Source organism: Streptomyces sp. NPDC002463, assembly GCF_042889835.1.
Taxonomy (GTDB): domain Bacteria; phylum Actinomycetota; class Actinomycetes; order Streptomycetales; family Streptomycetaceae; genus Streptomyces; species Streptomyces nymphaeiformis.
Genome location: NZ_JBIARL010000003.1, coordinates 283,771 through 510,689 on the forward strand (window position 1 = coordinate 283,771; position 226,919 = coordinate 510,689).

Genomic DNA, 226,919 nt, shown 5'->3' on the forward strand with positions numbered 1-226,919 from the left:
GTCTGAGGAGCGAGGCGGAGACACCCACGTCACCCATCCGTCCGGAGTGATCGTTTCTTCCTACTCCGGACGGATGACCTGGTGTGTTCGCGCCCAACTCCCCGCGGAGGAACGCCCCGACGAGGAGGTGCGGCATCGTGTGGGAACGGATGCGCCCGCCGCGGGTCCGCGGCATCCGGGACGGGACGTCGCTCGCCGCGGCGGGGATCACGCCGGGCGTGTGGCAGCCGGCTGCCGACATGCCGTACGCGGGGTTCTGGGCCCAGCCGTCCGACGCGGCGGCCGTCCTCCGCGACGACGAGGTCCTGATCGCGGGCGGCGAGGACGGGCGCCGGCTGCCGACCGACGGCAGCATGGTGCTCACCGTGTCGACCGGCGTCTGGACGTCCACGCCACCGCTGCGGCAGGCCCGCCGGCTGCACACCCTGACACGCCTGGAGAACGGCCAGATCCTCGCCGTCGGCGGTATCGGAGCAGGCCCCGGAGTACCTCCCGTCGGCCTGGCCACGGCCGAGTTGTACGACCCCGCCGGCGGCGGCTGGGTCCCCGTCGGAGGGCTCTCCGAGGGCCGCTTCTCCCATTCGGCGACCGCCCTGAAGGACGGCCGTCTGCTCGTCGCCGGCGGCTGCACGGCCCGCGACGACCACTCTCTGCGCACCCTGCGCACCGCCGAGCTGTACGACCCCGGCACCCGGCGGTGGACGCCGGTGCGCGCCCCGATGACCGACGCCCGGTTCGGGCATCCGGCGGTGCGGTTCGACGACGGCCGGGTGCTGCTCGTCGGCGGGGCGCTCGCGGTGGGGCGGGGCGGTTACGCGGCGCTCGGCCACTGCGAGCTGTTCCAGCCCGGCGACGCCACCTGGACGCCGACCGGCACCTTCGCCACGGCCCGCAAGGGCCATCAGGCCACCCTGCTCCTCGGCGGCGGCGTGCTCGTCACGGGCGGGTCCTGGTCGCGGGCGGACAGCGGCCGCGCTCCGCCCACGACATGGTCACCCTCGCCACCGCCGAGATCTTCGACCCGGTGCACGAGACCTGGACGCCGACGGGCGCCATGACCATGGCCCGCTGGGGCCATGTGGCGGTGCCGCTGCCCGGCGGCCGCGTCCTCTCCGCGGGCGGGATGGTCGGCACCGCACGGTACGGCGCCAGCCCGTCCCTCGGCCTGTGCGAGGTGTACGAACCGGGGAGCGGCACCTGGCAGCCGACCGGGTCGCTGCGCGCGGCCCGCGCCCTGCACACGGCCGTGCCGCTCCCCGACGGTTCCGTGCTCGCCGTCGGCGGGGACCCCGGCCGCGCCTCGGACGACGCCCGCTTCCACCCCTACAGCCTGGCGAGCACCGAGATCTACGACGTGACGACCGGCGTCTGGCGCCCGGGGCCGCCGCTGCCGTGGGGGCGCTCCTACCACCGGGCTGCGGCGACCGAGGACGGCGTGCTGGTCTTCGGCGGCACCGAGAGCGCCTGCCTGCACACCGGGTTCGCGAGCACGCTGCGCCTGCGGGACGGCGCCGGGCACTGGGAGGCCGCGGGACCCCAGCTCACCGGCCGGTGGTCGTTCGGGGCGACCGTGCTCGGGGACGGTCGGGTGCTCGCGGTCGGCGGGGTCTCCCGCATGGACGCCGCCGCACCCCGGACCGGCGAGGGCGTCCCGGCCCGCTCGGCGGAGGTGTTCGCGCCATGAGCCGAGGGCAGTGGGCCCCGGCCGGCGAACTGCCGTGGGAGCGGAACCTGTTCGGAGCGACGAGCGCGGCCGTACGGCTCGAGGACGGGCGGGTCATGATCGCCGGCGGCGGCGACGACCGGCTCGGTCCGCAGGACGGGACCCCGCTCTTCGACCCGCGCGCCGGGGTGTGGACAGCGGCGGCGCCGCTGCGCGAGGCGCGGCGGATGCACTCGACCACGCTGCTCGCCGACGGACGCGTCCTGGTGGCCGGCGGCTCCGGACGGACCTCGGGCTATCCCGTACAGCCGCTGGACGGCGCCGAGGTGTACGACCCGGCCGAGCGGCGCTGGTCGGACGGCGGGCGGATGGGGCAGGCGCGCTGCGGGCATTCCGCGACCCTCCTGCCGGACGGCCGGGTGCTCGTGGCCGGCGGCACCACGGCCCGCTCCGCCGACAGCGAGCGCTCCCTCGCCGTACCGGGGCACGCCTTTGTCGGTCTTCCGGGTGATGGCGGGCAGCCCCAGGCTCCAGCCGAGGCCGAAGGGCCCGTTGCCCGCGCCCGAGTCGTAGGCGAGTACCGGGTCCGGTCCGAACCCCGAGCGCCCGGGGGTGGCCGCGACCGGCACGGTCAGGGCACCGGCGCCGGTGACCGGATCGGCCGCGAACTTCTCGCCGATGCCCTTGATCGCCCCGCCGCCCTTCGGCAGGGACACCGTGGGCGGAGCCTGCGGTGGGGGGACGGACGTGGGTGCGGGTACGGGCGTGGGCGCGGCCGGGGTGACGGCCCCGCCGCCGGTCGCGCCCGTCATGGATTCGCTGCTGACGGCCACCACAACCCCCACGTGATCATCGACTGGGGTGCTCGGAAAGCTAGTACACCGATGCTTTCTGCCGCATCCCCGACATATACGCCATTCGAAGCACTCCGCTCGCCTCGGGCGCCGAAGTGCGCCGCACGCGCCCCGCCCGCGTCAGCCGGTGGACCGCGTGCCGATGTGGGCGAGCAGCGCCGCGGCGCCGTCCTCCGCGGCGAGCCCGTGGGCGAGTCCGGCCGCGCGGCGGCGGTGGGACGGGTCGGACACACAGGCGGTGATCGCGTCGCCGAGGTCCTCGGCGGTCAGGTCCGCGAAGGGCACGGGCCGGGGGGCCACTCCGAGGGCGTGCAGCCGCGACGCCCAGAAGGGCTGGTCGTACATGACGGGGACGGGCACGGCGGGTGCGCCGGCCCGCAGTCCGGCCGCGGTGGTGCCCGCCCCGGCGTGGTGGACGACGGCGGCGGTGCGGGGGAAGAGCCAGTCGTGCGGAACGTCCCCGACGGCCAGGACGTCGTCGGAGTCGGGGCCGACGAGCCCGGCCCACCCCGCCTGCACCACCGCGCGCACGCCCGCGCGCCGCACCGCCCCGCCCACCAGTTCGCCGAGCCGCTCCCCCTGCCCCGCCGCCATGCTGCCGAAGCCGATGAACACCGGCGGCGGACCGGCCTGGAGGAAGTCGACGAGCTCGGCGGGGGGTTGCCAGCCGTCCGGCCGCGCGGGCCACCAGTACCCCGTGACGTGGACCCCGGACGGCCAGTCCTCGGGGCGCGGCACCACCAGCGGACTGTAGCCGTGGAAGGCGGGCCGGATGTCCCCTGCCGCCGAGGGCGTGCCGGCGGGCAGCCCGAGGCGGTCGCGCAGCCGGGCCACGGCGCCGGCGAAGACTCCCTCGGCGCGCTTCAGCACGTCCCGGCCCGCGGCGAGGTTGCCCTCGGGGTCGAGGCCTTCGGCGTTCCGCGCGTGGGGCAGCGGGAACTCCCGGGTGGCGAACGACGGTACGAGGTAGGTGCCGACGACCGGGACGCCGTAGGCCGCACCGGCCGTCCGGGCCAGCGGCGCCGGGCCGTGCGCGGTGAGCAGCAGATCGGCGCCGCCCGCGACGGCGTCCGCCACCCCGTCGGCGAGCCCGTCCGCGTACGCCCTGGTCAGGGCCTGGGCCTCCGCGCGCGAGGCCGCCCGGGACCAGTCGCGGATCAGCGCTTCCGGGTCCCCGGGCACGGTGCGGTGCTCGAGACCGCACCCGGCGATCAGCGCGGCGAAGGAGGGGTGGGCGGCCACGGCGACCTGGTGGCCGGCGTCGAGCAGGCGCCGGCCCAGGCCGGTGAAGGGGGCGACGTCTCCCCGGGATCCGGCGGTGATGATCAGAATGCGCATGGCGCCATCCTCCTCCGGGCCGGCGTCGCCGACGCTCGGATTTCAGCTCTGGTCGAGTGTCAGAACCGCCTTGCCGTGGAGGTCTCCCGCGAGCAGGGCGGCGACCGCGTCGGCGGCGTCGGCCCAGCCGCCCCGCCAGGTGATGCCCGGGTCCAGGGTGCCGTCGGCGACGCGGTGGGCGAGCCAGCCGAGGTCGCGGTCGAGGCCGGAGCAGGAGAGGAGGAAGAAGGTCACGACGGACCGGTCGTGGCGGCCCTGGTCACCGAACAGCGCCCCGAACGGGAAGTCCTCGCCCGTGCCGGCGGAGTGGCCGAGGGCGACCAGCGTGCCGCCCTCGCCGAGGGTCTCGTACGCGTCCACGAGGAGCGGTCCGCCGACCAGGTCGATCACTCCGTCCACGGGCCGGGAGACCTCCTTCGGCACGCGGACCACCTCGTGCGCTCCGAGACCCCGCAGGAGCGCGCCGTTCGCGGCCGGGGAGCTCGTCGACGCCACGACGCGGGCGCCTGCGGCCCGGGCGAGCTGGACGGCGTACCGTCCGACGCCGCCGGTCGCCCCGGTGATGAGGACGTCGCGTCCGAGGAGCGGGCCGAGGCGGTGCAGGGCGCGCAGGGCGCTGGTGCCGGCGACGGGGACGGTCGCGAGGGCGGCCGGGTCGGCCCCGGCGGGGGCGACGCCGATCAGGGCGGTGTCGACCGCGCGGAGTTCGGCCCAGGCGCCGTCGGGCATCAGGGTCACCACGGGGGTGCCGGCGGCGGGTCCTGAACCGTCCGCGGCGGCCCGCTCGACGACGCCGGCGGCGTCCCAGCCGAGGACCGAGCCCGCCGGGGCGGCAGCGAGGCCGAAGGCCATCTCGCCGGGGTTGAGCGAGGTCGCGGTCACGCGGACGAGCGCCTGGTGGGGGGCGGGTTCGGGGTCGGGGGCGGTGCCGAGGCGGAGACCGCCGGGGGCGGAGGGGTCGACGAGAAGGGCGCGCATGGAGGACCTCCGAGAATCTGCCACTGAGTGGCATAAGCCTATAGGTGGCGTTCGCCGCTCGGATACAGTGATGGAGATGACGGCCGAGACCTCCCCCACACCCCCCACGCTCCCGCTGCGCGAGCGCAAGAAGCTGCGCACCCGGCAGACGCTGATCGGCACCGCGCTCGATCTGTTCGGCGCCCACGGCTTCGACGGCGTGACGCTGGACGGGCTCTGCGAGGCCGCCGAGGTGTCGAAGCGGACGTTCTTCCGCTACTTCGACAGCAAGGAGGACGTCGCCATGGCCCCCACGCAGGACCTGTGGGCGGCCTTCCTCGACGTCCTGGAGACGTGCCCGTCCGACGGCCGGCGGCTCCTCGCGCTGTTCGAGGACGCCCTCGCCGTGGCCGTCGACCGGATGCCGGCCGACGGCTGGGCCGAACGCGTCCTGGCCTCCCGCCGCCTCGCGGCCCTCACGCCCTCGATGGACGCACACGGCCTCGCCTTCTGCGACCGCACGACGCGCTCCGCACTCGCGGTGGTCGAACGCCGCTTCACCCTCCCCGGCCCCGACGGCCGGCTGCACGCCCGCCTTGCGTTGGACCTGCTCGTCGTCCTGTTCCACCGAACACTGGACGCCTGGGTGGCCCAACCGAGCGGCCACACCCCCGACGACCTCGTCCGCCGCCTCCACGCGACGGCGGCGCAACTCCCGTCGGCACTGACCGCGACGACGGGTCCGCAGGCCTGAAACCGCACCTGACGTGCGGCGCACCCGTGGTGCGGGTCAAGGACCGCCCGGCGGACCGGGTCGTGTGCGTACCGTCCAGGCGATCGCGCCCGGCCGACGCCGCCCCTCGAACGCCTCCCTCGAAGCGGCCCTGAAGACCACGCCCCGGTCCAGGCGTCCTGCGTGATCGTTTCTGGAGGGATGTTCCGCACGGTGACGGTGTGGCAGACCTCCGGAACCGACGTGCAGCTCACCGTCGACCTGCCCCACGGCGCCGGTCCGGCACGGTTGAACCCCGGCGTGAACGCGGACAGCCCGCGCTTCCTCCAGCCCTCCAAGGAACTCGGCCGCTCCGTCGGCATGAACCGGACGGGCGTCGCTGGAGGCAACCACCTCGGCCGCCGACCTGGTCCGGTCCGCAGGCCTTCAGCGCAGATGCACGGCGACACCGCACAGGCCCAGCCCCCGGCGGACAGCCGTGCGCCAGGCCCGCAGGGGGCCGTCGAGGACGGACTGCTCGTTCTCGGTGCAGTCCAGATCCGGTCGGGCGCGGTCGGCTCGCATCGCGGGGAGGAGGCGCGGGGAGAGGTCGGTGATGACCTGATCGGTGTGACCGCCGATCGCCCACGCGCTCATGAATCCCACGTCCGGGACGCTACCTCCCGGCACCGACAAGGCCGTCGAGCCGCTTGGCCATGACGACCACGCCCGGGCCCGTGTGTTCGTCCGCGGGGAGGCGGAGTTCGGCGACCGGGTGGAGGCCGGACTGTTCGATCAGGTGGACGAGTTGTTCCGGGCGCCACTGGTGGGTCGTCCAGCGGATGGAGTCGGTTCCGTACGCCTCGGTGCGCAGGATGTCCTCGTCGCCGACGTGGGTGGCGGCGATGAGGTGACCGCCCGGCTTCAGGGAACGCGCGAACATGCCGAGGACCTGCGGGAGCACCTCGCGGGGGAGGTTGAACAGCGACCACCAGCCGAGTACGCCGCCGAGGGACTCCTCGGCGAGGTCGAGTTCCGTGGCGGAGGCGACGTCGAAGCGGCACTTCGGGTACAGGCGGCGGGCGTTCTCGATCATGCGCGGGGAGAGGTCGACCCCGGACACGTCGAGTCCGCGCTCGGCGAGGTACGCGGTGACCGTTCCGGGTCCGCAGCCGACGTCGAGGACGGGGCCGAGCTGCCCCACGGTGTCGGCGAAGGCGTCGATCGACGCCTTGAGCCACGGGTGGCGGCGGATGTCCCCGATTCCCGTCGTCGTCACCATGTGGGCGTAGTTGTCCGCCACGCGGTCGTAGGACGCGCGGACCGTGTCGAGGTCCGCCGGGCGGTCGATGCTGTGGGCGCTCATCGGCCCATGCTAGGACGCCCCTGACCGCCGGGCCGCCCACCGTGTGGACCTTGTGGGGATCGGTGAAAGGTCTTGCACCGAAGCGGACGACGGAGGGGCGTCCCCGGGCCGTCCTGGCAGCCGGGCCCCGCTCGCCCGCGCGGTGTTCATCGCCCGATTCACCGTCAACCGGGGCGCACACTTGCCGCGTTGCCGACGTTTCGGGCACGGTTGCGCTCCTCTCCGGCGTTCTGGAACCCTCCGTTCGACTTATCTGACACACCGACAACGGAGGCAATCTCCCATGCCCTCACGGCGCATACGCCGCGCCTGGCTCACGGCGGCCGTCGCGGCCTCGCTCGCCGTCACCGGTCTCGTCGCTCCGGCCCAGGCCCAGGACGTCCCGACGGGCTCCTCGGACCCCACGGTCCAGGAGCCGCTCACGACCGTGGCCGCTCCCTCGGCCCTCACGGCCGCCGGCTGGACCTCGCCCGGCGGCACGGCCGATGCCGGTGACTTCACGATGTCGCCCGGCGCGCTGAACTCCGAGACCACCACGCGGGTCGCCCGCCTGGACTCCGTACTCCCCAAGTCCGGCGTGCAGAACCTCCTCGCGGGGGCGAACCGCACCGTGACGCCCTGGTGCTCCCGCGACCCGTTCGGCACCGCTCCCGACCCCGACATCAAGTACTGCCTGCAGAGCGACGACTCCACCTCGCCCGAGTGGATCCCGCAGGGATTCACCGGTGTCTCCGACGCCCAGGACGACGAGTTGTGGGGCACGGCCGGGAACATCCAGCTGTTCGCCTCGTACGACGGCTCGGACCCGGGCCGGGAGACCGACCCGGACCCGGCGACCGGCGACTGCACCGAGGCCGAGCTGGCGGCCGACGACGCCTGCAACCAGAAGGGCGTCCGGATCACCTTCGTGCAGAGCCGGACCAACCCGGCGACCGGCAGCCCCGAGATCAAGTACCGGCACGTCCTGCTGGGCTGGACGTACATCAACTCGGCGGACCACGTCTCCTTCGACGGGCTGCACGCCTCCGAGTACCCGATCCAGAAGGGCGTCCACGCCGGCGGCATCGTCTGGTACGGCAACTACCTGTACGTCGCCGACACCCGTAACGGCCTGCGCGTCTTCGACATGCGCTACATCATGGACCTGGACCCGGACGGCGACCCGAGCACGCACGACGCGATGGGCGCCGACACCGACGGGGTGAAGACCACCGCCGACGTGCAGGACAAGACGAAGGTCGGCCGGCACGACAACGTCTGGTACAGCTTCGGCTACCGGTACGTGATGCCGCAGGTCGCCGCGTGGAAGTTCAAGGCGGCGCAGGGCAACCCGGCGGGTTCGTACGCCTGCGTCCCCACCGGCGCCCCGAAGGCCTCGTACATCTCGCTGGACCGCAGCACCACCCCGGACCGTCTGATCATGGGTGAGTACTGCCGTCCGGCGCCCGGCTACCCGTCCACCGGCCGCGTCTCCTCGTTCGAGATCGCCGCCCTGGAGGGCCGCACCGCCGACGTCACCTCCGAGGGCTGGGCCAACTACCTGCCGTTGACCAACGGCGGCGCGCAGGGCGCGACCGTCCACGACGGCACCATGTACGTCAACGAGTCGAAGGGCACGGACGAGCCGGGCCAGCTCTGGCGCTACACCTGGGACGTCGACAAGAAGCTGACCGCGAACAACCGTCTGCCGATCAAGACCGCCCGGGGCGCCGAGGACCTCTACGTGGATCGCGGTACGGGCCGGCTGTGGTCCCTCTCCGAGCACCGCCCGGGGTCGGCGACCGACTGCACCGCGAACCGGGACGCGGCCGATCCGGTGGGCACGGACTACTGCCAGCGGGTGCTCTACGGACACAAGCTGAGCTGGCTCGACGGACAGCCGTAACCACGGGGACCCACCCCTGTCGTACCCGGACGGAGCGCCGTTCCGTCCGGGTACGGATACGGCCAAGTGGACGGTCGCGCTCCGAGCGCGCGGGGTGCTCCCTCCGAAATCGCCGTGGGGCCTGCCCTGGAGGGCGATCCGCAGAGGCCTACGCCCGTCGCTGTCGCAGAAGGATCGTCCCGCTGTCACAGTGCCGTCACACCGTCATCGTCGCCCCGTCGCACCCGCGGCCCGCACGATGGCCTGAAACCGTACGACTGAACGCCCCTTCCCCGAAACGCCGTTGATCACGCCTGTGTCGCCTCACATACTGCGCTGACCGACGGCGGGTGCTCTGACACCGCCGGCCGGATCCGACCACCCGACCTCGTCCCGAGCTCCTGGGGGAGACTTGCGCGCACACGTGCACAGAGCACGCGCCTTCACCGTCGCGGCGGCCACATCGGTGGCCCTCGTCGCAGGCATGACCGGCCCCGCGACGGCGATCGCCGTCCACGCGACGACCGCATCCGACACCGCCCACCGCGTCGACGGCACCGAGCGGATCCCGCTCGTCACCGGCGACCGCGTGGTGGTGAACGCCAAGGGCCGCATGGTGGGCTTCGAAGCCGCCAAGGGCCGTGAGCACATACCCGTACAGATAGAGCGCACCGGGGACCACACCCTCGTCGTGCCCGCCGACGCCCGGCGCCTGATCGCCACGGGCCGCCTCGACCAGCGGCTCTTCGACCTCGACGTGCTCACCGACCCCCGGCTGCGCAGGAGCCAGCGCGCCGGGCTCAAGCTGATCGTGCGGTACGAAGGGGCTGCCGGCGCCGCTCGCGCCGAGGTCCGCGCGGCCGGCGACACCCAGGTGCGGCGCACGTTCCCGACGATCAACGCCGATGCCGTCCGCACCTCCCCGGACGACGTCGCCCGGATCTGGGAGGCGCTGACCGACCGGCAGAACACCGGCGCCCGCATCGCCGCCTCCGGTATCTCCACGGTGTGGCTGGACGGGGTGCGCGGAGCGCGCCTGGACCGCAGCGTCCGGCAGATCGGCGCCGACAAGGCGTGGGAGTCCGGCTTCGACGGCACGGGCGTGAAGATCGCCGTCCTCGACACCGGCGTCGACAAGACCCACGCCGACCTGAAGACGCAGGTCGTCGCCGAGAAGAACTTCTCCGCCTCCGCCGACGCCGTGGACCGCGTCGGGCACGGCACGCACGTCGCGTCCATCGCCGCCGGCACCGGCGCCGCGTCCGGCGGCCGGTTCAAGGGGGTCGCGCCCGGCGCGAAGGTGATCAGCGGGAAGGTCCTCGACGACGAGGGGTACGGGGACGACTCCGCCGTCATCGCGGGCATGGAGTGGGCCGCAGCCGAAGGCGCGGACGTCGTCAACCTCAGCCTCGGCGGCCCCGACAGTCCCGGCACCGACCCGCTGGAGGCGACGGTCGACCGGCTCTCCGCCGAGAAGGGGATCCTGTTCGCGATCGCGGCGGGCAACGAGGGTGAGTCCGGTCCGTCGTCCGTCGGTTCGCCGGGCACCGCGGACGCCGCGCTGACCGTCGGCGCCGTCGACAAGGACGACCGGCTCGCGCCCTTCTCCAGCACCGGTCCGCGTGCCGGTGACGGCGCCGTCAAGCCGGACCTGACCGCGCCCGGCGTCGGCATCACCGCGGCCGCCGCCGCGGGCAGCATCATCGACACGCGCCCCGGCACGCCGCACCCCGCGCCGGGCTACCTCCAGATCGACGGCACCTCCATGGCCACCCCGCACGTCGCGGGCGCCGCCGCGATCCTCAAGCAGCGGCACCCCGACTGGAAGTCCGCCGAACTCAAGGGCGCGCTGACCGGCTCCGCCGAGGGCGGCGCCTACACCGCCTTCCAGCAGGGCACGGGGCGTGTCCAGGTCGACCGGGCGCTCGCCCAGAGCGTCGTCGCCGAGCCGGTGTCGCTGAACTTCGGTACGGCGCTCTGGCCGCACGCCGACGACAAGCCCGTGACGAAGAGGATCGCCTACCGCAACCTCGGGACCACGGACGTCACCCTCGACCTGTCGGTGTCCGCGCTCGACCCGTCGGGCAAGCCGGCTCCGGCCGGTTTCTTCGCGCTCGGCGCCTCGAAGGTGACCGTGCCCGCCGGCGGCACGGCCGAGGTCGACCTCGTCGCGGACACCCGGATCGGCGACGCCGACGGCTCCTACTCGGGTTACGTCACCGCCACCGGGGCGGGCCAGTCCGTCCGTACGGCCGCGGTGGCCGTACGGGAGGCGGAGTCGTACGACCTGACGGTCCGGACCCTCGGCCGCGACGGCGCCGACGCCCGGTACTTCGCCAACACCCTCACCGGTGTCGGCGGGCCCGCCACGGGCTTCCAGGCCCGCGTCGACAACGAGCCGGGTGCCCACACGATCCGGGTGCCCAAGGGCACGTACACGTTCAGCACGGCCGTCTACCAGGACCCGTCGGACTACGCCGCGGGCACCGACTGGGTCGCCCAGCCGAAGCTGGACGTCTCCGCCGACACCACGGTCGTCGCCGACGCCCGCACCACCAAGCCGGTCGACCTCACCGTGCCCGGCATCGACAAGGCCGACTACGCGGGGACGTACTACGAGGTCGGCTCCCCCCTCGGGCGCGTCGGCAACGGCTGGGTCCTGCGGGGCTTCACCGGCTTCCGCACCGCGCACCTGGGTCCGGCCGTCACCGACGGCTCCCTCCTGCAGACCTGGGACGCGCACTTCCTGAAGGGCGACACCAGCCAGTACTCGGTGGCCTTCGGCGGCAAGGTCGGCACGGTCGCGACGGGTTACACCCGGCACGTGAAGGCGGGCGAGTTCGCCACGCTCAAGGTCGGTCTCGGCGCCTCCGCCCCCGGGAAGACCGCGCTCGCCTCGCCGTACGCCCATCTGCCGGGTGCGCCGGAGGGCAACGGCTTCTCCGCGCGGCAGGCCGCGCCGGGCACGCGCACCTTCTACGTCTCCACCGCCGACGGCGCCCAGTGGCTGACCCGGTTCAACCAGCTGGGCGAGCCGGACCAGTGGGGCTACCCGGCCTTCGAGGGCGGGTACGAGATGGCCCGGCCGAAGCGCTACGAGGCCGGCCGGACGTACCGGGAGAACTTCAACACGGGTGTCTTCGGCCCGCTCCTGGGCGAGGGCACGGGTGTCTTCCGTACGGCTCCCGACCCGGCCACGGGCGAGCAGCAGCTCGTCGGCTCCGTGCCGCTGTTCGCGGACGGCAAGGGGCACCCGGGGTCCGTCCCGTACACCTCGGCCAGGACGACGCTGTACCGCGACGGCGTCAAGGTCGCCGAGAACGACGATCCGCTGACCGGCTCGCAGCCCTTCACCGTCGACGGCGGCGACGCCCGGTACCGGCTGACGACGTCCGTGGAGCGCGAGGCGAAGGTCGCCGCGGCCTCCACCCGGATCGAGGCCGGCTTCACCTTCCGCTCGAAGCAGGTCGCGGCCACCACGGCGCTGCCGGTGTCCACGGTCCGCTTCGCGGCCCCCGTCGACCTCTCCTCACGCCTCCCGGAGGGCACGACGGTCCTGGTCCCCGTGACCGTGCAGGGCGCGGCGGCCGGTGCGAACCTCGGGTCGCTCGCCGTGTCGGTGAGCTACGACGACGGGAAGACCTGGCAGTCCGTGAAGGTCGTCGGCGGTCTGATCTCCGTGAAGAGCCCGGCGAAGGACGCCGCGGTCTCGCTCTCCGCCGAGGTCAGGGACAAGCAGGGCAACACGTCGACGCTGACCGTCCACAACGCGTGGTTCGGCAAGTGACGACCGGCCGGTAACCGGTCGCGCCACTCGGCGGAGGGTCAGCAGGCCGGCCCTCCGCCGAGCACGCGTACGGCTTCCACGATCAGGTCCCAGAACGCGTCCGCGTCGACCTCCATGCCCACTTCCGTGTCGGCGGGCCGGTCGGTCACCCCGTGCAGGTCCACCACTGTCGCGCCCCGGGTGTGCGTGCCGTTCAGCTCCACCGTCACCGCGGCCCGCACCAGGCTGACGAGCGACGGGTTGATGAGGTGGGCGACGGTGAGCGGATCGTGCAGCGGGGGCGCGTCGAAGCCGTACACCTCGCGGTACGTGGACGCGAAGTAGGTCAGCAGGTCGACGCAGAGCCCGGCCAGCGGGGTGCCGAGCGCGGCGATCCGGGCGACGACCTCGGCGGTGGCCCGCACCTGGTGGGTCGCGTTGAGGCCGAACATCGTGACCGGCACACCGCTGCGGAAGACGATGTCGGCCGCTTCCGGATCGCACAGGATGTTGAACTCGGCCGCGGGCGTGGTGTTGCCGCGCTCCGTCGAGCCGCCCATGAGCACGATCCGCTCGATCCGCCCGGCGAGCTCGGGGTGGGCGAGGAGGAGGACCGCGATGTTGGTGAGCGGCCCGGTGGGCACGAGCGTCACCGGCGCCGGGTGCGCGAGGAGCGTGTCCCGGACGAGGGCGAGGGCGTTGCGCGGGTCCAGCGGCACGTCGGGCTCGCCGACGCCGAAGCCGGGGCCGTCCAGGCCGGAGTCGCCGTGGATGTTCTCGGCGATCCGGGGCGGGCCGTGCAGCGGGCGGTCGCGGCCCGCGGCGATCGGGACGCCCCGGATCCCGGCCACCGAGCAGACCCGGCGGGCGTTGAGCGTGGTCTTCTCCAGCGTCTGGTTGCCCGCGACGGTGGTGATCGCGAGCAGGTCGATCGCGGGGTGCGCGGCGGCCAGGAGGATGTTGAAGGCGTCGTCGTGACCGGGATCGCAGTCGAGAATCACGGGAACCGGCATGCCCTCACCGTGCCACATGCGGCGCGGTACGCGAAGACGCCACCGCCTTCCAGGCACGGTCGGCGGGCGCCGGATGCCACCTCGTCCACGGCGCACGGACCGACGGCGAAACCGGTCGTCGCGAGGCGAAGGGGCATCCGGACGGGGCTCAGCGCAACGGCCCGCCGCGATCGCTCTCCGCGCCCGTGCTCTCCCTGCGGGCGATCGCCAGGCCGACGGCTCCGACCAGGAGCAGGACGGCGACCGTGCCGAGGGTGAACGCCTCGAACGCCGCCCGGGACATGCCCCAGATGTCGTCGAAGGCGTACTCGATGCCGAAGAGCGCTTCCAGGGTTCCGGGGAAGAGCGCGCACCAGGAGCCGACGAGGATCCAGCCGTAGACGAGGGCCGCGCAGGTCATGAAACCGCGGTCGCCGAAGGGGACCCGGTAGGGACGTACGACCTCGGGCCGGCGCAGCCGGAGGAGGACGAGCGCGGGGACGATGACGAGGTACGACAGCAGCAGGGTGGTGACCGCCACGGTGAGGACCACGGCGAACACGGCACCCGCGTCGCCTTCCGCGACCCGCATGGCCACGATCATGAAGACGGTGGCCACCGCTCCGGAGAGCAGGTTGGTGCGGACGGGCGTGCCGAGACGCGGATGGAAGGCGCCGAGCCTGCGGGTGAAGGAGCCGCCGTCGGCGGCGGCCATCGCCTGCATGCGGTCGCTGACGATCATCCACGCGCTGCCCTGGGTGAGGAGGGCGAAGACGAACATGACGGCGGTGAGCGTCAGGAGCGGGCCGGCCGCGCCGCCGTAGATGCCGAACACGAGGCGGGCGCCTTCCATGAAGCCGCCGATGCCGGTGACCTGGTGGGCGGGGACGACGGCGAGCAGCGCCAGGACCGGCAGCAGGTAGCAGCAGGCTGCGACGGACGCGGAACGTCCGAGGGCGGCGGGCACGTCGCGCTGCGGGTCGTGCATCTCCTCGCCGGCCGCGTTGGGGGCCTCGAAGCCGACGTACGCGAAGAGGAGGATCGGCACGAGGGCGAGGAAGCCGGCCGTGGTCGGGGTGAAGTGGGCGTCGGTGAGTCCGTGGAAGCCGTGTTCGAGCCCGTAGAGCAGCGCGGTCGCGGTGAACACCGCGAGGGTGAGGACCTTCACCGCGGCACCGAGGGTGGTGATCCATTTGCCGCGGCGCAGGGAGACGACGGCGGTGAGGATCGCGGTCCACACGAACAGCAGCTTGAACGTGTAGTCGGCGAAGGTGCCCGAGCCCAGGTGGAAGACGAAGCCGTCCCAGGTCTCGGCGGCGAGGAAGACCAGGGAACCGCCCAGCCAGATCGGGTTGGTCACCCAGTACAGCAGGGTGGTGAGCGCGGCCGCCGAGCGGCCGAGGGTGAGCTTGACCCAGACGTACGGGCCGCCCTCCTGCGGGAACGCCGCGCCGGTCTCGGCGAACAGCAGGGCGTACGGGACGAGGAAGAAGAGCGCGAGGGCCGCCGTCCAGGTGGCGGCCTCGCCGCCGCCGGTGGCGATCTGCCCCACGGTGTCGAAGGAGATGACGGCGGCGATGCCCAGGGCGGTGATGTCGAGGCGCTTCAGGCTGCGCCGCAGGCCGGACGTGGTGTGGGGGGCACGCGAGTCGGTGGCGGGGAGAGGGGAGGACACGGGCAGTTCCTAGCGGGGAGAGGGGTACTGCGAGCAGGCGCGCGCGAGCGCGGTGACGGAGTGGCGTCCGTGTCGGGGAGGCCCGGCGGGGCACCGGGCCTCCCGGGCGTCGTCAGGCGGGGCGGATCTCACCGGTGGGATCGGTGCGCTCCAGGACACCGCGCAGTGCGGTGGCCACTTCCTTGGCCTCGGTCTCCGTCATGACGAGCGGCGGGGACAGGACCAGGCTGTGGGCGGAGTCGCGGACGATCACGCCGGCCTCGCGGCGGATGACGTCGTGCGGCATCCGGGCCGGGTCGAGGGGCAGGGGTGCGCGGGTGGTGCGGTCCTGGACCAGTTCGACGGCCAGCATCATGCCGACGGAGCGGATCTCGCCGACGATCGGCAGATCGCCCAGCTGTGCCTTCAGTTCGTCGTGGAGGAAGGAGCCCAGGCTCGTGGCGCGGGCGAGCAGCCCTTCCCGCTCGATGATGTCGAGGTTGGCGGTGGCGACGGCCGTGGCGACGGGGTGGCCGTTGTACGTGTAGCCCATGGGGAAGCCGTGGTCGCGCAGGAGCACCTCGGCGAGCCGGTCGCTCACGAGGAGCGCGCCGAGCGGGACGTAGCCGGAGGTGATGCCCTTGGCGGTGACGATGATGTCCGGGGTGACGTCGAAGTACTGGGCGGCGAACCACTCCCCGACCCGGCCGTACGCGGTGACGACCTCGTCGAAGACGAGCAGGATGCCGTGCCGGTCGAGGACCTCGCGCACCCGGGGCCAGTAGTCGGCCGGCGGGACGAGCATGCCGCCGACGCCCATGATGGGCTCGCCGATCATCGCGGCGATGTTCTTCGGCCCGATCTCGGCGATGCGCTCCTCGAGTTCGCGGATGAGGAAGTCGGTGACCTGCTCGGGGCCGAGCGGCTCGTCGCCGTACAGCTCGCTGCGGTACGGCCACGGGGGCGTGAGGTGGGAGACGTGCGGCATCATCGGGGCGAAGCCCTCGTGGTAGACGGGGAAGCCGGTGGCCGAGCCGCCTCCGTAGCCGATGCCGTGGTAGGCCTTGCTGCGCGCGAGGATCCAGGTCCGGCTGCCCTCGCCGCGCCGGTGGTGGTAGTAGCGGGCCATCTTGATGGCGGCCTCGTTGCCCTCGGAGCCGCCCGAGGTGAAGTAGACGTGGTTGAGCGGCTCGGGGGCGATGTCGGCGAGGCGGGCGGCGAGCTTGATGGCCGGCTCGTTGGAGAACTCCCAGAAGCTGGTGAAGTACTCCAGCTTCTTCATCTGCTCGTGGGCGATGTCGGCCACCTCCTCGCGGCCGTGTCCGATCTGGGCGAGCCAGAGGCCGCCGGTGGCGTCGAGGTAGTCGCGGCCCTCGGTGTCGGTGAGCCGGCAGCCGGAACCGGAGGCCATGATCACGCGCTCGGTGGCGGTGCCCGGCAGGTAGGGGTGGATGATGTGCGCCCGGTCGAGGCGGATCAGGTCTGCGGTGTCGCTGGTCATGGTGGTGAGTCCCTTGCTGGGGTGAGGGTGGGGGGTCGGTTCGGGTGCCGCGCCGGCGGGGTCAGCCGTACGCGATCCAGGTCGTCTTCAGGCCGGTGTACTTGTCGAAGGAGTGCAGGGAGAGGTCACGGCCGTGGCCGGACTGCTTGAACCCGCCGAAGGGGGTGTACGGGCTGAGCGCGTCGACCGTGTTCACGGACACGGTCCCGGCGCGCAGGGCGTCGGCCACGCGGTGGGCGCGGCCGAGGTCCCGGGTCCACAGGGAGGCGGCGAGACCGTAGGCGGAGTCGTTGGCGAGGTGGACCGCCTCGGCCTCGTCCCGGAAGGGGAGCACCGTGAGGACGGGACCGAAGAGTTCCTCCCGGACGAGCGGGGCGTCGGGGCCGAGGCCGGTGACGACCGTGGGGTCGAGGTAGGCGCCGTCCCGGTCGGGTCGCGTGTCGCCGCAGACGACGGTTCCGCCGGATGACCGCACGGCTGAGAGGACGCGTTCGACCTGGGCCTCGTCGACGAGCGGTCCGAGTCGGGTCGCGGGGTCGAGGGGGTCGCCCGGCAGCCAGGTGCGGGCGTGCTCCGCGACGCGGGCCGTGAACTCCTCGGCGACGGAGGCCTCGACGAGGAGGCGGGTGTTCGCGGAGCACACCTGACCGGCGTTGTAGACGAAGCCCCAGGCCGCGCGCTCCGCCGCCGCGTCCAGGTCGGCGTCGGCGAAGACCACGTTGGGGCTCTTGCCGCCGGCCTCGGGCCAGACCTGCTTCATGTTGGACTCGGCGGAGTAGGCGAGGAAGCGCTTGGCCACGGCGGTGGACCCGGTGAAGACGAGGGTGTCGACGTCCGGGTGGAGTCCGAGCGCCCGCCCGGTGGTCTCCCCCGGCCCGGGGACGACGTTCAGCACGCCGTCGGGCAGGCCGGCCTCCGCGGCGAGCTCCGCGAGGAGCAGGGCGGAGAGCGGGGACTGCTCGGCGGGCTTCAGTACGACGCTGTTGCCCGCGGCCAGGGCGGGTGCCAGCTTCCAGCTCGCGAGGTCGAGGGGGAAGTTCCAGGGCACCACCGCGCCCACGACCCCGAGCGGGGCGCGGCGGACGAGGGCGAGGTTGCCGGGCGGGGTCGGGGCGGCCTCGTCGTAGAGCTTGTCGACGGCCTCGGCGTACCAGGTGAAGACGCCGGCCGCGCCGGGGACGTCGGTGCCGTGGGACTCGGCGATGGGCTTGCCCATGTCGAGGGTGTCGCAGAGGGCGAGCTCCTCGCCGTGCTCCTCGATGAGGCGGGCGAGGGCGAGCAGGACCCGCCTGCGCTCCGCGGGCGCGGTGCGCGACCAGCGGCCGTCCTCGAAGGAGGTGCGGGCCGCGGCGACGGCCCGGTCGACGTCCGCGGCGGAGCCGGCCGCGACCTGGGCGGTGGTCTTGCCGGTCGCGGGGTTCACGGTCGGGAGCCAGTGGTCCTCGACGGGGTCGGTCCACGCTCCGTCGATGAACAGGCGGGTGCGTGGGGTGAGGTCGGCGGCGCGCTGCCGCCAGTGGGCGTACGTCTGCATGGTGTGGCCTTCGATCGCGTCGTGGGACGTCTGCGAGCCGGTGCCCGTTCGGGGGACGGGGGAGGTGCGGCCCGGGCTGTGTGCGGGGGCGGCGGAGAGGGAGAGGAGCTCGGCGGGGATCGTCCGCACCGACTTCTTTGAGTTGGGATTCAAACAATTGGTGAAGCAGCCGTCAATGCTCTGGGCGAGAACTTCTTGCACAACCTGATCCAGGCATCAGAGAATGGGTGCCATGAGGAAAGCAGGCAGACCACGCGACCAGACGGCACGCCGAGAGGCCCTGGTCACCGCAGCGGGGCGGGCCATCGCGGAGCGCGGCCTCGAAGCCCTGCGCATCAAGGACATCGCGGAGGCCGCGGGCGTCTCCCAGGGCTCGGTGCTGTACTACTACCCCGAGCTCGACGACCTCGTCCTGGAGGTGCACCGGGGCGCCGTGGAGAGCTACCTGGCCACCCGGCAGCAGGCCTACGACGAGGCTCCCGTCGACGATCCGGCCGCGCGGCTGCGGGCCCTGCTGAACAGCGGTCTGCCGAGCATGGCGGACGACCCGCTCCACGGGCTGCTCTACGAACTGCACCGGCGTGCGGGCCGCAGCCCCGGGCACGCCGAGCTGATGGCCTCGCTCTTCGCCCGGGAGGTCGCGCTCTACACCACCGCCCTCGCGGTGGGCGCCGCGACCGGCGGGTTCACGCTCGCCGCGGCGGCGCCGGACCTGGCGCACGGACTGGTGGCCCTGGAGGACGGCTACGGACTGCACATCGTCAGCCGCAACGCCGCCCTGCGCCCCGACCGGGCCCGTGAGCTGATCCTGGCCCACGCCCGGGCGGTGACGGGCCGCGCCGATCTGTGAGGCCTCAGGCCCCCGCGGGCCTGCCGGCGATCTCTCTCAGCAGGTCCATGACCGCCCGGGCGCGGGCGGTCTGGGTCATGCTGCGCACCGAGGCGATCTTGACGTCGAGCGGCGGTCCGCCGTCCCGGAGCCGGAGCTCGGCGACCTCTCCGCCGCCGTACGTCTGACTGGTCGCCGGCCGCTGGTTGAGCACCGAGTAGCCGAGCCCGCGGGCCACCAGGGAGCGCACGGTCTCGTAGCTGCCGGTGCGGTAGCGCACGTCGGGCGCGGTGCCGGTGGCGGCCACCAAGGAGCGGAAGTAGTCGCGGCTGTGGGGCAGGTCGAGGAGGACCAGCGGCTCCGCGGACAGCTCGGCGAGCTCGACGCCGTCCCGTCCCGCCAGCGGGTGGTCGGCCGCGACGATGACGTACGCCGGGGCGCGGGCGACCGTCTCGCCGTCCAGGTCCGGCTCGGCCGCGAGACCGAGGTCGTACGTGAGCGCGAAGTCGACCCGTCCCGCCGTGAGGGCCTGGACGAGCTGGTCCGCCTCCGCCTCCACGACGTCCAGCTCGATGCCCGGATGGCGTCGGGTGCACTCGCTGAACAGGGCCGGCAGGTAGTGGGGCGCCAGCGTCACGAAGCAGCCGACGGCCACCGGCCCGGAGAGGGACTCGCCTCCTCCCCTGGCCTCCTCCGCGACCTCCCGGGCGCGGGCGAGGAGTTCTTCCGCCTGCTGCCGGAGCCGCTCCCCCGCGGGTGTGAGGGTCAGGCCCCGGCCCCGCCGGCGGATGAAGAGCTGGACCCGGAGGTCCTGCTCCAGGTTGTGGACGGCCGTGGACACGGCGGACTGCGCGATGTGCAGCTCCGCCGCCGCCTCCGTCATCGAGCCGCGTTCGGCGGCGACGAGGAAGTAGCGGAGCTGGACGAGTGTGAAACCCACTGGTGACGTCATGCGTGGCCCTCGTGCCTGGTGGTCCGGTCGCCTCCGACCCTATGCGGCACCGGCCGGGATGCCGTCAGAGGGCGGGCAGACCGGTGAGGGCCGCGGGGCTGAGGAGCGCGTCGAGTTCCGTCTCGGTCAGCAGCGCCCTCTCGCGTACGAGGTCGAGCGCGGGCCTGCCGGTGTGGTGGGCCTCGACCGCGAGCGCGCAGGCGGTCTCGTAGCCGAGCGCGGGACCGAGCGCGGTGACGAGCCCGGTGGAGGCGGCGACGGTCTCGGCGAGCCGTTCGCGGTTGGCGGTGATGCCCCGCACGCAGTGTTCGGCGAGGACGCCGATGCCCGCGGTGAGGTGGTCGAGGCCGGCGCTCAGACTGCGGTGGATGACCGGCCCGAAGGCGTTGAGCTGGAGCTGGCCGCCCTCGGCGGCGAGGGTGACGGTCACGTCGTTGCCGATGACCTCGAAGGCGATCTGGTTGACCGCCTCCGGGATCACGGGATTGACCTTGCCGGGCATGATGGACGAACCGGCCTGACGTGCGGGCAGGTTGATCTCTCCGAGTCCGGCCTGCGGTCCCGAGGAGAGCAGACGCAGGTCGTTGCAGATCTTGGACAGCTTCACGGCGACGCGCTTGAGCACCCCGGACAGGTGCACGAAGACGCCGACGTCCTGGGTGGCCTCCACGAGGTCGGGCGAGGACACGAGCGTCGGGATCCCGGTCAGCCGTCTGAGCTCCGCCACCGCTCGCTCCCGGTAGCCCGGGCGGGCGTTGAGGCCGGTGCCGATCGCCGTACCGCCGAGGCCGAGCTCGTGCAGCAGCGGTCTGACCTCGGCGAGCCGCTGCTCGTCCTCGGCGAGGGTGGCGGCGTACGCCCCGAACTCCTGGCCCAGCGTCATGGGCACGGCGTCCTGGAGCTGGGTGCGTCCCATCTTCAGGACGTCGGCGAACTCGGCGGCCTTGTCCTCGAAGGCGCCGCGCAACCCGGCCAGGGCCGCGAGCAGTTCGACGACGTGCGCGTCCAGGGCCAGCTTCAGGGCGGTCGGACAGACGTCGTTGGTGCTCTGGCCGAGGTTGACGTGGTCGAGCGGGTGCAGCACCGCGTACTCCCCGCGGGAGCGGCCGAGGAGTTCCAGGGCGCGGTTGGCGATCACCTCGTTGGCGTTCATGTTCGTCGACGTGCCCGCGCCGCCTTGGATCAGGTCGACCACGAACTGGTCGTGGAGCGCCCCGTCACGGATCTCTGCGCAGGCGTCCGCGATCGCCGAGGCGAGCGTGGTGTCCAGGGCACCGACCTCGGCGTTGGCCCGGGCCGCGGCGCTCTTGACCGCCGCCAGGGCGCCGATCATGTGCGGGCGGGAGGCGAGGGTCTCCCCGGTGAGGGGGAAGTTGGCCAGCGCCCGCGCGGTGTGCGCCCCGTAGTAGGCGTCCGCCGGGACGTCGACGTCGCCGAGCATGTCGTGCTCCGTCCGGTGCCCGTGGTCCGGCGGCACGGGGCGGCGGGGGTCGGATGTCGGGGTCATCGGGGTCCTTCGATCGGTCGGGGAGGGCAGGCTCGGTCCACGCCGGTCCAGGCCAGGGCGATCGCCCCGTCCAGCAGGGCCCGCTCCGCCGTGCCGCCCACGCAGTACGCGGCGAACTCGTGCTGGTGGTTGGTGGCGGGCAGGGAGCCGATGCCGATGTACGGGTGGATGGCCGGCACGACCTGGGAGACGTTGCCCATGTCGGTGGAGGCCCGGTTCATCCGTGCGGCCTGGCCGGACGGTGCGAACTCCCGGCCCAGGGCGAGGGCGTTCGTCCGGTAGTGGCCGAGGGCGGTCTCGTCGGCGCGGAACTCCGCGTACGGCTTGCTCTCCGGCTCGATGCGGAGTTCGCAGCCCGTCGCGAGGGCGCCGGCCTCGAAGGCCCGCAGGACGCGTGGTTCCAGTGCGGCGAGTTCGGCGAGCGTCTCGGCCCGTACGTACCACCGTCCGGTCGTCCGTTCCGGGATGGCGTTCGGGGCGTCCCCGGCATGGGTCACCACGCCGTGCACCCGGGCCGAGGCGGGCAGTTGCTGGCGGAGCAGGCCGATCGCGACCTGGGCCACGGTGAAGGCGTCGGCCGCGTTGACCCCGGCTTCCGGATAGGCCGCGGCGTGCGCGGACTTCCCGGTGTAGGTGATCTTGGAGTGGCTGACCGCGAAGGGGCGGGCCTCGGCGACGTCGACCGGCGCCGGATGCACCATCATCGCGAGGTCGACCCCGGCGAAGGCGCCCCGGTCCAGCAGCTCGATCTTCCCGCCGCCGCCCTCCTCGGCCGGGGTGCCGTAGACCTCGACGGTGAGACCCGCGTCGTCGGCGACGGCCGCGAGGCCGAGCGCGGCCCCGACGGAACTCGCCGCGATGAGGTTGTGCCCGCAAGCGTGCCCGAGGCCGGGCAGCGCGTCGTACTCGGCGCACAGGGCGATCCGTACGGGCCCGCTGCCGAACCGGGCGTGGAACGCCGTCTCCAACCCCAGGTAGGACGAGGTGATGTCGAATCCGGCCCGGTCCAGGAGCTCCGGCACTGCGGCTGCGGCCCGGTGCTCCTCCCAGGCGGTCTCCGGGTCGGCATGCAGGCGCTCGGAGAGGCCGACGAGCTCTTCGGCACGGCGACGGACCGCCTGCCGGGCCGCTTGCTTCGTGTCCGCTGTCACAGGTCCCCCGGGACGCCGTACGAGGGGGCGGAGGCGGGGTCGAGTCCGCGCCGCACGTAGTCGTCGCGCTGCGGCAGCCAGACGTCGAGGAGTTCGCCGAGCCGGTCGACGGGGTCGTCGGCCCAGTCCACCCGCAGATCGGTCACCCGCCAGTCGACGTCCGCGACGACCGCGAGGCCCGCGGAGTGCACCGGCCCCTCCTCACCACCGGCCGCGACGGCGGCCCGGAGGGCGGCGAGGAGACGCTCTTCGAGTTCTCCGGTGGCGGCGGCGTAGGCGTCGAGGAGCACGCCGGGGATGTGCGTGCCGGACAGCATGTTGCCGGCGGCCACCGCGCCGTCCGCGGTGGCCGAGGCGTACGTGCCGAGCGTCCGCGCGCCGCTGTGGGCGAAGCCGGGACCGGAGCGGCCGAGCACGGTCAGCTGCCGGTACGCGATCGTCGTGGCGTTGACAGCGGCACCGGTGACCTCGGCCAGGGCGCGTTCCGGGTCCGCGTGCTCCGCGAGGCCCGCGAGGAGGCTCGTGCCGAGCGTGGGGTCGGTGATGTTCTGCGAGGCCGCCGCGCCGACGCCGGGGCGCAGGTGGGCGACCCGGGCGAAGACCGCCGGACTCGACGAGCTCGCCACGACGCCGAACCGCGCACCGTCGCGTACGAGGAGGGAGAAGGTCATGCCGATCCCTCCTGCGGGATCACGGCGATCGCGTCGATCTCGCACAGCCACTCCGGCCGGGCGAGCGCGGAGACGACCAGACCGGTGGAGATGGGGTGCACGCCCTTGGTCCAGCGGCCGACGGTGCGGTACACCGCCTCGCGGTAGCGCGGATCGATCAGGTAGATCGTCAGCTTGACCAGGTGCTCCATCCGGCTGCCCGCCTCTTCGAGCAGCATCTTGATGTTGGCCATGGCCCGCTCGGCCTGGGCCTCGGCGTCGCCGGTGCCCACGGACTCGCTGGTGTCGAGGTCCTGGCCGATCTGGCCCCGGACGTACACGGTGTTTCCGGCGACGACGGCCTGGCAGAGGTCGTTGTCGAGGTTCTGCTCGGGATAGGTCACGCGGGTGTTGAACGGACGGATACGGGTGTGCCCGCCGGCGACGATCGGGGCCTTGGGGTTCGTGGAGGTCATGATCCGCTCCTCAGTTCTTCCGGTCGGTGGGGTCGTACGCGAGATAGCCGCGCTGCCGTGCGATGTGGTCGGCGACGTACCGGGCGTCGTGCCAGACGCCCCAGATGAAGCTCGACCCGCGGCGGGACAGCCAGGGCAGGCCCAGGAAGTACACGCCGGGCTCGACGGAGACACCGCGCCGCTGGTCCGGCCGGCCGTCCGCGTCGAACGCGTCGACGTCGAGCCAGCCGTAGTCGCTCGCGAAGCCCGTCGCCCACACGACGGAGGTGACACCGGCCTCGGCGAGGTCCAGCTCCAGACGGGGGCTCGTCACGCACTCCGGGTCCGGCCCGAGGACGTGGGCCTCCGGCTCCTCGGGGAGGTCGAGGCCGTTGCGCTCGACGTACGCGTCGGCGGCCCGGAGGAACTCCAGGTACTGGGCGTCGCCGAAGGCGATGTTCGCGGCGAGGTCCGGCGCGAAGCGCAGCACGCCGTCGTCGTAGGACCTGGTCAGGCCGACGAGTTCGATGCCGGAGGCGGCCAGGTCCCGGAAGTCCACGGTGTGACCGCCGCGTGCGCCGCTGACCGCGATGGTGACGTGCTCGGCTCCCTGGGGAGGGGTCTGCGCGTCCCAGATCCCGAGCACACCGAGCCACCAGCAGAAGTCACGTCCGCGGTACGCGCGGGGCGGACGGTCGTGCGGGCCGACGGAGAGGAACACCCGGCGCCCGGAGCGGCGCAGTTCGTCGGCGATCTGGACCCCGGAGGATCCGGCCCCGACGACGAGGACCGCGCCCTCGGGCAGCTGCTCCGGGTTGCGGTAGCCGCTGGAGTGGATCTGCGCGGGGACGGCGCCGTCCGGCACGACGGGCGGGATCACGGGCCGCTGGAACGCCCCGGTCGCGGCCACGACGAAGCGCGCGTCGATCGTGCCCTCCGGCGTCTCGACGCGGAATCCGGGCCGGCGGGCGAGCCTGCGCACCGAGGTCACCTCGACACCGCTGCGGACGGGGGCGCCGATCTTCTCGGCGTACGCGACGAAGTAGTCGGCGACCTGCTCCTTCGACGCGAAGGCGTCGGGGGCGACGTCGGCGAGTTCCAGGCCGGGGAAACGGTCGTGCCACGCGGGCCCGTTCGCGACCAGGGAGTCCCAGCGTTCGGAGCGCCACCGCTCGGCGATCCGGTGCCGCTCCAGGACGAGGTGCGGGATGCCGTGGGCGCCCAGGTGCTCGCTCATCGCGACGCCCGCCTGGCCCGCCCCGACGACGACTACTTCGGTCTCTTCATGCGGCATGTGTGCCTCCGCTCTCGTGGACTGTGCAACCGCACGGCCCATCCTTGGAGCGGCCCGTGGAACTGTCCAACAGATGTTTTCGTTGACAGTCATCTGATGAGGAGATGCACGCAGCTCGGGCGGCTCTTGACCTCGGTGATCGCCGGGCATTAATTTGCAGCCTCGACCCATGACGACCGAGAGGAGGCGACCGGCGGATGAACACCAGCTCCGATCTGAGTCGCCTCGCCCACACCACGGTCTGGGTTCCGGGTCGCATCGCCCACGGCTGCTGACGAAGCCGTTCCGCCGTGCCCGTCCGCGGGCACGCCCCCGGTTTCCCCGGTTCCCCTTCACCGCTTCCCGGCACGCCCCTGTCGCGTGCCGTTCCGCGCCCGCTTCTGTGACGCGGCGCGTCTGAACACAGAAAGCTGCCCGACATTGGCGAACATGATGAACCGACCCATCGCGCACGGAATCGAGGGCCCGTCATGGTAGCGGCGCGCATCACCGTCAACGGCGAACAAGCACCCCTCGCACCGGCCCCGGCCCACACCACCGTCCTCGACTTCCTGCGCGAGCGGGGACTCACCGGCACCAAGGAGGGCTGCGCCGAGGGCGAGTGCGGCGCCTGTTCGGTCCTGGTGGCCCGCCCCGGGGTGGACAAGCCCACCGACTGGGTGGCGGTCAACGCCTGTCTGGTCCCGGTCGCGGCGCTCGACGGCCAGGAGGTCGTCACCTCCGAAGGCCTCGCCACGGCCGGCGCGCCCGGCACGCCGCCCACCCTGCACCCCGTACAGGAGGGGATGGCGGTCCGCGGCGGATCCCAATGCGGTTACTGCACACCGGGGTTCGTGTGCAGCATGGCCGCCGAGTACTACCGCCCCGACCGCTGCGCCCACGCGGCCACCGAGGAGGGATCCGACGCCGAGCACGGTCCGAACGGCTTCGATCTGCACGCGCTCAGCGGGAACCTGTGCCGCTGCACCGGCTACCGCCCGATCCGCGACGCCGCGTTCGCCGTCGGCACCCCCACCGAGGACGACCCCCTCGCGCAGCGCCGCGAGCAGGCCCCGCCCGCGCCGGTCGCCACCTCGTACGTCCAGGACGACAGCGCGTTCCTGCGGAGGAGCAGCCTGGCCGAGACGCTGCGGCTGCTGCGCGAGCGGCCCGACGCCGTGGTGGTGGCCGGGTCCACCGACTGGGGCGTGGAGGTGAACATCCGCTCCCGGCGGGCCGGTTGCGTGGTCGCCGTCGACCGGCTCCCCGAACTGCGGGAGCTGCGCGTCGAGTCCGCCGCCATCGAGATCGGCGCGGCGCTGACCCTCACCGAGATCGAGCGCCGTCTCGACGGTCGGGTACCGCTGCTCGCCGAACTGTTCCCGCAGTTCGCCTCGCGGCTCATCCGCAACGGCGCGACCCTCGGCGGCAATCTCGGCACCGGCTCCCCCATCGGCGACAGCCCACCGGCGCTGCTCGCGCTCGACGCGTCGGTGGTGCTCGCCGAAGCCGACGGGGAGCGCGAGGTCCCCCTCCGCGACTACTTCACCGGCTACCGGCAGAGCGTGCGCCGCCCCGGCGAGCTGATCCGCGCGGTGCGCGTCCCGCTGCCGCTCGCGCCCGTCGCGGCCTTCCACAAGATCGCCAAGCGGCGCTTCGACGACATCTCCAGCGTGGCGGTCGCGTTCGCCCTGGACGTCGAGGACGGGATCGTCCGCACGGCGCGGATCGGCCTCGGCGGCGTCGCCGCCACCCCGGTCCGCGCGCTCGCCACCGAGGCGGCCCTGGAGGGCAGGCCGTGGACGGCGGAGACCGTCGAGGCCGTCGTGCCGGTACTGCGCAACGAGGGCACGCCGATGGACGACCACCGGGCCAGCGCCGCGTACCGCTCCGCGATGCTCGGGCAGAGCCTGCTGAAGCTGTACACGCGAACCACCGAGGCGGTGTCGTCATGAGCCAGTTGTCCCAGCGCCCCGAGAAGTCCGTCGTGGGCCTCTCCCTGCCGCACGAGAGCGCCGTCCAGCACGTCACCGGCACCGCGCTGTACACCGACGACCTGGTCCACCGCACCAAGGACGTGCTGCACGCCTACCCGGTCCAGGTCATGAAGGCCCATGGCCTGATCACCGCGCTGCGCACCGGACCGGCGCTCGCCGTGCCCGGCGTGGTCCGCGTGCTGACCGGCGCCGACGTGCCCGGCGTCAACGACGCCGGGATGAAGCACGACGAGCCGCTCTTCCCCGACGAGGTCATGTTCCACGGGCACGCGGTCGCCTGGGTGCTCGGCGAGACGCTGGAGGCCGCCCGGCTCGGCGCCGCGGCCGTCGAGGTGGAACTCGACGAACGGCCCTCTCTGATCACCCTGCCGGAGGCGATCGCGGCCGGCAGCTTCCACGGCGCCCGCCCCGTGATGGTGACGGGCGACGTCGACGCCGGGTTCGCCGAATCCGCGCACGTGTTCACCGGGGAGCTGCACTTCTCCGACCAGGAGCACTTCTATCTGGAGACGCACGCGGCGCTCGCCTACGTCGACGAGGCCGAGCAGGTCTTCGTCCAGAGCAGCACCCAGCATCCCTCCGAGACGCAGGAGATCGTCGCGCACGTGCTCGGGCTGCACAGTCACGAGGTGACCGTGCAGTGTCTGCGGATGGGCGGCGGCTTCGGCGGCAAGGAGATGCAGCCGCACGGCTTCGCGGCCGTCGCCGCGCTCGGCGCCAGGCTGACCGGCCGGCCCGTCCGGGTCCGGCTCAACCGGACCCAGGACCTGACCATGTCCGGCAAGCGGCACGGCTTCCACGCCCGGTGGAGGATCGGCTTCGACGCCGACGGCCGCATCCAGGCCCTCGACGCCACCCTGACGGCGGACGGCGGCTGGAGCCTCGACCTGTCCGAGCCGGTGGTGGCCCGCGCGCTGTGCCACATCGACAACACGTACTGGATCCCGAACGCACGGATCACCGGCCGCATCGCCAGGACCAACAAGGTCTCCAACACCGCCTTCCGCGGCTTCGGCGGCCCCCAGGGCATGCTGGTGATCGAGGACATCATGGGCCGGTGCGCGCCGCTGCTCGGCCTGGACCCGGCGGAGCTGCGGGAGCGCAACTTCTACGGGCGGGGCCAGTCCACGCCGTACGGGCAGCCGGTCGTCCAGCCGGAGCGGATCACCGCCGTCTGGGAGCAGGTCATGGAGAACGGCGGCATCGCCGACCGCCGCCGTGAGATCGCCGCCTTCAACGCCGCGCACCCGCACACCAAGCGGGCCCTCGCGCTCACCGCCCTCAAGTTCGGCATCTCCTTCAACCTCACCGCCTTCAACCAGGGCGGCGCGCTGGTGCTGATCTACAAGGACGGCTCCGTCCTGATCAACCACGGCGGCACCGAGATGGGCCAGGGCCTGCACACCAAGATGCTCCAGGTGGCGGCGACCACGCTGGGCATCCCGCTGCACAAGGTGCGCCTCGCCCCGACGCGCACGGACAAGGTGCCCAACACCTCCGCCACCGCGGCCAGCGCGGGCACGGACCTCAACGGCGCGGCGGTGAAGAACGCCTGCGAGCAGCTGCGCGAGCGGCTGCTCCAGGTGGCGGCGACGCGGCTCGGCACGAACGCCTCGGACGTCCGCGTCGTCGAGGGCGTCGCGCGCGGCCTGGGCTCCGACGAGGAGCTGGCCTGGGACGAGCTGGTGCGCACGGCGTACCTCCAGCGGGTGCAGCTGTCGGCGGCCGGTTTCTACCGCACCGAGGGGCTGCACTGGGACGCGAAGGCGTTCCACGGCTCGCCGTTCAAGTACTTCGCCCACGGCGCCGCCGCGGCCGAGGTCGAGGTGGACGGCTTCACCGGCGCGTACCGCATCCGGCGGGTGGACATCGTGCACGACGTCGGCGACAGCCTGTCCCCGATGATCGACATCGGTCAGGTCGAGGGCGGCTTCGTGCAGGGCGCGGGGTGGCTGACCCTGGAGGACCTGCGCTGGGACGCCGGTGACGGACCGCACCGGGGCAGGCTGCTCACACAGGCGGCGAGCACGTACAAGCTGCCCAGCTTCTCGGAGATGCCCGAGGAGTTCCACGTCACCCTCCTGGAGAACGCCGCCGAAGAGGGCGCCGTCTACGGGTCCAAGGCGGTGGGTGAGCCTCCGCTGATGCTGGCCTTCTCCGTACGGGAGGCGCTGCGGCAGGCCGCCGCCGCGTTCGGGCCCGGCGGGATCAGCGTCGAGCTGGCCTCGCCCGCGACGCCGGAGGCGGTGTACTGGGCGATCGAGTCGGCTCGCGACAGGGTCGGGACCGGTGCGGAAGCGTCGGTCGGTGCCTGACATGACGTGGTTCGCCGCGGTCGCGCGGCTGCGGGCACGCCGGGAGTCCGGCGTGCTCGTGACCGTCGCGACCGTGCGCGGCCACGCCCCGCGCGACGCCGGCGCGAAGCTCGTGGTCGGGCACACCGAGACCTGGGGCTCGATCGGCGGCGGCAACGTGGAGGCCGTCTCGATCGACCGGGCCCGGGAGATGATCGCCGCGTCCGCTCGGGAGCCGGAGCTGATCGACTTCGCGCTGAACGACAAGGTGACCAACCGGCACGGTGTGCAGTGCTGCGGCGGCACGGTGTCGGTGCTGCTCGAACCGCTGCCGGTGGTACGGGCGGTGGCGGTCTTCGGCGTCGGGCACGTCGGGCTCGAACTGGCGCGGATCCTCGCCCGCCAGGACCTCGACCTCCATCTGGTCGACTCCCGCGCCGACACCCTCGCCGAGGGGCGCCTCGGCGTGCTCGCGGACGCGGTGGCCCGGGTGCGGGTGCACCACACGCCGCTGCTGCCCGAGGAGGTCCTGGAGGAGCTGCCGCCCGGCACGCACGTCCTGATCATGACCCATGACCACGCCGAGGACGCCGCACTGTGCGACGCCGCCCTGCGGGCGCCGCACCTCGGCTCGATCGGTCTGATCGGGTCGGCGGCCAAATGGGCGCGGTTCCGCAAGCGGCTCGCGACCGAGGGCGGTCACGACGAGGCCGCGATCGACCGGATCAAGACGCCGATCGGTCTGGCCGACATCACCGGCAAGGAGCCCGCGACGATCGCCGTGAGCGTCGCCGCGGACCTGCTGCGCGCCTTCGAGGCCGAGGACGCCTGACGGTGTCCCGCACGCGCGCGTGCGGGACACCCTCGCATCGGTGGCGGTCACGGGCCGCGCCGGTGAACAGCGGCTCGTCGCCGACGTCCTGGGAGTCCTGTCGCTCGGCTCACCGCCTCAGCTTGAGCCGGATCGCCTCCGCGTCGTCGTGCCGGAGCCCGTCGAGCAGCTCCCAGGCCTTCTGCCACGCCTCCCGCGCCTGCTCCGGCCGGCCGGCCGCCGACTCGGCGTCTCCCAGGTGGTCGAGCGAGAGGGCCTCGTTGTACGCCGCACCGACCTCGCGCAGACCCTCCGCCGAGATCCGGAAGCACTCCGCCGCCCGCTCCAGGTCGCCCGTCTCCTGGTGCACGACGCCCAGGCTGTCCCAGGTGAGGGCAAGGCTGCGCAGGTCCCCGATCTCCTCGAAGACCCGGCGGGCCGCGTCGCACATGGCCAGCGCCTCGGCGTGGTTGCCGAGGAGGGCCTGGAAGTAGCCCACGTTGTTGAGGGCCTTGGCCTCTCCGCCCCGGGTTCCGAGCTCCCGGAAGAGCCCGAGTGCCCGCTCGTTGTGGTGCAGCGCCCTCTCGGGCCGCTCCTGCTGCTCGTACCGGCTCGCGAGGTCGAGGTGGACGTCGGCCTGGCCGAGCAGGTCCCCCTCGGCGGTGAACAGGTCGAGTGCCCGCCGCAGATGCGTCTCGACCTCGGCCTCCCGGCCGCTCCAGCGCAGGGTCACGGCCAGGCTCCGGTGCGCCCGGGCCCGGGCCGTCGGGTCGTCGAGCCGCTCCGCCGCCGCCAGGGCGGCCCGCTGGACGGTCTCCCCGTCCGCCCAGTGGCCGGCCCAGTTGAGGTACGTCTTCAGTGCGTGGGCCAGCTGCGAGCACTGCAGGTCGAGACCGGCCGCACCGGACCGGACGACGGTCTCCACGAGGGCCGTGTGTTCGCCGGTGAACCATTCCCGCGCCTCGCCGATGTCCGCGAGGTACTCGGGGCGCACGCCCCGACCCGCCTTCGGAGGCAGTTCGACGGGGGCCAGCTGGGGGTCCATGAGCAGCGCGCCGCGCTGCGCGGTGTGGAGGTAGTGCTCGGTCATCCGTCTCAGGGCGCTTCCGCGGCTCGTGGCGGAGTCGGTTCTTTCGCCGAGCTCCCCCGCGTAGGCGCGCAGGAGGTCGTGGAAGGAGTACCTGCCGTCCTCGCCCTCGGTGACGAGGTTGGCCTCGGCCAGCTCGGTCAGCAGGGTGTGCGCCCGGGCCGGCGGGAGCGCCGCGAGGCTGCCGGCCACGGAGACGGTGATCCCGGGCCCGGGGTGGACGGCGAGCAGCCGGAAGAGGCGTGCGGCGTCGGCGCTCAGCGTCTCGTACGACCAGGAGAACACGGCGCGGACGTCGCTCCAGGCGTCGCTGCCGGTGAAGGCGTCGAGACCGCGGGCGCGACGCAGCCGCTCGACGAGCCGGGTCAGGCTGAGGGCGGGGGTGACGGCCGCGCGGGCGCCGACGACGGCGAGGGCGAGCGGGAGTCGGGCGGCCAGTTCGACGGCCTCGTCGACGGCACGGGGGTCCGCCGTGACGCGGGCGCGGCCGACGCGCGCGGTGAGGAGCTCGCGCGCCTCCTCCGGCGAGAACACGTCCAGGGCGACGGGCTGGGCGTCCTCGACGGCGACGAGGCCGAGGAGCTGGTCCCTGCTGGTGACGACGGTGAGGCTGGTCGCGGATCCGGTCAGCAGCGGGCGTACGTGGGCGGCGTCGCGGGCGTTGTCGAGGAGGATCAGGTAGCGGCGTCCGTCCGTCAGCGTGCGGTAGAGGGCGGTGCGGGCCTCCTGGGAGGCGGGGACGCGCGCACGTGGTACGCCGAGGCCTTCGAGGAGGCTGCGCAGGGCGCTGTCGGTGGTGACGGCGGATCCGTCGGGTGCGAAGCCGCGGAGGTTCAGGTGGAGTTGACCGTCGGGGAAGTCCGTGCGGACGCGGTGCGCCCAGTGGACCGCGAGGGTCGTCTTGCCGACCCCGCCGGGGCCTGAGATGACGATGGGTCCCGTGCCGGCGTGGCTGCGCGCGTCCTCCAGGAGGGCGTCGAGCCGTGCCAGGGCCGCCCGGCGGCCCGAGAAGTAGCGCGAGAACGGGGGCAGTTGGGCCGGGACGTGGACTCCGGAAGCCTTCTCGGGCACGGGCGCGACCGCGGGCACGGTCGCGGCCGCCGGGAGCCTCCTCGCGGACTCGCCGTGGCCCTGGAGGATGTCGGCGAGCGCCTCCTGCACGGCGCGGCCGGGCGAGACGCCGAGCTCGTCCGCGAGGATCTTGCGGAGCCGGTGGAAGACGGCGAGGGCCTCCGCCTGCCGGTCGGTGCGGTGCAGGGCCACCATGAGGTGGCGGTGGAATCCCTCGCGCAGGGGGTGCTGTTCGGTGAGCGCGTACAGCTCCGCCGCCAGGCCGTCGTACCGGCCGAGCCGCAGGTCGGCCTCGCAGCGCCACTCCAGGGCGACCAGCCGTGCCTCGTCGAGGGCCTGGAGGACCGGCCCGTACAGCAGGCCGTGGTCGAGTCCGGGCAGGTCCGCGAGCGGGTTCCCGCGCCAGAGGCCGAGTGCGCTCGCGCACGAGCGTCGTACGGTCTCCCAGTCCTCGCGGAGCCGGGCGGTACGGGCGTTGCCGAGGAGTTCCTCGTGCCGGTCGCTGTCGAGGGCGCCGCGGTCCACGTCCAGGAGGTATCCGGGCGGCACCGAGCGGAGCCGGCCCGCACCTTCGGCTCCGAGCGTCCTGCGCAGGCGGGTCACGTGGTTGTGGAGGGAGCTGGAGGCCGTCGCGGGCAGGTCCGTGCCCCACAGGGCGGCCTTGAGCTCGTCGGAGGAGACCACCTGACCGCGTTTCAGGAGCAGGATGCCGAGCAGGAGCCGGACCTTCGTGCTGCCTATGACGAGAGGGCCGTCGGCGTCCTGCGCCGTGAGTGGGCCGAGCAGACCGAAACGCATCTGTGTGACTCCAGGGCTCGGTGGATTCAGATGGCCGCGTACGTCGGCGAACGGGCCGGTCACAGGTTGTACGCCACACCTCACGCCCCAGGCGAACCAGACACGCGTTCGTGTCTCGAATTTGCTTTCAGACAAAGGTAGTTGGCCCGTCGATCCAGCAGCCGGACAACGCCCGAAGAAGACCGGAGGGTCTTGATCCGATACGCGGCCCGACGCGGGTCCTCCACCCGAGGGCGAACAAACGTTTCCGTTGTTCCGTGCCGTGACGTGCCGGGCGATGATGCCGTCAAGGACCTCGTCGGCCCGCTCCTGACGATGACCGTCCTGCTGCTCCCCTTCGTCCTGGTCACCGCCAACGGCTCGTACGGCAAGGCCGAGGTCGCCTCGCGGGGTTGAGGCCCGGGCGCTCGACCAGCTCGTGGAGACGGCCGAGTACGCGCCGCAGGTGCAGCGGGCGCGGATCCAGGCGGACGCCGTCCGCTACGCCCGAGCCGTACGCGAGCAGGAATGGCCGGCCATGTCCGACGGCCACGGATCGCCGGCGCCCAGCGTGTGGTCGACGGACTTCCGCCTGCCCCGGAAGAACAACCTCGGCCGGTTGACCACCCTGACGGTGATCACCGCGCTCCTGACGACGATGCTGATCATCATCCGGGACGTCGGCCGGCCCTTCGGCGGCATCATCAACGTGGAGCCTACGGCGATCACCGAGGTGGAGCGGCGGGCCACCCGCGGCTTCCTCGCCCACAACCCGGCCACCGGCCTGCCCTGCGACGACCGGGGTACCCGGCTCGCCCGACCACCGCCGACCGAGTGCGGGGACCACTGGCGCCGCGCACCGGTGGTGTGTTCTCCTGAACCCATGAGCCTTCTCGTGACGCGCCGACACGTGGACTACGTGCGCGTCACGACCATGGCGTGTTCCCGCTGACACCGAGGCCTCGACCCGGCGTCCGGCTCCCGACGCGCATGCCCAGGCGGCTCCTGGGCGCCTCCTGACGGCCTCGTCCTGCCCCGCGCTCCGTCTCCCCCGCCCTCGGCGGGCTACGCGGCCGCGCGCATCACACCATCCCACCGCAGCAGGAGGAGACGCATGAGCGTCCGCGACACATCCGTTCCCGATCAGGAGGTCTTCGCCGAGGAGTGGGAGGCCTGGCATCGCGACAAGGACGCCCGGCTCGCCTCGGAGCACGGCTTCCTCGCGATCACCGGACTGCACTGGCTGTCCGCCGAGCCGCAGACGTTCCCCGGCGTGCCGGGGGCCTGGTCGACGGGTCCCGAAGGGGTCGTCGTGGAGCTCGACGAGGGCGAGGAACTCGTCGTCGACGGCGTGGCCGTACGGGGACGGCACCTCTTCGGCGTCATCCCGGAGCGCGGCGGCGTCGACGCCGTCCGGGGCGACACCGTCATCGAGGTCGCCAAGCGCGGCGGCAACGACATCGTCCGGCCCCGGCACCCCGGCCACCCGCTGCGGACCGCCTTCGCCGGGACCCCCTCGTACGCGCCCGACCCGCGCTGGGTGGTCACGGGCCGGTACGAGGCCTTCGCCGAGCCGCGGCCGACCACGGTCGGCGCCTCCGTCGAAGGCCTCAAGCACGTGTACGACGCTCCGGGCCGGGTCGTCTTCGCCCTGGACGGGCAGGAGTTGAGCCTGACCGCGTTCAACGGGCACACGCCCGGCAGCCTCACGCTGCTGTTCACCGACGCGACCTCGGGCGTCACCACGTACGCGGCCAACCGGAACCTCGGCGTGGCGGCCCCCGGGCCCGACGGCACGGTCGTGCTCGACTTCAACCGGGCGACCAATCTGCCCTGCGCCTACACCGACTTCGCGACCTGCCCGCTCCCGCCGGCCGAGAACCGGCTGCCCGTCGCGGTCGAGGCCGGGGAGCGGATCCCGCACGAGCGCCTCGCCCAGCGGTAACCCGCCGCTGTTCGTTGCGGCGGTGTGACGGCGTCGTGGCCACTCCGTGGCGATCCCGTCCGCCGCACCACGGCGCCCTCCGGCGTCACCCGGCATCCAGGGAAACGGTCCTGCCGCCGCTGCCGCGGGGCCGTTTCCCGTCATCCCCGAGGACAGGTTCCCATGGGCATTTCCCACACCCTCAGCGTCGACGAAGCACTGCCACGGCTGCCCGGACTGCAGGTGGTCGACGTCCGTACCCCCGGAGAGTTCGCCTCCGGCCGCCTGCCCGGCGCCGTCAACGTGCCCCTGGACCGCATCGACGGCAGTCTGGCGGACCTGCGGCACGCCGCCGAGACCGGACCGCTGCTCCTGGTGTGCGCCTCCGGCGCCCGCTCCGGCAAGGGCGCCGAGGTCCTCGCCTCCCACGGGATCGCCGCGGCGAGTCTGACCGGCGGCACCCGGGCCTGGGCCGACGCGGGGCACGGGCTCGAGTACCCGCCCGGCCCGGTGCGGGCCGTCTGGGGGATGGAGCGTCAGGTGCGCTTCACCGCCGGGGCCCTTGTGCTCCTCGGCCTGGTGCTCGGGCTGCTCGTGCATCCGGCGTTCCAGCTGCTGTCGGCGGCGATCGCCGGAGGCCTCGTGTTCTCGGCGCTCACCGACACCTGCGGCATGGCGGTGGTCCTCGGCCGGCTCCCGTTCAACCGGCGTGGCCCGGCGCCTCTGGGGTGACGGTCTCGCGGTCGCTCCGCCCGAGGAGCGCGCTGAGGAGAACGGCCGTGAGCGTTCCGGCGACGACGCCGCTGCCCAGGATCGTACGGGCCAGGGCGGGGAACCCCGCGTACAGGTCGGGGCTGAGCAAGGGCAGCAGCCCCGCGGTGAGCGCGAGCGCGGCCGTCAGCGAGCCCGCTCCCGTTCCGGACAGATCGGCCCGGCGCAGCATCTCGACGCCCATCACGGCGATCACCGCGTAGACGACCAGGGCCGAGCCGCCCACGACGGCCTCGGGGATGCCGGCCAGGGCCCGGGAGACGGGCGTGGCCAGGCCGAGGACGACCAGGAGCGCTCCGGCTCCGGCGGTCACGAAGCGGCTGCGGACCCCGGTCAGCCGCCCGATGCCGATGTTCTCGGCGCTGGTGACCATGAGCGAGGTGCCGAACAGGCCGCCGGCCAGGGAGACCAGGGCATCGGCGCGGGCGACACGGGGGACGTCCCGCTCGGGGGCCGGAGTCCGGCCGACGGTCTCGCTGTTGAGCACGGTCTGTCCGGTGATCTCGGCGAGCGTGGTGAGGCTGAAGAGGAGCAGCGGCAGCGCGGCCACCAGGTCGAACCGCGGTGCGCCGAAGGGAAGGAACACGGGCAGCGCGAAGCCGCCGCCGGCCGCGGGACCGAAGGACCCCAGGCCCGTCCCCACCGCGATGAGGGTTCCCGCCGCCATTCCGATGAGGACGGACGTCTGTCGCCAGACGCCGCGCAGGAACACGTACGCGGCGACGGTCGCCGCCACGGTGAGCGCGGCGAGGAGCACCGCGCGCGGCTCCCCCGTGCCGTCGGGTCCGGTGACCAGCCGGGCGGCGACGCGGATCATCGCGACCCCGATGAGCAGCACGGTCACGCCCATGACCAGCGGCGGGAAGAACCGTACGACCCGGGCGTACAGGGGAAGCACGGCGAGCAGCAGGGCGGCCGCGAGGAGGACGGCGCCGGTGGCGGTCGGCGCGCCGTGCTCCTGGGCGATCTGGAGGAACAGCGCGGTCGCGGCGCCGCCGGGGAGCATGACGAACGGCAGTCGGCCGCCGATCCGCCACACGCCGAGGGACTGGAGCAGGGCGCCGGCGCCGCACAGCAGCAGGACGGTGCTGAGCAGGGAGGCCGTCGCGCCGGGTGACGTCTTCAGGCTGCCGGCGACGAGGAAGACGGTGGAGACGGGGGCGGCGATCATCGCGAGGACGTGCTGGGCCGCCAGCGGCACCAGGCGCCGCAAGGGGACGCGCGCGTCGACGGCTTCGGGGGTCGGGGTGGATGCGGTCGTCATGCCGTCGTCTCCAGCCACGGGATCTGGGCGGGGGTGTAGCGGTAGGCGCGGAAGACGGCGTTGGGCTGGGACGGGAAGAGGCTGCGGACCTCGCTCTCGCCGTAGCCGGCGAAGTACGGGACGACGTACTCCCAGCACAGGTAGCCGTCCTTCGTCACTTCGAAGAGGCGGCCGGACGGGGAGTCGGTGACGAGCGTGTTGCCGTTCGGGAGGCGCTGGGCGGAGCCCATGAAGGGCGCGAAGAAGAACTCGCGGGCCGGATCGTGGTACTCCCACACGATGTCGCCGCCGGTCCGGTCGATCTCGATGACCCGGGAGTACGGGACGTCGTGGCCGGGCCGGAAGACGCCGTTGTCGAAGACGAGGAGCCGGCCGTCGTCGAGTTCGGTGGGCGCGTGCTGCTGGCTGACCGTGCCGGGGCGGCTCCGCCAGAGGATCTCGCCGGTGTCGCGGCTGATGACGACGACGGCCGAGACGCTCCGCAGGCTGGCGAGGACGTTGCCGTCGCGCAGGGGTGTGACGCTGTTGATCAGCGGCCAGTGCTCGCGGGCGTAGGCCTCGTGCAGCGGGTAGGCGTCGCGGTCGAGGTGGTCCGCGGCGCGCCAGGACCAGAGGAGTTCGCCGTCCGGGCCGACCTCCTTGATCGTGTCGGCCCAGACCAGGCCGCCGGCGGCCTCGGAGCCGGGCACTCCGCCCCGTACCGCCGCGGCCTCGGTCCCGGCGAGGGGTTCGAGGGCGGTGTAGAGGATGCGGCCGTCGTCGAGGTGGTGGGCGTCGTGGTGCTGGAGTGGGTCCCGGTGCTCCCGCAGCACGGTTCCGTCGGGTGCGGCGTGAAGCATGACGCCGCCCCGGTACTTGTGCCACATCGGGAAGAGGGCGTCCTCGCCCGGGAGCACGCCGTTGTAGGCGAGGGTCCCGTCGGCGAGGAGCCGGGCGTGGCGGCCGGGGCGGTACGGAAGGTCCCACCGGTGGACGGCACGGCCCTGGAGGTCGATCAGATACACCTCCCCGGTGCCGGTGAGCGGTGCGTAGAGGGTGTAGCCCTCGGACGCGGCCGTGGCGTCGAGGGCGATGAGGCCGGTGGGACGGCGGCGGCGTGAGTTCTGGTCGATCGCGGGCACGTCGGGTTCCTTCACACTTTTCACGTCGGGCTTCTTCAAACTTTCTTTGATGAGAACAACCGACTTTGACGTTAGGGACGTTGTGTGACGGGCGTGTGTCGGCAGTACGAAACCGTCTCCGGGTTTCCGCACCGCGCCGCGTAGGGTGCCGTCAGGCGCCACCGGGCGCCGGAGGGGAAGGACGGGACGACCATGGAGGCCGCGAACACACCGAGGGTGGGCGCCGCCGTACGCCGCCGGCGACGGGCACTCGACCTGACGCTCGCCGAGGTGGCGCGGAGCAGCGGGCTCTCCTCCCCGTTCCTCAGCCAGATCGAGAACGACCGGGCGCGCCCCAGCATGCGCTCGCTCCAGCGGATCGCGGACGCCCTCGGGACGACGGCGGTGCAGCTGCTCGCGGCCTCGGACGAGACCCGCACCGTCGACGTGGTGCGCGCGGACGACGACAGCGGCCTCGACCGGGAGGCCCGCGTCCGCCCCGTGGTGCGCGGCCGGCATCAGCTGCACGCCCTCGAGTTCGTCGGCGCGCACGAGGCGGACCGCGAGTTCCGGCACCGGAACGACGAGCTGCTGTACGTGGCGGACGGCTCGGTGGAGGTGGAGGCCGACGGCCGCGTCCACCGGCTCGGCCGCGGTGACACGCTGCTCCTGTCCGGCGGCGTCCGCCACCGCTGGCGCACGACCGAACCGGGCTCGCGGGTCCTGGCCGTCGCGATCGGCGACCACGTGGAAGTACTGGAGAGCCGATGACCTGGAAGGCACCGTCGGTGGAGCGCAGCCGAAAGCTGGGCGACCTCGGCACCGTGACCGAGCGTCGGATGCTGGAGGGCTGGCTCGCCTGGCACCGGGAGACGCTGCTCGCCAAGTGCGCCGGGCTCGACCCGGCGCAGCTGGCGCGCGCGACGGTGGAGCCGTCGGACCTCACCCTGCTCGGCCTGGTCCGGCACATGGCGGAGGTGGAGCGGTCGTGGTTCCGGCGCGGGTTCGCGGCGGAGACCGTCGGCGAGGTCTTCACCGGCCCGTCGGACGGGAACGAGGGGCTCGACGGGGTCGAACCCGCGGACGCGGAGCGGGACTTCGGGCTGTACCGGGCCGAGGTCGAGGCCTGCGACGCGGCGGCCGCCGGGCACGGCCTCGACGAGACCTTCCTGTCCTCGCGCGGGGTCACCCTCAGCCTGCGCTGGGTCTACATGGTGATGATCCAGGAGTACGCCCGGCACAACGGCCACGCCGACTTCCTGCGGGAGCGGACGGACGGGGTGACGGGGGACGGGTGACGTCCGGTACGGCTGCCGCGTCGCCGTACCGGACGGACAGGCCCGCCTCAGGCCTCGCGGGCGCCCTCGTACATGGCCTCGACGAGCTCGGCGTACTCGCGCTCCACGACCGGCCGCTTCACCTTGAGGCTCGGGGTGAGCTCCCCGTGCTCGACGTCGAGGTCGCGGGGCAGCAGCGAGAACTTCTTGATCGTCTGCCACCGCTGCAGGTCGCCGTTGACGCGCTGGACGAACCCGTCGATCAGCGCGTGCACGTCCGGCGAGGAGACGACCTCGGCGTAGCCGCGGCCCCCGAGGCCGTTCGACGCCGCCCAGGGCATGACGACGCTCTCGTCGAGCGAGATCAGGGCGGTGCAGTAGTTGCGGCCGTTGCCGATGACCAGGATGTTGCTGACGAACGGGCAGACGGCCTTGAACCGGCCCTCGATCTCCGTGGGCGCCACGTACTTGCCGCCCGAGGTCTTGAAGAGGTCCTTCTTGCGGTCGGTGATCCGGACGAAGCCCTCCTTGTCGATCTCGCCGATGTCCCCGGTACGGAACCAGCCGTCGCTCTCCAGGACTTCGGCGGTCTTCTCCGGAAGGTTGTGGTAGCCGCGCATGATGCCGGGCCCCCTCAGGAGGATCTCCCCGTCCTCGGCGATGCGGACCTCGGTGCCCGGCAGGGGCCGGCCGACCGTGCCCACCCGGTAGTCGTCGACCGGGTTGACGGTGCAGGCCGCGCTGGTCTCCGTCAGGCCGTAGCCCTCCAGGACGGGCACGCCCGCCCCGGCGAAGAAGTAGCCGATGTCGGGGGCGAGCGCGGCGCTGCCCGAGGCGCTGCCCCGGAGCTCACCGCCGAACGCCGCCCGGATCTTGCCGTAGACCAGCTTGTCGGCGAGGGCGTGCTGGACGCCGAGCCACAGCGGCACCTTGCGGCTCCCCGTCGCCACCAGGCTCTCCTGCCCGGTCCTGGCGTGGTCGCGGGCCACCTGCGCCGCCCACCGGAAGATCCTGTACTTCGCTCCGCCCTCGGCCCGCGCCTTCGCGGCGATGCCGTTGTAGACCTTCTCGAAGACCCTCGGCGCGGAGGCCATCACGGTGGGCCGGACGACGGGCAGGTTGGTGACGATGCGGTCGACGCGCCCGTCGACCGCCAGCACGTGTCCGGTCTGGATCTGACCGGATATCAGGGCCTTGCCGAAGACGTGGGACAGCGGCAACCACAGGAACTGCACGTCGTCGGGTTGCAGCAGCCCGCTGACCTCCTGTGCGGCACCCTGGTAGGACCAGCAGTCGTGCACCAGACGCACGCCCTTGGGGCGGCCGGTCGTCCCGGACGTGTAGATCAGGGTGGCGAGTTGCTCGCGCTCGATGGACGCGACGGTCGTCTCGATCGCTTCCGGATGTTCCCGGAGGTATGCCCGGCCGCGTTCTTCGAGCGCGGCGAGGCTCAGCACCTCGAGCCCCTTCGCCTGGGGGAGATCGGCCTCCGGGTCGAAGACGACCGCGTGGTCCAGCTCGGGCAGGCGGTCCGCGTGTTCGACGACCTTGGCCAGTTGGGCGGCGTCCTCGACGAAGATCGCCCGGCTGCCGGAGTCGGCGAGGATGTACGCCGTCTCCTCGGCGTTGGTGCTCGGGTAGACGGCGGTCGCGGCGGCGCCCGCGCACATCACGCCCAGATCCGCGAAGATCCACTCCACCCGGGTCGAGGAGGAGATCGCCACCCGTTCCTCGGTCCGCAGCCCGAGGGAGAGCAGCCCGGCGGCGATCGCGGTCACGCGATCCGCCGCCTGGGCCCAGGTCAGCGACCGCCACTCCTCGGCGCCGGGCGCGCCCCGGCCCACCGCCACGGGGTGGCGGTAGGCCTCGCGGTCGGGTGTCGCCCCGACCCGCGAGAGGAAGAGGTGCGCCACCGAATGCGGCCGGCTTTCGAGCAGGTCTTGCGCGGAACTCATGGCAACCTCCGGGCCCACTACGCCCGTCAACACATATTGACCGGCGGGTAACTTACGAGCAGTGGTGTGAGGCTAAGGGGAAACCCACCGCCGCGTAAGGGGAGCCGGGGAGGAAATGCCCGCGCGCAGGCAGGACTTACGGCCGGAACCCCCAGTCCTCCGGGCCCCGGTCGCCGAGCAGGGCGCAGACGAACTTCTCCTCGGTGGCGCGCAGCCGGGCCAGCAGGGCCGGGTCCAGCGTGGCCTGGCTGGTGATGGAGACCGTCACCGTGCGCCGGCCGTCGCGCGTGGCCGCGGCGAACTGCGTGTAGCCGGGGGTGTTGCCGGTGTGGCCGAGGACCGTGCCGCAGCGTGTGGTGTACCGGAAGATGCCCAGGCCGGCCGCGTTGACGCCGGGGCCGGCCGGTTCGGAGGAGCCGCCGGGGAGGAAGTCCTGCTGGGCATGACGGGTGGCGGGGCTCAGCAACTCCGGTCCGGCGTAGCCGCCGAAGAACCGGCTCAGGTCGGCCGGGGTGGAGACGATGCCGCCCGACGCCCAGGCGCCGGAGGCGCTGACCGCCTCGCTCACGTCCTCGGGCGGCTCGCCGGGGGCGGTGAAGTAGCCGTGCAGGAACGGGCGGGGAAGCAGGTAGCCCTGCGGGAGGCTGGTCCTCTTCAGATCGAGCGGGCCGTACACGAGCTGCCGCAGCAGCGACTCGTACGAGCGGCCGGTGGCCTGCTCTGCCATCAGGGCGACCGCGATGTTGTCCGAGTTGGAGTAGGCGTAGCGGCTGCCCGGCGGGAAGCCGAGCGGTTGGCCCGCCACGAAGTCGAGGAGGCGGCGGGAGTCGAAATGGTGGCGGGGGTCGGCGCGGACGATGTCCTGGAACGCCTGGCTCTTGCTGTAGTCCGGGAGACCGCTGGTGTGCTGGAGCAGCTGACGCAGGGTCACTGCGTGCCAGGCGGCGGGCAGTCGGGGCAGGCGCCGGCCGATCGTGTCGTCCAGGTGCAGGGCCTGCCGGTCCACCAGGCTCAGCGCGACCGCGCCGCTGAAGGCCTTGGCCACACTGGCGATCCGCATGTGGTCGTCGGGTTGGGGCGGGCGCCGCGTGCCCACCTCGGCCGTACCGGCCCGGTAGACCTGCCGGAGACCGTCGCGGGTCAGGATCGCGATCGCACCGGGCGGGCCGCCGGGTGCCGCCACCAGGTCGGCGAGGGCCCGCTGGAGCGCCTGGTCGCCGGGGCCGCCGGGGCCGTACGGAACCGGACCGGGCGGTGCCGCCGCGACCGGCGTGGTCGCGCCGCCGCTCAGGACCGCGGCCGCCACCACCGCCCCGACGGCCACCGTACGGAACCGGCGCCTCGGGCGCGGTCCGGTGCGGCCACGGGCGGGGCTCGTGGAATTCCGGCCGTCGTACGCGGCGGGGACACGTCGGGGCATGCGCTACCTCCTCGGATACGGAACGGGGAACGGCGGGCGGGCCGCGGGGCCCACAGGTCCGGATCCGGTCGGGCGACCGGCCGTCCGGGCGCCGGACCGCCCTGTCCCGGACTGCGGCCACCGTCTCGCGGACCGCGCTCCCCCGCGCGCCGCCTGCGCCATCCGGCCCACACGCAGGAGGTGTGACCGCCCCGGCGCCTGCGCGCGTACGGGGGTGGCACCGCCCCCGAGAGCGGCCGCTCTCAGCGGGTCGACGCGGACCCGGTCCGGTATCCGGCGGTGACCAGGCCCGTCGCGACCAGGACGACCGCGCCCACCGTGCGCAGCGCCGGACTCATCGCGTCGGCGAAGGCCGCCGTACCCGCGGCGGCGCCGTGCACGGCGAGCACGGTGCCCGTGACGGCCACGCCGAGGGCTGCGCCCATCTCCCGGGCCGAGGTGCCGAGCCCGGAGCCGAGCCCGGCCTGGTGCGCGGGCAGGGCGGAGACGACGCCGACGGTCAGGGCGGGCATGCACAGGCCGGTTCCCGCCGAGATCACCAGCAGCCAGCAGGCGTACAGCGCGTACGGGGTGGCCGCGTCGGCGGTGGAGGCGCCGAGGAGTCCGGCGCCGATGAGGAACAGCCCGGTGGTGACGGCGGGGCGCGGCCCCGAGGCGGCCTGCCAGCGGGTCGCGACCTTGGGGAAGAGGGCCATGCCGATCGTGAGCGGGACGATCGCGAGTCCGGTGACGGCGGGGCCGTACCCCTTGACGTACTGCAGGTACTGCGAGTTCGCGTAGAAGAGCGAGAAGAGGCCGAAGAACCCGGTGGCCGTGCCCAGGACGGCGGCGCGCAGCTGCCGGGAACGGAAGACCCGCGGGTCGAACAGCGCGGCCGGCGAGCGGAGCGCGTACCAGGTGAAGAGCCCGGCCAGCACCGCGCCCACCGCGAAGAGGACGAGGATGCGGGGCGAGGTCCAGCCGTACGCCGGGCCTTCGATGATGCCCGCGAGGACGGCGACGAGGGCGGCGACCAGCAGCACGGTGCCACGGGGGTCGGGGCGCCCGTGCGGGGAGCGCTCGGTGCGCGGAACGGTGACGGCCACGGCGACGGCGAGCAGCGCGGCGAGGGGGACCATCAGCCAGAACAGGGCGCGCCAGGACAGGAACTGGCCCGCCGCTCCCCCGCCGACGTTGCCCGCGAGCCCTCCCAGGCCGACGGCGAGGGTCCAGGAGGCCAGGGCCCTGGCCCGGCCTTCCGGTCCGGCGAGTTGCACGAGGATCGACATGGTCGCGGGCATGATGCAGGCGGCCCCGGCGCCGGACACCCCGCGGCCGGCGATCAGCAGCGCGGGCGACGCGGCGAGGGCGCTCAGCGCCGCCCCGGCGGCGAACAGGGCGAGACCGGCGAGCAGCACCCCCTTGCGGCCGCGGCGGTCGCCCAGTGCTCCGGCGGGGATGAGCAGTCCGGCGAAGACGATGACGTACGCGTCCACCGTCCACAGCAGCTCGGTGGAGGACGGGTGGAGGGCGGAGGCGGCCAGTTGGGGGATGAGGAGGTTGATGGCGGCGACCATGCTCTGCGCGACGAGGACGCAGGCGCACAGGGCGAGCAGGGTCGACCGCCCGAGCGCGTTCGGCGCGATGCCGGCCGGAGCGGCCGGGGGCGGTGAGAGGGCAGCGGAAGACATGGCTCCTCCAGGGAGCTTCGCGGTGAGGGGATGTGCGTTCACCGTAGGCTCGGCCCGTGGATTACTTCCAGTGCATCTTTTGCAAGGAGTGAGTGCGTGTGACGCAATCCGTTGACGCCGGCGGCCTCGACCTCAACCTTCTTCTCGCCCTCGACGTCCTGTTGGAGGAGCAGAGCGTGCGGGGAGCGGCCCGGCGGCTGCATCTGTCCGAGCCGGCCACCAGCCGCACGCTCGGCCGGATCCGCAAGGCGCTCGGCGATCCGATCCTGGTGCGCGCCGGGCGTGCGATGGTGCCGACGCCCTACGCGCTGTCGGTACGGGCCGAGGTCGGCGCGGTCGTGGAGCGGGCCAGGGCGCTGTTCGCGGCCTCGGGTCCGACCGACGTCCGGACCGTCGCGCGGACGTTCACGGTGCTCGGGCAGGACTCGCATCCGGCCCTGCTCGGCCCCGCGCTCCTCGCGCGCGCCGGCCGCGAGGCCCCGCGGGTGCGGCTGCGGTTCCTGAACGAGAGCCACATCGACGCGCCGACGCTGCGGGAGGGCGTCGCCGACCTGGAGATCGGGGTCATCGACACCGTCCATCCCGAGGTGCACACCGAGCACCTCCTGGACGACCGCATGCTCGCGGTGGTCCGCGCCGGGCACCCGCTCCTGCGGGGGCGCCCGACGCCGCGGAGGTTCGCGGCGGACGCGGACCATCTGGTGGTCTCGCGCCGGGGAAGGCTGCACGGCCCCGTCGACACCGCGCTGGCCGAGCACGGCCTGCGACGGCGGGTGGTGGCGAGCGTCGGCACGTACCCGGCGTCGCTGTTCATCCTCCGCGACACGGACCTCGTCGGCCTGATCAGCGCACGGAGCCGCTCCCTGGCCGAGTCTCTCGGGCTCGTCGCCTTCGACGTCCCCCTCGACCTGCCGCCACTGCCGGTCGGCATGGCCTGGCATCCGCGCCACGACGCCGACCCGGCGCACGCGTGGCTGCGCGGATGCGTACGGGACCTGATGCTGGGCCGGTCCGGGTGATCCCGTCCGCCCGCCCCCCGTCACGGCGGGCGGATGACGCTAGTCGGCGTCGGCGGCCACCCTGAAGCCGATGTTGCCGGTGGAGCTGTCGGGCGTGTTGGAGCTCCGGGCGGCGACGCGGTACCGGTTGCAGTAGGAGTCGTGGCACAGGTACGAGCCGCCGCGCATCGCCCGCGCGGTCCCCTCGCCGGGGGTGAACGGGTCCGCGCTCCACTCCCAGACGTTGCCGACGGTGTTGTACAGGCCGAAGCCGTTGGGCCGGAAGGACTTCACGGGGGCCGTGCCCGCGTGCCCGCCGCCGGTGGGCAGGTCCGGGAAGTCTCCCTGCCAGATGTTGCACAGGGGGCGGCCGTCGGCCGTGAGCTCGTCACCCCACGGGTACCGGCGCTGCTCCAGGCCGCCGCGTGCCGCGTACTCCCACTCCGCCTCGGTGGGCAGCCGGGTGCCGGACCAGGCGCAGTAGGCCTGGGCGTCGTGCCAGGACACGTGGACGACGGGGTGGTTCTGCCGGTCGGTGACGTGGGAGCCGTGGCCTTCGGGGTGGCGCCACGAGGCGCCGTCCACCGTCCTCCACCACGGAACGCCCGGCACGGGCGGGGACACGGCCGCCACCTCTTTCTCCAGGAAGGCCCCGAAGGCGAAGGAGAAGCCGAAGCGCTCGGCGTCGGTGACGTGTCCGGTGGCTTTGACGAAGGTGGCGAACTGCGCGTTCGTCACCGTCGTGGCCGCGACGCGGAAGGGTTCCACGGCCACCTCGCGGACCGGGCCCTCGGCGTCGACGGGAAAGCCGTCCGGGTCGTCGGTGCCCATCAGGAAGCGCCCTCCGGGCAGGGAGAGCAGCTGCCGGACCGCTCTGGAGGCTCGGGCCGGAGGACGGGGCGGGGCGGGGGTCAGGACAGGGAGGTGGGCGTGACCTGGGGTGCAGCATTCGGGCATGACGACTCCGGCGGAATCGGAAGGATGGGCGGCCGGCCCCGTGCGTCGCGGCGCGGGGCCGGCCGGCAGTGCTGTGGTGCGGGTCAGGCCACGCGGTCGGCGGCGAGCTGCGCCGCGAGGGCGGGAATGCCCAGGGCCTGCTCCTGGGCCGGCGTGGCCTGGTAGAGCTTGTTGGTCAGCTGGTACGGGTCGTTCACGAGGTCGTAGTACTCACGGAACTTCACCTGCCCGGTGCCGGACACCGTGCCGTTCCCGTCGGTCGTCAGGTCGTAGTACTCCGTGTACTGCTTGTCCTTGGCGACGTACGAGGACCAGGTGGGTGCGCCACCGGTACCGGTGCCCTGCTTCCACCACTCCACCAGGAGGTGGTCGCGGCTGTGTCCGGAGAGCAGGGAACGGCCGTCCTGCGCGGCGTCCGGGGTGATGCCGGCCGCGTCGAGGATGGTCGGCGCGATGTCGATGTTGGCGACGATGCGGTTGTCCTGGGTTCCCGCGCCGAGCCCGCCCGCCGGCCAGGAGAGGTAGAACGGCACCTCGTGCGCGGGGCGGTAGGGCACCGACTTGGCCGTCCAGCCGTGGTCGCCCCAGCTGAAGCCGTTGTCGCCGATGTAGATGACGAGGGTGTTGTCCAGCTGCCCCAGGGCCTGGAGCTTGTCCTTGAACGCCTGGACGGCGTCGTCGACGGAGAGCAGGGTGCGCAGCTGCTCGGCACGGATGGTCTGGCCGTCGGCGAGGGTGCCGGTGGCGTTCTTGATGTACGCCGGCTTGTCACCGCGGTCGTTCTCGGGGACCGAGGGGCGGCCGTTCCAGTCGGGCACGGGCGTGCCGGCGTACTTCGCCTCGGGGGTGCGGGGCCCGTGGGAGGCGTAAGGGGTGACGTACGCGAACCAGGGCCGGGTGTCGGTGGCGGCCTTGTCGAGGAAGTTCAGGGTGCGGTTCTTGACGATGGTCGTGGTGTAGCCGTTGATGGTCTGGACGGTGCCGTTGACGTTCCACTGGGCGTCGACGTACGCGGGCCGGAGGAGGGCGAACTCCTCGAAGTGCGGCGGATTGTCCGCCAGGGTCCAGGAGTTGAGGTACTTGCCGAACAGGCCGGTGCGGTAGCCGGCCTGCTTGAGGTACCTCTGCAGCGTGGTGCTCTGGTCGAGCGCGTACGAGGCCTTGTTGTTGCGCACGCCGTGGTTGTGGGCGTGACGGCCGGAGAACACGCTGGAACGCGAGGGCGCGCACAGCGGGGTGGTGACGTGGCCGTTGGTGAACTTCACGCCCTGGTCGGCGAGCCAGGCGACGGTCTTGGGCAGGGCCCATTCGGTGTGCTTGGGCTGGTCGTCGGTGACGATCAGCAGGATGTTCGGCCGGCCGGCGGCAGCGGCGGGGCCTGCGCCGGCGATCTGTCCGAGTGCGGGTACGGCGGTCGCGGCCGCGACGGCGGCGGCGCCGCCGAGGAAGCCTCGTCGGCTCACCTGCGGGCGTCGGTTCTCGCTCATGATGTCCATTCCTCTGGGTGCGGCTGCACTAGGGGGCACGGCGGACGGACGCACGGGGAACGTGCCGTCGGGCCGCCGCGGGGAGGGGAAGAGACGGGAGTCGGGCGGGGGCGCCAGGTGGGGATCCCGTGGGGGAAGGGGCGCGTTCAGCGCGCCGGGGCGACCGTACACAGGGCGCTCGCCAGGTGCCCTTGGTCGACGTGGCGGCGCGCAGTGAGGATTCCTGCTGCCATGCGCACGACAGTATGCGGAGTGGTTCCGCGGTTCCATGTACGGCGGATGAAATGGCGGACGGCGGTGTCCCCGATGAGCGGGAGGCGGTGTCCCCGACGGGCGGGAGGCGGTGCCCGGTGCGAGGCTGAGGCGTACAGGACCGCGAAAGGGAATCGTCATGCTCTCCACCGCCTTCGTACCGGGCTCCCCCTGTTGGCTCGACCTCGGCGCCCCCGACGTACCGGCCGCCGCCGCCTTCTACGGCGGTACGTTCGGCTGGGAGTACGAGTCCATGGGCGAGGGGCAGGACGCGGAGGGCGGGATGTTCCGGAAGGACGGGAAGATCGTCGCCGGGCTCGGCAGGCTCACCGAGCCGGGGGCCCGCTCGGCCTGGATGATCTACTACGCCGTCACCGACGCGGACGAGACGACCCGGGCGGTGGAGCGCGCCGGCGGCACGGTACGGGTGGCTCCCAGGAGCTTCGGCGAGCAGGGCCGGATGGCCCAGTACAGCGACCCGCTGGGGGGACAGTTCGCCGTCTGGCAGGCAGGAGAGACCACGGGCTTCGAGCTCGTGGACGCGCCCGGATCACTGAGCTGGACCGAGCTGTACACGAGCGACGCGGCGGCCGCGAAGGAGTTCTACGGCGAAGTCCTCGGCTGGCAGTACGCCGACATGGACCTGCCGGGCGGCACGGGCACCTACACCCTCATCACCCCCGCGGGACTGCCCCAGGAGCGCATGCACGGCGGTCTCATGCAGGTGCCCGCCGACGCCCTCACCCTCGCGAGCGGACGGCCGTACTGGCACCCCGTCTTCGACGTCGAGGACTGCGACGCCACCCTCACCAAGATCACCGCGATCGGCGGCGGGGTGCAGATGGGGCCGCAGGACATGGAGGATGTCGGCCGGCTGGCCGTCTGCCTGGACCCCTCGAACGCCGATTTCGTGGTCCTCACCCCGCCGTCCGACTGACTGATCGCCGCTCTGGCCACCGGACCGCGGTCACGTGAGAATGCCCCCATGACCGATGCATCAGCGACACCGCCGGAGCAGGACGCCGTCCGCGTCGAGCGCGACGGGCCCGTGACCACGGTGGTCCTGTCGCGGCCCGCCGCCCGCAATGCCGTGGACGGACCGACGGCTCGTCGACTCGCCGCCGCCTTCCGGGCGTTCGAGGCGGACGAAGAGGCCTCGGTCGCGGTGCTCTGGGGCGAAGGCGGCACGTTCTGCGCGGGCGCCGACCTCAAGGCCATCGGCACCGAGCGCGGGAACCGGGTGGCGCCCGACGGCGACGGCCCGATGGGGCCGACCCGGCTGCGCCTGACGAAGCCGGTCATCGCGGCCGTCAGCGGCCATGCCGTGGCCGGCGGCCTCGAGTTGGCCCTGTGGTGCGATCTGCGCGTGGTCGAGGAGGACGCGGTCCTCGGAGTGTTCTGCCGCCGCTGGGGAGTGCCGCTCATCGACGGAGGCACGGTCCGGCTGCCGCGGCTGATCGGCGAGAGCCGCGCCATGGACCTGATCCTGACCGGCCGGCCGGTCCCGGCCTCCGAGGCGTACGAGATCGGCCTCGCCAACCGCCTCGTCCCGCCGGGCCGGGCGCGCGCCGCCGCGGAGCAGCTCGCCCGGGAGATCGCCGCCTTCCCCCAGCTGTGCCTACGCCACGACCGCCTCTCCGTCCGCGAACAGCACGGCCTCCCCGAACCGGAGGCCCTGGCGGCCGAACTCCGTCACGGCATGGTGCCCCTGACGGCCGGCGAGACCCTCAAGGGCGCGGCCCGCTTCACGTCCGGCGCGGGCAGGCACGGCTCGTTCACCGCCTGAACCGTCGCCTCCCCCGGGGAGGCCGGTCCGTGTCATTCGCGCATCCGGTAGAGCCGGATGTCCCGGTTGACGAAGAGGTGGACGTAGCCGCACGTCCAGCAGATCAGGCCGGTCGCCGACTCGTTCGCCCAGGCCATGTTGAAGAACTCCATGCCCGTGCTGTTCAGCTTCACCTCCCGCTCACGGAAGGTGTCGTTGTCGCACACCTGGCAGCGGATCTCCTTCTGCCCGATCGCCGCGTGCACCGGCTTGGCCATGCCGTGTCTCTCTTCCTCCGCCGGTTCGGGCGGTGTCCTGGGACGGGTGCCGCGCGTCCGTCGCGCGGGTGATCGCCGTCTCGACGGCCGCGATGCGGTCGGCGAGCAGGGCGAGGGCGGCGACCGCGCGGGTCCGCGGGTCGCCTCCGGTGCCCCCGAGCACGCGGGCGCGGTGGTGGGCGGCGCTCAGTTCCGTCCGGCGGGCGGCCTGTGCCGGGGTGAGGGTGCCGCGCAGGGCGGCGAGGGTGAGGAGGTTGGACTCGGCCCCGGTGGTGAGCGTCCGGGCCTCGGCGGTGTAGTGGTCGTCGATCAGGGCGGCGAGTTCGGCGTCGTCCATGACGGGCGAGATGCGCGCCGTGATCTTGTTCATCGTACGGTACGACCCCTGGAGCCTGAACGGCGGTTCCGTGCGGGCCTCTTCGGCGGTGGCGGCGGACGCGATGTACTCCTCGTTGACGGCGAGGACCGTCTCCCGGGCGGTGAGGACATGCCGGAGGACGGCGAGGACCTGGTCGAGTTCGGCCGGGGCGTACGGGTGGGTCAGCCGGTCGCGGCGCGCGCCCGGGTCACCGGCGGCCAGCCTGGTCAGGAGTTCCAGGTCGGCGCGGTCGCGGCCGGCGAGCGGGGCGAGGAGCGGGTGGGAGGTGAGGGCGTTCTCGACGAAGCTGAACGCGAAGGCCTCGTCCTTGCCGGTCAGTACGTCGCCGAGGTTCCACACGTCGGCCCGGTCGGCGAGCATGTCCGGCACCCGGAAGGCACGTCCCGACTCGGTGTACGGGTTGCCGGCCATGCAGACGGCGAAGCGCTTTCCCCGCAGGTCGTGCCCGTCGAGGGTCCGGGTGGCGTCGCAGAGGGGGATGAACCTCTGCAGGAACTCCGGCGAGGTGTGCTGGATGTCGTCGACGTACAGGAGGACGTTGTTGGCGGCGGCCAGCGCGAAGGCGATCTTCTCCAGCTCCCGGCGGGCGGCGGCGTCGGGCGCCGCGTCGGGGTCGAGGGAGGTCGTGCGCTGTCCGAGGGCGGGGCCGTCGACCTTGACGAGGAGCAGGCCGAGGCGTTCGGCGACGTACTCGATCAGGGTGGTCTTGCCGTAGCCGGGCGGGGAGAGGAGGAGCAGCAGCCCGTGGGAGTCGCTGCGTTTGGCGTCTCCGGCCGCGCCGAGCTGCTTGGCGAGGTTGTCGCCGACGAGCGGGAGGTAGACCTCGTCGACGAGCCGGTTGCGGACGAAGGACGACATGACCCGGGGGCGGTGGGCGTCCACGCGGAGCCGGGCTCGCTCGGTGGTGAGGAGTTCCGTCCGCTGCCGCTGGTAGGCGCGGAAGGCGGGCACGTCGACGGCGGCGAAGTCCCCTGTTCTGGTGAGGAATTCGTCGAGCCGCAGTTCCAGCGACCGGGCCTGGACCCGCGGGTGGCCGCCGAGGAGTCCGGTGACCGTGGCCGTGGTGGGGGCGGGGACCTGGTAGCGGTCGAGCTCGGGGCACAGTTCGACGGCGACGGCCTCGGCGAGCACGCCCGCGTCGTGACGCCCACCGGATGCCGTGGCGTACGAGGTGAGCCAGGCCTCGACGAGCTGGCGCCGCGCGCCCGGCTCGGTCAGGGCGGCGAGGCCGTCGGTATAGGCGGTGTCGGCGGAGGAGGAGACGGCGCTGCGGAACGCGTCGAGGAGCGTGCGCGCCTCATCCGATGCGGCGAACCCCTCGGGTCCGGCGGCGAGTTCGTCGATCAGGTACGCGGCCGCCGCCGCGTCCCCCGTCGCCTCGGCGAGCTCGCTCCTCAGCCCGTCGAGGGCCGAGTCCGTGCCGAAGAGTTCGCGGGCCCTGGTCAGCGAGACCGCCCGGTGGGTCCACTGTGCGCGGGTCTCGGCGGTGGTGGAGCGGGCCCAGAAGATCTGGGCCGCCGCGCGCGCCTCCCCGGAGTGGCGCAGCGGTCCCGCGCCTTCGCTCAGGGCCAGTACCGCTTCCAGGATCAGCGCCGCGTCGTGGTCGTGGACGCCGCGCTCGTAGCCCTCGTCGTAGGCGCTCTCCGCCGCCTGCCGCGCGAGCGCCGCGAGGTCCGCCCCGGCCAGGCCCTCCGGGCCGTGCTCGGCCAGGAGGCGTGCGGCGAGGTGTTCGGCCCGGTAGACCTCGGGCGACTCGGAGGGCAGGGTCCGGCCCCAGAGCGGGCGGGTCGCGGCGAAGGCGGGGTCGGTGACGGGCGCGCGGTAGTCGGTGCCGGTCAGGGCGAGTGCGAGGACGTCCTCGTGGGGTACGAGGGTCAGCTCGGGGGCCTGCCGCGTGACGGCGAAGCGGTGCCGGCCGAGGCGGATCGTGGCGCCGCCGTCGGAGAACAGCTCGGTGCGGTCCCGCAGGGCCCGGCCTGCCTCCTGCCGGGCGGCGCCGAGGCGGCTCTCCAGCTCCTCCGCCCTTACCTGGTCGCCGAGTTCGCGCAGTTCGGCACCGGTGCGGCGGACCCGGATGACCATGGGGTCGGAGGCGAAGTAGGTGTGCACCTCGTCCAGGTCGGTGAGGGTCGCGGCCCGACGGGCGACGGCCTCCAGGATCCGGCCGGCCGAATCGGCGAGGCGTTCGGCGCGGCGGGCGCGGGCGTCCTGGAGGGCCTGCTTGCGCGCGGTGAAGGCGTCGTGGATCTCGGTGCGCCGCTCGGCGATGCCGGTGAGGAAACCGTCGTGCTCGGCGAAGCGGGATTCCAGGTTCTCCAGCTGGAGCAGGAGCCGGCCGAGCTGTTCGTCGCAGCGGTCGGGGGTGTCGGCGGCGGCCAGCGCGCCGGTGACGGCCTGGCCGAGCAGGGCGAGTTCGGCGGCGAACTCCGCCCGGCCCTCCTGGTCGAGGAGGGCGGCGCGGCGGGCGGCGAGGAGGGCGCGGGCGCGGTTGAGCGCGCCCAGGACGTCGGCGATCCGCGCGAGGATGGAGGCGCGGACGGTCGCGTCGCCGACGTCGAGGCCGGTGATGACCTCGCTGAGGGTGCGCAGTTCGTGGGTGTGGGCGTCGATGCGCTCGCCGACGGGGCCGGTCTCGGCGACGGTGGACAGCGCCTCGGCCTCGGCGGCGAGGCGTTCCGCCGCGGTGTGGTGGGCGGTGAAGGCGTCGTCGCCCTTGAGGAAGGCGACGGCCCGCCGGGCGGCCGAGACGATGTCGGCCTCGACGTCGGCGGCGAGGGTGTCGATACCCGCCGTGTCGGCGTACCGCATGTCTCGCAGGGTCACCAAGTGGCCTTGCGCACGCCGGAGTTCGGTGATGCGGGAGATCCACTCCCCTGCCGTGGCCGGCGCCGCGCCGCGGATGCGCCGGACGAGGCGGCTGATCTCCTGGGCGGACTCGGCGAGGGCCTCGGCGGCCTGCCGGGTGAGCGCGGTGACGGTCCCGAGCTCGTCGAGTACCTGCGCGGCCGTGGCCTTCAGGGCGGCCAGGGGTGCGCCCAGGCCGCCGGCTTCCGGGTCCCCGAGCCAGTGGTGGACGTCGCCCGCGCGCTCGCAGGCGGCGACGAGCGCCTCGTACAGCTCGCCGGCGGGTGACGGCTCGGTGGCCTGCCGGGCGATCGACAGGCAGTCGGCGATGCCGCGGACGAGGTCCGCGTTGCCGATGCGGGCCAGCGGGCCTGCGGGCGCGGGGCGCCGGTGGGTGTCGGAGACGTACGGCGTGCGCCAGATCTGTACCGGGTGGACCCGGCCGGGCTCGCCGGGCTCGCCGCGGAGCACGGCCATCGTCCCGTCGTCGAGGAGCGCGTATCCGCCGCAGACGACCGGGTTCGCGATCTCCTTGCCGATCACGTCGTACGGGAGGAGCAGGGTCCGGCCCCCGGTACGGGCGCGGAAGACGAAGAGGAGGTCCTCGCCGTCGGGCGAGCGGACCGCCCGGTCGAAGGCGAGGCCGGCCGTGTCGGTGCCGAAGGTCTTCACGGTGCCGGAGGCGAGGCAGTAGCCGCCGGGGAACACGATCCCCTCGTCCTCGGGCAGCCGCAGGCAGGCCTGTCCGATGCCGTCGAGCCTGACGACGGTGCCGGTCAGGGTGTTGAAGACGAGGTGGCGGCGGACCTCTTCCTTGTACGGGCGGACGCGCACCAGGATCAGGGCGCCGACGACCGCGTACGCCACCTCGGCGTCGGCGAGGGACTGCAGCGGCTCGTCGACCGGCTCGGTGTGGACGGCCCCGGCCGTGTCGGTGTCGTCGTCCGTCCTGACCGTCAGCGTCCCGCCGACCGTGGAGACGAACAGCCGGCCGCCGAGGGAGATGTGCGGGTGCCGGCCGGGGACGTGGTCGTCGCGGGTCGTCTCCACCCAGGCGAGGTCGTCGGAGGGAGGGAAGACGTGGTCGCGCTCGCCCTGGGCGTCGAGGAACCGCGTCTCGCCGGAGGGCCCGACGGACCAGCGCAGGACCCGCAGGTCGTCGCCCTGTTCCCCGGTGCGGAAGACGGCGAGGATCCGGCCCTCGGTGCGCCGCAGCCGGAGCAGGCGCGCGCCCCGGTAGTAGCGGTGCAGCGCGGAGAACTCCCGTACGAAGCCTGGGTCGTCGAGGAGTCCCGGCACCGCCTCCGGGGGCAGTGCGTTCAGGTCGCGGTCGTGGAGGGTGAGGACGTCGGCGACCGGGACCTCGGAGGGCCCGGTGCCGGCGGGCTGGGAGCCGAGGAGGAGCAAGCCGTCGCCGACGGCGACGACGTCCTGGGGCACGCAGGCGCGCTCGGTGGTGATGCGGCGGGTGTCGGTGAGGGCGAGCTCGCCGGTGCCGAAGGCCGCGACCCGGGCCTCGTTGAGGGTCCCGGCTCGCCGGGCCAGTTCGGCGGCCTGCGCGGCGAGCCGGTCGCGCAGCACCGTGTACGTGTCCTCGTCGATTCCGGCACCCATCTCGTCCCGCTCCTTGTACCGTGGTGAGTACGGGTCCGGTGCCGCCAACTCCCCCGTTTGCCGGCACCGGACCCTCTGTGACCGCTCCCCCCCGGGGCGGTCAGCTCTTGGCGGCGCCGTTCAGCGCCGTCGTGTCCGCCGGGGCCGCCGTGGCCGGTCCGGGGACCTGCGCGGTGAACTCGCCGGAGTTCACGGCCCTCGCGAGGAGCGCGGAGGCGGCGCTGAGGTTCTGCACGTCGGTCGTGGACAGCGAGCTCAGCACCTTGGTCAGGTCCTCCGTGAAGGAACCGGAGCCGTCCAGCCAGGGGCCGGCGAGCGCCTGCGCGGTCCGGGAGTTGTCGATGAACCCGTCGACCGACCTGCCGAGCGCGATCGACTGCACCAGACGGTCGAGGAAGACCGACTCCCCGCCGACGATGTTGATGTCGGCGTTCTCCAGACCGGTCGCGAGGACGGTGGCCTGCGCCTCGGCGACCTGTCGCTGGACGTCGAGCCCGGCGAGCCGGATCTCCTTCTCGGCGGCCAGACGCAGCCGGTACTCCTCGTGGGTGCGCGAGGCCTCGTCCAGGGCGGCCATCGCCGCCGCCTTCTCGGTCAGACCGGCCGCTTCGGCCTTCAGCTTCTCGCCGATCGCCGTGGCCTCGGCGAGCGCCTTCTCCCGCGTGCCGACCGCGTCGGCCAGCGCCTTCTCCCGTGTGCCGGCCGCTTCGGCGCGCAGCCGTGCCTCGGTGGCCTCCGCCTCGGCGCGGCCGGTCTTCTCGATGACCTCGGCCTCCATGTCGCGCACCCGCACGGCCGCGAGGCCCTCGGCCGCGGCCTCGGCCTGGATGCCCTCGGCGAGGCGGATCTTGGCGCGGGCGTCCATGTCGGCGGCCTTGTTGCGGGCCTCCGCCAGGGTGAGCTCCTCGGCGGCCCGGTGGACGGCGGCCTGCTCGGCCGCCTCCGCCGCCTTGATGTCCTTGACGAGCTTCTCCTGCGCCTCGGCCTCCGCGGCGATGACGACGGCCTGCCGGGTGCGCTCGGCCTCCTCGACCATGCGCAGCCGCTTGATGGACTCCTCCTGCTCGGCGACCGTGCGGTCCACCGCGACCCGCTCGCGGATGACCTCGGCGATCTCCCGGCGCTCGGCCTCGACCTCCTTGTCGGCCGCGATACGGGTGAGCTGGGTCTCCCGTTCGCGGGCGATGACCTCCAGCAGGCGGTCCTTCTCGATCCGCTCGTTCTCGACGGCGATGACCCGCTCGCGGTTCTTCTGGGCGACCGCGACCTCGCGGGCCTGGTTCTCCCGCTGGACCCCGAGCTGCTCCTCGGTCCTCAGGAAGGCGCTCTGCGACCGCAGCCGCTCCTCCTCCACCACGCGCGCGGTCTCGGCCTCCTCGCGTGCCCGCGAGGTCTCGATCTCCCGCTTCTGCTTGATCTCCGCGTCGGCCTGACGCCGCTCCAGCTCCAGGATGGCCTCGCGGGCGTCGACGTTCTGCCGGGTGATCTCCTTCTGCTCGTTCTGCCGGTACTCGTTCGTCCGGATGTTCTCCACGGCCGTCAGCTCGGTGATCTTGCGGATGCCCTGGGCGTCGAGGATGTTGCCGGGGTCGAGCTGACTCAGCGGCGTCTGCTCGACGTGGTCGATGGCGGCGTCCTCCAGGTGGTACCCGTTGAGGTCGATGCCGATGAGCTCGATGATCCGGAACCGCAGTTCCTCGCGCTTGGTGTAGAGGTCGGTGAAGTCGAGCTGCTTGCCGACGGTCTTGACGGCTTCGGAGAACTTGGCGTGGAACAGCTCCTCCAGGGTCTCCTGGTGGCTGGCCCGGGCGGTGCCGATGGCCTGCGCGACCTTGATGACGTCCTCGACGGTCTTGTTGACCCGTACGAAGAACGAGATCCGGATGTCGGCGCGGATGTTGTCCCGGCAGATCAACCCGTCCCGGCCCATCCGGGAGATCTCGAAGGTCTTCACCGAGATGTCCATGACCTCGGCCTTGTGCAGGACCGGCAGGACGATCTGCCCCGTGAACGTGACGTCCACCTTGCGCGTCCTGGAGACGATCAGCGCCTTGCCCTGCTCGACCTTGCGGAACAGCCGGCCGGCCACCAGGAGCACGGCGACCGCGACGAACAGGACCACGGCGATCAGCACGCCGATGCCCCCGGTGATGGCATCCATGAGGAACCCCCGCATGTTTCTGTCTCCCGGCACCGGACCGCGGCCCGTGCCCTCCCGTGGGGCCATCCTGAGGCAAGATCACTCGTCCGGCATTGCCGTGACCCGGCAGTCTTCGGCACCTCCTCGATGCCGGTTGCGGACCCCCGCCGACGGCATGTCACCCTTGATCACCGCGCGTCAAGGACGCATCAGGGACGCGTCAGGACGGGGGAGGAAGCGTGACGGAGCGGGAGTCGACCGAGGAGTACCTGGAGGGGTACGCCGAGATCCTGGCGGAGGCGTGCGCGACCCGACGCAGGCTCACCCGGGAGGAGCGCGAGGCCCTGAGTGCGCGCGGGGAGCGGGCCGCGGAGGCCGGCATCGGACTGCGGGCCCTCGTCCGGGCCCATCTCGCCGCCGCCCGGCGGGTGCGCCCCGGCCTGTCGCAGGCCGCCGCCGACCACCTCCTGACCACCGTCGAACAGGCTGTGGACGCCTTCGCCGAGGGCCACGAGCGGTCCCAGCACCTGGCGGTACGCCAGGAGGAGGCGGCACGGCGCGAGTTCATCGACGACCTGCTCCACGGCCGGAGCGGTCTGGGCCGCCTGGCGGAGCGGGCCGAACACTTCGGGCTGCTCCTCTCCCACGCGCACGCCGTGGCCGTCGCCCAGGGCCCGGAGCAGTACGGCGACGGCTACGCGGTCACCCGTACCGTCACCGCCTCGCTCGTCGCCCGGTTCGGCAGCCGCCGCATCCTGCTCACCACCAAGGACGGACGGCTGATCTGCGTCGCACCGGCCGACGAGCCCGAGGTGCTCGCCCACTTCGCCAAGCAGGCGCACGCGGCGACCGACGGCGGCCAGGTGGCCATCGGCCGGCCGCACCCCGGCGCGGGCGGTGTCGTCCACTCGTACGAGGAGGCACTCAACGCGCTCGCGCTCGCCGCCCGCATGAATCTGGACGACCCGGTCCTGCACGCCGCCGACCTGCTCGTCTACCCCGTCCTCACCCGCGACCGGCAGGCGATGGCCGAGCTCGTCGGCACCGTGCTCGGCCCGCTCCGCGACGCCCGCGGCGGCGCGAAGCCCCTCCTCGCCACGCTCACCGCGTACTTCGACTCCGGCTGCGTCACCGCACAGGCGGCCCGCACCCTGAGTCTCAGCGTGCGGGCCATGACGTACCGCCTCGACCGCATCCACCGTCTGACCGGCGCGGACCCCGCCGATCCCGTCCAGCGCTACACGCTCCAGACGGCCGTGATCGGCGCCCGTCTCCTGGACTGGCCCGATCAGCCGCTGTGACACATCGGACGGCGGTCACCGGAGGTTCCTTCTGTTTCGGGAGTGGACACGAACCGACCGTTGATCCGGGATAGTTGAACGGTTTCCGGTCGTCTCCGGTGGGCAGGTTTGCAGAGCCGCGGACCGGGCATCGTCCGGCCTCGCGGCACAGCGATGCGGACCGGAGTAAGAAGGAGGTCGGTCCCATGACCGTGCGTGCCGTCGAGCTGCCGCAGCTGTGGATGCCCTACGCGCTGCGGGTGAATCCGTATCTGCCCGCCCTGCACGAGGAGAGCGAGTCCTGGGCGCGCGGCATGGGGATGCTGGACGACGATCCGTGGTCCTCGGCGGGGCGGCCGGCGATATGGACCCGGTCGAAGTTCCACGCCATGACCGTCGACCAGCTGACCGCCTGGACCCTGCCCGACGCCTCCTTCGACGCCTTACGGCTCAATCACCGGTTCAACATCTGGGCCCTCGCCTGGGACGACTACTTCGCGGCCGCCTTCAAGCAGACCGGTGACCTCCCCGCAGCGCGGGCCTTCACCGCCCGGCTGCACGCCTTCCTGCGGCCCGAGCCCGGAGCCCGGCTGCCGGAGCCGCTGAACGCCGTCGAGCGGGGGATCGCCGATCTGCAGCAGCGCCTCTTCCCCCCGCGCCTCGCGCATTGGCGCGCGGAGTTCAACCGGGCCCTGGCGCGCTATGTCGACGCGGGGGTCGAGGAACTCGTCAACAGCCAGAGCGGCCGCATTCCCCATCTCATCGATTACGCGCCGTTCCGGCGGGAGAGTTTCGCCGCCTATACGGCCCCGTACTCCGTCGAACTGGCCACCGGCGCCCGAATACCCGAACAGATACGGCACACGCGTACCGTCCGCGCCCTGCTCGACGCCTTCATGGATTTCATGGGGCTGGCGAACGACATCGCCTCCTACGAGAGGGAGGTGCACGAGGAGAAGGACGTCAACAATCTGGTCCTCGTCGTCGGGACCTCCCTCGGCATCTCCCTCCACGACGCCGTGCCCGCCGCCCTGAACCTGGTCAACGCCCGGCTGCGGGACTTCGAGCACATCCGGCAGAGCGAACTGCCGCCGCTCGTCCGGCGGTCCGGCCTCGACGGCGACGAGCGGGCCGAACTGGAGACCTGGCTCCGGGGAGCCTGCGGCTTCCTCTCCGGCCTGCACGCCTGGTACACCGGAGCGCCCCGCTACGCCGCCGGGGACGAATCGTTCCCGGAGTGAGGGCAGCGGGGTCGCCCCGGTGCGGGCCTACTTCCCGAACAGGAAGCGCCTGACGCGCGTCAGCCACGAGGCACGCGGCTCGGGACCTCGTGCCGTCCCGGAGCCGGTCGCCTGCACCGGCAGCGGGGGCGGCGCGGGCCTGCCGGTGCTCTGGGCCGGCGGGGCCGGGAGCGGGGCGGGGACGTCGTCGGCCTGGGGCGGGCGGGCGGCGAAGGTCACGGGCAGGGCCGTGAGGTGCCGGGCCCAGGTGGAGGAGCGCCAGCCGAGGCTCTCCTCCGGGACGGCCAGGGCGATGTCGGGAAGCCGGGTGAGCAGGATGTCGATGCCCGCGTCGGCGATGATGCGGCCGATGTCCTGGCCGGGGCATTCGTGCGTGCCGGCGCTGAAGGACAGGTGGGCGCGGTTGTGGTGCACGGGGGTCTCGGCGTCCGGGCGGATCGCCTGGTCGACGTTGCCCGCGGCCAGACCGAGGAGGAGCATGTCCCCCGCCTTGATCTGCTGCCCCCCGAGGGTCGTGTCGTCGTTGGCCCAGCGGCCCGGGCACACCATGAGCGGCGGCTCGTCCCAGAGGACCTGCTCCACGGCCTCCGGCAGGGTCATCTGGCCGCCCGCGAGGGATCCGCGGAAGCGGGGGTCGGTGACGACCATGCGCAGGACGTTGGACATGAGGTTGGCGGTGGTCTCGTAGCCGGCGAGCAGGATGAGCCGCAGGTGGTGCTGGACCTCATCGTCGGTGAGTCCCGCGGGATGGGCGAGGAGCGCGGAGGCGATGTCGTGCCCCGGCCGGACGTGCTTCTCGGCGACGAGCTGTTCGAGGCACTTGAGCACGAAGTCGTTGCTGGCGAGCGAGGTCTCGGTGGCCTTGAAGAGGTCGCGTGCGGCGTGCACCAGCTGGGGGGCGGCCTCGTCGGACATCCCCAGCAGATGGCTGAGGGTGAGCATGGGCACGGCCTCGGTGAACTGCTCCACCAGTTCCGCCTCGCCGTTCTCGCAGAAGGTGTCGATCACCTGGTGCGCGAAGCGGGTGATGTGGCGGCGGACGCCCCGGTGGTCGAACTGGTTGAGGCCTGCGGTGACCGCGCCGCGGAGCCGCTGGTGCTCCTCGCCGTCCGCGCAGACGCAGTCGGGGCGCCAGCCGATCATCGGGATGAGCGGGGAGGTGGCGGGGTCGATCTCCCCGCTCCGCCAGCCGTGCCAGACGCGGGGGTCGCGGGAGAACTGGGTCGGGCGGCTGGCCACGTCGCGGTTCTCCAGGTAGCCAAGGACGAGCCAGGCGCGTACGTCGCCGTCGAGCAGGACGGGCGCCACCGGGCCGTGGGCGGCGCGCAGCTCCTCGTACAGGCCCATGGGGTCCGTCGCCGCGGCGGGTCCGTAGAGGCGGGTGGCTCCGCCGGGGCCGTCGCCGATGTGGGCCGGGCAGCCGGGCGGCGGGACCGCGCCGGGCTGCGCGGTGGCGTGTTCGGTGGGTGGGACGGTCATGCGGTCTCCTGGGCGGCGGCGAGGGTGTACAGGTAGCCCATGAGTGCGAGCAGGGCGTCGCGGCAGGACGCCCGGTCCCGTGCGTCACAGGTGACGATGGGCACGGTTTCGCTGAGGGCCAGAGCGGTGCGCAGGTCACCGAGGGGGTACTGCGGGGCCTCCGGGAAGGCGTTGACGGCCACGACGAACGGGACGCGGCGGTCCTCGAGCCGGGTGATGACCTCGAAGGAGACCTCGATCCTGCGGGTGTCGACGAGGACCACGGCGCCCAGGGCGCCTTCGAAGATGCCGTTCCACAGGAACCAGAAGCGCTCCTGTCCGGGGGTCCCGAACAGGTAGAGGATCAGCTCCTCGTTGATGCTGATCCGTCCGAAGTCCATCGCGACGGTCGTGGTCTTCTTGTCCTTGGCACCGGGGTTGTGGTCGATCCCGACGCCCGCCTGCGTCATGGTCTCCTCGGTGGTCAGGGGCGGGATCTCGCTCACCGCCCCGACCATGGTGGTCTTGCCGACCCCGAAGCCGCCGACGACCACGACCTTGACCCCTCTGGCCCCGTGGGACAGCAGCAGGTCGCCGTCGTGCCGGACGGCCTCGCGTACGTCAGAGCTTGCGTAGTCCATGGATCACCGCCTCCAGTAGGCCGCGTTCGGGATATGCCGCCACCGGCACGGGTGCGATCGCCTCGACCCGCTCCTCCTCGACGAGCGTGGAGAGCAGCACGGTGACGACGCTGAAGGGGAGGCTGAGGTATGCGGAGACCTCGGCGACCGAGAGGGGGTACGAGCACAGGTTGAGGATGGAAGCCTGCTCGGGCTGCATGGCGGGGTCGGGCTCGGATCTGGTCGCGATGAGGGTGACGAGGTTGAAGGTCTTGGCCGAGGAGTCCTGGCCGCCGGTAATGACGTAGAGCGGGACGGGTGTGCCTTCATTCCAGGGGCCCTGGTTCTCCGATGTCACATCGCCTGCCCGACGTCCTCACGGGGAGGGCTGGTCATGTGCTGGCCGATCCGGATCACCAGCGTCCGCATGCGGTCGCCGAGGAGTCCGGCGTCCACCTCCGGGTCGGCGAGGACCGCGAGATAGGCCCCGGGGCCGGCCGCCATCATGGAGAAGTAGCCGCCGTCGGCCTCGATCCCGACCATCCGCGTCGATCCGTCCCCCTCCGGGAACATCTGCGCGATGGCCCGCGCCAGGCTCTGGATGCCGGAGCAGGCGGCGGCGATCGCGTCGGCGGTGTCGGGGGCCGTGTTCGCCTGCCCGATGCACAGGCCGTCCGACGACAGGACGACCACGTGTCGCACGTACGGGACGCTGCCCACGAGCTCCGTGAGCATCCAGTCCATGTTCGGCAGTGGCTGCATGTTACTCGTCCTCATCTGACGGATCGCTGGGGGAAGAAGAAGGGTCGGCGACCGGTCTCTTGTCGCCTCGCTTGTCGCCTTGGAACGCCTCCCACATCAGGCCCGGCTGGCGGGCGCCGGCGGAGGTGCCCTTGGAGGACGCCGGATCGGCGGGCGCGGGCCCCGTCTGGACGACGGGGGTGGGGACGGGCGACTCGCGTCGTCGCTGCGGGAGCACGGGGGACTCCCGTCGTCGTTGCGGGAGTCCGTTGGCGGTCTTCCTGACCTCGGCGGTTCCCGTGGCGGCGTCGCGCGGCGGTGTCGGCCGGGGCAGGACGGGTCCGCCGGCGGTGCGCTTCCGGATGTGGTCCGGGATCCGCAGGGCGGACGGCGGGACGGTGGTGATCAGACGGCGGGGCACGAGCACCACGGCCCGTACGCCTCCGTAGGCGGAGGTGCGCAGGTCGACCTCGCAGCCGTGCTCGCGGGCCAGCCGGCTGACGACCGGGAGGCCGAGCTGGGTGAGCTCGCCCAGGCCCGAGAGGTTGATGCCGGTCTGCGACTGCGCCATGACGCGCTCGACGCGCTGCCTGACCTCTTCGGTGAGTCCGACGCCGCGGTCCTCGATCTCGATGGCGATGCCGGAGGGCACCTCGCTCGCGGTCACCTCCACGGGGGTGTGCGGAGGCGAGAACGTCGTGGCGTTGTCGAGGAGTTCGGCGAGCAGGTGCATCAGCGGCTCGGCGCCGGGGCCGATCACCGCGACCTCCGTCACCGACGTCAGCTTCACCCGGGGGTAGTCGACGATGCGGGACATGGCCCCGCGCAGGACGTCGTAGAGCGGGATCGCCTTCGACCACTGGCGGCCGGGTCGGGCGTCGCCGAGGACCGCGATGCTGGCCGCGAGGCGGCCGATCAGGGCGTTGCGGTGGTCGACGTCCTGCAGGCCGCGGGAGACCACGAGGTCGTTGCCGTGCAGGATCTGCATGGCGTGGAGGTCCTTGGCGAGCTGGTGCACGATCGCCTGGACCCGGCGCGCGACGGCCACGAGGGCGCGCTGGGAGGCGTCCCGGGTGTGCTCCTCGGCCTCGACGGCTTCGAGGAAGGTCCGCATGGCCCCTCCGAGCGCCTCGGTGTAGTCCGGGTCGAGGTGCTTGCCGAAGGTGATGGCGCGCAGGATCTCCGAGGAGGGGTCGCCCTTCTGCAGCCGGGCGACGGTCGCGGGCAGGAGCTCTTCGGCGAGCCAGACGACGGTGGCCCGCTGGTCGGCCAGCCGGCCGAGCAGCTCGGCCTCGCGCTGGGCGTGCCGCTCCGCCGCCTCGGCGCCCGCCCGGGTGTGACGGTCGGCTTCCGCCGCGCGGGTTCGGCGCGCGGCCACGGCCGAGGTGAGAGCGGTCAGGAGGACCGCGGCGAGTCCGCACCAGGCGACCGGTGTCCGTATCTGCGCGGGACAGACCAGCAGCGCTACGGCGGTGGCCGCGGCCAGAACTCCGGGAGGGAGGAGCCATACCCGGGCGACTGCGGTCGGCCGGGGTCTGGAAATTGAACCTGCACGAACCATCAAGGGGTCCCTAAACCGTCTGAAATGAACGGACCGAGGTATGCGATGCGCCGACGGGTCGCTTCGAGATCGCGTCGATGGCCGTTTTCTTCACAGCCGCGCTCCGTCCGTGCGCTCGCAGCGTTCATGACTCGCTGTGAGCGCTCCGCAACACATCGGGGAGCATAGTCAGTTCGGGTTCGCCATGTGACCTTGCTGGAAGGAAGGCCTCCACCGGTCATTCCGTGCCCATAAAAGCGACCACCTGTGGCATGGAAAATGCAATAAACCGATCACGTTCTGACTTCAGCCGCACAAAGGAGTGGCCGCCACCCGGACGTCCGGGTGGCGGCCACTCCTCACCTGGGAAAGCGGCTCGGCGATCAGGCCGAGGTACGGACCCTCCTCGCGCGTCGGCGCAGATGGACCGCCCCGCCCGCCACGGCGCCGGCGAGCAGCACGCCGCCCAGGGCGAGGGGGTTGCCGGTGATGTCCGTCGCGGGTTCCCCGGCGGGGGCCGCGGCGGGACCCGGCGCGGGGGCCGCGGCGCCGGCCGCCCAGCCGAAGCCGGCCTCGACGCCGCCGTGGGGCCGGCCGGAGATGTGGTACGTGACGGTCTGCTTGATCCGCGGCGGGCACTTCAGGGTGATGGTGTCCGTGCCGGCGGCGGCGCCCTCCGGCACCACGAACCGGCCGACCAGGACACCCGCGCGGTCTCCCGGCAGGAGGTGGAACTTGCCACCCGCGTCCGACTCGCCCTTGCCGTAGGTCTCCTTGCCGCACGCGGTGGTGGTGACGGTGACGGTCGTGCCGGGCGAGGCGTTCATCGGGGTGATGCGGACATCGGGGGACCCGGGCGCGGCGAGCGCCGTGGGGGCGGACAGGACGACGGCGCCGACGATCAGGCTGACCTGCAGACCGGTGCGTGCGCGACGCATGCTTCTCTCCTTCGGTGGAGCTTTCCGGCCGGCTTCTTCGCGCGGCACCTGTGCTGTGCTCCGTGCACGAGGCAAAGGGAGGTGCGCGGCCCCCGCAATCCGGGGAGCACGTTCGGCCGTCGGCCGGTCGGACCCACGGCCGCCGCCGCCCGCGCCCGTCACGGCAGGTCACCGCCGTGGGCGTACCGCCCCCCGGGTGATCTCGTCCCGCACGCGAACGGACCAGTGCCCCCACGCCCGTGCGCCAGGGCCCCCGGTCGGCCCCGGCCCGCCCGGGGGATCAGCGGTGGCGGGCCGGAACGGGCGCTCATAACTTCGCGATATGACGAAACGACAGATCGCCCTCCTGGCGTGCACCGCGGCCCTCGCGGCCTCCGGGCTCGGCGCCGCCGCCCCCGCCGCGGCCGGCCGGTCGGTGCACCGGGTGAAACCAGGCGAATCGATCCAGAAGGCCGTGGACGCCGCGCGCCCCGGCGACACGATCGTCCTCGCCCCCGGCACGTACCGCGAGAGCGTCCACATCACCACCCCGCACCTGACGCTCCGTGGTTCGAGCATCTTCCCCACCGTCCTCGTGCCCCCCGCCACCCCCGGCACCGGTACGTGCGCCCAGGCGGGCAACGGCATCTGCGTCACCGGCACCCAGGACCGTCCCGTCGAGGACGTGACCGTGCGCTCGCTGACCCTCCGGGGCTTCGCGAAGAACGGCCTGTGGGCCAAGTGGACCGACCGCCTGGACGTCCAGCGGGTCACCGCCGAGTCCAACGGCACGTGGGGCATCGCCCAGGAGCGGTCCGTGCGCGCGGTGGTGCGCCACAACACCGCCCGGAACAACGGCGACGCCGGGCTGTTCCTGGCCAACACCGTCACCGAGGAGGGAGGCGCCACCGACACCCGGGGCACGGTCGTCAGCGGCAACCGCGTGTCCGGCAACCGGATCGGCATCACCGTGCGCCGGCTGCGGAACCTCACCGTCGACCACAACGAGGCGACCGGCAACTGCGCCGCCGTGTTCGTCGTGGGCGACGAGTCCACGCCGCGCGCCGGGGCGATGACCGTACGCCAGAACACCATCCGGGAGAACAACAAGTTCTGCCCCAAGACCCCGCGCCTGCCCGCCCTTCAGGGCTCGGGCATCGTGCTCACCGGCGCCGAGGACACCCTCGTCGCGCACAACACGGTCGAGGACAACGTGGGCGACACGCCGCTCTCGGGCGGCATCGTGCTCTTCAAGAGCTTCGTGGGCGTCCCCAACGAGCGGATCGAGATCCGCGACAACGTGGCGCTGCGCAACGGCGCCGCCGACCTCGCCGACCGCGACACCGCCAAGACCAACACCTTCCGCGGCAACACCTGCGGCGTCTCCCAGCCCGCGGGCATGTGCTGACCTCCCTCCGTCACCCGTACGGCACGACAGCAAAGGCAAGGCGAAACAGATGACGACCGTCGAATCCGCTCCCCCGCCGCCCATGCGGCTGCGAGAACTCGTCTTCGGCGCGGCGTGCGCCGCCGCCGTGCGCGCGGCCGCCCGCCTGGGCGTGGCCGACGCGCTGGGCGACACGCCCATGAGCGCGGAGGAACTCGCGGCCGCGGTGAAGACCGAACCGCGCACCCTGCGCAGGCTGTTGCGCGCCCTCGCCTGCCAGGGCGTCTTCACCGAGCAGCCCGACGGCACCTTCGCGCACACGGAGATGTCCCGGCTGCTGCGCGAGGACGACCCGCACAGCCTGCGCTACATCGCGCTGTGGTGCACCGAGCCCTGGACCTGGGACGTCTGGCCCAAGCTCGACGAGGCGGTGCGCTCCGGCCGCAACGTCTTCGAGGACGTGTACGAACGGGAGTTCTTCTCGTACCTCAACGAGGAGGCGCCCGAGTCCGCGTACGTGTTCAACCGGGCCATGACGACGTCGAGCCGCCAGTCGGCCGAGGACGTCGCCGAACTGCTCGACCTGCGCGGGGCCTCCTCCGTCGTGGACATCGGCGGCGGTCAGGGCCACGTCCTGGCGAGCCTCCTGGAGAAGCACCCCGGGCTCCACGGCACGCTGCTCGACCTGCCGGCGGTGGTCGGCAACGCCGATCCCCGGCTGCGGGAGGGCGGCGCGCTGGCCCCCCGGGTCCGGATCGTGCCCGGTGACTGCCGGGAGGACATCCCGGTCCGCGCCGACGTCTACGTCATCAAGAACATCCTGGAGTGGGACGACGACAGCACCCGCAGGACGCTTGCGAACGTCCGGAAGGCGGCGGAGCCCGGCGCCCGCGTCGTCGTCATCGAGAACCTCGTGGACGACACCCCGTCGATGCGGTTCACGACCGCCATGGACCTGCTCCTGCTGCTCAACGTGGGCGGCGCGAAGCACACCCGGCAGAGCATGGTGGACCGGCTCACGGACGCCGGGCTCGTCATCGGCGAGATCCGCCCGGTGAACGCGTACCTCCACGCCTTCGAGTGCACCGTGCCCGCCTGACCCGTCCGAACAGAACCAGGCCGCCCGCTCCGCGAATCTCGCGGGGCGGGCGGCCTCGGGTTTCGCCCAGGGTTCCCGGCTCAGGAGCCGGCGTCCCGCTCCCAGCGGTAGAAGCAGTGCGCCATGGCGTCCTTGGGGCTGCGCCAGGTCGTCGGGTCGTACGCGCTGACGTACGCCGACAGACGCTCGCTGACGCCGCGGAACTCGGGGTGTCCGGCCAGCCTGGCGACGTTCGGCGCCGGGTCCTGCTCGGACTCGATGAGGTGCAGGTAGACGTCGCCGAACTGGAACAGGCTGCGCCGCGCGACCCCCACCAGGTGCGGCAGCTCGCCGCGGTCGGAGTCGGCGAACACGTCCGCGATCGCGGGCGCCGAGCCGGGCGCCATACGAGCGACGATCAGTGCGTGGTGCATCGGTGTCCTTCCTCGGATGGTCCTGACGGGGTGCGTCAGACGGGCCTGACGGACGCGGTCCGGCCTTCGAGCGCGGCCTGCACGACCTTGTCCCGGATGAGGGCCATCTGGGTGCGCGAGTTGCGGTTGATGTTGTCGGTCATCCACTCGTCGTCGACGGGGGCGTCGGGCTTCATCGCGAAGTCCTGGATCCACCGCATCTGGACGCCGCCGGGCAGCTCCTCGTACTCCCAGGCGATGTCCATGTGCGCGAACGGCCCGGTCTCGACGCGGCGGGCGCGGACCCGGCGGTTCACCCGGTCCACGGTGCGCTCCGACACCCAGCTCCAGACCTTCCCGTTGTCGTCCGGGTGCATGGTCAGGCGGAAGGTGGTCGTGTCGCCCTCGCGCTCGAGGACTTCGACGGAGGCGTACTCGCTGAAGAGCCGCGGCCAGTTCTCGATGTCGTTGGTCATGTCCCAGACGAGGTCCAGGGGGGCGTCGATGGTGATGCTGTTGTCGGTGTGTCCGGACACGTCAGACTCCTGCGAGGGCGTTGTTGACGAGGGCGACGAACTCGGCGGGCGTCTTGCAGCGCTCGGCGTCGGTGGGCAGCGCCACACCGTGCCGGTTCTCCAGCTCGCCGACGATGCCGAGCAGGCCGAGCGAGTCGACGCCGAGGCCGCTGAAGGGGGTCTCGGGGGACTCCGCGAGCTGCTCCGCGGCGACGGTGACGCCGGCCGACTGCTTGATCAGCGCGGCGAGGTCGCCGTAGGTGAGTTCCGTGGTGATCATGTGCGTTCTCTCCTTCGCCGCCCGGTCCTACCGGGCGAGTCCGCCACCGCGGCGCACGACGAGCGCCGCGTTGGATCCCATGAGTCCCCTGCTGAGGACGAGGGCCGTGCGCAGCTCGGCGGGCCGAGCGCGGGACATCACCACGTCGAGGTCGCAGTCGATGTCGTACACGTGGGGGGTGGGGGGCACCAGGCCGTGTTCCATGGCGAGCACGGCGGCCGCGGTGTCCAGTACGGGTGCCCCGCAGTAGGCCCGGCCGTAGCCGGTCTTGGGGGCCGTCACCGGGACGCGCTTGGCGTGCGCGCCCAGGACGTCGGCGATCGCCAGGGCCTCGGCGCGGTCCGCCTCCGGTACGCCGAGGGCGTCGGGGAAGACGACGTCGATCTCCTCGGGGGCGCAGCCGGCCTCGTCGAGGGCGACCCTGATGGCCTGGGCGAGTCCCTCCCGGGACTCCTTCCAGCGGGAGGCGCCGGTGAAGGTGGCGCCGTGGCCCGCGACCGTGGCCCGCACGGTCGCGCCCCGGTCAAGGGCGCGGGTCTCGTCCTCGACGACGAGCATGGCACCGCCCTCGGCGGGGACGAAGCCGCAGGCCCTGGCCGTGAAGGGACGGTAGGCGCGGTCCGGGTCGTCGACGGTGCTGAGCTCGCGGTAGCCGAGCTGGCACACCATCGAGTACGGGGCGAGGGGCGCCTCGGCGGCGCCGACGACCACCGCGCCGGTCCCGCGCCGGACGGCGCGGGCGGCGTGGGCGACGGCGTCGAGGCCGCCGGCCTCGTCGCTGGCGACGACCCCGCAGGGCCCCTTGAAGCCGTGCCGGATGGAGATCTGGCCGGTGCTCGCGGCGTAGAACCAGGCGATGGACTGGTACGGGCCGACGAACTTGGAGCCCTGTCCCCACAGCTTCTGCAGCTCGCGCTGGCCGAACTCGCCGCCGCCGGATCCTGCGGCGGTGACGACGCCGACGTCGAAGGGCTCCTCGGGTCCCTCCTCGTGGCCGAGGCCGGCGTCGTCGAGGGCGAGCGCGGCCGCGGCCATGGCGTAGTGGGTGAACCGGTCGGTCTGGACGAGGAAGCGCTCGTCGATGAGGGCCGAGGCGTCGAAGCCCTCGACCTGCCCCGCGACCTTGAGGGGCAGGTGCTCACAGCCCTCGCGGGTGATCCGTCCGAGAACGCCGAGGCCTTCCCGGACGGACTTCCAGTACGCGTCGGTGCGCAGTCCGTTGGGGGCGATGACACCGATCCCGGTGACGACCGCCGGCCGTGGCCGCTGTGTGCTCATCGTGTCCTCCCGCCCGGCCCGGTCAGGAGCACGGCGGACTGGAAGCCGCCGAAGCCGCTGCCGACGGAGAGCACGTTCCTCAGCTTCCGGGGGCGGGCGGTGCGCGGCACGTAGTCCAGGTCGCACTCGGGGTCGGGGATCTCGTAGTTGGCGGTCGGGGGCACCACCTGGTGCTGCAGGGCGAGCACGCAGGCGGCGACCTCTATCGCGCCGATCGCGCCGAGCGAGTGGCCCACCATGGATTTGATGGAGCTCATCGGCGTGTCGTACGCGTGGGCGCCGAGCGACCGCTTGACTGCGGCGGTCTCGTGCCGGTCGTTCTGGCGGGTGCCGGAGCCGTGCGCGTTGACGTAGTCGATCGCCGTGGGGTCGATCCTGGCCTGGTCGAGCGCGGTGTCGATCGCCCGGGCCATCTCCAGTCCCTCGCCGGTCAGACCGGTCATGTGGTAGGCGTTGCCGTAGGTGGCGTAGCCGCTGATCTCGCAGTAGATGTGCGCGCCCCGGGCCCTGGCGTGCTCGTACTCCTCCAGGACGAGGACCGCCGCGCCCTCGCCCATGACGAAGCCGTTGCGGCGGTTGTCGAAGGGCTTGGAGGCGTGCTCGGGGTCTTCGTTGTCGGGCGACGTGGCTTTGATGGCGTCGAAGCAGGCCATGGTGATCGGGGAGATCGGCGAGTCCGACGCCCCGGCTATGACCACGTCCGCCCGGCCCTCCTCGATGGTGTGGAAGGCGTAGCCGACGGCGTCGAGGCCGGAGGTGCAGCCGGTGGAGACCGTCTGCACCGGGCCCTGGGCCCCGAACTCCTCGGCGACCACCGAGGCCAGCGTGCTGGGCGCGAACGCCAGGTGCAGCTTCGGATCGGCGGCGCGGTGGTCCACGTCCCAGCGCGCGCCGCGCTCGCTGACCAGGACGTAGTCGTGCTCCAGGCGGGTGGTGCCGCCGACGGCGCTGCCGAGGCTGACGCCGACGCGCCAGGGGTCCTCGGCGGCGGTGTCGAGCCCGGAGTCGCGTACGGCCTCTCCCGCGGCGACGACGGCGAACTGCACGTACCGGTCCGTGTGCCGGCTCAGTTCCGCCGACAGGCCGTGGGCGTACGGGTCGAAGTCGCACTCGGCGGCGATGCGGGAACGCAGACCGGCCGGGTCGAACAGGGTGATGCCGCGGGTCGCCGTACGCCCCTGGGTGAGGAGGTCCCAGAACGCCGCCGTTCCGGCGCCGCCGGGGGCGACCACGCCGATGCCGGTGACGGCCACGCGCCGGGTCACTCGAGGGCCCCCTCCCGCTCGCGCGCCCCCTCCGGCTCGGTCGCCTCGGTGTCGACGTGGCCGAGGCTCGGGTGCGGGGCGAGGGGGCCCAGGTGGAAGACCATGCGGGCCTCGACGTCGCCGACGTTCCGGAACCGGTGCCGGACGTCGATCGGGATGAGCAGCCCCTGGTCCGGGTGGAGCGTGTGCGTCTCGCCGTCCAGGTCCACTTCGAGCAGGCCCTGGACGACGTACACGAACTCCTCGGAGTACGGGTGGTAGTGCTCGCCGATGCGGTCGCCCGGCTCGATGAGGGCCAGCCCCATGAAGCCGCTGGTGGAGCCGACCGTGGCGGGCGTGAGCATGGCCCGCAGGTCCCCACCGCGTCTGCGGTTGGGTTCCGTGTCGCTCAGGTTCACGATGCGCGGACGCTGCTGGAGCATGGTTGATACCTCCGGGTGTGGCGATGAGATGTGACGCACGGTCGGGGGGCGCGGCCCCTGGGAGGGGGCCGGTGCCCCGGGTCCGTCCTCTCAGGAGTCGGCCGCGCGGCGGTCGGTGACGGGCAGCATGTCGGCGTGCGACAGGAGCCGGTTGAGATTGCGCTCGGTGTCCAGGGACCCCTCGACGCCGACCGCGGCGCCGTCGAGGAGACGCTCCAGGACCTTGGCCTTCCGCTCGCCCTTGACGCCGAGGGCGGCGACGGGATCGAGGTCGAGGTCGCCCTCGGCGTCGACGAGCCGCACCACGACGTCGTCGCGCTGGAAGACGGTGCTGCCGTAGATCGGGCTGTCGGGGTCGGCCGCCGCCTCCGCGTCCTGCTGGGCGAGCAGCCGGGCCAGGTCGGTGCCACGGCCCTCCTTGGCCGGGTAGTACAGGGCGTGGCGACTCAGGTCGGCCGGCTCGGGCCGGGCGGAGACCACGTGGTGCACGGCCGGGAGGGCCGCACGGGTGAAGAAGACGCGGGCCGACTCGGGGTCGGTGAGGTCCCGGTCCTGCTCCAGGTAGGGGTTGATGGCCTCCTCTACGGCCCGTACCCCGGGCTGCCGGGCGACGTGCCGCAGGGCGGACAGAAGGTCGCCCTCCACCTCGACCGCCCGCACGACGCGGTTGCCGTGCATGAACAGCGAGGTGCGGCGCAGTCGCGTGTTCTCGTCGACCTGGGCCTCGGGCGACTCGTAGCCGGCGAGGAGCTCCGCGACCTTCGACTCGGAGCCCGGCTTGACGGTGAAGGTGAGCGCGTGGCGCGTCACTCCGTCGCCGACACGGGCCGCGACCTGCTCGCCCGCGGCGGTCTCCGGGGTGAGCGGCCGCTGCGCGCCGGTCTCCCGGAGGATGCTGTAGCGCATGGACCGGGTGTCCCGGACGCAGCTGTGCATCGGCTTGACCATCTCGACGTGCTCCTCGCTGTTCACCCAGGCGAGGAAGGGCGGGGCGCTCTCCCATTCGCTGGTGATCAGCCACTGCGAGGGGTTCTCGATGGACTGGCACAGCTGGTCGCTGATGTGGCCGGGGACGCCGGCCACCTGCTTGCGCATCACCTCGTACGCTTCGAGGAACTGCTGCTGGGCTCCGTCGTACAGGTCGAGCAGCAGGATCACCCGCAGCCTGGACCCGTCGAACACCGACTGCGATATGCGTGCCGTGCTGGTCATACGGCGCACCTCTTCTCGTCTGCGAGAGCGGGGAAGGACTACCTGGCTCGGATGGCCGGGCTCGTCATGTACCGAACCTTCACGCGGGCCACACGTCGACGCGAGCCCCACGGGGCGGATGAGTGAACCGCGCGTCATTCGGGTGGCCCTCGCGCACGGTCCCGGGCTCTGCCGGGCAGGCATCTGCATCCCATCCCCGACCCGCGTCACCGGTGACGCTGGAGGCCATCGATGAACCGAAGCGAAACGACCGGTGAGATCGGACACCGCACGCCCGTCCTCATCGTGGGCGGCTCCCTGGTGGGCCTGTCCACCTCGCTCTTCCTGGGGCGTCTCGGCGTGCCGCACACGCTCGTCGAGCGCCATGCCGGCACCTCCGTCCACCCGCGGGGACGCGGGAACAACGTGCGCACGATGGAGGTGTTCCGCGGCGCAGGCGTCCGGCAGCGCATCCACGAGGCCGCGAAGGTCCTGTCCTCGAACAACGGGATCCTCCAGGCGCCCAGCCTGGTGGGCGACGCCGGCGAGTGGCTGTTCCGGCAGATCGACCCCGGCGGCGGCCTCGCCCGGTTCAGCCCCGCCGAATGGTGCCTGTGCAGCCAGAACGACCTCGAACCCGTGCTCCTCGAAGCCGCGCGGGAGCTGGGCGGCGACCTGCGGTACTCGACGGAGCTGATGTCGTTCGAGCAGGACGCCGAAGGCGTGACCGCACGGGTCAAGAGCCGGGAGACCGGCGAGCACACCACCGTCCGGGCGGAGTACCTCGTCGCGGCGGACGGCCCGCGCAGCCCGATCCGCGAGCAGCTCGGCATCGGGCAGACCGGCCCGGGCGACCTGTTCCACAACGTGAGCATCACGTTCGAGTCGCGTGACCTGGCGGCCGTCGTCGGCGACCGGCGCTTCATCGTCTGCTACCTCACCTCCCCGGAGGGGGACGGGGCGCTCCTGCCGGTGGACAACGGCGAGCGGTGGGTGTTCCACGCCCCCTGGCACCCCGAACACGGGGAAACCCTCGAGGAGTTCACCGACGAGCGGTGCAGGGAGCACATCCGGCGTGCCGTGGGCGTACCGGATCTGCACGTGGAGATCACGGGCCGGGCGCCGTGGCACGCGGCCGAGCGGATCGCCGAACGGTACGCGGACGGGCGGGTGTTCCTCGCCGGCGACTCGGCCCACGAGATGCCGCCCACGGGTGCCTTCGGCTCCAACACCGGCATCCAGGACGCCCACAACCTCGCCTGGAAGCTCTCCGCGGTCCTCGACGGCTGGGCCGGTCCCGGGCTCCTCGATTCGTACGACGCGGAGCGCCGGCCGGTCGCGGAGGCGACCAGCGCCCGCGCCTCGACGCGTTCGGTCGAGCACAGTCACCCCGGGTACTCCCCCGAGCCGGGGGCGGGCGGCCCCGGCGGGAAGCGGGGCGGCATCCTCAACGTCGCCCTCGGGTACCGCTATCCGCGCGGCGCCGTCCTGGGCGCGGACCCGGCGGTTCCGGTCGTCCCGGACGGACTGCGCCTGACGGGCGAGCCCGGCAGCCGCGCGCCGCACCTCTGGCTGGACCGGTCGGGTGACCGGATCTCCACCCTCGACCTGTACGAGCGGACTCCCGTGCTGCTGAGTTCGGCGGGGGCGCTCGGCGGCTGGCACACGGCGGCGGCGCGCGTCGCCGAGCGCCTCGCGGTGCCCCTCGCCTCGTACCGCATCGGCGAGGTACCGGACGCGGAGCTCACGCCCGTCGACGGAGGGGACTGGTCCGCGGCCCACGGCGTCACCGTGGACGGTGCGGTCCTCGTCCGCCCGGACGGCTTCGTCGCCTGGCGGTCCGAAGGGACGTCGGAGGACCCGGAGTCGGCCCTCCGCGCGGCCCTCTCGGCCGTGCTCGACCTGGGCTGAGGCCCGGCTCCACCGGGACGGGCGGGGCCGACCCGCCCGTCCCGTGGCCCCGCGTTAGGGTGTGGGGTGCTTCCGCGAACCCTCCTCACCGGCCCGTCGCTCGCCGGCGCCGCCCTCCTCGGCCATCTGGAGCAGGGCCGGGAGTGGCCGCTCCTCGTGTGGGCCCCCGGCCCGGGCGTCCGCATGGTGTCGAGCGCGGTCCTCGGCGGAGGCATCGGCGAGCGGCGCTGGGTCGTCAACGCTCAGGTCCCGCCAGGCTACGCCCGGCTCGACCCCGTCACGCACCTCCGCGACCTGGCCTCCGGGGCGGGACTCGAAGGCGAGGGCGTCGGCCTCATGACCGCGGCTTCGGTCGCGGACCGGCGGCACGCCGCGGACGGCGGCGCGGAGGCCCTGGTGACCGCCGGGATCGGGGTACGGGGCTGGGCCGCGGCCCCGGGAGCCGGGGGCGTCGCCGCACCGCGGCCCGGAACGATCAACATCATCGTGTCCCTGCCGGTGCCGCTCACGGACGCCGCGCTGGTGAACGCGGTCGCGACCGCCACCGAGGCGAAGGTGCAGGCCCTGGTGGAACTGGGCGCCGACGCCTCCGGGACACCGACGGACGCGGTCTGCGTGGCGGCGCCGTCGCCCGTCGGAGCGGCCGAGCCCTTCGCCGGGCCGCGGTCCGTGTGGGGGGCGCGCCTCGCCCGCGCGGTGCACGCGGCGACGCGCGCCGCGTGCGCGGAGCAGCTCGTAATCCGCTGATGCCGGCTTCACCCGGACCGCCTGCGCGGAGCAGCACGCGACCCGCCGACCCGGCCCCTCCCGGACCACCTGAGCGAAGCAGCACATGACCCGCCAGCCCCGGCCCCTCCCGGACCACCTGAGCGAAGCAGCACGCGACCCGCCAGCCCCGGCCCCTCCCGGACCACCTGAGCGAAGCAGCACGTGACCCGCCGGCCCCGGCCCCTCCCGGACCACCTGAGCGAAGCAGCACGCGACCCGCTGATCCGGTTTCCCCGGCCCGGCTCAGCCGTGTGACAGCAGCGCCGCCGTGAGTTCGGCCGCGCGGCGGTGCCAGAGGTCTGCGCCGCGGAGCATGGCGTGGCCGCCCGTCGGCATCGGGATGCCCGCCGCGTCGGCGCCCGCCGCCTTCGCCCGGCGGACGAACTCCCAGGACTGGCGGGCCGAGGTGACCCGGTCGGTCTCGTCGTGGAGCAGGTAGAGGCGACGGCCGCCGAGGTGTTCGACGGGCTCGTCGGCGGGGCACCACGGTGCAAGGGCGACGACCCCGCGTACGGCGGGGTCGCCCGCCGCGCGGAGGGCGGCCCGGCCGCCCATGGAGTGGCCGACGAGCACGACGGGCACGGGCCCGGCCTGCTCACGGAGCCGCGCGAGGGCGGCCTCGGCGTCGCGGGCGGCGTCGGCGCGGTCGCCGTTCCAGCCGCGGTGGCGGTAGCGCACCTCGGCGACCAGCACTCCCCTGCCGCGGACGGCCCGGGCCACGGCCCCGGCGAAGGGGCGCATGCGGAGCGCCGGCAGGTTGAGCGCGGGCGGCGGCTCGGAGCCTTCGGCGCGGCCGCCGTGGAGCAGCAGCACCGCGGCGGTGGGCACGGCGGGCGCGCTGCGGACGACGAGCGCGGTCGGATCGGCACGACGGGCGGGGCACAGGTTCATCGCGCGGCCTTCCCGCTCGTCCCCCGGCACGGTGGCCGGGGGACGTACGCGCGCGTGCGGGCCGTGCGGGCCGGGTCACCGGGCCGCGGCACCATGGGGCCTCCAGGGGTCGTGTGGACGGGACGACGTGAGGGCCGCAGTCTGCCAGGCCGGACGGGCCTTCAGGTACACCGCCTGCCTCACTCCGGCGTGCCCCTCCGCTCGCACCCTCGGTTCGAACACGCACACCCGCACGGATGAGCCCCGCCGTTCCCCCGGCTCCGCTTGCGTGGCCGGGGGCGCGGGCCGTCGGAGAGTGGTCGCCCGAGCCGTCGTCCCGTTCGAGCAGGGAGCCAGATGGGCAGCCGCCTGATCCGTCGTTGCCGCACCACCTTCGTCGTCACGGTGCTCGCCGTCGTGACCGCCGCCGCGCCCGGGATGCCGGGGCCGCCGGGCACCGACGCCTCCGCCGCCGCGCTCCCCTTCGACCCGGGCCCGGCCCGGGCGGGCCTGGAGCGCCTGCTGCCCTCCCAGGCAGAGCAGTTCACCCTGGTCCCGGTCGGGGAACCGGCCTCCGGGGACTACTTCTCGGTTTCCGGCAGGGCGGGCTCGATCCAGGTGAGGGGCACCTCGCCGGCCACGCTGCTCACCGGCGTGGGCTGGTACCTGGAGCGGGTCGCGGGGGTCGACATCGGCTGGCCGGGCGACAGCCTCGGCCGGCTTCCGGCCACGCTCCCCGCGGTGTCCGGGACCATCACCCGGTCGGCCGCCGTACCGCACCGCTACGCCCTCAACGACACCGACGAGGGGTACTCCGGCGCGTACCGCGACTTCGCCTCGTACCAGCGTGACATCGACCTGATGGCGCTGCACGGGGTGAACGAGGTCTTCGTGCCGACCGGCGCCGAGTACCCCTACTACCGGGCCCTCCAGGAGTTCGGCTACGACGCCGCGGAGCTGCGCGCCTGGATCCCGGGACCGGCGCACCAGGCCTGGTGGCTGCTGCAGAACATGTCAGGTTACGGCGGTCCGGTGTCCGAGCAGCTGATCGAGGCGCGGGCCGCGCTGGGAAGCCGGATCGCGGCGCACCTGCGTTCGCTGGGGATGACGCCCGTCCTGCCGGGCTTCTTCGGCACGGTGCCTCCGGGCTTCGCCGCACGGAACCCCGGCGCCGTCACCGTCCCGCAGGGCAAGTGGGTCGGGTTCGCGCGGCCGGACTGGCTGGACCCGACCGGACCCGTCTTCGCGGAGCTGGCCGCCGCCTACTACCGGGCGCAGCAGCGCCGGTTCGGTGACAGCGACATGTTCAAGATGGACCTGCTGCACGAGGGCGGCACCCCCGGGCCGGTCGATGTGACGCGGGCGGCGGAGGCCGTGCAGCGGGCCCTGGAGACGGCGCGTCCCGGCGCCACGTGGGTGATGCTCGGCTGGCAGAACAACCCGTCCACGGCTCTGCTCGGCGGAGTGGACCGGAGCAGGGTGCTGATCGTCGACGGTCTCTCCGACCGGTACGAGGGGCTCGACCGCGAGAAGCAGTGGGGCGGCACGCCGTACGCGTTCGGCGCGATCGCCAACTTCGGCGGTCACACCAGCCTGGGCGCCAACACCGGCGTGTGGACGGAGCGCTTCCGGACCTGGCTCACCCGGTCGGACAGCGCGCTGCGCGGCATCGCCTACCTCCCGGAGGGCACCGGCGGGAACCCCGCCGCGTTCGACCTGTTCACCGAACTCGCCTGGGAGCCGGGCCCGGTCGACCAGCGCGCCTGGTTCGCCGCGTACGCGGCCCGGCGCTACGGCGGCGCCGACCCGCACGCGGCCGCCGCGTGGGAGCAGCTGCGCCTCGGCCCGTACAGCGGTGCTTCCGGTACGTGGAGCGAGCCGCAGGACAGCCTCTTCACCGCGCGGCCGAGCCTGACGGCGACGAAGGCGGCACGCTGGAGCCCCACCGCCATGCGGTACGAGGCCGGCACGGTGGAGCGTGCCCTGGCTGAGCTGCTCCAGGTGGCCCCGGCGCTGCGGGCCTCGGACGCGTACCGCCACGACCTGGTGGACGTGGCGCGCCAGGCGCTCACCAACCGCGGCCGCGTCCTGCTGCCACGCGTCAGGGCCGCGTACGAGGCCGGGGATCTGGAGCGCTTCCGAGCGCTGGTGCGCGAGTGGAACGCCTCGGAGGAGCTGCTCGGCCGGCTCGTCGCCTCCGACCGGCGCTTCCTGCTCGGTCCGTGGCTCGCCGCCGCCCGCTCCTGGGCAGCCGACGCGGAGGAGCGCGACCGCCTGGAGTACGACGCCCGCTCGATCCTCACGACCTGGGCCGACCGGGGGCCGAGCGATTCCGCCGGCCTGCACGACTACGCCAACCGCGAGTGGGCCGGTCTCGTGCAGGACGTGTACGCGCCGCGCTGGGCCGCGTACTTCGCGAGCCTCGACACGGCGCTCGTCCAGGGCACGGCCCCCGCCGCCATCGACTGGTTCGCCCGGGAGGACGCCTGGGCGCGCGGCCACCAGGCCTACCCGACCTCGCCGACGGGTGACCCGGTCGCCCTCGCGGGCGAGGTCGCGGCGGCTCTGGCCGTGGCGGGCGCGGCCGGGCGGTGACGCGGTGTGCGGCCGGGCCCCTTCGATGAGGTGGACCCGGCCGCCGTCGGTGCCCCGGCGGTCACCCCCGGCCGCGTGAGAACCAGTTCTTCCGCGGCGCGGCCCCGTCCTGCTTGTCCGGCCAGGCCGGGTCGCCCGGGGCGGCGAACGGGACGGGTACCGCCGCGCCCGGCGGGGCCGGGGGAAGGGGCCGGGTCGGCGGCTGCAGACGCTTCAGCCTCGCCCGCCACGGGCCGTCCGCCATCTCGAAGTGGACGATGAGCGGCCCCTCGGGAAGCGGAACGGTCTCGCGTCGCTTGCCGATCTCGTTCACCACGTTGTCGTACCGGGGCAGGGTCGTGTGGTCGTCGTGCCCCGTGAGCTCGTAGACGTGGACGATGAGGTTGTCGTCGCCGCGGTAGTGGACGGCCAGGTCCGCCACGCCTCCCGTGTGCAGCAGGACGTCGGGGCCGCGGAACTCCGCCTCCTCCTCCGTCAGGCGACGGGCCGCCGCCAACGGCGACACCTGGACCTGCCAGGGCCCCTCGGCCTGCAGCTTCAGACGCAGGGTGCCGTTCGCCGGGACCGTGGCGAGCAGCCGGCCCTGGAAGTCCTCCTCCGTACTGTTGACGAGGTTGTCCTCCTCCTTGTTGCGCCGGTTGAGCACCCAGAGGCCCGTGTACCCGTCGCCCCGGACGTCGAGCTGGACGACGACCGGCCCGGGCGGAAGCCCGGCCACGGTGATCACGTCGTTGTCCCGTCCCGTCTCGGTGTACGGCTCGAAGACGGGCCCGTACGTCCACCAGTCGGCGCCGCCGGGCGGGGCCGGGGTCACGGGCGGGACCGCGGCGGGAGGGACCGCTGCCGGAGCGCCCGCCGCGGGCGGAGGCGCGAATCCGGGTGCGGGAACCGCCCCGGCGGGCGGAGACGCGAAACCGGGCGGGGCAGCCGGCCCTGCCGACGGAGGCGCGAAGCCCGGTGCGGGGGCGACAGCCGGCCCTGCGGGCGGAGGCGCGAAGCCCGGCATCGGCGCGGGAGCCGCGACGGCGGGCGGAGGTGCGTAACCGGGTGCGGGAACCGCCCCGGCGGGCGGAGGGGCGAATCCCGGCGCGGGCGCAGGAGGAGCCACGGCCTGCGCCGGCACACCACCGCCGGGCGGCGCTCCGTTCCCTCCCTCGTCGGCCACGTCCACGCCGTGGTCCGTGGCCAGACCCGCGAGACCGCTCACCCATCCCTGGCCCACGGCGCGGAACTTCCATCCGCCCGCCCGCCGGTAGAGCTCGGCCAGCACCATCGCCGTCTCCCCGGCGGCGTCCGTGACGTCGTACCGGACCACCGAGGTGCCGTCGGGCGCGAAGGCCTCCACCGACAGTCCGGAGGCGTCCCGCATCGCGCCGCGCTCCGTCGAACCGACCACGAGGACGCGCGTGATCTGCTCCTCCACGGCGGTGAGGCCGACCTCCAGCCACGCCGTACCCGACCGGCCCGGCCCCGTCGCCGCCTCCGTCAGGCGGACGGCTCCGGAGGGATGCACCGGGGCTCCGTGGAAGACGACGTCTCCGTCGCCCCTGACCTTTCCGGTCTCCCCGAGCAGCAGCGCCATGGCGTCCACGCCACCGCGTACGGCGATCCTCAACGGCACCGACGGAACGAATCCGTTGCTTCCCTTGGTCATCTCCCCCACGGCAGCCCGACCTTTCCTTCTCCGCTCCCACCCGAGTCCCTCACAAAGAGGATCTTGCAGCCGTCGGCGCTTCCGGGACAAGGTCCCGGCCCTGCGCTGCCGCCGGTGCTCCGGGACCGCGCGGACCCGTCCGGCGTAGGCTTCCCTCCGACACGGACGGGGCGAAGAGGGGGGCGCATGACGGTCGGTACGGCGGGCAGGTGGGGGTCGAGCCTCGACTCGGTCGTGGTGTACGCGCAGGGTGCGCTCTGCCGGCGCCTGGCCCGGGGCGTCGTGCCGCCGGACGGCCGGGTACGGGTGACGGGGCTGCCCCGCGCGCTCGACCCCGGTTCGCTGCGGGCCCGGGTCCTGGGCACCTCCGGGGCGCGGGTGACCGAGGCGCGCGTGGAGGTCGAGGCGGAGCCGTACGACGACGGCGTTCCCGACGGACTGCGGCGCGAGGTGGACCGGCTGAGCGAGGCCCACATGGCGGCGCGGGCGCGCCGCGACCGGCACCAGGCCCTGATCGCGGAGATCGACGGTCTGCGCCCGATTCCGCCCGGCCGCAAGCGCGAGGACCCGCACCGGCGCACGCCGGTCGACGCCTGGCTGGAGCTCGCCGATTTCGTCGACGAGCGGCTGACGGGGCTGCACGCCCGGCTCGTCGAACTGGACGAGGCGGTACGGCTCGCCGAGCACGAGTGCGACGTCGCCCACGACAGGCTCCACCGCGCCTCCACCGACGCGCCGTCGGCTCATGTCGCGACCTCGGTCTGCGCCGTACTGACCCTCGAAGGCGGCGCCGGGTCGGAGGAGGTGGAACTGGAGCTGGAGTACGGCGTGCCCGGTGCCGTCTGGGTGCCGACGTACCGCCTCACCCACCGTCAGGGCGACGGCAGCGGGCAGCTGGTGCTGCGTGCCTCGGTCGCGCAGCGCACCGGCGAGGACTGGACCGGGGTGCGCCTCGCCCTGGCCACCGCCGACCTGCGGCGCCGCACCGATCTGCCGGCGCTCCGCTCGCTCCGGATCGGGCGGCGTCAGTCCGCGCCCGCGCCGTCCGGCTGGCGCGAGCCCCCGGCGGGGCTCGCCGATCTGTTCACCGGGTACGAGGCGGCCGGCCCCGCGCCGCTCCGTGGCGGCTCGGCGGTGGGGGGCGCCGTCGCCGGCTCCGCGTCCCTGCCCGTGGCGGCGCCCGCACCCGTGCCGGCACCGGCACCGCCCGCGCCGCCGGCGTTCACCGGTCCGCCGCAGCCCGGTGACGCGTACGGCTTCGCCCCGGAGTTCCTCGGGAGCGGGGCGCCGGACGCCGTGCGGGCGGCGGCGCCGCGGCCGGCCGGCCGTCCGCGCGCCGGTGGCCGGGGCGGCTTCGGATCCCGCCCGCCCCAGGCACCCGCGGCTCCCGGCGCGGCGGCACCCGCTGCGGCGGCTCCGGCTCCGCCGCCACCGCCGGCGGGTCCGCCGCAGCCGAGCGGCACCGAACTCGACTACGCCGCCCTCGTGCTGTCCGGCCCCGAGGAGCCGGGTGCTCGCCGTGGCCGGCTGTTCCCGGGCGCCTCCTCCGACGCGGTGGCCGACGAGTACCGGCGCCGCGCCGAGGCGGTGGCCGGTCTGCCGCTGCCCAGGCACGCGGTGCGCCCCCGTACGTCGGCGGGCTCGTTCGACCACCGCTTCGACGCGGCCGCCCGCGCCGACATCCCCTCGGACGGCACCTGGCACACCGTCACCGTCGGCGAGATCCCGGTCGTCCTGCACACCGAGCACATCTGTGTGCCGTCCGTGGACCAGACCGTGTACGCGACCCTCCTGGTCTCCAACACCACCCGCCAGGCGCTGCTCGCCGGCCCGGTCGAGGTCACCGTCGACGACGAGCACCTGCTGACCGCCGCCCTGCCCACGCTCGCGCCCGGCGGCGTCCGCCGCCTCGGGCTCGGGCCCGCCGAGGGCGTCCGCGTCACCCGCCGCACCCATCTGAAGGAGTCGACCGCGGGGCTGCGCAACCACGTCACCGTGCTCGACCACCGCGTCCACGTCGAGCTCGCCAACCGCCTCGCGGGGCCCGTCACCGTCGAGGTCCACGAGCGGGTTCCGGTCTCCTCCGAGCCGGACGTCCGCATCGAGGAGCGCGCCGACTGGTCGGCGCCCGAGGACGCCGCTCCGGAGCGGCACGCCCCGGGCACCCGCGTCTGGCGGGTGGAGCTGCCCGCCGGCGGCACCGCCGCGCTCGACGGCGGCTACGAGATCCGCATCCCGGCCGGCAAGGCCCTGGTCGACGGCAACCGCAGGAGCTGACACACGCCATGTCCACGGAACCCAGGCCGATCGCCCTTCCCGTCACCGCCGTCACCTGTCTGGAGGACCGCGCCCACGTCGAGCGCACCGCCGTGCTCGATCTGGAGGCAGGCGTGCAGCGCCTGCGCCTCGGGCCGGTCAGCGCGCTCGCCGTCGACCGCTCCCTCCACGCCGAGCTGGCCTCCGACCATCCGGCCACCGTCCTCGACGTGCGGGTCGTCCGCGACTGGACGCCGCCCGGGCCGGTGCCGCCCGCCGAGGGCGACTCCGCGCTCCGCCACCGCGCGCACGCCCTCGAAGAGGAGCGGCTCGCCGTCGAGCAGCGGCGCGACCGGCTGCGGACGCGCCTCGACCTGCTCGGCCGGCTCGCGGCCGATCTGCTGCGGGAGATCGGCGAGGGCGCCGGTCACGGAGAGTCCGAAGGGGCCCGCTGGGGCCGGGAACTCGACCGCGTGGACGCCGAGCGGGACACCCACGGTGAGGAACTCCGTACCGCGGAGGCCCGGTTGGCGGTCCTCACCACGGAACTCACCGAGACCCGGCGGGCCATGGAGCTCGCCGAGGAGGAGCCCGCCGAGCTCGTCGCCCATGTCGAGCTGACGGTGGACTCCACCGTGGCCGGGCCCGTACGCCTGCGGCTGAGCCACCTCGCGCCGTGCGCCCTGTGGCGGCCCGCGTACCGTGCCGTGCTCGACGGGGACTCCCTGACCCTGGAGACCGAGGCCGTGGTCTGGCAGCGCACCGGCGAGGACTGGTCGGACGTACGGCTGACGCTGTCGACCGCCCGCTCGGCGCTCGCCACCGATCCGCCGCGACTGACCGAGGACCGGCTGACGCTCAAGGACCGCACGGCGGCGGAGCGCCGCACGATCGACGTCGAGCTGCGCGAGGAGGAGATCGCGACGCTCGGACCGGCCCCGGCGCTCGGCCTGCCGGGCGTGGACGACGGCGGCGAGACGCGGGTCCTGCACTCCCCCGCGCCCGTCTCCGTGCCGAGCGACGGCCGCGCCCACCGGGTGCCGCTCTCCTCCTTCACGACGGCCGCGAGCAGCGAGTACGCCTGCTCCCCCGAACTCTCGCCGTTGGTCACGCAGTTGGTGCGGTTCGACAACCTGTCCGGGCACGCGCTGCTCGCCGGCCCCGTGGACCTGGTCAGGGGCAGCGGCTTCACCGGCCGCGGCACGCTGGACTTCACGGCGCCCGGCGCGGCCGTCGAGCTCGCCTTCGGCAGTCGCGACGACCACCGGGTGGTGCGGTACGCGGAGGAGTCCCGCGACACGACCGGCCTCACGCAGCGGACCGTGGTCACCCGCACGGTCCGGCTGCACCTGTCCCGGTTCTCGGCGCCCGGGGAGGCGGACGACCGGCTGGTCGTCCTCCGGGAGCGGATCCCCGTCTCCGAGGTCTCGGCGGTGGAGGTGCGCCTGCGCGGGGAGGCCTGCTCGCCGGCGCCGGACGCCGTGGACGACGAGGGCATCGTCCGCTGGGACGTCACGCTGCCGCCGGGCGGACGGCGTACGGTCACGCTGGTGTACGAGCTGTCGGCGACGTCCAAGGTCGCCGGGCTCTGAGCCGCGGAGGGTCACGGGGCCGGGCACTTTACCAGCCCGGCACCCTTCCCATCCGGAACTCCCCCTACTCTCCACAACCGTGTGGTTGCGTGCGGTAGTCATGAGGGCGGGAGGGAACACCTTGGTCTTCAGTCTGGGTCGCCGCCGCAAGGCCGCCGCTGTCAGCACTTGTCCGTTCACGTCCGCCCCCTCGTCCGGCGAGTGGCAGGGCCGACCACACACATCCGTACCGCAGGTGACGGACCGTCGGGAGGCGGAGAGCTTCGTCCGGCAGTTCCATCAGGAGCAGCCCGATGCCGGGGACGCGGAGCGCAGGGTCCGCGAGGTGCTCGCCGAGATCGAGCGGAACGGCACGTACGAGCACACCCCCGCCGAACTCTCCTTCGGCGCCCGGGTCGCGTGGCGCAACGCGGCCCGCTGCATCGGAAGGCTCTACTGGCGGAGCCTCGTGGTGCGCGATCTGCGGCACGTCGCCTCGGCCGACGGCATCGCCGCCGACTGCTTCGAGCATCTGCGGATCGCCGGGAACGGCGGCCGGATCCGCCCGGTGATCTCGGTGTTCGCCCCGGACCGACCGGGCCGCCCCGGGCCCCGGATCGTCAACGACCAGCTGGTGCGGTACGCGGGGCACCGCACCGCCGAGGGCCGCTGGATCGGCGACCCGCGCGCCGCCGCGTCGACCGCCCACGCCCGCGATCTGGGGTGGAAGCGGTCCGAAGAGGCCTTCCAGGTGCTCCCGTTGATGGTCCAGGAGCGTCCGGGCGCGCGACCCGAGTGGTACGAGCTGCCGGACGGTTCCGTGAGGGAGGTGCCGCTCCGGCACCCGGACCACGGATGGTTCGCGGAGCTCGGACTGCGCTGGTACGCGGTACCGGCGATCAGCGACATGACGCTGGAGATCGGCGGGGTGCGCTATCCGGCGGCGCCGTTCAACGGCTGGTACATGGGGACGGAGATAGGCGCCCGCAACCTCGCCGACGCCGAGCGCTACGACCTCCTCCCGGTGGTCGCCGACCGCCTGGGCCTCGACCGCTCCTCGGAGCGGACGCTGTGGCGGGACCGGGCGCTCGTCGAGCTCAACGTGGCGGTGCTGCACTCCTTCCAGGAGGCCGGGGTGACGATGGCCGACCATCACACCGAGTCCGAGCGCTTCCTGCGGCACATCGCGCAGGAGAGCCGGCACGGCAGGCCCACGCCCGCCGACTGGAGCTGGATCGTGCCGCCCGTGTCCGGCTCCACGACGCCGGTCTTCCACCGGTACTACGACCCGGTGGACACGTCCCTGCGCCCCGCGTTCCTCGCCCGGGAGCACTGAAGGCGCCCCGCCCCTCCCTCAGGCGGCGGGGCCGGGCGGCAGGTGGACGGTCATGATCAGGTGGCAGGTCGCCTCGCCCGCGCCGCGGTAGACGTGGGCGGCGCCGCCGGCGAAGGTGGCGCTCTGCCCGGCCTCCACGGTGTGTTCCGCTCCGTCGACGATCAGCGCCATCCGGCCGACGGTGACGCTGACCGTCTCCACGACTCCGGCCTGGTGGGGGCGGCTGGGGTACTCCTCGTCCGGTTCCAGGGTCCGGCGCCAGACCTCGACCGGCGCCGGGCCGGAGGTCGTGAGCATGAGCCGGGGCCTCGCTGCCCAGCCTCCCGGTCCGGAGCGGCGCGACGGCGTCGGCGGTCACGACGCGGACGCCGCCTTCGGCCGGGCCTTCGAGGAGGGCGGAGACGGAGACGCCGAGGGTGTCGGCGAGCCGGACGAGGGTGGCGAAGTTCGGGTTGCCCTGCGCCTTCTCCAGGCCCACCAGGGCGCCCTTGCCGACCTGGGCACGCCTGCCGAGCTCGTCCAGGGACGGGCCGGCCCGGTTGCGGGCCGTCCGCACGTTGCGGGCGAGGGCCCGCAGGGCTGCCTCCGTCTCGGTCAGAGGACTCCGCCGACGTCGCCCTCGAAACCCTGTCCCGCCTCGGCCCGAGTGGCCCGTCCGCCGGGTGAGGGGGACGCTGGAACTGAGCGCGTCCGGGGTTCCGGGCGCCCCGAGGGGAGCGCCCGCCCGGCCGGGAAAGGCCGCGTCATGCGCATGCTGCTGAAGGTTCAGATGGACACCACGGCCTCCAACGAGGCCATCAAGCAGGGCAAGCTGCTGCAGCTCATGGAAAGCGCGATGCAGGAACTCAAGCCCGAGGCGGCGTACTTCACCGTCGACAACGGCTGTCGGACCGCGTTCATCTTCTTCGACCTGGCCGACACCACCCTGATGCCGAAGATCTCGCAGCCGTTCTTCATGGAGATCGGCGCCAAGATCCACTACTTGCCGGTCATGAACCCGGAGGACCTCCGCAAGGGCCTTTCGGCGATCATGCCGTGAGCGGCTTCCGCCAGGTCAGGGAGTACCGGCGGAGCACGTGCCGGCGGTAGCGCACGCCGGGCAGCAGTCGTCGCGCCTCGGTGCGCACCTGCGCGTAGTTCATGCGCGCCTCGGCGACCGGCATTCCCTCAGGGGTCCGTGCGCCGCGCAGCGACTTGGTGATGCGGACGGCCGGCTGGGTGGCGATCCTGAACGTCCAGTCGGCGACGCCTTCGTCGAGGGCCAGGCCGACCACCACCAACGCGCCACCGGGACGCAGCAGTTCACGCATGCGGGTCAGGGCCGACCCGAAGTCCAGGTGGTGGACGGTGGTCACCGAGCAGATGAAGTCGTAGCCCTCGGCGGGCAGATCCACCGTGAGGAAGTCGCCTTCCACGAAGGTGAGTTCCGGACGGCCCGCGGCGGACTCGCGGGCGCGGGCGATCATGTCCGGGGACGTGTCCACCCCGGTGACGTGGCGCGCCCGCCCGGTGAGTCTCCGCGCCAGCAGCCCGTCGCCGCAGCCGACGTCGAGGGCCTCGCCGCATCCTGCGGGAACGGCACGCAGGATGCCCGCGTGGCGGGCCACGTTGGTGTTCCAGTACGGCTGCGAGTCAGGCTTGCGCATCGGGTCATCGTAGGCCCGGCACCGGGGTGAGACGGGCTCAGGCGGGTTTCTCCCGGCCCACGTAGCGGATGACCTCGCAGTCGTCGAGGATCACCAGGCCCTCCTCGACCAGCTCGTCGAGCTCCGGCAGGAAGGCGCGGATCTTCTCCTCGGTGTCGACGATGACCACGGCCACGGGCAGGTCCTCGCTCAGCGAGAGCAGCCTCTGCGTGTGGATCAGCGAGGACGCTCCGAAGCCCTCGATGCCGCGGAACACGCTCGCGCCCGCGAGACCGGCCTCGCGTGCCCGTCCGACGATCTGGGTGTACAGCGGCTTGTGGTGCCACAGATCGGTCTCCCCCACGAAGACCGTCACCCGCAGGGCCCTGCCCGTCAGCCTGGTCATCGCCGCCTCCAGCCGTGAACGCGGGGGCGCGGCACGCCCGTACTTCGAGTCTACGGTCGTGCCGCCGGGGGCCCACGGTCGTGCCTCCGGGGGAGGGGACCGGCCGGGGATGCCGGCCCCCTCCCCGAGCGGAGTCGGTCAGCAGCCGCTCGTGAGCCAGCGGCAGGCCGTGATCAGCGCGGCGGCGTGCTCCTCGCCGCGGGCGTCCTCGGTGCGGACCTCCTCGGGCAGGACCTGCAGGGCGTCGATGTCGAACTCGGTCATGACGGTCTCCTTCGATTGATGCGGATACTTCGGTGGATCGCCGGCGGCCTCGGGCCGCCGGACACTCAGGGGTGGGCCGGCCCGTCCTCGGGCAGCCAGGCCCGCGGGCCTCCGCAGCGCATGCGCAGCAGCAGGGAGAGGCTCCCGGCGAGGCCGGTGGCGTACTCGGCGAGGACTGTCCTGCGGTTCTCGTCGGGCACGAGGAGGCGCCCGTCGCGCAGCACGGCCTGCGCGGCCAGGTGCTCGACGAGGAGCTCGGCGGCGGCGCGGTGACTCTCGTCGCCCGTCCGGTCGGCGGCGTCGAGGAGGAACTCGGCGTTTCCCGCGAGGCCGTGGCAGGTGGCCGGCGAGTCGGTCACCCTGCCCGCCCGGACGGCGCGGGCCGCGCCGTCCACCAGGTCGCGCACGCGCTTGTCGGACGCGCCGGTCGCCGCCCAGAGCCGGACCAGGAAGGTGCCGACGCCGGAGGAACCGCTGCACCAGTGCCGGGCGAGCTCCGGGGAGTCGGAGAGGTGGCGGGCCCTGTCGACGGGCCAGAGCGCACCTGCCGGTCCGCTGCGCGCGGCGGTCGCGAGGGTGGCTCCCGCCTCGGTGGCCGCGTCGAGGAACCGTACGTCCCCGGTGGCCTCCGCCGCGAGCAGGAGGAACGTGCCGACCCCGGCCACGCCGTGCGCGAAGCCGTAGTGCCAGGCGCCGGCGAGCGCCGAGGCGAAGTCCTCCGGCACCGGCCAGAAGACCCCCTCCGGGGTGCGCCGCGCCGCGCCGAGCAGTCCGTCCGCGGCCTCGGCGGCGCGGTCCAGGAACCGGGGGTCTCCGGTCGTGCGCCAGAAGTGCAGCTGTGTCAGTCCGGAGCCGGCCACGCCGTGGCAGACGTCCGGGTTGGGGCCGCGCACGGGCAGGCCGAGGGCGAGCGCGACGGCCCGGTCCGCCAGGGCGGTGTCGTCCAGGACCCGTGCGGCGTCGAGCAGGGCCCAGGCCGTGCCCGAACGGCCGAAGTGCAGGCCGGGCGGGTCGCTCGGCAGGGTCTCCTGCCGCTCCAGGGTCCAGTGGGCGGCGGAGCGGAGGCCTTCGGCGAGCGCTTCGCGGGTCACGGGCGTCACGGTGCCGGTCTCCGGGAGGCCGAGCCCGGCGTCCCCGTGGCCGAGGGCCCGCGCGAGGAGGGCGACGCCGCCGGCCGAGCCGTGTTGCAGCGCCACCGGGTCGCAGGTCTCGCCGAACGAGTCCGAGGCCCACAGCCGTTCGGGGTCGTGCGGGCGCATCGTGGCCAGCAGGTGGGCGATGCCGTCGTGCAGGAGACGCGCCCGCGTCGCGACCGGGTCCGGGCGTTCGACGAGGGACCGATCGGCGTCCGGGCGTTCCACACGGGTCCGCTCGGCTTCCGGCCCCGCAGGTGTCCCCGACAGGAACTCCCTTGCCCGGTCCAGGCTCCATCGCTCCCCGGGTTCGTCCCGCGTCAGCCCCAGGATCAGCGGCGCGTGGCGTCGTACGAGTCCGTGGTCCCGGGCGAGCAGGTTCACGAGCTCCGCGAGGCGCCGCTCGTCCGGCCGTGCCGTCTCCCGCGGGAGGTCCTCCGCCAGCACCGGATCTGCGCCGCTCAGGGCGTGCAGGACCGTGGCGCCGAGGGCATAGAGGTCGACGCTCGGCGGCAGGGCGGGGGCCACCTGGTCGAGGGCGCGCAGCTCGGGGGCCGTGTAGCCGGGGGTGGCGCCGAGTATCCAGCGCTCCCCCTCCCGGGCCGCCATCTCCAGGTCGATGAGGACGAGCCGTCCGTCCGGGGTGACCATGACGTTGTTGGGGTTGAAGTCGTGCAGGGTGACGCCGAGTTCGTGGGCGGTGGCGACGAGATCGACGAGCTGTCGGACCCGTGACGCGGCCGTACGGTCGTCGGCGCAGGCCTCGCCGTCCCGGGCCACGTGCTCGGCGACGGTGCGCCGCAGCGTGGCCCCCGGAACCGCTTCGGTGGCGAGGAAGACACTGCCCTGCTGTTCGAACACCTCGACGAGCCCGGGGACCCGGTCGGGGCGCTCCCGCCCGAACCGTTCGAGCAGTGCGGCCTCGCGGCGCAACAGGTCCCGGACGTCCAGGCCTTCGAGGCCGGCCCCCACGTGGGGCCGCGCCTGCTTGACGACGACCTGTGCGCCGGTACGGGTGTCCTCGGCCCGGAACACCCCGCCCTTGTTGGAGTGCTGGATCGCGCCCCGTACGAGGAAGCGGTCGCCGAGCAGGACGGGCTTGGCCGTGGCGGTGCTGCGCGCGGGTGCGGCGGGGCGGTCGGGGAACGGGTCGCCGGCCCAGGTCGGCGGGCTGAACCAGGCGTTGCGCTCGTCGGCGACCGGCCGCCCCTCGGGATCGGTGAGACGGGCGGCGAAGGAGCCGTCGGCGGTCAGTTCCCGGACGCCCTTGAACACGCCGTACCGGTAGAAGAGCTGACTGCCGGGAAGATAGCGCCGGTCGGAGAGGACGGCGGGGCCCGGAAGTCCCTCGGTGGCGCGGTGGAGTTCCTCGGCGAGCAACCGGAACTGCTCGTCGTCGGCGGGGTACACGGTCAGGAACTTGCCGCCCCCGCCGCGTGCGAAGCGCCCGGACACCAGCGCGGCGACCTTGGCCGGGGTCCCGGCGAACTTGAAGGCCGCGCGGCGGGCGACCAGGACCTCGGCGGACCGGGCGAGCACCAGAGGCGCCGAGAGCGGGGTGGCCGGGACGTGCAGCTTCCATCCCTGGGCCCGTGCGACGGCGCCGTCGGGCACGACGTGGCACCAGAACTCACCGGGTTCGACGCTCCAGTCCGCCCTCGCCGGATCCGGCGAGGTACGGGCGATCACGGCGCGCGCGATGTCCGGCAACAGGGCCCGGTCGGCGGGGCTTTCGGCGCGCGACCGCCGGGGGCCGGGGCCGGACGGGGAATGCGCGGTGGGTGACGACACGCTCTTCGTCCTCGCGTTTCGCATGGGTGACGAGCAGGGGCCGGGTGTCCTGCCGTAAGGCCGGGTGTCCCCGCGGAAGGGACCGGTCGGTCCTACTGGAGGGGCCGGTCGTAGTCGTCGCCCCAGCTGGTGTCCAGGGGGTTCGCGGCGACCGTCCGCGTCGTCCCCGGTGCGTCGTCCGTCGTGGCGGCGGTCGCTCCGCCGGCGAGCAGGACGGCGAGGAGGAGAAGGCAGCGGACGGCAACGGACATGGTGCGGCTCCTGGTTCGGGAGTGGAGAGGGCGGCGGGAAGCTCCGTGTCTGGCGGGTTCACGCCGTATGTCGGCCTGATGGGGTTTCCCTCGGCCGGACACCACCAGTTCATCCCGGCGAGCCCGCTTGGTCCAGCGCCATGACCTGGCAATACCCTGCATGGCACGGAAGTAGCAGGGCCGCATCACGGGGGAAACAGGTGACTACTGGGGTGGATGTGGACGGAATGCCTCGGCTGGACGCCGGAGCCGTCGCCGTCTTCGCGTACGTACTGGAGCACGGCAGCCTCCCTGCCCTGCCGCGGGACGGGCTTCCGGCCCTCGGGCTGAGCGGGGCGGAGGTCGAGGCGGCCTGCCGCACCCTGGAGCGGCTGCGTCTTCTGCGGCCGGCGCCGGGGCACCCCGGGGAGCTGATCCCGGTGAACCCGGAGGCCGCCGCGGCGGAGGTGGTCGGGCCGGTGGAGGCACAGCTCGCCCGGGCCGCCGCGCACGCCCAGTCGCTCCGTGACGATCTGCACTCCCTGATGCCGCGGTACCGCGCGGCCCGGCGCGAACAGGGCCGCCGGGAGGGCCTCGACGTGCTGCCCGACATGGCGGCCGCCTCCGCGATGCTCACCGAGGAGTCGGCCCGTTGCCGGGAGGAGGTGTTCAGCATCCAGCCCGGCGGCGGGCGGGCCGCGCACCGGCTCGGGGACGCCGTCGAGCGGGACGTCGCGATGCTCAGCCGGGGCGTGCGGATGCGCACGCTGTACCAGCACTCGGCGCGGTCCAGCCTGTCGACCCAGGGGTACGTGGAGCGGCTCACCGAGGCCGGTGCCGAGTACCGGACCGCCGCCGAACTCCCCGACCGGGCCGTGGTGTTCGACCGTTCCGTGGCCTTCCTGCCCCGGCGCGCCGACGGCGGTACGGGCGAGGGCGCGGTCCTGGTACGGGACCCCGACGTGGTGGCGTACCTCTGCCGGGTGTTCGAGCAGCACTGGTCCGGAGCGGTCCCGTTCCGGGGCAGCAGCGAGGCGGCGTACAAGGAGGTCGGTCCCAGTCTGCGGCGGGCACTCGTGGGGCTGCTCGCGGAGGGCGCGAAGGACGAGGTGATCGCCCGGCGGATGGGGATGTCGCTGCGTACATGTCGCCGTCACATCGCCGATCTCCTGGAGGAGTTGGGGGCGGAGAGCCGCTTCCAGGGCGGTGCGCTCGCGGAGCGCGCCGGGCTCACGGGCACGGAGCTCGGCACGGACGCCACCGAGGGCGCGGCCCACCGGTAGGGTGCCCTCCGTTCAACAGTGTTCTGCGTGGGGAGACATGGGTTACATGGGCGGTCAGCAAGCGGACCGGAGCGGCTCCGAGATCTTTCAGCCGCTGGCGGCGGACGACCCGACGACGGTCGCCGGTTACCGGCTCGCCGCCCGGCTCGGCGCCGGCGGCATGGGCAAGGTGTATCTGTCGTACACGCCCGGCGGCCGGCCGGTGGCGATCAAGCTGATCCGTCCCGAGTTCGGCGAGGACGCCGAGTTCCGCCGCCGGTTCGCCCAGGAGGTGCGCTCCGCGCAGCGCGTCCAGGGACTGTTCACGGCGCCCGTCATCGACGCGGACCCCGAGGGCACGCAGCCGTGGCTGGCCACCGCCTACGTGCCGGGTCCCTCGCTCGCCGACGCGGTCGTGACGCACGGCGCGCTGCCCGTGGAGACGGTGCTGCTGCTCGTCGCCGGCATGGCCGAAGCGCTGCACGTGATCCACGGGGCGGGCATCGTGCACCGCGACCTGAAGCCGTCGAACGTGCTGCTCGCCTCCGACGGGCCCCGTGTCATCGACTTCGGCATCGCCCACGCGGCCGACGCGACCTCCCTGACGGGCAGTGGGGTCACCATCGGGACGCCGTCGTTCATGGCCCCCGAGCAGGCGGCGGGCAGCCGGGTCACGCCGGCCACGGACGTGTTCGCGCTCGGTCAGGTCGCGGCGTACGCGGCGACGGGCGTCCCCGCCTTCGGCGAGGGCACCGGGCACGGGGTGCTGTACCGGATCGTGCACGAGCAGCCGGACCTGAGCGCCGTACCGGAGCGGCTCACCGAGCTGGTCACGCGCTGCCTCGCGAAGGAGCCCGAGGCCCGGCCGTCGCTCTCCGAGATCATCCAGCTCTGCCAGGCCGCGAACGCGGCGACGGTGCTGCGCCGCCCCGAGGACTGGCTGCCGGGCGCGGTCTCCGCCGAGATCACGGCCCGCGCGGCGGCGCCCGCTCCCCCGCAGACGCCCCCGCCGCCGACGACCGCCCCCTCGGCCGCGCCGGCGGGGTACGCGCCGACGGCGCCGTCCGCGCCGTCGACCCCGCCGCCCGGCTACGGTCCTCCGGTCACCCCGCCGCCGAACACGGTCCCGGTCGTCCCGTCGGCCCCGGTCCCCGCCCCGGCCGCCGCCGCGCCCGCGCCCGGCTTCGCGTACGCGCCGACTCAGGGGCCGGGCGGTCCGGCGTACCCGCCGCAGGCCTACCCCGGTCAGCCGGGGCAGACCTACCCGGGCCGGCCCGGGCCGACCGGTCACCAGCAGCCGCAGAAGAAGGGCGGAGGGCGCGGGCTCGTGGTCGCCCTGGCCGCCGTCCTCGCCTTCGCCGTCGCGGGCGGCGTGACCGCCTACGCCGTCCTGAAGGACAAGGACGAGCCGACGTCCTCGAACGCCGGCGGGAAGCCGAACGGGAAGGGCTCGGCGAGCCCGCAGGGCTCCGGGGGCGCGGGTACCGGGACCGGGACCGGGAGCCCCGCCCCGACGCCGACGCCGACGAAGGCACCGGCCCCGCAGGCCGCCACGTACAAGGACATCGACCTGACGGCCGGCTACCACCTGACCCTCGGGGACGAGAGCGTGCGCCCGCAGGTCGGCGAGGACAACAACTACGACCTCTCCTACGACACGGGCGGGTACCTCGACGCGGAGAGCAGCGGCGGCAACCTGGTCCTGCTCGACCCGGGCCAGGAGGGCTCCCTCGAAGCGTGCCGCGCGGAGACCCGGTTCACCCAGAACATCTACGTGAACAAGCTGTCGCCGGGCCGTCAGGTCTGTGTCACGACGGGGACGGGCCACCTCGGCCTGGTCACCGTCAAGGCGTTCTCTCCGGAGGACTCGCCGAGCACCTACATGACGCTCGACCTGACGGTGTGGCGCAACGCGGCTCCCTCCGCGTCGTCGAGCTGATGACTTCTGATCACTTTCGATGCATATTCCGTGATCTGAATACCGATCCAATCAAGGGAGGTTCCTAACCGATCAAGATCGGATCTATAGTGCCGACGTTACGACTCCCCCGCGTGCCTGTTCCCGAGAGTCTGGTTGATGTCGGCGCCGTCCACCCCCTTCCGCCCTGCCCTGCTCGCCTCGTTGCTGACGGCCGCCGCGGGCGGTGCGCTCGCCGTCGCGGCGACCGCCGCCGCGCCGGCCGAGATCCGTCCCGCGCTCGGCTGGTTCGCCGGCGGCGGCGTCCTGCTCCTCACGGCCGCCGCCTTCGCGGTCACCTGGTACGGGCGGACCTCACGCTCCCTGAGCCGCCGGATCGAGGCGCTCACCTCCGAACTCGCCTCCCGTGAGAACCGCGCCGCACGCGAGACGGCGGCGCTGACGGAGCGGTACGAGACGGAGGCCGCCGCCTCGGAGGCGGCCCACGCGGCACGGACCGCCGAGCTGACCGAGGCCCGGGCCGTCGACGTACGGCGGCTCGAGGACCGGCTGCGGCGCGCCGAGTCCGGCCGGTCCGCCGCCATGGCCGCCGCCGCCAACGCGGCCGGCCGCATGCAGGCCCTGGCCACGAGCATGCTCGCCGACCTCCGGGAGATGGAGCACCGGCACGCCGACGAGGACGTCCTCGCCGACCTGCTCCACCTCGACCACCGCACCGCCCAGGCCGGCCGGCTGGCCGACTCCGTCGCCGTACTGACCGGAGCACGGTCCGGCCGGCGCTGGGCCCGCCCCATCGTCATGGAGTCGATCCTGCGCGGCGCCATGGGACGGATCGGCGGCTACCAGCGGGTGCGGCTGCACTCCAGCAGCGACGCGGCCGTCGCCGGGCACGCGGCCGAGGGCGTCATGCACGCCCTGGCCGAACTCATGGACAACGCGGCGAACTTCTCGCCGCCCACCGCCGAGGTCCACGTCTACGTGGAGGAGGTCCCGGCCGGAGTCATCATCTCCGTCGAGGACAGCGGCCTGGTCATGAGCGATGTCCAGCTGCGCCGCGCGGAGGCCGCGGTCGGCTCGACCGCGCAGGACCTGGCCGGTCTCTCCGGCACCCGGCTCGGCCTGGCCGTCGTCGGCCGGCTGGCCCGCAAGCACGGTCTGACCGTGTCGTTCCGCCCCTCGGCGCGCGGCGGCACGGGTGCGCTGCTGATGCTCCCCCAGGAGCTGATCAGCCACACGCCCGTCGAGCCTCCGGCCGCGCCCGACGCCGCCCTGCCGCCCGTGACGGGCCGCCGGCTGACGGCCCCGCCCGCCCCTGAACCGGCCGGCGAGCCCGAGACCACCCACGACACCGTGGCCGAGAGCATCGGCGAGAGCGGGCTGCCGCGCCGCCGTCGCGGCCGGGCGATGGCCGCCGCCCACCCCGACGGTCCGGAGGCCGCCGGGCAGCCCCGCCCGACGGGCCCGCGCACCGGCTCGGCGGCGGGCGCCGCCACCCGGTTCGGCAGCTTCCGCCAGGCGGTCCGCGGCGGGGGCGGCCCGACGGCGGAGACACGTACGACGACCGGCCACGAGCCCACCGCCGAACCCCCCGCCGCCGCGCCGAGCGCCGACGCACCCACCACGAACTCCCCGCACCCGGAAGGCACCCCGTCATGACCGGCACCACCACCGACGAGAAGCTCAGCTGGCTCCTGGAGGGCCTGCTGGAACGCACCCCGGGCACCCGTCACGCCCTGGTGCTCTCCCGGGACGGCCTCAAGCTCTGCCGTACGCCCGAGCTCTCCGTCGACCAGGCCGACCAGCTCGCCGCGATCGCCGCCGGCATCCAGAGCCTGTCGCACGGTGCCTCCGTGGAGTTCGGCGACGGCACGGGCGGGGTCCGCTCCGCGATGGCCGAGTTCTACGGCGGCATCCTGTTCATCGTGGAGGCGGGCGAGGGCGCCCACCTCGCACTGGTCGCCGACGAGGACGCCGACGCCGGACTCGTCGGCCACAACATGTCCGAGCTGGTGGAGCAGTTGGGCGAGCACCTGGTCGCGAGGCCCCGGGGATGAGCCGCGGCAGACCGGGACGGGACGACTCGCCCGACCGGCTCTACACCCTGACCGGCGGCCGCAGCCGCGCCGGGTCCGACGCCTTCGACCTGGTGACGCTCGTCGTCTCCGAGAGCGATCCGGTCGCCGGCATGCAGTCCGAGCACGCCGCGATCCTGCGCATGTGCCGTTTCCCCACGGCCGTGGTGGAGGTGGCGGCGGGACTCGGTCTGCCGGTGTCGATCACGCGGATCCTCCTGGCCGACCTGCACGACACCGGCCGGATCAGCGCGCGGCACCCCCGCGCCTCGTACCGCCTTCCCGATCACGACATCCTGGAGCAGGTGCTCGTTGGACTCCGCAACCTCTGAACAGCGCCAGACCCTGCGCAGCACCGCCGACAACGGACTGAAGATCGTCGTCGTCGGCGGTTTCGGAGTCGGCAAGACCACCCTGGTCCGCTCGGTCAGCGAGATCCGTCCGCTGAACACCGAGGAGACCATGACCCAGGCCGGCGAGGGCGTCGACGACACCGTCGGCGTCGCCGCGAAGACGGCCACCACGGTCGCCTTCGACTTCGGCCGGATCACGCTGGACGCGCACAACGTCCTGTACCTGTTCGGGGCGCCCGGCCAGGAGCGGTTCTGGTTCCTGTGGGACCGGCTGTTCTCCGGGACGCTCGGCGCGGTCGTCCTCGTCGACACCCGGCGGCTCGCCGACTCCTGGTACGCGATCGACCGCCTGGAGCACCACGGCACGCCGTTCGTCGTCGCCTGCAACGACTTCGGCGGCCCCGCCCACACCCCCGCGCAGATCCGCGAGGCCCTCGACCTCGCCGACGAGGTGCCGCTGGTCTTCTGCGACGCCCGGTCCCGCGAGTCCAGCAAGCAGGTGCTGATCTCGCTCGTGGAACACCTGCGGACCGTCGTCGCGGCCGCGCGGCCGACCCCCCACCCGATCCCGGAGCCCACCCCGTGACCCTCCCCGAGCCCCAGCCGGTCCCGCTGAGCGGACCCCGGTTCCAGACCGACCCCACCGAGCTGTACCGGCAGATCCGACGCGAGCACGGGACCGTCGCCCCGGTCGTGCTCGACGGGGACGTGCCCGCCTGGCTGGTCCTCGGCTACCGCGAGCTGCACCAGGTGACCAGCGACCCGGTGCTGTTCTCCCGCGACTCCGAACTGTGGAACCAGTGGGACGCGATCCCGGCGGACTGGCCCCTGCTGCCGATGATCGGCCGCAAGCAGCCGTCCATCCTCTACACCGTCGGCGAGCGGCACCGCGAGCGGGCCGGGGTCGTGTCCGACGCCCTGGAGGCGATCGACCCGTTCGTCCTGAAGGAACGGGCCGAGCGCTTCGCCGACGAGCTCATCGACGCGCTGTGCGGCAAGGGTTCCTGCGACATCATCGCCGAGTACGCGATGCTCCTGCCGGTACGGGTCCTCGCCAGCTGCTACGGCTTCGCCGACGAGCAGGGCCCCGGCCTCGTCACCGCCATGAACGACATGATCAACGGTCAGGAGGGCGCGCTCGAGGGCCAGCGGCACCTGGCCGAGTCGATGTTCGCGCTGCTCGCCGCCAAGGCGGAGACGCCGGGCGACGACGTCGCCTCCCGGATGCTCGCCAACACCGCCGGGTTCACCGTCGAGGAGGTCGCCCAGGACCTCATGGTGATGATGGCCGCGGGCCACCAGCCGACCGCCGACTGGATCGGCAACTCGCTGCGCCTGATGCTGACCGACGACCGGTTCGCGGCCTCGCTCGCCGGCGGCCGGCACAGCGTCGGCGAGGCGATGAACGAGGTCCTGTGGGAGGACACCCCGACGCAGAACGTCGCCGGGCGGTGGGCCTCGCGCGACACCCACCTCGGCGGACGCCGGATCGGCCGCGGCGACCTGCTGCTGCTCGGTCTGGCCGCCGCCAACTCCGATCCGCACGTGCGCACCGACTCCGGCGCGTTCACCGGCGGCAACAACGCCCACCTCTCCTTCGGCCACGGCGAGCACCGCTGCCCGTTCCCCGCGCAGGAGGTCGCCGAGACCATCGCCCGGACGGGCATCGAGGTGCTGCTCGACCGGCTGCCGGACGTGGATCTCGCGGTCGCCGAGAGCGCCCTCGCCCGCCGTCCCTCCCCCTGGCTGCGCGGCCTGACCGCGCTCCCCGTGACGTACACCCCGACCCCCGCCCTTGGAGCCCTCGGATGAGCTGCCCGTACGACCACACCGCCGCGTCCGGCACCGATGTGATCGAGCTTGACCCCTTCGTCGCGGACCTCGACGGCGAGAGCGCCCGACTGCGCGCCGCCGGCCCGCTGGCCCGTGTCGTCCTGCCCGGCGGGGTGGCCTGCTGGGCCGTCACCCGGCACGCCGAGGCGCGCAAGCTGCTCACGGACGCCCGTCTCGTCAAGGACATCGACGTCTGGGGTGCGTGGCAGCGCGGCGAGATACCCCTGGACTGGCCGCTGATCGGTCTCGCGAACCCCGGCCGGTCGATGCTGACCGTCGACGGCGAGGAGCACCGCCGGCTGCGTACGCTGGTCGCGCAGGCGTTGACGGCGCGCCGGGTGGAGCGGCTGCGCGCGGGCATCGAGTCCCTCACCGGGGGGATGCTCGACCGGCTGGCCGAGCGGCCGTCGGGCGAGGTCGTCGATCTGAAGGCGGAGTTCGCGTACCCGCTGCCGATGAACGTGGTGGGCGAGCTGATGGGCGTCGACCCGGCCGACCACCCGCGGATGAAGGCGCTGTTCGACAAGTTCTTCTCGACGCAGACGCCGCCCGAGGAGGTGCCGCAGATGATGGCGGACCTGGGCTCGCTGTTCGCGGGAATCGTGGCGGGGAAGACGGAGAACCCCGGCGACGACCTCACGAGCGCGCTGATCGAGGCGTCGGAGGGCGGCGACCGGCTCACCACGGAGGAGATCACCAACACCCTCCAGCTGATGGTGGCGGCCGGCCACGAGACGACGATCAGCCTGATCGTGAACGCCGTGGTCGCCCTGGAGACCCACCCCGAGCAGCGGGCGCTCGTGCTCAAGGGCGAGGTGCCGTGGGAGAACGTGATCGAGGAGACCCTGCGCTGGTCGACGCCCACCTCGCACGTCCTGATCCGGTTCGCCACCGAGGACATCGAGGTCGGCGACCGGGTGCTGCCCGCGGGCGAGGCCCTGATCGTGTCGTTCGGCGCGATCGGCCGGGACGAGGAGCAGCACGGACCGACGGCGGGCGAGTTCGACGTGACCCGGACGCCGAACCGGCACATCTCCTTCGGGCACGGCCCGCACGTGTGCCCGGGTGCGGCGCTCTCGCGTCTGGAGGCGTCGGTGGCGCTCCCCGCGCTGTACGAGCGCTTCCCTGAGCTGCGTCTGGCGGTGCCGCGCGAGGAGCTCCGCAACAAGCCGGTGGTCACGCAGAACGACCTGTTCGACCTGCCGGTCGTGCTGTCCTGACCCGACGCTCCTCATATGCCCCGTGGTCTCGGCCGCGGGGCATGTACGCTGGGGCCATGCATCTGTCGTCGTGCCTCAGCTGGTGGCGCTCCTCCTAGGAGCGGCCACTACTCGCGCACGACCGGGCCGTTCGGACGAACGGCCCTTTCGCGTTTCCCGGCTCTGGGTCCTGTCGTCCCGACGGCGCCACCGACCCAGACCAGGAGACCCGATGACCGTCCTCGCCCCCGCCGCCCCCTCCGCCGCCTCTGCCGACGACGCCCTCGGGACGTCGGCGGCACGTACGCGCAGTGCCGTCCTGGAGCGGCAGATCCTCGAAGACCCGGGGCGGTTCCGCGTCCTGACCGGCGACCGTCCCACCGGGCGGCTGCACCTGGGGCACTACTTCGGCACCCTGCACAACCGGGTCCGGCTCCAGGACCTCGGGGCGGAGCTGTTCGTGGTCGTCGCGGACTACCAGGTCCTGACCGACCGCGACGTCGCGGACAGCCTCCCGGAGCACGTCGAGGAGCTGGTGCTCGACCACCTCGCCATCGGCGTGGATCCGGAGCGCAGCACGATGTTCACGCACAGCGCCGTCCCCGCCCTGAACCAGCTGCTGCTGCCCTTCCTCAGTCTCGTGTCCGTGGCCGAGCTGAACCGCAACCCCACCGTCAAGGACGAGATCGCGCACTCCCGGCAGTCCGCCGTGAGCGGTCTGATGTTCACGTATCCCGTCCACCAGGCCGCCGACATCCTGTTCTGCAAGGCGAACCTCGTCCCCGTCGGGCAGGACCAGCTCCCGCACCTGGAGATCACCCGGACCGTCGCCCGCCGGTTCAACGACCGCTACGGCAGCGGCTCCGCCGTCTTCCCCGAGCCGGACGCCCTGCTGTCGGAGGCCCCGCTGCTGCTCGGCACGGACGGCACCAAGATGAGCAAGAGCCGCGGCAACTCCATCGCGCTGGCCTCCGGTGCGGACGAGACGGCCCGGCTGGTCAGGGGCGCGAAGACCGACTCCGAGCGTCACATCGCCTACGATCCGGCCGACCGCCCGGAGGTGTCCTCCCTCCTGCTGCTCGCGGCCCTGTGCCAGGGCCGTACCCCCGAGGAGGTCGCCGACGACATCGGCTCCGCGGGGGCCGCCGCACTGAAGCGGACGGTGACGGAGTCGGTCAACGAGTACCTGGCGCCGATCCGGTCCCGCCGCGCGGAGTACGCGCAGGACCGCGCGTACGTGCGCCGGATCCTGCGCGAGGGGAACGAGCGGGCCCGGGCCGTCGCCGACGCGACGCTGGCGGAGGTGCGGGCGGCGATGAACAGTCGCTACTGACGTATGTTTCCGGCATGGGATCGACGGAGGGGATCATGCGATGAGCGAGGCGATCGTGGACGCCATCGACCGGGCGCTGCTCGCCGAGCTCCAGCGGGACGCCACCCAGGCGTACGCGGTGCTGGGCAAGGCGGTCGGCCTGTCGGCGGGCGCCGCGCACGAGCGGGTGCGGAAGCTGCGGGAGCGGGGCGTCATCCGCCGTACCACCGTGGACGTCGATCCCGCCGCCCTCGGCCAGGACGTGCTGGCCTTCGTCATGGTCGACTCGTCGGCCTGGATCGGGGACTCGGCGGCGGCGTTCGCCGCGATCCCCGAGATCCAGGAGGCGCACGTCATCGCCGGCAGTGCCTCGGTCCTGGTGAAGGTGCGCACCACCACCACGGTCCGGCTGCAGGACGTGCTGCGCCGCTTGTACGCCATCGAGGGTGTGAGCGGCACGCAGGCGACGGTGTCCCTGGAGACCTTCTTCGAGCGGCCGGTCTCCACGGACTGATCCGGTGCCGTCCGGCGTCAGCCGGCGGCTCCGCTCTCCAGGATGCCCTTGAGGGTCATCTCGTCCTTCGGCATCTCCTTCCGCAGGTGCGGGCGGACGACGAGGGGGACGAGTGCCTTGCCGATGCCGTGTCCCTCGAAGTCGAGGGAGAGGGTCAGGCGGGAGCGCTCGCCGTCTTCGAGCGGCTCTATGGTGCCCCGCACGTCGCCGCGCACGGGGCCGTCGATGCCGTGCACGTGCCAGTGCCTCGGCGGCTCCAGCTCGATGACCTGCATGATCGCGGTGAACTCCCGCTTGCCGAGCCGTCGGGTGACGGCGACCTTGGAGCCGACCGCGAAGGGGGCGTCGCCGATCTTGCGGACCGAGACCGCGCTCTGCTGCCATTCGGGCAGATGCGTCGGGTCGGTCACGTAGGAGAAGACATCCGCGGGCGTACGGGCGATGTCGATGGATTCCTTGATGGCAGGCATGTCGCCTTCTTCGTTCGACGGGAGACCCCGCCGGAGGCCGAAGCGCCGAGGCGGGCCCGTAGTCGCTTCATACGAATCGTCCCACTCCGGGCGTCGGCCCGCCAGCCTCGGCCCGAGGAGCACCACCCGCTTGCCGGTCCTCCGGTTGCGGTTAATGTCGATATATAGGCGATATGTACATCCTCGTTCCCGCGCTCACGAGGTGAGGGAGAGGGGGAGTACGGAAGGAGCCTCCCATGACCCGTACATTGCGGAGCGCGATAGCCCTGGCCGGAGCCGCGGCACTCTCCCTGGGAGTGGCGGCGACCAGCGCGACGGCCCTGGGCGCGGGGAGCGAGAAGCAGGAGAACATCAAGATCGGTCTGCTGCTGCCGGAGAGCAAGACCACGCGGTACGAGAAGTTCGACCGGCCCTACATCGAGCAGAAGATCAAGGAACTGGCCCCGGACGCCCAGATCGACTACTACAACGCCGCGCAGAACCCCACCACCCAGCAACAGCAGGTCAACACCGCCCTCGCCAAGGGCGACAAGGTCATCATCCTGGATGCCGTGGATGCCAAGTCCATCCAGTCCTCCGTGCAGAAGGCCCATGACGCGGGCGTCAAGGTCGTCGCGTACGACCGTCTCGCGCAGGGCCCCATCGACGCCTACGTCTCGTACGACAACCACAAGGTGGGCGAGCTGCAGGGCAAGGCGCTCCTCGCCGCGCTCGGCGCCAAGGCCAAGAGCGGCGAGATCGTGATGCACAACGGGTCGCCGACCGACCCGAACGCGGCCGAGTTCAAGGCCGGCGCGCACTCCGTCCTCGACGGCAAGGTGAAGATCGGCAAGGAGTACGACACTCCCGACTGGGACCCGAACAACGCCAACCAGCAGATGGCCGGCGCCATCAGCTCCCTCGGCAAGGACAAGATCGTCGGTGTCTACTCGGCCAACGACGGACTGGCCGCCGGTATCGCCACCGCCCTCAAGGCCGCCGGCATGAACGTGCCGCTGTCCGGCCAGGACGCCCAACTCGACGCGATCCAGCGGATCCTGATCGGCACTCAGACCTTCACCGTCGAGAAGCCGTACAAGCCCGAGGCCGACATCGCCGCCACCATGGCCGTCAACCTGGCGGAGGGCAAGAAGCTCTCGTCCGACCTGGCACCCACCACCGTCACCAGCGACGGCGACCGCAAGGTCGCGGCCCGGCTGCTCAACCCGGTCGTGGTCAACAAGGACAACATCAAGGACACCGTCGTCAAGGACGGGCTCTACACGGTCCAGGAGATCTGCACTCCGACCTATGCGGCGGCCTGCAAGGACGCCGGTCTCGAATAGCCGGGGGCCATCCAAGAGCCGCGTATCGCGTCCGTCAGCCGCGCCCCTCACCGCGGGCGGCGTCGGAGCGGTCCGCGCGAGCGGAGGAGGCGGTTCCCTTGTCGGAGCCACCCGTGCTCACCCTGCGGGGGATCTCCAAACGGTTCGGCGCGGTCCAGGCGTTGAAGGGCTTCGATCTGGAGGTCCACGCCGGCGAGGTCGTCGCCCTCGTCGGCGACAACGGCGCCGGCAAGTCCACCGCCGTCAAGTCGATCGCCGGAGTGAACCCGCCCGACGAGGGCGTCATCGAATGGCAGGGCCGGGCGGTCAGCATCAACCGGCCCCACGACGCCCAGAACCTCGGCATCGCCACCGTCTACCAGGACCTCGCCCTGTGCGACAACCTCGACGTGGTCGGCAATCTCTTCCTCGGCCGCGAACTGCGCCGCTTCGGCGTCCTGGACGAGGTCCGGATGGAACAGCGCTCGCGCGAACTGCTCGACACCCTCTCCATCCGGATCCCCAGCGTCCGGATCCCGGTCGCCTCCCTGTCGGGCGGCCAGCGCCAGACCGTCGCGATCGCCCGCTCCCTGATCGGCGACCCCAAGGTCGTCATCCTGGACGAGCCGACCGCCGCCCTGGGCGTGGAGCAGACCGCCGAGGTCCTCGACCTGGTCGAGCGGCTCCGCGATCACGGTCTCGGCACCATCCTGATCAGCCACAACATGGTGGACGTGATGGCGGTCGCCGACCGGATCGCCGTCATGCGCCTCGGCCGGAACAACGGCTTCTTCGACAAGCGCTCCACGACCACCGAGGAGATCATCTCCGCCATCACCGGGGCCACCGAGAGCGCCGTCACCCGCCGCCAGGCCCGCAAGCGGCAGGAGGAGGAGCAATGAGACGGGACCGAGCCCCCGACAACGGCGCGCAGGAACCGGCGCCCGAGGCCATGCCGGCGGTCGACACCCGGCTGCTCGTCCGCGAGGAGGGCCTGAAGGGATACCTCGGGGAGTTCCGCCGCAAGCTGCACAGCGGGGAGCTGGGGTCACTGCCCGTCGTCGTCGCCGTGATCATCATCTGGACGGTGTTCGGCAGCCTCGACTCCACGTTCCTCTCCGCCCAGAACCTCTCCGACCTCAGTCAGCAGATCGTCGGCACCGGCATGATCGCCGTCGGCATCGTCTTCGTCCTGCTGCTCGGCGAGATCGACCTCTCCGTCGGCTCCGTCAGCGGCCTGTGCGCCGCCATCTTCGCCGTACTCAACGTCATCAACGGCATGAACCAGTGGCTGGCCCTCCTCGTCGCCCTCGTGGGCGGAGCGGCCGTCGGGCTCATCCACGGGTTCTTCTTCGCGAAGGTCGGCGTGCCGGCGTTCGTGGTCACCCTGGCGGGCAACCTGTTCTGGAACGGCCTGATGCTCCAGATCCTGGGCGCCAACGGCACGGTCAACATCCCGAGCGAGAGCATCGTCTCCAAGCTCTACTCGACGATCTTCCACAGCCCTGCCGCGGCCTATGTGACCGCGGCCGTGGGCGTCGGGCTCTTCCTCGCGGCCTCGCTCCTCGACGCCAGACGCCGCCAGGCCGCCCGGGTGCCGTTCCGGCCGGTCGCCGAGATCGTGCTCCGTACGGTCGTCATCGCCGCGATCGCGTTCGCCGCGGCGTACATCCTCAACCAGTACCAGGGGCTTCCGCTCGCGCTCCTCATCTTCCTGATCCTGCTCGTGGTCCTGGACTTCGTGCTCCGCCGTACGACGTACGGGCGGCGGGTCTTCGCCGTCGGCGGCAACATCGAGGGCGCGCGCCGCGCCGGCATCAGCGTGCCGTTCGTCCGGATGACCGTCTTCTCGATCTCCGGGCTCATGGCGGCCGTCGGCGGCATCTTCCTCGCCGGGCAGATCCAGTCCGCGAGCCAGACGTCCGGCGGCGGCAACCTGCTGATGAACGTCATCGCCGCGGCCGTCATCGGCGGCACGAGCCTGTTCGGCGGACGCGGCTCGGTCTGGTCCGCCCTCCTCGGCGCGCTGGTGATCGGGTCCATCCAGTCCGGCATGAACATCATGGGCGTCAGCAACGCCGTCCAGTTCATGATCACCGGATCGGTCCTGCTGGCCGCCGTCGTCGTCGACTCGCTGTCCCGCCGGAGCCAGAAGGCCGCGGGCCGCGCCTGATCCCACAGGGCTCCGGAAGGGGGACCTCCATGACGGCGGACGACCCGCACCCGCGGGAGGGGCTGCGGCACGGCCGGAACGAGACCGAGATGGAACGGGCCGACCGGCGCTGGACCGACATCATGCAGGAGATCCGGGTGGCGCAGACCGGGGTGCAGATCCTCCTCGGCTTCCTCCTCACCGTGGTGTTCACCCCGCGCTTCCAGGACCTCCAGCAGACCGACAAGACGGTCTACATCGTCACGGTCGTCCTCGGATCGCTGGCCACGGGCGCACTCATCGGCCCCGTCGCCTTCCACCGGATCGTGTCGGGGCGGCGGCTGAAACCCCAGGCGGTCGTCTGGGCCTCCCGGCTCACCTTCACCGGTCTGATCCTTCTCCTCGCGACCCTGACGTCCGCGCTCTTCCTCGTCCTGCGGGTGGTCACGCACGACGACCCGTACGTGCCCTGGCTCGTCGCCGGCGTCCTCGCCTGGTACCTGCTCTGCTGGTTCGCGCTTCCCCTGTGGGTCCGGTTCCGCTACACCAGCGACGACTGACGCGGCCCTCCGGCCGTTCAGAGCACCGGCGAGTCGGTGAAGAGTTCGTTCACCCAGAGGGCGCTCGCCTCGGCGCACCCCGTCGTCGGCGTTCCGGGGAAGAGGCGGAACCAGGAGACCGCCCTGCCGAGGGCGGCGAGCCGGACGGCGAGCGACGCCGCGCGGCGCAGCTCCGGGAGGGAGTGGCCCAGGTCGGTCCAAGGCTCCAGGTAGGCGTCGCGCAGCCCGTGCACATGCTCGGGGCCGTGCCGCTCCCGGACGGCGCGGGCGGGGACGAGGAGGCTGGCGAAGGGGTGGGCGACATTGGCGTCGCCCCAGTCGAAGAAGGTGAAACGGCCGGCGGCGGGGGCGAGGAGCTGGGCGTCGTGCAGATCGCAGTGATCGAGCGAGTCCGGGATCCCGTACGCGTCGAGCTCGGCGCACCAGTCCAGGAGCCGGGGCCGCTGCTCCCGCAGGGCGCGGCGGGCGTCCGGGTCCAGGGTGGCGTTGCCCTCGACGAGGCCGTCGAAGATGCCCGGCAGCTGACCGGTCCGGCCGCCGGGCACGCCGAGAGCCGTCAACCGGTCCGCGTACGGGGTGAGGGCCCGCTGCATCCGCGCGTACTGGCCGAGCGCCTGCGCCCAGGACTCCGGGCCGGCGCCACCGGCGTCGAGGACGTTCCGGAAGAGGGGCCCGCCGTCGGGGAGGAGCGACCAGCCGCGCGCGGCGTCGACCGCGAGGGGCGTCACGACGTGCTCGGGCACCCAGTCGGCGAGCGCGCCGCCGAGAGCGGCCTCGAAGGCGGCGTCGGGCGCGCTCGCCTTGAACCACACCGTCTCGCGCTCGCCGGCTCCGATACGGAACCGCACGAGGATCGACCAGGGCCGGACCCTCACCTCACGGGGCCCCGTCTCCTCCAGACCGTGCCGGCCGAGCTCCCGCTCCGACCAGCCGAGGGCGGCCGCCCTCCAGTCCTCTTCCTCCCAGGGGGTGACCGCGTCGGCGAACTGCCCGCGGTCCACCGTCATGGACATCGCTCTTCCCATCGGGCGATTGCACCATCGGGGCGACTTCGGCGCACCCGAATTTCGGCGGGCCCGTACGGGAAGCGGAGCGACACCTACCAATATTCGTATACCAAAACGAGGAGCCGGGAAACCCCTTACTGACCGGTTCACGCGGGTTGCCTTCCCTTACCGATCTTCACCCTTGTCCAGCTCGCCTCACTTGGTATACAAAACGGGGAGCCGCCGCCGGCCCACTCCCCCAAGGAGCTTCCATGTGCCTCGAAGCCAGCCCTCCGCCCTCCCCCTCGGTGACCCGCCGCGGCATCCTCGCGGGTGCGGCCGCGCTCGCCGGCACCGTGGCCGTGTCCGGCACGGCGGCCGCGGCCCCCTCGACGGCCGCGGCCCGGGGCGACGGCAGCCCGGCCGGGGGCGACCTCGTGATCCGGGGCGGCACCCTCCTCGACCCCGCGACCGGCGAGGCCATCGAGAACGCCGTCGTCGTGATCGAACGCGGAACCGTACGCGCGGCGGGCCGCGAGGGTGCCGTCACGGTCCCGGAGGGAGCCGAGGTCCTCGACGCCCACGGCCACTGGGTCCTGCCGGGCCTGGTCGACGCGCACATCCACCTCAGCACCGCCGCCGAGGCCCGCGACGCCGTCCGCCAGGGCGCGACCAGCGCGCGCAGCGGATCGACCACCTTCTACCAGGACATCGCCGTCCGCGAACTCGCCCGGCACAGCCCGGCCCTCGCACCCCGCGTGACGGCCGCCGGCGTCTTCGTCACCCCGGACCTCGGCGACACCGTCCTCGCCGACCCCGACCTCACCCCGCTCGCGCGCCTCAAGGACGGCGTGCGCTCGGCCGAGGCGCTGCGCCGCGTCGTCGAGGTCAACCTCGCGCGCGGCGCGGACGTCATCAAGACCCGCGTCAACGAGCGCGCCGGACTCCCCGAGCAGGACCCGCTGGCCCAGGTGTACTCGTACGAGCAGCTCGCCGAGATCGTCGCCGCCGCCCGGCGGCGCGGCAAGGGCGTCCTGTGCCACAGCTACAGCGAGCGGGGCTGCCACGACGCCGTCACGGCCGGCATCCGGTCCCTGGAGCACGGCGCGTTCGTCGGCGAGCGCACGCTGGTCGAAATGCGGCGCAGGGGTACGTACTTCACCCCCACGCTCTCCGCCATCGCCGGCATGGTCGACTCCCCGAACCCGATCCTCGCCGAACGCGGCCGCACGTACCTCCCCCTGCTGAAGCGGGCCGTCCTCGCCGCGCACGAACTCTGCGTGCCGATCGCCGCGGGCACCGACTCCTCCGGTGGTACGGTGCGGCCGATCGGCCGCGAGGTCGAACTGATGCGTGCCGCGGGACTGTCGGCGCTCGACGCGATCCGCACCGCGACGACGGGCGCCGCGCGGCTCCTCGGCACGGAACGCACGGTGGGCCGACTGGCCCGGGGGTACGCGGGCGACGCGATCCTGGTGGCGGGTGACCCCCTGTCGGACGTGACCCTCCTGAAGCACCCGACCCGCGTGGTACGAGCGGGCGTCCAGGTCTGACCCTCACCTCGGTCGCGCCCCGGCGCGACCGGCGCCCCGTGCGGATGCCCTGGTACGGCAGGTACCCCGTGCGCGCGCCCGTTGCCGTGTGGGCGATCGTCCCGCAGGGCGATGGGGGTCCCCCTGCTCGAGCGAAGCCGAGAGCTCGGGGGAGGGTGGGCACACGGGACGGCGTCCCTAGCGGCGCCTCCGCGTTCCGCGCCTGGACCCGCACCACCTTGTGCGGCTCGCATCCGGTGCGGGTCAGGGCACGGGAGCCTCTGGCGCCGGCAGGCGCGGGTCCGTTGTGCCCACCCGTCCCGCCCCGGCGGAACGCATGCCCACAACGTGGCGGCCAACCACCCCCCGAACCACACCCCCGTCCCCGTCCCACCCCCTCCGAAGGAGCCTCCATGCAGCCCCCGTCCGCCCCCACCCCCGCCCTCTCCCGTCGCACCATGCTCGCCGGTGCCGCCGCCCTCGCCGGGGCCACGGCTGCAAGCGCCGCGACAGCCGGCACCGCGCAGGCGGCGACCGGCCGTGCCGGGCGGCGCGACAGGACCGTCGTGTTCCGTGACGTGCGTCCGTTCGGCGCGGCCAAGGCGACGGACCTCGTCGTCGTCGACGGCCGGATCTCGGACGGCCCCGCGCCGCACGGCGCGAAGGTCGTCGACGGCGGCGGCCGCATCGCGCTCCCGTCCCTCGTCGACGCGCACATCCACCCCGACAAGACCACCTGGGGCGGCTCCTGGGTGTCGCGTCGCCCGGCCTCCACCATCGCCGACTACGTCGCACAGGACGTGGACCTGTTCCGCGCGCAGCGCCGCCCGGTCGCCGAGCGCGCCTACGGCCTGATGAGCCACGCCGTCGCCCGCGGCACCCGCGGCATGCGCGCCCACGCCGACGTGGCCCCGGCGTACGGTCTGGCCGGGGTGGAGGGCCTGGCGGAGGCCCGCGAGCGGCTGCGTCACGCCCTGGACGTGCAGATCGTGGCCTTCCCGCAGCACGGTGTCATCCGCACCCCGGGCACCGCGGCGCTCCTGGAGAAGGCCGCGCGCGAGGGCGTGATCGACATGATCGGCGGCATCGACCCGATCGGTTTCGACCACGCGCTCGACGAGCAGCTGGACGTCGTCTTCGGGATCGCGGACCGGCACGGCGTCGGTGTGGACATCCACCTCCACGACCGCGGCGAGAAGGGCATGCAGGCGATGCGCGGCATCGTGGAGCGTACGCGCGCGCTCTCCCTCGCCGGCAAGGTCACGGTCAGCCACGTCTTCTGCCTTCCTGGCCTGACGGACAGTGAACTCGGTTCCATCGCAACAGACTTGGGCGAGCAGGACATCGCCCTCACCACGGTCGCCCCGTCGGACTCCCTGGTGCTGCCGATCGCCCGGCTGCGCGAGCACGGCGTGCGGGTCGGGCTCGGTTCCGACGGTGTGCGCGACTCCTGGAGCCCGTTCGGCGACGCCGACATGATGCACCGCGCCCACATCCTCGGCTGGGTGACGGACGTGCGTCTCGACGACGAGCTGTCGGAGTGCTACCGCGTCGCGACCCACGGCGGCGCGGACGTCATGGGCCTCGCGCACGCCGACTTCAGGCCCGGGTCCCCGGCCGACTTCGTCCTGGTGCAGGGCGAGTGCGTGCCGCAGGTCGTCGTCGACATGCCGCGCCGTGACATGGTCGTGCACGGCGGTGTCGTCGTGGCCCGCGACGGGGTGTTCCTCGCCTGACGCAGCCGTACGGGCCCGGTTGTCACCGGGCCCGTACGGGGCGTGGGCCGGCCTACAGGTACGGCCGGGTGATCAGCTCGATCGCGTGGCCGGAGGGGTCCTTGAAGTAGACCCCGCGACCGCCGTGTTCGGTGTTGGTCTCGCCGGGGCGCCGCATCTGCGGATCGGCCCAGTGCTCGATGCCGCCGTCGCACAGGCGCTGGTACGCCCGGTCGAACAGTTCGTCGTCGACCATGAAGGCGTAGTGCTGCATCTGGATGTCCACCGGGGGTTCGGCGAACTGGAGCAGGACGCCGTCGGTGAGCTGGATGTTGAGGAAGGGACCCCAGGACGGCGCCTCGGGGAGTTCCAGCAACTCGCGGAAGAACCGCGCGGATTCGTCGCGGTTCTCGGACGCGATGATGGTGTGGTTGAACGTGACCGCCATGTGGATGACCTCGCTGTCGATTCGGTGTGGGGAGGGACTCGCAGTGCCGGTGCACTGGGGGGTCCACGTGCCGAACCGTCGGGGTGCGTGTCGCGCACCCGCCGGGCGATCAGTCGTCCACCGGACGACCCGTCTGTGCGTGGCGTGAAGCCGGTCCGGTGTTCATGACCGGCGACGCTACTCGATCGCCCCTCGCCGGGACAAGGCGGGCCGCCCGGTCACGCCGTACGGGTCACTCCGCCCCGGTCACGAACTCCCGGTCCCCGTACCGCACCTGGGCCTGGTCCCAGTCGGCGCCGAGGGCCGTCGTGAAGCTCCGGGCCAGCGGGAGGTCGTCGACCGGAGCCACGAGGACGAGGCGTCCGTCGAGGGTGACGGAGCCGCCGCCGAGCTTGTCGCGGGCCTCCGGGTCCGCGACGAGCGCCTCGCGCAGGCTGCTCACGCGGACCCCGGGGACCTCGATCTCCACCGCGTCGGTCTCCGGCGACGTGCGCGGCAGGCAGCGGAAGGTGAGGACGGCCTCCTGGTCGTACTGCTTCGCGATGACGCCCGCGATGTGGTGGAGCCCGTCGCGGCCGACCCTCTCGACGTCGAACTCGCGGGACCGCTCGTACGTCGCCTGCTTCAGCTCCTCGGACCAGAAGACGCCGTCGAGCAGCTCCGAGGCGCCCGGCCGTGCGCCGTGGGCGCGGATGACCTGCCGCACCTCGTGGCCGAAGCGGACGAGGCGGGTGTCGAGCCGCGGGTCGTCGGGGTCCGTGATGATCGCGGTGTTGTCGGTCGCGAAGATCTCGGCCGCCGGACAGTCCTGCGTGTCGGGGCTCGCGTACGTGCTCGGCGCCCCCATGGCACCCAGCAGGAGGACGGCGACGGTCGAGGCGAGGAGTCGGGCGCGTCGCCCGGTATCGGCGTTCTTCATGGCGTGGTCAACGAGCCCCGGTGAAGATCGTTGCGTCCTCGGTGGATCAGCCGTTCGGAAGGATGACCGCCCGGCCGTTGACCCGTCCCGCGTGCAGCCGCTCGTACGCCTCCGGAGCCTCGTCCAGGCCGTACGTCTCGACGTGGACGTCGACGGCACCGGTCCGGGCCAGGTCGAGCACCTCGATCAGCTCGGCGCGGGTCCCCCAGTACGGTGAGGTGACGGAGACCTCGTACGGCACGGCGCCGAAGCCGACGGGCAGGGCGCCGCCGCCGAGCCCGACGATGGTGACGTCGCCCTCCACCGCGGCCATCGCGCCGGCGGCCGTGACCGTCGGCTGCGCACCCACGAAGTCGAGGACCACCTCCGCGCCGCGGCCGCCGGTGGCCTCGCGGACCGTGGCGGCGGCGGCCGCGTCGGACAGGACCGCGTCGTGCGCGCCGACGGTCCGGGCGAGCGCGAGCTTCTCCTCGGTGACGTCCAGGGCGACCACGCGGGCCGCGGTCATGGCGCGCAGCAGCTGGATGGCGACGTGACCGAGGCCGCCGGTGCCGATGACGACGGCGGTGCTGCCGGGGACGAGCTTCGGCAGCGAGCGCTTGATGGCGTGGTACGGGGTGAGACCCGCGTCCGTGAGCGGGACGGCCCGCACCGGGTCGAGGCCGCCGAGCGGCACCAGGTGGCGCGCGCTGTCGACGATCATGTACTCGGCGATGGCGCCGGGCGCGCCGAGCCCGGGCGGCCTGATCCCGAGCTCCGCGGCCCGGAGGCAGTAGTTCTCCTTGCCCTGGGCGCACATGAAGCAGGCGCCGCAGCCCCAGGGGCCGTACACGGCGACGGGGTCGCCGACGGCGAAGCCCTCGGCGCCGGGGCCGAGGGCGGCGACGGTGCCGACGCCCTCGTGACCGAGGGTCAGGGGCAGCGGGAACGGCAGCTGGTCGGCGGACCAGCTCATCACGGCGATGTCGGAGTGGCAGACGCCGGCGGCGGTGACCCGGAGCAGCACCTGCCCGGGGCCGGGTTCCGGGTCGGGGACGGTGACGACCTCGGGCGGGGCGCCCACGGTGCGGTACTGGAGTGCCTTCATGAAGGAGTCCTCTCGGGTGTCTCTGCGGCCCCCGCGGCCGGGGCCGGCGGCGTTGATACGTACCCCCCGAGGGGTGTGTTCGAGTGCCGCCGTCCTGGTGAGGCCTTCGACGCCGGGCGTCGAACACGTCCACCCTCAGGTGGCGTTTTGTCGCCAATCGCCCCCTCTTCGCATCCGCGCGCGGCAAGGTGGGCAGCTCTCCCGTGGGTCGACGGAAGGCCCGCGCGAAAGGAGTGGTGCCGTGCTCAACGAGTTCTTCGACCGATTCCGGCGGGGTGGCGACGGCTCCGGTCGGGGCGGTCCGGCGTCGACCCCCGCGAACCTCGTCCTCGAAGCGGACTTCTCCTCCACCGAGCAGTGGTCCGCCGGCCACTCGTGGGCCTATCCCGACGGCGGGCCGACGAACACCGGCGACAACAAGCTCGACTATCTGGTGGAGGACCCCTCGTACAGCCGGACGGGGACGTTCCGGGCCACCCGCAGACCCGACGGCCTCTGGGACGCCGGGCTGCTCACGACCGAGGGCAGCGCCGAGGGGTTCCTGGTTCGGGCGGGCGACGTCCTGGAGGCCCGGGTGCGGCTGCCCGAGGAGACGGGCGCCTGGCCGGCGATCTGGACCTGGCTCGACGGCGGCCAGGAGATCGACGTCTTCGAGTACCACCCCGACAACCCGGACCTCCTGGAGCTGTCGAACCGGGTGCGGGGGCGGTACCACTACTTCCGGGACCCCGCCGTCCGGCCCGGGGCATGGGTGGACCTGCGGGTCGAGTTCGGGGCGCGCTCCGTGGTGTGGTGGGTGAACGGCGCCCGCGCCTTCGACGACCGCCGGGGGGTGGGGCGTTCCTGGAAGGCCCACCTCATCGTGAACCTCTCGGTCTGCGCGGGCCGGTACCACCCGGCACCCGACCCGGACGCGTCGGAGATGTCGTACGAGGTGGCGGAGCTGCGCGTGTACCGGGACTGAACGGCCCTCGTACCCGCTCAGCCGTCCGCGAGCAGGGTGCGCAGGCCGGCGACGAGGCGTTCGTACTCCTCGGCCCGGTTGTAGATCTGCGCGCAGATCCGGATGCCGCCGCCGTCCGGCCAGGGCCAGATCAGCACCCGGCAGCCGAGCCGGGCGGCGATCTCCTCGCGCAGCGCGGTCGCCTCCTGCTGCGTACGGGCCAGGCTTCGCGGCAGGCGCAGGGAGCGCATGGCGAGGCCCTCGGTGTACGGGAGCGGGGTCAGGCCGGGAATGCCCGCCAGCAACTCGGCTCCGTGGCGCGCGAGTTCGCTGTTGTGGGCGCGGACGCGTGCGGCGCCGAGCCCGGCGATCAGGCCGAGGCCTTCGGGGGCGGCGAGCCAGCCGGTGTAGTCGGCGGTGGCGCGGTACTCGACCGCGCGCGGGAAGCCCCGCTCGTCCTCCCAGGAGCGCACGGGCGCGGCCACCCGCTCCCGGTACGCGGGAGCCACGGCCAGGACGGCGCTGCCCGGCGGGGCGTACGCCCATTTGTGCAGGTTTCCGAACCAGAAGTCGGGCTCTCCGGCGAGCGGTTCGGCGAGCATGCCGGGGGCGTGGGCTCCGTCGACGACGGTGGTGACGCCGCGCTCGCGGAGTTCGGCGAGCAGCCGGGGGCCGGCGACGGTCCGGGCGGTGGGCGAGCTGATGTGGTCGAGGACCGCCACCTTGGTCCTGGGGGTGAGCCCGGCGATCACCGCCTCGCGCACCGCGTCCTCGTCCGGCAGGGTGGGGTCGAGGGCGACGGTGACCGTCCGGGCGCGGCGGGCCGCCGCCGCGACGACCGTGCCGTAGCCGTGGTCGGTGACCAGGACCTCGTCGTCGGCGTCCAGGCCCAGCGCGTCCAGGGCGAGTTGGGCCGCCTCGGTGGCGTTGGTGACGAAGGCGATCCCCTCGGGGTCGGCACCCAGGTGGGCGGCGACGCGCCCGCGGGCCTCGGCGACGCGGTCGGGGACGCTCAGGAAGAAGGCGTCGGGGTCGGCCGCCACCTCGGCCGCGAGCTCCTGGTGGAGCCGGGCGACCGGGGTGGGGACGGCTCCGAAGGAGCCGTGGTTGAGGTGGGCCACGTCCGGGCTGAGCCGGAACAGCTCGGGGCCGCCGGGGAAGCCGGCCGGCGTGCTCATCGGACCTCGCCTGCGGCGGTGCGGGCGGGGACGGCGCGGGTGCGGATGTCGGAATAGGTCACCTGATCGATGATCCAGGTCCGTGGCCGGTCGCGCACCCCTTTCGCGTGTCGGCCGTCCGCCGTCGACGCGCGCGGCACAGGGGGGAAGGGTGCGTCGGGACGACGGGTGTTGCGTAGGCTCGAACGGAGCGTTCCGCGTGGTCGCGTACGGCGCCGTTCCTACGACGAGGAGGACCTTGTGAGCACCGCCGGAGAAGGACGGCAGCAGCTGGACGAGGCGAGTGTCCTCAACGCGAAGAGGACGCTGCTCCAGCTCCTCGCCCGGGCGGGCGTCTGGTCCGGCGACGCGGAGGAGCTGATCGGGTTCGTCGAGGCGGGCGCGCTGGCCCTCGCGTACGAGGAGGTGGGCGCGGCCGGGCGGAGCGCGCCCGACGGGAGGGGCGAGCCGTACGCGGCCGCCTGGCTGGACGGGGCACGGGCGGTCACGGAGGCGCTGGGCGCGGTCTCCGAGCGGGCGCTGAGGCATGCCGTGGCCGCGGATCCGTCGGCCGCGTCCCCGGACGACCGCCCGCCCGTCGGGCGGACCGAGCTGGAGCGGACGAAGGTGGCGGTCACTCCGCTCTACCTGTCCTTCGCCGATGTCTCCGACCTCGATCCGGAGGTCACCGAGCAGGTGCTGCGGGCTCTGCTCGGCACGATGAGTTCGCGTCAGCGGGCGGGGTACGCGGGCCGGCTGACGGAGTTCACCTCGGACCACCGCGCGCGCCTGGAGCGGCTGTACGCCGAGTACGGGCCGGGCAGCGCGATCGCGATCCACGGCCGGTACTCCCTGATCCACTCCCCCACCAGCGTCGCCGTCCTCGAACGGCTCGCCACGGCACCGGCGGACCTGCACGTGGAGTGGGACGCCGCGGAGCTGCCGCCGGCGTGGCTGGACGGCCTGACGACGGCGTGGGAGGCGTCGGGCTGACGCCTCCTCATCGGGGCGGTCGGGCCCTGGCACTCCAGGCCAGGCGAGGATAGGTTAGGCTCACCTAACAAGCGCCTCGCGATGGCCGCTGCCCCGGCATTCCCCTGCCCGGAGGGCATCGGTGCGGGGCGTCAGCACACCTCTGCCCGGAGACAAGGATCCGCCATGCCTTCTGTGTTCACCCCCTTCCGCCGCCGCGTTCTCGTGGCGGGTGCCGCCGCGGTCTCGCTCGGCCTCATGGTGACCGGGTGCGGCTCGGACGACAAAAAGGACGACGCGAAGGACTCCGCGGCCAAGGCTCCGGCGGGGGCGTTCCCCGTCACCATCAAGAGCGCGCTCGGCGAGGCCGTCATCAAGGAGAAGCCCAAGCGCGTCGTCACCCTGGGCCAGGGGTCGGCCGAGACGGCCATCGCCCTGGGCAACGTCCCCGTCGGCATCGAGAGCTACCCCTGGGGCAGTGACAAGACCGGCTACCTGCCCTGGATCCACGACGCGGTGAAGAAGGCCGGCGCCACGCTGCCCAAGCAGTTCGACGGCGGCGAGGAGCTCGACATCGAGGCCATCACCGAGCTCGAGCCCGACGTCATCCTCGCCCCCTGGTCGGGCATCACGCAGAAGCAGTACGACCTCCTCAAGGACATCGCGCCCACCGTCGCCTACCCCGACAAGGCGTGGAGCACCGACTGGGACCAGCAGATCGACATCGTCGCCAAGGCGCTCGGTCAGCCGGAGAAGGCCGAGGAACTCACCGCCAAGATCGACAAGCAGCTCGCCGACGCCGCCGCCTCGCGCCCGAACTACAAGAACGTCACGTTCTCGTACATCTACAACACCGGCCCCGGCACCCTCGGCGTCTTCAAGCCCGAGGAGCAGCGCGTCGCGATGGTCTCCAAGCTGGGCCTCAAGGTCGACCCGGTCGTGAACACCTTCAAGGAGACCGAGGGCACCGACTCCGCCCTCATCGGCCTGGAGAACGCCAACAAGCTCTCCAAGAGCGACATCGCCTTCACCTTCTACACGGACGACAAGTCCCGCAAGGAGATCGAGGCGCAGCCGCTGTACGCGGCCATCCCCGCGGTCAAGAAGGGCGCGCTCGTCCACAGCAACGACCAGCCCTTCGTCACCGCCTCGTCGATGATCAACCCGCTGACCGTGCCGTACAGCATCGAGCGGTACCTGCCGATGATCGACAAGGCCGTCGCCAAGGCCGGGAAGTAGCGGCGGGTTCCCGGCGTGACCACTCTCTCCCGGACCGGGCAGGGCCCCGCCGTCGTACGGCGGGGCCCTGCCCGGCACTTCGCAGCCGGCGCGCTGTGTCTGATCCTGCTCGCGCTCGCGGTCCTCGCCAGCGTGATGTTCGGCAGCAAGCCGACGTCCGCGGCCGACGTCCTCCGGGTCGTCACCGGTGACGGCGACGGCTATGTCCGCACGGTCGTCGAGAGCCGCTATCCGCGCACCGCGCTCGGGCTGCTCGCGGGCCTCTGCCTGGGCGCCGCCGGCACGCTGATGCAGGGCATCACCCGTAATCCGCTCGCCGAGCCGGGACTTCTCGGCATCAACGCGGGCGCGTCCGCCGCCATCGTCGCCGCGACGGCGTTCCTCGGCGCCTCCGGGCAGCGCGAGACCATCTGGTGGGCCCTCGCCGGCGCCCTGGCGACCGGTGTGGTCGTCCACCTCATCGGCACGGCCGGCGGCGGCAGCGGACCGGTCCGCCTGGTGCTCGCCGGTGCGGTGCTCTCCGCCGTCCTCGCCGCGTTCATCCAGGCCGTCGCGCTGTCCCGGCCGCAGGTCTTCGACACGTACCGCTACTGGGTCGTGGGCTCGCTCGGCGGGCGCGGGTTCGACGCCTTCTGGGCGGTCCTGCCGTTCGCCGCCGCCGGCTTCGCCCTCGCCGTCCTCCTCGCGCCGGGGCTCAACGCCATGGCGATGGGCGACGACAAGGCCGCGTCGCTCGGCATCAGCCCCGCCCGCGTCAAGGGCGCCGGTCTCCTCGCGGCGACCCTGCTCAGCGCCGCCGCGACGGCCGCCGTCGGCCCGATCGCCTTCGTCGGACTCGCCGTCCCGCACCTCGTCCGGGTGCTCGTGGGCGCCGACTTCCGGCTGCAGATCCTCTTCACCTCGCTCGCGGGGCCCACCCTGCTGCTGTTCGCCGACGTCATCGGGCGCGTGCTGCTCCGCCCGCAGGAGCTCATGGTCGGCGTCGTCACCGCGTTCGTGGGCGCCCCCGCGCTGCTCTTCGCCGTCCGTCGTATGAGAGGAGCGGCATGAAGACCGCCGAGCGGATCGACACCCCGGCCGTGACGGCGTCACGGCCCGGGCGCCCCACGGGCCGGAGCCTCGTGCGGATCGGCCCGTGGGTGGCCGTCCCGGTGCGGCGCCGTACCGCGATCGCCGCCGCGGTGACGCTGCTGCTGCTCCTCGGGGCGGCCGTGGCGACCCTCTCCCTGGGGCGGCTCGGCATCGACCCGGCCGACCTTCCGTCGGCGCTCATGGGCGAGGCCACCGGCAAGAACGCCTTCGTGCTGAACCGGCTGCGCGGCCCGCGCCTCGTCGTCGCCATCGCCACCGGCGCGGCCTTCGGCCTGTCCGGTGCCCTCTTCCAGTCGGTCACCCGCAACCCCCTGGGCAGCCCCGACGTCATCGGACTGGGCGCGGGTTCCGGGGCGGGCGCGGCGGCCGCCGCGCTGTTCTTCCCGGACGTCGTGCCGGTGCCCGTCGGCGCGCTGCTCGGTGCCGTGATCGCCATGGCGGTCGTCTACTTCTCCACGGGGTCGGGATTCCGCAACCCCGGGCGGCTCGTCGTGGCCGGCATCGGTGTGGCGGCGATGTCCACCGCCCTCACCCAGTACGTGGTCTACGCCGTCGAGCGGGACAAGGCGAGCGCGCTGACCGCGTACATCAACGGAAGCCTCGCCGCCCGATCGTGGGAGGACGCGACGACGATCTGGCTGGTGCTGCTCGTGTGCCTGCCGCTCGCGGCGCTCCTCGCCCGGCCCCTGAGCATCGTCGAGATGGGCGACGACCTGTCGACCGGCCTGGGCGCCCGCCCGGCCCGTACGGCGACCGCCGCGGTCTCGCTGTCGATCGTCCTGTCCGCCGGCGCCGTGAGCGTCGCCGGACCGATCGCCTTCGTCTCCCTGACGGCGCCGCAGATCGCCAAGCGGGTCACCCGCGGCGGCGGCCCGCACCTGGTCATGTCGACGCTGCTCGGCGCCCTGCTCCTGGTCCTCGCCGACCTCACCGCCCAGCAGTTGCCGCTCTTCGACAACCTGCCGGTCGGCCTGTACACCATGGCCGTCGGAGGGGCGTACCTCGGCTACCTCCTGCTGCGGGAGTGGAAGCGCCCGGCCTGAGCGGTTCCCCCTACTGCTGTTCGAGCGACTCCCCCGCGCGCAGGTTCCAGCGGCCGGCGCGGCCGGTGAAGTGGACGGCGGTCAGGGGGCGGACGTCCAGACGCCAGGCCGTCACGTCCGGTGCGGCGAGGGCGTGGACCATCGCGGCCCGGATCACGTCCGGTTCGGCGACGGCGGTGACGCGGCCGGAGCCGGTCGTGAGGCCGTCGAGCCAGGCGCCGACCCGGACGCGCAGGTCCCGCAGGGACTCCCCGCCGTGCGGGGCCGCCGCCGGGTCGGACAGCCAGGCGGCGACCCCGGCCTCCTCGGCGGCGGCCACGGCCGCCAGCGTCTGCCCGCGCCAGCGGCCCATGGCACAGCCGGCGAGTTCGTCCAGGGGCTCCGCACGCAGACCGAGGGCCCGGGCCGTGCCCCGGCAGCGCGGGGACGGCGAGGTGTACGCGCGCGGGGACGGGTCGACGGCGGACGCGACGGCCTCGGCGCGGGCGATGCCCGCCGGGTCGAGCGGCCCGTCGTCGTCGAACCGGACCTCGCGGAGCGCTTCGCTCGTCGCGGGCGAGATCAGCGTCAACCTGAGGGTCATCGGGTTCCTTTGCGACGGGCGGAATGCGGGAGCGTGCTGTGGCGGGTGCGGTGCGCGGGACTCTACCCGGGGGCGCGCGAAGGTGATCCAGGCCTCACGCCCTTGGCGGCGGCCCCCGCGCGCGGTACCGTCAGGCGACATTTGAACAGCGTGACGACGGCGAGACGGAAGTCCGGTGAGAATCCGGCACGGTCGCGCCACTGTATGCCGCGGCGTCCCCCTGGGACGTCACGGGGAGTCAGACCCGTGGACCGTCGTCCTGCACCACCGTCTGGGACGCGAGTTCCCACAGGAGGTTCCATCATGGCCGAGGCAGTCGTCTCCGCTGCTGTTTCCACCCCGTCCGTCGCCGTACCGGCTCCGCTGCCGGTTCGCGCGGTGCTGCCCTGGGCGTTCTTCGTCGGGCTCCTCGCGCTGATCGCGCTCTACTTCGTCGGCGCCGAGCAGGGCGCCCTCTCCGTGTTTGCGGGCTCCGACGTGCACGAGTGGGTGCACGACGGGCGCCACCTGCTCGGCTTCCCCTGCCACTGAGGGGCTCTCCGCACATGCACGCCTCAACTGTCCGATCCCTGCTGGTCCGCGGCATGCTGGCCGGCCTGATCGCCGGGCTGTTCGCCTTCGCCGTGGCCTACGCGGTGGGTGAGCCGTCCGTCAACGGAGCGATCGCCGTGGAGGAGGCCAAGGCCGCCGGGGAAGCCCCGGCCGGCCACGGGTCGCACGCGGGCCACGGCGGCGGAACCGTCGCCGTGGAGTCCACCGAGGAGGAGGAGGAGGAGGGGTTCAGCCGCTCCACCCAGTCGACCTTCGGCCTCGCCACCGGCGTCCTCGTCTACGGGGTGGCGCTCGGCGGCATCGCCTCGCTGGCGTTCTCGTTCGCGCTGGGCCGCATCGGCCGCTTCAGCCCCCGGGCGACGGCGGCGCTCACCGCCGCCGCCGCGTTCACCACCGTCTACCTGGTGCCGTTCCTCAAGTACCCGGCGACGCCGCCGGCCGTCGGCAACCCGGACACCATCGGGAAGCGCACCACCCTGTTCTTCCTGATGATCCTGCTCAGCGTGCTGCTCGGGGTCGCCGCCCTGATCGCCGGGCGCCGGCTCGCGCCGCGCCTGGGGAACTGGAACGCGACCCTGGCGGCCGGGGCCGGCTTCGTCGCCGTGACGGCGGTCGCCTTCGCCGTCCTGCCCGGCAACGAGGACTCGGTCGCGGCGGGCTTCCCCGCCGGGCTGCTCTGGGACTTCCGGCTCGCCTCCCTGGCCGTCCAGGCCGTGCTGTGGGCGGTGTTCGGGATCGCCTTCGGCGTCTTCGCGCAGAAGGTGCTCGCACCCCGGGCGGACGCCGTCGGCCCGGAGGTCCAGGTCGGGGCCGCCGCCGGCTGACCGGCGTTCCTTCCGACGACGCTGCCCCGTCCACCACCCCGGTGGGCGGGGCAGCGTCGTCGGCGTGACGGCGTCGGAGAGGCACCGGCCGGCCGGCGCCTCCGCTTCCTCTCGGAGCGCGCCACGGGCGTGGGCCGGCCGGTGAGGCGTCCGTCCGTCACATGCCGCGTGCCCAGGCCTCCTCGAACATCTCGTGGAGGGGTGCCGTCGGCAGCACCCGCAGGAACGGGGAGCGGATCCGGTTGTCCCACATCGGCCGCACCTGGTGGCTCGTCAGTTTCACGGTCTCCAGGGGAAGGTGCGGGGCCTTGAGCTCGGTCCAGTCGCCGGGCAGGAACAGGGTCCGGCCGGCCCGTGCGCGCTTGGCCTCCAGGACCGCGCCGGTGGGGAGAAGTTCCGCCCGGACCTCGGCGTGCCGCTTGGTCGACCAGCCGTTCCACCGCCGTACGTTCCGGTCGGTGGGTGCGGCGAGGGTCGCCAGCTGGAGGTACAGGGCGGCCGCGTCCTCGCCCACGCCGAGCTTCGCCGCCGCCCGGGCGACGAGCTCCGGGCAGGACTGACGGGGGTCGGCTTCGTATGCGCCGGACGCTACGGCTCCGGACCCGGCGCGGCGCATCATGCGGTCGAGTCCGCCGCCGGCGAGGAGCGGTTCCACACGGTCCAGTTCCTCCGCGAGGTCCGTGATCTCGCGGAGCTTCCGCCAGGTCTCCGGGTCGGTGACGGCCGCGGGGCGGAGGAAGGAGGCTCCGCCGGGGGCGCACACCACGAGGGACCCGGAGTCGTAGGCGCTGACGCGATCGGGCCGCTCCTCGGGGTGCCCGGCCACGGGGAGTCGCTCGGGCCCGAACCGCTCGGCGATCCTCGCCGACGTGTCCTTGACGCGGCCGCCGGGGAGGCCCAGGAGCAGTTCCGGGCGGTCGAGTTCGGCACGGAGCCGCTCGTACAGGTCCGCTGCGCCGGCCAGGGCGGGGTCGCCGACGGGCCGGTCCGTCCAGGCCCAGACGAGGGCGCTCGCGATCTCCGTGAGCGGGAGCCCCACGGGGGTCCGGTAGGGCAGCTCGGGTCCGGCCGGCGGCACGGCCCTGACCTCCACGCCCAGGCCGTGCGGGTTCCCCTCCAGTTCCCAGCCGGCCGCGGGCACGGTCGCGTCCTCGGCGGCGCCGTAGCCGCCGGCGAGGCGCCGGGCCCACACGTCGGCGAGGCCGAGGTCGGCTTCCAGGGCGTCGGCCGTCTCGTCGTGCACGGCGGGCTGGACCCCGAGGAGCTCCCGCCACGCCCCGGCCATCCGTTCCACGGCGGCGACGAGTCCGCCCGGCTGCCACAGCTCGGCCGGGTCGTCGGGCAGGGCGGCGGCCAGGACGGCCCTCCGGCCCGCGCCACCGAGCCGGGTGCGCAGCCGTTCGTACGTCTCTGCCGTCAGCGCGCTCGCCTTGTAGGGGGCCTTGCGTACGAGGGCACGGTCCTCGTCCCGGCCGTCCCGGCCGACGAATCCGGCGACGACGAGCCGGGCCACGGCCTTTCGTACGCCGGTCAGTTCGGCGAAGCGCGCGGCCGCGGACTCCGGCAGGGCGAGCGGGCCGTGGGTGTCGACGGCCGCCACGAGGGCGCGCAGCCGCTCGGCGTCGTCGCGCTCCACGCGCACGTACCGCACCTCGGTGGCCACGTCCGGGACCGGGTCGGTGTGCGCGTTCCCGGCGACCGGCGCGACGAACCAGCGCTCCGCGTCGCGGTCCCGCACGGCCGCGGACGCGACGGCCGTGCCGCCCGTGCGCAGGAGGTCCACGAGCGCGGGGACGGACGTCCGCCCCGCCCACCAGCGGCTGCCCGCGCGGGCGAACGGCTGGTCCGCCCAGGTGTCCAGGAGCGCGAGGAGAGCGGTCCGTTCGGTGTCGGGGGTCGGCGCCACCACCGCCCGCCAGGCGACGGCGTCGATCGAGCCGAGGAGCTGCGACCAGTCGTGCGGCGGGGCGGGCGGCGAGAGCCGGCGCACCTCTTCGACGATCGTCCCGGCCAGGAAGGCGCCGTCGGCGGCGAGCGCGGTCAGCGTCGCCGGCAGGGCCACGTCGGGGGTTCGCCGCCAGGCGTCGGGCTCGCCGGTCTCGACGAGCCCGCGCAGGGCGGGGACGAGCTCGGTGTCCGGGGCGGACCGGCGGAGCCGCACGGGCGGCGCCTCGGCGAGGAGGGTGACCCGCCGGTGAAGGGCGCGCCGGTGCTCCTCGACCCTGGCGGCCCGCTCGGCCACCGCGACGACGGCCTCGGCGAGGACGGGGGCGGTGACGTCGGGCAGTTCCCGTGCCACGGCCTCGCGGAGCGCCGCTGTGCCGCCGGACGCAGCCTTGAGGAGTGCGTCCGCCGTCTCCCGGCTCACGGTCCGCAGCGCCCGCGACCCGGCGGCGTCCCGGGTCCGGAGCAGGTACCAGAAGGCCGGGGGCAGGGCCACGCCGCTGGAGGGGGTGACGCGCCGGGGCGGCTTCACGCGGGGGTGCCGGGGCGAGTGGTGTCCGTCCAGCTCCCACAGCAGGACGCCGTCCGCGGTGTACGCGCGGACGCCCGTGCGTGTCTCGGCGTCGGCGAGGACGACGTCCTCCACGGCTCCCTCCGGCGGCGCCCACAGGGCCCAGGGCTTCTGCCCCTGGCGGTCGATGGAGAACCGGGCCGTGCGCCCGTCGATGCTCTGCACCAGGTACTCGTCGGCCGCGGGGTCGCGGTGGGGGGTGCGGAACAGGATCCGGGTCCCGACGAGTCCGTCCCTGCTGCCGAGCGGGGAGTCGGCCAGTCCGGCGGGCAGCGGTGCGAGATGGAGGGCCTCCACGGCCAGGGCCATGCCCTCCTCGGAGGGTTCCGTCGCCGGGTCCGCGCTCGCGGGGCGGCCGGGGAAGTCGGGCACGTCGGCGCCGCCCCGCGACTCTCCGGTGACCGGGTCCACCAGCTCCCAGGGGCGACGCCGGTACACGCCGTTGGTCCAGATCCGGGTGCCGTCGCCGAGCTGCAGCTCGTTCCCGTCGATGCCCTCCGTGCCGCCGGGGCGCAGCGCGCGCAGACCGCCGTGCCGTCCTCCGCCGTCGGCGGTCTCGAACTGGAAGCCGTAGGCCCCGTCCAGCTTCCCGCCGAACGGCACGAGGCCGCCCGGCTCGTCCGGGGTGAACGGCTCGTCCGGCCGGTCCGCCCAGTGGGCGGTGTCGCAGAAGTAGGGGTCGGGCTTGACGGTCCAGCTGACGAGGAAGGATCCGCCGACGTAGTGGACGGCGTACATCGTCGCGTCCTCCGGCACGGTGAACCGACAGGAGCCCCGGACCCCGTCCGGGTCGACGGCGACCGCCCGGTCGGTCCCGAACACGGTGAGCACCGGCCAGGTGCAGGTGACCCCGGCGACGCCGGTCACGCCCGGGACGGATGCGGGGCCGTCGGAGTCGTCCTCGGCGTCCGCTTCGTCTTCTCCTTCCGCTTCCGCTGCGAACTCCTCGTACACCGACTCCAGGGCGGGCCAGACCAGTTCCTCCGGGAGGCCGGCCGCGAGCGAGCGGCGCAGGGCACCCGCCGCGCTCGTCGCGCCGAGCGCGTCGGCGATCCCTCCGAGCGCCGTCACGGTCGGGCGGTCGAGGAGGATCTCCAGCTCGGCCACGGACTCCTCGGCGCCGGCCATGCCGCCGCCCCCGACGATGTCGACGAGCCTGCCGACCCGTCCGGCGACCTCGTGGGCGATGCCTTCGTTGCCGGGGAGGAGCGTCACCGCCGATCCGGGCTGCCGGCCGCGCGCCCTGTGCCGGCTCGGCAGCAGGTCCGCGTGCACGGTGCCCTCCAGGCGGGGGCCGAACACGGGGTCGGCGGCGAGCGCGGCGAGGTCGCGACGGGACTTCTCGCCCCAGAAGCGCATCCGGATGTCCGGGCCCGGGTCGGCGACCGCGACCCCGGCGGCCAGGCAGGCGTCGAGGACGTCGGCGTCGAAGCCCTGGTAGTGGTGACGGGTGGTGTGCAGGGTGACCGGCGTGCCCTCGGCCCGCAGGCGCGGCCCCAACCGGCCGATGAGGTCGAGGAGTTCCGCGGGGAGCGGCTGGCGCCCGACTCCGCCGCCGGACTGCAGGGCGTACTGGTACATGCGGACGAACCCGCCCAGCCAGGCGTGCAGCCCGCCCTCCGGCACGACCCGGCCGGCCTCCATCGCGGCGGTCGCGCCGCAGCCGATGAGCAGCCGCAGCCACGCGCCGCCGTCGGTGGCCCCGTCGGGGAAGACCTCCACCAGGCCGGCGGCGATCGCGTCCGTCGGCGGACGGGCCGTCAGGATCGGCTCGGCCGCCGTCAGCAGGGCGTCCGGCACGGACTTCTTCCGGGTGGCGGACAGGATCGTGCCGACGAGCCGGGCGACCTCCGCGTCCCCGAGTCCGGCCGTCTTGGCGGAGGCCCGTACGCGGCGCACGAGGTCGGCCGGGAGGTCGGCGGGCGAGGCCGCCCACGCGGTGAGGAAGGCCTCCAGGGCGGTGTGCGCCGCGGCGGGCTCCAGCGTCTCGGCGAGGAACCGCTGATGGGCGCCGAACTCCTTGGCGGGCATGGCCCCGCCCTTGGCGAACAGCAGCCCGTTGGCCCGGCGGTAGGCGGGATCGACCGGCAGTCCGTGCTGGGCCTCGGCCGCTCGCGCCGCCGCGTAGGCCCGGCCGCCCGGCCTGCTTCCGTAACCGATCAGGCGGTGCCCCACCGTGTCCCAGAACCAGGGCAGGTGCTCCGGCGGCAGCTGCCGCGCACGCCGCGCCATCGCGTCGACGACGGCACCGGGCTTCGTCCAGGACCGGTTGATCTCGGCCCCCATGTCCTGGACCAGCGCACGCGCGGCCTCGACCGCGGCCGGGTCGTGGGCGGCGACCCAGTCGGCGTAGGTGGTCGACACGTGCGTACCGGTGGCGGGCAGCAGGGCATCCAGCGAGACGATCATGCCTTGGATCGTCGCACGCGCCACTGACAGCGCCCTGGGCGGCGGGTGTTGTGACGTCCCGGGACGTCCCGGAGATGCCCGGACGGCCCGGAAGCCGCGCCTCCGTGTCCGCGGCCTGCCACGATCGCCGCCATGTCAAAGATCCGTTCCGCCCTCTCCGTGGCGGGGGCGCTGGCCGCCCTCGCCTTCGCGGCCTCACCCGCCTCCGCGGGCACCAACGGCCAGCAGATCCTCTTCAGCGACGACCGCGGTGACACCTACTCGGTCCTGGTCTCGGGCCACAACCAGGACGGCCAGCCGGCCAGCCACTGCTTCAACACCCCCGCGACCGACAACTACCTGTCCGGTTGGTGGTGGAAGGGAACCGTCGCGGTCACCGGCTACGCGCGCTCCGGCTGCTCGGGAGAGCTGTACGACTTCGGCTTCACCGTGCCCACCGACTGGTCCAGCGACTACTACCAGGTGTGGGACTGACCGTGTCCGCGTCACGGATGTGCGTGCAGCAGCGGACGAAGTCCCGTACCGCCGGGTCCGTGTCGGCGGCGGGGGTGCGGGCGACGCCGACGCGGGTCGGTTCGATGCCGGTGACGGGTCGGTAGACGATGCCGGGGCGGCCGTAGAAGCGGGCGGCCGACTCCGGGGCGAGGGCGATGCCCTGGCCCTGGTCGATCGCGCTGAGCCAGTCGTCGGGCTGGTCGACGACGGCCCCGATGCGGGCGGGCCGGCCGCCGCGCGCGTCGGCCGCGAGCCAGAAGTCCCGCCAGGCGCCCGTCTCGGCGGGGGCGGCGACGAACGGCTCGTCCAGGAGCTCCTCGAACGCGATCGTCTCGCGGCCGGCGAGCCGGTGGTCGACGGGGAGCGCGACCCAGCGGGGTTCGGTCAGCAGGACGTCCACCCGCAGGTGCTCCTGGCCGGGGAAGGGCAGCCGTACGAGGGCTACGTCGACGTCACCGGCGGCGAGCCCGGCCGTGGGGTCGGACCAGGCCGCCTGCCGCATCGCCACCCGCCAGTCGGGCCTGCGGCGCGTGAACTCCTCGACGATGGGACGGGTGGACTCGTTGGCGGCGCTCGCCAGGTAGCCCACGCGCAGGACCCGTTCCTCCCGGCCCACGGCGGCCTTCACCTCCTGGAGCGCACGGCCCAGGTCCGCGAGCAGCCGGGGCGCCCGCTCGGCGAGCACCCGGCCGGGTTCGGTGAGGGTCGTCCCGGCCTTGGAGCGGGTGAAGAGCCGGGCGCCGAGCTGCGCCTCCAGGTGCTTGATCTGCTTGGTCAGCGCGGGCTGCGAGACGTACAGCCGCTCCGCCGCGCGCGTGATGCTGCCTTCCTCCGCGACGGCGACGAAGTACCGCAGGAGCCGGGTGTCCACATCCATGCCGCCAGGTTATGGATGTGGGTATTGGACGCCAAGACGACGCGTGGGAAGCCTTGAGGACATGTCCCTCACCTCCACCTCGGTCACCCTGCTCACCGTCGCCGCCAACGCCGGCGTCGCCGCCGCGGACTTCGCCCGGGCCCGCTTCGTCCTCGCCAACTCGGCCGAGGTGGGCGTGCCCGAGCGCTGGATCCCCTGGCTCGCGACCTTGAAGGCCGCGGGCGCCGCGGGGCTTCTGCTCGGCCTCCTGGGCGCCCGCCCCATCGGCCTCGCTGCCGCCGTCGGACTGGTCCTGTTCTTCCTCGGCGCGGTCGCGGTGCACGTCCGGACCCGCGTCCTCCACAACATCGCCTTCCCGGCGGTGTTCCTGGCCCTGGCGACCGGCTCCCTCGTCCTCGCCGCGACGCGCTAGGGGTCAGGAGGCGTTCGGGCCCACGTCCGTGGAGGTGAGGGGGCGGCGGACCGGGGGCAGGGTCGAGTACTCGTCGGCGCCGACGTCCCGGGCCGTGCCGCGGGTGTGGCCGTCGATGTCCTCGGGGACCGGGATCGTGGTGAGCGTCGCGGCGCCGATCGCGGGGCTGTCGGCCGCGAGGCGGAGGATTCCGTCGGACGAGGGCACGAGGCGCGGGTCGACGCGGGTGTAACCGCCTGCGGGGATCGTGCCGTTGGAGGCCGCGCCCCAGAGGATGTTGCTCTGCCAGGTGAAGCCGGTGGTCGCTCCCATCGCGACGAGGCTGCCGCTGTCCCCGACGAGGAGGTTGTCGGCCACGACCACGTCGCGCGGCTCGTAGGTGCGGGTCTCGCCGGAGAGGGAACTCTTGTTGGCGCGCAGGGTGTTGTGCACGATCACCGCGCGGTCGCAGGCGTCGTTGCCGCGCCGCTCCTCGGTGGTCTCGCCCTCGTGGTGGTCGCGCGTGGTGCCGCTGCCGATCACCAGGGCGCGGCCGGTGAGCCCTGCGAGGTGGTTGTTGACGACGAGGTGGTCGTTGCCGTAGAGGCGGATGCCCTCCTTGCCGCCGAGCAGCCAGTTGCCGTCGACGGTGGTGCCGTTGCCGTGGCGGAGCACGATGCCGCCCTGGCTGTCGCGGACCGTGTTGTACCGGATGGTGTTGCCGGAGGACTTCACCGAGATGGCCTCGGGGTCTCCGTCGCACCGCTCGAAGAGGTTGTACTCCACGGTCGCGTCGGCGTCGGAGAGGGCGCGGCTGCTCACGCCGAGCCGGATCGACTCGCCGCCGTTGGCGCCCGCGTAACGGTGGTCGGAGAAGTGGTTCTTGAAGACGTGGAGGCGCTGGGCGATGGCGGTCGTGCCGGGGCCGTCGACGACGAGGAAGATGCCCTGGGTGGTGCGGTCGTGGAAGTGGTTCCGGTCGATCTTGGCGTCGTCGCCCTCCACGAGGACCCAGTCGAGGCCGTCCACGTCCGCGAACCGGATGTCGTTGCGGGTCAGCCGGATGCCCGTGGTGCCGGCCGGGATCTCCAGTGTGCCGCTCTGCCGGAGGGCGAATCCGCTGATGGTGACCGCGCTCGCGCCGTCGAGGACGAAGCTGCGCTCGCCCTGGAGGACGGCGCCGCCGCGGGTCTGCGAGACGATCGTGATGCCGCTGCGTCCCGAGACGTCGATGGCGCCGCCCGAGGGGACGGTGTACGTGCCGTCGGCGACGACGATCCGGTCGCCGGGGACCGCCCGGTCGATCGCGCTCTGCAGCGCGCTCAGCGAGGTGACCGGCGCCGGTTCGGCCGCCGAGGCGCCGGTGGCGAACAGGGTGTCGAGCGGGACCGCGGCGGCCGCCGCGCCCAGCAGCGAGCCCTTGAGGAAGGTACGTCGTCGCATGATGCCTCCTGGAGGTGGGGTGGTCGTCGTTCTGGGTGGTCCTGGCACCAGGGGGGGGTCGTCCTGGCAGCGGGGACGCCGAGGGGCCCTGACCCGCCGGGACGCGGGGCGGGCCCCCACGGCCCGTCCCGTGCCCCGACCGGTCAGGGCCGGTTCGGACGGCCGCCTCCCCGGCGGCCCGGACGTGTCCCGGCCGGCGCCACCCCCACGACGGCTCCCGTCAGGACGACGGCCGCAACGGCGCCCGCCTCGGTGCTGCGCGTTCCGGTCTGTGCCTCGGAACGCGTCGGCAGGCCTCCCGGGCGGGTGGTCACGCCTCCCTGGCCTGCTGACACGCACCACCTTGCCGAGCGCCGCTCACGTCTCGCTCACGTTCCGCTAACGCCCCCGGACGTGACGGACCGTCGGGAGGCCGTTCGGGCCGCCCTCCGATCGGGTGGACCTGCGCGGCGGAACCGGACATCATGACGTTCGCGCGAGACGGCCGGTTCACGATGAGGCCGGCGGAGCGTCCCGGTCTTCGTCCTCGTGCGCCCACCCGAAGGGGGAGAGATGGCCGGCCGACGCAGGGCGATCGCCCGACTGCTGACGATGTCGCTCACGGTGGGCCTCCTCGGGGGGACGGCCGCGGGGACCGCGGTCCCCGCCGACCCCGGGCCGCCGGACGCCGCCGTCGCCGCCGCGCTCCCCCTGGCGCCCTCCGCGGACCAGACGACGATCTCCCAGGACGATCTGCGCACCGGCTGGGACCGGGACGAGCCGGGGCTCGCGCCCGACCAGGTCTCCAGTTCGGACTTCGGCCTGCAGTTCTCCACGAGCGTCGACGGCCAGGTCTACGCGCAGCCGCTGGTCGTGGGGCGCACCCTGGTCGCGGCCACCGAGAACAACAAGGTGTACGGGATCGACGCCGCCACCGGCGCGGTCGGCTGGACGAAGGACTTCGGCGCCCCCTGGCCCGCCGCCACCATCAACTGCGGTGACCTGGTGCCGAACATCGGGGTCACCTCGACGCCGGTGTACGACCCGGCGAGCAACGCCGTGTACCTCACGGCCAAGGTGAACGACGGCGCCGACGCCCAGCATCCCAACTGGTACGTGCACGCGCTCGACCCGGCGACGGGCGCCGAGCGCGCCGGCTGGCCCGTGAAGGTGGCGGGCGCGCCGGTGAACGACCCGGGCCGGGCGTTCAACCCGTACACCGCGGCGCAGCGGCCGGGGCTGCTCCTGATGGGCGGTTCGGTGTACGCGGCGTTCGCCTCGTACTGCGACCGCGGCCCGTACGTGGGCTACGTCATGGGCGTGAACACGTCGACCCGGAAGACGACGCTCTGGGCCACCGAGGACTCCTCCGCCAACGGCATGGCGGGGATCTGGATGAGCGGGGGCGGTCTGGTCTCCGACGGTCCCGGCCGGATCGTTTTCTCGACGGGCAACGGGGTCTCCCCCGCGCCCGGCCCCGGCAACCAGCCGCCGGGGCAGCTCGCGGAGTCGGTGGTCCGGCTCGGGGTGAACAGCGACGGCACGATGTCGGCGCAGGACTTCTTCAGCCCGTCCGACGCGCCGGTGCTCGACCAGAACGACACCGACCTCGGCTCGGGCGGCCCGGTCGCGCTCCCCGAGCCGCTCTTCGGGACCAGCCGGTATCCGCGGCTCCTCGTCCAGATCGGCAAGGACGGGCGGCTGTTCCTGCTCGACCGGGACGACCTCGGCGGCCGGAGCCAGGGCCCCGGCGGCACGGACAGGGTGCTGGGCACCTTCGGTCCGTACGAGGGCGTGTGGGGGCATCCCGCGGTGTACGGCGGGCAGGGCGGTTACGTGTACACGATCGGCAGCCGAGGGCCGCTGCGGGCGTTCGCGTACGGGCTCACCGGCTCGGGGCTGCCCGGGCTCACCAACACGGGCAGCAGCACCCAGACGTTCGGCTACACCTCGGGCTCTCCCGTGGTGACGTCCACGGGGACGAATCCGGGTACGGCGCTGGTGTGGGCCGTCGCGTCGGACGGGGCCAACGGTGCCAACGGGCAGCTGCGCGCGTACGACGCGGTGCCCGTGAACGGGGCGATGCGGCTGCGCTGGTCGGCGCCGATCGGCACGGCCTCGAAGTTCTCGGTGCCGGCCACCGACGGCGGCCGGGTGTACGTGGGGACGCGGGACGGGAAGGTGATGGCCTTCGGCCGTCCCGCCAACGCCGCTCTGACGGGTGCTCCGGTGGACGCCGGCGAGGTCGCGGTCGGGTCGACGGGGACGGCGACGGCCACCGTCACGGCGACGCGGGACGTGACGATCACGGGGGTGAGCACGCCGGCGGGCAGCGCGTTCTCGGCGTCGTCGGCGGGGCTGCCCCGTACGCTGCGGGCGGGCGACACCCACACGGTCCAGGTGTCGTTCTCGCCGACCTCGCCCGGGCCCGACACCTCGTCCCTGACCTTCGCCACCGATCTCGGTGACAGCGCGCTCGGTCTCACCGGGTACGGGACCCGGCCGGGCCTCCTCGCGACCCCGGCGGCCCTCGACTACGGGACGGTGGCCACGACGACGCGGAAGACGCTCGGCGTGACGTTCACGAACACGGGGACGGCCGACGAGACGATCTCCTCGGTCTCCCCGCCGTCCAGCCCCTTCACCGTGTCCGACCCGCCGGCCGCCGGCACGGTCGTCCCGCCGCGGCAGTCCGTCACCGTGCAGGTGGCGTACGCGCCGACGGCGGCCGCCCAGGACACCGGGACGCTCGCCGTCAGCAGCACGAACGGCACGGTGTCCGTGGCTCTGAGCGGCACCGCCGTGACGGGCAAGGCGCAGCTCACGATCACCCCGACCTCGACGGCCTTCGGCCAGGTGAAGGTCGGCGAGTCCGTGACGAAGACCTTCGACATCAGCAACACCGGCAACATCCCCCTCACCATCACCAAGGCGAAGCCTCCGGCGGCCCCCTTCCAGGTCACGAACCCGATCAGCGAGGGCCAGGTCCTCGGCCCGGACGACGTGGTCCACCAGGCCGTCACCTTCTCCCCCACGTCCATCGGCGCGGTGACGGCCGCCTACGAGCTGACCTCCGACGACGGGAGCGGTTCCCACAACGAGGCCCTGACCGGCTCGGGTGTCGCCGGGACCACGGTCACCGTCCCCACGCCCGGCGCGGGCGGCTGGAAGCTGAACGGCTCCGCGCGGATCTCCGGCGACGACCTCCAGGTGACCCAGGCGAGCGCCTCGCAGCGCGGTTCCGCGGTCTGGCCCGTGCCCGTCCTGACGGACGGTCTCAAGGCCTCGTTCACCACGGTGATCGGCGGCGGCACCGGCGCCGACGGCATGACGTTCTCGCTGCTCGACCCGGCGCGGACCACGCCGTCCGCGCTCGGCGGGGTCGGGGGCGGCCTCGGGTACACCGGCCTCCCGGGCGTGGCCGTCGCCTTCGACACGTTCAAGAACACGGGCGATCCGTCCGCCAACTTCGTCGGCATCGCCACCGGGGGCAGCGGCTCGGCCCTCACGTACGCGTCGACGACGACGACCGTGCCGAACCTGCGGTCGGGCACGCACACGGTCGCCGTCTCGGTCGCCGGCAAGACGGTCACGGTCTCCGTGGACGGCACCCAGCGGCTGCGGACGACGGTCGCCTCGCTCACCCCGACCGCCCTGCTCGCCTTCACCGGCGGGACGGGCAGCATCACCGACATCCACGCCGTGCGGGGCGCGACGATCACCGCCTCCTCGTACGCCGTGCCGCCGCCGGGCCCCAACGGCTGGACGTACAACGGCAGCGCGGCCCTCTCGGGCACCACGCTCGTCCTGACTCCGGCCCAGGCCTACCTGAAGGGTTCGGCGGTCCAGGCCACCGCGGTGCCGTCCGCGCGGCTGCGGGCCCGCTTCACCGCCACCCTCTCGGGCGGCACCGGCGCCGACGGGCTCGCGCTCATGCTCCTCGACGCGTCCCGTGCGACGCCCACCGCCCTCGGCGGCGGGGGCGGCGGCCTGGGCTTCGCCGGCCTGCCCGGCACGGCGGTCACCCTGGACACGTACCGCAACGCCGGGGAGCCGTCGTCGAACTTCGTGGGCGTCGCGACCGGCGGCTCGGGCACCACCCTCCAGTACGCGGCCACCTCGACGGCCGTGCCCGCGCTGCGTACGGGCAGCCATGTGATCGACGTGAACGTCACCACTGCCGGCCGCCTCATCGTCCTGGTCGACGGCACCCAGGTCATCGACGTGGCGCTGACGCTCCCCAAGAACGTCCTGGTCGGATTCTCGGGCGCCACCGGCGGTTTGACGGACAGTCATGCGGTCACGGGAGTGCGCGTCGGCTACTGAGGTACCCTGCTCGCCGCTCGGAGCACGGACCCGATCTCTTCGACGAGAGGCGAGCGACACCGATGAGCGAACTGAGCCGGATATACGCGGACGGGTGCCTGCGCGGGGACGGCGGCCTGGCGACGGCCGTCGCGCGGGCCGAGCTGCCTCCGGCCTTCGAGGAGGCGTGGCGCCCGCACCTGCTGCCCCGGCCCTGGTTCGTCCCCGCCTCGGAGACGGCCGCGTTCGCGCGGGACCTGGAGGGACTGTTCGACCTCCTGCTCTCGCTGCCGGAGCGGCTCTTCGACGGGGACGTCGAGCGGTACGCGGCGGCGATCGGGCTCGAACCGGCGCTGGTGGCTCTGCTCCGCCGGGCCGGGTCCGGCGTCCCCGCCAAGCTGGGCCGCGCCGACGCGTACCACGACGGCACGGCGTTCAAGCTCCTGGAGTTCAACCTCGGCAGCGAGGTCGGCGGCCTCGACATGGACGTCTTCGACCAGGCGCTGCTGCGGGTCCCCGAGTTCGCCGCCTTCGCGCGCGAGCACGGCCTCGGCCATGTGGACATCGCCGCGCGGACGGCCGCCGTCCTGCGCGACCGCGCCCGCCCCGCCCTGTCCGGCTCCTCCGAACCGGTCATCGGCCTCATCGAGGGACGCGGCGGCGTCGGCCCGTACGGCCGGCTGATGCGCGCCACCCAGGAGGCGATGGCCGAACAGGGCCTCGACCTGCGGATCGGCGAGATCGGCGACGTACGCGCGCGTGCCGACGGAAAACTCACCCTGGACGGCACTCCGCTCGACCTGGTGCTCCGGAACTTCGCGGCGAGCCAGCTGCTCGACGATCCGGAGGGACCGGCGGTGGCGGAGCCGTTCTTCCGCGCCCACGAGGCGGGCAGGACCGTGCTGTTCACCTCACTGGAGAGCGGCCTCTACTCCCACAAGAGCGCGCTCGCCCTCCTGTCCGACCCGCGGTCGGCCGGGGCCTTCGACGCCGGCGAGCGGGCCCTGGTCGACCGGGTGCTGCCGTGGAGCCGGGCGCTGCGCGCCTCCCGTCCCGGCGAGCCGGCCGAGCTGGTCGAGCTCTGCCGGGAGCGGCGGGAGCGGCTGATCCTCAAGCCCGGGGCCGGGTACGGCGGTCTGGACACCTTCGTCGGCTGGGAGTGCACCGACGCCGAGTGGCACAAGGCCCTGGACCTCGCGGTCGAGCGCGGCGGCTATGTGGCGCAGGAGCGGGTCGTGCCGCATCCCGAGCCCGTGTACGACCCGGCCACCGGGACCGTGGAGGACTGGATCGCGGCGCTCGGCTTCTTCCTCACCGACGACGGCTACGCGGGCGCGCACGCGCGCGTGAACCGTGCCGACGGCGGCGCGATCGTCGGGATGAGCAGCAACCCGGACACCCGGATGGCCGGGGTGTTCACGTACGCCTGACGGGGTGCCGCGGGCTCAGCGGTCGCCCTCCTTCTTCCAGGGACCGACGCCGAGCCTGCCCGTGGTGCCGAGGTCGAGCTCGGGGGTCACGGTCACCGGGGCGGCGCCGGGCTTCGCCCACACGCGCGCGTAGGGGGCGTTCACCGGGGTGCCGGCCTCGACGGTGTTGCGCCAGACGAGCCCGGCGTACGCCCGCTCGCCGGGCTTGAGCGCGAGCGGCAGCGCGGGGCCGTCGGCTCCGGTGCCCGTGGCGACGGCCTCGCCGCCCTTGAGCACCGTCACGCCCTCGACGGGCTCGTGGTCCTCGTCCCGGAGCTCGACTCGGGGGTGGCCCCGGAGCCGGTACGTGCCGGTGCCGCAGTTCTCCAGGTGGAGGCCGACGACGCGCAGGCCCATGGCGGCGTCGCCCCGGTCGGCGTACACGCGCACGCCCGAGGGCGGGCAGACCCCGCCCTCGGACGGCGCCTCGGACGTCGGGACGCTCCGCACCCTCACGACCTTCACGCGCGCGGTCCCGGACGCACCGGGCGGGAGGGCGTCCGCGGTGACGGTGCGCCGCACGGTCGACCCGGGGGCGACGGCCGGGGCCGTGTCCTCGACGCTGGTGAGCGCCTGCCCCGACTCCGAGAGGAACTGGAGGGCGACGGTGTAGGTGAAGGGTGCGGTCTCCCGGCTGGTGAGGGAGTACGCGGCGCAGGGTCGGGGACCGGTGCCCGTGGCGAGGACGGTGACGCCGTCATCGCCCGGAGCGGCGGAGACGTCGTCCCCCTTCCCGCAGCCCGTCGTCGCGGCGCCGCCGCCCCCGGCGGCTCCCTGGGACTCGGCTCCGCAGGCGGTGAGGAGCAGGAGGCCGGTGAGGGCGGCGGGAAGGGCGAGGCGGGTTCGGCTCATGGGAGTAGTCGACCAGGCCGGGCTCCCCGCCGCCGAGGCGGGGTGCTGAAGCGTCAGCGGCGAGGGGCGTCGTGTTCGACGTACGCGCGGATCTTCCGCAGCGTCTCGGGGTGCGCTTCCCGCACGCCGTAGGTGCGGTCGGCGGTCACCGGTGCCACGGCGATCCGGCCTTCACGGAACAGGGCGGTGGAGTCGGCGTCCTTCACGGTCTCGGTGCAGGGGTCGCCCGGCGTCTCCTCGCAGAGGCCGAGGCCGATCGCGAAGGAGTTCTCGCCGGTCTGCTCGTAGGCGTGCCAGACGACCTGTCCGTGGCCGACGCGCGTCCAGAGGGGCGGTCCGGCGGGGGTGCCCGTGCTGACATCGGGGTAGTCGACCTTGAGGGCGAAGTCGGGGGTGAGCAGGCCGCGTTGGCGGAGGCCCGCGACGAAGCGGGCGCCGAACTCGGCGTTGGCGCGGTAGTTGACGCGCGGGAAGAACGTGTTCGTCTCGTCGCCCGCGGACGAGAACGCGATCGCGGGGACGTGCTGGTCGATCGCGGCGACGGCGGCGCCCACCGTCCCCGAGTCGTTGACCTGGGCGGAGACGTTGGGTCCCGAGTTGATGCCGGTGAGGACGAGGTCGGGGGCCCCGGTCCAGCCGGCCTTGGCCTTGAGGCCGGCGCGGAGGGCGAGCTTGACGGTGTCGGCGGGGGTGGCGGACGGGGAGTCCTCGGTGCAGGAGCCGTCGGCGAGGCAGACGCCGTAGACGGCTCCCCCGGAGGGGGCCTGGGCGCAGTCGTCCTCGTAGCCGGCGGGCAGGGCGGTGCGGCGCTGGGCGGTGAGGACGCCGCCGTTGGTGACGGCGGTGCCCTTGCCGGACTGGACCTGCCAGGGCGCCATGACGACGACGTCGGCCCCGGCGGCGCACATCGCGCGGCGGAGCTCGTACAGGCCGAGGCCGTCGGAGTTGCTCGCCTTCGCCGCCTGCATCGAGTCGTCGTCGGAGATCAGGATCCGCATCCCGGCCAGCGGGAGCGGGGCGGCCTTCTGGGGCGTGGTGGCGTACGCGGTCACTCCCGTCGCGGCGAGCAGTGCGGCCGCCAGGGCCGCGAGTCCGATTCTTCGCGTGGTCGACGTCTTCGACGACATGGGCGTGGTCCCTTCGGTGGGGAGGGGTGCCGGGCGGCGCTCGGTCAGGTCGCGCCGCCCGGCGTCGCGGCTCCGGGACGGCCGCGAGTCTGGGGGTGGTGCTGTGCGGACGTACCCGCTCAGCACACCGACTTGATCGGAATGACCGCCGCCGCGCCGACCAGGGTGATCAGGGCGGCCGTGAGGTACAGCCCGTCGTAGCCGATCGCGCCGACGAGCATCGCGGCCAGGAACGGGGCGAGGATCTGCGGGCCGGCGTTGGCGATGTTGAGGACGCCCATGTCGCGGGCCGCGTCGTCGGCGCTGGGCAGGACCAGGGTGACGAGGGCGGTGTCCACGGCCATGTAGCAGCCGAAGGCGAGGCCCGCGATGACGGTGAAGACCAGCATGCCGGTCCAGTCGGGCTTGACGACCGGGACGACCATCGCGAGGCCGGAGAGGGCGCAGGAGATGCCGACCAGGGGCTTGCGGCGGCCGATGCGGTCGGAGAGCAGCCCGCCGAGGACGGTGGCGAAGAGGGTGACGCCGGCGTCGATCGGGGCGATGAAGGCGACGGCCTCGGTGGGGTCGAGTCCCTCGGGGAGGGCGATGTGGTCCTGGAGGATGTACATCTGGAAGAGGGAGACGGAGAAGAAGCCGAGCATCATCAGGAAGCGGCCGATGAAGACCCAGCGGAAGTCGGCCGACTTCATGGTGTCCGCGAAGGCGGCCAACTGCCTGCTCAGCGGCACCGGTTCGCCCGCCGGCCGCTTGCGCTCGCGCACGACGGCGGTGAAGAGGACGGCCGCGCCGGCGATCACGGCACCGAAGACGAGGTAGCCGAGGGGGATGTCGGAGGGTACGAACAGCGCGGCGGTGGAGATGCCGACGGCGGAGCCGATGGGGGTGCCGATGCCGACCATCGCCGAGGCCAGGCCGCGTCGTTCGACGGGGACGCGGTCGGGGACGACGGCGGTGAGGGCGGCCTGGTAGATGTTCATCATCGCCTGGACGAGGCACCAGGCGATGGTGACGAGGAGGACCGTGCGGGCGGCGCCGAGGAACGCGAGCGCGCCCAGGGCCGCCAGACCGCCGCCCAGGATCCACGGGTTGCGCCGTCCGGAGCGGTCGGAGAGCAGACCCGCCAGCGGGTTGAACAGCGTCGCGAAGATCGCGGCGACACCGGAGACGAGTCCGAAGTCGGCGACCTTGTTCGCCGGGTCGACCAGTTCGACCTGGACGGGCAGGAGCACGACGCCGATGCCCATGTAGACCATGTACATGGCCGCGTTGGCCATGGTGAGCATGGGCATCAGGCGCCACAGGGCGCCTCGGCCTCCGGTGGCCGGGCCGGGGGTCTTCGGCTCCGACTCGGCCGGGGCCTCCGGCCGGACTTCGGATGCGTTCATGTCGTTCTCCTCGGCCGCGGCCCCCGGGAGGCGGGCGTGCGACGGGTCATGCGTGAGCGGGTCCTGTGGTGCGAGGTGGTGCGGTGCTGCGAGGTGGTGCGGGTCAGCTGTCGAAGCCGAGGCCGAAGCGGTCGAGGGTGCGCAGCCAGAGGTTGCGGCGTCCCTCGTTCCGGTCGGCCCGCGCCATCGACCACCTGGTGATGTTGATCCCGAGCGAGCGGACGGGCTCGGGCGGGAACGGCAGGGGCTTGCGTCGTACGAGTTCCAGGTCGGTGCGCTCGGTGTGCTCACCCGCGAGCAGGTCGAGCATCACGTCGGCACCGAAGCGGGTGGCGCCGACGCCGAGCCCGGTGAATCCGGCGGCGTAGGCGACCTTCCCTTGGTGACACGTGTCAAAGAAAACGCAGAAGCGGGTGCTGGTGTCAATGGCCCCGCCCCAGGCGTGACTGAACCGAACCCCTTCGAGCTGCGGAAACGTCGTGAAGAAATGTTCGGCGAGGGTCGCGTACGTCTCGGGGCGGCGGTCGTGCTCGGCTCGCACCGGGCCACCGTGGTAGACGGCGTCGTAACCGCCCCAGAGGATGCGGTTGTCGGCGGAGAGCCGGACGTAGTGGAACTGGTTGGCGCAGTCCGCGAAGCCCTGGCGGCGCTTCCAGCCGACGGAGGCGAGCTGCTCCTCGGTGAGCGGCTCGGTCATCAGCGCGTAGTCGTACACGGGGACGGTGTACGGGCGGTGGCGCCGGACCAGGGACGGGTAGGCGTTGGTGGCGAGCGCGACGCGGCGGGCGGTGATCCGGCCGTAGGGGGTGCCGACGGCGACGACGGCACCGTGCTCGTCGAGCGAGGTGGCGGGGGTGTGCTCGTGGATGCGGACGCCGAGGTCGAGGCAGGCCCGCTTGAGCCCCCAGGCGAGCCGGGCGGGGTTGACCATGGCGACGTCGTCCCTGTTCCACACGCCGCCGAGGAAGGTCGGGGAGTCGATCTCGGCGCGGACCGCGTCGGCGTCCAGGAGGAGCGGCTTGCCACCGAAGCGGGCGGCGGCCTCGGCCTCCTCGGCGAGGCCGTCGAGCTGGTAGCGCTCGGTGGCGACGACGAGGGAGCCGGTGCGCTCCCAGTCGCAGTCGATGCCGTACCGCTCGATCGCGTCCTCGATGCCCCGGAGGTTCTCGCGGCCGAGGCGCTCCAGGCGGCCGATCTCCTCGGGCCAGCGCTGGAGGCCGTTCGCGAGGCCGTGGGTGAGGCTGGACTCGCAGAATCCGCCGTTGCGTCCCGAGGCGGCGCCGCCGACCTCGTCCGCCTCGACGAGCACGACGTCGGTGGAGGGGTCGCGCTCCTTGGCGAGGAGGGCGGTCCACAGGCCGGTGTAGCCGCCGCCGACCACGAGGAGGTCGCAGGTGGTGCCGCCGACGAGGGCGGGGGCGGGCTGCGGCCGGCGGGGGTCGTCGAGCCAGAACGGGGTGTGGTCGACGTCCCGGAGCGAGCTGAGGTGGTCCATGGGGATTCCTTCGGGGTCGCGGAGACGCCCGGGCGCGGGGCGTCTCCGAAGTGCCGCCATGAGACTCCGCCGCGTACGGCAAGGTCAATGGTGTTGACGTAAGAGCGCCCGGGCCGGCCGACTCCGGGACGCCCCGCAGGTCGGCGCGCCGGCTCCCGGCCGTCGGGCGGCGCCCGGCCACCCGGGCGGTCAGACCGCCGCCCCCTGGACTCCCCGCAGGGTGGGCCCTCCGGCGCCCGGCCCACCCGGGCGGTCGCCCCGCCCACCCGACCGCTACCCCTCCGGCTCCCAGCGGTCCAGGATCTCGTCCGCGATCCGCCTGGCCCCCGGCTCGAAGCGGGCGGAGAGTTCCCGGAAGAGCGTCTCCGCGGCCTCGGCGGGCCAGTCGGCGGGCAGGTGCTCGGCGGGCAGGTGGGGGTCGCGGCGGACGAGGTCGAGCCAGTCGGTGTGGAGCAGGAGCAGCCGGCCGAGGTCGTCGCGCGCCTCGCGGGGGGCGGCGCCTTCGCCCCAGCGGGCGAGGAAGGCGCGGTATCCGTCGGCTATGGCGTCGACGTCGAAGGCGGTACGGAGCAGGTCCCCGGCCCCGGTGGGCGCGGCGGCCTCGCCGTGGAAGGCCCTGATACGGTCCCCCAACCCGAGCTCGGTCGCGATGGGCGCGACGTCGACCCGGCCGGGAGCCACCCAGAGCCCGCTCTGCAGGGGGCCGAAGCCCGCCCACATGAGCCGCGAGCGCAGGTCGTGCCGCTCCCGGCGCCAGGACTCGGGCAGCGAGAAGCCGACCAGGGTCCAGGTGCCGTCCCAGGCGCGGTTGACGGCGCCGGTGCGGTGGATCCGCTGCTGGCCGTCGGCGAGGACCTCCGCGGCCCGGGGCGTGAGCGAGAAGTACATCCGGCGTCCGCGGCGGTGCCGTTCGAGGAGTTCGCGGCCGACCATGCGGGTGAGGGTCGACCGGACGGCGTCCTCGCCGACGTCCACGCGCGCGAAGGCGTCGATCACGCTCGCCGAGGACAGGGCGGTTCCGGTGCCGAGGACGTGGATGCCGAAGAAGGTCAGCATCAGGGACTGGGGGCGGGGCGAGGAGCCGGGTTCGGCGGGCGATCCGGTCTCGGCGGTCGGGGCGGGCTGTGTCACGGGGACAGCGTAGGGCGGGATCCGGCGACCCGCCGCAATCTTCGGCAGTTTATTGACGGCCGACAAAAGAATGCCTAACTTGTTCGCTCGACGGTGCGTGTCCGGTCGCGATCTCCCGCGCCCCGCACCGCGTTTCACGGGAAAGGACCCCCGTTCATGACTCATGTGGATCTCTCCGGCAAGGTCGCCGTCGTCACCGGCAGCGGCCGCGGACTCGGCCTCGCCTACGCCCGCTCGCTGGCCGCCGCCGGCGCCGCCGTGGTGATCAACGACGTCGACACCGAGGCCGCCGTCGAGGCCGTGCGCCTGATCACCGCCGACGGCGGCCGCGCCGTCGCCGAGGTGGTGCCGGTCGGCTCCACCGAGGCCGCCGAGGCCCTCGTCGCCCGCGCCGTCGACAGCTACGGCCGGCTCGACGTCATGGTCACCAACGCCGGAGTCCTGCGCGACCGGGTGCTGTGGAAGATGACCGACGAGGACTTCGACACCGTCGTCGAGGTGCACCTGCGCGGCACCTTCACCTGCGTCCGCGCCGCCGTCGAGCAGATGCGCGCCCAGGGCGAGGGCGGCCGGATCGTCGTCGCCGGCTCCCCCGCCGGCCAGCGCGGCAACTTCGGGCAGACCAACTACGCCGCCGCCAAGGCCGGGATCGCCGCCATGGTGCGCACCTGGGGCATGGAACTGGCGAAGGCCGGCATCACCGCGAACGCCGTCATCCCGGTCGCCGCGACCGCGATGACCAAGACGATCCCCGTCTTCGCCCCGCACGTCGAGGCGTTGGAGCGGGACGGCATCGCGTTCCCGGACAGCCTGCGCAAGGGCGAGGGCTTCGGCACGCCCGAGGACGTCGCGGGTCTGGTGACCTTCCTCGCCTCGGACGCGTCCGCCGGTGTGACCGGCCAGTGCGTCGGCATCGGCGGCGACAAGCTCTCCCTGTGGTCGCACCCGCAGGAGGTGTCGGTGGCGTACGCCGACGGCGGCTGGAGCGCCGACGCGATCGCCGCCGCCTGGCCGGTGACCGTCGGACGCACCCCCGAGACCTTCGGCATCCCGGCGCCGCAGCTGTGAGCGCCGGCCCGATGGACGTGGACGCGCTCGTCGCCATCGACATGCACACCCATGCCGAGGTGTCCGAGAAGGGCGGGGCGTCGCTCTCCGCCGAGCTCGACGCCGCCGCCGGGGCGTACTTCAAGGCGGAGCACCGCCACCCCACGCTGCCGGAGATCGCCACGTACTACCGCGAGCGGCAGATGGCGTGCGTGGTGTTCACGGTGGACGCGGAGTCCGCGACCGGCACCCCGCCGGTGCCGAACGAGGAGATCGCCGAGGCGGCGCTGCAGCACCCGGACGTGATCGTCCCGTTCGCCGGCGTCGATCCGTACAAGGGGAAGGCGGCGGTCCGTCAGATCCGGCGGCTCGTCGACGAGTACGGGGTGAAGGGCTTCAAGTTCCACCCGAACATCCAGGCCTTCCACCCCAACGACCGCATGGCGTACCCGCTGTACGAGGCGATCGAGGACGCCGGGGCGATCGCGGTCTTCCACACCGGGCAGACGGGCATCGGCGCGGGCGCTCCCGGCGGCGGGGGCATCCGGCTGAAGTACTCCAACCCGATGGACGTGGACGACGTCGCCGCCGACTTCCCGGGGATGAAGATCGTCCTCGCCCATCCGTCCTTCCCCTGGCAGGACGAGGCGCTCGCGGTGGCCACCCACAAGCCGCAGGTGTACATCGACCTGTCCGGCTGGTCGCCGAAGTACTTCCCGCCGCAGCTGGTCCGGTACGCCAACAGCCTGCTGAAGGACAAGGTGCTGTTCGGCTCCGACTTCCCGCTGCTCGCGCCGGACCGCTGGCTCGCGGACTTCGCCGAGCTCCCGATCAAGGACGAGGTCCGTCCGAAGATCCTCAAGGAGAACGCGGCCCGACTGCTCGGGCTCACCGGAAACTGAGGGGTACCCCATGCGCAACCAGGGCATCGGCTCCTGGCCCGCCCGCCGCGACCGCAGGTCGCCACGGCGCACCGCCCTTCTGCACGAGGGCCGCGCGATCGACTACGCCGAACTCCACGACCGCTGCACGCGGTTGGCCCACGCCCTGCGGGATGCCGGAGTCGAGCGCGGCGACCGGGTGGCGTTCCTCGGCCCCAACCATCCCTCGTACCTGGAGACGCTGTTCGCGGCCGGACTCCTCGGAGCGGTGTTCGTCCCGCTCAACACCCGCCTCGCCGTACCGGAGCTGCTCCATCAGCTGACCGACTCGGGCAGCACCGTCCTGGTGCACGCCGGGCAGTCGCCCGAGCGGGTGACGGAGCTGGCGGAGGCGGCCGGCGTCGGCACCGTCCTCGCCGTGGACGGCGGGCCGGGTGCCTCGTACGAGGAGCTGCTCGCGGCCGCGTCGACGGAGCCGGTCGACGAGGAGGTGGGGCACGGGGACGTCTGCCTCATCATGTACACCTCGGGCACGACCGGCCGTTCCAAGGGTGCCGTCCTGACCCACGGCAACATCGTCTGGAACAGTCTCAACGTCGTCGTGGACACCGACCTCGCCGGCGACGAGGTGGCCCTGGTCGCCGCACCGCTGTTCCACACCGGCGCCCTCAACATGAGCTGCCTGCCGATCCTCCTGAAGGGCGGCACGGTCCTCCTGGAGACCTCCTTCGACGCCGCACGCACCCTGCGGCTGATCGAACGGCACCGGGTGACCTGCATGTTCGGCGTACCGACGATGTACGACGCGATGGCCGCGGCCCCCGGGTGGGCCGACGCCGACCTGACCAGTCTGCGCAACCTGCTGTGCGGCGGCGCCCCGGTGCCGACCCGCACCGCACAGGCCTATCTGGACCGGGGCCTCGCCTTCGTGCAGGGGTACGGCATGACGGAGACCGCGCCGGGCGCCCTCATCCTGGACCGGGCCGACTCGATGAGCCGCGCCGGTTCGGCGGGCGTCCCGCACTTCTTCACCGACGTCCACGTGCTGCTGCCCTCCGGCGAGGAGGCCGGGCCCGGCGAGAAGGGCGAGGTCGTCGTCGCGGGACCGAACGTGACCCCTGGCTACTGGAACCTCCCGGAGGCGACCGCCGCGGCCTTCCGCGACGGGGGGCGCTTCCGGTCGGGCGACGTGGCCACGGTCGACGAGGACGGCTACGTACGGCTCGTCGACCGCCTCAAGGACATGATCATCTCGGGCGGGGAGAACATCTACCCGGCCGAGGTCGAGGACGCCCTGCTCGGGCACCCGGACGTCGCCGAGGCGGCCGTCATCGGCGTGCCCGACGCCCGCTGGGGCGAGGTGGGACGCGCCGTCGTCGTCACCCGCGCGGGAGCGACCGTCACCGCGGGGGAGCTGATCGCCCACCTGGAGGCCCGGCTCGCCCGCTACAAGATCCCCAAGAGCGTCGTCCTCGCCCCGGACCTCCCCCGCAACGCCACCGGGAAGCTGCTCAAGGCACCGATCCGGGCGCGCTACGGCGCCTGAACCCCCCCTTCCCTACACAAGGAGTACCACCATGGCTCTCACCGTCCACGGCATCGACGAGATCAAGGCCCAGGCAGGGGCCGACCTCGGTCACAGCTCCTGGGTCGAGATCGCCCAGCCCCGTGTCGACACCTTCGCCGACGCCACCGACGACCACCAGTGGATCCACGTCGACGCCGAGCGCGCCGCCGCCGGCCCCTTCGGCGGCACCATCGCCCACGGCTATCTGACGCTCTCGCTGCTCATCCCGATGTGGAGCGAGCTGCTCCAGGTCGAGGGCGTGTCGATGGCCGTCAACTACGGTCTGAACAAGGTGCGTTTCCCCTCCCCCGTGCGCGTCGGCTCGAAGATCCGCACGCACGGCCGCGTGGTGTCCGTGGAGGACGTCAAGGGCGGTGTCGAGGTCGTCGTGGACCTCACCGTGGAGATCGACGGCGTCCCCAAGCCGGCGTGCGTCGCGCAGGCGGTGTACCGCTTCTTCGCCTGATCCCGGTGTACGCCGAGGGGGGTGGACGCTGACGCGGCCGCCCCCTTCCGCGTACCGCGCGCCGGGTCGTGGCGAGGGCGGCGGTACGGTTTCCCCGCCCCCACCGCCCCGAGAAGCCGCGACAAACCCCGAGGAGCCCCGACGATGCCGCAGACCGCCGAGGCCGAGGGCGCACCCGACGAGCTCGTCGGACCGCTGGCACGAGGGCTCGCCGTGCTCCGCGCGATGGCCTCGGGAGCCGACGTCCGCCACCGCCCGGGCGACCTCGCCCGGACGACGGGCCTCGCCCGCTCCACGATCGACCGGATCGCGACGACGCTCGTCCGCCTCGGCGTCCTCAGGACGGAGGGACGCGATCTGCTCCTCGCCCCGGGGGCCGCCGAACTCGGCAACGCCTACCTCGCCTCCTGCGGACTCCCCGAGCTCCTCGGGTCGCACGTCGCAGCGCTCGCCGACGCGCTCGACGCGTCGGTGTCCCTGGCCGTCCCCGACGGCGACGGGGTCCGCTTCCTCACCCAGGCCGCCCGTCGGCGCGCCATGGCGACGTCCTTCCGGCCCGGTGGGCTCCTGCCGGCCGAACGGTGCGCGCCCGGCGCCCTGTTCGCCGCGGGGTGGGACGCGAAGGATCGCGCGCGGTGGCGGGCCCGGCGTGCGCAGGACCCGCCGGACACCGGGCCCTCTTCCGTACCGCCCGACGAGGTCGAGGCCGAGTTCCTGGAGCGGGTACGGGAGGCGGGCGAGAGCGGCATGGCCGTGGACGACCAGATCCTCGAGCCGGGACTGCTCTCCGTCGCCCTTCCCGTACGGGGACCCGGGGGCGCGGTGGTCTGCGCGGTCGGCGTCGTCAGCCACACGAACCGGCACAGCGCCGAGTCCCTCGTGGAACAGGCGCTCCCGCCGCTGCGCCGGGCGGTCGCGGCGATGGAGGCCGCGCTGGCGGCGGCACCCGTCGGCGCCGCACCCGCAGGCGGCGCTCCGGCGCCCGTGGCCGTACTGAAGGAGGAGCTCGGCTCGGGCTTCCTCCAGTCGCTCGCGCGCGGCCTCGACGTCCTGCGCGCCTTCGGGTCCGTCCGGGGACCCGTGCGGCTCTCCGAGCTCGCCCGGCTGACCGGGCTCCCCCGCGCGACGGCACGCCGGTCGCTGATCACCCTGCGCCATCTGGGGTACGTACGGGAGGAGCCCGGCGGATTCGTCGTACTGCCCCGGGTCCTGGAGCTCGGCCACACCCGTCTCTCCGGCCTGAGCCTGCCGGAGATCGCGACCCCGCACCTCGTCGACCTGGTCCTTCGCGTCCAGGAGTCCGCGTCCGTCGCCGTCCTCGACGGGGACGACATCCGGTACGTCGCCCGGGTCGCCGGCACCCGCATCATGCACATCGACATCACGGTCGGCACCCGGCTCCCGGCGTACGCGACCTCGATGGGCCGCGTCCTGCTGGGTGCCCTGCCCGGGGAGGAGCGCGCCGAGCGCCTCCGGCGGATCACGCCCTCGGCGCTCACCCCGTACACCGTGACGACCCGCGAGGGGCTCGACGAGGTGGTGGCGGCGACGGCCGCGCGCGGCTACGGGTGGGTCGAACAGGAACTGGAGGAGGGCCTGCGGTCCCTCGCGGTCGCCGTCACCGACCGCGAGGGTCGGGCGATCGCCGCGGTCAACGTGGCCCTGCACGCGGGCCGCGCCACACCGGAGGAGAGCCTGACGGCACTGCTGCCGGCGCTGCGGGAGACGGCGGGACGGATCAGCGGGGACGTGGCGGCGGTGGGCCGCTTCTCGTCGGTGCCGACGGGCTGACGGCGTCTGTTCCGGGCCCGCTCCCCGCCGTTGTGGGCATGCGTTCCACGGGGCACCGCCCCGCAGGGCGCGGGCCCCGGCGGCGTCAGGCGCCCGCCTCCGGCGGACGCAGCGCCTCCACCGCCGCCAGCATCAGTTCCAGGGCGAACGGGTAGCCGCTGTCGCGCATGTCGGCGGCCAGGAGGGGGAACGTCGCGGCGATGTTCGGGTGGGTGTCGGGGGACAGCCGTCCGTAGACCGCGTGCCAGACCTCCTCGTCCTTCTCCCGCGCAGCCGTCGGCAGGGCCGCCGCCGCGGCGTCCTGGGCCGCGAAGGCGAGGGCCTGGTCGACGAAGGCGTGGTAGATGCGGACGGCGAGGTCGTCGGGGAAGCCGGCGCCCCGGAGGATGCCGAGGATCCGTTCGACGGCCCGGGTCTCGTGGGGGCGGCCGGTGGTGCGGTGCGCCGCGAGGGCCGCGGCCTGCGGGTTGTTGCGGTAGCAGGAGTTGATGCGCAGCCCCATCGCCCGGAGGTCGGTGCGCCAGTCGCCGGTCGCCGTCCAGCCCTCCTGCGCGCGGCCGATCATCTCGTCGGCGACGGCGAGGAGCAGGGCGTCGGTGTTGCGGAAGTAGCGGTAGAGGGCGGTGGGGTCGGCGCCGAGCGCGGCGCCCAGTCTCCGTACCGAGAGGGCTTCCGCGCCGTGCTGCGCGATCAGGCGCAGCGCGGTGTCGACGATGAGCCGCTCCGAGAGGACGGCGCCCTGTTTGGTGGGGCGGCGGCGCTGCCGACTGCCTTCGGGGACGACGCGTTCGGACATGGCCGGAACATTACGTCAACGTAGTTGACGTGTAAACGGCCCTCCGCGTGCCTTCATGGCCGGAACCTTACGTCAACGCCATTGACGTGTGAACCGCCCGCCCGCTTGCATGGCGCCCACCCAACCACACCACAAGTTCTGGAGCGCCCATGACCACGGCCGATCTGGTCTTCACCCGCGGGCCCGTCTTCACGGCGGACCCGGCCCGCACCCGGGCGACCTCACTCGCCGTCGTCGGCGAGCGGATCGTGGCCGTCGGGCACGACGAGGTGCGGGACCTCGTGGGGCCCGGCACGGAGGTCGTCGACCTGACGGGGAAGCTGCTGCTCCCCGGCTTCCAGGACGCCCACATCCACGCCGTCGGCGGCGGCAAGGAACTGGCGGAGTGCGATCTCACCGGCACGGTCGGCGTCGCCGACTACCTGGAGCTGGTCCGGGAGTACGCGGACGCCCACCCGGAGCGGGCCTGGATCACCGGCGGCGGCTGGTCGATGGAGAGCTTCGAGGGCGGGCTGCCCACCCGGCAGCTGCTCGACTCCGTCGTACCCGACCGGCCGGTCCTGCTGTCGAACCGTGACCACCACGGCGCCTGGGCCAACTCCCGCGCCCTGGAGCTCGCGGGGCTCACCGCCGACACCCCCGACCCGGCGGACGGCCGGATCGAGCGGGAGGCGGACGGCACCCCCAGCGGCGTGCTCCAGGAGGGCGCGATCGGGCTCGTCGCCCGGCTGGTGCCCGAGGCCACCGCCGAGGACCGGCTCGCCGGTCTGCTGCGCGCCCAGAAGCTGCTGCACTCGCTCGGCATCACCGCCTGGCAGGACGCGCTGCTCGGCACCTTCAGCGGCATGGCCGACCCGTCGGAGGCGTATCTGACGGCCGCCGTCGACGGCTCGCTGACCGCCCGGGTGACCGGTGCGCTCTGGTGGGACCGGGAGCGGGGCTCCGAGCAGATCCCCGAACTGGTCGCCCGTCGCGAGAAGTTCACCGCCGGCCGGTTCCGTGCCGGCACGATCAAGATCATGCAGGACGGCATCGCGGAGAACTTCACGGCCGCGATGACCACCCCGTACCTGGACGGCTGCGGCTGCGCCACCGCCAACAGCGGGCTGAGCTTCGTCGACCCCGAGGCGCTGCGCGGGTACGTGACCGAGCTCGACGCCCTCGACTTCCAGGTCCACTTCCACGCCCTGGGCGACCGGGCCGTCCGTGAGGCCCTGGACGCCCTCGAGGCCGCGATCGCCGCCAACGGGCGCCGCGGCAACCGCCACCACCTGGCGCACCTCCAGGTCGTGCACCCCGACGACCTGCCGCGGTTCGCGGCGCTCGGCGCCATCGCGAACATCCAGCCGCTCTGGGCCGCCCACGAGCCGCAGATGGACGAGCTGACCATCCCGTTCCTGGGCCCCGAGCGCGCCGCCTGGCAGTACCCGTTCGGCGATCTGGTACGGGCCGGGGCCACGCTCGCCGCCGGCAGCGACTGGCCGGTCAGCAGCCCGAACCCGATCGAGGGCATCCACGTCGCGGTCAACCGCCGCGACCCCGAGGCCACCGACGACCGGATCTTCTACGCCGAGCAGCGCATCGACCTCACCACGGCGCTCGCCGCCTACACGGCGGGCACCGCGCACGTGAACGGTCTCGACGACACCGGCAGCCTGCGCCCCGGCAACCTCGCCGACCTGGTCGTCCTGGACCGCGACATCCTCACCGGCCCGCCGGAGGAGATCGCCGAGGCCCGGGTCGAGCGGACGTACGTCGGCGGTCGGCTGGTCCACTCGGTCTGACCGGGCCTCAGGCCCTCGGTCGCACCGACGACGCCCGGACGTCGAGGCGCGTCGGGACGAGTGTCCCGGCGGGCTCCCGGCGGCCGTGCTCCAGGACCGCGACCAGGTGCTCGACGCCGGCCTCCGCGACCGCCTCGGGCCGCAGGCTCAGCGTGGTCACCGGCGGCTGGGTGTGCAGGGCCGTGGCGTCCTCGCTGACCAGGACGACCAGCAGGTCGTCCGGGACCTCGTACCCGTGGCGGCGCACCGCCTCCAGGACGAGGGGCGGGCTCGCCTCGGCCACGACCAGGAGGGCGTCGGGACGATCCCGGCCTTCACCGGCCAGGGCGGTCTCGACTCCCTGCACCACCGGCCCGTTGCCCGCCTCCGCGACGCGCACGACCCGCTCCGGCAGGTCGTGGGCGGCGCACCACTCCCGGTGCGCGGCGTACACCTCGATGTGGAAGCGGGTGGTGCTGTCCGGCACCACGAGGACCGGCCGCCGGGACCCCTGCTGCCACAGGTGGTCCAAGGCCTCACGGACGGCGCCGCCCGCGTCGACGTCCACCCAGTAGGCCCCCGGCAGCCCTTCGACGGAGCGGTCCGTGAAGACGGGGATGCCGGCGGCGAGCAGGTCCTCGACGACCGGGTCGTCGGCGACCGGGTCGGCGACGACCACCGCGTCGAGGGACAGGTCGGCCCACTCGCTCTGCAGGGAGCCGGCCGGCAGCAGCACCACGGCGTAGCCGCGGCGCAACGCGGTGGCCGCGGTGGCACCGGTCAGTCTTGCGAAGTACGGCGACTCGAGAAAGGTCCATGGAGTGGCGGCGAACTCGCCGACCACGTATCCGATCAGCCGGGCCCGTCCCGCGCGCAGCTGGCGCGCGGTGGCGTTGGGCCGGTAGCCCATTCTGCGCGCGGTCTCGCGGGCCTTCTCCCGCACCTCGGGGGAGAGTCTTCCGGTGCCGTTGAGCGCCGCCGAGACGGTCGTCTTGGACAGGCCCGCCTCACGGGCCACGTCGACGAGGCGGACGCGCGGGATGGGCGGCGAGGGCTGCCCGCCGTGCCCTGAAGCTTCGGTCATGGGGTGATGGTGCCACCCCCGTGACCTCTGCAAAACCGTTCCCGCAAAGTCGTGTGCAGGTCTTGTGCGGGAACGTTCCCGCACCAATACTCGCTCCATCCCCCCGAGCCCGTCACTACACCTGTAAAGGGGTGGGTCCCTCCCCATGCGCATGCCCAGAGCCCTCGCGCTTCTCGCCTGTACCGCCGCCCTCGCGGCCACCACCAGCGCCTGCTCCGGCGCCACGAAGCAGCCCGTCGCCGGCGGCGGCGCGGACTTCAAGGTCAGCCCGACCTCTCCGACCGCGCAGGGCCCCCTGGACTCCTTCACGTGGTCCCTCTACGCCGAGCCGTACACGCTCGACTACGCCCTCGCGTACGACTACCCGCCGAACACCGTCCTCGCCAACGTGTGCGAGCAGCTGCTGCGGGTCACCCCCGACATGAAGATCGTGCCCGGCCTCGCCGTGAAGTGGCGGCAGCCCGACCCCCGGACCCTCGTCTACACCCTGCGTCCCGGGGTGAAGTTCCACGACGGCACCACCATGACCGCCGACGACGTGGTCGCCTCCCTCAAGCGCCAGATGGACCCGAAGACCGGCTCCCCCTGGGGCTCCTCCTTCAAGAGCGTCGACGCCATCGAGAAGACCGGCCCCCTGGAGGTGACGATCCGCCTCGGCAAGGAGGACGTCCTCTTCTCCGAGCTGATGGCCGCCTCCCCCGGCACCGTCGTGAGCGCCGCCTCGCTCGCCGAGGAGGGAAAGAACTACGGCACCCCCAAGGGCAAGCTGAACTGCACCGGTCCGTACTCCCTGGAGAGCTGGGCCCAGGGCGACAGCATCACCCTCAAGAAGAACCCCGCCTACTGGGACGCCTCGCTCGCCCCCAAGTCCGAGAAGGTGAAGTTCACCTTCATCGAGGACGCCGCGGCCCGCTCCAACGCCTTCCTCTCCGGCACCGCCGACGGCGGCTACATGGTCCCGTCCTCCTCCTTCGCCCAGCTGCGCGCCGGGAACAAGGGCTCGCTCCTCTTCGGCCCCAACACCGCCGCCGCCGACCTCGCGGTCCTCGACTTCCACGGCACGCTCGGCAACCTCAAGGTGCGCAAGGCCCTGTCGATGGCGCTCGACCGGAAGAACATCATCAAGGCCGCGGCCGGCGGCGTCGGCGTCCCCGCCAAGGCCCCCGCCGCGCGCGGCGCCTGGGCGCTGGCCCCGGAGAAGACGGCGGAGCTCTTCGACACGCTGCCCGAGCCCGCGTACGACGTCGAGGCCGCGAAGAAGCTCGTCCAGGAGGCCCACGCGACCGGCCGGACGATCACGATCGTCACCAGCTCGCTCGCACCCGAGATCAGCGTGGTCGCCAACGCCGTCCAGGACGCCGGCCGCCGGATCGGCCTCGACGTCAAGCTGAAGCCGGTCTCCCCCGACGCGTACAGCAGCATCTTCGTCGACCCGTCCGCCCGCGAGGGCCTCGACCTGGTCATCACCAACGGCTACGACAACACGCCCGACCCGCTGGAGTTCTACCAGTACCTGCGCACCGGCGACTTCGGGAACTACGGCCGCTGGTCGAACGCCGAGTACGACGTCGCCTTCGACCGGGCCAACTCCGAGCCCGACCCCGCCAAGCGCGCCGAACTCACCGCGAAGCTCCAGAAGATCGCCATGGACGAGCTGCCCATCATCCCCGTGTACGAGTCGCCCTACTCGGTCTACCTCGGCAAGCGGATCACCGGCGCCCCGACCGGCATCTCCCAGCTCTACTTCCCGTGGGCCGCGACGATCGGGGCCTCCAAGCGATGACGCGCTACCTCGTCGGACGGCTCCTCGGCCTGGTGGCGGTGCTGTTCGTGACCTCCCTCGTGGTCTTCGGCTCCGTCCACCTGGCCCCCGGCGACCCGGTGTCGTTCCTCCTGCACGGCCGCCCCGCGACCCCCGCGACCGTGGCGGCCCTGCGGGCGGAGCACCACCTCGACGATCCGCTGATCACGCAGTACGCGAAGTGGCTCGGCTCCGTCCTGAGCGGCGACTTCGGCCGCTCGGCCCAGTACCACCAGGACGTGGCCTCGCTCATCGGCTCCCGGCTGCCCGGCACCATGCTGCTCGTCGGCTACGCCGCCGTGCTCGTCGCGGTGACCGGGATCGCGGCCGGCATCCTCGGCGCGCTGCGCCCCGGCATCCCGGACCGGGCGGTGCTCATCGGCACCGGTGTCGCCACCGCCACGCCCTCGTTCGTGACGGCCATCGCGCTCGTCTCGCTCTTCTCGGTGCAGCTCGGCTGGTTCCCGGGACCGGGCGGGGGCACCCCGGCGTCGCTCTCCGAGCGGCTCTACCAGCTGACCCTGCCCGCCTTCGCCCTGGCCCTGTCCTTCGCGGGACTCCTCGCCCGGGTGACCCGCTCGGCGATGCTCGACGAACTCGGCCGCGAGCACGTCGAGGTGGCGCGGGCCCGGGGCGTCGCGGGCCGGTCCGTGGTCCGCCGGCACGTGCTGCGCAACGCGCTCGGCCCGGTCGTCACCGTCGGCGGCACGATGCTCGCCGGCCTCCTCATCTCCACCTCGATCGTCGAGACCGCCTTCGACGTCCCCGGGCTCGGCCAGCTGCTCGTGCAGTCGGTCTCCGCGAAGGACTTCACCGTCGTGCAGGCGATCACGCTGCTCAGCGTGGCGGCCTTCGTCCTGGCCAACCTCGTCGTCGACCTGCTCGCCCCGCTCATCGACCCCCGTCTCTCCCTCGGGGAAGGCTCCTCATGACCTCCACCACCTCCGCGGTGCCGTACCGCAGGCCCGGGCTGCGCGCCCTGCGCCTGTTCGGCCAGGGACCGCTCTTCGCGGTCTCGGTCGCGGTGCTCGCCGTGCTCGTCCTGGTCGCCCTGCTCGCACCCGTCCTCGCCCCGTACGACCCCGACGCGCTCGACCTGTCGTCGAGTCTCGTCGGCACCACGGGCGACCATCTGCTCGGTACGGACCAGTCGGGCCGGGACATCCTGTCCCGACTGCTGTACGGCGCCCGCACCGGGCTGCTCGGGCCGCTGCTCGTCGTCGGCGTCTCCACCCTGCTCGGCACGGTCCTCGGCATGGTGGCCGCCTGGCGCGGCGGCTGGGTGGACACGGTGCTCTCGCGGTCCATGGACATGGTCTTCGCGATCCCCGGCCTGCTGCTCGCGATCCTGCTCGTGTCGGTCGTCGGCTCGGGACTCACCGCGCCCGTGATCGCCATGTCCGTCGCCTACACCCCGTACGTGGGCCGGCTCGTGCGGGGCATCGCCCGGCAGGAGAAGGCCCGGCCGTACATCGAGGCGTACCGGGTGCAGGGCTGGTCCGGCTGGACCGTCTCCGTACGCCATCTGCTGCCCAACATCGCGCCGACGGTCTTCGCGCAGTCCGCGATGAACTTCGGGTACGCGCTGATGGACCTGGCAGCCCTGTCCTTCCTCGGCTTCGGGGTGCAGCCGCCGGCCGCCGACTGGGGCGCCATGATCAACGAGGGGCAGGCGGCCGTCCTGCAGGGGGCGATGCTGCCGGCCCTCGCGCCCTCCGCGTGCATCGTGCTCGCCGTGGTGGCGTTCGGCATCGTCGGCGAGGGGCTCGCCGACCGGATCGCGAAGCGGGAACGGTGAACGCGATGAACACAGAGGCGACCGCGCCGGTCCTGGAGATCGAGGACCTCGGCGTCCGCCTGGCCGGCGACCGGGCCGCCCGGCCCATCCTGGACGGGGTGAGCCTGACGGTCCGCCCCGGGGAGACGGTCGGCCTGGTCGGCGAGTCCGGTTCCGGCAAGTCCGTGGCCTGCCGCAGCGTCCTCGGGCTGCTGCCCGCGGGCGCCCGCACCGACGGAGAGGTCCGGGTCGCCGGGCGGAACGTCCTCGCGATGAACCGCGCCGAGCTGACCGCGCTGCGCGCCCGGCAGGTCTCCATGGTCTTCCAGGACCCGCGCGCCTCCGTCAACCCGCTGCGGCGGGTCGGCGACTTCCTCACCGAGGGACTGCGGGCCGCCGGGACCCCCGCCGCCGAGGCGACCGTCCGCGCCGAGGAACTCCTCGACGCCGTCGGCATCCGCGACCCGCGCGGTGCCCTGCGGCGTCATCCGCACCAGTTCTCCGGCGGCATGCTCCAGCGGGTCGTCATCGCGGCGGCCCTCGCGAGCGAGCCGGCCCTGTTGGTCGCCGACGAGCCGACGACGGCGCTCGACGTCACCACCCAGGCCGAGGTCATCTCGATCCTGGCCCGACTGCGGGCCGAACGGGGCACGGGCATGCTGTTCGTCACCCACGACCTCGAACTGGCCGCCACCGTCTGCGACCGGGTGTACGTCATGTACGCGGGCCGGATCGTGGAGACCCGGTCCACGGACGAGCTGTTCGACGCGCCCCGCCACCCGTACACGGCGGGCCTGCTCGCCTGCACCCCGCGCCTCGAACCGGGCGCGCCGGCGCCCCGCCCCATCCCGGGCCGCCCCGTCTCCCTCGCGGAGGCTCCGCCCGGCTGCTCCTTCGCCGCGCGCTGCGCCCACGCGGTGCCGCGCTGCGCGGAGGAGAAGCCCGCGCTCGTGCGCCATGGGAACGGGCTCGCCGCCTGCCACCGTGCCGAAGAAGGGATCACGCTGTGACCGTCCTGCTCGAGGAGGGCCTGGTCGTCGAAGGACTGCGCAAGCAGTACGGGGACCACACGGCGGTCGACGACGTGTCGTTCACGCTCGCGCCCGGGTCCTCGCTCGCCATCGTCGGGGAGTCCGGCAGCGGCAAGACGACCACGGTCCGGATGCTCGTGGGCCTGGAACGGCCGGACGGCGGCACGGTCCGCCTCGACGGCCGGGACCGCTCCGCGCGTCCCCGGGGCCGGGCCGAACGGCTCGCCAGGGCCCGGGAGATCCAGATGGTCTTCCAGGATCCGTATCTGTCGCTCGACCCCCGGATCTCCGTCTCGGGCTGCCTGGACGAGGTGCTGCGCCTGCACACCGACCTCGACCAGACCGCACGCCGGGACCGGGTCGCCGAGCTCCTCGACCAGGTGGGGCTCGGCGCGCGCGAGGCCTCGGCGCTGCCCCGGGGCCTGTCCGGCGGTCAGCGTCAGCGCGTGGCGATCGCGCGGGCCCTCGCCGTGAAGCCCCGGGTCCTCGTCCTGGACGAGGCCGTCGCCGCGCTCGACGTGTCGATCCAGGCGCAGATCCTCGAACTGCTCGGCACGATCCGCCGGGAGTCGGGCATCGGCTATCTGTTCGTCACCCACGACCTGGCCGTGGTCCGGCACATCGCGGACGAGGTCCTGGTGCTGAAGTCCGGCCAGGTCGTGGAGACGGGCCCGACCGCGCGCGTCCTGGACGCGCCGGAGCACCCGTACACCCGGCTCCTCCTGGACTCCGTGCCCCGGCGACTCAGGCGGCCGGCGGGGCAGGGGTGACGTCCGCCTCCCCGGTCCACGGGGGCCGGGGAGGCGGGCCCGTCAGTCCCGCGGGTGCGGTCGGGCCCGGAGGCGCCGTTCAGTCCCGCGGGTGCGGTCGGTCCCGGACGTGCCGTTCGCTTCTGCAGGTGCGTCAGTCCCGCAGGCGTGCGAGGACCGCGCGCATCGAACGTTCCAGGACCGCCCGGGACTCGTCGGTGGGATCGACCAGTTCGAAGCCGTGGTGGGCGTTCGGGGCGTCGATGACCTCGACGTCGGCCCCGCGCTTCCCGGCGGCGGTCAGGAACTCCTCGACGGTCGCCGCGATGGCCTCGTGCTCGAGTCCGGCGCGGGTCAGCACGATCGGAGGCCCGTCCGCGGTGCCCACGGTGTCCACCGGGCGGAAGCGGGACTCCACCATCTCCCAGCCGGGGAGCGGCGCCAGCGCCGGATAGTTGGCCGCCACGCACCGCAGCCACGGCGTGGGCGCGGCGAGCCAGTCCGCGGCGAGGAGCCCGCCGGTGGAGAAGAACCAGAGCGCGATGCGGTCCCCGTCGACGCGCGGATCGGCGCGGACCTGCTCGACGGCCGCGGCGAGGTCCCCGGCGGCCCGGGGGTAGTCGGCGAGGCCGTGGAGCCGGAGGTCCACGGTGACTCCGACGACGCCCGCGCCCGCCGCGTAGCGGCCGTACCCCAGGAAGAACGGCGCGTCCCGTGGCGTGGGGCGCCGCTCGGGGTCGATGGGGCCGCCGTGGACGAAGACGATCGCCGGCCGGGGCCCTTCGCCGTCCGGGAGGTGCAGGTCGACCCGTCCGACGCGGTCGCGCGGCCGCTCGGGCACGTCGACGAGGAAGGGCCTCAGGTGGGACGGCTCCTCGTGCTCGTGCTCGGGTGCCGTCACCCGGTGGCCGCCGCCGGCGGCCGCGCGGACGAGCACCTCGGCCAGTTCCCCGGGTGCGGAGAGCATCGGCCAGTGGCCGGTGGCGAGGTCGAAGAAGCGGAACCTGTCCTCGGTGAACACGCGGAGCTGCGGCGGGCCCGACGCCACCGCCATCTCGACCATGGCGATGCTCTGCCCGTTGGCGTTGCAGAGGATGCCGGTGTTCGGCAGGGTGTGCGCGGCGCCGGTCAGGTGCAGCGGCTCGGTGAGCGTACGGGGCGGCTGCGGCGCGGCCTCGCGCTCCAGGCGCGCCAGGGCGTCGGCGGGGATCCCCTCGATGCTGCCCCACCTCGGCCAGGTGCCCGGCTCGGGCGGCGGGACCGGCGCGTCGGGCCGTCCCGCGAGCAGCTCACGGACCTCCGGGTCGGGTACGGAGCGTACGGCGGCGTCGCCGCCCTGCGGGGGTCCGGTGTCGACGGAGACGATCCGGGTGACGCGACCGGCGCGCCGGTCGGCGGCGCCGAACACCGGGTACAGACCGTATCCGTGCCCGACGAGGACGACGTCGGTCGCCGCGATACCGTCGATCAGCCGGACCAGTTCCTCGATGTGCGTCTCCAGGCCGGTCTCGTCACCGGCCTCGGCCCGCCGGTCCCCCATCCCGGTCAGGGTCACCGGGTGGGCCTCCGCTCCCGTCTCCCGCAGCCGGGCCGCGGTCTCCTCCCACACCCAGCCACCGGTGAAGGTGTCCGACACCAGTACGAACGCCGTCATGACCGTCTCCTCGCCTCTTGGGGGATGTCTCGCGGTCACGTTAGGAACTCCCCCTGCGGGAGATTCAAGCGCGCGGCCCACGGGGCGCCCCGCGGGCCGCGTCCATGGGGCGTCGGGCCGTCTCGGGCCGGCAGGCCGTCAGAATGGTGGGGTCCGAAGATGGTCGGAGTCCGCTGAAAGAGGTTCACCTCGTGTTGTCCGACGGTCTGTTGAGCATCGGGGAGCTGGCCGCACGGGCGGGCGTCACCGTCAAGACCGTGCGGTTCTACTCCGATCGCGGTCTGCTGCCCGAGGCGGCCCGCAGCTCCGGCGGCCATCGCCGGTACGGGGCCGAGGCGCTCGACCGGCTGCGGTTCATCCGCTCGCTGCGCGCTCTCGACCTGCCGGTGCCCGAGGTGGAGCGGGTCCTGGAGCGGGACGGGGCCGACACGGTCCTCGAAGAGGCCGTCGCGGATCGGTTGCGGGACGTGGGCTCCCAGCTGGTGGCGCTGCGCTGGAAGGAGGCCTCCCTGCGGCTGATCCAGGAGTCCGGCGCCGGGGAGCGCGTGGAGCGGCTGCGGCTGCTCGGCGCGTTGCCGGCCCCGCCGGACACGGACGCCCTGGCGCGTTTCTGGCGCCGGGCCCTGCCGGCACGGCTGCCGGGGCGGGTGGTGTCCACGGTCCTCGACGCGGTGGTGCCGACGCCTCCGGAGGACCCGGGCCCGGAGCAGGTGCTCGCGTTCGCCCGGCTGCACGCGCTCGTCACCGACCCGCGCCTCGAACGGCCGGAGTTCCGGCCCGCGCCGCCGCTGCCGGACGGCGAGTACCGTCCGGTCGTCCTCTACGAGGGACTCGCCGAGGCGTACGGGCTCGCCTCGGCCGAGGTCCGGGCAGGGCGGGAGCCGCACGACGGCGGGGCCCTGGACTGTTTCGTCGCCGCCTACGCCCTGGCGCGCGGGGAGCCGGACACGCCGGACTTCCGGCGCCACCTCCTCGGTCTGCTCGCCCTGGACGACAGCCCGGTGCTCCCCCGGTACTGGAAGCTGGCCGCCGGCCTGTTCGCCCCGGGCGAGCCGCCCCTCGGCCTGCTGCACCATCACCTGTCGACGGCCCTCCGGGCCGAGGTCCACGGCCCGGCCGCCTGACGTCGCCGGTGCACCCGGGGGTGTGGTCATCGGCGGCACCCGGGTGAGTGCGCGCTTGCGGGGCGGCGGGGCGGGGAAGGGGCGCACGGACTCAGGACGACAAGGAGGTGGTGCCGGTGTCGGGGCCGACGACCGGGGACGGGATGGGTGCACCGTGCTGGCTGAGCCTGTCCGCCCGCGATCCGGAGGAGGCGCGGCGCTTCTACGGGGCCGTGCTCGGGTGGACGTTCCGGCGGGCCGAGCTCGACGACGCGTACGTGGTGGGTGAGCGGGACGGGGTGCCGGTGGCCGGGATCGCGGCGCTGGCCGCCGAGCCGGCGGTGCCGGTGGCCTGGACGGTGTTCTTCTCCGTGGACGACGCGGACGCGGCGGTGGCGCAGATCCGGGAGCGCGGCGGGACGGTCGGCGTGGGGCCGATGGCGTATCCGCTGGGTGGGCGCGCGGCGATCGCGACGGATCTCGACGGTGCGGTGTTCGGGGTGTGGGAGGGGCGGCCGGTGTCGCGCTGGCACGTCGGGGAGCGGCAGGCTCCGGCCTGGGTGGAGCTGCACACCCGCGACGCCTTCGACGCGGCCGTGTTCTACGGCGGGGTGCTCCGCTGGGCGGACGGGAGTCCGGGCGCGAGCGAGGTGTCGTACGAGCACGACCGGGTGGTGCTGCGGCGGGAGGGCGAGGCCGTCGCCCGGCTCGACAGCGGTCCGGTCGAATCCGCCTCGTCCCGGCCGCAGTCGAGGCCGCGCTGGCTGGTCCGCTTCCGGGTGCGCGATCTGGCGGCGGCTCAGGAGGCGGTCGTGGCGCACGGCGGGGCGGTGGTGCCGGGCGGAGAGTGGGCCGGGGTGCGGCCTTCGGACGCGGACGACACGCGCCGGGTGGTGGTCCGGGACCCGGACGGGGCGCTGTTCACCTTGGAGACGGAGGACGGAGGAGGATCCGGGGCCGTGTGATCCACCGCTCTCTGTTCGAAAGATCCTTGTGTGCACCGTAGATGATCCTGCAATCTTCATCTCGTACAGGATCAGGTTCGGCATGCATGAGCGACGCAGGAGGGAAGGGCCCCATGAGCGGCGAGCGCCCCGAGCTGTACGAGATGTTCGACGAGCGGTTCCTCACAGGACGGTGCATGTACGGGGACGACGCTCTCGAGGTCCTCCACACGGGCTGCCGCTGGGCGGAGGGGCCGATCTATCTGCCCGCCTGGCGGCAGCTGATCTGGAGTGACATCCCGAACGACCGGATGCTGCGCTGGGACGAGGAGACGGGTACGGTCGGCGTCTTCCGCCGCACGGCCGGGCACACCAACGGCAACACCCTCGACCGCCAGGGCCGGCTGATCTCCTGCGAGCAGGGCAACCGGCGCGTGACGCGCACCGAGCACGACGGCACGGTCACCGTCCTCGCGGACCGCTGGCAGGGCAGGCGCCTGAACAGTCCGAACGACGCGGCGGTGAAGTCCGACGGGTCGATCTGGTTCTCCGATCCGGACTTCGGCATCACCAGCGACTACGAGGGCTACCGCGCGGAGAGCGAGATCGGCTCCAACAACGTGTACCGCATCGATCCGGACAGCGGTGAAGTGCGGCTGGTGTCGGACGAGTTCGCCGCGCCGAACGGTCTCGTCTTCTCCCCTGACGAGCGGCAGCTGTTCGTCTCCGACACCCGGGCGGGATTCATCCGGGTCTTCGACGTGCGCGAGGACGGCACGCTCTCCGACGGCAAGGTCTTCGCCGACGCGTCGGCCCGGGAGAAGGCCCGCTTCGACAACCTCCGCTTCGACGCGGCCGGCCGCCTCTGGGCCGCCGCGATGGCCGACGGGGTGCACTGCTACGACCCTGACGGCACCCTCATCGGACGGCTGGACGTCCCGGAGGCGGTCGCCAACATCTCCTGGGGCGGCGCCAAGCGCAACCGTCTCTTCATCGCCGCCGAGACCAGCCTGTACTCGGTCGTGATGAGCGCCACGGGCACCCACCCGACCGGCCCCGGCCGCCGGCCCTGGCTGGACACGGCGGCCTGAGGCAGGGCGGCCCTGACTGGACCCGGCGGCCCGAGGCGCGGTCGGGGGGCCGTCAGTTCACGGCGGCGCGGGCGGCGACGCCGGCGAGGAGCCGCTCGCGCCGGGCCGGGTCGGTCGCCAGGTCGATCGCGGTCCACGCCATGGCCAGGCCCCCGTCGAGGACGGCGCGGTCGGCGGCGGCCGTGGTGCCGTACCGGGTGAAGTCCGGGTGGTGCATGATCGTGTCGCCGCAGTCGTACCCGATGGAGGGGTGGATCGTCGGGACGAGGTGCGAGACGTTGCCCATGTCGGTCGAACCCCCGCGCAGACCGGGGTCGCTGGGGAGGACCGTGCGGCCGAGGGCCTCGGCGGCGGCCTGGTAGCTCCGGCCCATGGCGAGGTCCTGGCGCAGGTCGGCGTAGTCGTTGCCGACGGTCTCCAGGACGAGCTCGGCGCCGGTGGCGAGGGCTCCGGCCTCGAAGCAGGCCCGGACCCGCGCCTGGAGCTCGGCGAGCTCCTCGCTGGTGCGGGCGCGGACGTCGTACGTCGCGGTGGCACGGTCCGGGATGACGTTCGCCGCGTCGCCGGCCGAGGTGACGACGCCGGAGACGACGGCGCCGGGGACCATCTGCTGGCGGTGGGCGGCGATCGCGACCTGGGCGATCATCATCGCGTCGGCGGCGTTGACGCCCCGGTGCGGCATCGCGGCGGCGTGCGCGGGGACGCCGGAGTACGCGACGGAGAGGCTGCTGATCGCGAGGGTGGACAGGCCCACGGCGTCCTGCGGCGCGGCGTGCACCATCATGGCCGCCGCCACGTCGTCGAAGGCGCCGGCGCGGAGCATGTCGACCTTGCCGCCGCCCGACTCCTCGGCGGGGGTGCCGAGGAGCGCGACGGTGATGCCGAGGTCGTCGGCGAGCGGCGCCAGGGCCAGGGCGGCGGCCACGGACGCCGAGCCGTTGACGTTGTGGCCGCAGGCGTGGCCGATCCCCGGGAGCGCGTCGTACTCCGCGCAGATCCCCACGACCAGGTCGCCGCTGCCGGCGGTGGCGCGGAAGGCGGTGGGCAGTCCGTACGCCTCGCGGGTCACGTCGAAGCCGGCGCGCTCGACGAGGTCCGTGATGCGGCGGGCGGCGCGGTGCTCCTCGTAGGCGAGTTCGGGGTCGGCGTGCAGGGCGTGGCTGAGCCCGACGACCACGTCCCGGTGGCGGGTGAGAGCGGCCCGGCTGTGCTCGCGGGCCGTGGTGGTCGTCGTCATCGGAGGTCCTTCGACGGGGTGCGGTACAGGAGGGACGCGGCGCCGCCCGCGAGGGAGATCACGGCGCACAGCACCCAGGAGGTGGTGTAGGCGCCGAGGTCGGGCAGGGTGTGGCCGGTGGCGGTGTGGTTCGCGAAGACGGTGAGGACCGCGGCGGCGCCGAGCGAGCCGCCGACGTTGATGATCAGCTCGTTGATGCCGGAGCCGACGGAGGTCCGGTCGTGGGGGACGGACTCGACGGCGAGGGTGCGCGTGGAGTGCTGGAGGAAGCCGTTGCCGAGTCCGGCGATCGCGGTGCCGAACAGGAAGACCGGCGCGGAGGCGTGTGCGGCGAGGGCGGTCACGTATCCCACGGCCATGAGGGCGGAGCCGGTGACGAGGGTGAGGCGGTCGCTGATCCTCGCTGCCACGGCGGGGGCGGCGAGGGCGGCGAGGGCCATGGCGAGGAGGTTGGGGAGCAGTCCGAGGCCGATGGCGGCAGGTCCGTAGCCGAAGCCGTACCCGGTGTCGGCGGGGCTCGTGCCGAGGAAGACGGAGTGGGCGACCTGGAGGCCGAGCATGCAGAAACTGAACGCCAGGGTCACGACGGACACGACGACCACGTTGCGGCGGCGGAACATCCGGACGTCGATCATGGGTTCGGCGGTCCGGAGTTCCACCAGCACCCACAGGGCGGTGACCAGCGTGCCGCCGATCAGGGTGGCGAGGGTCCGGGTGGAGGTCCACTCCCAGCCGGGGGTGCCGCCGAGACCGAGGGCGAGCATCAGGGCGACGAGGCCGACGGAGAGCAGGACCGCGCCGGCCCAGTCGACGGAGCCGCCGGGGCGGTCCTCGGATTCGGGGAGCAGGGGCCAGGTCACGACCAGGGCGATGCTCGCGCCGATCGCGGGCACCCAGAGGGCGGCGGTGGGGCTGTCGACGGTGGAGGCGACGACACCGCTGGACAGCAGGCCGAGGGTGAGGCCGCCGATCAGCGCGGCGACCATGCGGCTGATGCCGCGGCGGCTCTCGGCGTCGCCGCCGTCGGGGCGGTTGCGGAGGATGCCGACGAGGAGCGGGAAGAAGCCCGCGATGGCGCCCTGGAGGATCTGGCCGGCGAGCAGCACCGGGAAGGAGCGGCTCAGTCCGACGAGGACGGATCCGGCGATGACGATCGCGAGGTTCCAGCGCAGGAGCCGGCGGTGGCCGTAGAGGTCGCCCATGCGGGAGAGGACCGGCGTGAACGCGACGCTGGCTAGCAGGTTCGCGATGCTGATCCAGTTCAGGTCGGCCGCCGTGACCTTCAGGGTGTCGGTGAGGCCCTTGAGCAGCGGGGAGAGGAAGCCCTGGGTGATGCCGCTGGAGAGCTCGACGAGCGCGACCGAGGCGATGACCGCGCCGGCGGGAACGGGGCGTACGGCTCTTCTCCGTACGGGGGCGGTGCGGGTACCGGCGTCCGTCATACGTACTACCTCTTCGGGAGGGCCGCGTGGGCTCGATGGGGGGTGGGGGCCGCCCGGCGGGTGGGGTACGGGGGCGGAAGATGCACCACAATGTGGCGAGCGGGCAGCACTTCAGGCAAGAGTCGAGCGCGAAGACGGCCGAATGCGGCAGGGGGTGGGGGGTCCGCGGCGGATTCGGGCAGGAGGAGGTCGAGCGGGGCGCCTTCGGGCGGGCCGTGCGACCGGGAGGAGAAGAGGCGCGATGACGCTGGACGCGCTGGACCACGGGATCCTGAAGGTCCTGCACCGCGATCCCCGCGCACCGTTCGCGGAGGTCGCGGCGGCCGTCGGGGCGCACGAGCGGACCGTCGCGCGCCGGCTGGAGCGGATGACCGCCGACGGGCGGGTCGCGTTCGTGGCGGCGCTCATCCCCGAGTACCAGTACGAGGGCGTGACGGCGGAGATCGCCGTACGGTGCGCGCCGGGCCGCGTCCACGAGGTGGCGCTGACGCTCGCCACCCTGGAGGAGACGCGGTCCGTGGAGGTCGCCACCGGGGCGCTCGACGTGTTCGTCGAGCTCCAGGCGGCCGGTCACGACGCGCTGCTCACCCTCGTGGACACGGTGATCGGCCGGCTCGACGGGGTCGTGGACGTCCACTCGGCGGTGGTGCTCCGGCTGCTGCTCACGGCCAGCGACTGGGCACCGTACGACGACGAGCCCACGGACGTGCGGCGGCACGCCATCGAGGGCACCGCGCTCCCGGAGCCGCCCGTCGTGGACGAGCTCGACCGGCGGCTCGTCGAGCTGCTCCGGCGCGACGCCCGCATGTCGACGACCCGCCTGGCGCGGGGGCTGAGCGTCGGCGAGACGACGGCCCGGCGGCGCCTGGCCCGGCTGACGGCCTCGCACGTGCTGCATCTGCGGCTGCACGCCGATCCGGAGGTCCTCGGCTATCCGGTGGAGGCGCGGTTCCGGCTGGGGGTGCCGCACCGGGAGCTCGACGCGGCGATCCGGCTGCTCGCGCGGGAGGCGGCCGTGCGCCATCTGGTGGTGACGAGCGGCGGGACGAGCCTGCTCGGATACTCCAGCCATCGCGACACCCGGGACTTCCAGGAGTTCACGGCCCGGGTCTTCGCCCGTCTTGAGGGCGTGACGTCGACGGAGACCGCGCTGCTGATGCGTACGTACAAGAGGGCGGGAATCACGGTGGGCCAGGGCTGAGGGGGCGACCGCGTGACGCACCGGGCACGCGTGACGAGGGCCTCCGTCGACCGCGTCTCCGCGGTCGACGGGGGCCCTCCGGGGTCCGGCGCGCGCCTCTGCGGTCCGCCCGCCGGACGGGGCGGCGGCGACGCGGGGCCGTCCCCACGTACCCCGCGGCGGCGCGCCCCGGTCGTGACCGTCAGGCGGTGGTGGCCTGCGAGTTCGTGCGCGGGCCGGTCCCGGATTCGGCGCCCCGGGCGTCGCCGGAGGCCGGCGCCGCGAACCTCGCGGGGATCAGCGCGGCGACGACGGCCGCCACCAGGCCGACCCCGCAGCCGATGAGCATGGCCACGCGGAAGCCGCCCTCGGAGGGCAGCACATGGCCGCCGAGGGTGGTGGTCATCTGGGCCAGGACGACACCGATGACGGCGGCCGAGACGGAGGTGCCGATGGAGCGCATCAGGGTGTTGAAGCTGTTGGCGGAGGCGGTCTCCTCCTGCGGGACCGCGCCCATGATGAGCGCCGGCATGGCCCCGTAGGCGAGTCCGACGCCGGTGTTGCAGATGAGGGTCACGGTGAGCAGACCCCAGGTGGAACCCATCAGGGCGAGGGAGGAGCCGTACCCGGCGGAGATGACGAGCGCGCCGACCGAGAGCGTGACCTTCGGGCCGCGTGCGGCCGAGAGCTTGGCGCCGAGCGGCGCCAGGATCATCATCATCAGGCCGGCCGGGGCCATCCAGAGCCCCATCGCCATCATCGACTGGCCCAGGCCGTAGCCGGTCGCCTCGGGCAGCTGGAACAGCTGGGGGACGACCAGGGACTGCGCGTACATCGCGAAGCCGACCAGGACCGAGGCCGCGTTGGTCATCAGGACGACCGGGCGGGCGGTGACGCGCAGGTCGACGAGCGGGTCGGAGGTGCGCAGCTCCCAGACGCCCCAGGCGAGCAGGACGACGGCCGCGACGGCGAACAGGCCGAGGGTGGTGGCGCTGCCCCAGCCCCAGGTCGCGCCCTTGGAGACGGCGAGCAGCAGGGCGACGAGACCGATGCCGAGGCCGAGGGCGCCCGGCAGGTCGAAGCGGCCGGGGGCGGCGGCGCGCCGCCCGTCGGGGACGACGCGCCAGATGAGGGCGCCGACCACGACGCTCAGTCCGGCGGCGACCCAGAAGAGCACGCGCCAGCTGGCGTTCTCGGCGACGGCGGCGGAGAAGGGCAGGCCGAGGGCGCCGCCGACGCCCATGGAGGCGCTCATCAGGGCGATGGAGCCGCCGAGCTTCTCGGGCGGGAGGATGTCGCGGAGCAGGCTGATGCCGAGGGGGACGACGCCCATGCCGAGGCCCTGAAGTCCGCGTCCGACGATCATCGGGACGACGGAGGAGGCGAGGGCGCAGACCACCGAGCCGGCGACCAGCGGGACGACGGAGGCGAGCAGGACGCGCCGCTTGCCCAGGGTGTCGCCGAGCCGGCCGGCCACGGGGGTGGCGACGGCTCCGGCGAGGAGGGTGGCGGTGATCACCCAGGAGGCGTCGGAGGCGGTGGTGCCGAGCAGTTTGGGGAGGTCGCCGATGAGCGGCACCACCAGGGTCTGCATGAGTGCGGCGACGATGCCGGCCATGGCGAGGACGCCGACGACGCCGCCGGGGCGGGCGTCGGGCTTGGAGCCGTCCACGGGTTCTCCCTCGGTACTTTCTTCGGTTTTTCAGGAACAGTTATATGCATCATGCACATCGATTGCATCATGCACAAGCCGTGCATGATGCACATAATTGCGCGACAAGAGAGAATGACCCCATGGACAAGCCCACCCACCTGGTCGAGTTCGAGAGCATGCTGCTCGGACGCCACGCCCACCTGTACGGGCCCCGCTCGCGCGCGGCCGGCGACCACCTCGACCGCAGCGCGTACGTCCTCCTCACCCGCATCCGGATGCACGGGCCGATGTCCATCGGACAGCTCACCGAGGCCTTCGGCCTCGACGCCTCCACCCTCAACCGGCAGACCGCCGCGATGCTGCGCGCCGGGGTCGTGGAGCGCATCCCGGATCCGGACGGCGGCATCGCCCGCAAGTTCCGCATCACGGAGGAGGGCGAGCGCCGCCTGGACGCCGACCGCGCCTTCAACGTCGCGGGCCTGGAGCGGGTGATGGAGGACTGGTCACCCGAGGACGTGGCCCGCTTCGCCGCCTACCTCGAACGCTTCAACAGGGACATCGAGCGCCTCGAAGGCCGCCCCTGGCCCCGGCCGTGACATCCCGTCAGGCGCCGCGGTGCATGGCGGCCCGCCGGTCCGCCGTCGCCAGGGCGGTGTTGACGAGCGCCACGGCGGCGAAGGAGGCCGCCCACACCGGCCGGCCGAGGTCGAGGAGCGCGAGCGCCGCCGCGCCGAACACCAGGGCCTTCACGCACAGAACGCCCGCGAGCGGCACCCGGAACCGGGCCCTGGGGGCGGCGAACAGGCCCCAGACGAGGGCCGCGAGGGCGGGCGCGGCGACCGCGAGCAGCAGCCGGAGCACCACGTGCTCCGCGCTCTCCCATCCCCACCAGGCCAGGACGGCCAGCGCGGCGAGCTCAAGCAGGAACGCCAGACCTTCGTTCAGTACGTGCAGCGGCGCGGGCAGCTTCATCGGGGACCTCTCGACGTCGATCACGCGTACGACCGCCCGAGCTTAAGGCCCCTCGGGCGGGGACGTCCCGGGCGAGGACGTCGGTGGTGGTGAAGAGGGAACGCGCCGGGGTTTCCGGTCCGCCCCCGCCCGGGGTGGTACGGGTCGGGCGCGGCGCAGGAGCGCAGGGGTCGGGCGCGTCCGCCCGAACGGGAGCGTCGGGGAACGAAGGGGGCGGACGGGGGGATACGTCCACCTTCCTGACGTGCCCAGATCAACAATACGTAACGCCAACCGGCTTCTCGGACAGAACACTTCCTTCCGCACCGCCCGTCTGGGATCTTGCGTCCACCCCACACATCACAGGGCCCGGCCGGCGCCACCCGCGCCACCGGGTCATCGGAGGACGCATTGTTTTCCCAGATATCCGGCCGGATGAGACTCTCGGCCCTCGCGCTCGGCACGACCCTGGCGCTCGGCACGGCCGCCGGCCTCGCTCAGGCCGCGCCCCTGGACAACGAGCCGCTCGCGGCCCGTTCGGTCGCCCCCGCCGCCGCTCCCGCGGCCGCCGCGGCGCCCGCCGCCTGGGCCGCCGGAACCCGCGCCTACCTGGTCATCACGGCTCCCGGCGACACCACCGCGGTCCGCAACGCCGTGGCCGCCAACGGCGGTTCCGTCTTCTCCTCCTTCGACGCGATCGGCGTGATCGTCGCGCACTCGACCTCCGCCTCCTTCGCCGCCACGATGCGCGGCGTCGCCGGCGTCCAGAAGGTCGGCGCGACCCGCACCTCCGACGTCCCCGCCGACGCCTACAACCCGGCGCTGCCGGCCAACCCGGCGCAGGCCGCGGCTCCCACGACGGAGCCCGTCCGCTCGGACATGACCCAGATCAAGGCCGACCAGGCCTGGGCCGTCAACCAGGGCTCCGCCACCGTCAAGGTCGGCATCCTGGACACCGGCGTGGACGACCAGCACCAGGACCTGGCGCCGAACTTCAACGCCGCCGACTCGGTCTCCTGCGCGTACGGGAAGCCGGACACCCGGGTCGGTGCCTGGCGCGACGTCGACCAGCACGGCACCCACGTCGCCGGCACGGTCGCGGCCGCCAAGAACGGCAAGGGCGCCATCGGCGTCGCGCCGGGCGTGAAGATCTCCTCGGTGCGCATCGCCGAGCCCGGCACCACGCTGTTCTTCGCGGAGAACACGATCTGCGGCCTCGTGTGGGCCGGTGACCACGGCTTCAAGGTCACCAACAACAGCTACTACACGGACCCGTGGCAGTTCAACTGCCCGAACGACCTCGACCAGGCGGCCATCCTGGAGGGCGTGGGCCGCGCCCAGGCGTACGCCGAGGGCAAGGGCTCCCTCCAGGTCGCGGCGGCCGGCAACTCCAACGTCGACCTGGCCAACAAGACCACCGACACGTCGAGCCCGAACGACTCGACGCCGGTGACCCGGACCCTCACCAACGACTGCCTCGACATCCCGGCCGAGCTGCCGGGCGTGGTCACGGTCGCGGCGAACGGCACCAGCGGCACGTCGAAGGCGTCGTTCTCGAACTACGGCAAGGACGTCATCGAGGTCTCGGCGCCCGGCGAGTCCGTCTACAGCACCGCCCCCGGCGGCAAGTACGCCACGCTGAGCGGCACGTCGATGGCCTCCCCGCACGTGGCGGGCGTGGCCGCGCTGCTCGCCAGCGCCAACCCCGCGTACACCCCGGCGGACATCCGGGCGAAGCTCGGCGAGCAGGCCACCGACCTGGCCTGCCCCGCGGACGCCCGCTGCACCGGCACCACCGCGAAGAACAGCTTCTTCGGCGAGGGCCGCGTGGACGCCCTGAAGGCCGTCGGCGGCTCCACCCCGCCGGCCGGGGCGTACTTCGAGAACCTCACGGACTACGCGATCGCGGACAACTCCACGGTCGAGAGCCCGATCACCGTCAGCGGCGTGACCGGGAACGCACCGGCCACGCTCAAGGTGGGCGTGGACATCAAGCACACCTACATCGGTGACCTCAAGGTCGACCTGGTGGCCCCGGACGGCACCGTGTACACGCTGCACAACCACACCGGCAGCAGCACGGACAACATCCTCCAGACGTACACGGTCAACGCCTCGGCGGAGGTCGCGAACGGCGTCTGGAAGCTGCGGGTGAACGACAACGCCAGCCAGGACACGGGCCGCATCGACGCCTGGAACCTGACCTTCTGACCCACCCCCACCCGGGGAACGGGGCCGGAGCCGCTGTGGCTCCGGCCCCGTTCGCGTACCCGGGGCACCTCGCCCGGAAGAAAGTCCGTACCGGGGGGTAGGCCTCCCCGGGGCCCTTGCTATACGTTCCGTCTAACAAGCTTGCTAGACGCGATGTCTAACAAGCGCCCGAGCCGCACGAGCGACCCCGAGGAGCCGCACCATGGCAAGCAGCACCGTCCGCCCGGACGACGAAGACCGCGACGTCGCCGAACGGCTGCTCCTGTCGGCCGCGAAGCTCTCCTACGACCCCGCCGCCGAGGTCGACTGGGACACCCCCCTCGACAAGGACTTCCACGGCCAGAGCCCGGAGTGGAACAGCCTCTACGGGACCGCCTACTGGCACGAGATGACCGAGGAGCAGCGCAAGGAGCTGACCCGTCAGGAGTCGGCCTCGGTGGCCAGCACCGGCATCTGGTTCGAGATGATCCTCCAGCAGCTGGTGCTCCGCGACATCTACCTCATGGACCACACCGACCCCCGGTTCCAGTGGGCGCTCACCGAGATCGCCGACGAGTGCCGCCACTCGATCATGTTCGCCCGGGGCTCCGAGAAGCTCGGAGCGCCCGCCTACCGGCCGAAGCGGGCCGTGCTCGAACTCGGGCGCTTCATGAAGACGGTCGGCTTCGGCGAGGCCGCGTACGCCGGCATCCTCGTCGCCGAGGAGGTCCTCGACGTCATGCAGCGCGACTGGATGCGCGACGAGCGGGTCGTCCCCTTCGTCCGGACCATCAACAACATCCATGTCGTCGAGGAATCCCGGCACATGAAGTTCGCCCGTGACGAGACGCGCCGCCACCTCGCCCGCGCGAGCAGGCCGCGCCGCCACTTCCAGGCCCTCGTCGTCGCCATCGCCGCGTACTACATCATCACCAGCCTGGTGAACCCGGAGGTGTACGTGCGGGCCGGACTCGACCCCGAGCGCGCCCGCCGCGAGGCCGCCGCCAACGAGCACTACAAGGCGCTGCTGCGCGCCAGCTGCGCCGGGCTCATGGAGTTCCTCGCCTCGGCCCGTCTGCTGACCCGGCCCGCGCTCCACTTCTACAAGCGCGCGAACCTCATCTGACCCCCTCCCCCGGATCCGAGCTGAGCCGACGCCATGACCTACGCCATCACCCAGACCTGCTGCAACGACGCCACCTGCGTCGCCGTCTGCCCGGTCAACTGCATCCACCCGACGCCGGACGAGCCGGACTTCGGCACGACGGAGATGCTCTACATCGACCCGAAGAGCTGCATCGACTGCGGCGCCTGCGCGGACGCCTGCCCCGTCGACGCGATCTTCCCGGCCGACCGCCTCACCGAACGGCTGCGGGAGTACGAGGGGATCAACGCCGCCTACTACGCGGACCGCGAGCCCGCTCCCGTCCTCGCCTCGCCGACCTTCCACACCTGGGGCGAGCCGGACTTCGCCCGCTCGCTCCCCTCCGACTTCGCCCCGATCCGCGTCGCGGTCGTCGGCACGGGACCGGCCGGCATGTACGCCGCCGAGGACCTCCTCCTGCACACCAACGCCGAGGTGACGCTGATCGACCGGCTGCCGGTCGCCGGCGGACTCGTCCGGTACGGCGTGGCTCCCGACCACCCGGCGACCAAGGGAGCCGGGGAGACCTTCGCCCGCTTCCACTCCCACCCCCGGGTCCGCATGCGGCTCGGCGTCGAGATCGGCACGGAGGTCACCCCCGAGGAACTCGCCGCGCACCACGACGCGGTCGTCTACGCGGTGGGCGCGCCCACCGACCGCCGGCTCGGCATCCCCGGCGAGGACCTGCCGGGCAGCGTCTCGGCGACCTCGGTCGTCTCCTGGTACAACGCGCACCCGGAGACCGGTGCGGACGCCGTCCGGCCCTCCGCCGAGCGGGTCGTCGTGGTCGGCAACGGCAACGTCGCGCTCGACGTCGCCCGCGTCCTCGTCACGGACCCCGACGCCCTCGCCCGTACGGACATCGCCGACCACGCCCTCGCCGCCCTGCGGGACGCGTCCGTACGGGAGGTGGTGCTCCTGGGCCGCCGCGGACCCGAGGACGCCGCGTACACCACCTCCGAACTGCTCGCCCTCAAGCACCTGCCCGGGGTCGACCTCGTCGTCGACGACCGGGACCCGCGCACCGGCACGGCCATCGACGCGGCCGCGCCCGGCACGAAGGCTGCGCTCCTGAAGGGCGTGGAGCGGGAGGTGGTGGACTGGACGGGGTCCCCGGTGCGGGACCGGCGGCGGATCGTGCTGCGCTTCCACTCCGCCCCCGTCGAGGCCGTCGGCAGCGACGCGGTGCGGGCGGTCCGGGTGACGGAGGACGGAGAGCCGTCCGGTACGGAGATCACGGCGGGGCTCCTCGTCCGGGCCATCGGCTACCGGGGCGTGCCGCTCGCGGGGCTGCCGTTCGACGAGACGACCGGCACCGTGCCGCACGAGGCCGGCCGGATCGTGGGGCTGCCCGGCAGCTACGTCGTCGGCTGGATCAAGCGCGGACCCTCCGGGGGCATCGGGGCCAACCGGGCCTGCGCCGGGGAGACGGTGGGGACGCTGCTCTCGGACGCGGTCGCCGGGGCGCTGCCGAAGCCGACGGGCACTGCTCAGGAGTTCCGCCGCCTCGCGCGGAGCCGCAGCGGGAAGGGGCTCGTCGACGCGCGCGGTCTCGCCTCCATCGACCGGACCGAGCGGGCCCGGGGCCGGGACGCGGGGCGTCCTCGGGTCAAGCTCGCCACGGTGCCGGAGCTCGTCGCGGCGGCGCGGGGCGGCCGGCTGCGGCTGCGGGGCTGATCGACCGGACGACCCTGAGGATCCGGCCCGGGACGGCGGGCCGGTACGGGTCAGCCGTACGGTCAGACGGAGACGGCCAGCGCCTGGCGGACGACGATCGCGTTGAGCCGCACGGCGAAGGGCACGACGTCGGTCAGGTCGAGTGCCAGCGTCTCGGCCTTCGGCAGTTCGACGGTCACGTCGACGCAGAAGGCCAGGGCGTACATGTGGTCCCCGGTCTCCTCGTCCTGGAGGGCGAAGAACAGGTCCCGGTAGAAGCGGGTGCGGTCCCCGGACTCCTCGTAGAAGGAGAGTCCGGGCTGCCCCTCCTGCGCGGCGAGACCGGTGAAGGCCTGGACGAGCTCCCGCTCGACCGTGGCCCAGAAGCCGGCCTCCGCGCACTCCGGCGGCAGCGCCTGGCGGACGGCCTCCTTGAGGGAGAGGACCATGACGAGGACGGGGGCGTGCTCCTGGAGCCCCCAGCCCCGGACCATCTTCACCACGTCGCTGTCCGGGACGGCCGCGGCCGCCCGGTGGATCGCCTCGAAGTCGAAGTTGACGGTCGCCGGGGCGATCGCCTCCTGGAACACCCGGTCGATGGACCGGGCCTGCGCGAGGTGGTCCGGTGCCACCTCGACGACGGTCCTGAAACTGGCGGCCAAAGCTCCTCCTGGATGATCTCGGTGATCAGGAGGGGTCAGTATGCCGAGGCGCCCGCGGCCGGGTGCCCGGCGTCCGCCGTGCGGACGGTTCAGCCGCGGCCGCGGCGCGGCTTCCCGCTGCGGCCGGAGCCCTGGCCGCCCTTGCGGGACGCCGCGGGCCTGCCTCCGGTGCGGGAGCCGCCGCCCGGCTTCCCGGGCTTCGCCGGCTTCGCGGCCCGCTGCTCCCTGGGCTGCTTCTGGCCCTTCTTCTCCTCGGCGCGGCGGCCCCGGGTGCTGTTCACGGTGCGGCCGCGCACGATGCCGATGAACTCCTCCACCAGGTCGGGCGCCTCGTCCGCCGCCGGCCACGACAGGGCCACCCGCGACTGCGGGACGCCGACGAGGGTCCGGTAGGTGAGGTCCTTGCGGTGGTGCAGCCGGGCCAGCGACTGCGGGACGGCGAGCACGCCGACACCGGCCGCGACCAGCTCGATCGCGTCGGCGGTCGTCGCCGGGCGCTCCATGGCGGGGCGGCCGGGCGGCTGCTCCCAGCCGAGGGCGTCGTCGAGGGGGTGCAGGACGAGCTCGTCGGCGAGGTCGTCGGCCGAGACCTCCTCGACCGCAGCGAACAGATGGTCCTTGGGGACGACGACGACCGTCGTCTCGGTGTAGAGCGGGATCGCGCTGAGGTCGTCCCGGTCGACGGGCAGCCGGACGAGGCCGGCGTCCGCGGTGCCCTCCCGGAGCGCGCCGAAGGCCTCGGCGGGGGTCACGGCGACGAGCGTCAGGGGCACGTCGGGCAGGCGCTCGTTCCAGATCCGCACCCACTTCGCGGGTGTCGCTCCCGGCACGTAGGCGAGCCGGAAGGAGGGGGAAGGGGAAGCGGAGGAAGAGGGGGAATCCGAGGGGGAAGCGTCCGTGCCTGTCACCCCGCCAGGTTACCGGTAGCCGTGTGGTCGGAGCTCGCCCGCATGCTCGATACCCTTGACACCATGACGTCGCACCAGAACACCCAGACGATGAAGCCCGCGACCGCGGCGAAGAAGCTGGGTGTGTACCTCGAGGCCACCCCCGCAGAGTTCCAGGAGGGTGTCGTCTCGCGCACCGAGCTGAACGAGCTCCAGGCCAACCCGCCCGCCTGGCTCCAGGAGCTCCGCAAGAACGGTCCGCACCCCCGTCCGGTGGTCGCGGCGCGGCTGGGCGTCTCCATCGCCGGTCTCGCGCGCGGCGGCATCACCGACCCGCTGACCACCGAGCAGATCGAGGAGCTCCGGCAGGAGTCCCCGGAGTGGCTGCAGAAGGAGCGCGCCACCCAGGCGGAGGTCCGCAAGGAGAACCTCCGCATCAAGGAGCGCAACGAGGAGCGGGCGCGCAAGCAGCAGCGCGCCTGATCGGCTCTCTCCCCCACGCCGGTCCGGACCGAAGCACCTCGGTCCGGACCGGCGTGGCGTTTCTCCGTGTGCGGCAGGCATGGCCTCATGAGTGACACCAGCACTGCGTACGAGCCGGCGGTCGTCGTCGGCGTGGACGGGTCCGAGCACAGTCTGCGGGCCCTGGAGTGGGCGCTGAGCGCCGCGGAGGGCATGGGCGCGCCGCTGGTGGTGGCCCATGTGCGCTCGGAGGCGCTCCAGCTGGGCGCCGCCCGTATCGCCTCCCTGGGCAAGGAGCCGGAGCTTCCCGACACGGTCGCGCGGGCCGTACGGACGGTGGTGGAGGAGCGGGGGCACCGGGTGCCGGTGCGGTACGACTCGCTGGACGGGTCCGTGACGGACGCCCTGCCGGAGGCGGCGCGGGGGGCGCGGCTCCTGGTGACCGGTTCCCGGGGGCACGGGGGCTTCGCGAGCCTGCTGCTCGGCTCGACCAGCCGGACGCTGGCCATGACGGCGCCCTGCCCGCTGGTGGTCGTCCCGCACGAGGCGCGCGCCGCCGCGCTCGTGGACGGGGCGGAGGCGGGGCGGGTGCTGCTCGGGCTGCACGTGGAGGAGACCCCGGACGAGGCGGTGGGCTTCGCCTTCGAGGCGGCTCGCCACCGGGGCGTGCCGCTGGAGGCGGTGAGCGCGTTCCGGATGCCGCCGCCACAGGCCGCGCTGCTTCCGGTGCCTTCTCCCGCACTCCAGGTGCCGCCGCTGCCCGCCGCGGACGAGGTGGAGGAGGCGGACGGGCTGCTGAAGGAGGCCCGCCGGCAGCAGGAGGAACGGCTGCGGCCGTTCGCCGTGCGGTGGCCGGGGGTGGAGCTGGTGCCCGTGGTGGTGCCGGGGGACGCCGCGGGCCGGCTCGTGGAGGGGTCGCGGGACGCGGGTCTCGTGGTGGTGGGCCGGCATCACCGGCACCGCTTCGGCGCGCTGCACCTCGGTTCCGTCGCGCACGCGGTGCTGCATCACGCGCACTGCCCGGTCGCGGTGGTGCCGCCTGCGGCCGCGCCACACAGAGCATGACAGTCCGGGCACGACAGTCCCCGGCGGTCCGGGTCGGTTCGCGCGGTCGTCGGCCGTCGCCGACGGCTCCGTGCCCGACCGGCCCCGCCGGGGGCCTGGCCAGAGCCGAGATCAGGGTCACGCGGGCCTTCGGACGTCTCCGTCGGCGGGTGCGGCTCTTTCCGGTTGTCCGGTGTAAGAACGAGTCTCCTCCCTTTTCAGCCCTTTTCAAGGGTTTTGCAGCTTTTATTACGCGCGAGGGGCGTTGTCGGAGGTGCCTGGTAGACAGGGGCCATGACGACCGCAGATCACGCCGCCACCGCCGCCCGCAACCTCAAGGTGCCGCCCGCCCGTGCCTCGCTCGGCGCGGGGGTCGTGGTGACCGACGATTCCGGCCGCGTCCTGCTGGGCCTGCACCGCTCCGGGGTGTGGGAGCTGCCGGGCGGCATGGTCGAGCCGGGCGAGTCGATCGAGGCCGCAGCGGTCCGCGAGCTGGCCGAGGAGACGACGCTGGTGGCGGAGGCGGCCGAGGTCGAGCTCCTCGGGCTGGTCCTGGACTCCGTCACCTCGTCGGAGCTGACCCGGCTGACCGCGGCCACGGCCGTGCGCGGCTTCCGCGGCGTGCCCGCCGTGGCCGAGCCGGACAAGATCGAGCGCTGGGAGTGGACGGACCCGGATCAGCTGCCGGAGGCCCTGTTCCTGCCGTCGGCGCAGGTGCTGCGGATGTGGCGGCCCGGGCTCCCGATCCCCGACGGCCCGTTCCACCGCTACGGCCTGGGGCGCCTGCCCGACTGAGGGAGGTGCTCACTGTGCGTCACCGCGCGGGTCCGGGCGAGCGTGGTTAGCGTGGCACAGGGAACACGTCATCGAACCGGAAGTGGGAGTCACCGTCATGGCCGCACGACCTGAAGGCACGCCGGTCTGGACCGACGCGATGTTCACCGACCTCAAGGGCGCGAAGACGTTCTACGAAGACGTCCTCGGCTGGGACTTCGGCGAGGCCTCGTCGGAGTTCGGCAACTACACGCAGGCGTACAAGGGCGGCAAGGCGGTCGCGGCCGTCGTCCCGCCGATGCCGGGGCAGGACGGGGAGCCGCAGTCGGCCTGGTGTCTGTACTTCGCCTCGCCGGACGTCGCGGCGACGGCGGAGAAGATCCGGGGCGCGGGCGGCACCGTCCTGATGGAGCCGATGCAGGTCGGCGACTTCGGCTCGATGTGCATCGCGCAGGATCCGGCGGGCGTCACGTTCGGCGTCTGGCAGGCCGGTGTGCACGAGGGCTTCGAGCGGGAGGGCGAGCCCGGCGCGTACACCTGGGCCGAGGTCTTCACGCGGGAGCCGGCGAAGTCCGACGCCTTCTTCACCGAGGTCTTCGGCTACAACTCGAAGAAGATGAAGGACGAGCACATGGACTACCGGGTCTTCGACCTCGGTGGCGAGCAGCCCGTCCTGGGCCGGATGACGATGACGGCGGAGGACTTCCCGGCGGAGATCCCCTCGTACATCCAGATCTACTTCGCCGTCGACAACTGCGACCTGGCCATCGAGCGGGCCGAGGCGCTCGGCGGGCGGAAGGTGTTCGGGCCGATGGACAGCCCGTTCGGCCGGCTCGCGGCGATCGTGGACCCGCAGGGCGCCCCCTTCGCGGTGATCGACGAGAAGACCACCGTCGGCGACATGCCCGAGTTCGAGTGAGCGGAGCGGCGCGGCGCGGCGCCACAGGGTCGCCGCGCCGCACTGCGTCAGGCCGTGTCGCGGACGGCGGCGATGCCGTTGAAGACGCCCACGTACGCGGTGCCGTCGGGGCCGAGGGTGATCGGCGCCCAGTTGTTGTCGTAGGACAGGCCCGTTCCGGTGAAGCGCGAGTAGGCGCGCTGCCCGGTGCGGAAGTCGACGGCCGTGAGGTACCAGGCGTCGATGCCCCAGGAGTTGGGGCGCTTCTCGTAGAAGTACAGCAGTCCGTTGGCGGTGGACAGCTTCGGGACGGTGGACGGCGAGCGGACGTCGCTCTCCCAGACGGTGTCGCAGCCGCTGCCGTCGGCGCGGACGTCGATCCTGGTGGCGCCGCCGACGACGCTGCGGCCGAGCAGGAGCGTCCCGATGTTCTCGTAGCCGTAGTTGTTCTCGACGACGAGGCTGTTCCCCCAGCTGATCAGGGAGTTGTCGGTGGTGGAGGCGCCGGATCCGAAGACCGGCACCTTGCAGACGAGCCGCTGGGAGTCGGGCACGCCGGCGCCGCGGCGGTAGACGAGGACGTTCATGCGGTCGTCGGCGTTGTCGGTGATGGCGACGTACTGGTCCTCGGTGCCGAAGAGGTCGGGGGTGGTACCCGAACCCTGGTTCACCGAGCCGGGCTTGGTGCCGGTCCCCCGGTCGTACGTCTCGCGCCACTGGACGCGCGGGACGCCGTCGGCGTCGGCGCGGAAGCCGTACAGGGCGTGGTCGGTGACGATGGAGACGCCGTCCTCGGCGACGGAGAAGGAGTTCTGGATCTCCTCGCCGTCGAGCCGGATCGCCCGCAGGGCGCCCGTCGCGGGGTCGACGGTGCCGACGCGGCCGAGGCGGGTGACCCACCAGATGCGGCCGTCCCAGTCCGGCATGACGGAGGTGACGGGATCGCAGACGCCGCTGGGGAAGAGGTTGGTCCAGCTGACGCAGTCGTGGGGCACGAGGGGGGTGAGGTCCCAGTCGTTCTCGACGGCGAACTCCCAGGCGCCGTCGGCCTTCTGGCGGTGGGCGATGCGCAGGACGTGCTGGCGTGAGTCGGCGAGGACGACCCGGTCGCGGTCGTCGAGGTAGAAGTAGGCGCCGCCAGAGGTGTCCTTGAAGATCTTCTCGTGGGCGGCGATTCTCTTTGCTCCCACACTGGTGGGAACTATTTATGGCATGAGCTTCGACTCCATGCCGGAGCTACGCTGGGGCCTCGGGTACCCTTCGCCATCGGCTTGACATGGGTGGTATGCGGCAGTTTGTACGTTATTTTCAAGCGAAGAGGCTGACTGTAGCGGGCACCTGTCTCAAACACGCGCCGCGCACTGTTTGCGCATGCATCGCCGCGCAAACCGCCCATACGGGGCGCTGGGGAGAAGTGATGCGGGCGATCTCCTCATCCTCCTCCCGGCAGGCCTTTGACCAGCGCTTTTTGGTGCTGCACGAGCATTGGGGAGGGCCTGGGGAGAAACGACTGGCATCACGGGTCTGGCAGCCGCACGTCGGAGCCACGCGGGTCACCAATCGGCGGCGTCTACGAGAGACAGACAGCGCCGACGCCCATCACGGGCAGTGAGATCAGTGCAAGGCTGGGTCGGGGCGTCCGGCCCTCGCAGGCGCCAAGGCACAACCCCGCCGCAGCCTCGCTCAGCCGGTCCGCGTCACGAGCCAGCCGTCCACTGTGGGGGACATCGCCATGCTCACCGTCGGCCACATCCCTGAACGACTAAGCACTGTCCGGCGGATCATGCGATTACTAGGATCCAGGGATGTCCGTTCCCTGTCGGTCAGTGCCGGGGACTGGGCGGATGCGGCAGCGATGAACGGTGCGGATCCGGTGCTTCCCGCAGCGGATGGTGAACGGGGGGCCTGTGGGGAGTCGACGGCTGCATGGGTGGCTCGGGGCAGCGATGGCTCTGCTTCTCGCGGGATCGGCTGCCATGCTTCTGGGCAGGTCGTGGACCACCTGCGATGCGGGAGTGAGCAACGCGGCCAACAGCGGTTTCCTGCTGTGGCTGTTCATCCCGGGCCTCTGGACGGTCCTGCTGCTGGCCTGGGTCGCGGTGGGCGCCCTTCTCGGGAACCGTCCCCTCCTCCATGCCTGTGCCCTCGCGGTGACGCTCCTCGGTGTTTTCTGGTGCGTCCTCTCGATCTTCTGGGAGGGCGCCGCCACTCCTCCGTGCCCCGGCGGCGTGCCCCCGTGGTGGCCGAGCTTCATCCCCGTCCCGGGATTCTGAGAGATCGGTTCTGGTAGTTCACGGCTTGAGTACCTGTTTCTGAAGGCTCTCTGATCTTGAACGACCCCTCGGGTAGGGTGACGCGACAGTTCGGAGGGGGAGCGGAAGATGAAGTGGCAAGCGCTGCGAGCGGTGACCGTGTTGGGTCTGTCAGGGGTACTCATCACGGGATGCAGCGATTCCGAAGGTGTGAATCGCTCGGACCAGCCCTCGGCCTCCGCCTCGGTGTCAAGTGAGGTGGTCTCGACGAAGGCGCAGGCCGCCGAGAAGGTGAAGCTCGCCGTTGAGGAGAGCATCTCGACGGATGAACAGCAGTTCGGTTCGGGCGCGAACTCTCCCTGCTCAACGTCGTCGTCCCAGATGTTCACTACGAAGTGCAAGGCAGCAGCCGACGCCACGTCTGAGGCTGCCGACCTGGCCCTGAGTGAAATCAATGGGCGTGAGGGATTCGCGACGCTTGATTCCGTTGCTCGGAAGATCCAGGCCGCGGTTCGTACCTACGAAACCTTGGGATGCGCCACGGGGCCGACGGCAGCGGACACACGTAAGGCATGCCTGGAGCCGGCTGCTGTCATAGCGCAGGGGTTCCCGGATCTGCGGAGCGGGGCCAATCTGGGTCTGGCCGGTAAGTAGTCCGGCAAAGACGCGGGAACCGTCGGCGTGTGAACGGCGAGAAGGACGACGCCCCTGGTGGCCGACGGGTAGTCAGGCCGCCTGCGCGAGCGAGGCCCGGGTAGGACGTGTCTTGGTCCGCTTGAAGGGCCGCGCGTCGTCGTTCAAGACCTTGATCCACTCTTCGAGTGCGGTCTTGAGGTCGTCGAGCGAGCAGAACACTCCGCGAGCCAGGCAGCGTCGTTCCAGCTCAGCGAACCACCGCTCGACCTGATTGACCCAGGACGAGTAGGTAGGGGTGAAATGGAGCTGGAAGCGGGGGTGCGCGAGGAGCCACTTGTGCACCACGGGCGCTTTGTGGGCGGAGAGGTTGTCGCAGATGACGTGGACCGCCAAACCGGACTCGGTCTGGCGGTCGATCTCATCGAGGAAGTCACGGAAGTCCACCGCCCGGTGCTGGCGGACAGCTTGCTGATCACCTTGCCGGTCGCGGTGTTCAGCGCGGCGAACAGGTCGACGGTGCCGTGGCGGACGTAGTCGAAGCTGCGGCGCTCGGGCACTCCCGGGATCATCGGCAGGACCGGTGCGGTCCGCTGAAGGGCCTGGATCTGCGGTTTCTCGTCCACGGCGAAGACGGCGGCGTTCGCTGGCGGGGCGAGATAGAGGCCGACGACATCGCGGATCTTGTCGATCAGGAACGGGTCCGGGGAGATCTTGAACGTCTCGGTTCGCCACGGCTGGAGGCCGAAGGCGTGCCAGATCCTCAGCACGCTCGCGGGCGAGATGCCCACGACCTTGGCCAGCTCCCGCTTGGACCAGTGCGTGCCCGCGGGAGGTGCCTCTTCCAGGGTGCGGACCACGACCTCTTCGACCTGGGCATCGGTGATGGTCCGCGGGACCCCGGGCCGCGGTTCGTCCGCGAGTCCATCCAGCCGCTGGGCCAGGAACCGGGTGCGCCAGTGGTGCACGGTGGCTCTGCCGACACCGAGCCGCGCGGCGACCACGGTGATGTTCCAGCCGTTCGCGCACGCCAGCACAATGCGTGCGCGAACGGCCAACCCCTGCGCGGTCGAGCGGCGCTTGGCCCAGTTCTCCAGCGTCAGCCGCTCGACGTCCGACAGCACGACAGGTTTTAGTCGGGTATCGCCCATGCCCGCAGCACAGCGTCAACGCGCGACCTGCTGCAGGCGAACACCGCGATCTGAAACAGGGAACGCCTCATGTGGCGACCCACGACCTCAAAACCAGGTCACTAGCCTCGCGCTTTCACGGGCAGCTGCGTCCATTGCTTGATCAAAAACACGAGGAGTGCTCCTGACCTGCAACGATGGGACTTGTCTAGGGTCCTGTTCGTCGCGTGGGAAGAAGCACTCCTCAGGTGAAGAAGCGTATCGGGTCGTACCCGCGTGTCCGTGTTGAGGGCGGTGGTCGCGGGGTGGTCTCGCAGGCCGGCGGGGTGCTGCTGGTGGAAACGGCCCGCCGGGCCGGACTGGATCAGGCGATATCGGCGGCGCTCGCGCCGTGGCGCAAGCGCAGGGCGGTGCACGATCCGGGCAAGGTCCTGCTGGATGTCGCGTTGGCGGTCGCGCTGGGCGGGGACTGCCTGGCGGACGTGGCGGTGCTGCAGGCCGAACCTGCGGTGTTCGGGCCGGTGGCGCCCGACCCGACCGTCTCCCGGCTGATCGACACCCTCGCCGGTGCCGGGCCGCGGGCGCTTGTGGCCGTCCGGCGCGCTCGGGCCGAAGTGCGTCAGCACGTCTGGCGGTTGGCCGGGCAGAACGCCCCGGATCAGCAAGGCGAGGTGGTCGTGGACATCGACGGGGTGCTGGTTGTGGCGCACTCCGAGAAGCAGGATGCCGCCGCGACCTGGAAGAAGACCTTCGGCCATCACCCGTTGTTCGCGTTCGTCGACCACGGCCGCGAGGGGTCCGGGGAGCCGGTGGCCGGGCTGCTGCGGCCGGGCAACGCGGGCAGCAACACCGCCGCCGACCACATCGAAGCCGCCCGCCTGGCCCTGGCCCAGCTGCCGAAGAAGCACCGGCGCGGACGCCGCACGCTGATCCGCACCGATTCCGGCGGCGGCACGCACGAGTTCCTGGACTGGCTGACCGCGCGTGGACGGTGGCTGTCGTACTCGGTCGGCATGGTCATCACCGAGCAGATTCACCAGGCTGTGCTGAAGGTGCCGACCGCGGCCTGGACGGCGGCCGTCGAACCCGGCGGCGAGATCCGCGACGGCGCCTGGGTCGCCGAACTCGCCGACAACTGCCTGACAGGCTGGCCGAAGGGGATGCGGCTGATCGTCCGCAAGGAACGGCCCCACTCCGGTGCCCAGTTGCGGATCACCGACGCCGACGGCATGCGGATCACCTGTTTCGCCACCAACACCAAGAACACCCCGATCGCCCGACTGGAGCTGCGGCACCGCCAGCGCGCGAGGGCCGAGGACCGTATCCGAACCGCCCGCGACACCGGCCTGCGCAACCTCCCTCTTCATCAGACCGCACAGAACCGGATCTGGCTGGAGATCGTCCAGATCGCGCTCGACCTGCTGGCCTGGATGCCGATGCTCGCCCTGACCGGCCAGACTCGCCGCTGGGAGCCCAAACGCCTGCGGCTGCGACTGTTCTCCGCCACCGCCCAGCTCGTGACAAGCGGCCGCCGCCGCATCCTCCGCCTGGCCCGCCACTGGCCCTGGACCGACGTGATCACCAGTGCGTTCGAGCGACTGCGAGCCCTGCCGAACCCCGGCTGACCAGCGACAACGACCTGCCCCGACGAGCACCCGCTACACCCGGAGCCATGGAACCCGGCGCCCACCCGACGCGACAGCCGGGCCACCGACGTGCCCACAACAGTTCCGACAAGCCGAAACGGCCCGCCGGGCGAACCGACGGACCGTCACGAAAGATCGAGGCTAGTCCCAGATAGGCTATTTCTATTCTTGCTGGCCACGCGACGAATAGACAGCCTCGACTAGAGAGTTGTACGCCGAGTACATGGAAGCAAGGAGCCTTTTCCAACCTCACGCTGACGCGTGGTGAAGGACGAGGACGGCCTGGACGATCGCTGTGATGCGGTTGGTGCTGCAGCGGAGCTTCCGTAGGAGACGCCAGCCCTTCAGGGTGGCCATGGCCTGCTCGCCGAGGCAGCGGATCTTGGCGTGTGTGCTGTTGTGGCGGCGCTGCCACCGCTTGAGGCGACGGCCGCGGAAGGGCACCCGGATGGAGCCGCCGGCGCCCTGGTATGCCTTGTCGGCCCAGCACTTGAGGTCGGCGTCGGTGAGTGCTTCGACGATCCCGTGAGTGCGGGCGGCGGTCAGGTCGTGGGTGGAGCCGGGCAACGCGGGCGAGGCCCACAACAGGCGGCCGAACGGGTCGGTGAGGACTTGGATGTTCATGCCGTGCCGCTTGTGTTTGCCTGAGTAGTACGGGGTGTCGGCGGCTATCCGGTCGATCGGTAGCAGGGTGCCGTCCAGGATCACGAACGCCTTGGTCCGCGCGATGCGCATCGCCTCGGCCAGGGTGGGCGCGAGCGCGGCCAGCACGTCGACGGCCTCGCGTATGTAGCGGTATGCGGTATGCGGTCGCGATGCCGATACCGAATCCGGCGGCGAGCCGGGCGTAGGTGTCACCACAGCGCAGATGGGCCAGGGCGAGCAGAGCCTGACGACCGGCGGTCAGACGCCGCCACCGGGTCCCGATCTCCTGCCGCCTGACTGTCAGACGCCCGGTCAGGAACCGCAGGGTGCGACTGGAAAGGTCGATCGAGGACGGGTAGACAAGCACGCGAAGCTCCTGGCGGACACGGGTGATCTTGGTCGAGAACCCGTCTACCAGGAGCTTCGTCGTTCCGCAGTTCCGTCCAACACGTGTTACTGAGCCTCTTTCATCCTGAGTAGCTGCAGGTCAGCAGGGTGTGGACGGCCTGGACGATGGTGCTGATGCGGCGGGTGGAGCATCTGGCTCGGCGGAGGATTCGCCAGGACTTCAGCTGTGCGAAGGCGCGTTCGCCGGGTGCTCTGAGGCGGGCGTGGTCGCGGTTGAACTGCTGGTAGTGCTTGGGCTGTTCGCGGTGGTGGTAGTACGGGGTGCGGATGGTGGCGCCGGCGCCCTGGTAGGCGCGGTCGGCGAGGACGAGAATCTGCCGGGTGAGGCAGGCCTGGACGATGCCGTGGGCGCGGGCCGCGGTCAGGTCGTGGGTGCGGCCCGGTGTCGCGCGGGAGAACCACAGCGGTGTGCCGTCGGGGCGGGCGATGACCTGCACGTTCATCCCATGCTTGCGGTGCTTCATCGAGTAGTACGGCTCGTCCGCACCGATGCGGTCGATGGGGATCAGGGTGCCGTCGACGATGACGTGGTCGCCTTCACCGAGGCCGGTGAGGGCTTCGTGGAGGCCGGGCGCCCAGCCGGCCAGGACGTCCAGCGTCTCGTCGACGTACCGCCAGGCAGTGGCCTGAGATATGCCAAAACCGGCTCCGAGCTGTGAGAACGTCTCGTTCTTCCGCAGGTGGACCAGCGTAAGCAGTGCCTGCTTGAAGCAGCCGAGCTTGCGCCATCGGGTATTGCGGGCCCGACGGTGCTCGTGCAGCAGCCAGGCGACATGCTCGACGAGCTCATGCGGGACGTCGAGCATGGCTCGATACGGAACCATCAGGGCCCCTTCGGTCGCCGGTGTGATGAGTGAGATCACCACGCCAACGACAAGGGGCCCTGTCTCGTTACCACAGCGCTGACCAGCCCATTTCACCCACCAGCACAGGATGAAAGAGGCTCACTGAGCGCTTCAGTTGGCCGGTTGAGCGTTGACCGGGCAGGTGCGCCGTATCCCGTGCGGGCGCCGTCCCCGTTCTACTCCACCGGCTCGCACCAGGCGGCGACGAGATCCTGGAAGCCCGAGAAACGGGTGCCAGGAACAGTCTCACCACTGAACGTCTCGCCGTTGAGCCAGCAGATGTCGAAGATGTCGGTCTCGGTGTCGAGGAGGCAGCACACACCACCGGTGGTGGCGGTGAGGTCGGTGAACACCTTCCTGACGCTCGCGGACTGCACGAACATCCGGCTCATGCTCGAGGTAGCGGCTGTGAACTGCAGTGACGCAAAGTTCGGGTGCCATGCGGGGGAGAACCTGACCGTCAGGTAGATGTACCCGACCGACACCCGTCCCTGCTCGTCGACCCTGTCGGAATCGCGGAGGAAGAACTCGCGCACCGCGTCGTCGACGCCGACGACGATCGAGGTGTCCAGTTCGAGCGAGCCGCCTGCCGAACAGTCGACCGGTTCGCTCTTGAACTTCGAGGTGAACGGCACGATCAACTGCTCTCCGCCCGGCAGGGTCACCGGAAGCGGCGGCGTCTCGCGGCCTTGGGGGCGAGCTCGGCCAGCCGGGTCAGCGCTCTCGCAACGTTCCGAGGGGGCATGAAGATCTCATAGCTGTAGTCCAGCCCCATACCGTCCCGCCTCCCCTGTCCTGAACCGTCATCCTGTCATGATCGGGATCGATCGCCCAGTTGATTCCAACGTGGCTGGCTTCGTCCAGACGCAGTCGGCAACGAAGCGCTCAGTCACAACACGCGGCCACCGCCGACAGGTTGGAAATGGCTCACTGGCCGAACAGGTCTTTCCCGACGGGCCACGCCGACGGGCGTGCCAGCTTTTGGTGGGCGTACGGCCGTTCCCGTCCGGCGCGGCCGGGGTCTCGCTGTGATCCGCGTCCTGGTCGCAGACGACCAGGCCCTTGTCCGCGGCAGCTTCCGCGTTCTCGTGGACACGGCGCCCGATCTGACCGCCGTCGGCGAGGCAGCGACAGGTGCCGAGGCGGTCGAGGTCGCCGGGCGCGAGAAGCCCGACGTCGTGCTCATGAACATCAGGATGCCCGGCATGGACGGCATCGAGGCCACCCGACGGATCACCTCCGAGGCCACGACCGCAGGCGTCAGGGTACTGATCCTGACCACCTTCGACATCGACGCATACGTCTTCGCTGCCCTTCACGCGGGCGCGAGTGGATTCCTCCTCAAGGACACCCGGCCGGCCGACCTCCTGACCGCGATCCGGGTGATCGCTGCCGGCGACGCACTCCTCGCCCCCGGCGTCACCCGGCGCCTCATCGAGGAGTTCACCCGACACCCCGAAGCCGGCGCACTGCCCTCCCCTTCGCTGGCGGAGACAACCGAGCGGGAACAGGAAGTCCTGACCCTCGTCGGCCTCGGCCTCTCGAACACCGAGATCGCCACCCACCTGCACGTGAGTCTCTCCACCGCCAAGACCCACATCGGGCGGCTGCTCATGAAACTCGGCGCCCGCGACCGGGCTCAACTCGTCATCGCCGCCTACGACGCCGGCCTGGTCCGCCCGGCAACCACAGCAGACCCACACCGCACCCACGCCGACTGAACCCGGCGGGTGCGAGACTGCCGGGGTCGCTCGAGGTCATCCGAGGTGCCCGCCTCGGCCTTCCTCGACTCGCTCACCCACGCGAACACCGTCCAGAAGTACGGCATTGCCGTGGGGAGGACGGCGGAGCGGATCGGCGAGGGTCGCCCGTTCGCCGTTGTCGAGGACGAGCAGATCGGCGAAGCGGTGCTCGTCTTCCGATCTCAGTTCCGGGGGGGCGGTGGCGGGGGTGCACCCACCTGGACACTCTCGTTCCTTGTCCCACCACCGCCGAACCGCTCGCCCCGTTCCGATCGCGCCCTGGGCGGACGGGTTGGGAAGCGTGGCAAGTTCGCCCAGGATACGGGCCGCAGACTCGGGTTTGACCAGCTGCTTCAAGTGGCTGCCCCCCCAGTGTGCGAACCTCGGTTGCTCTGTTTCTTCACTTTCGGGCCGCCGCGGGGGCTGCGGCCATGGCGGAGACCCCCGGGCGCGGGTGACGTCTTGGGTGTGTGGCTTTGTTGGTGAGTTACAGCGACGAAGCCAGGTCTGTGGACTTGTCGGCGCCCTACGCGATCACTCCGAGGTCCGACGCAGCACCATGCACACGAAACCGAAGCTGTCGCGGTATCCGTGCAGCCACTCCGAGCGGGCGGCGTTGGCCGTTTCCAGCGCCTGCGCGGCGGCCGGATGGGCGGGGTGGTCGAGTGCCCACGCGGCCAGGGAGCCCCAGCAGGCCCACTCGTAGGTGTCCAGCTCAGCCCGGGTGCTGACATGGCAGTGGACCGGGGTCCAGCCGTCGGCGACGACGCGGTCCACCGTGGTCGCCAGGTCGTCAAGGTCACCGAAGATCTCGAGGGCCGCCGGTGACGGGTCGCGGTCCCAGAACGACTCGCCGATCAGGACGCGGCCACCGGGAGCCAGGTGCTCGCGGGCTGCCGCGAGCGTGGGCAGGAGACCGCCGTAAGCGTGCGTGGCACCGATGCTGATCACCAGGTCGAACGGCTGTGGGGAGACGAAGTCCGCGGCCGCCTGCTGGTGGAGGACCAGGCGCTCGTCGACCCCGAGTCCGCTCGCTGCCTGGCGGGCCCGGGTCAGGGCGACATCGGACACGTCGACGCCTTCGGCGTGCAGGGCCGGGCGCGTGGCCAGAGCGCGCAGCAGCCATTCCGCCGTGCCGCATCCGAGGTCGAGGACGCGCTCGTCGCCTCGCGGCAGGCCGCGCTCGAGTAGCCGGCTGACCGAATCGTCACCGAGCGGGGACTTGATCGGGTGGTCGGCATGCGCAATGCCGGAGATCTGTTCACGGCTCATCGGCGCAGCCTCCACCGTTTCGAGGAGCAGTCTTGCGGCCACCGCCGTCCCGTCGGTGCGGATCTTGTCGGCGACGGCCTTCGCCCGTGCTTCCGCTTCGGGGGTCAGGGCTGTCGCGAGTGCGGCCGACAGGGACTCGAAGGTCGGGGTCGGGCCGTCGTGGGCGGCTCCGATGCCGAGCTCGGCCACACGGCCGGCCCAGTAGGGCTGGTCCGCCATCTGGGGTACCACGACCTGGGGCACGCCGGCCCGGGCGGCCGTCGTCGTGGTGCCCGCGCCGCCGTGGTGCACGATGGCGGCCACCCGGCGGAAGAGGGCCTGATGGTTGACCTCATCGATGGCGAGGCAGTCGTCCTTGTCGTCGGCCGGTTCCAGGTCGGCCCAGCCGCGGGAGAGCAGGACACGGCGGCCCTGCGCGCGGATGGCCTCGATGGCAGCCCGAGTGACGTTCTGCGCGTCGCGCACGGGAATGCTGCCGAAGCCCACGTACACCGGTGGTGTTCCGGCGTTCAGGAACGCCTCCAGATCAGCCGGGAGCGGGCGTTCGTCCGGGCGGATCCACGCGCCGGTCTGCACCACGTCGAGGTCCGCAGGTTCCAGCCACGGACTCAGGACCGGGTCGGCTGCCAGCAACGGCCGATCGGTGAGGACGTGGTCGCGGACGCTGTCCACCGGGGGCAGGCCGATCGATGCCCGGTGCGTGTTGATCGCCTTGCCGAACAGAGCGTTCAGGTTCTCCGCGTTCAGCTCCCACAGCGCCCGGTTGTCGGTCGCCTCCGCCGGGCCGGGCCGGCCCGGCCACGCCAGCGGCGGGTGGTGCGGCGACGGCAGGAACGCCGGAAAGTAGGCCACGGGCATGTAGGGGATGCCCAGCTGCTCCGCCACCGACCGCGCGGCGGCCAAGGCCGGGAGCAGACCGGTCGCCACCACCACCTCACAGCCTTCTGCGACCGCGGCGACCGCATCGTACGTGGAGGTGAGCAACGCTGCCGTGCGCTCGGCCAAGCCCTCCGCCGCCGTCGGCGCCGTGCCGGTCACCACTGCCTTCACGACCGGCCGCAACGGCTGGCCGATCGGTGCCAGCGGGAAGCCCAGGCTCTCCGAAAGCTCTGCGAAGTCCGGCGGCGCGCACACGCGCACTTCCGCGCCGAGCGCCCGCAGACTCACTGCTAGTCCCACCATCGGCTCGACGTCTCCACGCGACCCGTACGCCATCAACAACACACGCATTGAGCGGTTCTCATTTCCATGGATGCCGGCCTGGGCCGGTGAATGCGAGGCAAGGCCGGGGCCTTGCCGGAAGCCCCTGGGGGACCTCGGGTGCGGAGCTGCGGCGGTCACCGAGCCCAGGCAGCTCACGGCTGCCCTGGGTACCGGGTACGGAGGCGACTGCGTCGAAACGCATCGCGACGTGGGCCCCGGCCTGCTCCGGGCGCACATGGGTGCAGCCCGACCAATCCCCCATCCGCATGTGCGGACGGAACGGACTTGCTGGCGATCAGTCCTCGATCGCCTGGTACAGAGTGGTCCAGAAGTCGTGCATCAGGTGGATCGAGTCGGGGACCGACGTGCCGACCTGGGTGAGGAGGATGCCGACGACGTTGTTGACGGGGTCGGCGTAGGTGGAGGTGCCGGCGCCGCCGTCCCAGCCGAACTGGCCGACGGGGGCGTAGTCGCCGCGGTAGGTCCGTACCGCCATTCCGAAGCCCCAGCCGCCGTGCTGGCCCTGGCCGAAGGAGATGTGGACGTTGTTGGTGGCCAGCTCGGTGCGGGCGGCGGTCTGCGCGGGGGTGAGGCGGTTGGTGGTCATCAGTTCCACCGCCTGCCTGGACAGTACGCGCTCACCGCCGTGCTTGCCGCCGTTCAGCAGCATCTTGAAGTAGGCGTGGTAGTCGTCCGCGGTGGAGACCAGACCACCGCCGCCGCCCTGGAACGCCGGAGGGGTGTTCCAACGGCCGCCCTTGGGCTCGTCCCATACGTGGAACTCGCCGGACTCCGGGTCGGGCGCGTAGAGGACCGGCAGTCGGTCGATCTTGTGGTCCGGGACGTGGAAGCCGGTGTCCTCCATCCCCAGTGGGCCGAAGACGTGTTCGCGCAGGGCTTCCTCGAAGGTCTTGCCGGTCACGCGGGACACCAGTACGCCGGCCAGGTCGCTCGCGAGCTGGTACTGCCAGTGGTCGCCGGGCTGGTGCATCAGCGGCAGGGTGCCCAGGCGGCGCAGCCATTCGTCCTGCTCGGGCATCGGCGTGGGCAGGTTGGGCGTCAGCCCCTGTGCGAAGACCTCGTTCATGATCGGCGTACCGATGGAGGTCATGTCCATACCGAGGCCGAAGGTGGAGGTCAGCACGTCCCGGACCGTGATGGGACGGAGCGCCGGGACCGTGTCGTCGAGCGGGCCGTCGAACGCCTTCAGCACCTGACGGTCGGCCAGCTCCGGCAGCCACCGGTCCACCGGGTCGTCCAGCCGCAGCCGGCACTCGTCGAGCAGCACCATCGCCGCCGCTATCGACACCGGCTTGGAAGTGGACGCCATCCGGAAGATGGTGTCCCGGCGCATCGGCGCGCCGCCCTCGTGCTCCATTGTGCCGAGCGTCTCGACGTGCGTCTCGTCGTCCTTGCTGTACAGCGCGACGACGCCGGGGATCTTGCCGGAATCGACGTGTCGGGCCAGCACGTCGCGGATCCTGCGCTGCCCGGAAGCGGTGAACTGGGACATGGCGGGGTGGCGCTCCCTTGTCGGGTGGAAATGTCGGGTGGAGGGGTGAGGTGAGAAGGAGGAGGTGGTGGATGAGGGGGTCAGAGGCTGCGGGCGGAGACGTTGCCGCTGCCGCTGGTGGCGCTGATCTCCAGCACGGGGGAGCCGTCGTTCTTCAGGACGTTGCTGACGCGGCCGTGGCGGGCGTCGGCGTCGAGCGTGGCGGAGACACCGGGGGCGGCGGCGATCGAGATGTCGCCGTGCTGGGTGTGGAGCACCACCGTGCCGCGCACCGCCTCGCCGATGGTGATGCCGCCCCGCGCGGCGGAGATCTCCGCGGGGCCGCCCAGCCGGCCGACGTGGACATCGCCGTCGATAGTGGTAAGCCGCAGGCCCTCTACCTCGGCGATCTCGATGCGGCGGTGGGCGCCATGGACGGTGACGTCGCCGAGCCGGCCCTCGGTGCGCACCTCTGCGGCGGAGGAGGTGACCTCGGCGCGGGAGCCGGTGGGGAGCTGAACCGTCACCTCGACGGATCCGGGGTTGCTCAACACCTGGTTCCGCGCCTCCGGCGAGATGACGCGCAGCACGCCGTCGCCGAACTCGACCGTCGTCTGCTCCGCGGCCTTCACATCGCGGCCCTTGCCGGCGTCCGCGGGACGCACCTCGACGGTGGTCTCGGCGCGGTCGGCGGCGAGGAGGCTGATGCGCCCGGCGGGGATCTCCACAACGGCGGCGATCGCCTCGGGGGTCTTGAACTTCTGCATGGGACGTTCTCCTTGGTGGGGTGGTCTGGCTGTGGCAAGGCCAGGTGGTGGACTGGTCAGGTGGTGGGCAGGTCGAGTTGGTATTCGTGGGTGCTGCGGTGGAAGCGGAAGCCCAGCTGCCGGTTCACGGCGAGCATGTGTGTGTTGTCCTGGGCGTTGTCGGTCTCGATCTCCACGGTTCCGGGGTGCTCGGCACGGAGCCTGCGCACCATCTGTGCCTTGACCCACAGCCCGAGCCCGTGGCCGCGGTGTGCGGGCACCACTGCGGTGTCGTACTGCAGTGCCCGGCGGGTCTCCCCGGCCCGGATGACGATCTCGGTGTATCCGGCCATCTCCCCCTTGACGAGCGCGGCGGTCGTCAGCAGTACGTCGCCGCGCTCGGCCAGCACTTCGGCCATGGCCCGGACCCGGTCGGCGGTCCAGGTCTGACTGCCGTAGTCCATATCGCCCATGGGCATGTCATTCATCGCGTTCTTGGCGGCGGCGAACGCCTCGGCCAGGTCGTCGGGAACCGTGCCGGTCCAGTCGGCCAGTTCGTAGCCGGGGTGCTCGGCGTCGGCCGCGGCGTCGTCGGCCCGGGCGACGTCGAGCAGCAGGTGGTCCAGTGCCAGCACCCGCCGGAAGCCTCGCGCGGTGCAGAAGGCGTCCCCCGGTCCGTCGCCGGCCACGGCGGCGATGATGCTGCGCCGTTCCTCGGCCTGTGCCGCCGCCGCGACCGTGGCCAGCAGGAGCGAGCCGACGCCCGAGCCTCGCCGGTCGGGAGCGACGTGCAGCTCCAGCTCCGACAAGTGCCTTTGACCGGGCGAGGTGAACAACCGCAGCCCTGCCACGCCGACCGCTGCGCCGTCGGGCGCGGTGGCCTGCCAGAGAAGTCGACGGTTGTCCCGCCCGGGGACGGCGAGTTGGGCGTGGACCTGATCGACCGTGGGCCGGGGCTCTTCCGGCAGGTCGCCGGCGAGCGAGGCAGCCACGACCGCGTGCCAGGCGGCGGCATCTTCAGGAGAGACACGAGTGAGGGGGACGACGCTGATCATGTGGGGATCCTCGGTGGGGAAGGCGGTCTCGTTCAGGAGGGAGGTCGGAGTGGATCGGTTCGGGCCACCCGACGCAGCCTGCGTCATCGCGTTCACGTTCCTTCAGTCGGTGTGGCGCACGAGCGGCCAGTCGATGTCGAGACGGGCCGTCGTGGCCAGGTAGGTGGTGAACACGTTGAGAGCGACATGGGCGACGACCTCGACGATCTGCCCGTCGGACAGACCGGCGCGCCGGGCCGCGGCCAGCTGCTCGTCGGTGGCGGCTCCGCGGTCGCGGACCATCACGGCGGCCAGCTCCAAGACGGCGGCGGCCCAGGGTTCCTCGGCCTCACCGTGGCGTGCGCGGCCGGCCTCGGCGGTACTCAGCCCGGCCGTCCTCGTCGCGCGGAACGCGTGCACGGAGAGGCAGTAGTCGGATCCGTTCTCCTGGGCCACCAGCAGCGCGATGCTCTCGCGTACGGCCGCCGGCAGGGTTCCCGCCGCGCTCAGGGCGGTGACGACGGCCACGTACCCCTTGAGCACGGGCGGGCTGTTGGCCATCACCCTGGCCAGGTTCGGTACGACTCCCAGGGCCTGGTGCGTGGCGTTGAACAGAGCTGCGGTCTCGCCGGTCGTGTTCTCCGGTTCGACGGTGTGGAGTGCTGTCATGCGGAGAACTCTGCCGGGCGATCTTGATACATTCCCGATGCGTCTTCGATGCGCGCGACGGTGACCTCTGGAGTGGCGGCATGCGGTTCACGATCCTCGGCCCGGTGGAGGCCGTGGCTCCCGGTACGGGCACGCCCAACCTGGCGCCCCGTCATCGGGCCGTGCTCGCCTACCTGTTGCTGCACTCCGGGGTCGCGATCAGTGTGGATCGCCTGATCGACGCGATGTGGGGGTCGCTGCCGCCGGATTCCGCCCGCGCGCAGATCCAGACCACGATCGCCGCGATCCGGCGGATGCTGCGGGCTTCAGGGGCCGACGGGATGCTGGCGACGCGGCCGGCCGGGTACGTGATCACCCCCGAGCCGGGGCAGCTCGATCTGGAGGAGTTCACCAGCCGGATCGCCAAGGCGCAGGCCGACTCCGACGACCCGGGGGACATCGCGGACCGGATCCGTGCCGCGCTGGCGCTGTGGCGGGGCGAGCCGCTGGCCGACATCACCGCCCCGTACGTCCAGGGCACCCGTGCACGTCTGAACGGGCAGCTCCTGACCGCCGTCGAGCGCCTGGCCGAGCTGGAGCTGGCCCGGGGGCGGCACGACAATCTCATCGACGAACTGTCCGTCCACGCCTCGGCCCACCCCCTGCGGGAACGGCTCTGCTGCCAGCTGATGCTCGCCCTGCACCGCGCCGGACGCCAGACCGACGCGCTGCAGGTGGCACGGGACTTCCGGACGACCCTGGCCGAACATCAAGGGCTCGACCCCGGCCACGCGTTCGGGAAGCTCGAACAGGACATCCTGCGGGACGCCCCCGAACTGCGGCCGCCGGTCACCGCGCCCGCCGCCGCGCAGGCCGTCACGCCGGACGTCGGGCCCGCCGCCGCGCCGGCGAAGCCGCAGAGGGCCAACTTCCTGCCGTACGACGTCCCGGACTTCACCGGACGCGAAGACGAGCTCGACGGGCTGATCCGTCTGTGGTCGGGCGACAACGGCGGTGTCGTGACGATCTCGGCGATCGACGGAATGGCCGGGGTCGGCAAGACGACGCTCGCCGTCCACGCGGGGCACCGCCTCGCGGACCGCTTCCCGGACGGACAACTCTTCGTCGACCTGCAGGCGCACACCGCCGGCCAGGTCCCCCTCGACGCCGGTGCCGCACTCGAGGTCCTCCTGGGCCAACTCGGAGTACCCGCCTCACACATACCCGCGTCGGCCGCCGATCGCGCCGCCCTGTGGCGGTCCGAACTCTCCGACCGCCGCGTGCTGGCCGTGCTCGACAACGCCCTCGGCGCCGACCAGGTACGCCAGTTGCTGCCCGGAGCGGCCTCGCGCGCCCTCGTCCTGATCACCAGCCGCCGACGGCTGACCGACCTGGACGGGGCGCACGCCCTGTCCCTGGACGTACTGCCCGCCGCGGACGCCGAGGAGATGTTCACGGCCGTCGTCGGCGCACGGGCGGCCGCCGAACCCCTGGCCGTCCTCGACGTCCTGCAGCTGTGCGGATTCCTGCCGCTGGCCGTCCGCATCGCCGCTGCACGCCTGCACCACCGTCCCCGCTGGACCGTCGCATACCTGGCCGACCGGCTCCGCGACCAGCGCCGCAGACTCTCCGAGCTGGCCACGTCGGAGCGCGGAGTGGCAGCGGCGTTCACGCTGTCCTACGAGCAGCTGACCGAGGACCAGCAGCGCATGTTCCGGCTCATGGGACTCCAGCCGGGCCGCGACATCAGCGCCGAGGCGGCATCCGCGCTCACCGGCCTCCCGCTCGACGAGGCCGAAACGCTCCTCGAAGACCTCCTGGATGCCCACGTACTGGCGCAACATCAGCTCGGCCGCTACACCTTCCACGACCTGCTGCGCGAACACGCCCTCGCCACCGCGGCCGCCCAGGAACCCCCCGACGCTCAGCGCGAGGCCCTCGGTCGACTGTTCCACCACTATCTCCACATCGCGAGTACGGCCATCGACCATCTCTACCCCGAGGGCAGGAACCGCAGGCCGCGCATCCCCGCGCCGGACACCCCGGCATGGCCCCCGCGGGACGAGGCCGAGGCGATCGCCTGGCTCGACGCCGAACGCGCGAACCTCATGGCGACCAGCCAGTACGCGGCCGAGCACGACATGCTCCCGCACACCACCCGACTGGCCGCCACCCTGCACCGCTACCTCCTCGGCCACGCCCACCAGGCCGACGCGCTGGCCCTCCACGGCCTGGCACTCCAAGCCGGCCGCCGGAGCGGCGACACCGCCGCCGAAGCGCGCACGCTCATCGATCTTGGCGAAGTGCATTTCTGGTGGCACGGCGACCACGAGCAGGCGGCTGAGCAATACCGGCACGCCCTGGACCTCGCGCACGGGATCGGCGACCGAGGTGCCGAGGCCCGCGCACTGCAGGGCCTCGGCATCGTCTCCAGGCGCCGACGGGACTACGACCGGGCCCACGACCACAGCGCGCAGGCCCTCGCGTTCTTCCGCGAGCTCGGCGACCGCGGCGGCGAGGCCCGATGCCTGACCGATCTCGGCATCGTCCACGAGCACCGGGGGCGGCACGAGGACGCCCACGAGCACCATCGGCAGGCGCTGCACGCGTACCGCGAGACGAGATCCCGCATCGGCGAGACCATCGTGCTGAACAACATCGGGCTGCTGTACCAGCGGCAGGGCCGCTACGACGAAGCCCGGCGGCAGCATCGCCAGGCCCTTGAGCTGTGCCGCAGGTTCGACTTCCCCGGAGACGAGGCCGAGTCGCTCAACGCCCTCGCGGAGGCCGCCCGTTCGCTGGGCGACCTGGCCCGGGCCGTGACCGAACACGACAGCGCGCTGACGCTCGCCCGCGAGTTCGGCTACCGCCCCGAGCAGGCCCGCGCCCATGACGGTCTGGCGCACGTCCACCGCGACCTCGGCCGCATCGACCTCGCCCACGACCATGCTCGACATGCCCTGGACCTCTACACCGCCCTCGCCGTCCCCGAGGCCGACGAGATCCGCACCTTCCTCGCCGGGTTGCCGCCGACCACGAATGTCCCGACGACGACCGTCATGTCGTGAGGGCCTGCATCCAGGCATCCGGGCCGGGGTCGTCACGCTCGGCCCGTGCCGCCAGCCGCTCGAGGTAGTGCTGCCGGCCCTCCGTGTACACGGCGCATGCCCCAGAAGATTCGGGGGTCGCCGTCGTACCCCTTCACCTCGCCGAAACGGGAGTCGGTCATCCAGTCCTCGCGGGCCTGGCGGATCTCCTCGTCCGGGCGGCCCATGAAGTTCACCACAACGTGGTCGCTCAGCGTCAGCCCCAGCACTGGGAGCGCTACGGGTACCGGGGCCGATGCGCCGAATCGCGCATCAGCCCTTCGGCTGTAAACCCACAACTCGGCTACCCTGCGCGACGCGAGCAGCAGCCGGAACCCGCCCTCTGACCAGCAATAATTTACCCCTCACGAACTCCCGCTGGGGAGAATCTGGGGAGAATGAGGTCTGCTGGGGAGCGGCTGGGGAGAATCGACCGTGTAAAGCGGTGTCCCAATGAAAGCTCCGGAAACAAGTAAAGCTGCAGGTCAACACACCCCAGACCTACATCTGCGCAGGTCAGCGCCCCGCGGGCGAGGACTTCTTGAAGATCTTCTCGTGGGCGGCGATTCCCTTCGCTCCCACACTGGTGGGAACTATTTGTGGCATGAACTTCGACTCCATGCCCGGAGCTGCGCTGGGGCCTCGGGTGCCCTTCGCCATCGGGTTGATGGGGGTGGTATGAGGCAATTTGTATGTAATTTTCAAGCGGAGAGGCTGGCCGTAGCGGGCACCTGCCTCAAACACGCGCCGCGCACTGTTTGCGCATACATCGCCGCGCAAACCACCCATACGGGGCGCTGGGGAGAAGTGATGCGAGTGATCTCCTCGCCCTCCCCTTCACAGGCCCTCTGAGCTGGCCTTTCGGGGATCCGGAAGCGCTGGGGAGGATCTGGGGAGAACCGGGGTCGCCAACCGCACCTCGCACCTACGCCATCAAGCCCGTTCGCCGGACGGTTCGCCACCCTCTGGACTGCTCGTCGATGTCGCGGCAAATCACCGTGGGTGACAGCAGGCCGGGCCGGTGAGGGGGCCGACCGCCCGCCCCATGGCCGATCTTCCGGGCAGCGCGTCCGCAGACAGCGGGCGGCCCCTGGCCAAGGACCACAAGAAGGCAGGCCAACCATGCTCACCATCGGGATCATCCTCGGCAGCACCCGGCCCCACCGCGTCGGCGACCAGGTCGCGCGCTGGGTCCTCGACCATGCCTCGCGCCGCACCGACGCCCGCTTCGAGCTGCTCGACCTGCGCGACCACCCCCTCCCCCACCTCGACGAGCCGATGCCGCCCTCGTTCGGCCAGTACCAGAACGAGCACACCCGCCGCTGGGCCGAGACCATCGCCGCATACGACGGATTCGTCATCGTCACCCCCGAGTACAACCACGGCATCCCCGGCGTCCTGAAGAACGCCCTCGACTACCTGTACGCCGAGTGGAACAACAAGGCCCTCGGCCTCGTCTCCTACGGCGCCACCGGCGGCACACGCTCCGCCGAACACCTGCGCCTGGTCGCCGCCGAACTCCAGATGGCCGACGTACGCCAGCAGGTCGTGCTCTCCATGATCACGGAATTCGAGAACTTCACCGTGTTCAAGCCCGGCGACTACAACCTGGGCGCACTCAACACCATGCTCGACCAGGTCGTCGCCTGGACCACCGCGCTCGCCCCCCTGCGGACGGCCCCGGCCGTCGTGGCCTGACCGGCCCGCCCGCAATCGGAACCAGGAACCAGGAACCACCATGACCAGATCCCCCGCCGATCTGATGCGAGTAAACCTCCTCGACGTGTTCAACAAACCCGATACGGTCCGCCGGGCCGCGATCATCGCCGAGCACTACGCCGAAGACGTGGTGTGGCACGAACCGGACCGCGTCATCCGTCGGCGCACGAACCGCACGAAGCGTGCCGAGGAGCTGCGCGCGGAGAATCCGGACTGGGTCTTCCGCCCCACGGGCCCCGCGTCGGGCCTCGACGACATCGGCCACCTCGGTTTCGAGTATGGCCCGGTCGGCCAACCTCCGATGGCAACCGGCATGGACATCGCTCGCACCGACAACGGCGTCATCATCGAGCTCTACACGATCACCACGGAGATCCGTTCGGAGTAGCCCCGATCGTGCGGGATCCACCGAAGAGCCGCCTCACTCAGCCGGCGTTCGCGAGCAACGGCGTGAGGTCGACCGCAGCCGGACGGATCGTCGTGCGCCGCGCGCCGGACTACGAGGCACCCAGCGGCGCACCCCACGGCAGTCGTCGACACCACCAGGAAACGGGCCGACCAGATGGGGCGGCAGCTCGTGCGCCCCGTCCAGGAGCAGCCCGAGCAGTTCCTCCCCGAAGCTCTCCGAGCGATCCGGGTCCGCGCGGCCTCCGACGGTCATCCTGTTGCCTCCAACCAGGCGGCGGGCCGGCGTCCGGGCTGCACGGGCGGCGTGGCTTCCAGGATGCTCCCCGGCGACCGGGCACACCACACGGCTTCCGTGCCCGGCGGCCTTCACGGCCCGGATTCCCCGGCGGGCCGGTTCACGCAGGGCCGGCGCGGCCGGGTCCCGTCGCGCGTCGGGAAGCCTGACCGATTGCAACCAGGCATTTCCGGCCCGCGGTGGTGAGAAGGGAGCCGCCTGGCGACAAACCAGACCGTTGCCGGCCTGCGACTTCCTCACGGAGCGGAGGACGGCAGCCGAGGGGGCGGGGCTCTGCCGCCGTGAGGTGCGCAGCCGTGCCCTCCAGTGCCGCCGGCCTGAAGGCCGATGGGCGCGTCCCGCGCACATCGGCTGATGATGGGAGTACGGCCGAACACGCGGAGCTGATCATGACGGGTTGGCGCGTCAGGGACTACGCCCAGGACGATCTCGAATCGGTGCTCCGAGTCGACGCCGAGAGCGGCACGGCCGGAGAGCCGCCGCTCTTTCCGCTCTCGGACGCCGTGGCGGCCCTCCAGGCCCACCACGCGGCGGTGGTGGCCACCGCAGACGACGTGGTGGTCGGCGCCGCAGTGAGCAGGGTGGACGGTGACCGGGCGTGGATCCTGCGCATCAGCATGGCGCCCGCCTGGCGGCACCAGGGGCTGGGCAGCGACCTGATCACGGCCCTGGAGCACCGACTGTTCGCCGGTGGCGTCCGAACCGTGCACGCCGTCCTGCCCGACGGCGAGACCGGCGCCACCGCCCTGCACAACTGCGGCTTCGACGCCCGTCCGGGCCTGGTCTTCTTCGAGAAGCGTGGGCGAGTGACCCCTCAGGCGGTCAGCATGCTCGCGTCGCTGGGAGCGGAGCTGCCGCCCGGGAACCTGTGGCAGAAGGTAGCCGGCATGCAGAAGGAGAAGGAGCTCATCGAGCGGCGCCTGGTCCTGCCACTGGCCCATCCCGAAATGGCCGCCCGGCACGGAGTGGAGCCGCCGCGGGCCGTGATGCTCTTCGGGCCGCCCGGGACGGGGAAGAGCACGTTCGCGCACGCCATCGCCAGCCGTCTGGGATGGCCGTTCCTCGAACTGTTCCCCGCCCGGCTGGCCGCCGAGTACGGGCTGGCCAGCGGCCTGAACCGGCGCTTCGACGAGATCGCCCGGCTCGACCACGTCCTGGTCTTCATCGACGAGGTCGAAGAGATCGCCGGGACCCGGAGCGGTGCGGACGCGACCGCGGTCGGCGTCGTGAACGAACTACTCAAGGCGATCGTCCGGTTCCGGGGCCAGGACGGGCGGCTACTCGTCTGCGCCACGAACAACGTGACCACCCTCGACTCCGCGTTCCTGCGGCACGGCCGGTTCGACTACGTGCTGCCGATCGGTCCACCCGACGACCGCGCGAGGACCGCGCTGTGGGAGAGCTACCTGGCCAGGGCGGGAGCGCAGGCCGACAGCACGGCGCTGGCGACCGCCAGCGAGGGGTTCACCCCCGCCGACATCGCCCATGTGGCGCGCACCGTCTCACAGATCCAGTTCGAGCACACCTTCGACACCGGGACCCGGGCCCACCCCACCACCGAGGACTACCTGCGCGCGATCGGCGAAACCAGGCCCACGGTCAGCGCGGCCATGGCCCAGGAGTTCGCCCAGCAGACAGAGGAGTTCGCCCGCATATAGGTGTGCTGCCCGGATCAGGCCGGGCCCGTGGCCCTCCTTCCTCCTCGGCCTCCATGTGCCGGATTCCCTCGTGGGTGAGGGTGACCATCGCCGGGGTGTTGCCCGGCTCCCAGTCGACGGTGATCAGTCCTTCTCCCGCCAGGTATGTGCAGGCGGCGGCCAGGTCTTGCGTTCGCACAGTGTGGCCATGGCCACGTCCTTTCGTGTGTGGGCGGGGTGGGCTCCGGGGCCGGTCGGGGCTTCTCAGATCTCGTCGGAGTGCGCGCAGGTGCCGGCGGGGGTCCTGCCAGCGGCCGGCCACGAGGGGGCGGGGCCGGCTCCGACTCGGCGAGCACGTGGCGCGGCTTCATCGACGGAGCAATCCGCGTCGACAGCCCTGACGTCCCAGGAGGAACTATCGAATTCGGTCAGGACGAGCACCAGCTGGTCCTCCGCGAACCCACGTGCTTCGGCGTCGATCAACTGGAGGAAGGGGGTCGTCAACGACAACAAGGTCAACGTGTCCATGCCGGCGTCGGCGCGTCTCTCCATCTCGACACAGCGGGGATCGACGATCTCGTCGAACTCGACGCGCCAGGTCAGGTCCAGGCCGAAGCTGCCGAGGCGAACCAGTAGCTCAGCCAGCGTCACGTAGTGCTTTCCGTGCCAGGCAGGAAATCTGATCCCCTTCATCCCCGCCTCTGCTTCAGCTGTATCGCGTGCCATGCGGCCCCCTTGTTCAGCGAACAGTAGGCCACGCCCCTGATCAGCTCATACGACCCATCGGACAGGCCCTAGCTGTTCGCCGACCCGTACCAGGCCGACGCCGTCACGCTCCTGGACACCGCCGTCGCGGGGGCGAGCGCATGACCACCACCGGCCTGTACGAGATCGAGACCAGCGAGGGCGACGACGGCACCCCGCGCGCAGTTGTGTCAGCAGAGACCGTGTCCCACGCAGATCGTGTCGCATTACACGAGGGCGGAGCCCTTCATACGTGTCGCATTGTTGCGAGCCATCGTGTCCTTTTCCTGGCTCAAACGTGTGACTGACGTCATGCGGCCGGGGCGGCAAGGGCGATGTTGTTGATCACCGTGCCCCGCGGTCGGTTTGAAGCGATCCGGGACACTCCGGAGCCTCTATGAGACCCGGATCGCTTCAGAACCAGCAGGGGGAGCGAGCTTTCGGAAGTCTTTGGCCGCGACGCTGCGCCGAGCCCGACCGCACCAGACTGGGTCATCGCTTCCTTTGCGCGACTGCCATGCGATCCAGTTCGGCCCGAACTCCCTCTGCTCGCAGCCAGCCGTAACCGGCGTCTTGGAGGAGGCACAGCAAGCCGTCGATGTCGGCATCGGTCGGGTGCTGCCCGTGCCGGGCAAGAAAACCCTCCAGGTAGGGCGCTGCGGCCTCGTCCCAGTCGACCGCTTCCCGGGCCTCCAGCTCCCAGTCGAGCTCCCACAGTCGGGCGCCGTCGACTCGGCTCCATGAGAGCACGCGACGGCTGTCTGAGGCGACGACGATGTCGTCGACCGGCTGCCGGTGTTCACCGAGGACACGCAGGCACCGTCCGGTGCCGACATCCCACGCCCGGATCTTGAAGTCGCGGCCGGTGGAGATTGCGAAGCGTCCGTCGGCGGTGAATCGGAGCTTGGACGGTGTGTGGTCCGGTTCCTTTTCGAACTGCCGGAGTCGTTCCCCGGTGGCGAGGTCCCACAGCTGAATGGCCCCGGCCTCGTCGCCGGTCAGCAGTTGGCGTCCGTCGGCACTTAGGCCCGCCGAACTCCATTCGACCAAGCCACGCGGCTTGAAGAAGGCTTCATAGCCTGTCGGGTTCTGCGTATTTCCCGGGGGGCGTGGTGCGTCGATCCTGCGGACGAGTTGGCCGTCGGCCACCTCGTGCACCAGCACCGTGTCGCGGTGCATCCCGCCGATCGCGGCCGCAAGGGAGAGCGGACCGGCCCAAGCGACACTGGTGACTCTTTCGTGCATGGTGGACAACACGGAACCCGTGCGCAGGTCCCAGAGCTGAGTCCAGGGATAGCCGCTGAAAAGTGCGTGATTGTCGTCGGCTGCGAAGCGTACCGACCATATCTCGTGTTCGCCCACGTCGAAGGTGTGTAGGCATGCGCCGGTGTCGACCGACCACAGCCGCACCCGGTCGTTCTCACCGGACAAGAGTCGGCGCCCATCGGCGCTCAGGCTGAGGCAGACCCCCATCCCGCCCGACCTGCCGGGGTTCACACGGATCTCGCGCAGTTCGGTGTCGTGCTCGATGTCCCACAGCCGGACCGTGCCGTCGGTGTGGCAGACCGCGGCTACCGTGCCGTCCTGGGAGAGGTCGGCCGACTGGAAGTGCCCGGTGGCAAGCGTCTTGCCGGGCCAGGAGCCGCGTAGGACCGTGCGGATCGATTTGCGGGCCAGCTTTCGCCAGGCGGACAGCACGTGCGACTGACGTTCGTACCCTGCCGTGGCGCGCGCCTGCGTGAGCAGGTCAAGTGCCGCCGGCAGACGTCCGTCGGCCATCGCCTGCTCCGCCGAGACCACCTGCGCCTCCACCTTCTTACTCAGGTTGGCTAAGTCGGTGACGGGACGTGGCCGGCTCAGTTGGAGGATCGCGCTCCCGGTTTCGGCGGTCTTGGGTCCGGCCGGCATCGTCCAGCGCGCGACGGTGCCGTTGTCGCTGACCGAGATCGCACGGCGGGCGTCGCCCGCCAACCTCACCTCGTCCACGTAGCCACCCGTTTCGGGTAGGGCGAAGGTTCGCAGGCAACGGCCGGTGCGCAGATCCCAGAATCGGACAGTCCTGTCCACCTGTCCGCTGGAGAGTAGGAACCGCGAGTCACCGCTGAACGAGAGTGCCCTTACCCCACTGCGGTGCCCTTGGAGCCTGTGGGCGCACTGACCGCTCACCAAGTCCCACAGACGGATGGTCCCGGCTGCGTATCCGCTGGTGACCGCGGAGCGGCCGTCGGGGGATACGCGGAGAAAGCCCGGGGCGATCCCGTCGGGTATGGGCGCGGTCTGCCACCCGCGTCCGCTCGCCGGCTCCCACATCCGAATCCGATCGCCGTCGGCGAAGAGAGCCAGACGCCCGTCAGCGGTCAGGTCGATCCCTGCCCGCCAGCCTCCGTCGTCCTCGTCGTGCAGCACGGTCCGTCCAGCTCCCCAGAAGTCCCAGAGCGTTACCTTCCCTTCCTCCGCCCACAGCACGAACCGTGCGTCGGCGCTGATCCGGACGGTGTAGTACTCACCCTGAGCCACGAACCCCCTGCCTGGTCGGCGCGGCCGCTCCGTGCGCACCTCGTACAGGCCGCGGCCGGTGGTCAGGTCCCAGATTCGAATCGTGTCGTCCCCGCTCGCGGAGGCACCGACAGTGCCGTCTGGACTGATGTCGACGGCGATCACCGGACGGCTGCTCCCAGAGAGCGTCAGGTGGCAGTGCCCGCTGTCCAGGTCCCACAATCGCACCGTGCCGTCACGGCCGCCGGTCAGCGCGAGCGGCGCGTCGGCGGCGATACGGACTGGGTTCACGATGGACTGCTCGCCGCGCCAGGCGATTGCCGAGGTCTCGGTGCAGCGGGCGTCGACGCCCAGGGGGGACCGGGCGGCGCGTAACGCCGCTCTGACGTCCGGTTCATCAGAAGTCTCGTGCAGTGCCGACTCCAGCAACGCGCGGGCGGAGGTCAGGTCGCCGCGTTCCAGGTGTACTTGGGCGAGCAGGTGCCGGGCCTGCCAGGAGTCGTCGCCGGCGCGGATGCCGTCGAGTGTGGCGATGAGGTTCTCGTCGGTGATGTCCGCGCGTCGCCACCGCCGCAGGCCGTGGTTGTAGGCCGCCGCCAGGTGCTGCGGATCGGCTTTTGTCGCTGCCGTGAACGACCGGTCGGAATCGCCCGGTCTGCCGAGGTCGAGCAGGGAGAGGGCACGGTTGTTCAACTCGTCCGCCAGCAGTTCGGAGGCCTTGGGCATCTGACGAGGATGGGGGTGTCCCAACGCCCGCTGATAAATCCCGGTCAGCTCGGCGGCGATCTCGGACATCGATCCCGGTCGGTGCGCGGGGTCATGGCGCAGGCATCGTTCCAGCAGGTCGGCAAGGTCCGAGGGCAGGTGAGGCGGGCCGCCGTCCGGGGGAACGCCTTCCGCATGGGCGCGGTGCTGCGCGAGGACTTCACCCGCGACCTCGCCGGCCCGCCAGGTCGCTCCTCCGGTGAACATCTCCAGTACTGCGACCGCGTAGCTGTAGACGTCGGTGCGCCGACCCAGCGGCAGTCCGTCTACTTGCTCGGGCGAGGCGTATCTCCGGGTGTATCCGCCTGCCGAGACCGGGACACTCACGCCTGGCGCGGTGTCGTCCGCGGCCGCCGCGAGAGCGACGGCGCGCGCCCGGGCGATGCCGAAGTCGGTGACCTTCGCCGTGACGGCGCCTTCCCCCGCCTCCTCGATCAGGACGTTCGCCGGTTTGACGTCCTGGTGCACGAGACCTCGGCTGTGCGCGTGCTCGAGGCCCCACGCGAACTGGATCGCGAGATCGAGCATGCGGGCCAGCACGCCGCGGTGGTCCCCGTTGTAGAGCCTCCGGCCGCGGATCCAGTCATGGAGGCTGCCGCCAGGGACGTACTCGGCGAAGACGCGCGGGACTCCGTCGAAGACGCGTACGTAATGGCAGCTGCACACGTGCGGATGCAGCCCCAGCGACACCCAGGTCTCGGCCTCGGTGACGAACTGCTCCCGGCGAGTAGCGTTCCACCGCTGCCCTTTCGGGCTCTTAACCGCCAGGTCGGCGCCCCATGCGAGATGCCGGACCTGGTGCACCACGCCCATTCCGCCCTGTCCGAGGATCCGCGTCACCCGATAGCGGTCGTCTATGAGGTCACCCTCGCGCCACAGCACCGGATCCGCGTTCACGCATAGTCCGGTTCCGCGGCGACGTCACGCTGCCCCTCGCCGAACATGTCGGTGCCCTCAGTGTCGAACGTCATGACTGGGGATCCTGCGGTGCATCCAGGCTCTAACTGAGCGCCGCTTGAGGAAGATGTCATGACCAGAATTGAAGCACCGGCAGGCAGCATGACGCATACTGATTGCTGCAACCGGCCCGTGGGGCGAGGTATGTAAGAAGCGGGGGAAGCACCTTGGGCTTTCGGTACTACCTCTACGTCAGCGACAGCAAGGTCGACATGCTGCTGCCGCAGATCGATCCGTCGTTCGGCCAGAAGAAGACCAGAGAATTCGGGATCGACGCGAAGGTCGCCAGCTATCGCGATGTCACGGAGAGCACGCCGAACGACGACCGGATCAGTCGCCTGGACCGTGTCGTCAGTCACCTCGAGAAGCACGGTGAGCTGGGGTCGGTCGACGAGCCGGGGACATTCTTCCGAGAGCAACTGGCAATGCGGTGGAATGTGTTGACGGACAGTGACGGCACATCGCTGGCGTACTTCGGTGGTCGCACCGACAGTGGTGTCGTCGTCGGTCTGGGCGGTTCGACGCACCATGTCCTGGGGGCGTCTCCTGATGCCGGGGGCATCCCGACACTCGCCCGGTCCCTGTTGCCCTCGCTACTGGATGGGCTCCGCGTGGACCCGGAGATCGACTCGCTCGTCAACGGCGATCCCGGGCATCGTGCTACTCCAGAAGCGGCGGCTCTGAACGCGGTACGCCGGACCGTGGAAGCGTTGCAAGGGCCGGCGCAGACGATGGAGTTCGTTGCCAAGCGTCTTCTGCACGGGCCGAGTCCGGATCCGGAAGACAGATCCATAGTGCTGCTGGGTTCGCCCCTGTACGTTGCCACTGTCGACTGAGACCGGGCATGGCAGCGGAGGTACGGCTGAGCGTGGCCGTCGTCGGCGCGCAATCCATGACGTTCTCGTATGGCGAGCGAGGCACCGCCATCGTCGGCCGCGCCGCCGACTGCGCCATCGTGGCGTCCGCGGACCAGAGGCAAGTATCGCGCCATCACTGCGCGTTCGACATCGACCCGCCGACGGTGCGGGTACGCGACCTCGGGAGCCGGAACGGCACCTACGTCAACGGTGTCAGGATCGACGGTCCCGGCTCCCGGGCACACGACTTGGCCGACGGGGACGAGATACGAGTCGGCACCTTGCTGCTGCGCGTGTCCTCAATTGATGACGGCTTACCCGCCCCAGCCGACGGTGACGCTGACGAACAGATCGACGGTTACACCATCGTGCGGGAAATCGGCAGGGGCGCACAGGGAATCGTCTACCTCGCGCGGCAGCAGGACTCCGGCGAGTCACTGGCCTTGAAGGTGCTCCGGCCCGAGGTGGCTATCCACCCGGAGGCGGTGAACGGCTTCCTGCGCGAGATCAAGAACACCAGAGTGCTCCAGCATCCGAACCTGGTGCGATTCCGCGACGCCGGCTCCACCGGAACGCTGCTCTACTTCGCCTGTGAGTACTGCGAAGGCGGAAACCTCGCCCAACGGGTGATCGAACGGGACGGGACCCTGACCCCCGCCGTCGCCATCGCCCTGATACGCCAGGTCCTCGACGGCCTCGCGTACGCCCACAGCGCCCCCCTGCCCGCGGTGCGCCTCAGTGACGGCACCACGGCTCCCGCGCGGGGCCTCGTGCACCGGGACATCAAGCCACAGAACGTCCTGCTGTCCGGCGCAGGACCCACCCCCGTGGTGAAGATCGCGGATTTCGGGCTCGCCAAGGCCTTCGAACACGCGGGGCTGTCGGACTACACCCGCAGCGGGGCGGTGGGCGGCAGCGTCGCCTTCATGCCACGGGCCCAGATGGTGAACTATAAGTACGCCACGCCCGCCGTGGACGTATGGGCCTCGGCGGCATGTCTGTACTGGGCTCTCACCCGCAGCACCCCCCGGGACTTCCCAGAAGGTACCGATCCCCTTCGTGTGGTCCTGCGTGAGCCCGCAGTGCCGATCCGCAAGAGGAACGCTGCACTCCCGACCGGACTGGCCGCACTGATCGACGACATCCTCGCGGTGGAGGATCCACGCGAGGGCGTCACCCCCTCTGCACAGGAGTTCAGACGCGCCCTGGAGGAGGCGATGTGAGAAGCCTCCGTTCCGGGACAAAGTCGAGCTCGTGCACCAGCAGCAATCTGCTCAAGAAACTCCAACTCAGGGCTAAACCAGCCGATAAGGCTGATGTCCCGCCTCATGTAACCGCTCCTACGGCGGGGAAAGTGGCTGGTCACACGTGTGGCAACCTCATGCGCGCACGGACCTTGACCACCACAAGGGCGTCGGGGCCCTCGTGATACGCCACGGTTGGGCGGCAGCCGCAGCGCGAGGGCGGCTCCGGCTCAGCTGCACGACCCATACGGCGCCGGACCGCTGCGGGCGGCAGGAAGGCGTCGAACATTGCCGAGGCCTGCAGCCTGTTCCCGTAGCCGTTGGATTTCGTCGTGCTGGGCAGCTATCCGGGAAGGGCGAGGGTCTTGAACGCCGTGAGCTCGGCCAGAGCTTCGTCCCGTTTGGTGACGCGCTTCTGGAGTTCGGCGACCTGGATCTTGAGCCGCTCGATCTGCGTGGCGCGGGGGTCGACGATTTCGCCTGCCTCCTGCAGGGCCGTAAGGCGCCGCGAGGTGCTGGTAGGGGCCAGGGCGCGGGGTGCCGTCCCGGATTTTCTTCGGGTAGAACGCGGTGCGGGTCACTCCGGCCTCGGCGGCCAGCGCCTTCAGGTCACATCCGCCGCCGGGCGGGAGGTCGCCCTTGAGGATCCGGTCCATCGCGGCCCTGATCGGCGCCGTCATCCCCCTCCCCCAGCACCGGCTAGCCGCAGTTCGTGATCGACACCTCTGAGCCCACAGCCCGCTCTAACGAGCTCGTGCACGGTAGGTATGCGTTGCCGGTGGCTTCCTCGGCGTGGCGCAGGACCGCCAGGCGGTGCTGTGCCTGGCCGTCCTGCTGCTGTTGCAGCGAAGGGGGCATGGCAGATCTCCGTAGTGGTTGGAAACCCGGGGTGTCAACAACGTCCGGCAGTTTTATAGCTAGGGTGTTTTCTTCGGATCATCTGATCATTGGTTGATCTGTGTCGTTGACTGACGCCCAGTGGGCGAGGATTGAGCCGTTGCTGCCGGACCGGACGCCGAAGCAAGGTGGGAGCTGGCGTGATCACCGGCAGGTGATCGACGCGATCGCGTTCAAGTACCGCGCCTGCACTCCGTGGATGGACCTGCCCGAGTACTTCGATTCCTGGAAGGGCGCCCACAACAGGCTGCGGAAGTGGGCTGTCGACGGCACCTGGGAGCGCGTGTTCACTGCCCTGCTCGCCCAGGCCGACGCCGAAGGCGACCTCGACTGGATCGCCTCGGTCGACTCCACCGTTGTCCGAGCTCCTCAGCACGCCGCCGGGGCCCGTCAAAAGGGGCCCCGGCCGACGAGCCGGAGCATCATGCCCTCGGACGGTCTCGCGGCGGCTGACCACGAAGATCCATCTTGCTGCGAACAGCCGCTGCCGGCCGCTCGCTTTCGTCTTCACTCCCGGCCAGGCTGGAGACGCACCCGTGTTCCCTGAGGTCCTGACCCGCCTGCGGGTGCCGCGGGCCGATCGGCCGACCCCGCTGTCCTCCAGGCCCCCGTTACTGGAAGCTGAGACGGTGGGGGTGGAACGGATCCGCAGGACAGGTGTGGATCCGCAGGTAGCCGCGCCCCAGATACACGCCGGTGGGGGTGATGACATGCCGGAACAGGTCGGGGCGGAGGTCCTCCCGTGGGGCCCAGCTCTCCGATGCCGGGTCCCACTCGACGTAGTGCGCGGTCAGGAGCGGCGGCATGGGGGTGCCGCAGACGGTGCAGTCGATCGGGCGGGGGTCGGTGAGGTGCCAGGTGGCGAAGCCGCCGACCTTCCAGCCGGGTGCGAGGGACAGATCGCTGGAGTACTCGGTGGGGAAGTCCGCCTCCGCTTCTTCCTCGTCGAGGAGCCCTTCCTCCCACTCCGCGATGGACTCTTGAAGGTCCTCGGGGAGCAGGCCGAGGTATTCGTGCTCGGTGATCTGCTCGGGGTGGAGTTCGCAGGGCTGGGGCACGCACCCGGGTGAGCCGACCACGAGCGGTTCAGGCTGGTCGCCGAGGACGGTTCCGATGTCTTCGCTGCGGCGCCACTTCAGGACGACGTCGACGCTCTGGTCGGGGCCGTGTGCTTCGAAGGGGCACCAGAAGACCTGAAGGAGGTCGTGTCCCTCGGGTCCGGTGAGGTCGGGGATGTCGCGTGCCCACAGCTGGGCGACGGCCAGCAGCGGGATGGGGTCCGCGTCGCCGCTGGAGGCGTCGTGGGGGCCGGCCTGGAGGGTGGCGAGGAGCGCGAGCTCCTCGTCGGTCTTCTTCCGTCCCTCCGAGGCGGCGTGGATGCGGCGCGCGCGGCGGACGTCGGCCAGCAGGTGTCCGGTTCCCTTGGGGTGGACGGCGGTGCACACCGGCCAGGGTTCGTCGGCCGGCCAGAGCATGGGCCCGGCGACGGAGCTGTCCTGGGCCTTCGGGTCACCGGGGCGAGGATGCAGTCGCGTCGCCGTGCGCCGGCACTCGGCGAGGGCGGGGAACAGCGACTCGACGTCGTAGGGGCGCGGGGGCGTGGTGCGGGTCATGCGGTTCTCCGGTACGGGTCGTCGTGGGCGCTAGACGCCGGTTCTGACGTAGGCGGCGGGGTTCTCCAGAATGCAGGTGAAGGTGAACCCCTTGTTCCCGTACGCCGTGAAGTGGATTTCGTGCGGGATCGGGTTGTTGCCCGCGTACCTGGGGACGACGTTGTACTGGACGATCTCGTCGTTGTTCTTCACCTGGTCGTAGATCACCGCCTCCACCTGGACACGCTGCTCGGGCGTGTTGGTGGGGGTCTGGGTCTCGGTCACCAGGTTCTGCCAGGCGAACTTCCCCTTTCCGTGTCCACCGAGACGGTTGGCGTAGAGGTGGCCGCGGGCCTCGTTGAAGTCGTTGCCGTTCCCGCGCCATCCCGGGGTGCGGACCGATCCCGCCTCCGTTCCCGTGTTGAGCATCTCGGGCCGGATCTGGGCGTAGACGCCGGTGGGGCGCCCCAGATGGTCCAGCCGGCCGTAGCGGACACTGCCTCCGAACCCGCTCGTCGCGTCGCCCCAGTCGTAGGCGTCGAAGCTGCAGCGTTTGGGGGCGAGCCCGAGGGGGTCGGCGGAGGCCCAGGGGTTGGCGACATAGGTGGCCGGGTTGGGTGCGGGTGAGAGGCCGAGGGGGTCGAGGCTGGTGTAGCGGGCGGTGTCGGGGTCGTAGTGGCGGAAGAAGTTGTAGTGCAGGCCGGTTTCCGGGTCGGCGTACTGGCCGGGGAAGCGCAGTGGGGTGTAGGCGGTGGCATCGCGGTTCCACCCGGTGGTGCCCCAGGCGGTGGAGCGGCTGCGCCAGGCTGTCTCGCCGGTGGTGGAGACGAGTTCGGTCGGGGCGCCGGCGAGATCGGTGACGATGGCGAAGAGGCGCGCGTCGGTCTCGGCCTCGTCGAGGAACTTCCGCTCGTACTGGACGAGCGGCCGGTGTCCTTCGTACTCCCAGGTCAGGGCGGTGGCGGTGGCCTCGTCGACCTGCTCGGCAAGCAGGGTGCCGTCCCAGGTGTAGCGGACGGTCTCCACCGGGGTCAGGCCGTCGTCGGCCATGCGGTGCTTCGCGATGCCGCGGCCGAGGGGGTCGTAGGCGTACGTCCACAGGGTGCCGTCGGGGGTGGTGCAGGAGGTGAGCCGGTCCCGGGCGTCGTAGGTGTAGCGCCACTGGTCGGGCTTGCGAGAGGGGCGGGTGCGGCGCCGTACGACGACCCGGCCGGCCGCGTCGTACTCGTAGTGGAGGGACCCGGCCATCAGAAGACGGGTGCCGGCGTAGGTCCTCGGGCCGCGGGCCTCCCCGTGCCCGGCCCGGGCCGGCCAGTGCGCCGTGGCCTGGTTGCCGGCGCGGTCGTAGCCGTAGTTCTCCTGCCAGCCCGTGCCGGTGACGGCCAGGGGCCTGCCCATCGGGTCGAGGATGATCTGCTTGGCGTCGCGTTCCCCGCCGGGGTTCTGTTCGCCGATGACGAGCGGGAAGCCGTCGGCCCGGTAGGCGTAGTCGCGCGTCACCACGGGCGTGGGGCCGGTCCCGGCGACGAGGCTCTGGGCCGTCGGCCTGCTGACGCTGTCCCAGGTGGTGCTCAGGGTCACCGGGGTGCCCGGGTCGCCCCAGACGCGGGTGATCTCGCGGCCGAGCAGGTCGTGTCCGAAGGTGAGGGTGTGTCCGTCGACGGCCAGGTGGGAACGGTGTCCCGCGGGGTCGTAGGCGAGGCTCGTGACGGCGCCGGTGGGTGTGGTGCGGGCGATGCGGCGGCCGGACGGGTCGTAGGCGTATCGGAGGGTGCGGCCGTCGACGGTTTCGCTGAGCGGTCGGCCCATCGCGTCGCGTTCGACGCTCAGTGTCGAGGTGGCGGTGCGTGCCTCGCCGAGTGCACCGGTGAGGTCGTACGAGTAGTGGGTGAGGTCGTCGTCGGCCTCGTCGGAGTCAGTCGGCCCATGGCGTCCCACGTGTAGTCGACCATCTGTCCGGCGGGGTTGGTGCGTCGGATGATCCGGTTGGCCGGGTCGTAGGCGTAGTGGCTGGTGCGTCCTTCGAAGTCGGTCTCGGCCGTGAGGTTTCCGGCGGCGTCGTAGGTGTAGGTCCAGTGCTGTCCCAGCGGGTTGGTGACTTCCACGAGGCGCAGCTCGGTGTCGTAGCGCAGCTGGTGGCGGGCGCCGTCCGGGTCGGACCGGACCAGGGGCTTGTCGAAGGGCCCGTACTCGGTGCCCCACACGCCGCCGGCGGCATCGGTGTAGGCCGCGCAGTTGCCTTCCGCCTCCCAGGTCCACGTCTCGCGGCTGCCATCGGCGACGGTACGGGCGAGCAGGTGGTCGTCACCGTCCCAGACGAACTCCTGGACGCCTCCTGCCGGGTCGACGATCCGGAGGGGACGCCCGCGGTGGTCCCGCTCGACGCGCGTGACGCCTCGTTCGTCGTCGCCGACCTCCAGGGCGAGCCCGGCGCGGTCGGATCGGATGCGGATCGTGCTGCCCACCGCGTCGGTCATGGTCGCGATGGCGCCGGTGCGGTCGTGCGTGAAGCGCCTCGCCGTCCCGTCCGGGGCCTGGACCGCGGTGCAGTTGCCCAGGTCGTCGAAGGTCTGCCGCCACACCGTGTCGTCGGCTCCGGTGATCTCGACCGGCAGGTGCCGCTCGTCGTAGCGGGCCGTGGCCGTGCTGCCGTCGGGCAGCCGTACCGCGATGAGGTCGCCGTCCTCGCTCCAGGTGAGTTCGGTGGTGTGGCCGAGCGCGTCGGTGCGGGTGAGGGGACGGTCGTAGGCGTCCCAGGTCAGGTGGGTGGTGTGGCCGAGGGGATCGGTCTCGGCGACGACCTGGAGGCGGTCGTTCAGGTGCAGGACGGTAATGGCGCCGGTGGAGTCGGTGTAGCGGGTGACGGGATGCCCGGTCTCCGGGTGGACGCCGTACGCGAAGCTCGACGAAAGGGTTCCTCCGGGGCCGATGGTGCGGGCGACCCGGCCCTGTCCGTCGTACACGTACTGGAAGGTGAACCCGTTGCGATCGGTCCAGGACGTGACACGGCCGTCGCCGTCGTAGGTGAAGGCCATGGCGGGCCCCGAGGGTCCGTCCGGTCCGGTCAGGGCTATGAGGTGCCCTGTGGGGTCGTAGCCGTAGCCGACGACCGCCGCAGGGCCTCCGGGACCGCGGACGGCCAGGTCCGTCACCCGTGAGGTGGTGGCCGTGATCTGGACGACGTAGCCGCCCGTGTGGGACACGGCGGTCGGCGCGCCGTCGGGGCGGCGGGAGAAGACGACGCGGTTGCCGTTGCGGTCCTCGACGGCGGACAGCCAGTAGGCGGTGGAGGCGCGGTAGGGGCTGCCGGTGAAGGTCCGCACCTGCCCGCCGTGCGGATCGCGCACCTCGTAGGTGGTCTCGTCGCCGTCCACTCCCCCGTGGACCAGGGGGAGCCGGTCGCCTTCCACGGGGAGCACCTGTTCACCGTCGGGGCGGGGCAGGTCGTGCCGTTGACCGACGCGCAGTGGGCGCGGATAGAACCGTTGTTGCCTGATCGGACGCCGCGGCGGGGCGGTAGGTGGCGTGATCACCGCCAGGTGATCGATGCGATCGCCTGGAAGTTTCAGACCGGGTCTCAGTGGGTGCACCTCCCCGCCGAGTACGGCTCGTGGAAGGGCGTCTATACGAGGCTGAGGAACTGGTCCATCGATGGCACGTGGGAACGTGTCTTCACCGCGCTGCTCGCGCAAGCGGATGCCGACGGTGACCTGGACTGGGTCGTCGCGGTCGACTCCACGATCGTGCGGGTCCACCAGAACGGCGCCGGGGCCCGCAAAAAGGGGCCCCGGCCGGTGAGCCGGCCGACCACGCGATCGGACTCTCGCGTGGCGGGTTGACCACGAAGGTCCATCTCGCCGCTGACAGCCGCTGCCGCCCGCTGTGCTTCGTGCTCACGCCCGGCCAGGCAGGAGACGCGCCGGCGTTCGACCACGTAATGGCTGCCATCCGGATCCCGCGTCGAGTTGGCAGGCCCAGGACCAGGCCCTTCGCGGTGCTGGCGGACAAGGCGTACTCATCGCGAGCCATCCGGGACCATCTGCGACGACGCGGAGTACGGGCCGTGATCCCGCAACCCGCCGACCAGATCGCCAACCGCAAGCACAAGGGCCGCGGCGACGAGCGCCCGCCCAGATTCGACCGCGATGCCTACAAGCAACGCAACACCGTCGAACGCTGCATCAACCGCCTCAAGCAATGGCGCGGTCTCGCCACCCGCTACGAGAAGACCGCCACGGTCTACCGCGCCGGTCTCCTCATCGCGGGCATTTTCCTCTGGTCCGGGTCCGCCCGATGAAGAGCAGGCAGCTCACGGCCGGAGGCACTCTCCCTGCGGATCGAAGCAGACGAGGCCATGCTCGCGAGCCAGTGCAGCGGCATACTCGGACACTTCTTCAGCTTTGCCGTAGGACATGAGCAGGTACACGATCGGGCCCGAGGCCTCCTCGATGACCGGGGGCGACGCCCACACGACACTGCGATCGACGTCGTCGGGATATCGCCCAACGAGAGCTTCCACATACGCCACGATGCGCGGCGCCGGAGGCACGACGACATCGTCCGACTCCAGATGGCGCTCGTAGAGCTCGTCATACGTCGAGCTCGCAGCACGGTCGTCGAATGGACGGTCGCCGTCCCCCACAGCAAGGTCGTAGCTCCCAGGCGCATCGTCGCAGGCACGGTTCCGCCGCCACCAGCAGGTCCTGCGATCTCTCTGCCAGTGATCCGTAAGAGAGCTCCTAGTCGAACCGGCATGAGACGCGTCGTGCCCCACACCGCAGCGTGGGGCACGAGGGAGGCGCACCAGCTTGACCCAGTCGGTTCGACCCCACGGCTCAGCCACAAGTGGATCAGGCCGGGATGCGGGTCCCTGCGCCGCCCACCCTGATCCGCCGGTCGCCCGCCCGCAGTTCCACCGTCAGGACGCCGGGGCGTCCCATGTCCTCCCCCTGGTGGAGGGTGAGAACCGTCGCCTCGGGCACGAGTCCGAGCTCGCGGGCGTACGCGCCGAAGGCGGCGGCCGCCGCCCCGGTCGCCGGGTCCTCGACCACACCGCCCACCGGGAACGGGGCGCGGACGTGGAAGACCTCCGCAGAGGCGCGCCAGACCAACTCCAGCGTCGTCAGGTCGAGCCGGTGCATGAGGGCCTCCAGGCGGGCGAAGTCATACGCCAGGTGGGCCAGGCGCTCTCGGCTCGCGGCGGCAAGGATCAGATGGCGGGCGCCCGCGAAGGCGATGCGGGGAGGCAGGGCGGGATCGAGGTCGCCGGCCGGCCAGTCGAGCGCGGCGAGTGCCTCTGCCAGGTCATCGGCCGCGACGTCCTCGATGTGCGGCTCGACGCTCGTGAGTGTGGCCCGCAGCGCCCCGCCCTCGCGCGTCACGGTGACCGGCACGGTCCCGGCCCGCGTGGTGAATACCAGGTCGCCGGGGCCGATGCGCTCGCCGAGGGCCACGGCCGTCGCGACGGTGGCGTGACCGCAGAAGGGCACTTCCGCCTTGGGGCTGAAGTAGCGGATGGTGTACGCGCGCCCGGCGTCCGACGCGCTGGGGCCCGCTCCCTCGGGCGGGGCTGTCAGGAACGCGCTCTCGCTGTAGCCGACTTCGGCGGCGATCGCCAGCATCTCCTCGTCGCTGAGGCCCGTGGCGTCGAGAACGATCCCGGCGGGATTGCCTCCCTCAAAATCGTCGGAGAAAGCGGTGTATCGCAGGACGTCGAAGGTTTCCCGTACGGAGTTCATGCCGGGAGAACTACGCCGAGCCCCGAGGTGATTCCCCAGGTACGGGGACTGTCTCGGAGCTCCGCGTCCGGACACGACCTACACGCGGGCGCTGTCAGGAAGCTGCATCCGACAGGACTGAGCGTCCCTGATCCCGCCCGCCGATCGCAGACGCCGGGCCGGCACCGCGCCGCAGACCTCGGCAGGTGACACGAAGGACCGTTTCCCCGGTGAATTTCGTCCCCCAGAGGGAGGATGAACTTTCGGATTTCAGCGGGCGAAGGGGATGTGGGACTGACTTCGCCATGGTGACCTTGTCGATCCCCGATGACATGACCGCCTCGCTGGTCGCCGCGTCGGTGAAGGTCACATTCCACCTGTGGTCCTTCAGACGCTGCTGTTCCTGGCGGAGCGCGTCGTCCCACCCAGTTCCTTGAGCTTGTCCGTCACGGCGGCGGTCTCGAAGTCCGACTTTTGGCGCTTCCACGTGGACCGGGATCAGCGCGACGAGTTGGTGCTGTTCTTCTTCGTCGGCGATCCCGACATCGGGAACACGTACGTGATGCGCCGCGAGGCGGCGTCCGGGCCTGAGGCCCCCTGAACCGGGGGCGGGGCGTCCGTCAGACGGGCTGGGTGGCGAAGACGAAGAGGCCCTCGGAGGTGTGGATGGCGGCGTACCCGTTCGTCGTGAACTGCGGCATCTCCGCGATCTCGGAGGCCAGCAGCTTCTTGTCGTCGGCGTCGAGCGCGGCTCCGACGCCGTCCAGGTACGCGTAGAGGACGCCGTTGCCCGGGAGATCGCCCGGCCCGATGGTCACCTCGTCCTCCGCCTGGCGCCACAGCTCCTTGCCGGTCTCCGTGTTCCAGGCGACCGCACCCTTGCCGTACTGCACCACGGCGGTCTTGCCGTCCGGGGAGATGGCGAGGCCGTCGTCGTCGGTGGTGCCGTTGGTGTCGATGGCCGGCCCCTCGGCGAGCCGGCGGCCGCTCTTGACGTCGATCAGCGTCATGACCGCTTCGGAGCTGCCGTACGAGGACCATTCGAGGAGGGCCTTGTCGCCCCGGAAAGGCATCAGCCGCGCACTGGTCGCCTTGTCCGAGGTGACCAGCTTGGCGATGGCGGCCGGCGGCGTGAGGTCCTTGCTGTTCCACGCCTTGTTGCCCGTGCGGACGTCCTTGACGGTCAGCCAGTCGGCGGAGGGCTGGTAGGAGATGTCCGGCTGCGAGTAGTAGCCGAGACCGGAGCCGACCGTCCCCTTGAGGTCGAAGGCCGAGACATCGCTGGTCACGGTCTCCCCGCCACCGATCGGGATGAACGTGGCGCTGCCGCCGATGGAGCTGGCATCCACGAGGTAGCCGTTCCGGACGGGCGTGGACATGTGGGTGTCCTCGTCGAAGGAGGAGCTCCCGAGCTTCTCGCCGGACGGCGCGTACATGGTCAGCACGGTCTGGGTCGAGGCCTTCTTCAGGCCGCTCGCCGGGGTGTCGACGCGGTTGCGGATCAGGAGGGCCGGCGAACCGTCCCGCCACTCGCCCACCTGCGCGAGGGCCACCGCCGAGGAGGACGTGGACCCGCTGTCATCGGCGGCGATGGCGAGGTCGAACTTCTTGCGTAGCTTGCCGGTCTCGGCATCGAGGAGCCGGACGGTGAAGGTGTTCGTGCCCGCCTGCCCGTTGCTGTAGGTGGTGAGGACGAGGGCGTCCCCGACCGTGCAGATGTCGTTCTGCGACGAGTCCTTCACGGACGCGTTGCCCGCGCAGTTCCCCGCCTCGTCGCGCGTCAGGCTCCAGGCCGGCTTCGCGGCAAGGCCGGGCACCGGCTTGCCCTGGTAGACCGCGCTCTTCGGCGTCGCGGACGCGGACGCGGACTCAGTGACCGTCCCCGTCTCTCCGCCGCTTGGCTTGGCATCAGGCTCCGCGCTTCCGGAGCATCCGGTCACGAGACCCGCGGACAGCACCAGACCGAGCGCCACCGTCGTTCGTATGCGATTCAAGTTCCTTGCCCGTCTTTCCTCTTGAGTGATCAACGGACCAGCTTACTTCGATCATGACCCGCTCCTGCCAGGTGTGTCAGGGGCGCCTCGGGTTCAGGCTCTGGACTCGAATTGCTGAACCCGGGGCATCCGGGTTTGGCCGCCGACCAAAATAACGTTGGACAACTTGATGGCGGAGTAGCGAACCTGCTGCGCCGCGCCATCACTGGTCACGATGGCGAGCTCGGCGGGATGTACTTCCCGCCACTGACAACGAGGTGAGCCACGCCGTCCACGTAGCGAAGTCTGAGGGCGCCGATGTCCTCGGGGTTGACCTGGTCCGCCGGAATCAACGTGGGTTCGGTGGCTTCGGGCGTGTAATGGACCGGCGCCGATCCCTTGGCGTTGGGCGTGGTCTCGGACATGTCGTCTCCTCGCTGGCGGGCTCCTTGCCTGCCTTGTCAGAGCGTGTCAGCGCGGAGCGTTACCGAAGCATGACTCCCGGTAGAACGGCCGGGAATCGACACGTGAACTAGGGCGTTTCTTTCCGATCATCGAATCGTTGGTCTGGTCGTGCCGTTGACCGACGCGCAGTGGGCGCGGATAGAACCGTTGTTGCCTGATCGGACACCGCGGCGGGGCGGTAGGAGCGCGCACTCCCTCACCGTGCAGACCGGCGGCCTCCAGCCCGAGCGCGGCTTGTTCTGGCACCCGGCCCCCGGCACCACCGACGAGCAGGACGTCTGGGTCCACTACGGCTTCACCGGCACCGGCATGTGGATCTCCCCCACCCAGGACCGGTGGGCGGTCCTGCTGACCAACAAGCTCTACTACACCCGCGACCGCCAACCGCTGACGGACGTCCGCAACGCGTTTCGCGGTCTGGCTTTCACCTGAGACGCTCGGCCGCCGTTGGCAGTCACCCGTGACCTCTTCACCGCGACAGTCCAGCCCATCCGCCTCGCCGGCTGGATGACCCAGGATGACGGTGAGATCCGTAAGGCCTCACAGGGTCTCCGGGGCATCTTGGGATGCCTACTCAGCTACCGGGGTCCGCAAGCCCCTCACAGGTTGGACTCCCAGCCCCGGAGGCACGGGAGGGCCCCTGCCGTCCGTGTCCTGCGGCCGTCGGAGGCCAGCAGAGCGATCACCGCCAGTACGCCGCTCCGTGTCGATACCGGGTGCGGACGGGTCGGGACCCGATCATGAGCGGATCGGCCCGTTCCCTCCCGATTGGTGCGCCACCCATGCCGGAACGTGGATCAGGTAAGAACTGCTGCAGTCCGTCCCGCAGCGAGGCGGGGCGGCGTGCGGATACCGCCCGGGCGCCTGTGGCCGCGTCCAGCGGCCGGCCGGCCGCCGGCATGGTCCGCGTTCCCGGCGGTGAGTTCCTGATGGGGGCGGAGGACGACTGGGTCGTGCCCGGCGATGGAGAGGGGCCTGTTCATCCGGTGCGGCTCGCGTCCTTCTGGATCGACCGCTGTGCCGTCTCCAACGCGGCATTCCGGGACTTCACCGAGGCGACCGGAATCATCACGGATGCCGAACGCTACGGCTGGTCGTTCGTTTTCGCCGGGCTGTTGCCCGGCGACTTTCCCGACACCCGTGCGGTCGCCGAGGCTCCCTGGTGGCGCCAGGTGTACGGGGCGTGCTGGCGTCACCCCGAAGGACCCGGATCCGATGTGGACGACCGCGCCGATCACCCGGTCGTCCATGTCTCGTGAAACGACGCCACGGCCTACGCCGCCTGGGCGGGAAAGCGGCTGCCGACGGAGGCGGAGTGGGAGTTCGCCGCCCGTGGCGGGCTCGAACAGCGCGCCTTCCCCTGGGGTGACGAGCTGGAACCCGGCGACGAGCACCGGATGAACGTGTGGCAGGGCAGTCTTCCCGACCACAACACGGCCGCGGACGGCTGGTACGGCACGGCACCCGTCACCGCGTATCCGCCGAACGGCTACGGCCTGCACAACATGTGCGGCAACGTCTGGGAATGGTGCGCGGACTGGCACTCGCCCGCCTACTACCGGTCCAGTCCCCGGGCCGACCCGCAAGGCCCACCGGTCGGCCTGGGCAAGGCGATCCGTGGCGGGTCCTACCTGTGCCACGCCTCCTACTGCCGCCGCTACCGTGTCTCGGCCCGGAGCTCCAGCGGGCCGGACAGCAGCACCGGCAACCAGGGTTTCCGGTGCGCCGCCGAAGACACGCCCGCGGGGCCCCCGTGAGCGGCGGCGCGTGGGCGGGTGCGGCCGTGGCCGCGGTCACCGCGGGGTACGCGCTCGTCTCCCGGCGGTTGTCGACGACCGCCGTGTCGGCGCCGATGGTGTTCACCGGCTTCGGGGTGGCCATCGGTCCGCTCGGGCTCGGCCTCCTCGACCTGGAACACGACGCGGGACCGGTCCTCACCCTGGTCGAAGCGGCCCTGACTCTCGTCCTGCTGACCGACGCCATGTCCGTACGCCGTCGTGACCTGCGCGTCGGCGGCTTCCTCCCCGTTCGCCTGCTGGGCATCGGGCTGCCGTTGACCATCGGGGCCGGCTGGCTCCTGGCGTGGCCGCTGCTGCCGGGGCTGACCGCGTGGGAGCTGGCGCTCGTCGGGACGATCTTGGCACCGACCGACGCGGCCCTCGGCAAGACCGCCGTCTCCAGCCCGCGTGTCCCCGTGCTCGTGCGCAGCGGCCTCAATGTCGAGAGCGGCCTCAACGACGGCATGGCGCTGCCCTTCTTCGTGCTGTTCCTCGCGGCACTGCCCGCAGCGACGGCTTCGGAGGAGGGGGTCGCCGGGGTCTTCTGGCGGGCGCTGGTGCTCAGCTCCGCGCTGGGTCTGGCCGTGGGCTGGGGCGGTGGTTGGGTATTGCGTCGGTCGCGCGAGAGGGGCTGGATCGCCGACGAGTGGCGCCAGGTGTTCGTGAAGGACGACTGGATCACGCTGTTCTAGCGGTGCGGAGCGCCCCACCGGTCAGGGAGCGGACGGCCCCCGATGAGGCATCAGCCGCCGGGCGAGTACGCCATTCGCGTGTGGGACGCCTGGCTTCTGGGCTGCCCACGTCTACGCGAGCCTCGCCGGCGCACGACTGGTCGGCCAGCCCGTCGGTTGGGCAGAGGTCCGAGGGGGTGAACCCACGACGCGCGTTCGGACAACAACCGAGGACGAACACACCCTGGACGGCAAGGGCACGAACCGTTGGACACTGACCGAAGGCTCCCGCCGAGACGAACCGTTCAGAACACGCACGACACGATCACGCTCCTCCCCTGACACTGTGCGTAGCCGCTCCTCCGAGCCGAGAACCAGCCTTGACCAGGGGCTGTGCTCCTGCCGAAGCAGTGCCGGCCGGGGAGAATCTGGGGAGGATCAAGCCGCCTCGGGGAGCGTCTGGGGAGAATCGACCGCGTAAGGCGGTGTCATCGTGAAAGCTCCGGAAAGGAGTAAAGTCGCAGGCCAGCACCCCTTAAGACGTCTATCTACGCAGGTCAGCGCCCCACGGGCGAGGACTTCTTGAAGATCTTCTCGTGGGCGGCGATTCCCTTTGCTCCCCCATTGGTGGGAACTATTTATGGCATGAACTTCGACTCCATGCCGGAGCTGCGCTGGGGCCTCGGATACCCCTTCGCCATCGGCTCGATGGGGTGGTATGCGTCATTTTGTGCGTGATTTTCCAACGGAGAGGCTGGCTGTAGCGAGCACCTGCCTCAAACACGCGCCGCGCACTGTTTGCGCATGCATCGTCGCGCAAACCGCCCATACGGGGCGCTGGGCAGAAGTGATGCGGGTGATCTCCTCGCCCTTCCCTGCATAGGCCCTCTGGCCTGGTTTTTTTAGGGATCTGGAAGCGCTGGGGAGAATCTGGGGAGAACGCGGCTGTCAGCAGCACCTCCCACCTACGCCATCAAGCCCTTCGCCATAGTACGCAGTTCGCCGCCCTCTGGGCGGCTCATCGATGTCGGGGCAAGTCACCGTGAGTGACTGCGGGCCGATTCCGACGCCGGAAAGAACCGCGCCGCTGGGTAGCGCGGATCCTGCAGCTGGAGTCCGGGGGCCCGCCCACCGTCGGTAGGGGGGTTTGGCCGAGTCGACAGGGCGGGCGGGCTGCCTGGCGCCGTGGATGCTCACGGGTGAGAGCGCTCCTGGCGGCACGCGGTGCGGTGGTTCCAATGTGCCGGAGCGGCGGGCTCTTCCGTTCGTGCTGGGGGCAGAACCCAGGAGGGCTGTTCCGTCTCCGTCGACGAGGTACAACAGAGCTCCCTGGGCTTGGTTGCACCCAGGGAGCTCTGAAGGAGAGTCCGCCGTCGTCCAGGACGGACTAGAGCGCGATCCACTCGATGGACGTCGTGACCTTGTTCAGGACGTCCGGGAGCTGCTCGATGCCGAGTCCCGGGCCCGTCGGGACGCCGAGGTGGCCATCGGACAGGACGAACGGCTCCGTGATGTCCATGGCGAAGTAGCGGTGGGAGCCGGAGGTGTCACCAGGGAGGGTGAAGCCGGGGAGGGCCGCCAGGGCGACGCTGGCGGCGCGGCCGATGCCGGTCTCCAGCATGCCGCCGCACCAGACTGGGATGCCGTGGATGCGGCGGGCTTCGAGATAGCCGCCGACGCGGGCCGGCTTGATGTTGATGATCGAGCAGGCGCCCAGCGAGATGGCTGGCGCGGCATCGGCGGCGGACTCGATGGACTCGTCCAGGCAGATCGGGGTCCGCAGCAGCTTCGCGAGCTGGGCATGCTGGACCATGTCGTCGTTGGCGAGGGGCTGTTCGATCAGCAGGAGGCCGAAGTCGTCGAGCTTGGCGAGCTGTTGGGAGTCGACGAGGGTGTAGGCGGCGTTGGCGTCGACCTGGAGGAGGAGGTCGTCGCCGAAGCGCTCGCGGACGGCGCGGACCGGCTCGACGTCCCAGCCGGGTTCGATCTTCAGCTTGATCCGGACGTAGCCCTCGGCCACGTAGCCGTCCACCGCACCCGGTCGCACCCACGACCTGACCGCGGCCCGCGCCCATGGCATCGTCCAGGCCTGCCTGACCCGGCAGATCCGCGTCCTCGCGGACCGCGCCTACCAGGGCGCCGGCGCCACCTTCCGCACCCCGTACTACCGCCACCGCGAACAGCCGCAGCATTACCAGCAGTTCAACCGCGACCACGCCCGGCTGAGAGCCCCCGGCGAACGCGCCTTCGCCCAGTTGAAATCCTGGCGGCTGCTCCGGCGAGCCAGATGCTCCACCCGCCGCATCGGCACCATCGTCCAAGCCGTCCATACGCTGCTGACCTGCAACTATCCAAGATGAAAGAGGCCGAAGGAATCAGGCCGACCCCCTCCCCTATGCCCTCACATCGAGACGCACGAGCGCGCCGATCTCCACGAGCTGGTCCGGCAGCGCCAAGTCGGAAACGCCCATGACCGTGCTGGCGGGCCGGTGCTCCCCGAAGTACTCCGCGTGGAGGCGTGCTGTCGTGTCGAAGTTCTCCCGCAGGTTCCTCACCAGAACCGTGGTCTCCACTATCTGGCCACGCTCGGCCCCGAACTGCCTCAGCACCAGGTCCAGGTTCTCCAGCGTGGTGCGGACCTGCAGTTCGAAGTCACCGGCGCCCACGAAGTCGCCGTGACTGTCATGAGACAGCTGCCCTGACACATAGACCGTGTCATCGACCTGGGTGGCCTGGCTGTACCCGTACAACGACTCCCACGGCATGCCGAACCCGAACGTCTTCACCTGAGAACCCATGGCTCACTCCCTCGATGCGGTGCGCGGGGCCGTCGGTCGCAGGCAGGCCCCTTGTACGCAGAAGTTACGGGTTCGCACGAACGATGCTTGTCTGGTAGCGCCGTCCCAGTATTCTCTGTGCGCACAAAATTGGCTGCAGTGGACTCTTCCGGGCGCCGGTTTGATGAGTGGACCACTACGCCGACGATGAGGGACCCTGCCTCCTCGCCACACCCGTCGGTCAGCCCGTTTCACCCGCCAGCAGAGGATGAAAGAGGCTCACTCAGGTTCTTCTTGCAGTCAACGACTACGCGGTACGCCGCGTCCAGCGTGCTGACCGACCCGAGGTGTCTCTCACGGGCCCCGATCTCGACTGTCAGGGCGGTCATTGATCGACGCAAGCGCGGGTCACCTGCTCGCCAGATCATCGCCGGACCAATGCTGGCTCAGCTTTTCGGAGTTTTACTCCCGGCCCTGATCGTGTTGGCGCTGGAGCGCCTCCGCGGTCCGCCGCTGCGGGGGTCGTCGTGGCAGGCCCGACGGTCCCGCTGCCGGCGTTGTAGTTCTTCCCGCTGAGTAGAGCTCGGGAGGCAACTGACTACTGAAGTATGAGCGAAGAAGGAACGCTCCCCTCGTGCCACTGAAGTCGCACGCCTGCGAAGATCCTTACATGAGTTCCACGTTGCCCCATAAGACGCCCCAAGTGTGCTTTGAGACGGACTGCGGGCAGCCTGCTGCGTTCCCCACACGCACGAAGAGCACCTGGTGCGACACCCACATCACGCAGATGCTGCGTGAGGGCGGCCTGGAGCCGCTGGAGCCCTTCACGAAACCGAAAGCATGGCGCCTGACCCGATGCCTGACATGCGGCTGTGAGGCGCACTACCGCTTTGAGTACACCCTGGAAAAGAACACGTATGGGGAAGCGACGTGCCGGGCCTGCTACTGGCGACACTGGGCGCGGAAGGCTCGGCAGGCCATGGGCGTGTACGCGGATCTGAGCCCGGTTCCTGAGGCCGAGGCGCGGGAGCACGCCGAGAAGAACGGATACGACTACCTCAGCGCGCTGACCGCCCCGTCCTTGTCCGACGACCCACACCATGTCCGGTGCCGGTACTGCGGTCGCGTGAGCGCCGCGCGGCTCGGGGACATCGGGTTCGGCTGCCAGTGCCAAATCAACCCTCGGCGCGAGCGGCAGACGACCAAGCCCGCCGGATCCGAGCAGCGCGACCTCCTCAAGGACAGCGAACTGCCCGTCCTCGACTGGTGGGACCACGAACAGAACGACACCGCCGCCTGGGAAACCGTCACCGTCAAGGCCCGGCGGGAGGCGACCTGGCGCTGCCCCGACTGCGGACTGCGGTTCAGAAAACGGATCCTCGACATGGTCAACATGCGCGAGTGTCCGGAGTGCGAACCGAAGCGACGCGCTGAGCGAAAGGCGGAGCACGCCCGCTATCAGACAACGCCGGTCGCAGACGTGCCCGAGCTACTCTCCGCCTGGGACGACGACGCGGATCCCCGGACCGTGATGGTCTCCGACTACCGGCAGCGTCAGCTACGTTGCCCACGGGGGCACCGTCCTCGCCAGTCTCCGCTCACGTATCTGCGTAACGGCTGCCCGTCCTGCCGCGGCCAGGACACACGCGCGACGCGTCTCGAGGCGATCGCGGCCGATCCCGAGGCCTTCGGGCTCAACGCCGAGATCGCCGCACAATGGCACCCGACCAGGAACGGCAAGACTCAGTTGTCGAAGGTGTCGCCCGGTTCACGCAAGCTCGTGTGGTGGCGGAATGAAGACTGCGGCCACGAATGGCAGGAGACACCGGCCCGCCGGGAGCAGGGCCAGCGCCTGCGCTGCCCGGAGTGCCGCACGATTCTTGACTCGCTCGCCCACCACTTCCCTGATCTGGCGGAGGAATGGTCGCCGCCCAATCCCCTGTCCGCGTGGCAAGTGCGGCCTACCGGCCAGACCTTGTTCACGCCGGCCTGGATCTGCTCCGCGAACCCAGATCACACATGGCAGGCGCCCCTGTCCTCACGGGCGAACGGCAGCGGCTGCCCCGAGTGCCGGGAGCACGGTAAGTCCCGTATAGAGCTTGACCACTGGTCCGCTGCTGAGCGCGCCTTCGGCCGGGCATCGTCCGGCCAGTCGGTGCGGCACGGGGCATTCGCCCGGCGTGTGAACTGGCTCGTCGACATCACGGTTGAGACGGACGGGGAGCGGAAGCTAGCCATCGAGTACGACGGCTCCTACTGGCACGCGGACAAGGCCGACCTCGACATCGAGAAGTCCCGCGACCTGCTGGCGGCCGGATATCTAGTAGTTAGGCTACGCGAGCATCCTCTGCCACCACTGCCGATCGACAACCCGAACTACACGGAGTTCGTCGTGTACTCGGCGATGCCTACGCCGGACGAGACGATCGAGCGAGTGAGGGAGTGGGCAAGCAGGCGGACGAGGGGTGGCCCGGGGACCCAGCGCTGAGGCCTGTTGCGGGTGAGGTGACCGCCATCTCCGCAGCGACTCGCTCGGAAGAGACTGATTCCTAATGCGGTCTGTCAAGCCGCGAGTGCGGTGGGTGGCAGGGGTTCGTAGGTCCGTCCGTCGCGGAGGAGGGCCCAGAGGACGTTGACGCGGCGGCGTGCCAGGGCCAGGACGGCCTGGATGTGGCGCTTGCCCTCGGCTCGCTTGCGTTCGTAAAACCGGCGGGACTCATCGCAATGACGGATGCTGAACAACGCGGAGATGTAGAAGACTCGTTGGAGTCGGCGGTTGTAGCGGCGCGGGCGGCGGAGGTTGCCGCTGATCTTGCCGGAGTCGCGGGGCACAGGTGCGACGCCGCCGAAGCCGGCGAGGCGGTCCGCGGTGCCGAAGGCGGTCATGTCGCCGCCGGTCGCGGCCAGGAACTCGGCGCCGAGGATGACGCCCAGGCCCGGCATGCTGGTGATCGTGTCGAAGGCCCGATGTTCGCGAAACCGGGCCTCGATCGCCTTGTCGAGCTCGGCGACCTGGTGGTTGAGGGCCATCACCTCCCGCGCGAGGGTATGCACCATCTGGGCGGTGAGTTTCTCGCCGGGCAGGCTGGTGTGCTGGCGTCCGGCAGCCTCCAGAGCGGTCTCGGCGAGCCGGTCGGCGCGCAGGACCTTGCGGTTACGCAACCAGGACTCGAGCCGCTTCTTGCCCGTCCGACGGAGGGCGGCCGGGGTCTGGTAGCCGGTCAGCAGCACCAGTGGGCCGGTGTTGGTGAGGTCAAGGGCCCGCTCCAGGCCGGGGAAGATGCCGGCGAGCTGGGCTCGGAGCCGGTTGGCGGTGCGGGTGCGGTCGGCGACCAGGTCCATGCGACGCCTGGTGAGGATCTTCAGATCGGTGACCGTCTCGTCGCCGGTGCGTAAGGGCTGCAGATCCCGGCGAACGCGCACCTGGTCGGCGATGACGGCAGCGTCCTTGGCGTCGGTCTTGCCTTCGCCGCGGTAGCTCTCCGAAGCGCGGTGGATGGCCCGGCCGGAAATGTAGTGCACCGGCTGGTCGTGGTTGAGCAGGAGTGTGATGGCCAGGGCGGCTCCGCCGTCGGCCAGGTCGATGCCCCAGGTCACCTCGTCGCCCAGGGCCAGGACATCGGCGAGGAGTTCGAGCAGTTCAGGCTCGTCGTTGGCGACGCGTCGTGACAGCAGCCGACGGCCGCTCTCATCGATCACGACGCAGTGGTGGTGTGTCTTGCCTGCGTCGATGCCGGCCCAGATCATGGCCATGTGGTGCCTCCGTGCGGTGTGCTGCTGGTTCCTGCCACGGACGACCTCGCTGTCGATTCCCTACTCAGCGATCATTCGCAATTCCTAATTGGCAGCCGAGTCGTCGTGGGGAGCCGGGCGGCCAATCAGTGGAAGCCACAAGCGGCAGAGCCTTTTGAACCACACCCGGCACCCCTGGGCGGGTCAACCATACGAAGGGCTCACCACATCCCGCAGAAAGCGTAGGGAGCCTTTTCCAACCTGCTTCTGGAGTGCTGACAGTTGGGCTGACACCATGGTGAAGCGCCTGGTAGATGAGTTTTCGATCAAGAGAACCGGCTCCACCAGAGGCTTCACGTGCTTATCTACCCGTCGGGCGTCGACGTGTCTAGCTCCGCCCTCCGCTTCCTCGCACAGCAGCTGCGGCGCCACCGCCGTGCGATCGGCTCCCAGTGGCGGCGCCTGACCACCGGCCGCCAGGCCCTCCTCGGTGACCGCAGACAGCAGGTGGGCGGCCGGGACGTCCACGGTGCGCGAACCACGCGCACTCTTGCCGTCCAGGGCCAGGCTCTCGACCCCGTCCG

General features: G+C 72.3%; 181 protein-coding genes and 17 pseudogenes (1 of these 198 running past the window's edge). 103 read left to right on the forward strand and 95 right to left on the reverse strand.

Going from position 1 to position 226,919, the window contains the following annotated elements; translation table 11 throughout:
- From ACFYX3_RS09175 to ACFYX3_RS09190, 4 genes and pseudogenes are all read left to right on the forward strand, one after another.
- Positions 1-6: the final stretch of an acyl-CoA dehydrogenase family protein gene (locus ACFYX3_RS09175; protein ID WP_389010098.1), read on the forward strand. 1,068 nt of this gene lie to the left of the window's left edge; the window shows 6 of its 1,074 coding nt (coding positions 1,069-1,074); the start codon falls outside the window, past its left edge; it ends in the stop codon at positions 4-6.
- A gap of 131 nt (positions 7-137) precedes the next feature.
- A complete protein-coding gene (locus tag ACFYX3_RS09180; RefSeq protein ID WP_389010101.1) occupies positions 138-1,058 on the forward strand; it encodes a Kelch repeat-containing protein in 921 nt (306 codons plus the stop codon).
- Positions 989-1,684, forward strand: a complete 696-nt coding sequence (locus ACFYX3_RS09185) for a Kelch repeat-containing protein (protein ID WP_389010104.1) — start codon at positions 989-991, stop codon at positions 1,682-1,684. Before ACFYX3_RS09180 ends, ACFYX3_RS09185 begins: the two co-directional genes overlap by 70 nt.
- A 206-nt stretch (positions 1,685-1,890) precedes the next feature.
- A pseudogene (locus ACFYX3_RS09190) lies at positions 1,891-2,022 on the forward strand (kelch repeat-containing protein); the annotation flags it as partial.
- Positions 2,023-2,145: 123 nt separating this feature from the next.
- Here the strand turns inward: ACFYX3_RS09190 and ACFYX3_RS09195 are convergent.
- The 3 genes and pseudogenes from ACFYX3_RS09195 to ACFYX3_RS09205 form a co-directional block, all read right to left on the reverse strand.
- Positions 2,146-2,475 (reverse strand): annotated as a pseudogene (locus ACFYX3_RS09195) (SpvB/TcaC N-terminal domain-containing protein); the annotation flags it as partial.
- 162 nt (positions 2,476-2,637) lie between these two features.
- Positions 2,638-3,855 (reverse strand): glycosyltransferase, encoded by a 1,218-nt coding sequence (locus ACFYX3_RS09200; RefSeq protein WP_389010107.1) that lies wholly within the window; start codon positions 3,853-3,855, stop codon positions 2,638-2,640.
- A 42-nt stretch (positions 3,856-3,897) separates the two neighbouring features.
- Positions 3,898-4,833, reverse strand: a complete 936-nt coding sequence (locus ACFYX3_RS09205) for a zinc-binding dehydrogenase (protein WP_389010110.1) — start codon at positions 4,831-4,833, stop codon at positions 3,898-3,900.
- Positions 4,834-4,909: 76 nt separating this feature from the next.
- Between ACFYX3_RS09205 and ACFYX3_RS09210 the strand changes: the two genes are divergently transcribed.
- A complete protein-coding gene (locus ACFYX3_RS09210; protein ID WP_389010113.1) occupies positions 4,910-5,566 on the forward strand; it encodes a TetR/AcrR family transcriptional regulator in 657 nt (218 codons plus the stop codon).
- Between the two features lie 405 nt (positions 5,567-5,971).
- Here ACFYX3_RS09210 and ACFYX3_RS09215 read toward each other — a convergent pair whose 3' ends face one another.
- Positions 5,972-6,190, reverse strand: a complete 219-nt coding sequence (locus ACFYX3_RS09215) for a hypothetical protein (protein WP_389010116.1) — start codon at positions 6,188-6,190, stop codon at positions 5,972-5,974.
- A 10-nt stretch (positions 6,191-6,200) separates the two neighbouring features.
- Complete coding sequence (locus tag ACFYX3_RS09220) at positions 6,201-6,890, reverse strand: class I SAM-dependent methyltransferase (RefSeq protein ID WP_389010119.1); 690 nt, start codon at positions 6,888-6,890, stop codon at positions 6,201-6,203.
- 283 nt (positions 6,891-7,173) lie between these two features.
- Here ACFYX3_RS09220 and ACFYX3_RS09225 point away from each other — a divergent pair, with 283 nt between their 5' ends.
- Positions 7,174-8,775 carry a hypothetical protein gene (locus tag ACFYX3_RS09225; RefSeq protein WP_389010122.1) on the forward strand — a complete coding sequence of 534 codons (1,602 nt, stop codon included), beginning with the start codon at positions 7,174-7,176 and terminating at the stop codon, positions 8,773-8,775.
- A gap of 403 nt (positions 8,776-9,178) precedes the next feature.
- The gene (locus ACFYX3_RS09230) at positions 9,179-12,541 is read left to right on the forward strand and encodes a S8 family serine peptidase (protein WP_389010124.1); all 3,363 of its coding nucleotides are present in this window, start codon (positions 9,179-9,181) and stop codon (positions 12,539-12,541) included.
- Between the two features lie 38 nt (positions 12,542-12,579).
- Here the strand turns inward: ACFYX3_RS09230 and ACFYX3_RS09235 are convergent, their stop codons facing one another.
- The 4 genes from ACFYX3_RS09235 to ACFYX3_RS09250 form a co-directional block, all read right to left on the reverse strand.
- Positions 12,580-13,533, reverse strand: a complete 954-nt coding sequence (locus ACFYX3_RS09235; protein WP_389010127.1) for a nucleoside hydrolase — start codon at positions 13,531-13,533, stop codon at positions 12,580-12,582.
- Between the two features lie 148 nt (positions 13,534-13,681).
- Positions 13,682-15,187: an APC family permease gene (locus ACFYX3_RS09240; RefSeq protein WP_389010130.1), complete on the reverse strand. Its 1,506-nt coding sequence runs from the start codon at positions 15,185-15,187 to the stop codon at positions 13,682-13,684.
- Between the two features lie 112 nt (positions 15,188-15,299).
- The gene (locus ACFYX3_RS09245; RefSeq protein ID WP_389010133.1) at positions 15,300-16,667 is read right to left on the reverse strand and encodes an aspartate aminotransferase family protein; all 1,368 of its coding nucleotides are present in this window, start codon (positions 16,665-16,667) and stop codon (positions 15,300-15,302) included.
- Between the two features lie 61 nt (positions 16,668-16,728).
- A complete protein-coding gene (locus tag ACFYX3_RS09250; protein ID WP_389010543.1) occupies positions 16,729-18,201 on the reverse strand; it encodes an aldehyde dehydrogenase family protein in 1,473 nt (490 codons plus the stop codon).
- A gap of 232 nt (positions 18,202-18,433) precedes the next feature.
- Between ACFYX3_RS09250 and ACFYX3_RS09255 the strand changes: the two genes are divergently transcribed.
- The gene (locus ACFYX3_RS09255) at positions 18,434-19,051 is read left to right on the forward strand and encodes a TetR/AcrR family transcriptional regulator (protein WP_389010136.1); all 618 of its coding nucleotides are present in this window, start codon (positions 18,434-18,436) and stop codon (positions 19,049-19,051) included.
- 4 nt (positions 19,052-19,055) lie between these two features.
- On the opposite strand, the gene ACFYX3_RS09260 is transcribed toward ACFYX3_RS09255, so the two are convergent.
- From ACFYX3_RS09260 to ACFYX3_RS09285, 6 genes are all read right to left on the reverse strand, one after another.
- Positions 19,056-19,982 carry a LysR family transcriptional regulator gene (locus tag ACFYX3_RS09260; protein WP_376588972.1) on the reverse strand — a complete coding sequence of 309 codons (927 nt, stop codon included), beginning with the start codon at positions 19,980-19,982 and terminating at the stop codon, positions 19,056-19,058.
- A 64-nt stretch (positions 19,983-20,046) separates the two neighbouring features.
- Positions 20,047-21,489 (reverse strand): aspartate ammonia-lyase, encoded by a 1,443-nt coding sequence (locus ACFYX3_RS09265; RefSeq protein ID WP_389010139.1) that lies wholly within the window; start codon positions 21,487-21,489, stop codon positions 20,047-20,049.
- On the reverse strand, positions 21,486-22,640 hold the full coding sequence (locus ACFYX3_RS09270) for a M20 family metallopeptidase (RefSeq protein WP_389010142.1): 1,155 nt from the start codon (positions 22,638-22,640) through the stop codon (positions 21,486-21,488). Before ACFYX3_RS09270 ends, ACFYX3_RS09265 begins: the two co-directional genes overlap by 4 nt.
- Positions 22,637-23,311, reverse strand: coding sequence for a DUF1028 domain-containing protein (locus ACFYX3_RS09275; protein WP_389010145.1), 675 nt, complete (start codon positions 23,309-23,311; stop codon positions 22,637-22,639). The genes ACFYX3_RS09270 and ACFYX3_RS09275 overlap by 4 nt, the downstream gene beginning before the upstream one ends.
- A complete protein-coding gene (locus ACFYX3_RS09280) occupies positions 23,308-23,766 on the reverse strand; it encodes a RidA family protein (RefSeq protein WP_376588980.1) in 459 nt (152 codons plus the stop codon). Before ACFYX3_RS09280 ends, ACFYX3_RS09275 begins: the two co-directional genes overlap by 4 nt.
- 10 nt (positions 23,767-23,776) lie before the next feature.
- A complete protein-coding gene (locus ACFYX3_RS09285) occupies positions 23,777-25,039 on the reverse strand; it encodes a flavin-containing monooxygenase (RefSeq protein ID WP_389010148.1) in 1,263 nt (420 codons plus the stop codon).
- Between the two features lie 470 nt (positions 25,040-25,509).
- On the opposite strand from ACFYX3_RS09285, the gene ACFYX3_RS09290 reads away from it, so the two are divergent.
- Genes ACFYX3_RS09290 through xdhC form a run of 3 tightly spaced genes read left to right on the forward strand, consistent with a single transcriptional unit; the run spans position 25,510 to position 30,141 of the window.
- On the forward strand, positions 25,510-26,973 hold the full coding sequence (locus ACFYX3_RS09290; protein WP_389010151.1) for a xanthine dehydrogenase small subunit: 1,464 nt from the start codon (positions 25,510-25,512) through the stop codon (positions 26,971-26,973).
- On the forward strand, positions 26,970-29,330 hold the full coding sequence (gene xdhB, locus ACFYX3_RS09295) for a xanthine dehydrogenase molybdopterin binding subunit (protein WP_385664276.1): 2,361 nt from the start codon (positions 26,970-26,972) through the stop codon (positions 29,328-29,330). Before ACFYX3_RS09290 ends, xdhB begins: the two co-directional genes overlap by 4 nt.
- A gap of 1 nt (position 29,331) precedes the next feature.
- Positions 29,332-30,141, forward strand: a complete 810-nt coding sequence (gene xdhC / locus ACFYX3_RS09300; protein ID WP_385664329.1) for a xanthine dehydrogenase accessory protein XdhC — start codon at positions 29,332-29,334, stop codon at positions 30,139-30,141.
- Between the two features lie 109 nt (positions 30,142-30,250).
- On the opposite strand, the gene ACFYX3_RS09305 is transcribed toward xdhC, so the two are convergent.
- The gene (locus tag ACFYX3_RS09305) at positions 30,251-33,076 is read right to left on the reverse strand and encodes a BTAD domain-containing putative transcriptional regulator (RefSeq protein WP_389010154.1); all 2,826 of its coding nucleotides are present in this window, start codon (positions 33,074-33,076) and stop codon (positions 30,251-30,253) included.
- Between the two features lie 267 nt (positions 33,077-33,343).
- On the opposite strand from ACFYX3_RS09305, the gene ACFYX3_RS09310 reads away from it, so the two are divergent.
- The 4 genes from ACFYX3_RS09310 (at position 33,344) to ACFYX3_RS09325 (ending at position 35,711) form a co-directional block, all read left to right on the forward strand.
- The gene (locus tag ACFYX3_RS09310) at positions 33,344-33,472 is read left to right on the forward strand and encodes a hypothetical protein (protein WP_389010157.1); all 129 of its coding nucleotides are present in this window, start codon (positions 33,344-33,346) and stop codon (positions 33,470-33,472) included.
- 22 nt (positions 33,473-33,494) lie between these two features.
- Positions 33,495-34,007 (forward strand): hypothetical protein, encoded by a 513-nt coding sequence (locus ACFYX3_RS09315; protein ID WP_389010160.1) that lies wholly within the window; start codon positions 33,495-33,497, stop codon positions 34,005-34,007.
- A gap of 162 nt (positions 34,008-34,169) precedes the next feature.
- Entirely contained in the window at positions 34,170-35,000 is an 831-nt protein-coding gene (locus ACFYX3_RS09320; protein WP_389010163.1) for a DUF1684 domain-containing protein, read from the forward strand.
- Positions 35,001-35,162: 162 nt separating this feature from the next.
- Positions 35,163-35,711, forward strand: coding sequence for a rhodanese-like domain-containing protein (locus tag ACFYX3_RS09325; RefSeq protein WP_389010166.1), 549 nt, complete (start codon positions 35,163-35,165; stop codon positions 35,709-35,711).
- Here ACFYX3_RS09325 and ACFYX3_RS09330 read toward each other — a convergent pair.
- A complete protein-coding gene (locus ACFYX3_RS09330) occupies positions 35,680-37,014 on the reverse strand; it encodes a uracil-xanthine permease family protein (RefSeq protein ID WP_389010169.1) in 1,335 nt (444 codons plus the stop codon). The two genes, ACFYX3_RS09325 and ACFYX3_RS09330, sit on opposite strands and share 32 nt — an antisense overlap.
- On the reverse strand, positions 37,011-38,159 hold the full coding sequence (locus ACFYX3_RS09335) for an aryl-sulfate sulfotransferase (protein ID WP_389010172.1): 1,149 nt from the start codon (positions 38,157-38,159) through the stop codon (positions 37,011-37,013). Before ACFYX3_RS09335 ends, ACFYX3_RS09330 begins: the two co-directional genes overlap by 4 nt.
- Positions 38,160-38,327: 168 nt before the next feature.
- On the opposite strand from ACFYX3_RS09335, the gene ACFYX3_RS09340 reads away from it, so the two are divergent.
- Together ACFYX3_RS09340 and ACFYX3_RS09345 are read left to right on the forward strand one after the other, a co-directional pair.
- On the forward strand, positions 38,328-38,885 hold the full coding sequence (locus tag ACFYX3_RS09340; RefSeq protein ID WP_359515181.1) for a helix-turn-helix transcriptional regulator: 558 nt from the start codon (positions 38,328-38,330) through the stop codon (positions 38,883-38,885).
- The gene (locus ACFYX3_RS09345) at positions 38,882-39,412 is read left to right on the forward strand and encodes a DinB family protein (RefSeq protein ID WP_389010174.1); all 531 of its coding nucleotides are present in this window, start codon (positions 38,882-38,884) and stop codon (positions 39,410-39,412) included. The genes ACFYX3_RS09340 and ACFYX3_RS09345 overlap by 4 nt, the downstream gene beginning before the upstream one ends.
- A gap of 47 nt (positions 39,413-39,459) precedes the next feature.
- On the opposite strand, the gene ACFYX3_RS09350 is transcribed toward ACFYX3_RS09345, so the two are convergent.
- From ACFYX3_RS09350 to ACFYX3_RS09360, 3 genes are all read right to left on the reverse strand, one after another.
- On the reverse strand, positions 39,460-41,346 hold the full coding sequence (locus tag ACFYX3_RS09350) for an AMP-dependent synthetase/ligase (protein ID WP_389010176.1): 1,887 nt from the start codon (positions 41,344-41,346) through the stop codon (positions 39,460-39,462).
- Between the two features lie 136 nt (positions 41,347-41,482).
- Complete coding sequence (locus ACFYX3_RS09355; protein ID WP_389010178.1) at positions 41,483-42,766, reverse strand: serine hydrolase domain-containing protein; 1,284 nt, start codon at positions 42,764-42,766, stop codon at positions 41,483-41,485.
- Between the two features lie 242 nt (positions 42,767-43,008).
- Entirely contained in the window at positions 43,009-44,436 is a 1,428-nt protein-coding gene (locus ACFYX3_RS09360) for an MFS transporter (protein WP_389010180.1), read from the reverse strand.
- Between the two features lie 92 nt (positions 44,437-44,528).
- Between ACFYX3_RS09360 and ACFYX3_RS09365 the strand changes: the two genes are divergently transcribed.
- Positions 44,529-45,455: a LysR family transcriptional regulator gene (locus ACFYX3_RS09365; RefSeq protein WP_389010183.1), complete on the forward strand. Its 927-nt coding sequence runs from the start codon at positions 44,529-44,531 to the stop codon at positions 45,453-45,455.
- Between the two features lie 39 nt (positions 45,456-45,494).
- Here ACFYX3_RS09365 and ACFYX3_RS09370 read toward each other — a convergent pair whose 3' ends face one another.
- Positions 45,495-46,391, reverse strand: a complete 897-nt coding sequence (locus ACFYX3_RS09370; RefSeq protein ID WP_389010186.1) for a formylglycine-generating enzyme family protein — start codon at positions 46,389-46,391, stop codon at positions 45,495-45,497.
- 83 nt (positions 46,392-46,474) lie between these two features.
- On the reverse strand, positions 46,475-47,878 hold the full coding sequence (locus ACFYX3_RS09375) for a sulfatase (protein WP_389010189.1): 1,404 nt from the start codon (positions 47,876-47,878) through the stop codon (positions 46,475-46,477).
- Between the two features lie 391 nt (positions 47,879-48,269).
- Here ACFYX3_RS09375 and ACFYX3_RS09380 point away from each other — a divergent pair, with 391 nt between their 5' ends.
- Together ACFYX3_RS09380 and ACFYX3_RS09385 are read left to right on the forward strand one after the other, a co-directional pair.
- Entirely contained in the window at positions 48,270-49,067 is a 798-nt protein-coding gene (locus tag ACFYX3_RS09380; RefSeq protein WP_389010192.1) for a VOC family protein, read from the forward strand.
- 48 nt (positions 49,068-49,115) lie between these two features.
- Positions 49,116-49,916 carry a crotonase/enoyl-CoA hydratase family protein gene (locus tag ACFYX3_RS09385; RefSeq protein WP_389010195.1) on the forward strand — a complete coding sequence of 267 codons (801 nt, stop codon included), beginning with the start codon at positions 49,116-49,118 and terminating at the stop codon, positions 49,914-49,916.
- Between the two features lie 32 nt (positions 49,917-49,948).
- Here ACFYX3_RS09385 and ACFYX3_RS09390 read toward each other — a convergent pair whose 3' ends face one another.
- The 3 genes from ACFYX3_RS09390 to ACFYX3_RS09400 form a co-directional block, all read right to left on the reverse strand.
- Complete coding sequence (locus tag ACFYX3_RS09390; RefSeq protein WP_389010198.1) at positions 49,949-50,122, reverse strand: hypothetical protein; 174 nt, start codon at positions 50,120-50,122, stop codon at positions 49,949-49,951.
- The gene (locus ACFYX3_RS09395; protein WP_389010201.1) at positions 50,097-55,010 is read right to left on the reverse strand and encodes a DNA repair ATPase; all 4,914 of its coding nucleotides are present in this window, start codon (positions 55,008-55,010) and stop codon (positions 50,097-50,099) included. Before ACFYX3_RS09395 ends, ACFYX3_RS09390 begins: the two co-directional genes overlap by 26 nt.
- A 100-nt stretch (positions 55,011-55,110) precedes the next feature.
- Positions 55,111-57,171: a flotillin family protein gene (locus ACFYX3_RS09400; RefSeq protein ID WP_389010204.1), complete on the reverse strand. Its 2,061-nt coding sequence runs from the start codon at positions 57,169-57,171 to the stop codon at positions 55,111-55,113.
- A 218-nt stretch (positions 57,172-57,389) separates the two neighbouring features.
- On the opposite strand from ACFYX3_RS09400, the gene ACFYX3_RS09405 reads away from it, so the two are divergent.
- On the forward strand, positions 57,390-58,451 hold the full coding sequence (locus ACFYX3_RS09405; protein ID WP_389010207.1) for a PucR family transcriptional regulator: 1,062 nt from the start codon (positions 57,390-57,392) through the stop codon (positions 58,449-58,451).
- Between the two features lie 185 nt (positions 58,452-58,636).
- Positions 58,637-59,671, forward strand: a complete 1,035-nt coding sequence (locus ACFYX3_RS09410) for a hypothetical protein (RefSeq protein WP_389010210.1) — start codon at positions 58,637-58,639, stop codon at positions 59,669-59,671.
- A 27-nt stretch (positions 59,672-59,698) separates the two neighbouring features.
- On the opposite strand, the gene ACFYX3_RS09415 is transcribed toward ACFYX3_RS09410, so the two are convergent.
- The 6 genes from ACFYX3_RS09415 to ACFYX3_RS09440 all read right to left on the reverse strand — a co-directional run bounded on the left by ACFYX3_RS09415 (position 59,699) and on the right by ACFYX3_RS09440 (position 64,968).
- Positions 59,699-61,150 (reverse strand): cytochrome P450, encoded by a 1,452-nt coding sequence (locus ACFYX3_RS09415; protein WP_389010214.1) that lies wholly within the window; start codon positions 61,148-61,150, stop codon positions 59,699-59,701.
- A complete protein-coding gene (locus ACFYX3_RS09420; RefSeq protein ID WP_352026553.1) occupies positions 61,147-61,770 on the reverse strand; it encodes an ATP/GTP-binding protein in 624 nt (207 codons plus the stop codon). The genes ACFYX3_RS09415 and ACFYX3_RS09420 overlap by 4 nt, the downstream gene beginning before the upstream one ends.
- A complete protein-coding gene (locus tag ACFYX3_RS09425; RefSeq protein ID WP_116157303.1) occupies positions 61,751-62,107 on the reverse strand; it encodes a DUF742 domain-containing protein in 357 nt (118 codons plus the stop codon). The genes ACFYX3_RS09420 and ACFYX3_RS09425 overlap by 20 nt, the downstream gene beginning before the upstream one ends.
- The gene (locus tag ACFYX3_RS09430) at positions 62,104-62,511 is read right to left on the reverse strand and encodes a roadblock/LC7 domain-containing protein (protein WP_246532369.1); all 408 of its coding nucleotides are present in this window, start codon (positions 62,509-62,511) and stop codon (positions 62,104-62,106) included. The genes ACFYX3_RS09425 and ACFYX3_RS09430 overlap by 4 nt, the downstream gene beginning before the upstream one ends.
- Position 62,512: 1 nt before the next feature.
- Positions 62,513-63,868: an ATP-binding protein gene (locus ACFYX3_RS09435; RefSeq protein WP_389010218.1), complete on the reverse strand. Its 1,356-nt coding sequence runs from the start codon at positions 63,866-63,868 to the stop codon at positions 62,513-62,515.
- A gap of 545 nt (positions 63,869-64,413) precedes the next feature.
- The gene (locus ACFYX3_RS09440) at positions 64,414-64,968 is read right to left on the reverse strand and encodes a sortase (RefSeq protein ID WP_389010221.1); all 555 of its coding nucleotides are present in this window, start codon (positions 64,966-64,968) and stop codon (positions 64,414-64,416) included.
- Between the two features lie 322 nt (positions 64,969-65,290).
- Here ACFYX3_RS09440 and ACFYX3_RS09445 point away from each other — a divergent pair, with 322 nt between their 5' ends.
- Together ACFYX3_RS09445 and ACFYX3_RS09450 are read left to right on the forward strand one after the other, a co-directional pair.
- Positions 65,291-66,355 (forward strand): nitrous oxide reductase family maturation protein NosD, encoded by a 1,065-nt coding sequence (locus ACFYX3_RS09445; RefSeq protein WP_389010224.1) that lies wholly within the window; start codon positions 65,291-65,293, stop codon positions 66,353-66,355.
- Between the two features lie 49 nt (positions 66,356-66,404).
- Positions 66,405-67,433 (forward strand): methyltransferase, encoded by a 1,029-nt coding sequence (locus ACFYX3_RS09450; protein ID WP_382652959.1) that lies wholly within the window; start codon positions 66,405-66,407, stop codon positions 67,431-67,433.
- 80 nt (positions 67,434-67,513) lie between these two features.
- Here ACFYX3_RS09450 and ACFYX3_RS09455 read toward each other — a convergent pair whose 3' ends face one another.
- From ACFYX3_RS09455 to ACFYX3_RS09485, 7 genes are all read right to left on the reverse strand, one after another.
- Complete coding sequence (locus ACFYX3_RS09455) at positions 67,514-67,846, reverse strand: TcmI family type II polyketide cyclase (RefSeq protein ID WP_030690533.1); 333 nt, start codon at positions 67,844-67,846, stop codon at positions 67,514-67,516.
- 35 nt (positions 67,847-67,881) lie between these two features.
- Positions 67,882-68,361 (reverse strand): SRPBCC family protein, encoded by a 480-nt coding sequence (locus ACFYX3_RS09460; RefSeq protein WP_389010228.1) that lies wholly within the window; start codon positions 68,359-68,361, stop codon positions 67,882-67,884.
- Position 68,362: 1 nt separating this feature from the next.
- A complete protein-coding gene (locus ACFYX3_RS09465) occupies positions 68,363-68,620 on the reverse strand; it encodes an acyl carrier protein (RefSeq protein WP_382652952.1) in 258 nt (85 codons plus the stop codon).
- Positions 68,621-68,647: 27 nt separating this feature from the next.
- Positions 68,648-69,898, reverse strand: a complete 1,251-nt coding sequence (locus ACFYX3_RS09470) for a ketosynthase chain-length factor (protein ID WP_389010231.1) — start codon at positions 69,896-69,898, stop codon at positions 68,648-68,650.
- Positions 69,895-71,163, reverse strand: a complete 1,269-nt coding sequence (locus ACFYX3_RS09475) for a beta-ketoacyl-[acyl-carrier-protein] synthase family protein (RefSeq protein WP_389010234.1) — start codon at positions 71,161-71,163, stop codon at positions 69,895-69,897. The genes ACFYX3_RS09470 and ACFYX3_RS09475 overlap by 4 nt, the downstream gene beginning before the upstream one ends.
- Positions 71,160-71,585: a cupin domain-containing protein gene (locus ACFYX3_RS09480; RefSeq protein ID WP_376592953.1), complete on the reverse strand. Its 426-nt coding sequence runs from the start codon at positions 71,583-71,585 to the stop codon at positions 71,160-71,162. The genes ACFYX3_RS09475 and ACFYX3_RS09480 overlap by 4 nt, the downstream gene beginning before the upstream one ends.
- Positions 71,586-71,675: 90 nt before the next feature.
- Positions 71,676-72,797 carry a SchA/CurD-like domain-containing protein gene (locus tag ACFYX3_RS09485; RefSeq protein ID WP_389010238.1) on the reverse strand — a complete coding sequence of 374 codons (1,122 nt, stop codon included), beginning with the start codon at positions 72,795-72,797 and terminating at the stop codon, positions 71,676-71,678.
- Positions 72,798-73,028: 231 nt separating this feature from the next.
- On the opposite strand from ACFYX3_RS09485, the gene ACFYX3_RS09490 reads away from it, so the two are divergent.
- Together ACFYX3_RS09490 and ACFYX3_RS09495 are read left to right on the forward strand one after the other, a co-directional pair.
- Positions 73,029-74,687 (forward strand): FAD-dependent oxidoreductase, encoded by a 1,659-nt coding sequence (locus ACFYX3_RS09490; protein ID WP_389010241.1) that lies wholly within the window; start codon positions 73,029-73,031, stop codon positions 74,685-74,687.
- A 66-nt stretch (positions 74,688-74,753) separates the two neighbouring features.
- Positions 74,754-75,434, forward strand: coding sequence for an adenosylcobinamide amidohydrolase (locus tag ACFYX3_RS09495; RefSeq protein WP_389010244.1), 681 nt, complete (start codon positions 74,754-74,756; stop codon positions 75,432-75,434).
- A gap of 264 nt (positions 75,435-75,698) precedes the next feature.
- Here the strand turns inward: ACFYX3_RS09495 and ACFYX3_RS09500 are convergent, their stop codons facing one another.
- Positions 75,699-76,346 (reverse strand): alpha/beta fold hydrolase, encoded by a 648-nt coding sequence (locus ACFYX3_RS09500; protein WP_389010247.1) that lies wholly within the window; start codon positions 76,344-76,346, stop codon positions 75,699-75,701.
- A 336-nt stretch (positions 76,347-76,682) separates the two neighbouring features.
- Here ACFYX3_RS09500 and ACFYX3_RS09505 point away from each other — a divergent pair, with 336 nt between their 5' ends.
- Complete coding sequence (locus tag ACFYX3_RS09505; protein ID WP_389010250.1) at positions 76,683-78,920, forward strand: alpha-N-acetylglucosaminidase; 2,238 nt, start codon at positions 76,683-76,685, stop codon at positions 78,918-78,920.
- A gap of 61 nt (positions 78,921-78,981) precedes the next feature.
- Here ACFYX3_RS09505 and ACFYX3_RS09510 read toward each other — a convergent pair whose 3' ends face one another.
- The gene (locus ACFYX3_RS09510; protein WP_389010253.1) at positions 78,982-80,574 is read right to left on the reverse strand and encodes a TerD family protein; all 1,593 of its coding nucleotides are present in this window, start codon (positions 80,572-80,574) and stop codon (positions 78,982-78,984) included.
- Between the two features lie 186 nt (positions 80,575-80,760).
- Here ACFYX3_RS09510 and ACFYX3_RS09515 point away from each other — a divergent pair, with 186 nt between their 5' ends.
- From ACFYX3_RS09515 to ACFYX3_RS09525, 3 genes are all read left to right on the forward strand, one after another.
- A complete protein-coding gene (locus ACFYX3_RS09515; RefSeq protein WP_389010257.1) occupies positions 80,761-82,851 on the forward strand; it encodes a DUF4139 domain-containing protein in 2,091 nt (696 codons plus the stop codon).
- Between the two features lie 8 nt (positions 82,852-82,859).
- Entirely contained in the window at positions 82,860-84,422 is a 1,563-nt protein-coding gene (locus tag ACFYX3_RS09520) for a mucoidy inhibitor MuiA family protein (protein ID WP_389010260.1), read from the forward strand.
- 100 nt (positions 84,423-84,522) lie between these two features.
- Complete coding sequence (locus ACFYX3_RS09525) at positions 84,523-85,737, forward strand: nitric oxide synthase oxygenase (protein WP_389010263.1); 1,215 nt, start codon at positions 84,523-84,525, stop codon at positions 85,735-85,737.
- Positions 85,738-85,755: 18 nt separating this feature from the next.
- Here the strand turns inward: ACFYX3_RS09525 and ACFYX3_RS09530 are convergent.
- Positions 85,756-86,335: pseudogene (locus ACFYX3_RS09530) on the reverse strand (cupin domain-containing protein).
- 153 nt (positions 86,336-86,488) lie between these two features.
- On the opposite strand from ACFYX3_RS09530, the gene ACFYX3_RS09535 reads away from it, so the two are divergent.
- Positions 86,489-86,776 (forward strand): hypothetical protein, encoded by a 288-nt coding sequence (locus tag ACFYX3_RS09535; protein WP_389010546.1) that lies wholly within the window; start codon positions 86,489-86,491, stop codon positions 86,774-86,776.
- On the opposite strand, the gene ACFYX3_RS09540 is transcribed toward ACFYX3_RS09535, so the two are convergent.
- The 5 genes from ACFYX3_RS09540 to ACFYX3_RS09560 all read right to left on the reverse strand — a co-directional run bounded on the left by ACFYX3_RS09540 (position 86,766) and on the right by ACFYX3_RS09560 (position 91,207).
- Positions 86,766-87,383 (reverse strand): class I SAM-dependent methyltransferase, encoded by a 618-nt coding sequence (locus ACFYX3_RS09540; protein ID WP_389010266.1) that lies wholly within the window; start codon positions 87,381-87,383, stop codon positions 86,766-86,768. The genes ACFYX3_RS09535 and ACFYX3_RS09540 overlap by 11 nt on opposite strands.
- Positions 87,384-87,420: 37 nt before the next feature.
- Positions 87,421-87,768, reverse strand: coding sequence for a DUF190 domain-containing protein (locus tag ACFYX3_RS09545; RefSeq protein ID WP_382652918.1), 348 nt, complete (start codon positions 87,766-87,768; stop codon positions 87,421-87,423).
- Positions 87,769-87,906: 138 nt separating this feature from the next.
- Positions 87,907-88,032, reverse strand: coding sequence for an ALQxL family class IV lanthipeptide (locus ACFYX3_RS09550; RefSeq protein WP_198540420.1), 126 nt, complete (start codon positions 88,030-88,032; stop codon positions 87,907-87,909).
- 65 nt (positions 88,033-88,097) lie between these two features.
- Entirely contained in the window at positions 88,098-90,956 is a 2,859-nt protein-coding gene (gene lanL / locus ACFYX3_RS09555; RefSeq protein WP_389010270.1) for a class IV lanthionine synthetase LanL, read from the reverse strand.
- 92 nt (positions 90,957-91,048) lie between these two features.
- Entirely contained in the window at positions 91,049-91,207 is a 159-nt protein-coding gene (locus ACFYX3_RS09560; protein ID WP_181924412.1) for a hypothetical protein, read from the reverse strand.
- A 227-nt stretch (positions 91,208-91,434) separates the two neighbouring features.
- Between ACFYX3_RS09560 and ACFYX3_RS09565 the strand changes: the two genes are divergently transcribed.
- The 10 genes from ACFYX3_RS09565 (at position 91,435) to ACFYX3_RS09610 (ending at position 101,649) form a co-directional block, all read left to right on the forward strand.
- Positions 91,435-92,469 (forward strand): hypothetical protein, encoded by a 1,035-nt coding sequence (locus ACFYX3_RS09565; RefSeq protein WP_389010273.1) that lies wholly within the window; start codon positions 91,435-91,437, stop codon positions 92,467-92,469.
- Positions 92,470-92,515: 46 nt separating this feature from the next.
- Entirely contained in the window at positions 92,516-94,387 is a 1,872-nt protein-coding gene (locus tag ACFYX3_RS09570; protein WP_389010276.1) for a serine/threonine-protein kinase, read from the forward strand.
- Positions 94,388-94,525: 138 nt separating this feature from the next.
- A complete protein-coding gene (locus ACFYX3_RS09575) occupies positions 94,526-96,022 on the forward strand; it encodes a sensor histidine kinase (protein ID WP_389010279.1) in 1,497 nt (498 codons plus the stop codon).
- On the forward strand, positions 96,019-96,420 hold the full coding sequence (locus tag ACFYX3_RS09580; protein WP_030212242.1) for a roadblock/LC7 domain-containing protein: 402 nt from the start codon (positions 96,019-96,021) through the stop codon (positions 96,418-96,420). Before ACFYX3_RS09575 ends, ACFYX3_RS09580 begins: the two co-directional genes overlap by 4 nt.
- Positions 96,417-96,770 carry a DUF742 domain-containing protein gene (locus tag ACFYX3_RS09585; protein WP_030690507.1) on the forward strand — a complete coding sequence of 118 codons (354 nt, stop codon included), beginning with the start codon at positions 96,417-96,419 and terminating at the stop codon, positions 96,768-96,770. The genes ACFYX3_RS09580 and ACFYX3_RS09585 overlap by 4 nt, the downstream gene beginning before the upstream one ends.
- The gene (locus ACFYX3_RS09590; protein ID WP_389010284.1) at positions 96,751-97,377 is read left to right on the forward strand and encodes an ATP/GTP-binding protein; all 627 of its coding nucleotides are present in this window, start codon (positions 96,751-96,753) and stop codon (positions 97,375-97,377) included. Before ACFYX3_RS09585 ends, ACFYX3_RS09590 begins: the two co-directional genes overlap by 20 nt.
- Entirely contained in the window at positions 97,374-98,603 is a 1,230-nt protein-coding gene (locus ACFYX3_RS09595) for a cytochrome P450 (RefSeq protein WP_389010286.1), read from the forward strand. Before ACFYX3_RS09590 ends, ACFYX3_RS09595 begins: the two co-directional genes overlap by 4 nt.
- Positions 98,600-99,844 carry a cytochrome P450 gene (locus ACFYX3_RS09600; protein ID WP_389010288.1) on the forward strand — a complete coding sequence of 415 codons (1,245 nt, stop codon included), beginning with the start codon at positions 98,600-98,602 and terminating at the stop codon, positions 99,842-99,844. The genes ACFYX3_RS09595 and ACFYX3_RS09600 overlap by 4 nt, the downstream gene beginning before the upstream one ends.
- A gap of 211 nt (positions 99,845-100,055) precedes the next feature.
- On the forward strand, positions 100,056-101,156 hold the full coding sequence (trpS, locus tag ACFYX3_RS09605) for a tryptophan--tRNA ligase (protein ID WP_389010290.1): 1,101 nt from the start codon (positions 100,056-100,058) through the stop codon (positions 101,154-101,156).
- Between the two features lie 55 nt (positions 101,157-101,211).
- Positions 101,212-101,649, forward strand: coding sequence for an Lrp/AsnC family transcriptional regulator (locus ACFYX3_RS09610; RefSeq protein WP_382654256.1), 438 nt, complete (start codon positions 101,212-101,214; stop codon positions 101,647-101,649).
- A gap of 17 nt (positions 101,650-101,666) precedes the next feature.
- Here ACFYX3_RS09610 and ACFYX3_RS09615 read toward each other — a convergent pair whose 3' ends face one another.
- A complete protein-coding gene (locus ACFYX3_RS09615) occupies positions 101,667-102,119 on the reverse strand; it encodes an SRPBCC family protein (RefSeq protein WP_389010292.1) in 453 nt (150 codons plus the stop codon).
- Positions 102,120-102,355: 236 nt separating this feature from the next.
- Here ACFYX3_RS09615 and ACFYX3_RS09620 point away from each other — a divergent pair, with 236 nt between their 5' ends.
- The 4 genes from ACFYX3_RS09620 to ACFYX3_RS09635 all read left to right on the forward strand — a co-directional run bounded on the left by ACFYX3_RS09620 (position 102,356) and on the right by ACFYX3_RS09635 (position 106,135).
- Entirely contained in the window at positions 102,356-103,444 is a 1,089-nt protein-coding gene (locus ACFYX3_RS09620) for a substrate-binding domain-containing protein (RefSeq protein WP_389010295.1), read from the forward strand.
- Between the two features lie 98 nt (positions 103,445-103,542).
- Positions 103,543-104,325, forward strand: coding sequence for an ATP-binding cassette domain-containing protein (locus ACFYX3_RS09625; RefSeq protein WP_382652890.1), 783 nt, complete (start codon positions 103,543-103,545; stop codon positions 104,323-104,325).
- Positions 104,322-105,596, forward strand: coding sequence for a sugar ABC transporter permease (locus ACFYX3_RS09630; RefSeq protein ID WP_389010299.1), 1,275 nt, complete (start codon positions 104,322-104,324; stop codon positions 105,594-105,596). The genes ACFYX3_RS09625 and ACFYX3_RS09630 overlap by 4 nt, the downstream gene beginning before the upstream one ends.
- 29 nt (positions 105,597-105,625) lie before the next feature.
- Positions 105,626-106,135: a DUF6328 family protein gene (locus ACFYX3_RS09635; protein ID WP_389010302.1), complete on the forward strand. Its 510-nt coding sequence runs from the start codon at positions 105,626-105,628 to the stop codon at positions 106,133-106,135.
- A 17-nt stretch (positions 106,136-106,152) separates the two neighbouring features.
- Here the strand turns inward: ACFYX3_RS09635 and ACFYX3_RS09640 are convergent, their stop codons facing one another.
- Positions 106,153-107,142 carry an aminoglycoside phosphotransferase family protein gene (locus ACFYX3_RS09640; protein ID WP_389010305.1) on the reverse strand — a complete coding sequence of 330 codons (990 nt, stop codon included), beginning with the start codon at positions 107,140-107,142 and terminating at the stop codon, positions 106,153-106,155.
- Between the two features lie 251 nt (positions 107,143-107,393).
- On the opposite strand from ACFYX3_RS09640, the gene ACFYX3_RS09645 reads away from it, so the two are divergent.
- Positions 107,394-108,674, forward strand: a complete 1,281-nt coding sequence (locus tag ACFYX3_RS09645; protein ID WP_389010308.1) for an amidohydrolase family protein — start codon at positions 107,394-107,396, stop codon at positions 108,672-108,674.
- A 392-nt stretch (positions 108,675-109,066) separates the two neighbouring features.
- Positions 109,067-110,389 (forward strand): amidohydrolase family protein, encoded by a 1,323-nt coding sequence (locus ACFYX3_RS09650; protein ID WP_389010311.1) that lies wholly within the window; start codon positions 109,067-109,069, stop codon positions 110,387-110,389.
- Positions 110,390-110,441: 52 nt separating this feature from the next.
- Here the strand turns inward: ACFYX3_RS09650 and ACFYX3_RS09655 are convergent, their stop codons facing one another.
- The 3 genes from ACFYX3_RS09655 to ACFYX3_RS09665 form a co-directional block, all read right to left on the reverse strand.
- Positions 110,442-110,816: a VOC family protein gene (locus ACFYX3_RS09655; protein WP_359516721.1), complete on the reverse strand. Its 375-nt coding sequence runs from the start codon at positions 110,814-110,816 to the stop codon at positions 110,442-110,444.
- Between the two features lie 232 nt (positions 110,817-111,048).
- On the reverse strand, positions 111,049-111,735 hold the full coding sequence (locus ACFYX3_RS09660) for a hypothetical protein (protein ID WP_389010315.1): 687 nt from the start codon (positions 111,733-111,735) through the stop codon (positions 111,049-111,051).
- A 46-nt stretch (positions 111,736-111,781) separates the two neighbouring features.
- Positions 111,782-112,822, reverse strand: coding sequence for an NAD(P)-dependent alcohol dehydrogenase (locus tag ACFYX3_RS09665; protein ID WP_389010318.1), 1,041 nt, complete (start codon positions 112,820-112,822; stop codon positions 111,782-111,784).
- A gap of 241 nt (positions 112,823-113,063) precedes the next feature.
- Between ACFYX3_RS09665 and ACFYX3_RS09670 the strand changes: the two genes are divergently transcribed.
- Positions 113,064-113,786, forward strand: coding sequence for a beta-glucanase (locus tag ACFYX3_RS09670; RefSeq protein ID WP_385663018.1), 723 nt, complete (start codon positions 113,064-113,066; stop codon positions 113,784-113,786).
- 17 nt (positions 113,787-113,803) lie between these two features.
- On the opposite strand, the gene ACFYX3_RS09675 is transcribed toward ACFYX3_RS09670, so the two are convergent.
- Positions 113,804-114,943 (reverse strand): aminotransferase class V-fold PLP-dependent enzyme, encoded by a 1,140-nt coding sequence (locus ACFYX3_RS09675; protein ID WP_389010323.1) that lies wholly within the window; start codon positions 114,941-114,943, stop codon positions 113,804-113,806.
- A 240-nt stretch (positions 114,944-115,183) separates the two neighbouring features.
- Here ACFYX3_RS09675 and ACFYX3_RS09680 point away from each other — a divergent pair, with 240 nt between their 5' ends.
- The 4 genes from ACFYX3_RS09680 to ACFYX3_RS09695 all read left to right on the forward strand — a co-directional run bounded on the left by ACFYX3_RS09680 (position 115,184) and on the right by ACFYX3_RS09695 (position 119,268).
- On the forward strand, positions 115,184-115,915 hold the full coding sequence (locus ACFYX3_RS09680; protein ID WP_389010326.1) for a hypothetical protein: 732 nt from the start codon (positions 115,184-115,186) through the stop codon (positions 115,913-115,915).
- A 165-nt stretch (positions 115,916-116,080) separates the two neighbouring features.
- Positions 116,081-117,133 carry an iron-siderophore ABC transporter substrate-binding protein gene (locus tag ACFYX3_RS09685; protein ID WP_389010329.1) on the forward strand — a complete coding sequence of 351 codons (1,053 nt, stop codon included), beginning with the start codon at positions 116,081-116,083 and terminating at the stop codon, positions 117,131-117,133.
- A gap of 15 nt (positions 117,134-117,148) precedes the next feature.
- Entirely contained in the window at positions 117,149-118,183 is a 1,035-nt protein-coding gene (locus tag ACFYX3_RS09690; protein WP_389010332.1) for a FecCD family ABC transporter permease, read from the forward strand.
- Positions 118,180-119,268, forward strand: coding sequence for a FecCD family ABC transporter permease (locus tag ACFYX3_RS09695; RefSeq protein ID WP_376592337.1), 1,089 nt, complete (start codon positions 118,180-118,182; stop codon positions 119,266-119,268). Before ACFYX3_RS09690 ends, ACFYX3_RS09695 begins: the two co-directional genes overlap by 4 nt.
- Positions 119,269-119,278: 10 nt before the next feature.
- Here ACFYX3_RS09695 and ACFYX3_RS09700 read toward each other — a convergent pair whose 3' ends face one another.
- Complete coding sequence (locus ACFYX3_RS09700) at positions 119,279-119,851, reverse strand: histidine phosphatase family protein (protein ID WP_389010335.1); 573 nt, start codon at positions 119,849-119,851, stop codon at positions 119,279-119,281.
- A 303-nt stretch (positions 119,852-120,154) separates the two neighbouring features.
- Between ACFYX3_RS09700 and ACFYX3_RS09705 the strand changes: the two genes are divergently transcribed.
- Entirely contained in the window at positions 120,155-120,382 is a 228-nt protein-coding gene (locus ACFYX3_RS09705) for a CbtB-domain containing protein (RefSeq protein ID WP_382652849.1), read from the forward strand.
- A 14-nt stretch (positions 120,383-120,396) separates the two neighbouring features.
- Positions 120,397-121,227 (forward strand): CbtA family protein, encoded by an 831-nt coding sequence (locus ACFYX3_RS09710; protein WP_389010338.1) that lies wholly within the window; start codon positions 120,397-120,399, stop codon positions 121,225-121,227.
- Between the two features lie 157 nt (positions 121,228-121,384).
- Here ACFYX3_RS09710 and ACFYX3_RS09715 read toward each other — a convergent pair whose 3' ends face one another.
- A complete protein-coding gene (locus ACFYX3_RS09715; protein WP_389010341.1) occupies positions 121,385-126,151 on the reverse strand; it encodes a hypothetical protein in 4,767 nt (1,588 codons plus the stop codon).
- A gap of 132 nt (positions 126,152-126,283) precedes the next feature.
- Here ACFYX3_RS09715 and ACFYX3_RS09720 point away from each other — a divergent pair, with 132 nt between their 5' ends.
- The gene (locus tag ACFYX3_RS09720) at positions 126,284-126,625 is read left to right on the forward strand and encodes a hypothetical protein (protein ID WP_389010344.1); all 342 of its coding nucleotides are present in this window, start codon (positions 126,284-126,286) and stop codon (positions 126,623-126,625) included.
- On the opposite strand, the gene ACFYX3_RS09725 is transcribed toward ACFYX3_RS09720, so the two are convergent.
- On the reverse strand, positions 126,576-127,523 hold the full coding sequence (locus ACFYX3_RS09725; protein WP_389010347.1) for a LysR family transcriptional regulator: 948 nt from the start codon (positions 127,521-127,523) through the stop codon (positions 126,576-126,578). The two genes, ACFYX3_RS09720 and ACFYX3_RS09725, sit on opposite strands and share 50 nt — an antisense overlap.
- Before the next feature lie 61 nt (positions 127,524-127,584).
- On the opposite strand from ACFYX3_RS09725, the gene ACFYX3_RS09730 reads away from it, so the two are divergent.
- The gene (locus ACFYX3_RS09730) at positions 127,585-127,935 is read left to right on the forward strand and encodes a DoxX family protein (RefSeq protein WP_389010350.1); all 351 of its coding nucleotides are present in this window, start codon (positions 127,585-127,587) and stop codon (positions 127,933-127,935) included.
- Positions 127,936-127,938: 3 nt separating this feature from the next.
- On the opposite strand, the gene ACFYX3_RS09735 is transcribed toward ACFYX3_RS09730, so the two are convergent.
- Positions 127,939-129,357, reverse strand: a complete 1,419-nt coding sequence (locus ACFYX3_RS09735) for a polysaccharide lyase 6 family protein (RefSeq protein WP_389010353.1) — start codon at positions 129,355-129,357, stop codon at positions 127,939-127,941.
- A 552-nt stretch (positions 129,358-129,909) separates the two neighbouring features.
- Between ACFYX3_RS09735 and ACFYX3_RS09740 the strand changes: the two genes are divergently transcribed.
- Both ACFYX3_RS09740 and ACFYX3_RS09745 read left to right on the forward strand, forming a co-directional pair.
- The gene (locus ACFYX3_RS09740; protein ID WP_389010356.1) at positions 129,910-133,662 is read left to right on the forward strand and encodes a choice-of-anchor D domain-containing protein; all 3,753 of its coding nucleotides are present in this window, start codon (positions 129,910-129,912) and stop codon (positions 133,660-133,662) included.
- Between the two features lie 62 nt (positions 133,663-133,724).
- Positions 133,725-135,071 (forward strand): hypothetical protein, encoded by a 1,347-nt coding sequence (locus ACFYX3_RS09745; RefSeq protein WP_389010359.1) that lies wholly within the window; start codon positions 133,725-133,727, stop codon positions 135,069-135,071.
- Positions 135,072-135,086: 15 nt separating this feature from the next.
- Here ACFYX3_RS09745 and ACFYX3_RS09750 read toward each other — a convergent pair whose 3' ends face one another.
- The 5 genes from ACFYX3_RS09750 to ACFYX3_RS09770 all read right to left on the reverse strand — a co-directional run bounded on the left by ACFYX3_RS09750 (position 135,087) and on the right by ACFYX3_RS09770 (position 141,103).
- Entirely contained in the window at positions 135,087-135,962 is an 876-nt protein-coding gene (locus tag ACFYX3_RS09750; RefSeq protein WP_389010362.1) for a DUF4232 domain-containing protein, read from the reverse strand.
- Between the two features lie 53 nt (positions 135,963-136,015).
- Complete coding sequence (gene surE, locus ACFYX3_RS09755) at positions 136,016-137,089, reverse strand: 5'/3'-nucleotidase SurE (protein ID WP_389010366.1); 1,074 nt, start codon at positions 137,087-137,089, stop codon at positions 136,016-136,018.
- 119 nt (positions 137,090-137,208) lie between these two features.
- Positions 137,209-138,477 (reverse strand): MFS transporter, encoded by a 1,269-nt coding sequence (locus ACFYX3_RS09760; protein WP_389010369.1) that lies wholly within the window; start codon positions 138,475-138,477, stop codon positions 137,209-137,211.
- A gap of 103 nt (positions 138,478-138,580) precedes the next feature.
- Positions 138,581-139,972, reverse strand: coding sequence for an NAD(P)/FAD-dependent oxidoreductase (locus tag ACFYX3_RS09765; protein WP_389010372.1), 1,392 nt, complete (start codon positions 139,970-139,972; stop codon positions 138,581-138,583).
- A gap of 273 nt (positions 139,973-140,245) precedes the next feature.
- Positions 140,246-141,103, reverse strand: a complete 858-nt coding sequence (locus ACFYX3_RS09770; protein ID WP_389010374.1) for a PaaX family transcriptional regulator C-terminal domain-containing protein — start codon at positions 141,101-141,103, stop codon at positions 140,246-140,248.
- A gap of 156 nt (positions 141,104-141,259) precedes the next feature.
- Between ACFYX3_RS09770 and ACFYX3_RS09775 the strand changes: the two genes are divergently transcribed.
- The 5 genes from ACFYX3_RS09775 (at position 141,260) to ACFYX3_RS09795 (ending at position 146,855) form a co-directional block, all read left to right on the forward strand.
- Positions 141,260-142,171, forward strand: coding sequence for an SDR family NAD(P)-dependent oxidoreductase (locus ACFYX3_RS09775; protein WP_359516681.1), 912 nt, complete (start codon positions 141,260-141,262; stop codon positions 142,169-142,171).
- Between the two features lie 11 nt (positions 142,172-142,182).
- Entirely contained in the window at positions 142,183-143,052 is an 870-nt protein-coding gene (locus ACFYX3_RS09780) for an amidohydrolase family protein (protein ID WP_382652815.1), read from the forward strand.
- Between the two features lie 10 nt (positions 143,053-143,062).
- Positions 143,063-144,577: a long-chain fatty acid--CoA ligase gene (locus ACFYX3_RS09785; RefSeq protein WP_389010379.1), complete on the forward strand. Its 1,515-nt coding sequence runs from the start codon at positions 143,063-143,065 to the stop codon at positions 144,575-144,577.
- Between the two features lie 31 nt (positions 144,578-144,608).
- The gene (locus ACFYX3_RS09790) at positions 144,609-145,064 is read left to right on the forward strand and encodes a MaoC family dehydratase (protein ID WP_389010381.1); all 456 of its coding nucleotides are present in this window, start codon (positions 144,609-144,611) and stop codon (positions 145,062-145,064) included.
- 144 nt (positions 145,065-145,208) lie between these two features.
- Entirely contained in the window at positions 145,209-146,855 is a 1,647-nt protein-coding gene (locus tag ACFYX3_RS09795) for an IclR family transcriptional regulator C-terminal domain-containing protein (protein WP_389010384.1), read from the forward strand.
- An 85-nt stretch (positions 146,856-146,940) separates the two neighbouring features.
- On the opposite strand, the gene ACFYX3_RS09800 is transcribed toward ACFYX3_RS09795, so the two are convergent.
- The gene (locus ACFYX3_RS09800; protein ID WP_385662958.1) at positions 146,941-147,651 is read right to left on the reverse strand and encodes a TetR/AcrR family transcriptional regulator; all 711 of its coding nucleotides are present in this window, start codon (positions 147,649-147,651) and stop codon (positions 146,941-146,943) included.
- A 149-nt stretch (positions 147,652-147,800) separates the two neighbouring features.
- On the opposite strand from ACFYX3_RS09800, the gene ACFYX3_RS09805 reads away from it, so the two are divergent.
- Positions 147,801-149,435 carry an amidohydrolase gene (locus tag ACFYX3_RS09805; RefSeq protein ID WP_389010386.1) on the forward strand — a complete coding sequence of 545 codons (1,635 nt, stop codon included), beginning with the start codon at positions 147,801-147,803 and terminating at the stop codon, positions 149,433-149,435.
- Between the two features lie 7 nt (positions 149,436-149,442).
- On the opposite strand, the gene ACFYX3_RS09810 is transcribed toward ACFYX3_RS09805, so the two are convergent.
- The gene (locus tag ACFYX3_RS09810; RefSeq protein WP_389010389.1) at positions 149,443-150,498 is read right to left on the reverse strand and encodes a LacI family DNA-binding transcriptional regulator; all 1,056 of its coding nucleotides are present in this window, start codon (positions 150,496-150,498) and stop codon (positions 149,443-149,445) included.
- Positions 150,499-150,643: 145 nt separating this feature from the next.
- Here ACFYX3_RS09810 and ACFYX3_RS09815 point away from each other — a divergent pair, with 145 nt between their 5' ends.
- From ACFYX3_RS09815 to ACFYX3_RS09835, 5 genes are read left to right on the forward strand one after another with little or no spacing between them, the layout of a single operon-like run.
- Complete coding sequence (locus tag ACFYX3_RS09815) at positions 150,644-152,281, forward strand: ABC transporter substrate-binding protein (protein ID WP_389010392.1); 1,638 nt, start codon at positions 150,644-150,646, stop codon at positions 152,279-152,281.
- Entirely contained in the window at positions 152,278-153,231 is a 954-nt protein-coding gene (locus ACFYX3_RS09820; protein ID WP_389010395.1) for an ABC transporter permease, read from the forward strand. The genes ACFYX3_RS09815 and ACFYX3_RS09820 overlap by 4 nt, the downstream gene beginning before the upstream one ends.
- Entirely contained in the window at positions 153,228-154,097 is an 870-nt protein-coding gene (locus ACFYX3_RS09825; protein ID WP_382663640.1) for an ABC transporter permease, read from the forward strand. The genes ACFYX3_RS09820 and ACFYX3_RS09825 overlap by 4 nt, the downstream gene beginning before the upstream one ends.
- Before the next feature lie 5 nt (positions 154,098-154,102).
- Positions 154,103-155,086: an ABC transporter ATP-binding protein gene (locus ACFYX3_RS09830; protein ID WP_389010399.1), complete on the forward strand. Its 984-nt coding sequence runs from the start codon at positions 154,103-154,105 to the stop codon at positions 155,084-155,086.
- 5 nt (positions 155,087-155,091) lie between these two features.
- A complete protein-coding gene (locus tag ACFYX3_RS09835) occupies positions 155,092-155,877 on the forward strand; it encodes an ABC transporter ATP-binding protein (RefSeq protein WP_389010549.1) in 786 nt (261 codons plus the stop codon).
- 133 nt (positions 155,878-156,010) lie between these two features.
- Here the strand turns inward: ACFYX3_RS09835 and ACFYX3_RS09840 are convergent, their stop codons facing one another.
- On the reverse strand, positions 156,011-157,510 hold the full coding sequence (locus tag ACFYX3_RS09840) for an alpha/beta fold hydrolase (RefSeq protein ID WP_389010401.1): 1,500 nt from the start codon (positions 157,508-157,510) through the stop codon (positions 156,011-156,013).
- A 191-nt stretch (positions 157,511-157,701) separates the two neighbouring features.
- Here ACFYX3_RS09840 and ACFYX3_RS09845 point away from each other — a divergent pair, with 191 nt between their 5' ends.
- From ACFYX3_RS09845 to ACFYX3_RS09855, 3 genes are all read left to right on the forward strand, one after another.
- Positions 157,702-158,634 carry a MerR family transcriptional regulator gene (locus ACFYX3_RS09845; protein ID WP_389010404.1) on the forward strand — a complete coding sequence of 311 codons (933 nt, stop codon included), beginning with the start codon at positions 157,702-157,704 and terminating at the stop codon, positions 158,632-158,634.
- A 116-nt stretch (positions 158,635-158,750) separates the two neighbouring features.
- The gene (locus tag ACFYX3_RS09850) at positions 158,751-159,578 is read left to right on the forward strand and encodes a VOC family protein (RefSeq protein WP_389010407.1); all 828 of its coding nucleotides are present in this window, start codon (positions 158,751-158,753) and stop codon (positions 159,576-159,578) included.
- A 113-nt stretch (positions 159,579-159,691) separates the two neighbouring features.
- Positions 159,692-160,648 (forward strand): SMP-30/gluconolactonase/LRE family protein, encoded by a 957-nt coding sequence (locus ACFYX3_RS09855; protein WP_389010552.1) that lies wholly within the window; start codon positions 159,692-159,694, stop codon positions 160,646-160,648.
- A gap of 52 nt (positions 160,649-160,700) precedes the next feature.
- On the opposite strand, the gene ACFYX3_RS09860 is transcribed toward ACFYX3_RS09855, so the two are convergent.
- Together ACFYX3_RS09860 and ACFYX3_RS09865 are read right to left on the reverse strand one after the other, a co-directional pair.
- Positions 160,701-161,885 (reverse strand): amidohydrolase, encoded by a 1,185-nt coding sequence (locus ACFYX3_RS09860; protein WP_389010410.1) that lies wholly within the window; start codon positions 161,883-161,885, stop codon positions 160,701-160,703.
- Complete coding sequence (locus tag ACFYX3_RS09865) at positions 161,882-163,327, reverse strand: MFS transporter (RefSeq protein ID WP_389010413.1); 1,446 nt, start codon at positions 163,325-163,327, stop codon at positions 161,882-161,884. Before ACFYX3_RS09865 ends, ACFYX3_RS09860 begins: the two co-directional genes overlap by 4 nt.
- A 241-nt stretch (positions 163,328-163,568) precedes the next feature.
- Here ACFYX3_RS09865 and ACFYX3_RS09870 point away from each other — a divergent pair, with 241 nt between their 5' ends.
- On the forward strand, positions 163,569-164,528 hold the full coding sequence (locus ACFYX3_RS09870) for an Lrp/AsnC family transcriptional regulator (RefSeq protein WP_389010416.1): 960 nt from the start codon (positions 163,569-163,571) through the stop codon (positions 164,526-164,528).
- 181 nt (positions 164,529-164,709) lie between these two features.
- Here the strand turns inward: ACFYX3_RS09870 and ACFYX3_RS09875 are convergent, their stop codons facing one another.
- Positions 164,710-166,179, reverse strand: a complete 1,470-nt coding sequence (locus tag ACFYX3_RS09875; protein WP_389010419.1) for an MFS transporter — start codon at positions 166,177-166,179, stop codon at positions 164,710-164,712.
- Positions 166,180-166,301: 122 nt separating this feature from the next.
- On the opposite strand from ACFYX3_RS09875, the gene ACFYX3_RS09880 reads away from it, so the two are divergent.
- The gene (locus ACFYX3_RS09880) at positions 166,302-166,757 is read left to right on the forward strand and encodes a MarR family winged helix-turn-helix transcriptional regulator (protein ID WP_116157378.1); all 456 of its coding nucleotides are present in this window, start codon (positions 166,302-166,304) and stop codon (positions 166,755-166,757) included.
- A gap of 7 nt (positions 166,758-166,764) precedes the next feature.
- Here the strand turns inward: ACFYX3_RS09880 and ACFYX3_RS09885 are convergent, their stop codons facing one another.
- Positions 166,765-167,157, reverse strand: a complete 393-nt coding sequence (locus tag ACFYX3_RS09885; protein WP_389010423.1) for a DUF2568 domain-containing protein — start codon at positions 167,155-167,157, stop codon at positions 166,765-166,767.
- A 390-nt stretch (positions 167,158-167,547) separates the two neighbouring features.
- On the opposite strand from ACFYX3_RS09885, the gene ACFYX3_RS09890 reads away from it, so the two are divergent.
- The 3 genes from ACFYX3_RS09890 to ACFYX3_RS09900 all read left to right on the forward strand — a co-directional run bounded on the left by ACFYX3_RS09890 (position 167,548) and on the right by ACFYX3_RS09900 (position 172,123).
- Positions 167,548-169,323 carry a S8 family serine peptidase gene (locus ACFYX3_RS09890; RefSeq protein WP_389010426.1) on the forward strand — a complete coding sequence of 592 codons (1,776 nt, stop codon included), beginning with the start codon at positions 167,548-167,550 and terminating at the stop codon, positions 169,321-169,323.
- A 202-nt stretch (positions 169,324-169,525) separates the two neighbouring features.
- Entirely contained in the window at positions 169,526-170,428 is a 903-nt protein-coding gene (locus tag ACFYX3_RS09895) for a diiron oxygenase (protein ID WP_389010429.1), read from the forward strand.
- Between the two features lie 33 nt (positions 170,429-170,461).
- Positions 170,462-172,123: an FAD-dependent oxidoreductase gene (locus ACFYX3_RS09900; RefSeq protein WP_389010432.1), complete on the forward strand. Its 1,662-nt coding sequence runs from the start codon at positions 170,462-170,464 to the stop codon at positions 172,121-172,123.
- Positions 172,124-172,185: 62 nt separating this feature from the next.
- On the opposite strand, the gene ACFYX3_RS09905 is transcribed toward ACFYX3_RS09900, so the two are convergent.
- Positions 172,186-172,764 carry a Type-2Aa cytolytic delta-endotoxin gene (locus ACFYX3_RS09905; RefSeq protein WP_376592414.1) on the reverse strand — a complete coding sequence of 193 codons (579 nt, stop codon included), beginning with the start codon at positions 172,762-172,764 and terminating at the stop codon, positions 172,186-172,188.
- An 89-nt stretch (positions 172,765-172,853) separates the two neighbouring features.
- Positions 172,854-173,672 carry a LysR family substrate-binding domain-containing protein gene (locus ACFYX3_RS09910; RefSeq protein ID WP_389010436.1) on the reverse strand — a complete coding sequence of 273 codons (819 nt, stop codon included), beginning with the start codon at positions 173,670-173,672 and terminating at the stop codon, positions 172,854-172,856.
- Positions 173,673-173,735: 63 nt separating this feature from the next.
- Between ACFYX3_RS09910 and ACFYX3_RS09915 the strand changes: the two genes are divergently transcribed.
- The 4 genes from ACFYX3_RS09915 to ACFYX3_RS09930 all read left to right on the forward strand — a co-directional run bounded on the left by ACFYX3_RS09915 (position 173,736) and on the right by ACFYX3_RS09930 (position 176,850).
- Entirely contained in the window at positions 173,736-174,134 is a 399-nt protein-coding gene (locus tag ACFYX3_RS09915) for a DUF5997 family protein (protein WP_352028633.1), read from the forward strand.
- A gap of 87 nt (positions 174,135-174,221) precedes the next feature.
- Positions 174,222-175,178: a universal stress protein gene (locus ACFYX3_RS09920; RefSeq protein WP_389010440.1), complete on the forward strand. Its 957-nt coding sequence runs from the start codon at positions 174,222-174,224 to the stop codon at positions 175,176-175,178.
- Between the two features lie 273 nt (positions 175,179-175,451).
- Positions 175,452-175,952 carry an NUDIX hydrolase gene (locus ACFYX3_RS09925; protein WP_389010443.1) on the forward strand — a complete coding sequence of 167 codons (501 nt, stop codon included), beginning with the start codon at positions 175,452-175,454 and terminating at the stop codon, positions 175,950-175,952.
- A 97-nt stretch (positions 175,953-176,049) separates the two neighbouring features.
- On the forward strand, positions 176,050-176,850 hold the full coding sequence (locus tag ACFYX3_RS09930; protein WP_389010446.1) for a VOC family protein: 801 nt from the start codon (positions 176,050-176,052) through the stop codon (positions 176,848-176,850).
- Positions 176,851-176,897: 47 nt separating this feature from the next.
- On the opposite strand, the pseudogene ACFYX3_RS09935 reads toward ACFYX3_RS09930, so the two are convergent.
- Positions 176,898-177,989 (reverse strand): annotated as a pseudogene (locus ACFYX3_RS09935) (hypothetical protein); the annotation flags it as partial.
- Here ACFYX3_RS09935 and ACFYX3_RS09940 point away from each other — a divergent pair.
- The 3 genes and pseudogenes from ACFYX3_RS09940 to ACFYX3_RS09950 form a co-directional block, all read left to right on the forward strand.
- Positions 177,982-178,154 (forward strand): annotated as a pseudogene (locus ACFYX3_RS09940) (CorA family divalent cation transporter); the annotation flags it as partial. The pseudogenes ACFYX3_RS09935 and ACFYX3_RS09940 sit on opposite strands and share 8 nt — an antisense overlap.
- Positions 178,155-178,844: 690 nt before the next feature.
- Positions 178,845-179,102: a hypothetical protein gene (locus tag ACFYX3_RS09945; protein ID WP_376594624.1), complete on the forward strand. Its 258-nt coding sequence runs from the start codon at positions 178,845-178,847 to the stop codon at positions 179,100-179,102.
- A gap of 108 nt (positions 179,103-179,210) precedes the next feature.
- The gene (locus tag ACFYX3_RS09950) at positions 179,211-179,735 is read left to right on the forward strand and encodes a hypothetical protein (protein ID WP_376594623.1); all 525 of its coding nucleotides are present in this window, start codon (positions 179,211-179,213) and stop codon (positions 179,733-179,735) included.
- A 72-nt stretch (positions 179,736-179,807) separates the two neighbouring features.
- Here the strand turns inward: ACFYX3_RS09950 and ACFYX3_RS09955 are convergent.
- Positions 179,808-180,865: pseudogene (locus ACFYX3_RS09955) on the reverse strand (IS630 family transposase).
- Between the two features lie 227 nt (positions 180,866-181,092).
- On the opposite strand from ACFYX3_RS09955, the gene ACFYX3_RS09960 reads away from it, so the two are divergent.
- Entirely contained in the window at positions 181,093-182,469 is a 1,377-nt protein-coding gene (locus tag ACFYX3_RS09960; RefSeq protein ID WP_389010450.1) for an IS1380 family transposase, read from the forward strand.
- A 270-nt stretch (positions 182,470-182,739) separates the two neighbouring features.
- On the opposite strand, the pseudogene ACFYX3_RS09965 reads toward ACFYX3_RS09960, so the two are convergent.
- From ACFYX3_RS09965 to ACFYX3_RS09975, 3 genes and pseudogenes are all read right to left on the reverse strand, one after another.
- A pseudogene (locus ACFYX3_RS09965) lies at positions 182,740-183,502 on the reverse strand (transposase family protein).
- Positions 183,503-183,602: 100 nt separating this feature from the next.
- Positions 183,603-184,409 carry an IS5 family transposase gene (locus tag ACFYX3_RS09970; RefSeq protein ID WP_389010453.1) on the reverse strand — a complete coding sequence of 269 codons (807 nt, stop codon included), beginning with the start codon at positions 184,407-184,409 and terminating at the stop codon, positions 183,603-183,605.
- A gap of 155 nt (positions 184,410-184,564) precedes the next feature.
- A complete protein-coding gene (locus ACFYX3_RS09975; RefSeq protein ID WP_389010456.1) occupies positions 184,565-185,053 on the reverse strand; it encodes a hypothetical protein in 489 nt (162 codons plus the stop codon).
- 363 nt (positions 185,054-185,416) lie between these two features.
- Here ACFYX3_RS09975 and ACFYX3_RS09980 point away from each other — a divergent pair, with 363 nt between their 5' ends.
- Positions 185,417-186,109 carry a response regulator gene (locus ACFYX3_RS09980; protein WP_389010459.1) on the forward strand — a complete coding sequence of 231 codons (693 nt, stop codon included), beginning with the start codon at positions 185,417-185,419 and terminating at the stop codon, positions 186,107-186,109.
- A gap of 555 nt (positions 186,110-186,664) precedes the next feature.
- Here ACFYX3_RS09980 and ACFYX3_RS09985 read toward each other — a convergent pair.
- The 6 genes and pseudogenes from ACFYX3_RS09985 to ACFYX3_RS10010 form a co-directional block, all read right to left on the reverse strand.
- Positions 186,665-187,402: an SAM-dependent methyltransferase gene (locus ACFYX3_RS09985; RefSeq protein WP_389010555.1), complete on the reverse strand. Its 738-nt coding sequence runs from the start codon at positions 187,400-187,402 to the stop codon at positions 186,665-186,667.
- Positions 187,403-187,414: 12 nt separating this feature from the next.
- Positions 187,415-188,632 (reverse strand): annotated as a pseudogene (locus ACFYX3_RS09990) (glycosyltransferase); the annotation flags it as partial.
- 268 nt (positions 188,633-188,900) lie between these two features.
- On the reverse strand, positions 188,901-190,118 hold the full coding sequence (locus ACFYX3_RS09995; RefSeq protein WP_389010462.1) for a serine hydrolase domain-containing protein: 1,218 nt from the start codon (positions 190,116-190,118) through the stop codon (positions 188,901-188,903).
- 80 nt (positions 190,119-190,198) lie between these two features.
- Positions 190,199-190,864, reverse strand: coding sequence for a DUF4097 family beta strand repeat-containing protein (locus ACFYX3_RS10000; protein ID WP_389010465.1), 666 nt, complete (start codon positions 190,862-190,864; stop codon positions 190,199-190,201).
- Positions 190,865-190,920: 56 nt separating this feature from the next.
- Positions 190,921-191,898, reverse strand: a complete 978-nt coding sequence (locus ACFYX3_RS10005) for a GNAT family N-acetyltransferase (protein ID WP_389010468.1) — start codon at positions 191,896-191,898, stop codon at positions 190,921-190,923.
- Between the two features lie 102 nt (positions 191,899-192,000).
- On the reverse strand, positions 192,001-192,546 hold the full coding sequence (locus ACFYX3_RS10010; RefSeq protein WP_389010471.1) for a carboxymuconolactone decarboxylase family protein: 546 nt from the start codon (positions 192,544-192,546) through the stop codon (positions 192,001-192,003).
- An 80-nt stretch (positions 192,547-192,626) separates the two neighbouring features.
- On the opposite strand from ACFYX3_RS10010, the gene ACFYX3_RS10015 reads away from it, so the two are divergent.
- Positions 192,627-195,593 carry a BTAD domain-containing putative transcriptional regulator gene (locus ACFYX3_RS10015; RefSeq protein WP_389010474.1) on the forward strand — a complete coding sequence of 989 codons (2,967 nt, stop codon included), beginning with the start codon at positions 192,627-192,629 and terminating at the stop codon, positions 195,591-195,593.
- Between the two features lie 32 nt (positions 195,594-195,625).
- On the opposite strand, the pseudogene ACFYX3_RS10020 reads toward ACFYX3_RS10015, so the two are convergent.
- Positions 195,626-195,805 (reverse strand): annotated as a pseudogene (locus ACFYX3_RS10020) (hypothetical protein); the annotation flags it as partial.
- 338 nt (positions 195,806-196,143) lie between these two features.
- Here ACFYX3_RS10020 and ACFYX3_RS10025 point away from each other — a divergent pair.
- From ACFYX3_RS10025 to ACFYX3_RS10040, 4 genes and pseudogenes are all read left to right on the forward strand, one after another.
- Positions 196,144-196,293, forward strand: a pseudogene (locus ACFYX3_RS10025) (CorA family divalent cation transporter); the annotation flags it as partial.
- Positions 196,294-196,733: 440 nt separating this feature from the next.
- On the forward strand, positions 196,734-197,309 hold the full coding sequence (locus tag ACFYX3_RS10030; RefSeq protein ID WP_017236599.1) for an NADPH-dependent FMN reductase: 576 nt from the start codon (positions 196,734-196,736) through the stop codon (positions 197,307-197,309).
- 40 nt (positions 197,310-197,349) lie between these two features.
- Positions 197,350-197,718 carry a nuclear transport factor 2 family protein gene (locus ACFYX3_RS10035; RefSeq protein ID WP_026057722.1) on the forward strand — a complete coding sequence of 123 codons (369 nt, stop codon included), beginning with the start codon at positions 197,350-197,352 and terminating at the stop codon, positions 197,716-197,718.
- 704 nt (positions 197,719-198,422) lie between these two features.
- Complete coding sequence (locus ACFYX3_RS10040; RefSeq protein WP_376593480.1) at positions 198,423-199,691, forward strand: ATP-binding protein; 1,269 nt, start codon at positions 198,423-198,425, stop codon at positions 199,689-199,691.
- Positions 199,692-199,934: 243 nt separating this feature from the next.
- On the opposite strand, the gene ACFYX3_RS10045 is transcribed toward ACFYX3_RS10040, so the two are convergent.
- Together ACFYX3_RS10045 and ACFYX3_RS10050 are read right to left on the reverse strand one after the other, a co-directional pair.
- Positions 199,935-200,396 (reverse strand): hypothetical protein, encoded by a 462-nt coding sequence (locus tag ACFYX3_RS10045; RefSeq protein ID WP_369148152.1) that lies wholly within the window; start codon positions 200,394-200,396, stop codon positions 199,935-199,937.
- A gap of 510 nt (positions 200,397-200,906) precedes the next feature.
- Positions 200,907-204,572 carry a protein kinase gene (locus ACFYX3_RS10050; protein WP_389010480.1) on the reverse strand — a complete coding sequence of 1,222 codons (3,666 nt, stop codon included), beginning with the start codon at positions 204,570-204,572 and terminating at the stop codon, positions 200,907-200,909.
- Between the two features lie 227 nt (positions 204,573-204,799).
- Here ACFYX3_RS10050 and ACFYX3_RS10055 point away from each other — a divergent pair, with 227 nt between their 5' ends.
- The 3 genes from ACFYX3_RS10055 to ACFYX3_RS10065 all read left to right on the forward strand — a co-directional run bounded on the left by ACFYX3_RS10055 (position 204,800) and on the right by ACFYX3_RS10065 (position 208,177).
- The gene (locus ACFYX3_RS10055) at positions 204,800-205,468 is read left to right on the forward strand and encodes a DUF7019 family protein (protein ID WP_369148150.1); all 669 of its coding nucleotides are present in this window, start codon (positions 204,800-204,802) and stop codon (positions 205,466-205,468) included.
- Between the two features lie 8 nt (positions 205,469-205,476).
- Positions 205,477-206,712, forward strand: coding sequence for a protein kinase (locus tag ACFYX3_RS10060; RefSeq protein ID WP_389010483.1), 1,236 nt, complete (start codon positions 205,477-205,479; stop codon positions 206,710-206,712).
- Positions 206,713-207,691: 979 nt separating this feature from the next.
- Positions 207,692-208,177: an IS5 family transposase gene (locus ACFYX3_RS10065; RefSeq protein ID WP_389010486.1), complete on the forward strand. Its 486-nt coding sequence runs from the start codon at positions 207,692-207,694 to the stop codon at positions 208,175-208,177.
- Between the two features lie 64 nt (positions 208,178-208,241).
- On the opposite strand, the gene ACFYX3_RS10070 is transcribed toward ACFYX3_RS10065, so the two are convergent.
- Genes ACFYX3_RS10070 through ACFYX3_RS10080 form a run of 3 tightly spaced genes read right to left on the reverse strand, consistent with a single transcriptional unit; the run spans position 208,242 to position 212,641 of the window.
- The gene (locus ACFYX3_RS10070; RefSeq protein WP_389010489.1) at positions 208,242-209,243 is read right to left on the reverse strand and encodes a hypothetical protein; all 1,002 of its coding nucleotides are present in this window, start codon (positions 209,241-209,243) and stop codon (positions 208,242-208,244) included.
- A 30-nt stretch (positions 209,244-209,273) separates the two neighbouring features.
- Positions 209,274-211,160 (reverse strand): RHS repeat-associated core domain-containing protein, encoded by a 1,887-nt coding sequence (locus tag ACFYX3_RS10075; protein ID WP_389010492.1) that lies wholly within the window; start codon positions 211,158-211,160, stop codon positions 209,274-209,276.
- Positions 211,049-212,641 (reverse strand): hypothetical protein, encoded by a 1,593-nt coding sequence (locus ACFYX3_RS10080; protein WP_389010494.1) that lies wholly within the window; start codon positions 212,639-212,641, stop codon positions 211,049-211,051. Before ACFYX3_RS10080 ends, ACFYX3_RS10075 begins: the two co-directional genes overlap by 112 nt.
- On the opposite strand from ACFYX3_RS10080, the pseudogene ACFYX3_RS10085 reads away from it, so the two are divergent.
- Positions 212,642-213,519 (forward strand): annotated as a pseudogene (locus ACFYX3_RS10085) (IS5 family transposase).
- A gap of 12 nt (positions 213,520-213,531) precedes the next feature.
- Here the strand turns inward: ACFYX3_RS10085 and ACFYX3_RS10090 are convergent.
- On the reverse strand, positions 213,532-213,864 hold the full coding sequence (locus ACFYX3_RS10090; protein WP_389010497.1) for a hypothetical protein: 333 nt from the start codon (positions 213,862-213,864) through the stop codon (positions 213,532-213,534).
- Positions 213,865-214,072: 208 nt separating this feature from the next.
- Positions 214,073-214,960, reverse strand: coding sequence for a PhzF family phenazine biosynthesis protein (locus ACFYX3_RS10095; protein ID WP_389010500.1), 888 nt, complete (start codon positions 214,958-214,960; stop codon positions 214,073-214,075).
- Positions 214,961-215,318: 358 nt separating this feature from the next.
- On the opposite strand from ACFYX3_RS10095, the gene ACFYX3_RS10100 reads away from it, so the two are divergent.
- Positions 215,319-215,540: a hypothetical protein gene (locus tag ACFYX3_RS10100; protein WP_385666898.1), complete on the forward strand. Its 222-nt coding sequence runs from the start codon at positions 215,319-215,321 to the stop codon at positions 215,538-215,540.
- Positions 215,541-215,559: 19 nt separating this feature from the next.
- On the opposite strand, the gene ACFYX3_RS10105 is transcribed toward ACFYX3_RS10100, so the two are convergent.
- Both ACFYX3_RS10105 and ACFYX3_RS10110 read right to left on the reverse strand, forming a co-directional pair.
- On the reverse strand, positions 215,560-216,933 hold the full coding sequence (locus ACFYX3_RS10105; protein WP_389010504.1) for a PQQ-binding-like beta-propeller repeat protein: 1,374 nt from the start codon (positions 216,931-216,933) through the stop codon (positions 215,560-215,562).
- Between the two features lie 209 nt (positions 216,934-217,142).
- Positions 217,143-217,337 carry a hypothetical protein gene (locus ACFYX3_RS10110; RefSeq protein WP_389010507.1) on the reverse strand — a complete coding sequence of 65 codons (195 nt, stop codon included), beginning with the start codon at positions 217,335-217,337 and terminating at the stop codon, positions 217,143-217,145.
- 223 nt (positions 217,338-217,560) lie between these two features.
- On the opposite strand from ACFYX3_RS10110, the pseudogene ACFYX3_RS10115 reads away from it, so the two are divergent.
- From ACFYX3_RS10115 to ACFYX3_RS10130, 4 genes and pseudogenes are all read left to right on the forward strand, one after another.
- Positions 217,561-217,809 (forward strand): annotated as a pseudogene (locus ACFYX3_RS10115) (serine hydrolase); the annotation flags it as partial.
- A 350-nt stretch (positions 217,810-218,159) separates the two neighbouring features.
- A pseudogene (locus tag ACFYX3_RS10120) lies at positions 218,160-219,134 on the forward strand (formylglycine-generating enzyme family protein).
- Positions 219,131-219,847 (forward strand): cation:proton antiporter, encoded by a 717-nt coding sequence (locus ACFYX3_RS10125; protein ID WP_229842704.1) that lies wholly within the window; start codon positions 219,131-219,133, stop codon positions 219,845-219,847. The pseudogene ACFYX3_RS10120 and the gene ACFYX3_RS10125 overlap by 4 nt, the downstream one beginning before the upstream one ends.
- A 552-nt stretch (positions 219,848-220,399) precedes the next feature.
- Positions 220,400-220,590: pseudogene (locus ACFYX3_RS10130) on the forward strand (CorA family divalent cation transporter); the annotation flags it as partial.
- A gap of 623 nt (positions 220,591-221,213) precedes the next feature.
- On the opposite strand, the pseudogene ACFYX3_RS10135 reads toward ACFYX3_RS10130, so the two are convergent.
- Positions 221,214-221,858, reverse strand: a pseudogene (locus ACFYX3_RS10135) (enolase C-terminal domain-like protein); the annotation flags it as partial.
- A 4-nt stretch (positions 221,859-221,862) separates the two neighbouring features.
- On the opposite strand from ACFYX3_RS10135, the pseudogene ACFYX3_RS10140 reads away from it, so the two are divergent.
- Positions 221,863-222,186 (forward strand): annotated as a pseudogene (locus ACFYX3_RS10140) (transposase family protein); the annotation flags it as partial.
- A gap of 33 nt (positions 222,187-222,219) precedes the next feature.
- Here ACFYX3_RS10140 and ACFYX3_RS10145 read toward each other — a convergent pair.
- Positions 222,220-222,624 (reverse strand): RidA family protein, encoded by a 405-nt coding sequence (locus ACFYX3_RS10145; RefSeq protein WP_389010512.1) that lies wholly within the window; start codon positions 222,622-222,624, stop codon positions 222,220-222,222.
- Between the two features lie 649 nt (positions 222,625-223,273).
- Between ACFYX3_RS10145 and ACFYX3_RS10150 the strand changes: the two genes are divergently transcribed.
- On the forward strand, positions 223,274-225,091 hold the full coding sequence (locus tag ACFYX3_RS10150; RefSeq protein ID WP_389010515.1) for a zinc-ribbon domain-containing protein: 1,818 nt from the start codon (positions 223,274-223,276) through the stop codon (positions 225,089-225,091).
- A 74-nt stretch (positions 225,092-225,165) separates the two neighbouring features.
- On the opposite strand, the gene ACFYX3_RS10155 is transcribed toward ACFYX3_RS10150, so the two are convergent.
- Positions 225,166-226,356: an IS110 family transposase gene (locus ACFYX3_RS10155; RefSeq protein ID WP_389010518.1), complete on the reverse strand. Its 1,191-nt coding sequence runs from the start codon at positions 226,354-226,356 to the stop codon at positions 225,166-225,168.
- A 336-nt stretch (positions 226,357-226,692) separates the two neighbouring features.
- Here ACFYX3_RS10155 and ACFYX3_RS10160 point away from each other — a divergent pair.
- A pseudogene (locus tag ACFYX3_RS10160) lies at positions 226,693-226,919 on the forward strand (hypothetical protein); the annotation flags it as partial.

Coding starts and splice junctions, on each gene's coding strand:
- ACFYX3_RS09255 (WP_389010136.1), top strand. CDS start 18,434: ATGAGGAAAGCAGGCAGACCACGCGACCAGACGGCACGCCGAGAGGCC.
- ACFYX3_RS09985 (WP_389010555.1), bottom strand. CDS start 187,402: ATGAGCCGTGAACAGATCTCCGGCATTGCGCATGCCGACCACCCGATC.
- ACFYX3_RS09260 (WP_376588972.1), bottom strand. CDS start 19,982: ATGACGTCACCAGTGGGTTTCACACTCGTCCAGCTCCGCTACTTCCTC.
- ACFYX3_RS10110 (WP_389010507.1), bottom strand. CDS start 217,337: ATGTCCGAGACCACGCCCAACGCCAAGGGATCGGCGCCGGTCCATTAC.
- ACFYX3_RS10155 (WP_389010518.1), bottom strand. CDS start 226,356: ATGGCCATGATCTGGGCCGGCATCGACGCAGGCAAGACACACCACCAC.
- ACFYX3_RS09370 (WP_389010186.1), bottom strand. CDS start 46,391: ATGCCCGAATGCTGCACCCCAGGTCACGCCCACCTCCCTGTCCTGACC.
- ACFYX3_RS09800 (WP_385662958.1), bottom strand. CDS start 147,651: ATGTCCGAACGCGTCGTCCCCGAAGGCAGTCGGCAGCGCCGCCGCCCC.
- ACFYX3_RS09815 (WP_389010392.1), top strand. CDS start 150,644: ATGCGCATGCCCAGAGCCCTCGCGCTTCTCGCCTGTACCGCCGCCCTC.
- ACFYX3_RS09665 (WP_389010318.1), bottom strand. CDS start 112,822: ATGAAGGCACTCCAGTACCGCACCGTGGGCGCCCCGCCCGAGGTCGTC.
- ACFYX3_RS09685 (WP_389010329.1), top strand. CDS start 116,081: ATGCCTTCTGTGTTCACCCCCTTCCGCCGCCGCGTTCTCGTGGCGGGT.
- ACFYX3_RS10150 (WP_389010515.1), top strand. CDS start 223,274: ATGAGTTCCACGTTGCCCCATAAGACGCCCCAAGTGTGCTTTGAGACG.
- ACFYX3_RS09245 (WP_389010133.1), bottom strand. CDS start 16,667: ATGACCAGCGACACCGCAGACCTGATCCGCCTCGACCGGGCGCACATC.
- ACFYX3_RS09655 (WP_359516721.1), bottom strand. CDS start 110,816: ATGGCGGTCACGTTCAACCACACCATCATCGCGTCCGAGAACCGCGAC.
- ACFYX3_RS09525 (WP_389010263.1), top strand. CDS start 84,523: ATGAGGGCGGGAGGGAACACCTTGGTCTTCAGTCTGGGTCGCCGCCGC.
- ACFYX3_RS09810 (WP_389010389.1), bottom strand. CDS start 150,498: ATGACCGAAGCTTCAGGGCACGGCGGGCAGCCCTCGCCGCCCATCCCG.
- ACFYX3_RS09805 (WP_389010386.1), top strand. CDS start 147,801: ATGACCACGGCCGATCTGGTCTTCACCCGCGGGCCCGTCTTCACGGCG.
- ACFYX3_RS09520 (WP_389010260.1), top strand. CDS start 82,860: ATGTCCACGGAACCCAGGCCGATCGCCCTTCCCGTCACCGCCGTCACC.
- ACFYX3_RS10045 (WP_369148152.1), bottom strand. CDS start 200,396: ATGGCACGCGATACAGCTGAAGCAGAGGCGGGGATGAAGGGGATCAGA.
- ACFYX3_RS09225 (WP_389010122.1), top strand. CDS start 7,174: ATGCCCTCACGGCGCATACGCCGCGCCTGGCTCACGGCGGCCGTCGCG.
- ACFYX3_RS09730 (WP_389010350.1), top strand. CDS start 127,585: ATGTCCCTCACCTCCACCTCGGTCACCCTGCTCACCGTCGCCGCCAAC.
- ACFYX3_RS10015 (WP_389010474.1), top strand. CDS start 192,627: ATGCGGTTCACGATCCTCGGCCCGGTGGAGGCCGTGGCTCCCGGTACG.
- ACFYX3_RS09490 (WP_389010241.1), top strand. CDS start 73,029: ATGAACCGAAGCGAAACGACCGGTGAGATCGGACACCGCACGCCCGTC.
- ACFYX3_RS09715 (WP_389010341.1), bottom strand. CDS start 126,151: ATGATCGTCTCGCTGGATGCCCTGCTGCCCGCCACCGGTACGCACGTG.
- ACFYX3_RS09745 (WP_389010359.1), top strand. CDS start 133,725: ATGAGCGAACTGAGCCGGATATACGCGGACGGGTGCCTGCGCGGGGAC.
- surE (WP_389010366.1), bottom strand. CDS start 137,089: ATGTCGTCGAAGACGTCGACCACGCGAAGAATCGGACTCGCGGCCCTG.
- ACFYX3_RS09275 (WP_389010145.1), bottom strand. CDS start 23,311: ATGACCTTCTCCCTCCTCGTACGCGACGGTGCGCGGTTCGGCGTCGTG.
- ACFYX3_RS09250 (WP_389010543.1), bottom strand. CDS start 18,201: ATGCAGACGTACGCCCACTGGCGGCAGCGCGCCGCCGACCTCACCCCA.
- ACFYX3_RS09415 (WP_389010214.1), bottom strand. CDS start 61,150: ATGACCGTCCCACCCACCGAACACGCCACCGCGCAGCCCGGCGCGGTC.
- ACFYX3_RS09200 (WP_389010107.1), bottom strand. CDS start 3,855: ATGCGCATTCTGATCATCACCGCCGGATCCCGGGGAGACGTCGCCCCC.
- ACFYX3_RS09360 (WP_389010180.1), bottom strand. CDS start 44,436: ATGTCTTCCGCTGCCCTCTCACCGCCCCCGGCCGCTCCGGCCGGCATC.
- ACFYX3_RS09220 (WP_389010119.1), bottom strand. CDS start 6,890: ATGAGCGCCCACAGCATCGACCGCCCGGCGGACCTCGACACGGTCCGC.
- ACFYX3_RS10070 (WP_389010489.1), bottom strand. CDS start 209,243: ATGACCCGCACCACGCCCCCGCGCCCCTACGACGTCGAGTCGCTGTTC.
- ACFYX3_RS09510 (WP_389010253.1), bottom strand. CDS start 80,574: ATGACCAAGGGAAGCAACGGATTCGTTCCGTCGGTGCCGTTGAGGATC.
- ACFYX3_RS09890 (WP_389010426.1), top strand. CDS start 167,548: ATGAGACTCTCGGCCCTCGCGCTCGGCACGACCCTGGCGCTCGGCACG.
- ACFYX3_RS09535 (WP_389010546.1), top strand. CDS start 86,489: ATGCTGCTGAAGGTTCAGATGGACACCACGGCCTCCAACGAGGCCATC.
- ACFYX3_RS10030 (WP_017236599.1), top strand. CDS start 196,734: ATGCTCACCATCGGGATCATCCTCGGCAGCACCCGGCCCCACCGCGTC.
- ACFYX3_RS09630 (WP_389010299.1), top strand. CDS start 104,322: ATGAGACGGGACCGAGCCCCCGACAACGGCGCGCAGGAACCGGCGCCC.
- ACFYX3_RS09950 (WP_376594623.1), top strand. CDS start 179,211: ATGAAGTGGCAAGCGCTGCGAGCGGTGACCGTGTTGGGTCTGTCAGGG.
- ACFYX3_RS09880 (WP_116157378.1), top strand. CDS start 166,302: ATGGACAAGCCCACCCACCTGGTCGAGTTCGAGAGCATGCTGCTCGGA.
- ACFYX3_RS10145 (WP_389010512.1), bottom strand. CDS start 222,624: ATGGGTTCTCAGGTGAAGACGTTCGGGTTCGGCATGCCGTGGGAGTCG.
- ACFYX3_RS09290 (WP_389010151.1), top strand. CDS start 25,510: ATGGTAGCGGCGCGCATCACCGTCAACGGCGAACAAGCACCCCTCGCA.
- ACFYX3_RS09355 (WP_389010178.1), bottom strand. CDS start 42,766: ATGCCCCGACGTGTCCCCGCCGCGTACGACGGCCGGAATTCCACGAGC.
- ACFYX3_RS09430 (WP_246532369.1), bottom strand. CDS start 62,511: ATGCAGCCACTGCCGAACATGGACTGGATGCTCACGGAGCTCGTGGGC.
- ACFYX3_RS09350 (WP_389010176.1), bottom strand. CDS start 41,346: ATGAGTTCCGCGCAAGACCTGCTCGAAAGCCGGCCGCATTCGGTGGCG.
- ACFYX3_RS09205 (WP_389010110.1), bottom strand. CDS start 4,833: ATGCGCGCCCTTCTCGTCGACCCCTCCGCCCCCGGCGGTCTCCGCCTC.
- ACFYX3_RS09830 (WP_389010399.1), top strand. CDS start 154,103: ATGAACACAGAGGCGACCGCGCCGGTCCTGGAGATCGAGGACCTCGGC.
- ACFYX3_RS09380 (WP_389010192.1), top strand. CDS start 48,270: ATGCTCTCCACCGCCTTCGTACCGGGCTCCCCCTGTTGGCTCGACCTC.
- ACFYX3_RS09870 (WP_389010416.1), top strand. CDS start 163,569: ATGACGCTGGACGCGCTGGACCACGGGATCCTGAAGGTCCTGCACCGC.
- ACFYX3_RS09445 (WP_389010224.1), top strand. CDS start 65,291: ATGACGAAACGACAGATCGCCCTCCTGGCGTGCACCGCGGCCCTCGCG.
- ACFYX3_RS09790 (WP_389010381.1), top strand. CDS start 144,609: ATGGCTCTCACCGTCCACGGCATCGACGAGATCAAGGCCCAGGCAGGG.
- ACFYX3_RS10095 (WP_389010500.1), bottom strand. CDS start 214,960: ATGAACTCCGTACGGGAAACCTTCGACGTCCTGCGATACACCGCTTTC.
- ACFYX3_RS09915 (WP_352028633.1), top strand. CDS start 173,736: ATGACGTCGCACCAGAACACCCAGACGATGAAGCCCGCGACCGCGGCG.
- ACFYX3_RS09825 (WP_382663640.1), top strand. CDS start 153,228: ATGACCTCCACCACCTCCGCGGTGCCGTACCGCAGGCCCGGGCTGCGC.
- ACFYX3_RS09485 (WP_389010238.1), bottom strand. CDS start 72,797: ATGACCAGCACGGCACGCATATCGCAGTCGGTGTTCGACGGGTCCAGG.
- ACFYX3_RS09650 (WP_389010311.1), top strand. CDS start 109,067: ATGCAGCCCCCGTCCGCCCCCACCCCCGCCCTCTCCCGTCGCACCATG.
- xdhC (WP_385664329.1), top strand. CDS start 29,332: ATGACGTGGTTCGCCGCGGTCGCGCGGCTGCGGGCACGCCGGGAGTCC.
- ACFYX3_RS09780 (WP_382652815.1), top strand. CDS start 142,183: ATGGACGTGGACGCGCTCGTCGCCATCGACATGCACACCCATGCCGAG.
- ACFYX3_RS09285 (WP_389010148.1), bottom strand. CDS start 25,039: ATGCCGCATGAAGAGACCGAAGTAGTCGTCGTCGGGGCGGGCCAGGCG.
- ACFYX3_RS09385 (WP_389010195.1), top strand. CDS start 49,116: ATGACCGATGCATCAGCGACACCGCCGGAGCAGGACGCCGTCCGCGTC.
- ACFYX3_RS09400 (WP_389010204.1), bottom strand. CDS start 57,171: ATGGATGCCATCACCGGGGGCATCGGCGTGCTGATCGCCGTGGTCCTG.
- ACFYX3_RS09410 (WP_389010210.1), top strand. CDS start 58,637: ATGACCGTGCGTGCCGTCGAGCTGCCGCAGCTGTGGATGCCCTACGCG.
- ACFYX3_RS09470 (WP_389010231.1), bottom strand. CDS start 69,898: ATGAGCACACAGCGGCCACGGCCGGCGGTCGTCACCGGGATCGGTGTC.
- ACFYX3_RS10035 (WP_026057722.1), top strand. CDS start 197,350: ATGACCAGATCCCCCGCCGATCTGATGCGAGTAAACCTCCTCGACGTG.
- ACFYX3_RS09575 (WP_389010279.1), top strand. CDS start 94,526: ATGTCGGCGCCGTCCACCCCCTTCCGCCCTGCCCTGCTCGCCTCGTTG.
- ACFYX3_RS09280 (WP_376588980.1), bottom strand. CDS start 23,766: ATGACCTCCACGAACCCCAAGGCCCCGATCGTCGCCGGCGGGCACACC.
- ACFYX3_RS09865 (WP_389010413.1), bottom strand. CDS start 163,327: ATGACGGACGCCGGTACCCGCACCGCCCCCGTACGGAGAAGAGCCGTA.
- ACFYX3_RS09930 (WP_389010446.1), top strand. CDS start 176,050: ATGGCCGCACGACCTGAAGGCACGCCGGTCTGGACCGACGCGATGTTC.
- ACFYX3_RS09570 (WP_389010276.1), top strand. CDS start 92,516: ATGGGCGGTCAGCAAGCGGACCGGAGCGGCTCCGAGATCTTTCAGCCG.
- ACFYX3_RS09345 (WP_389010174.1), top strand. CDS start 38,882: ATGACCTGGAAGGCACCGTCGGTGGAGCGCAGCCGAAAGCTGGGCGAC.
- ACFYX3_RS09765 (WP_389010372.1), bottom strand. CDS start 139,972: ATGGACCACCTCAGCTCGCTCCGGGACGTCGACCACACCCCGTTCTGG.
- ACFYX3_RS09900 (WP_389010432.1), top strand. CDS start 170,462: ATGACCTACGCCATCACCCAGACCTGCTGCAACGACGCCACCTGCGTC.
- ACFYX3_RS09635 (WP_389010302.1), top strand. CDS start 105,626: ATGACGGCGGACGACCCGCACCCGCGGGAGGGGCTGCGGCACGGCCGG.
- ACFYX3_RS09700 (WP_389010335.1), bottom strand. CDS start 119,851: ATGACCCTCAGGTTGACGCTGATCTCGCCCGCGACGAGCGAAGCGCTC.
- ACFYX3_RS09340 (WP_359515181.1), top strand. CDS start 38,328: ATGGAGGCCGCGAACACACCGAGGGTGGGCGCCGCCGTACGCCGCCGG.
- ACFYX3_RS09995 (WP_389010462.1), bottom strand. CDS start 190,118: ATGTCCCAGTTCACCGCTTCCGGGCAGCGCAGGATCCGCGACGTGCTG.
- ACFYX3_RS09775 (WP_359516681.1), top strand. CDS start 141,260: ATGACTCATGTGGATCTCTCCGGCAAGGTCGCCGTCGTCACCGGCAGC.
- ACFYX3_RS10000 (WP_389010465.1), bottom strand. CDS start 190,864: ATGCAGAAGTTCAAGACCCCCGAGGCGATCGCCGCCGTTGTGGAGATC.
- ACFYX3_RS09395 (WP_389010201.1), bottom strand. CDS start 55,010: ATGGGTGCCGGAATCGACGAGGACACGTACACGGTGCTGCGCGACCGG.
- ACFYX3_RS09740 (WP_389010356.1), top strand. CDS start 129,910: ATGGCCGGCCGACGCAGGGCGATCGCCCGACTGCTGACGATGTCGCTC.
- ACFYX3_RS09735 (WP_389010353.1), bottom strand. CDS start 129,357: ATGCGACGACGTACCTTCCTCAAGGGCTCGCTGCTGGGCGCGGCGGCC.
- ACFYX3_RS09725 (WP_389010347.1), bottom strand. CDS start 127,523: ATGGATGTGGACACCCGGCTCCTGCGGTACTTCGTCGCCGTCGCGGAG.
- ACFYX3_RS09920 (WP_389010440.1), top strand. CDS start 174,222: ATGAGTGACACCAGCACTGCGTACGAGCCGGCGGTCGTCGTCGGCGTG.
- ACFYX3_RS09545 (WP_382652918.1), bottom strand. CDS start 87,768: ATGACCAGGCTGACGGGCAGGGCCCTGCGGGTGACGGTCTTCGTGGGG.
- ACFYX3_RS09440 (WP_389010221.1), bottom strand. CDS start 64,968: ATGCGTCGCGCACGCACCGGTCTGCAGGTCAGCCTGATCGTCGGCGCC.
- ACFYX3_RS09720 (WP_389010344.1), top strand. CDS start 126,284: ATGTCAAAGATCCGTTCCGCCCTCTCCGTGGCGGGGGCGCTGGCCGCC.
- ACFYX3_RS09455 (WP_030690533.1), bottom strand. CDS start 67,846: ATGCACCACGCACTGATCGTCGCTCGTATGGCGCCCGGCTCGGCGCCC.
- ACFYX3_RS09695 (WP_376592337.1), top strand. CDS start 118,180: ATGAAGACCGCCGAGCGGATCGACACCCCGGCCGTGACGGCGTCACGG.
- ACFYX3_RS09320 (WP_389010163.1), top strand. CDS start 34,170: ATGAGCGTCCGCGACACATCCGTTCCCGATCAGGAGGTCTTCGCCGAG.
- ACFYX3_RS09480 (WP_376592953.1), bottom strand. CDS start 71,585: ATGCTCCAGCAGCGTCCGCGCATCGTGAACCTGAGCGACACGGAACCC.
- ACFYX3_RS09675 (WP_389010323.1), bottom strand. CDS start 114,943: ATGAGCACGCCGGCCGGCTTCCCCGGCGGCCCCGAGCTGTTCCGGCTC.
- ACFYX3_RS09855 (WP_389010552.1), top strand. CDS start 159,692: ATGAGCGGCGAGCGCCCCGAGCTGTACGAGATGTTCGACGAGCGGTTC.
- ACFYX3_RS09235 (WP_389010127.1), bottom strand. CDS start 13,533: ATGCCGGTTCCCGTGATTCTCGACTGCGATCCCGGTCACGACGACGCC.
- ACFYX3_RS10005 (WP_389010468.1), bottom strand. CDS start 191,898: ATGATCAGCGTCGTCCCCCTCACTCGTGTCTCTCCTGAAGATGCCGCC.
- ACFYX3_RS09325 (WP_389010166.1), top strand. CDS start 35,163: ATGGGCATTTCCCACACCCTCAGCGTCGACGAAGCACTGCCACGGCTG.
- ACFYX3_RS09505 (WP_389010250.1), top strand. CDS start 76,683: ATGGGCAGCCGCCTGATCCGTCGTTGCCGCACCACCTTCGTCGTCACG.
- ACFYX3_RS09375 (WP_389010189.1), bottom strand. CDS start 47,878: ATGAGCGAGAACCGACGCCCGCAGGTGAGCCGACGAGGCTTCCTCGGC.
- ACFYX3_RS09895 (WP_389010429.1), top strand. CDS start 169,526: ATGGCAAGCAGCACCGTCCGCCCGGACGACGAAGACCGCGACGTCGCC.
- ACFYX3_RS09760 (WP_389010369.1), bottom strand. CDS start 138,477: ATGAACGCATCCGAAGTCCGGCCGGAGGCCCCGGCCGAGTCGGAGCCG.
- ACFYX3_RS09565 (WP_389010273.1), top strand. CDS start 91,435: ATGCCTCGGCTGGACGCCGGAGCCGTCGCCGTCTTCGCGTACGTACTG.
- ACFYX3_RS09580 (WP_030212242.1), top strand. CDS start 96,019: ATGACCGGCACCACCACCGACGAGAAGCTCAGCTGGCTCCTGGAGGGC.
- ACFYX3_RS09185 (WP_389010104.1), top strand. CDS start 989: ATGGTCACCCTCGCCACCGCCGAGATCTTCGACCCGGTGCACGAGACC.
- ACFYX3_RS09265 (WP_389010139.1), bottom strand. CDS start 21,489: ATGACCCCGACATCCGACCCCCGCCGCCCCGTGCCGCCGGACCACGGG.
- ACFYX3_RS09795 (WP_389010384.1), top strand. CDS start 145,209: ATGCCGCAGACCGCCGAGGCCGAGGGCGCACCCGACGAGCTCGTCGGA.
- ACFYX3_RS09660 (WP_389010315.1), bottom strand. CDS start 111,735: ATGAAGAACGCCGATACCGGGCGACGCGCCCGACTCCTCGCCTCGACC.
- xdhB (WP_385664276.1), top strand. CDS start 26,970: ATGAGCCAGTTGTCCCAGCGCCCCGAGAAGTCCGTCGTGGGCCTCTCC.
- ACFYX3_RS10040 (WP_376593480.1), top strand. CDS start 198,423: ATGACGGGTTGGCGCGTCAGGGACTACGCCCAGGACGATCTCGAATCG.
- ACFYX3_RS09860 (WP_389010410.1), bottom strand. CDS start 161,885: ATGACGACGACCACCACGGCCCGCGAGCACAGCCGGGCCGCTCTCACC.
- ACFYX3_RS09330 (WP_389010169.1), bottom strand. CDS start 37,014: ATGACGACCGCATCCACCCCGACCCCCGAAGCCGTCGACGCGCGCGTC.
- ACFYX3_RS09640 (WP_389010305.1), bottom strand. CDS start 107,142: ATGACGGTGGACCGCGGGCAGTTCGCCGACGCGGTCACCCCCTGGGAG.
- ACFYX3_RS09600 (WP_389010288.1), top strand. CDS start 98,600: ATGAGCTGCCCGTACGACCACACCGCCGCGTCCGGCACCGATGTGATC.
- ACFYX3_RS09820 (WP_389010395.1), top strand. CDS start 152,278: ATGACGCGCTACCTCGTCGGACGGCTCCTCGGCCTGGTGGCGGTGCTG.
- ACFYX3_RS09500 (WP_389010247.1), bottom strand. CDS start 76,346: ATGAACCTGTGCCCCGCCCGTCGTGCCGATCCGACCGCGCTCGTCGTC.
- ACFYX3_RS09550 (WP_198540420.1), bottom strand. CDS start 88,032: ATGACCGAGTTCGACATCGACGCCCTGCAGGTCCTGCCCGAGGAGGTC.
- ACFYX3_RS10060 (WP_389010483.1), top strand. CDS start 205,477: ATGGCAGCGGAGGTACGGCTGAGCGTGGCCGTCGTCGGCGCGCAATCC.
- ACFYX3_RS09585 (WP_030690507.1), top strand. CDS start 96,417: ATGAGCCGCGGCAGACCGGGACGGGACGACTCGCCCGACCGGCTCTAC.
- ACFYX3_RS09705 (WP_382652849.1), top strand. CDS start 120,155: ATGGCCGAGGCAGTCGTCTCCGCTGCTGTTTCCACCCCGTCCGTCGCC.
- ACFYX3_RS09465 (WP_382652952.1), bottom strand. CDS start 68,620: ATGATCACCACGGAACTCACCTACGGCGACCTCGCCGCGCTGATCAAG.
- ACFYX3_RS09540 (WP_389010266.1), bottom strand. CDS start 87,383: ATGCGCAAGCCTGACTCGCAGCCGTACTGGAACACCAACGTGGCCCGC.
- ACFYX3_RS09305 (WP_389010154.1), bottom strand. CDS start 33,076: ATGCGTTTCGGTCTGCTCGGCCCACTCACGGCGCAGGACGCCGACGGC.
- ACFYX3_RS09615 (WP_389010292.1), bottom strand. CDS start 102,119: ATGCCTGCCATCAAGGAATCCATCGACATCGCCCGTACGCCCGCGGAT.
- ACFYX3_RS09620 (WP_389010295.1), top strand. CDS start 102,356: ATGACCCGTACATTGCGGAGCGCGATAGCCCTGGCCGGAGCCGCGGCA.
- ACFYX3_RS09515 (WP_389010257.1), top strand. CDS start 80,761: ATGACGGTCGGTACGGCGGGCAGGTGGGGGTCGAGCCTCGACTCGGTC.
- ACFYX3_RS09750 (WP_389010362.1), bottom strand. CDS start 135,962: ATGAGCCGAACCCGCCTCGCCCTTCCCGCCGCCCTCACCGGCCTCCTG.
- ACFYX3_RS09560 (WP_181924412.1), bottom strand. CDS start 91,207: ATGTCCGTTGCCGTCCGCTGCCTTCTCCTCCTCGCCGTCCTGCTCGCC.
- ACFYX3_RS09645 (WP_389010308.1), top strand. CDS start 107,394: ATGTGCCTCGAAGCCAGCCCTCCGCCCTCCCCCTCGGTGACCCGCCGC.
- ACFYX3_RS09210 (WP_389010113.1), top strand. CDS start 4,910: ATGACGGCCGAGACCTCCCCCACACCCCCCACGCTCCCGCTGCGCGAG.
- ACFYX3_RS09450 (WP_382652959.1), top strand. CDS start 66,405: ATGACGACCGTCGAATCCGCTCCCCCGCCGCCCATGCGGCTGCGAGAA.
- ACFYX3_RS09925 (WP_389010443.1), top strand. CDS start 175,452: ATGACGACCGCAGATCACGCCGCCACCGCCGCCCGCAACCTCAAGGTG.
- ACFYX3_RS10010 (WP_389010471.1), bottom strand. CDS start 192,546: ATGACAGCACTCCACACCGTCGAACCGGAGAACACGACCGGCGAGACC.
- ACFYX3_RS09710 (WP_389010338.1), top strand. CDS start 120,397: ATGCACGCCTCAACTGTCCGATCCCTGCTGGTCCGCGGCATGCTGGCC.
- ACFYX3_RS09420 (WP_352026553.1), bottom strand. CDS start 61,770: ATGGACTACGCAAGCTCTGACGTACGCGAGGCCGTCCGGCACGACGGC.
- trpS (WP_389010290.1), top strand. CDS start 100,056: ATGACCGTCCTCGCCCCCGCCGCCCCCTCCGCCGCCTCTGCCGACGAC.
- ACFYX3_RS09840 (WP_389010401.1), bottom strand. CDS start 157,510: ATGACGGCGTTCGTACTGGTGTCGGACACCTTCACCGGTGGCTGGGTG.
- ACFYX3_RS09785 (WP_389010379.1), top strand. CDS start 143,063: ATGCGCAACCAGGGCATCGGCTCCTGGCCCGCCCGCCGCGACCGCAGG.